This window comes from Pseudomonas sp. WS 5079, assembly GCF_012985465.1.
GTDB lineage: Bacteria > Pseudomonadota > Gammaproteobacteria > Pseudomonadales > Pseudomonadaceae > Aquipseudomonas.
On sequence record NZ_JAAQWN010000002.1, the window covers coordinates 688,901 to 916,378 of the forward strand.

225 protein-coding genes, 4 tRNA genes and 2 pseudogenes (2 of these 231 only partly in view) are annotated in these 227,478 nt (G+C 60.7%); 86 read left to right on the forward strand and 145 right to left on the reverse strand.

The window, feature by feature from the left end:
• Together ribF and murJ are read right to left on the reverse strand one after the other, a co-directional pair.
• Position 1, reverse strand: partial view of a bifunctional riboflavin kinase/FAD synthetase gene (gene ribF / locus HBO05_RS07690; protein WP_057441100.1) — a 1-nt sliver only. It extends 938 nt beyond the left edge of the window; only 1 of the gene's 939 nt is visible here; the start codon is cut by the window's left edge — 1 of its three bases falls inside, at position 1; its stop codon lies beyond the left edge, outside the window.
• Between the two features lie 118 nt (positions 2-119).
• Positions 120-1,658, reverse strand: a complete 1,539-nt coding sequence (murJ, locus tag HBO05_RS07695) for a murein biosynthesis integral membrane protein MurJ (RefSeq protein ID WP_170056703.1) — start codon at positions 1,656-1,658, stop codon at positions 120-122.
• A 253-nt stretch (positions 1,659-1,911) separates the two neighbouring features.
• Between murJ and rpsT the strand changes: the two genes are divergently transcribed.
• Positions 1,912-2,190, forward strand: coding sequence for a 30S ribosomal protein S20 (rpsT, locus tag HBO05_RS07700; protein ID WP_029292043.1), 279 nt, complete (start codon positions 1,912-1,914; stop codon positions 2,188-2,190).
• A 189-nt stretch (positions 2,191-2,379) separates the two neighbouring features.
• Here rpsT and HBO05_RS07705 read toward each other — a convergent pair whose 3' ends face one another.
• The 5 genes from HBO05_RS07705 to rplU all read right to left on the reverse strand — a co-directional run bounded on the left by HBO05_RS07705 (position 2,380) and on the right by rplU (position 6,122).
• Positions 2,380-2,844, reverse strand: a complete 465-nt coding sequence (locus HBO05_RS07705) for a CreA family protein (RefSeq protein WP_169951059.1) — start codon at positions 2,842-2,844, stop codon at positions 2,380-2,382.
• Between the two features lie 12 nt (positions 2,845-2,856).
• Positions 2,857-3,975 (reverse strand): glutamate 5-kinase, encoded by a 1,119-nt coding sequence (proB, locus tag HBO05_RS07710; protein ID WP_169951401.1) that lies wholly within the window; start codon positions 3,973-3,975, stop codon positions 2,857-2,859.
• 123 nt (positions 3,976-4,098) lie between these two features.
• Positions 4,099-5,322: an Obg family GTPase CgtA gene (gene cgtA, locus HBO05_RS07715; protein WP_154906582.1), complete on the reverse strand. Its 1,224-nt coding sequence runs from the start codon at positions 5,320-5,322 to the stop codon at positions 4,099-4,101.
• A 193-nt stretch (positions 5,323-5,515) separates the two neighbouring features.
• Positions 5,516-5,773 (reverse strand): 50S ribosomal protein L27, encoded by a 258-nt coding sequence (gene rpmA, locus HBO05_RS07720; protein WP_029292052.1) that lies wholly within the window; start codon positions 5,771-5,773, stop codon positions 5,516-5,518.
• Between the two features lie 34 nt (positions 5,774-5,807).
• Positions 5,808-6,122: a 50S ribosomal protein L21 gene (gene rplU / locus HBO05_RS07725; RefSeq protein ID WP_003176051.1), complete on the reverse strand. Its 315-nt coding sequence runs from the start codon at positions 6,120-6,122 to the stop codon at positions 5,808-5,810.
• 239 nt (positions 6,123-6,361) lie between these two features.
• Here rplU and HBO05_RS07730 point away from each other — a divergent pair, with 239 nt between their 5' ends.
• The 3 genes from HBO05_RS07730 to HBO05_RS07740 all read left to right on the forward strand — a co-directional run bounded on the left by HBO05_RS07730 (position 6,362) and on the right by HBO05_RS07740 (position 8,295).
• Entirely contained in the window at positions 6,362-7,330 is a 969-nt protein-coding gene (locus tag HBO05_RS07730) for a polyprenyl synthetase family protein (protein ID WP_038443490.1), read from the forward strand.
• Positions 7,331-7,502: 172 nt separating this feature from the next.
• Positions 7,503-7,844: a zinc ribbon domain-containing protein YjdM gene (locus HBO05_RS07735; protein ID WP_032861873.1), complete on the forward strand. Its 342-nt coding sequence runs from the start codon at positions 7,503-7,505 to the stop codon at positions 7,842-7,844.
• A gap of 193 nt (positions 7,845-8,037) precedes the next feature.
• Positions 8,038-8,295, forward strand: a complete 258-nt coding sequence (locus HBO05_RS07740) for a hypothetical protein (RefSeq protein ID WP_029292069.1) — start codon at positions 8,038-8,040, stop codon at positions 8,293-8,295.
• 142 nt (positions 8,296-8,437) lie between these two features.
• Here HBO05_RS07740 and HBO05_RS07745 read toward each other — a convergent pair whose 3' ends face one another.
• Positions 8,438-9,055 carry an FKBP-type peptidyl-prolyl cis-trans isomerase gene (locus HBO05_RS07745; RefSeq protein WP_038443496.1) on the reverse strand — a complete coding sequence of 206 codons (618 nt, stop codon included), beginning with the start codon at positions 9,053-9,055 and terminating at the stop codon, positions 8,438-8,440.
• A 147-nt stretch (positions 9,056-9,202) separates the two neighbouring features.
• Positions 9,203-9,691: a TIGR00645 family protein gene (locus HBO05_RS07750; RefSeq protein ID WP_057441112.1), complete on the reverse strand. Its 489-nt coding sequence runs from the start codon at positions 9,689-9,691 to the stop codon at positions 9,203-9,205.
• 164 nt (positions 9,692-9,855) lie between these two features.
• Here HBO05_RS07750 and HBO05_RS07755 point away from each other — a divergent pair, with 164 nt between their 5' ends.
• The gene (locus HBO05_RS07755; protein WP_170041706.1) at positions 9,856-11,679 is read left to right on the forward strand and encodes a hypothetical protein; all 1,824 of its coding nucleotides are present in this window, start codon (positions 9,856-9,858) and stop codon (positions 11,677-11,679) included.
• A gap of 26 nt (positions 11,680-11,705) precedes the next feature.
• Here the strand turns inward: HBO05_RS07755 and HBO05_RS07760 are convergent, their stop codons facing one another.
• Together HBO05_RS07760 and HBO05_RS07765 are read right to left on the reverse strand one after the other, a co-directional pair.
• Entirely contained in the window at positions 11,706-12,026 is a 321-nt protein-coding gene (locus HBO05_RS07760; protein WP_169951064.1) for a hypothetical protein, read from the reverse strand.
• A gap of 258 nt (positions 12,027-12,284) precedes the next feature.
• Positions 12,285-14,723 carry an AAA family ATPase gene (locus HBO05_RS07765; protein WP_169951066.1) on the reverse strand — a complete coding sequence of 813 codons (2,439 nt, stop codon included), beginning with the start codon at positions 14,721-14,723 and terminating at the stop codon, positions 12,285-12,287.
• A 265-nt stretch (positions 14,724-14,988) separates the two neighbouring features.
• On the opposite strand from HBO05_RS07765, the gene HBO05_RS07770 reads away from it, so the two are divergent.
• The 4 genes from HBO05_RS07770 to HBO05_RS07785 all read left to right on the forward strand — a co-directional run bounded on the left by HBO05_RS07770 (position 14,989) and on the right by HBO05_RS07785 (position 18,358).
• A complete protein-coding gene (locus HBO05_RS07770) occupies positions 14,989-15,477 on the forward strand; it encodes a DUF3015 domain-containing protein (protein ID WP_029292080.1) in 489 nt (162 codons plus the stop codon).
• 94 nt (positions 15,478-15,571) lie between these two features.
• Positions 15,572-17,425: a DUF4105 domain-containing protein gene (locus HBO05_RS07775; protein ID WP_172312261.1), complete on the forward strand. Its 1,854-nt coding sequence runs from the start codon at positions 15,572-15,574 to the stop codon at positions 17,423-17,425.
• A gap of 159 nt (positions 17,426-17,584) precedes the next feature.
• Positions 17,585-17,887: a chorismate mutase gene (locus tag HBO05_RS07780; RefSeq protein ID WP_172312263.1), complete on the forward strand. Its 303-nt coding sequence runs from the start codon at positions 17,585-17,587 to the stop codon at positions 17,885-17,887.
• A gap of 114 nt (positions 17,888-18,001) precedes the next feature.
• Positions 18,002-18,358 (forward strand): hypothetical protein, encoded by a 357-nt coding sequence (locus HBO05_RS07785; protein WP_172312265.1) that lies wholly within the window; start codon positions 18,002-18,004, stop codon positions 18,356-18,358.
• Between the two features lie 150 nt (positions 18,359-18,508).
• Here the strand turns inward: HBO05_RS07785 and gdhA are convergent, their stop codons facing one another.
• On the reverse strand, positions 18,509-19,846 hold the full coding sequence (gene gdhA, locus HBO05_RS07790; RefSeq protein ID WP_169951074.1) for an NADP-specific glutamate dehydrogenase: 1,338 nt from the start codon (positions 19,844-19,846) through the stop codon (positions 18,509-18,511).
• 347 nt (positions 19,847-20,193) lie between these two features.
• Positions 20,194-21,858: an energy-dependent translational throttle protein EttA gene (gene ettA, locus HBO05_RS07795; protein WP_029292090.1), complete on the reverse strand. Its 1,665-nt coding sequence runs from the start codon at positions 21,856-21,858 to the stop codon at positions 20,194-20,196.
• Positions 21,859-22,109: 251 nt separating this feature from the next.
• Here ettA and HBO05_RS07800 point away from each other — a divergent pair, with 251 nt between their 5' ends.
• From HBO05_RS07800 to glyA, 3 genes are all read left to right on the forward strand, one after another.
• The gene (locus HBO05_RS07800) at positions 22,110-22,718 is read left to right on the forward strand and encodes a threonine transporter RhtB (RefSeq protein ID WP_170041702.1); all 609 of its coding nucleotides are present in this window, start codon (positions 22,110-22,112) and stop codon (positions 22,716-22,718) included.
• 118 nt (positions 22,719-22,836) lie between these two features.
• Positions 22,837-26,688, forward strand: coding sequence for a bifunctional diguanylate cyclase/phosphodiesterase (locus HBO05_RS07805; RefSeq protein WP_170041701.1), 3,852 nt, complete (start codon positions 22,837-22,839; stop codon positions 26,686-26,688).
• 223 nt (positions 26,689-26,911) lie between these two features.
• The gene (glyA, locus tag HBO05_RS07810; protein WP_038443507.1) at positions 26,912-28,165 is read left to right on the forward strand and encodes a serine hydroxymethyltransferase; all 1,254 of its coding nucleotides are present in this window, start codon (positions 26,912-26,914) and stop codon (positions 28,163-28,165) included.
• A 176-nt stretch (positions 28,166-28,341) separates the two neighbouring features.
• Here the strand turns inward: glyA and yjiA are convergent, their stop codons facing one another.
• The 3 genes from yjiA to HBO05_RS07825 all read right to left on the reverse strand — a co-directional run bounded on the left by yjiA (position 28,342) and on the right by HBO05_RS07825 (position 31,680).
• Entirely contained in the window at positions 28,342-29,301 is a 960-nt protein-coding gene (gene yjiA / locus HBO05_RS07815) for a GTPase (RefSeq protein ID WP_169951080.1), read from the reverse strand.
• A gap of 99 nt (positions 29,302-29,400) precedes the next feature.
• A complete protein-coding gene (locus HBO05_RS07820; protein WP_029292120.1) occupies positions 29,401-29,598 on the reverse strand; it encodes a YbdD/YjiX family protein in 198 nt (65 codons plus the stop codon).
• Positions 29,599-29,613: 15 nt separating this feature from the next.
• On the reverse strand, positions 29,614-31,680 hold the full coding sequence (locus HBO05_RS07825; protein WP_169951082.1) for a carbon starvation CstA family protein: 2,067 nt from the start codon (positions 31,678-31,680) through the stop codon (positions 29,614-29,616).
• A 174-nt stretch (positions 31,681-31,854) separates the two neighbouring features.
• Between HBO05_RS07825 and HBO05_RS07830 the strand changes: the two genes are divergently transcribed.
• Positions 31,855-32,223, forward strand: a complete 369-nt coding sequence (locus tag HBO05_RS07830; protein WP_170056696.1) for a PilZ domain-containing protein — start codon at positions 31,855-31,857, stop codon at positions 32,221-32,223.
• A gap of 62 nt (positions 32,224-32,285) precedes the next feature.
• Here the strand turns inward: HBO05_RS07830 and radA are convergent, their stop codons facing one another.
• From radA to HBO05_RS07845, 3 genes are all read right to left on the reverse strand, one after another.
• Positions 32,286-33,653, reverse strand: coding sequence for a DNA repair protein RadA (radA, locus tag HBO05_RS07835; RefSeq protein WP_057441136.1), 1,368 nt, complete (start codon positions 33,651-33,653; stop codon positions 32,286-32,288).
• Positions 33,654-33,688: 35 nt separating this feature from the next.
• Positions 33,689-34,219 carry an ankyrin repeat domain-containing protein gene (locus HBO05_RS07840; protein ID WP_169951089.1) on the reverse strand — a complete coding sequence of 177 codons (531 nt, stop codon included), beginning with the start codon at positions 34,217-34,219 and terminating at the stop codon, positions 33,689-33,691.
• Between the two features lie 121 nt (positions 34,220-34,340).
• Positions 34,341-35,882, reverse strand: a complete 1,542-nt coding sequence (locus tag HBO05_RS07845; RefSeq protein ID WP_172312267.1) for a catalase — start codon at positions 35,880-35,882, stop codon at positions 34,341-34,343.
• A 288-nt stretch (positions 35,883-36,170) separates the two neighbouring features.
• Here HBO05_RS07845 and mscL point away from each other — a divergent pair, with 288 nt between their 5' ends.
• Positions 36,171-36,587: a large-conductance mechanosensitive channel protein MscL gene (gene mscL, locus HBO05_RS07850; RefSeq protein ID WP_169951095.1), complete on the forward strand. Its 417-nt coding sequence runs from the start codon at positions 36,171-36,173 to the stop codon at positions 36,585-36,587.
• 58 nt (positions 36,588-36,645) lie between these two features.
• On the opposite strand, the gene HBO05_RS07855 is transcribed toward mscL, so the two are convergent.
• Positions 36,646-37,422, reverse strand: a complete 777-nt coding sequence (locus HBO05_RS07855) for a ferredoxin--NADP reductase (protein ID WP_169951097.1) — start codon at positions 37,420-37,422, stop codon at positions 36,646-36,648.
• Between the two features lie 413 nt (positions 37,423-37,835).
• Here HBO05_RS07855 and HBO05_RS07860 point away from each other — a divergent pair, with 413 nt between their 5' ends.
• Both HBO05_RS07860 and HBO05_RS07865 read left to right on the forward strand, forming a co-directional pair.
• Positions 37,836-38,546, forward strand: a complete 711-nt coding sequence (locus HBO05_RS07860) for a LuxR family transcriptional regulator (protein WP_169951099.1) — start codon at positions 37,836-37,838, stop codon at positions 38,544-38,546.
• A gap of 175 nt (positions 38,547-38,721) precedes the next feature.
• The gene (locus HBO05_RS07865) at positions 38,722-39,846 is read left to right on the forward strand and encodes a methyltransferase (protein WP_170041697.1); all 1,125 of its coding nucleotides are present in this window, start codon (positions 38,722-38,724) and stop codon (positions 39,844-39,846) included.
• A gap of 51 nt (positions 39,847-39,897) precedes the next feature.
• Here the strand turns inward: HBO05_RS07865 and HBO05_RS07870 are convergent, their stop codons facing one another.
• From HBO05_RS07870 to HBO05_RS07880, 3 genes are read right to left on the reverse strand one after another with little or no spacing between them, the layout of a single operon-like run.
• The gene (locus HBO05_RS07870; protein ID WP_169951104.1) at positions 39,898-40,065 is read right to left on the reverse strand and encodes a DUF2474 domain-containing protein; all 168 of its coding nucleotides are present in this window, start codon (positions 40,063-40,065) and stop codon (positions 39,898-39,900) included.
• Between the two features lie 12 nt (positions 40,066-40,077).
• A complete protein-coding gene (cydB, locus tag HBO05_RS07875) occupies positions 40,078-41,085 on the reverse strand; it encodes a cytochrome d ubiquinol oxidase subunit II (RefSeq protein ID WP_029292140.1) in 1,008 nt (335 codons plus the stop codon).
• 3 nt (positions 41,086-41,088) lie between these two features.
• Positions 41,089-42,528, reverse strand: a complete 1,440-nt coding sequence (locus HBO05_RS07880; protein WP_169951106.1) for a cytochrome ubiquinol oxidase subunit I — start codon at positions 42,526-42,528, stop codon at positions 41,089-41,091.
• 344 nt (positions 42,529-42,872) lie between these two features.
• Between HBO05_RS07880 and HBO05_RS07885 the strand changes: the two genes are divergently transcribed.
• Complete coding sequence (locus HBO05_RS07885; RefSeq protein ID WP_172312268.1) at positions 42,873-44,105, forward strand: MFS transporter; 1,233 nt, start codon at positions 42,873-42,875, stop codon at positions 44,103-44,105.
• Between the two features lie 3 nt (positions 44,106-44,108).
• On the opposite strand, the pseudogene HBO05_RS29235 reads toward HBO05_RS07885, so the two are convergent.
• Positions 44,109-44,195, reverse strand: a pseudogene (locus HBO05_RS29235) (outer membrane lipoprotein carrier protein LolA); the annotation flags it as partial.
• Between the two features lie 21 nt (positions 44,196-44,216).
• Positions 44,217-44,663: a DUF4879 domain-containing protein gene (locus tag HBO05_RS07890; protein WP_170041695.1), complete on the reverse strand. Its 447-nt coding sequence runs from the start codon at positions 44,661-44,663 to the stop codon at positions 44,217-44,219.
• A 211-nt stretch (positions 44,664-44,874) separates the two neighbouring features.
• Between HBO05_RS07890 and HBO05_RS07895 the strand changes: the two genes are divergently transcribed.
• Positions 44,875-46,170 carry an NCS2 family permease gene (locus HBO05_RS07895; protein WP_169951112.1) on the forward strand — a complete coding sequence of 432 codons (1,296 nt, stop codon included), beginning with the start codon at positions 44,875-44,877 and terminating at the stop codon, positions 46,168-46,170.
• Positions 46,167-47,246, forward strand: coding sequence for a tRNA (uridine(54)-C5)-methyltransferase TrmA (trmA, locus tag HBO05_RS07900; protein WP_172312270.1), 1,080 nt, complete (start codon positions 46,167-46,169; stop codon positions 47,244-47,246). The genes HBO05_RS07895 and trmA overlap by 4 nt, the downstream gene beginning before the upstream one ends.
• Positions 47,247-47,493: 247 nt before the next feature.
• Here trmA and HBO05_RS07905 read toward each other — a convergent pair whose 3' ends face one another.
• The 3 genes from HBO05_RS07905 to HBO05_RS07915 all read right to left on the reverse strand — a co-directional run bounded on the left by HBO05_RS07905 (position 47,494) and on the right by HBO05_RS07915 (position 52,066).
• Positions 47,494-50,244, reverse strand: coding sequence for a TonB-dependent receptor (locus HBO05_RS07905; RefSeq protein WP_172312272.1), 2,751 nt, complete (start codon positions 50,242-50,244; stop codon positions 47,494-47,496).
• Positions 50,245-50,495: 251 nt separating this feature from the next.
• Positions 50,496-51,482, reverse strand: coding sequence for a FecR family protein (locus HBO05_RS07910; protein WP_172312274.1), 987 nt, complete (start codon positions 51,480-51,482; stop codon positions 50,496-50,498).
• Between the two features lie 62 nt (positions 51,483-51,544).
• Positions 51,545-52,066 carry an RNA polymerase sigma factor gene (locus HBO05_RS07915; protein ID WP_032861829.1) on the reverse strand — a complete coding sequence of 174 codons (522 nt, stop codon included), beginning with the start codon at positions 52,064-52,066 and terminating at the stop codon, positions 51,545-51,547.
• A gap of 216 nt (positions 52,067-52,282) precedes the next feature.
• Between HBO05_RS07915 and aroQ the strand changes: the two genes are divergently transcribed.
• On the forward strand, positions 52,283-52,720 hold the full coding sequence (aroQ, locus tag HBO05_RS07920) for a type II 3-dehydroquinate dehydratase (RefSeq protein ID WP_032861827.1): 438 nt from the start codon (positions 52,283-52,285) through the stop codon (positions 52,718-52,720).
• Positions 52,717-53,571, forward strand: a complete 855-nt coding sequence (locus tag HBO05_RS07925) for a shikimate dehydrogenase (protein WP_172312276.1) — start codon at positions 52,717-52,719, stop codon at positions 53,569-53,571. The genes aroQ and HBO05_RS07925 overlap by 4 nt, the downstream gene beginning before the upstream one ends.
• A 74-nt stretch (positions 53,572-53,645) precedes the next feature.
• On the opposite strand, the gene HBO05_RS07930 is transcribed toward HBO05_RS07925, so the two are convergent.
• Positions 53,646-54,311, reverse strand: coding sequence for a TetR/AcrR family transcriptional regulator (locus HBO05_RS07930; protein ID WP_057958369.1), 666 nt, complete (start codon positions 54,309-54,311; stop codon positions 53,646-53,648).
• A gap of 71 nt (positions 54,312-54,382) precedes the next feature.
• On the reverse strand, positions 54,383-56,278 hold the full coding sequence (quiC, locus tag HBO05_RS07935; RefSeq protein ID WP_172312278.1) for a 3-dehydroshikimate dehydratase QuiC: 1,896 nt from the start codon (positions 56,276-56,278) through the stop codon (positions 54,383-54,385).
• Between the two features lie 254 nt (positions 56,279-56,532).
• Here quiC and HBO05_RS07940 point away from each other — a divergent pair, with 254 nt between their 5' ends.
• Complete coding sequence (locus HBO05_RS07940) at positions 56,533-57,867, forward strand: MFS transporter (RefSeq protein ID WP_172312280.1); 1,335 nt, start codon at positions 56,533-56,535, stop codon at positions 57,865-57,867.
• 1 nt (position 57,868) lies between these two features.
• On the opposite strand, the gene HBO05_RS07945 is transcribed toward HBO05_RS07940, so the two are convergent.
• Positions 57,869-58,747, reverse strand: coding sequence for a DMT family transporter (locus tag HBO05_RS07945; RefSeq protein ID WP_169951130.1), 879 nt, complete (start codon positions 58,745-58,747; stop codon positions 57,869-57,871).
• A 195-nt stretch (positions 58,748-58,942) separates the two neighbouring features.
• On the opposite strand from HBO05_RS07945, the gene HBO05_RS07950 reads away from it, so the two are divergent.
• The 3 genes from HBO05_RS07950 (at position 58,943) to HBO05_RS07960 (ending at position 61,389) form a co-directional block, all read left to right on the forward strand.
• Complete coding sequence (locus HBO05_RS07950; protein ID WP_172312282.1) at positions 58,943-59,356, forward strand: hypothetical protein; 414 nt, start codon at positions 58,943-58,945, stop codon at positions 59,354-59,356.
• Between the two features lie 167 nt (positions 59,357-59,523).
• A complete protein-coding gene (locus HBO05_RS07955) occupies positions 59,524-60,411 on the forward strand; it encodes a neutral zinc metallopeptidase (protein ID WP_029292172.1) in 888 nt (295 codons plus the stop codon).
• Positions 60,412-61,389, forward strand: coding sequence for an alpha/beta hydrolase (locus HBO05_RS07960; protein ID WP_172312284.1), 978 nt, complete (start codon positions 60,412-60,414; stop codon positions 61,387-61,389).
• A gap of 126 nt (positions 61,390-61,515) precedes the next feature.
• Here the strand turns inward: HBO05_RS07960 and HBO05_RS07965 are convergent, their stop codons facing one another.
• From HBO05_RS07965 to HBO05_RS07975, 3 genes are all read right to left on the reverse strand, one after another.
• Positions 61,516-62,103, reverse strand: a complete 588-nt coding sequence (locus HBO05_RS07965) for an HAD family hydrolase (RefSeq protein ID WP_169951136.1) — start codon at positions 62,101-62,103, stop codon at positions 61,516-61,518.
• Positions 62,100-62,969 carry an acyl-CoA thioesterase II gene (tesB, locus tag HBO05_RS07970; RefSeq protein WP_169951138.1) on the reverse strand — a complete coding sequence of 290 codons (870 nt, stop codon included), beginning with the start codon at positions 62,967-62,969 and terminating at the stop codon, positions 62,100-62,102. The genes HBO05_RS07965 and tesB overlap by 4 nt, the downstream gene beginning before the upstream one ends.
• 71 nt (positions 62,970-63,040) lie before the next feature.
• On the reverse strand, positions 63,041-63,610 hold the full coding sequence (locus HBO05_RS07975; RefSeq protein ID WP_169951140.1) for a GNAT family N-acetyltransferase: 570 nt from the start codon (positions 63,608-63,610) through the stop codon (positions 63,041-63,043).
• A 75-nt stretch (positions 63,611-63,685) separates the two neighbouring features.
• Between HBO05_RS07975 and HBO05_RS07980 the strand changes: the two genes are divergently transcribed.
• Together HBO05_RS07980 and HBO05_RS07985 are read left to right on the forward strand one after the other, a co-directional pair.
• Entirely contained in the window at positions 63,686-64,606 is a 921-nt protein-coding gene (locus HBO05_RS07980; protein WP_169951142.1) for a histone deacetylase, read from the forward strand.
• Positions 64,607-64,778: 172 nt separating this feature from the next.
• Positions 64,779-66,014: a TIGR03862 family flavoprotein gene (locus tag HBO05_RS07985; RefSeq protein WP_170056687.1), complete on the forward strand. Its 1,236-nt coding sequence runs from the start codon at positions 64,779-64,781 to the stop codon at positions 66,012-66,014.
• A gap of 119 nt (positions 66,015-66,133) precedes the next feature.
• Here HBO05_RS07985 and HBO05_RS07990 read toward each other — a convergent pair whose 3' ends face one another.
• Positions 66,134-67,465, reverse strand: a complete 1,332-nt coding sequence (locus HBO05_RS07990; RefSeq protein WP_172312286.1) for a DEAD/DEAH box helicase — start codon at positions 67,463-67,465, stop codon at positions 66,134-66,136.
• Between the two features lie 48 nt (positions 67,466-67,513).
• Positions 67,514-68,410 carry a drug/metabolite exporter YedA gene (yedA, locus tag HBO05_RS07995; RefSeq protein ID WP_170041683.1) on the reverse strand — a complete coding sequence of 299 codons (897 nt, stop codon included), beginning with the start codon at positions 68,408-68,410 and terminating at the stop codon, positions 67,514-67,516.
• Between the two features lie 159 nt (positions 68,411-68,569).
• Between yedA and HBO05_RS08000 the strand changes: the two genes are divergently transcribed.
• Positions 68,570-69,028 (forward strand): Lrp/AsnC family transcriptional regulator, encoded by a 459-nt coding sequence (locus HBO05_RS08000; RefSeq protein WP_169951152.1) that lies wholly within the window; start codon positions 68,570-68,572, stop codon positions 69,026-69,028.
• A gap of 64 nt (positions 69,029-69,092) precedes the next feature.
• Here the strand turns inward: HBO05_RS08000 and HBO05_RS08005 are convergent, their stop codons facing one another.
• The 3 genes from HBO05_RS08005 to HBO05_RS08015 all read right to left on the reverse strand — a co-directional run bounded on the left by HBO05_RS08005 (position 69,093) and on the right by HBO05_RS08015 (position 71,017).
• Entirely contained in the window at positions 69,093-69,704 is a 612-nt protein-coding gene (locus HBO05_RS08005; RefSeq protein ID WP_169951154.1) for a 3'-5' exonuclease, read from the reverse strand.
• A 25-nt stretch (positions 69,705-69,729) separates the two neighbouring features.
• The gene (locus HBO05_RS08010) at positions 69,730-70,206 is read right to left on the reverse strand and encodes an NYN domain-containing protein (protein ID WP_032861784.1); all 477 of its coding nucleotides are present in this window, start codon (positions 70,204-70,206) and stop codon (positions 69,730-69,732) included.
• Between the two features lie 118 nt (positions 70,207-70,324).
• Positions 70,325-71,017 (reverse strand): DUF2076 domain-containing protein, encoded by a 693-nt coding sequence (locus HBO05_RS08015; protein ID WP_172312288.1) that lies wholly within the window; start codon positions 71,015-71,017, stop codon positions 70,325-70,327.
• A gap of 169 nt (positions 71,018-71,186) precedes the next feature.
• On the opposite strand from HBO05_RS08015, the gene HBO05_RS08020 reads away from it, so the two are divergent.
• Positions 71,187-71,849: a YciC family protein gene (locus HBO05_RS08020; RefSeq protein WP_170041681.1), complete on the forward strand. Its 663-nt coding sequence runs from the start codon at positions 71,187-71,189 to the stop codon at positions 71,847-71,849.
• A 72-nt stretch (positions 71,850-71,921) separates the two neighbouring features.
• Positions 71,922-73,010, forward strand: a complete 1,089-nt coding sequence (locus HBO05_RS08025) for an endonuclease/exonuclease/phosphatase family protein (protein ID WP_169951161.1) — start codon at positions 71,922-71,924, stop codon at positions 73,008-73,010.
• A 142-nt stretch (positions 73,011-73,152) separates the two neighbouring features.
• On the opposite strand, the gene hrpB is transcribed toward HBO05_RS08025, so the two are convergent.
• A complete protein-coding gene (gene hrpB / locus HBO05_RS08030) occupies positions 73,153-75,657 on the reverse strand; it encodes an ATP-dependent helicase HrpB (RefSeq protein WP_172312290.1) in 2,505 nt (834 codons plus the stop codon).
• A 235-nt stretch (positions 75,658-75,892) separates the two neighbouring features.
• Between hrpB and HBO05_RS08035 the strand changes: the two genes are divergently transcribed.
• Positions 75,893-76,312: a polyribonucleotide nucleotidyltransferase gene (locus HBO05_RS08035; RefSeq protein WP_169951165.1), complete on the forward strand. Its 420-nt coding sequence runs from the start codon at positions 75,893-75,895 to the stop codon at positions 76,310-76,312.
• A gap of 15 nt (positions 76,313-76,327) precedes the next feature.
• Entirely contained in the window at positions 76,328-77,221 is an 894-nt protein-coding gene (locus tag HBO05_RS08040; protein WP_169951167.1) for a cation diffusion facilitator family transporter, read from the forward strand.
• Here HBO05_RS08040 and HBO05_RS08045 read toward each other — a convergent pair.
• A complete protein-coding gene (locus HBO05_RS08045) occupies positions 77,218-78,225 on the reverse strand; it encodes a DUF6515 family protein (protein WP_172312292.1) in 1,008 nt (335 codons plus the stop codon). The genes HBO05_RS08040 and HBO05_RS08045 overlap by 4 nt on opposite strands.
• 417 nt (positions 78,226-78,642) lie before the next feature.
• Between HBO05_RS08045 and HBO05_RS08050 the strand changes: the two genes are divergently transcribed.
• Both HBO05_RS08050 and HBO05_RS08055 read left to right on the forward strand, forming a co-directional pair.
• On the forward strand, positions 78,643-79,122 hold the full coding sequence (locus tag HBO05_RS08050) for an Lrp/AsnC family transcriptional regulator (protein WP_003176264.1): 480 nt from the start codon (positions 78,643-78,645) through the stop codon (positions 79,120-79,122).
• A gap of 227 nt (positions 79,123-79,349) precedes the next feature.
• A complete protein-coding gene (locus HBO05_RS08055; protein WP_038448064.1) occupies positions 79,350-79,559 on the forward strand; it encodes a DUF2788 domain-containing protein in 210 nt (69 codons plus the stop codon).
• Here the strand turns inward: HBO05_RS08055 and HBO05_RS08060 are convergent.
• The 5 genes from HBO05_RS08060 to HBO05_RS08080 form a co-directional block, all read right to left on the reverse strand.
• Positions 79,554-80,189: a pseudouridine synthase gene (locus tag HBO05_RS08060; protein ID WP_262376926.1), complete on the reverse strand. Its 636-nt coding sequence runs from the start codon at positions 80,187-80,189 to the stop codon at positions 79,554-79,556. The two genes, HBO05_RS08055 and HBO05_RS08060, sit on opposite strands and share 6 nt — an antisense overlap.
• A 70-nt stretch (positions 80,190-80,259) precedes the next feature.
• On the reverse strand, positions 80,260-81,723 hold the full coding sequence (amn, locus tag HBO05_RS08065) for an AMP nucleosidase (RefSeq protein ID WP_029292211.1): 1,464 nt from the start codon (positions 81,721-81,723) through the stop codon (positions 80,260-80,262).
• A 208-nt stretch (positions 81,724-81,931) separates the two neighbouring features.
• The gene (locus HBO05_RS08070) at positions 81,932-83,581 is read right to left on the reverse strand and encodes an acyl-CoA dehydrogenase family protein (RefSeq protein ID WP_169951171.1); all 1,650 of its coding nucleotides are present in this window, start codon (positions 83,579-83,581) and stop codon (positions 81,932-81,934) included.
• Between the two features lie 88 nt (positions 83,582-83,669).
• Positions 83,670-86,039 (reverse strand): 7TM diverse intracellular signaling domain-containing protein, encoded by a 2,370-nt coding sequence (locus tag HBO05_RS08075; RefSeq protein ID WP_172312294.1) that lies wholly within the window; start codon positions 86,037-86,039, stop codon positions 83,670-83,672.
• 29 nt (positions 86,040-86,068) lie between these two features.
• Positions 86,069-86,437: a hypothetical protein gene (locus tag HBO05_RS08080; RefSeq protein ID WP_172311870.1), complete on the reverse strand. Its 369-nt coding sequence runs from the start codon at positions 86,435-86,437 to the stop codon at positions 86,069-86,071.
• On the opposite strand from HBO05_RS08080, the gene HBO05_RS08085 reads away from it, so the two are divergent.
• The 4 genes from HBO05_RS08085 to HBO05_RS08100 all read left to right on the forward strand — a co-directional run bounded on the left by HBO05_RS08085 (position 86,327) and on the right by HBO05_RS08100 (position 89,847).
• On the forward strand, positions 86,327-87,124 hold the full coding sequence (locus HBO05_RS08085) for a hydroxymethylpyrimidine/phosphomethylpyrimidine kinase (protein WP_169951175.1): 798 nt from the start codon (positions 86,327-86,329) through the stop codon (positions 87,122-87,124). The two genes, HBO05_RS08080 and HBO05_RS08085, sit on opposite strands and share 111 nt — an antisense overlap.
• Before the next feature lie 18 nt (positions 87,125-87,142).
• Positions 87,143-87,766 carry a thiamine phosphate synthase gene (thiE, locus tag HBO05_RS08090; protein ID WP_169951178.1) on the forward strand — a complete coding sequence of 208 codons (624 nt, stop codon included), beginning with the start codon at positions 87,143-87,145 and terminating at the stop codon, positions 87,764-87,766.
• A 17-nt stretch (positions 87,767-87,783) separates the two neighbouring features.
• Positions 87,784-89,067 carry a glutamate-1-semialdehyde 2,1-aminomutase gene (hemL, locus tag HBO05_RS08095; RefSeq protein ID WP_169951180.1) on the forward strand — a complete coding sequence of 428 codons (1,284 nt, stop codon included), beginning with the start codon at positions 87,784-87,786 and terminating at the stop codon, positions 89,065-89,067.
• A 225-nt stretch (positions 89,068-89,292) separates the two neighbouring features.
• Positions 89,293-89,847 (forward strand): tetratricopeptide repeat protein, encoded by a 555-nt coding sequence (locus tag HBO05_RS08100; protein WP_169951182.1) that lies wholly within the window; start codon positions 89,293-89,295, stop codon positions 89,845-89,847.
• A gap of 118 nt (positions 89,848-89,965) precedes the next feature.
• On the opposite strand, the gene HBO05_RS08105 is transcribed toward HBO05_RS08100, so the two are convergent.
• Positions 89,966-90,292, reverse strand: coding sequence for a DUF1820 family protein (locus HBO05_RS08105; protein WP_003215457.1), 327 nt, complete (start codon positions 90,290-90,292; stop codon positions 89,966-89,968).
• Between the two features lie 132 nt (positions 90,293-90,424).
• Here HBO05_RS08105 and miaB point away from each other — a divergent pair, with 132 nt between their 5' ends.
• From miaB to lnt, 5 genes are all read left to right on the forward strand, one after another.
• Entirely contained in the window at positions 90,425-91,753 is a 1,329-nt protein-coding gene (gene miaB, locus HBO05_RS08110; RefSeq protein ID WP_057439015.1) for a tRNA (N6-isopentenyl adenosine(37)-C2)-methylthiotransferase MiaB, read from the forward strand.
• A 225-nt stretch (positions 91,754-91,978) separates the two neighbouring features.
• Positions 91,979-92,983, forward strand: a complete 1,005-nt coding sequence (locus tag HBO05_RS08115) for a PhoH family protein (RefSeq protein ID WP_169951184.1) — start codon at positions 91,979-91,981, stop codon at positions 92,981-92,983.
• Positions 92,976-93,434 (forward strand): rRNA maturation RNase YbeY, encoded by a 459-nt coding sequence (gene ybeY / locus HBO05_RS08120; RefSeq protein WP_172312296.1) that lies wholly within the window; start codon positions 92,976-92,978, stop codon positions 93,432-93,434. The genes HBO05_RS08115 and ybeY overlap by 8 nt, the downstream gene beginning before the upstream one ends.
• A 42-nt stretch (positions 93,435-93,476) precedes the next feature.
• Positions 93,477-94,316 (forward strand): HlyC/CorC family transporter, encoded by an 840-nt coding sequence (locus tag HBO05_RS08125; RefSeq protein WP_169951188.1) that lies wholly within the window; start codon positions 93,477-93,479, stop codon positions 94,314-94,316.
• Between the two features lie 8 nt (positions 94,317-94,324).
• Positions 94,325-95,848, forward strand: a complete 1,524-nt coding sequence (gene lnt / locus HBO05_RS08130; protein ID WP_169951191.1) for an apolipoprotein N-acyltransferase — start codon at positions 94,325-94,327, stop codon at positions 95,846-95,848.
• Between the two features lie 134 nt (positions 95,849-95,982).
• Here lnt and HBO05_RS08135 read toward each other — a convergent pair whose 3' ends face one another.
• Together HBO05_RS08135 and HBO05_RS08140 are read right to left on the reverse strand one after the other, a co-directional pair.
• Positions 95,983-96,744 carry a YdcF family protein gene (locus tag HBO05_RS08135; protein WP_172312298.1) on the reverse strand — a complete coding sequence of 254 codons (762 nt, stop codon included), beginning with the start codon at positions 96,742-96,744 and terminating at the stop codon, positions 95,983-95,985.
• Positions 96,745-96,828: 84 nt separating this feature from the next.
• A complete protein-coding gene (locus HBO05_RS08140) occupies positions 96,829-97,146 on the reverse strand; it encodes a hypothetical protein (RefSeq protein WP_169951196.1) in 318 nt (105 codons plus the stop codon).
• A 262-nt stretch (positions 97,147-97,408) separates the two neighbouring features.
• On the opposite strand from HBO05_RS08140, the gene leuS reads away from it, so the two are divergent.
• The 5 genes from leuS (at position 97,409) to HBO05_RS08165 (ending at position 103,575) form a co-directional block, all read left to right on the forward strand.
• Positions 97,409-100,015, forward strand: coding sequence for a leucine--tRNA ligase (gene leuS, locus HBO05_RS08145; RefSeq protein ID WP_172312300.1), 2,607 nt, complete (start codon positions 97,409-97,411; stop codon positions 100,013-100,015).
• A gap of 90 nt (positions 100,016-100,105) precedes the next feature.
• A complete protein-coding gene (gene lptE / locus HBO05_RS08150; RefSeq protein ID WP_057960695.1) occupies positions 100,106-100,711 on the forward strand; it encodes an LPS assembly lipoprotein LptE in 606 nt (201 codons plus the stop codon).
• Positions 100,712-100,750: 39 nt separating this feature from the next.
• Positions 100,751-101,788 (forward strand): DNA polymerase III subunit delta, encoded by a 1,038-nt coding sequence (gene holA / locus HBO05_RS08155; protein ID WP_169951200.1) that lies wholly within the window; start codon positions 100,751-100,753, stop codon positions 101,786-101,788.
• Between the two features lie 235 nt (positions 101,789-102,023).
• Positions 102,024-102,188: an alternative ribosome rescue factor ArfA gene (arfA, locus tag HBO05_RS08160; protein ID WP_056744572.1), complete on the forward strand. Its 165-nt coding sequence runs from the start codon at positions 102,024-102,026 to the stop codon at positions 102,186-102,188.
• A 61-nt stretch (positions 102,189-102,249) separates the two neighbouring features.
• Positions 102,250-103,575 carry a lytic murein transglycosylase gene (locus tag HBO05_RS08165; RefSeq protein WP_172312302.1) on the forward strand — a complete coding sequence of 442 codons (1,326 nt, stop codon included), beginning with the start codon at positions 102,250-102,252 and terminating at the stop codon, positions 103,573-103,575.
• Between the two features lie 95 nt (positions 103,576-103,670).
• Here HBO05_RS08165 and HBO05_RS08170 read toward each other — a convergent pair whose 3' ends face one another.
• From HBO05_RS08170 to HBO05_RS08230, 13 genes are all read right to left on the reverse strand, one after another.
• Complete coding sequence (locus HBO05_RS08170; protein WP_169951204.1) at positions 103,671-104,603, reverse strand: LD-carboxypeptidase; 933 nt, start codon at positions 104,601-104,603, stop codon at positions 103,671-103,673.
• Between the two features lie 172 nt (positions 104,604-104,775).
• A complete protein-coding gene (gene lipA, locus HBO05_RS08175; RefSeq protein WP_162237654.1) occupies positions 104,776-105,777 on the reverse strand; it encodes a lipoyl synthase in 1,002 nt (333 codons plus the stop codon).
• Between the two features lie 25 nt (positions 105,778-105,802).
• Positions 105,803-106,450, reverse strand: a complete 648-nt coding sequence (gene lipB / locus HBO05_RS08180; RefSeq protein WP_169951215.1) for a lipoyl(octanoyl) transferase LipB — start codon at positions 106,448-106,450, stop codon at positions 105,803-105,805.
• Entirely contained in the window at positions 106,450-106,725 is a 276-nt protein-coding gene (locus HBO05_RS08185) for a DUF493 domain-containing protein (protein ID WP_029292256.1), read from the reverse strand. Before HBO05_RS08185 ends, lipB begins: the two co-directional genes overlap by 1 nt.
• An 85-nt stretch (positions 106,726-106,810) precedes the next feature.
• A complete protein-coding gene (locus tag HBO05_RS08190) occupies positions 106,811-107,968 on the reverse strand; it encodes a D-alanyl-D-alanine carboxypeptidase family protein (RefSeq protein WP_029292257.1) in 1,158 nt (385 codons plus the stop codon).
• 183 nt (positions 107,969-108,151) lie between these two features.
• Entirely contained in the window at positions 108,152-109,147 is a 996-nt protein-coding gene (locus HBO05_RS08195; protein ID WP_170058467.1) for a septal ring lytic transglycosylase RlpA family protein, read from the reverse strand.
• Positions 109,147-110,157, reverse strand: a complete 1,011-nt coding sequence (gene mltB / locus HBO05_RS08200) for a lytic murein transglycosylase B (protein WP_169951220.1) — start codon at positions 110,155-110,157, stop codon at positions 109,147-109,149. The genes HBO05_RS08195 and mltB overlap by 1 nt, the downstream gene beginning before the upstream one ends.
• 17 nt (positions 110,158-110,174) lie before the next feature.
• A complete protein-coding gene (gene rodA, locus HBO05_RS08205; RefSeq protein WP_169951409.1) occupies positions 110,175-111,278 on the reverse strand; it encodes a rod shape-determining protein RodA in 1,104 nt (367 codons plus the stop codon).
• A gap of 31 nt (positions 111,279-111,309) precedes the next feature.
• The gene (mrdA, locus tag HBO05_RS08210; protein WP_169951222.1) at positions 111,310-113,205 is read right to left on the reverse strand and encodes a penicillin-binding protein 2; all 1,896 of its coding nucleotides are present in this window, start codon (positions 113,203-113,205) and stop codon (positions 111,310-111,312) included.
• Positions 113,206-113,220: 15 nt separating this feature from the next.
• A complete protein-coding gene (rlmH, locus tag HBO05_RS08215; RefSeq protein ID WP_029292262.1) occupies positions 113,221-113,688 on the reverse strand; it encodes a 23S rRNA (pseudouridine(1915)-N(3))-methyltransferase RlmH in 468 nt (155 codons plus the stop codon).
• Positions 113,689-113,697: 9 nt separating this feature from the next.
• A complete protein-coding gene (gene rsfS, locus HBO05_RS08220; protein ID WP_032861691.1) occupies positions 113,698-114,192 on the reverse strand; it encodes a ribosome silencing factor in 495 nt (164 codons plus the stop codon).
• Between the two features lie 70 nt (positions 114,193-114,262).
• Entirely contained in the window at positions 114,263-114,907 is a 645-nt protein-coding gene (gene nadD, locus HBO05_RS08225) for a nicotinate-nucleotide adenylyltransferase (protein ID WP_169866005.1), read from the reverse strand.
• Positions 114,907-116,172 (reverse strand): glutamate-5-semialdehyde dehydrogenase, encoded by a 1,266-nt coding sequence (locus HBO05_RS08230; RefSeq protein ID WP_170041672.1) that lies wholly within the window; start codon positions 116,170-116,172, stop codon positions 114,907-114,909. The genes nadD and HBO05_RS08230 overlap by 1 nt, the downstream gene beginning before the upstream one ends.
• Before the next feature lie 177 nt (positions 116,173-116,349).
• Here HBO05_RS08230 and HBO05_RS08235 point away from each other — a divergent pair, with 177 nt between their 5' ends.
• Positions 116,350-117,033, forward strand: coding sequence for a DNA-3-methyladenine glycosylase (locus HBO05_RS08235; RefSeq protein WP_170058469.1), 684 nt, complete (start codon positions 116,350-116,352; stop codon positions 117,031-117,033).
• Positions 117,034-117,192: 159 nt separating this feature from the next.
• Entirely contained in the window at positions 117,193-118,509 is a 1,317-nt protein-coding gene (locus HBO05_RS08240; RefSeq protein ID WP_169951229.1) for a bifunctional DedA family/phosphatase PAP2 family protein, read from the forward strand.
• Between the two features lies 1 nt (position 118,510).
• Here the strand turns inward: HBO05_RS08240 and HBO05_RS08245 are convergent, their stop codons facing one another.
• The 4 genes from HBO05_RS08245 to HBO05_RS08260 form a co-directional block, all read right to left on the reverse strand.
• Positions 118,511-118,717 (reverse strand): hypothetical protein, encoded by a 207-nt coding sequence (locus tag HBO05_RS08245; protein WP_170041670.1) that lies wholly within the window; start codon positions 118,715-118,717, stop codon positions 118,511-118,513.
• 107 nt (positions 118,718-118,824) lie between these two features.
• Positions 118,825-119,415 carry an LON peptidase substrate-binding domain-containing protein gene (locus HBO05_RS08250; RefSeq protein WP_172312304.1) on the reverse strand — a complete coding sequence of 197 codons (591 nt, stop codon included), beginning with the start codon at positions 119,413-119,415 and terminating at the stop codon, positions 118,825-118,827.
• Between the two features lie 21 nt (positions 119,416-119,436).
• Positions 119,437-120,153 (reverse strand): LrgB family protein, encoded by a 717-nt coding sequence (locus HBO05_RS08255; RefSeq protein WP_076964939.1) that lies wholly within the window; start codon positions 120,151-120,153, stop codon positions 119,437-119,439.
• On the reverse strand, positions 120,150-120,512 hold the full coding sequence (locus HBO05_RS08260; RefSeq protein WP_057438999.1) for a CidA/LrgA family protein: 363 nt from the start codon (positions 120,510-120,512) through the stop codon (positions 120,150-120,152). The genes HBO05_RS08255 and HBO05_RS08260 overlap by 4 nt, the downstream gene beginning before the upstream one ends.
• Positions 120,513-120,718: 206 nt before the next feature.
• On the opposite strand from HBO05_RS08260, the gene HBO05_RS08265 reads away from it, so the two are divergent.
• The 3 genes from HBO05_RS08265 (at position 120,719) to HBO05_RS08275 (ending at position 123,702) form a co-directional block, all read left to right on the forward strand.
• On the forward strand, positions 120,719-121,174 hold the full coding sequence (locus tag HBO05_RS08265; RefSeq protein WP_169951243.1) for a MaoC family dehydratase: 456 nt from the start codon (positions 120,719-120,721) through the stop codon (positions 121,172-121,174).
• 138 nt (positions 121,175-121,312) lie between these two features.
• A complete protein-coding gene (locus HBO05_RS08270) occupies positions 121,313-123,031 on the forward strand; it encodes a C13 family peptidase (protein WP_169951246.1) in 1,719 nt (572 codons plus the stop codon).
• Positions 123,032-123,060: 29 nt separating this feature from the next.
• Positions 123,061-123,702 (forward strand): oxidoreductase, encoded by a 642-nt coding sequence (locus HBO05_RS08275; protein ID WP_172312306.1) that lies wholly within the window; start codon positions 123,061-123,063, stop codon positions 123,700-123,702.
• A 127-nt stretch (positions 123,703-123,829) separates the two neighbouring features.
• Here HBO05_RS08275 and HBO05_RS08280 read toward each other — a convergent pair whose 3' ends face one another.
• The 5 genes from HBO05_RS08280 to HBO05_RS08300 all read right to left on the reverse strand — a co-directional run bounded on the left by HBO05_RS08280 (position 123,830) and on the right by HBO05_RS08300 (position 129,744).
• Positions 123,830-124,114, reverse strand: a complete 285-nt coding sequence (locus HBO05_RS08280) for a YceK/YidQ family lipoprotein (RefSeq protein WP_169951252.1) — start codon at positions 124,112-124,114, stop codon at positions 123,830-123,832.
• Positions 124,107-124,736 (reverse strand): flavin prenyltransferase UbiX, encoded by a 630-nt coding sequence (ubiX, locus tag HBO05_RS08285; RefSeq protein WP_169951254.1) that lies wholly within the window; start codon positions 124,734-124,736, stop codon positions 124,107-124,109. Before ubiX ends, HBO05_RS08280 begins: the two co-directional genes overlap by 8 nt.
• Positions 124,733-126,082 (reverse strand): UDP-N-acetylmuramate:L-alanyl-gamma-D-glutamyl-meso-diaminopimelate ligase, encoded by a 1,350-nt coding sequence (gene mpl / locus HBO05_RS08290; protein WP_170041667.1) that lies wholly within the window; start codon positions 126,080-126,082, stop codon positions 124,733-124,735. Before mpl ends, ubiX begins: the two co-directional genes overlap by 4 nt.
• Before the next feature lie 256 nt (positions 126,083-126,338).
• The gene (locus tag HBO05_RS29240) at positions 126,339-127,436 is read right to left on the reverse strand and encodes a hypothetical protein (protein ID WP_262376925.1); all 1,098 of its coding nucleotides are present in this window, start codon (positions 127,434-127,436) and stop codon (positions 126,339-126,341) included.
• Positions 127,437-127,821: 385 nt separating this feature from the next.
• Positions 127,822-129,744 (reverse strand): sigma-54-dependent Fis family transcriptional regulator, encoded by a 1,923-nt coding sequence (locus HBO05_RS08300; protein ID WP_170041666.1) that lies wholly within the window; start codon positions 129,742-129,744, stop codon positions 127,822-127,824.
• 291 nt (positions 129,745-130,035) lie between these two features.
• Here HBO05_RS08300 and HBO05_RS08305 point away from each other — a divergent pair, with 291 nt between their 5' ends.
• The 9 genes from HBO05_RS08305 (at position 130,036) to HBO05_RS08345 (ending at position 139,467) form a co-directional block, all read left to right on the forward strand.
• Positions 130,036-131,556 (forward strand): aldehyde dehydrogenase family protein, encoded by a 1,521-nt coding sequence (locus HBO05_RS08305; RefSeq protein ID WP_169951264.1) that lies wholly within the window; start codon positions 130,036-130,038, stop codon positions 131,554-131,556.
• A gap of 214 nt (positions 131,557-131,770) precedes the next feature.
• Positions 131,771-133,204: an ethanolamine permease gene (gene eat, locus HBO05_RS08310; RefSeq protein WP_169951267.1), complete on the forward strand. Its 1,434-nt coding sequence runs from the start codon at positions 131,771-131,773 to the stop codon at positions 133,202-133,204.
• A 52-nt stretch (positions 133,205-133,256) separates the two neighbouring features.
• Positions 133,257-134,651, forward strand: coding sequence for an ethanolamine ammonia-lyase subunit EutB (locus HBO05_RS08315; protein ID WP_169951269.1), 1,395 nt, complete (start codon positions 133,257-133,259; stop codon positions 134,649-134,651).
• Positions 134,648-135,487 carry an ethanolamine ammonia-lyase subunit EutC gene (gene eutC, locus HBO05_RS08320; protein WP_172312308.1) on the forward strand — a complete coding sequence of 280 codons (840 nt, stop codon included), beginning with the start codon at positions 134,648-134,650 and terminating at the stop codon, positions 135,485-135,487. The genes HBO05_RS08315 and eutC overlap by 4 nt, the downstream gene beginning before the upstream one ends.
• A gap of 105 nt (positions 135,488-135,592) precedes the next feature.
• Entirely contained in the window at positions 135,593-136,051 is a 459-nt protein-coding gene (locus tag HBO05_RS08325; protein WP_169951273.1) for a GNAT family N-acetyltransferase, read from the forward strand.
• A 303-nt stretch (positions 136,052-136,354) separates the two neighbouring features.
• Positions 136,355-137,011, forward strand: a complete 657-nt coding sequence (locus tag HBO05_RS08330) for a DedA family protein (RefSeq protein WP_169865984.1) — start codon at positions 136,355-136,357, stop codon at positions 137,009-137,011.
• Between the two features lie 6 nt (positions 137,012-137,017).
• Entirely contained in the window at positions 137,018-137,830 is an 813-nt protein-coding gene (locus HBO05_RS08335) for a M90 family metallopeptidase (RefSeq protein WP_170041665.1), read from the forward strand.
• Between the two features lie 111 nt (positions 137,831-137,941).
• Positions 137,942-138,469 (forward strand): inorganic diphosphatase, encoded by a 528-nt coding sequence (ppa, locus tag HBO05_RS08340; protein ID WP_003176323.1) that lies wholly within the window; start codon positions 137,942-137,944, stop codon positions 138,467-138,469.
• 224 nt (positions 138,470-138,693) lie between these two features.
• Entirely contained in the window at positions 138,694-139,467 is a 774-nt protein-coding gene (locus tag HBO05_RS08345; RefSeq protein ID WP_172312310.1) for an XRE family transcriptional regulator, read from the forward strand.
• A 330-nt stretch (positions 139,468-139,797) separates the two neighbouring features.
• On the opposite strand, the gene HBO05_RS08350 is transcribed toward HBO05_RS08345, so the two are convergent.
• The 6 genes from HBO05_RS08350 to HBO05_RS08375 form a co-directional block, all read right to left on the reverse strand.
• Positions 139,798-141,171 carry a DUF1329 domain-containing protein gene (locus HBO05_RS08350; protein WP_172312312.1) on the reverse strand — a complete coding sequence of 458 codons (1,374 nt, stop codon included), beginning with the start codon at positions 141,169-141,171 and terminating at the stop codon, positions 139,798-139,800.
• Between the two features lie 60 nt (positions 141,172-141,231).
• Positions 141,232-143,217, reverse strand: coding sequence for a DUF1302 domain-containing protein (locus HBO05_RS08355; protein WP_170058473.1), 1,986 nt, complete (start codon positions 143,215-143,217; stop codon positions 141,232-141,234).
• A gap of 53 nt (positions 143,218-143,270) precedes the next feature.
• A complete protein-coding gene (locus tag HBO05_RS08360; RefSeq protein WP_172312313.1) occupies positions 143,271-144,575 on the reverse strand; it encodes a phospholipase in 1,305 nt (434 codons plus the stop codon).
• 107 nt (positions 144,576-144,682) lie between these two features.
• Entirely contained in the window at positions 144,683-146,272 is a 1,590-nt protein-coding gene (locus HBO05_RS08365; protein WP_170041662.1) for an FGGY-family carbohydrate kinase, read from the reverse strand.
• A gap of 10 nt (positions 146,273-146,282) precedes the next feature.
• Positions 146,283-147,872: a glycerol-3-phosphate dehydrogenase/oxidase gene (locus HBO05_RS08370; protein ID WP_170058475.1), complete on the reverse strand. Its 1,590-nt coding sequence runs from the start codon at positions 147,870-147,872 to the stop codon at positions 146,283-146,285.
• Positions 147,873-147,876: 4 nt separating this feature from the next.
• Positions 147,877-149,472 (reverse strand): FAD-binding oxidoreductase, encoded by a 1,596-nt coding sequence (locus tag HBO05_RS08375; RefSeq protein ID WP_172312315.1) that lies wholly within the window; start codon positions 149,470-149,472, stop codon positions 147,877-147,879.
• Between the two features lie 228 nt (positions 149,473-149,700).
• Between HBO05_RS08375 and HBO05_RS08380 the strand changes: the two genes are divergently transcribed.
• Positions 149,701-150,720, forward strand: coding sequence for an AraC family transcriptional regulator (locus HBO05_RS08380; RefSeq protein WP_170041659.1), 1,020 nt, complete (start codon positions 149,701-149,703; stop codon positions 150,718-150,720).
• 9 nt (positions 150,721-150,729) lie between these two features.
• Here HBO05_RS08380 and HBO05_RS08385 read toward each other — a convergent pair whose 3' ends face one another.
• On the reverse strand, positions 150,730-151,803 hold the full coding sequence (locus HBO05_RS08385; RefSeq protein ID WP_169951292.1) for a helix-turn-helix domain-containing protein: 1,074 nt from the start codon (positions 151,801-151,803) through the stop codon (positions 150,730-150,732).
• 270 nt (positions 151,804-152,073) lie between these two features.
• Here HBO05_RS08385 and HBO05_RS08390 point away from each other — a divergent pair, with 270 nt between their 5' ends.
• From HBO05_RS08390 to HBO05_RS08415, 6 genes and pseudogenes are all read left to right on the forward strand, one after another.
• Positions 152,074-153,921, forward strand: coding sequence for a DUF1302 domain-containing protein (locus HBO05_RS08390; protein WP_346343154.1), 1,848 nt, complete (start codon positions 152,074-152,076; stop codon positions 153,919-153,921).
• A 28-nt stretch (positions 153,922-153,949) separates the two neighbouring features.
• On the forward strand, positions 153,950-155,242 hold the full coding sequence (locus HBO05_RS08395) for an MFS transporter (RefSeq protein ID WP_172312317.1): 1,293 nt from the start codon (positions 153,950-153,952) through the stop codon (positions 155,240-155,242).
• A 73-nt stretch (positions 155,243-155,315) separates the two neighbouring features.
• Positions 155,316-156,404: a M14 family metallopeptidase gene (locus tag HBO05_RS08400; protein ID WP_169951296.1), complete on the forward strand. Its 1,089-nt coding sequence runs from the start codon at positions 155,316-155,318 to the stop codon at positions 156,402-156,404.
• A gap of 54 nt (positions 156,405-156,458) precedes the next feature.
• The gene (locus tag HBO05_RS08405) at positions 156,459-158,099 is read left to right on the forward strand and encodes a CapA family protein (RefSeq protein WP_169951299.1); all 1,641 of its coding nucleotides are present in this window, start codon (positions 156,459-156,461) and stop codon (positions 158,097-158,099) included.
• A gap of 112 nt (positions 158,100-158,211) precedes the next feature.
• Positions 158,212-158,807: pseudogene (locus HBO05_RS08410) on the forward strand (NAD(P)H-dependent oxidoreductase).
• The gene (locus HBO05_RS08415; RefSeq protein WP_172312319.1) at positions 158,794-159,192 is read left to right on the forward strand and encodes a MerR family transcriptional regulator; all 399 of its coding nucleotides are present in this window, start codon (positions 158,794-158,796) and stop codon (positions 159,190-159,192) included. The pseudogene HBO05_RS08410 and the gene HBO05_RS08415 overlap by 14 nt, the downstream one beginning before the upstream one ends.
• Here the strand turns inward: HBO05_RS08415 and HBO05_RS08420 are convergent.
• On the reverse strand, positions 159,189-159,371 hold the full coding sequence (locus HBO05_RS08420) for a hypothetical protein (protein WP_172312321.1): 183 nt from the start codon (positions 159,369-159,371) through the stop codon (positions 159,189-159,191). The genes HBO05_RS08415 and HBO05_RS08420 overlap by 4 nt on opposite strands.
• A gap of 136 nt (positions 159,372-159,507) precedes the next feature.
• On the opposite strand from HBO05_RS08420, the gene HBO05_RS08425 reads away from it, so the two are divergent.
• The 4 genes from HBO05_RS08425 to HBO05_RS08440 all read left to right on the forward strand — a co-directional run bounded on the left by HBO05_RS08425 (position 159,508) and on the right by HBO05_RS08440 (position 164,674).
• Positions 159,508-159,750, forward strand: coding sequence for an exodeoxyribonuclease VII small subunit (locus tag HBO05_RS08425; RefSeq protein WP_029299452.1), 243 nt, complete (start codon positions 159,508-159,510; stop codon positions 159,748-159,750).
• Positions 159,747-160,634: a (2E,6E)-farnesyl diphosphate synthase gene (gene ispA, locus HBO05_RS08430; protein WP_172312323.1), complete on the forward strand. Its 888-nt coding sequence runs from the start codon at positions 159,747-159,749 to the stop codon at positions 160,632-160,634. Before HBO05_RS08425 ends, ispA begins: the two co-directional genes overlap by 4 nt.
• Before the next feature lie 110 nt (positions 160,635-160,744).
• Positions 160,745-162,643, forward strand: a complete 1,899-nt coding sequence (gene dxs / locus HBO05_RS08435) for a 1-deoxy-D-xylulose-5-phosphate synthase (protein WP_170041652.1) — start codon at positions 160,745-160,747, stop codon at positions 162,641-162,643.
• 135 nt (positions 162,644-162,778) lie between these two features.
• Complete coding sequence (locus HBO05_RS08440) at positions 162,779-164,674, forward strand: TonB-dependent receptor (protein WP_172312325.1); 1,896 nt, start codon at positions 162,779-162,781, stop codon at positions 164,672-164,674.
• A 146-nt stretch (positions 164,675-164,820) separates the two neighbouring features.
• Here HBO05_RS08440 and HBO05_RS08445 read toward each other — a convergent pair whose 3' ends face one another.
• The 11 genes from HBO05_RS08445 to nrdR all read right to left on the reverse strand — a co-directional run bounded on the left by HBO05_RS08445 (position 164,821) and on the right by nrdR (position 173,038).
• A complete protein-coding gene (locus HBO05_RS08445; RefSeq protein ID WP_172312327.1) occupies positions 164,821-165,618 on the reverse strand; it encodes a cobalamin-binding protein in 798 nt (265 codons plus the stop codon).
• The gene (locus HBO05_RS08450) at positions 165,618-166,037 is read right to left on the reverse strand and encodes a nuclear FMR1 interacting 1 family protein (RefSeq protein ID WP_169951318.1); all 420 of its coding nucleotides are present in this window, start codon (positions 166,035-166,037) and stop codon (positions 165,618-165,620) included. Before HBO05_RS08450 ends, HBO05_RS08445 begins: the two co-directional genes overlap by 1 nt.
• Positions 166,034-166,651, reverse strand: a complete 618-nt coding sequence (ribA, locus tag HBO05_RS08455; RefSeq protein ID WP_169951320.1) for a GTP cyclohydrolase II — start codon at positions 166,649-166,651, stop codon at positions 166,034-166,036. The genes HBO05_RS08450 and ribA overlap by 4 nt, the downstream gene beginning before the upstream one ends.
• A 129-nt stretch (positions 166,652-166,780) precedes the next feature.
• Positions 166,781-167,509, reverse strand: coding sequence for a transporter substrate-binding domain-containing protein (locus tag HBO05_RS08460; protein ID WP_172312329.1), 729 nt, complete (start codon positions 167,507-167,509; stop codon positions 166,781-166,783).
• Between the two features lie 66 nt (positions 167,510-167,575).
• Entirely contained in the window at positions 167,576-168,541 is a 966-nt protein-coding gene (gene thiL / locus HBO05_RS08465; protein WP_169951324.1) for a thiamine-phosphate kinase, read from the reverse strand.
• A gap of 18 nt (positions 168,542-168,559) precedes the next feature.
• Positions 168,560-169,060 (reverse strand): transcription antitermination factor NusB, encoded by a 501-nt coding sequence (nusB, locus tag HBO05_RS08470; protein WP_029299437.1) that lies wholly within the window; start codon positions 169,058-169,060, stop codon positions 168,560-168,562.
• Positions 169,057-169,533, reverse strand: a complete 477-nt coding sequence (gene ribE / locus HBO05_RS08475; protein ID WP_003176356.1) for a 6,7-dimethyl-8-ribityllumazine synthase — start codon at positions 169,531-169,533, stop codon at positions 169,057-169,059. Before ribE ends, nusB begins: the two co-directional genes overlap by 4 nt.
• 90 nt (positions 169,534-169,623) lie before the next feature.
• The gene (gene ribBA / locus HBO05_RS08480; RefSeq protein WP_169951326.1) at positions 169,624-170,715 is read right to left on the reverse strand and encodes a bifunctional 3,4-dihydroxy-2-butanone-4-phosphate synthase/GTP cyclohydrolase II; all 1,092 of its coding nucleotides are present in this window, start codon (positions 170,713-170,715) and stop codon (positions 169,624-169,626) included.
• A gap of 15 nt (positions 170,716-170,730) precedes the next feature.
• Positions 170,731-171,393, reverse strand: a complete 663-nt coding sequence (locus tag HBO05_RS08485) for a riboflavin synthase (RefSeq protein WP_172312331.1) — start codon at positions 171,391-171,393, stop codon at positions 170,731-170,733.
• Between the two features lie 47 nt (positions 171,394-171,440).
• The gene (ribD, locus tag HBO05_RS08490) at positions 171,441-172,577 is read right to left on the reverse strand and encodes a bifunctional diaminohydroxyphosphoribosylaminopyrimidine deaminase/5-amino-6-(5-phosphoribosylamino)uracil reductase RibD (protein ID WP_170058485.1); all 1,137 of its coding nucleotides are present in this window, start codon (positions 172,575-172,577) and stop codon (positions 171,441-171,443) included.
• A complete protein-coding gene (nrdR, locus tag HBO05_RS08495; protein ID WP_057439031.1) occupies positions 172,574-173,038 on the reverse strand; it encodes a transcriptional regulator NrdR in 465 nt (154 codons plus the stop codon). Before nrdR ends, ribD begins: the two co-directional genes overlap by 4 nt.
• A gap of 139 nt (positions 173,039-173,177) precedes the next feature.
• Between nrdR and HBO05_RS08500 the strand changes: the two genes are divergently transcribed.
• The 3 genes from HBO05_RS08500 (at position 173,178) to trxA (ending at position 175,270) form a co-directional block, all read left to right on the forward strand.
• Positions 173,178-173,633 (forward strand): YbaY family lipoprotein, encoded by a 456-nt coding sequence (locus HBO05_RS08500; protein WP_169951333.1) that lies wholly within the window; start codon positions 173,178-173,180, stop codon positions 173,631-173,633.
• Positions 173,630-174,286, forward strand: coding sequence for a 50S ribosomal protein L11 methyltransferase (locus HBO05_RS08505; RefSeq protein WP_170041645.1), 657 nt, complete (start codon positions 173,630-173,632; stop codon positions 174,284-174,286). Before HBO05_RS08500 ends, HBO05_RS08505 begins: the two co-directional genes overlap by 4 nt.
• Positions 174,287-174,397: 111 nt before the next feature.
• Positions 174,398-175,270, forward strand: a complete 873-nt coding sequence (gene trxA, locus HBO05_RS08510) for a thioredoxin (protein WP_172312333.1) — start codon at positions 174,398-174,400, stop codon at positions 175,268-175,270.
• Here the strand turns inward: trxA and HBO05_RS08515 are convergent.
• Positions 175,267-175,614 carry a hypothetical protein gene (locus tag HBO05_RS08515; RefSeq protein ID WP_172312335.1) on the reverse strand — a complete coding sequence of 116 codons (348 nt, stop codon included), beginning with the start codon at positions 175,612-175,614 and terminating at the stop codon, positions 175,267-175,269. The two genes, trxA and HBO05_RS08515, sit on opposite strands and share 4 nt — an antisense overlap.
• A gap of 135 nt (positions 175,615-175,749) precedes the next feature.
• On the opposite strand from HBO05_RS08515, the gene HBO05_RS08520 reads away from it, so the two are divergent.
• The 5 genes from HBO05_RS08520 to HBO05_RS08540 all read left to right on the forward strand — a co-directional run bounded on the left by HBO05_RS08520 (position 175,750) and on the right by HBO05_RS08540 (position 179,931).
• Entirely contained in the window at positions 175,750-176,343 is a 594-nt protein-coding gene (locus tag HBO05_RS08520; protein ID WP_172312337.1) for a DUF2796 domain-containing protein, read from the forward strand.
• Positions 176,344-176,478: 135 nt separating this feature from the next.
• The gene (locus HBO05_RS08525; RefSeq protein ID WP_169951343.1) at positions 176,479-177,189 is read left to right on the forward strand and encodes an ABC transporter ATP-binding protein; all 711 of its coding nucleotides are present in this window, start codon (positions 176,479-176,481) and stop codon (positions 177,187-177,189) included.
• A gap of 1 nt (position 177,190) precedes the next feature.
• The gene (locus tag HBO05_RS08530) at positions 177,191-178,456 is read left to right on the forward strand and encodes an ABC transporter permease (protein ID WP_172312339.1); all 1,266 of its coding nucleotides are present in this window, start codon (positions 177,191-177,193) and stop codon (positions 178,454-178,456) included.
• An 11-nt stretch (positions 178,457-178,467) separates the two neighbouring features.
• Positions 178,468-178,986: a DUF3299 domain-containing protein gene (locus HBO05_RS08535; RefSeq protein WP_169951347.1), complete on the forward strand. Its 519-nt coding sequence runs from the start codon at positions 178,468-178,470 to the stop codon at positions 178,984-178,986.
• Positions 178,987-179,232: 246 nt separating this feature from the next.
• On the forward strand, positions 179,233-179,931 hold the full coding sequence (locus HBO05_RS08540; RefSeq protein WP_029299417.1) for an OmpW family outer membrane protein: 699 nt from the start codon (positions 179,233-179,235) through the stop codon (positions 179,929-179,931).
• Positions 179,932-180,098: 167 nt separating this feature from the next.
• Here HBO05_RS08540 and HBO05_RS08545 read toward each other — a convergent pair whose 3' ends face one another.
• The gene (locus HBO05_RS08545; protein ID WP_169951349.1) at positions 180,099-180,983 is read right to left on the reverse strand and encodes a sugar nucleotide-binding protein; all 885 of its coding nucleotides are present in this window, start codon (positions 180,981-180,983) and stop codon (positions 180,099-180,101) included.
• Between the two features lie 304 nt (positions 180,984-181,287).
• On the opposite strand from HBO05_RS08545, the gene HBO05_RS08550 reads away from it, so the two are divergent.
• Genes HBO05_RS08550 through HBO05_RS08560 form a run of 3 tightly spaced genes read left to right on the forward strand, consistent with a single transcriptional unit; the run spans position 181,288 to position 184,273 of the window.
• On the forward strand, positions 181,288-182,067 hold the full coding sequence (locus tag HBO05_RS08550; protein ID WP_170058488.1) for an endonuclease/exonuclease/phosphatase family protein: 780 nt from the start codon (positions 181,288-181,290) through the stop codon (positions 182,065-182,067).
• Positions 182,064-183,308 (forward strand): cardiolipin synthase ClsB, encoded by a 1,245-nt coding sequence (gene clsB / locus HBO05_RS08555; RefSeq protein WP_172312341.1) that lies wholly within the window; start codon positions 182,064-182,066, stop codon positions 183,306-183,308. The genes HBO05_RS08550 and clsB overlap by 4 nt, the downstream gene beginning before the upstream one ends.
• Positions 183,305-184,273 (forward strand): lysylphosphatidylglycerol synthase domain-containing protein, encoded by a 969-nt coding sequence (locus HBO05_RS08560; protein ID WP_172312343.1) that lies wholly within the window; start codon positions 183,305-183,307, stop codon positions 184,271-184,273. Before clsB ends, HBO05_RS08560 begins: the two co-directional genes overlap by 4 nt.
• Positions 184,274-184,279: 6 nt before the next feature.
• Here the strand turns inward: HBO05_RS08560 and HBO05_RS08565 are convergent, their stop codons facing one another.
• From HBO05_RS08565 to HBO05_RS08575, 3 genes are all read right to left on the reverse strand, one after another.
• The gene (locus HBO05_RS08565) at positions 184,280-185,035 is read right to left on the reverse strand and encodes an alpha/beta fold hydrolase (RefSeq protein WP_169951359.1); all 756 of its coding nucleotides are present in this window, start codon (positions 185,033-185,035) and stop codon (positions 184,280-184,282) included.
• Complete coding sequence (locus HBO05_RS08570; RefSeq protein WP_170058491.1) at positions 185,025-186,134, reverse strand: DUF3182 family protein; 1,110 nt, start codon at positions 186,132-186,134, stop codon at positions 185,025-185,027. Before HBO05_RS08570 ends, HBO05_RS08565 begins: the two co-directional genes overlap by 11 nt.
• Positions 186,135-186,382: 248 nt before the next feature.
• Positions 186,383-187,366: a GlxA family transcriptional regulator gene (locus HBO05_RS08575; protein ID WP_172312345.1), complete on the reverse strand. Its 984-nt coding sequence runs from the start codon at positions 187,364-187,366 to the stop codon at positions 186,383-186,385.
• 96 nt (positions 187,367-187,462) lie between these two features.
• Between HBO05_RS08575 and HBO05_RS08580 the strand changes: the two genes are divergently transcribed.
• A complete protein-coding gene (locus HBO05_RS08580; protein WP_172312347.1) occupies positions 187,463-188,020 on the forward strand; it encodes a cysteine hydrolase family protein in 558 nt (185 codons plus the stop codon).
• Here HBO05_RS08580 and tam read toward each other — a convergent pair.
• The 3 genes from tam to HBO05_RS08595 form a co-directional block, all read right to left on the reverse strand.
• A complete protein-coding gene (gene tam, locus HBO05_RS08585; protein WP_172312349.1) occupies positions 188,010-188,771 on the reverse strand; it encodes a trans-aconitate 2-methyltransferase in 762 nt (253 codons plus the stop codon). The genes HBO05_RS08580 and tam overlap by 11 nt on opposite strands.
• A 165-nt stretch (positions 188,772-188,936) precedes the next feature.
• Positions 188,937-189,464: a single-stranded DNA-binding protein gene (locus HBO05_RS08590; RefSeq protein ID WP_172312351.1), complete on the reverse strand. Its 528-nt coding sequence runs from the start codon at positions 189,462-189,464 to the stop codon at positions 188,937-188,939.
• A 9-nt stretch (positions 189,465-189,473) separates the two neighbouring features.
• Positions 189,474-190,868, reverse strand: coding sequence for an MFS transporter (locus tag HBO05_RS08595; RefSeq protein WP_169951370.1), 1,395 nt, complete (start codon positions 190,866-190,868; stop codon positions 189,474-189,476).
• Positions 190,869-191,048: 180 nt separating this feature from the next.
• On the opposite strand from HBO05_RS08595, the gene uvrA reads away from it, so the two are divergent.
• Entirely contained in the window at positions 191,049-193,883 is a 2,835-nt protein-coding gene (gene uvrA, locus HBO05_RS08600) for an excinuclease ABC subunit UvrA (protein WP_169951372.1), read from the forward strand.
• A gap of 68 nt (positions 193,884-193,951) precedes the next feature.
• On the opposite strand, the gene bfr is transcribed toward uvrA, so the two are convergent.
• From bfr to HBO05_RS08835, 47 genes are all read right to left on the reverse strand, one after another.
• On the reverse strand, positions 193,952-194,416 hold the full coding sequence (gene bfr, locus HBO05_RS08605) for a bacterioferritin (protein ID WP_029299402.1): 465 nt from the start codon (positions 194,414-194,416) through the stop codon (positions 193,952-193,954).
• A 155-nt stretch (positions 194,417-194,571) separates the two neighbouring features.
• A complete protein-coding gene (locus HBO05_RS08610; protein WP_172312353.1) occupies positions 194,572-196,020 on the reverse strand; it encodes a catalase in 1,449 nt (482 codons plus the stop codon).
• A 227-nt stretch (positions 196,021-196,247) separates the two neighbouring features.
• Positions 196,248-196,634 (reverse strand): 50S ribosomal protein L17, encoded by a 387-nt coding sequence (gene rplQ, locus HBO05_RS08615; protein WP_007918448.1) that lies wholly within the window; start codon positions 196,632-196,634, stop codon positions 196,248-196,250.
• Between the two features lie 41 nt (positions 196,635-196,675).
• Entirely contained in the window at positions 196,676-197,677 is a 1,002-nt protein-coding gene (gene rpoA, locus HBO05_RS08620; RefSeq protein WP_003176403.1) for a DNA-directed RNA polymerase subunit alpha, read from the reverse strand.
• A gap of 22 nt (positions 197,678-197,699) precedes the next feature.
• Positions 197,700-198,320 (reverse strand): 30S ribosomal protein S4, encoded by a 621-nt coding sequence (rpsD, locus tag HBO05_RS08625; protein ID WP_003210056.1) that lies wholly within the window; start codon positions 198,318-198,320, stop codon positions 197,700-197,702.
• Positions 198,321-198,338: 18 nt separating this feature from the next.
• Positions 198,339-198,728: a 30S ribosomal protein S11 gene (gene rpsK / locus HBO05_RS08630; protein WP_002555466.1), complete on the reverse strand. Its 390-nt coding sequence runs from the start codon at positions 198,726-198,728 to the stop codon at positions 198,339-198,341.
• A 30-nt stretch (positions 198,729-198,758) separates the two neighbouring features.
• Positions 198,759-199,115: a 30S ribosomal protein S13 gene (rpsM, locus tag HBO05_RS08635; protein WP_024077676.1), complete on the reverse strand. Its 357-nt coding sequence runs from the start codon at positions 199,113-199,115 to the stop codon at positions 198,759-198,761.
• Positions 199,116-199,244: 129 nt separating this feature from the next.
• Positions 199,245-199,361: a 50S ribosomal protein L36 gene (gene rpmJ / locus HBO05_RS08640; protein WP_002555468.1), complete on the reverse strand. Its 117-nt coding sequence runs from the start codon at positions 199,359-199,361 to the stop codon at positions 199,245-199,247.
• Positions 199,362-199,389: 28 nt separating this feature from the next.
• On the reverse strand, positions 199,390-200,718 hold the full coding sequence (gene secY / locus HBO05_RS08645) for a preprotein translocase subunit SecY (protein WP_053125863.1): 1,329 nt from the start codon (positions 200,716-200,718) through the stop codon (positions 199,390-199,392).
• Positions 200,719-201,156 carry a 50S ribosomal protein L15 gene (rplO, locus tag HBO05_RS08650; RefSeq protein WP_003176407.1) on the reverse strand — a complete coding sequence of 146 codons (438 nt, stop codon included), beginning with the start codon at positions 201,154-201,156 and terminating at the stop codon, positions 200,719-200,721.
• A gap of 3 nt (positions 201,157-201,159) precedes the next feature.
• Positions 201,160-201,336 (reverse strand): 50S ribosomal protein L30, encoded by a 177-nt coding sequence (gene rpmD / locus HBO05_RS08655; protein WP_003176408.1) that lies wholly within the window; start codon positions 201,334-201,336, stop codon positions 201,160-201,162.
• Positions 201,337-201,338: 2 nt separating this feature from the next.
• Positions 201,339-201,839, reverse strand: a complete 501-nt coding sequence (gene rpsE / locus HBO05_RS08660; RefSeq protein WP_003186035.1) for a 30S ribosomal protein S5 — start codon at positions 201,837-201,839, stop codon at positions 201,339-201,341.
• Positions 201,840-201,842: 3 nt separating this feature from the next.
• Positions 201,843-202,193, reverse strand: a complete 351-nt coding sequence (gene rplR / locus HBO05_RS08665) for a 50S ribosomal protein L18 (protein WP_003186037.1) — start codon at positions 202,191-202,193, stop codon at positions 201,843-201,845.
• A 10-nt stretch (positions 202,194-202,203) separates the two neighbouring features.
• Entirely contained in the window at positions 202,204-202,737 is a 534-nt protein-coding gene (gene rplF, locus HBO05_RS08670) for a 50S ribosomal protein L6 (RefSeq protein ID WP_003176412.1), read from the reverse strand.
• Positions 202,738-202,749: 12 nt separating this feature from the next.
• Entirely contained in the window at positions 202,750-203,142 is a 393-nt protein-coding gene (gene rpsH / locus HBO05_RS08675; protein WP_017848802.1) for a 30S ribosomal protein S8, read from the reverse strand.
• 208 nt (positions 203,143-203,350) lie between these two features.
• Entirely contained in the window at positions 203,351-203,656 is a 306-nt protein-coding gene (rpsN, locus tag HBO05_RS08680) for a 30S ribosomal protein S14 (RefSeq protein ID WP_003176414.1), read from the reverse strand.
• A gap of 13 nt (positions 203,657-203,669) precedes the next feature.
• A complete protein-coding gene (rplE, locus tag HBO05_RS08685; RefSeq protein WP_003210069.1) occupies positions 203,670-204,209 on the reverse strand; it encodes a 50S ribosomal protein L5 in 540 nt (179 codons plus the stop codon).
• A 22-nt stretch (positions 204,210-204,231) separates the two neighbouring features.
• Complete coding sequence (gene rplX / locus HBO05_RS08690) at positions 204,232-204,546, reverse strand: 50S ribosomal protein L24 (RefSeq protein ID WP_029299388.1); 315 nt, start codon at positions 204,544-204,546, stop codon at positions 204,232-204,234.
• 11 nt (positions 204,547-204,557) lie between these two features.
• Entirely contained in the window at positions 204,558-204,926 is a 369-nt protein-coding gene (gene rplN, locus HBO05_RS08695; RefSeq protein WP_002555479.1) for a 50S ribosomal protein L14, read from the reverse strand.
• Between the two features lie 23 nt (positions 204,927-204,949).
• The gene (gene rpsQ, locus HBO05_RS08700) at positions 204,950-205,216 is read right to left on the reverse strand and encodes a 30S ribosomal protein S17 (protein ID WP_003176419.1); all 267 of its coding nucleotides are present in this window, start codon (positions 205,214-205,216) and stop codon (positions 204,950-204,952) included.
• A 2-nt stretch (positions 205,217-205,218) separates the two neighbouring features.
• Positions 205,219-205,410, reverse strand: coding sequence for a 50S ribosomal protein L29 (gene rpmC / locus HBO05_RS08705; RefSeq protein ID WP_002555481.1), 192 nt, complete (start codon positions 205,408-205,410; stop codon positions 205,219-205,221).
• Positions 205,410-205,823: a 50S ribosomal protein L16 gene (gene rplP, locus HBO05_RS08710; protein WP_003232424.1), complete on the reverse strand. Its 414-nt coding sequence runs from the start codon at positions 205,821-205,823 to the stop codon at positions 205,410-205,412. The genes rpmC and rplP overlap by 1 nt, the downstream gene beginning before the upstream one ends.
• A gap of 12 nt (positions 205,824-205,835) precedes the next feature.
• On the reverse strand, positions 205,836-206,522 hold the full coding sequence (gene rpsC, locus HBO05_RS08715) for a 30S ribosomal protein S3 (protein ID WP_003176422.1): 687 nt from the start codon (positions 206,520-206,522) through the stop codon (positions 205,836-205,838).
• A 13-nt stretch (positions 206,523-206,535) separates the two neighbouring features.
• A complete protein-coding gene (gene rplV / locus HBO05_RS08720; RefSeq protein ID WP_003103908.1) occupies positions 206,536-206,868 on the reverse strand; it encodes a 50S ribosomal protein L22 in 333 nt (110 codons plus the stop codon).
• Positions 206,869-206,879: 11 nt separating this feature from the next.
• The gene (gene rpsS, locus HBO05_RS08725) at positions 206,880-207,155 is read right to left on the reverse strand and encodes a 30S ribosomal protein S19 (protein ID WP_002555486.1); all 276 of its coding nucleotides are present in this window, start codon (positions 207,153-207,155) and stop codon (positions 206,880-206,882) included.
• Positions 207,156-207,171: 16 nt separating this feature from the next.
• On the reverse strand, positions 207,172-207,996 hold the full coding sequence (gene rplB, locus HBO05_RS08730) for a 50S ribosomal protein L2 (protein WP_003176423.1): 825 nt from the start codon (positions 207,994-207,996) through the stop codon (positions 207,172-207,174).
• Between the two features lie 14 nt (positions 207,997-208,010).
• Positions 208,011-208,310 carry a 50S ribosomal protein L23 gene (gene rplW, locus HBO05_RS08735; protein ID WP_002555488.1) on the reverse strand — a complete coding sequence of 100 codons (300 nt, stop codon included), beginning with the start codon at positions 208,308-208,310 and terminating at the stop codon, positions 208,011-208,013.
• Positions 208,307-208,909 (reverse strand): 50S ribosomal protein L4, encoded by a 603-nt coding sequence (gene rplD, locus HBO05_RS08740; RefSeq protein WP_057438746.1) that lies wholly within the window; start codon positions 208,907-208,909, stop codon positions 208,307-208,309. Before rplD ends, rplW begins: the two co-directional genes overlap by 4 nt.
• 12 nt (positions 208,910-208,921) lie before the next feature.
• Complete coding sequence (gene rplC / locus HBO05_RS08745) at positions 208,922-209,557, reverse strand: 50S ribosomal protein L3 (protein WP_003194649.1); 636 nt, start codon at positions 209,555-209,557, stop codon at positions 208,922-208,924.
• Between the two features lie 81 nt (positions 209,558-209,638).
• A complete protein-coding gene (gene rpsJ, locus HBO05_RS08750) occupies positions 209,639-209,950 on the reverse strand; it encodes a 30S ribosomal protein S10 (protein WP_003186070.1) in 312 nt (103 codons plus the stop codon).
• 157 nt (positions 209,951-210,107) lie between these two features.
• Positions 210,108-211,301 (reverse strand): elongation factor Tu, encoded by a 1,194-nt coding sequence (tuf, locus tag HBO05_RS08755; protein ID WP_003176426.1) that lies wholly within the window; start codon positions 211,299-211,301, stop codon positions 210,108-210,110.
• Positions 211,302-211,331: 30 nt separating this feature from the next.
• Positions 211,332-213,437, reverse strand: a complete 2,106-nt coding sequence (gene fusA / locus HBO05_RS08760; protein ID WP_029299268.1) for an elongation factor G — start codon at positions 213,435-213,437, stop codon at positions 211,332-211,334.
• 30 nt (positions 213,438-213,467) lie between these two features.
• A complete protein-coding gene (gene rpsG, locus HBO05_RS08765) occupies positions 213,468-213,938 on the reverse strand; it encodes a 30S ribosomal protein S7 (protein ID WP_002555493.1) in 471 nt (156 codons plus the stop codon).
• 117 nt (positions 213,939-214,055) lie between these two features.
• Positions 214,056-214,427, reverse strand: coding sequence for a 30S ribosomal protein S12 (rpsL, locus tag HBO05_RS08770; RefSeq protein WP_002555494.1), 372 nt, complete (start codon positions 214,425-214,427; stop codon positions 214,056-214,058).
• Positions 214,428-214,643: 216 nt separating this feature from the next.
• Positions 214,644-218,843: a DNA-directed RNA polymerase subunit beta' gene (gene rpoC, locus HBO05_RS08775; RefSeq protein ID WP_169951377.1), complete on the reverse strand. Its 4,200-nt coding sequence runs from the start codon at positions 218,841-218,843 to the stop codon at positions 214,644-214,646.
• Between the two features lie 64 nt (positions 218,844-218,907).
• Positions 218,908-222,981 carry a DNA-directed RNA polymerase subunit beta gene (gene rpoB, locus HBO05_RS08780; protein WP_029299252.1) on the reverse strand — a complete coding sequence of 1,358 codons (4,074 nt, stop codon included), beginning with the start codon at positions 222,979-222,981 and terminating at the stop codon, positions 218,908-218,910.
• Positions 222,982-223,200: 219 nt separating this feature from the next.
• Complete coding sequence (gene rplL, locus HBO05_RS08785) at positions 223,201-223,566, reverse strand: 50S ribosomal protein L7/L12 (RefSeq protein WP_003210093.1); 366 nt, start codon at positions 223,564-223,566, stop codon at positions 223,201-223,203.
• 78 nt (positions 223,567-223,644) lie between these two features.
• The gene (rplJ, locus tag HBO05_RS08790; protein ID WP_003176433.1) at positions 223,645-224,145 is read right to left on the reverse strand and encodes a 50S ribosomal protein L10; all 501 of its coding nucleotides are present in this window, start codon (positions 224,143-224,145) and stop codon (positions 223,645-223,647) included.
• 200 nt (positions 224,146-224,345) lie between these two features.
• Complete coding sequence (rplA, locus tag HBO05_RS08795) at positions 224,346-225,041, reverse strand: 50S ribosomal protein L1 (protein ID WP_003176434.1); 696 nt, start codon at positions 225,039-225,041, stop codon at positions 224,346-224,348.
• Positions 225,041-225,472 (reverse strand): 50S ribosomal protein L11, encoded by a 432-nt coding sequence (gene rplK / locus HBO05_RS08800; protein ID WP_003210097.1) that lies wholly within the window; start codon positions 225,470-225,472, stop codon positions 225,041-225,043. Before rplK ends, rplA begins: the two co-directional genes overlap by 1 nt.
• Positions 225,473-225,589: 117 nt before the next feature.
• On the reverse strand, positions 225,590-226,123 hold the full coding sequence (nusG, locus tag HBO05_RS08805) for a transcription termination/antitermination protein NusG (protein ID WP_003176436.1): 534 nt from the start codon (positions 226,121-226,123) through the stop codon (positions 225,590-225,592).
• A gap of 9 nt (positions 226,124-226,132) precedes the next feature.
• The gene (gene secE, locus HBO05_RS08810) at positions 226,133-226,501 is read right to left on the reverse strand and encodes a preprotein translocase subunit SecE (RefSeq protein WP_076964128.1); all 369 of its coding nucleotides are present in this window, start codon (positions 226,499-226,501) and stop codon (positions 226,133-226,135) included.
• Between the two features lie 45 nt (positions 226,502-226,546).
• Positions 226,547-226,622, reverse strand: a tRNA-Trp gene (locus HBO05_RS08815).
• 158 nt (positions 226,623-226,780) lie between these two features.
• Positions 226,781-226,856, reverse strand: a tRNA-Thr gene (locus tag HBO05_RS08820).
• A 26-nt stretch (positions 226,857-226,882) separates the two neighbouring features.
• Positions 226,883-226,956 (reverse strand) — tRNA-Gly (locus tag HBO05_RS08825).
• A 24-nt stretch (positions 226,957-226,980) separates the two neighbouring features.
• Positions 226,981-227,065 (reverse strand) — tRNA-Tyr (locus tag HBO05_RS08830).
• Between the two features lie 142 nt (positions 227,066-227,207).
• Positions 227,208-227,478 carry the 3' portion of a hypothetical protein gene (locus HBO05_RS08835; RefSeq protein ID WP_172312355.1) on the reverse strand. It continues 176 nt past the right edge of the window, so 271 of the gene's 447 nt are visible here — the last part of the coding sequence; its start codon lies beyond the right edge, outside the window; the stop codon is at positions 227,208-227,210.

A 227,478-nucleotide genomic window follows, 5' to 3' on the forward strand; every position in this document is an offset into this window, starting at 1 on the left:
TAACGCGCTTCTTGCTCATAAAGTGGTCGATTATAACCACACCCAGCCCTGGGCGACAGGCAACAGCGCAGGCCAAATGATTCGAATCGAAAAAACAGCCGGCTTATTGTTGATTGTGATCAATTCAGCGCCTTGCGATTGAAATCCCGCAGGCGAAAGCCCAGCACCAGCAACATGCCAAAGTAGGCGACCACCCCGGCCACGACCAGCAGGCCCAGGCGCAGGAATCGCTCGAGCATCTGCCCTTCGTCCCACGCGGGCATCCAGTGCATCAAGCCCAGCAATACCGCCGACATCACCGCCACCGCCACCAGCAATTTAAGGGCGAACACGCCCCAACCCGGCTGCGGCTGGTACATTTTCTGTTTACGCAGTTGATAAAACAGCAGGCCGGCATTGATGCAAGCCCCGGCGCTGATCGCCAAGGCCAGGCCCGCGTGCGCCAGAGGCCCGATGAAGATCAGGTTGAACAGCTGGGTAACCACCAGGGTGAAAATTGCGATCTTCACCGGGGTCCGGATGTTTTGCTGGGCATAAAAGCCCGGCGCCAGGACCTTGATCACGATAATCCCCAGCAACCCTACCGAATAGGCGACCAGCGCGCGCTGGGTCATCAAGGCGTCGAACGCGCTGAACTGGCCGTACTGGAACAGCGAAACCGTCAGCGGCTTGGCCAGGATCCCCAGGGCCAGGGAGCACGGCAGCACCAACACAAAGCACAGGCGCAGGCCCCAGTCGAGAATGCGCGAGTATTCGTGGCGGTCCTTGCTGGCATAGGTGCGGGCCAGGGTCGGCAGCAAGATGGTGCCCAGCGCCACGCCGAGCACGCCGGAGGGTAATTCCATCAGACGGTCGGCGTAATACATCCACGACACCGAACCTGAGACCAGCAACGAAGCGAACGCAGTGTTGATGATCAACGAAATCTGGCTCACCGACACCCCGAGAATCGCCGGCAGCATGTTTTTCATGACCCGCCACACGCCCGTGTCCTTGAGGTTCAGGCGCGGCAACACGAGCATGCCGATCTTTTTCAGGTGCGGCAGTTGATACAACAGTTGCGCCAGGCCACCGGCCAGCACTGCCCAGCCAAGTGCCATGACGGGTGGATCGAAGTACGGCGTGAGGAACAGGGCAAAGATGATCATGCTGACGTTAAGCAGGGTCGGCACAAACGCCGGTACCGAGAAGCGGTTCCAGGTATTGAGGATCGCGCCCGCCAGGGACGACAGGGAAATCAGCAATATATAAGGAAAGGTCACCCGCAACAGGTCACTGGTCAGGGCGAATTTTTCTGGAGTGTTGGCAAACCCGGGCGCCGTGGCCCAGATAATCCAGGGTGCGGCGAGCATGCCGGCGATGGTCACCAACATCAGTACCAGGGTCAGAAGCCCCGAGACATAGGCAATGAATGTGCGAGTGGCTTCCTCACCCTGCTGGGTCTTGTACTCGGCCAGGATCGGCACGAATGCCTGGGAAAACGCACCCTCGGCGAAGATCCGCCGCAACAGGTTGGGCAGTTTGAACGCGATAAAGAAGGCGTCCGTGGCCATGCTCGCGCCAAAAATACGCGCGATGAGGGTGTCACGCACAAACCCCAGAACCCGGGAAATCATCGTGATAGAGCTGACGGCGGCCAACGATTTGAGCAGATTCATTGAAAGAGTTTTTGCCTATAGATAAAGAGCAGGCGAACAAAGCGCCTACTTATGCGATACTGCGCGCCTGCAACAGCACAGAGCCAAAGCTCGCGAGTTTACAGGTCAAGCGCCGGAAATAAATCACCCGCCTCTTCAGATCGACCACTCAGCAGTTCGCATCAGCCGCCCTTGACAAGACGTCAACTCATCGGCATGATTCGCGGCCTATTTTGTTTGCTATTTCCTAAAAAGTCTTTCGAGGAGCTCGACGGTGGCCAACACACCTTCCGCCAAAAAACGTGCAAAACAGGCTGAGAAGCGTCGCAGCCACAACGCCAGCCTGCGTTCCATGGTTCGTACCTACATCAAGAATGTAGTTAAGGCCATTGACGCAAAAGACGCTGAAAAAGCTCAAGCTGCTTACGTTCTGGCCGTGCCAGTTATCGACCGCATGGCCGATAAAGGCATCATCCACAAGAACAAAGCTGCTCGCCATAAAGGTCGTCTGAATGGCCACATCAAGGCTCTGAACCTTGCTGTTGCAGCCTAAGCGATAAGCTTGTTAAAAAACCGACCCCAGGGTCGGTTTTTTATTACCCACGATTTATGCCACACCCCAAAACAAATGTAGGAGCTGGCTTGCCTGCGATGGGTATTAACATTCAACATTAATGTCGACTGTTGAACCGTTATCGCAGGCAAGCCAGCTCCCACATAATGCAGAGCAGAGTTGCCAGGTTTATTGCGCGCTAGGCCACGGCAAGATCGGAATCGCCGTCACCGCATTCTGCGGACTGCCTTCGATCAAGCGATCGCTGTAGACCAGGTACACCAGGGTATTACGCTTCTTGTCGAGGAACCGCACCACCTGCATGGTCTTGAACACCAGCGAAGTGCGCTCCTTGAACACCTCGTCACCATCTTTCAGCTCACCCTTGAAGCGAATCGGCCCCACCTGGCGACAAGCAATCGACGCCTCGGCACGATCCTCAGCCAAGCCCAGGCCACCCTTCACTCCGCCCGTCTTGGCGCGGGACAGGTAGCAGGTCACGCCATCCACCTTGGGATCATCAAAAGCCTCGACCACGATCCGATCGTTTGGCCCGACAAACTTGAACACCGTCGATACCTGGCCAATCTCTTCAGCCGAAGCCAGCAGCGGCATCGCCACCAGCAGACCGAGCAAACCCTTCATCACGCGCATCGCAGTTTTCCTTTAGACCAGAATCAGGTTGTCGCGGTGAACCAGCTCCGGCTCAGCCATGTAACCCAACAGACCGACAATCGACTCAGACGACTGCCCAATGATTTTCTGCGCCTCGAGGGCACTGTAGTTGGCCAGGCCGCGGGCGATTTCACGACCGTCGGGCGCCACGCACACCACCATTTCACCACGACGAAAGCTGCCCTGGACCAGCTTGACGCCTACCGGCAGCAAGCTCTTATTGCCTTGGGACAACGCAGAAACAGCCCCCGCATCCAGCACCAAGGTACCGCGCGTCTGCAAGTGACCAGCCAGCCACTGCTTACGCGCCGCCAGCATGCCGCGCTCCGGCGACAGCAGCGTGCCGATGCGCTCACCGGCCTTGAGGCGATCCAGCACGCGCTCCAGGCGCCCACCCACGATGATCGTATGGGCACCAGAACGGGCAGCCAGGCGCGCCGCGCGCAGCTTGGTCTGCATGCCGCCTCGACCCAGCGCACCACCAACACTGCCCGCCACCGCGTCAAGCGCCGGATCATCGGCCCGCGCTTCGTAAATCAGCTGGGCGTGCGGATTGTTGCGCGGATCGGCGTCGAACATGCCATCGCGATCCGTGAGGATCACCAGCAGGTCGGCCTCCACCAGATTGGCCACCAGCGCGGCCAGGGTGTCATTGTCACCAAAGCGGATTTCGTCGGTCACCACGGTGTCGTTTTCGTTGATCACCGGGATCACCTTGAGCTCGACCAGGGCACGCAAGGTGCTGCGGGCATTGAGGTAGCGCTTACGGTCGGACAGATCGTCATGGGTCAGCAGAATCTGCGCGGTATGGCGGCCGTGCTCGGCAAAGCTGGATTCCCAGGCCTGCACCAGCCCCATCTGGCCAATCGCAGCAGCGGCCTGCAACTCATGCATCGCGCTGGGTCGCGCGGTCCAGCCGAGGCGGCTCATCCCGGCGGCAACCGCCCCGGACGACACCAGCACCAACTCGACACCTGCCTCATGCAAGGCCACCATCTGTTCAACCCAGACGCTCATGGCTGCGCGATCCAGCCCCTTGCCATCCGCCGTCAGCAGCGCACTCCCGATCTTTACGACCCAGCGTTGCGCACCCGTCACTTTGCTCCGCATCATCTTCAACCTTAGATTGAGGGCCACGCGACCCAGCGCCGCCCATAACGTTATTCGTGACTACCGATTTCCAGATACTAAAACGCCGCTCGATTGAGCGGCGCTTAAGTTTATCGCAACAGATCAGTCACGCACGTAAATGATTTCTGGACCATCTTCATCATCCACGTCTTCCTCGTCCCAATCATCGTCACCGATATCATGGACCGACTTGACGCCACTGCGGCGCAAGGCACGCTGGTCATCCAGCGCCTGCAACTGCGCACGCGCTTCATCTTCGATACGCTGGTCGAGGTCAGCCAATTCAGCCTTGTAGACCGGATCGGCAGCCAGGCGATCAGCACGATCTTCCAGGTAGCGCATGATGTCGCGAGTCAGACGCTCAGTGCCTTCTTTGGCAATGGCGGAGATCACGTAGACCGGACCTTCCCACTGCAGGCGATCAACGATCTCCTTGACCCGTTCTTCATGCTCTTCTTCGAGGATCTGGTCGCACTTGTTCAGCACCAGCCAACGGTCACGCTCAGCCAGGGACGGGCTGAACTTGGCCAGTTCGTTGACGATCACTTCAGCCGCGTCCGGCGCACTGGTTTCATCCAGCGGCGCCATATCGACGAGGTGCAGCAGCAAACGGGTACGGGACAAGTGCTTGAGGAAGCGAATGCCCAGGCCCGCGCCATCGGAAGCACCTTCAATCAGGCCCGGGATGTCCGCAACCACGAAGCTTTTCCAGCGATCGACACTGACCACGCCCAGGTTCGGCACCAGGGTGGTGAACGGATAATCCGCCACTTTTGGCTTGGCCGCAGACACCGAGCGAATGAAGGTACTTTTGCCAGCGTTTGGCAGGCCCAGCAGACCCACATCCGCCAACACTTTCATTTCCAGCTTCAGGTCACGCTGCTCGCCCGGCTTGCCTGGCGTAGTCTGGCGCGGCGCACGGTTGGTACTGGACTTGAATCGGGTGTTACCCAGACCATGCCAGCCGCCCTGCACAACCATCAGCTTCTGGCCGGCCTTGGTCAGGTCGCCAATCACTTCCTGGGTCGCGGAGTCGATGATCGTGGTACCGACCGGCACACGCAGCACCAGATCCTCACCTTTTTTACCGGTGCAGTCGGTGCTGCCACCATTGGAGCCACGCTCGGCATCGAAGTGCCGGGTGTAGCGGTAGTCGACCAGGGTATTGAGGTTTTCGTCGGCCATCATGTAGATAGAACCGCCATCACCACCGTCGCCGCCGTTCGGGCCACCGTTTTCGATGAACTTTTCGCGACGGAAACTCATGCAACCGTTACCGCCGTCGCCTGCTTTTACTCGGATGGAAACTTCATCAACGAACTTCATAACAAAACGCCTCTCGCCGCACGGACGAGCTTAAGAAACCAAGACATAAGACTCTTGCAAAAATGAGCGCAGCGACCTCAATCAGCGACCGCAAATCCCGCTGCCTTCGCCATTACAAACAGCTTTGCAAGAGACTCACCCCACAAACGAAAAAGCCCCGTCGCAAGACAGGGCTTTTCCAGCGAGCTCGCAATTAAGCCGAGACAACGCTCACGTAACGGCGGTTGAACGCGCCTTTTACTTCAAACTTGATCACCCCTTCGATTTTCGCGAAGAGAGTGTGATCTTTACCCATGCCTACACCGTAACCGGCGTGGAATTGGGTGCCGCGCTGACGCACGATGATGTTGCCCGGAATGATTTTCTGGCCGCCATACATCTTAACGCCAAGGCGTTTGGCTTCTGAGTCGCGACCGTTACGGGTACTACCACCAGCTTTTTTGTGTGCCATGAGTCAATTCTCCTAGTGAGGAATTAGGCTGAAATTAAGCCTGAATACCGGTGATTTTGATCTCGGTGTACCACTGGCGGTGGCCCATACGCTTCATGTGGTGCTTACGACGACGGAACTTGATGATGCGGACTTTATCGTGACGACCTTGGGAGATCACTTCAGCCACAACGGTAGCGCCAGCAACAACTGGAGCGCCGATGTTCACGTCATCGCCATTGGCGACCAACAGAACGCGATCAAAAGTAACGGATTCGCCGGTAGCGATTTCCAGTTTTTCGATCTTCAGGTATTCACCTGGGGCGACCTTGTATTGCTTGCCACCAGTAACAATTACTGCGTACGACATGGTATTTCTCCGATAATCCTGCTCACCCAGCGCTTTATAAGAAGAGGTATTGGCTGGCATGGCTGCATGGGATGGACGTCCCGAATGCAATTGCGTAAGGCAGGTGCTGCCCAGGAAGTTCAGGGTGCGCGATTGTACGCAAGCTGCAAGAGGCTTGCAAGTAGCCGTCTATCGCGCCTTGACACCCAGGGGCGCGGGTCCTAGCATGCCGCGCAACCCTTCTGGAGCGACTGTCGCTGATGCAACCCCAAGCTTTCTACCGCGCGGTGGCGGACGATTTTAGCGCCGTCGACGGCATCATCAAGAAGCAGCTGACTTCTAAAGTGCCACTGGTCTCCAAAATTGGCGACTATATTACTTCGGCCGGCGGTAAACGCCTGCGTCCATTATTAGTGTTGCTGTGTGGCAAGGCCCTGGGCCGCGAAGGCGATGACCTGCGCCTGCTGGCCGCCACTATCGAGTTCCTGCATACCGCCACCCTGCTGCACGACGATGTGGTCGACATGTCCGGCATGCGCCGTGGCCGTGAGACCGCCAACGCCATGTGGGGCAACGCGCCCAGCGTGTTGGTGGGCGACTTCCTGTATTCGCGCTCGTTCGAAATGATGGTCGAGCTGGGCTCGATGCCGGTGATGAAGATCCTGTCCCAGGCCACGCGCATCATCGCCGAAGGCGAAGTGCTGCAGCTGTCCAAGGTGCGTGACGCGAGCACCACCGAAGAAACCTATATGGAAGTGATTCGCGGCAAGACCGCGATGCTCTTCGAAGCCTCGACCCACAGCGCCGCCGCCCTGTGCGAAGCGAGCGCCGAACAGGCCGAAGCCCTGCGCACCTTTGGCGATCACCTGGGCGTGGCCTTCCAGTTGGTGGATGATCTGCTCGATTATCGCGGTGACGCCGAAACCCTGGGCAAGAACGTCGGTGACGACCTGGCCGAAGGCAAGCCGACCCTGCCGCTGATCTACACCATGCGCGAAGGCACCCCGGAACAGGCGGCACTGGTGCGCAAGGCGATCCAGAAAGGCGGCATCGAAGACCTGGAAAGCATCCGCGCCGCCGTGGAAGCCTCGGGTTCGCTGGACTACACCGCACAGCTGGCCCGCGACTACGTGGCCCGCGCCATCAAATGCCTGGAAGCCCTTCCAGCCAGCGAATACCGGGACGCCCTGGTGGAGCTGAGTGAGTTTGCGGTAGCCCGTACTCACTAACACTCTGTGGGAGCCGGCTTGCCTGCGACAGCATCACCTCGCTACAGCTGATAGACCGAGGTGTCTGCATCGCAGGCAAGCCGGCTCCCACATTGAGACCGCATCGCCCCGCCCCCGGCAAAACCCTATATAATGTGCGACTTTTAGCCATCCTGACTTTCAAGGAGCTTTAGTGAGCACGTTGCCACCCTGCCCAAAATGCAATTCCGAATACACCTACGAAGACGGCGCCCAGCTGATCTGCCCGGAATGCGCCCATGAGTGGTCCGTCGGTGGTGAAGCCGAAGCAGCCAGCGATGAAACCGTGAAGAAAGACTCCGTTGGTAACGTCCTGCAAGACGGCGACACCATCACCGTGATCAAGGACCTCAAGGTCAAGGGCACCTCGCTGGTGGTCAAGGTCGGCACCAAGGTCAAGAACATCCGCCTGTGCGATGGCGACCACGATATCGACTGCAAGATCGACGGTATCGGCCCGATGAAGCTCAAGTCCGAGTTCGTCCGCAAGGTCTGACCTACCTCCATCCCGCGCCCCGCGCGGGATGGCGCTTCACCCTCCCCGTACCACCCCCTCCCCAGTAGCAAAAGGCCAGCCCTTTTGACCTTGAACAATGCCCACACAGAAAAACCAGGAAATTGCCAATAGGGACTTGCTATTCTTTGAATAAGAATTATTCTCATTGAAACCCTTCAAGGAGATGCGACCCATGACTTATTTGATTGATGCCTGGCTGGACCGTCCGCACCCTTACCTGCGGATCCTTCATCGGGAAACCGGCGAAGTCTGTGCGGTGCTGGAAGAAGAAGCGCTCAATGAACTGCAGGACCAGGGCGACCTGGACGTCAACGGCCTGAGCTCCAGTGAACCCGGGGTGCTTAAAGAGGTGGTGAGGAATCTGTTTCTGTTCTGCTATGCCCGAGCGTTGCGCCCGGTGACGGAGCTGCATGGCAAGTTTCATCCATGAGCAACCGCGCAGAACCTGATTGCATGGCCCTCTGCAGGAGCTGGCTTGCCGGCGATAACATCACCTCGGTGTAACCCATACCGAGTCGTCTGTATCGCCGCGACCCGCCAAGCCAGCTCCTACATAGAGCCATCAGCAGGTCTTACAGAACGTCGAGCAGCTCGACGTCGAATACCAGAACGCTGTGCGGCGGGATGCTGCCAACACCTTGTGCGCCGTAAGCCAGTTCGCTCGGCACGTACAGGCGCCATTTGCTGCCGGCATTCATCAGTTGCAGGGCTTCGGTCCAGCCAGCGATCACACCACCGACCGGGAATTCTGCCGGCTGGCCACGCTCGTAGGAGCTGTCGAACACAGTGCCGTCGATCAGGGTGCCATGGTAGTGGGTACGCACCTGGTCTTCACGGGTCGGCTTGGCGCCGTCGCCGGCGGTCAGCACTTCAAATTGCAGGCCGGAAGCCAGGGTGGTGATGCCGTCACGCTTGGCGTTCTCAGCCAGGAATGCCAGGCCCGCGCCCGCGGCTGCTTCAGCCTTGGCCGCTGCTTCGGCTTGCATGATGTCGCGAATCACTTTGAAGCTGGCAGCCATTTGCTCCTGGTCAACACGGCTTGGCTTGCCGCCGAACGCGTCGGTCAGGCCAGCCAGGATCGCGTCCAGGCTGACGCCCGGTGGCGGGTTGTCGCGCAGTTGGTCGCCCAACTGACGGCCAATGCCGTAGCTGACGCGGGTTTCGTCGGTGGACAGATTGACTTCGGACATGGAAAGGCTCCGCTGTAGGACAACTGCAAAAATCCGCAAAAACGCGGGGTCTGGCGTGTCATCCAAACTAAAAGGGCGAGCAGACTAGCACACTCGCCCCAGGCTTGATGAGCCCAAAATCCCGGGCCGGCAGGCGCCGGTCATGGATCAATGCTTGGTCAGTTTATCCAGGTAGCCCATGGCAAACGCCGAGATCACGAAGGTCATGTGAATGATCACGTACCACATCAGGTGCTGTGGATCGACATTCTTGGCATCCATGAAGATCCGCAGCAGGTGGATCGAGGAAATTGCCACGATGGACGCCGCCACCTTCATCTTCAGCGACGAAGAGTCCATGGTGCCCAGCCAGTTGAGCTTCTCCTTGTTGTCGTCGATATCCAGTTGCGAGACAAAGTTCTCATAGCCGGAAATCATCACCATCACCAACAAGCCACCCACCAGGGCCATGTCGATCAACGACAGCAGCACCAGGATCAGCTCCGACTCGGCCATCGCAAAGACATTGGGCAGCAAATGGATCACTTCCTGGAAGAATTTCAGCGCCAACGCCAGCAGCCCGAGGGACAAGCCGAAATAGATCGGCGCCAGCAGCCAGCGGGAGGCGTACATTGCATTTTCGATAAAGCGTTCCATGGAATCTCACACAGCTTGGCTAGAAATGGCGGCGAGTATATCAGCCGCGTACATTGCGCCATAACCACCCGGAAACTGACCTGTAGCGCTTCTGTAAGACAATTTTTCTGCTAGTGTCGGCCTCATCAACGTGGCTCGATGCTGCCGGACAGGAATCTCAAATAATGGATGTGCGATCTCCCTTGGCCAGTCTTGGCCTATGTGTGGCATTACTGGCGGCCAGCGGCTGCTCCCCCAGCGACGAGCACAAGCAAGCCTCTCTGGAAGAAAAAACCACCCAGTTCGAACAATCCCTGGATACGATCCAGGATCCGCGCCTCAAGGAGGCCGTGGGCGAGCTGGGCGGCTCGCTGCTATTGCTGGAGCGGGCGCGCATCAAGCTCGACACCAAGCCAGTGGAGACCGAGTACGGGGAAAACAGCCTGGCCGTGCTTGCGCACTACCCTACCCCGCAAGCTCTGGTGGATACCTACATCAACGGGCTGTTCGTCCTACGCAAGAACTCGCACTCGGACTACCTGACCGATCTGCAACCGGTGTTCCCGTTCAGTTTCAATATGCCGGACCAATTCCCATTTCCCCATGGCCTGGAATGGCAATCGGTGACCTTGAGCAACAACAAGATCATCCCGTTCCAGCCGGAATGGTCGGAAACCGACCCCGGCATTCAGTTGAGCCCCAGCAGCTCTAACCTGACCAACCCGGACGACCTGACCGTCACCTATCCCTTCATCGAAGGCATCGAGACGGACAACAAGAGCCAGCCCCAACCCGTCACCCTCAAGGGCCGGGTCGAGGTGATTGCACCCAGCAAAGTGCTGACCTTCGACCTGACCCGCAAAGACGTGGGCCACAAGCGCACCGAGGCAAACATCACGCTGACCCTGCTGGCCCTGGAGAACAACTACGCCGAGATCGAACTGACCAACACCAGCCCCCTGGCGCCACAAGTGGCGGATGAGTCGCCCAACCCGCTGCTGGTCCAGGCCCGGGACACCACCGGGCAATTTCTTTCCCGTGCCGGTTCGATCAATGAAAGCGCCGCCCAGGTGGCGTTCTACGAGCAGCAACTGGCGCAGATGCGCAAGCAGACAACCTGGTCCGAGGCCTTTGAAAAGCAGTTGCAAGACGAGCAGAAAACCTTCGAACAAAAGCAGGCCAGCCACTACGCCAAGGTCTACTTCAACGGGGCGATCGATAGCCTGCAAGTCAGCGTGCTGGATTTCTCCGACGCTACAGTCACCCGCAAGGACCTGGAACTGCCGATACGGCGCTTCGACAAGAACAGTCTGGAGAAAACCGTGCAGGGCCTGCCTATGCCCGTCACGGTGTATGACGATGAGGCCGCAGGCTGGCTCCAAAGTGCCAGCCTCTCCGAAGACCAGTTGAAAAGCAGCGTCACCATCAGCCAGTCGGTGGACGACGCCAGCGCCGCCCACATCGCCTTTGACCATCCCTTCACCTTCAATGACGACCTGATCGGCTCGACTCGCACCAGCAACGACGCCCCGCTGACGTTCTTCACCGCAAATGATCAAGGCAAGCGCGGCGAGCCCATCGAGCTGCCCACCGAGGCCTTTGAGGTCGACCCATGGCGCGCCACCATCACCTACGACCTTAATTTATTCCCGGAAACCCCGGCATTTGCCGTGGGATCGATCCCGCTGTTCCTGGCCACCATCGAAAAGAACACCGTCAACACCGCCCAACTGCCCAAGGGCCTGTCGATCCAGGACAACGCGCTGATTGTCGACCAGGCGTTGTTCCCTTCCGATAGCTGGCGCTTCTTTGCCAAGGACGCCAGTGGCAAGTACTTGAAGGAAATCCTCGGCGTCAGCCACCGCGCTGCGGAATATGGCACCGCGCTGTTTGATGTGCATTACTTTTATGGCCAGCCGACCGCGCTTGAAACCTACCAGCGCACGGCGTTGAACACCGTGCAATACGGTTTTGAGGTCAAGCTGGACAAGCCCGAGAGCAAATTGTAGGAGCCGGCTCCTACAGTGGTTGCGGTTTACAGGTGCAGGGCCTGGGGCCGTCCGCCATTGAGCTGGCGCAGGTGGGCCTGCAAGTGCAGGCACCAGATCTGCGGGTCGTCGGCCAGTTCGTAGCCGTGCAGGGTCAGGCTTTGCACGATGGATTCAAGAATGTTTTCCGCGACGAACGGGCCATGGAACGGCCCTTGGGACTTGATGGTCGAGGGCTGCTCACCTGTCATTCCGGCGGCAAACAGCAACGTCCACATCCCGGCATCCCCCGCAAGAGGACGAATGGAACATTCAATTCGGGTGACCAGGCCCAGGCACTGGCGGGTGAGGCAAAGGCTGCGCGGCATGGCGGCGACCCTCGGTAGATCCGGTGTTCAGCCTCCAGACACAAGGCCGTCTCTATCCCATGACTCCTGTAGATATCCCTTGAGCTGAGAATAGAAGAAAACCGGTACAAACCAAGATTGTAGGGACCAACGGCCATCAGCTCCCCACAACCCAGCCAAAAATATGGCGCTTTCCCCGCTCGGACCCGACTTGCCGGCGATAGCGATACATCGAGCGCCATCGCCGGCAAGTCGGCTCCTACAATGGGTGATTCCGCATCAGCTTGGCTTGGCTTCGACCAACGCCTGCTGCGCCAGCTCCTTTTCCGCTTCCTTGAGGTCTTCCTCGCTGATCATCTCGGCAATCGCCCGCAGACGTTCAACCACGCGCGCGTTGACGCTACCCTCGGGGAATTGCCCTTCGGCATCCGGCTCGCCGGCAGGCTCGCCCACCAACAGGCTCAACGCCTCGTCGGCCTGGCGCACGGCATACACGTGGAACTGCCCTTGCCTTACCGCCTGCAAGACCTTCTCGTCGAGCATCAGCGTCGCAACGTTGGCCTGGGGAATGATCGCGCCCTGCTCGCCCGTCAAGCCACGGGCCTCGCACAGGCGGAAAAAGCCTTCGATCTTCTCGTTGACCCCGCCCACCGCCTGCACTTCACCGAACTGGTTGATTGAGCCTGTAATGGCGAAACACTGCTTGAGCGGGGTCTTCGACAGCGCCGAAATCAACGTACAGGCCTCGCCCAACGAGGCGCTGTCGCCGTCGACATAACCGTAGGATTGCTCCAGGGCAATGCTCGCAGAGATCGCCAGGGGGAATTCCTGGGCATAACGGCTGCCCAGGTAACCGGTGAGGATCATCACGCCCTTGGAGTGGATCGGCTGGCCGAGGTTGACCTCACGCTCGATATCGACAATGCCACTGCCACCCGGGTACACCGTGGCAGAAATGCGCGCCGGCACACCGAACGCCGAATCACCGACCTCCAGCACGGTCAGCCCGTTGCATTTGCCCACTGCCGCGCCGGCGGTGTCGATCAGGATCACCCCGGCGAGCATGTCGTCGAGGATCCGCGCCGAGACCCGGCCGGTGCGCGTGGCCTTGGCCTTCAACGCGCGCTCGATGTGCCCGGCGTCGGTGCGTTCATCACCCGCCAGGTGGCGGATGAAGTCCGCCTCGCTGACCAGCTGGAACAGGTCGCCGATGCGCGCCGACAAACGTCCCTGGTGCTCCGCCAGCCGTGCGCTATAGGTCGCCAGGCGTGCCACCGCATCCGAGGTCAGCGGCGCCATGCCTTCTTCCGAGGTGCGGGTTTTCAGCAACTGGGCGAACTGCTCCAGGCTTTCATCGACCATCGGGATGTCTTCATCGAAATCCACCAGCACCCGGAACATCTCCTGGAAGTCCGGATCCAGGTCTTGCAGGGTGTAGTACAGCGAGCGGGCGCCGATGATGATGACCTTGACCTGCAACGGGATCACTTGCGGGTTGAGGGTCACGGTGGCCAGGCGGCCCAACTCGCCCAGAGGCGACTCCATCTTCAACTTGCGCGACTGCAGCGCGCGCTTGAGCGCGTCCCAGACAAACGGCTCGCTGAGCATTTTCTCGGCTTCGAGGATCAGGAAACCGCCGTTGGCACGATGCAACGCCCCCGGACGCAGTTGCCGGTAGGTGGTGTAGAGCGCGCCCTGGTCGGTGCTGTACTCGATCCGGCCAAACAGGTTGTCGTAGGTCGGGTGCGGTTCGAACACCACCGGCGCGCCGCCATTGAGCGGATGTCCCACCACCAGGCTCGGGCAGTACTGCTCTTCCAGCAACTTGCGCGCCTGGGCGTCGGTTTTGGCGTCATCCACCAGCAGTTCGACCACGGTCTTGAGCAGATAGACCTGCATCGCCTGCAGGTAGCCGCAGACGCCGGCGTTCTCGGCGTACTTCTCGGACAACGGTGCCAGCAATGGCTGCAAGGCCAGGGTGATGGTCTCTTCGTTGAACTGGCGCATCTGGTTGTTGGACTCGCGCTTCCACTGCGGCAGGCTGGCGAGTTCTTCGTTGAGGCGCTCTTCGAGCTCGGAAATATCCGTGTGGAAACGCTCACGGTCGGCTTCCGGCAGTTGCGAGAACTCGGCCTCGTCCAGGGCCTTGCCATCGAGCATCGGGGTAAAGGCGATATTGCTGCTGTCACGGTACAGCGCCACGTCCTTTTCCAGGGCCAGGCGCTCGATCACATCCAGGGCGCGGTCGTAGCGCTGGTTGAAGGCGCGGTCGATCGCGCTTTTGCGCTGTTGATACGTCGGGTGCTCGAACACTGCCGGGAAGGTGGCGACCAGGTTGTCGATCAGGCCACTGATGTCTGCGATGAACGGGGCCGCGCCGCCCGCAGGCAATTCCAGGGCGCGGGGCTCGCGGGGCTCGTCGAAGTTATTGACGTAGACCCAGTCTGCCGGGGTCTGCAGGCGCTTGCCTTCGGCCTTGAGGTAGCGTTTGACGAACGAAAAGCGGCCGGTACCGGGCTCGCCCATGACAAATACGTTGTAACCGGGGCGTGGCATGGCCACACCGAACTGCAACGCTTCAACCGCGCGTTCCTGGCCAAGCACACCGCGAAAGGGCTCCAAGTCATTGGTGGTCGAGAAGCTGAACTGTTCAGCGGAGAAAGGACGGGTCAGCGCTTCGGGCGCTAGACGCAAGCTGGCAGCAACAGGATCAGGCATCGGGCTTCCTTACATCAGGCGGGGCAATGGCGGCATTCTGGCGCCGTGCGTAGCTGGCTGGCAAGGCACGACTGAGGTAAAGCATAGACACGGGATGCGGCCTGCAAAAAAACCAGTCTGCATTGATTGTTTTACAAAAAAGCACGGAACCCTTGGAACATGCCTAAACTCCAAACTGCGCGGGTTGGACTAATAACTGGCCCCTAGGGTGCTTTGCGGCGCCTGAACCCTTGTCCATTGGTTTGCACACTAAGAGAACAAAGCTATGAAACGGATCCTTCTCGGTACTCTCTTCACCGTTGTCTCCCTCAATGCAATGGCCGAAGCGCCAGGTGGCCCTAACTGCGGTTGGGGCAACATGCTGTTCGAAGGCCAGCGCGGCACGCCGGCTCACTTCCTCGCTTCCACCACCAACGGCACCTCCGGTAACGCCACCTTCGGCATGACCTCGGGCACCAACGGTTGCAGCACCAACAGCGCGCTGACTTACGGCGGCAAATCGTGGATTGCCATGAATGGCATGATGAACGAGCTGTCCGAAGACATGGCCAAAGGCAATGGCGAAGCACTGACCACCTATGCCGTGGTCCTGGGCGTTGCTCCAGAAGATCGTGATCACTTCGCCGCTGTGACTCACGAACACTTCCAGCAGATCTTCAGCAAGGCTGACGTGACCGCAGAAGACGTGCACTCCAACACCATCGCTGTTCTCAAGGGCGACGCCCGCCTGGCGAAATACGCCACCCAGGCTTAAGCTCGACCTGCCCGCGCCCTTACCCGGCGCGGGTTTTATTTTTTGGACCTGCCCCTTTCCCGGGTCTTTATTTATTCCGACTTAAGTTGCCCCTATGCTCAAACGCCTTGCCTGCCTGGCACTCTTCGCCTGCGCCCCGCTATCTGCGGCGCCGCACCTTGATGATCAACGTTTGCAGCAATTGGCCAATGATCCATTCTGGCTTTCATTGGGGCACTACGAAGCCGGCAAGCTCAAAGGCTGGCGCAGCTATGTCAGCGACCAGAAATTCTTCCTCGCCAAAGACGGCGCCCACCACCCGGACGCCGAACTCAAGGCCACCGTAGACGCACTGTACGCCCCGGCCAGCCTCGGCGAAAAACATGCCCAATGCGTGTACCCGGCCCGCACCCGCTGGCTCAAGGACCAGTTGCACCTGACTGACCTGCCCGCCGTGGACTGCGTCGAGTTCAAGCAATGGTTCAAGGACGTCGCGCCCCACAGCGCGGTGATGATCTTCCCGGCGGCCTATCTCAACAGCCCATCGTCGATGTTCGGCCATACCTTGCTGCGTATCGACCAGGCTGATGTGCAAAGCAACAAGACCGCCTTGCTCAGCTACGCGATCAACTTTGGCGCCTACATTGAAGGCTCGGACAACAGCATCCTCTACGCCTGGAAAGGCCTGATGGGCGGCTATCCCGGCCTGTTCGCCCTTGTGCCCTACCAGGAAAAACTCTCGGAATACCGCAGCCTGGAGAACCGCGACCTGTGGGAATACCGCCTGAACCTGACCCAGGTCGAAACCGAGCGCATGGTCGAGCACGTGTGGGAGCTCAAGCAGATCCAGTTCGACTACTTCTTCTTTGACGAAAACTGCTCATATCGCCTGCTGGAACTGCTGCAAGTGGCCCGCCCCGGCCTGCGCCTGACCGAACAGTTCCCGCTCACCGCCATTCCCACCGACACCGTAAAAGCGGTGAAGGACGCGGGCCTGGTGGAGAAAATCGATTATCGCCCGTCCCGCGAACGTGAGTTGCTGGAGCGCGCCAAGCCCCTGGACAGTGACGAGCAGCAATGGGTGCTGAAGGTCAGCGATGACCAGAAACAATTGCAAGATCCAACGTTCAAGGCCCTTGGCAAAGACCGCCAGGCCCTGATCATCGACGCCGCCTACCGCCTGGGCCGCTACCGCGCCAACGGCCTTGAGCGCGACAGCGAACGCTCCCAGCGCAGTTTCGAGTTGCTGCGGGCAATCAACCAGAACCCGGCGCCGGACCTACAGATCGAGCGCCCCGGCCTGCCGGAAAACGGCCATGAATCGCGCACCTGGCAAGCAGGTATCGGCACCCGTGGCGACAAAGCCTTCGGCGAATACGGCCTGCGCATGGCCTACCACGACCTCAACGACAACGCCGAAGGCTTCCCCCTGGGCGCGCAGATCGAAATCCTGCAGATGAAACTGCGCCAGTACGAAGGCAACAACTGGCAACTGCAACAACTGGACCTGGCGACCATCCGCTCCCTGACTCCGCGCAATGAGCTGCTGCAACCGCTGTCCTGGCAAGTCACCGGCGGCCTGGAGCGGGTACCGGGCAAACATGACGACGAAACCCTGGTCAGCCACGTCAACGGCGGCGCCGGCGGCACCTGGCAACTGCACGACGACATGCTCGGCTTTGCCCTGGGCACCGTGCGCGTGGAACACAACAACGACTTCAGCGAATTCATCTCCCCCGCTGCCGGCTTCAACACCGGGCTGCTGTGGAAAAACCCGCTAGGCAACCTGAGCCTGGAGGCCAAGGGCGACTTCTTCACCAATGGCGAGGTACGACGTAGTATCAGCCTGAATCAGCAGTGGGAAGTATCACGCAACCTCGGCGTGCGCCTGAGTGCGCAACGGGAGTTCAGCCACATGGCGACGCCGGTCAACGAGGTGATGCTTGAAGTGAAGTGGTATCACTACTGACCGGCCCCAACGCCTATTGAAGATCCAGTGTGGGAGCGGGCATGCCCGCGATAGGGGTGTGTCAGTCGCTGTGGATATGACTGATCTACCGCCATCGCGAGCAAGCCCGCTCCCACATTTGGCCCGCGTTTATCCCACACCCTAAGGAGCTCTTACGACATGGCCGTTACCTGCACCAGCCTTGAACACGTCCGGGAAAACATCGACCGCCTTGACCGCCAGATCGTCGCCCTGCTGGCCGAGCGCGGCAGTTTCGTGTCCCAGGCCGCCCGCTTCAAAAAAGACAGCGAAGGGGTCAAGGCACCCCAACGGGTCGAACAAGTGATCCACAAGGTTCGCGATTTAGCGCAAACCCTCGGCGCCAACCCCGACGTCACGGAGCAGGTGTACCGCGCGATGATTGGCGCATTCATCCAGCAAGAACTGGCCGAACACGCTGCGCTCGCGCAACCCACCGCCTAAGCCCCTGTGGCGAGTGAGCCGCCCAAACAAATTGCTCACCCCGTTTTCACATCGCCCCGACGAATCCCCTTCTAGACTTCCCTTATCAGCCGCTCAACGGCCTGGGAGTATGAGATGTGGCGGTTCGCTGTGATGTTGGGTGTAGTGATGGCGCTTTCAGGCTGCCAATCCACCCACGATGAGTTACTGGCCAAGGGTTATCCACCGCCCTTCGCCGACGGTTTTGACGATGGCTGCAGCAGCGGGCGCCAGGCGGCCGGGGTGATTACTGGGGAGTTTCGCAAGAACGTCCCGCGCTATTTGAAAGTCCAGGCGTACGCCGAAGGCTGGGAGGACGGCTTTCGCCAGTGCAAGGCCATGCGCGAGAGCGAGGACCAGAATGACTACCGCGAGCGCCATTGGGACGAGCGCGAACGCGCCTGGCAGCAGGAGAAGGACCGCGACGCCGCACGGGCTTATCGCAGCCAGTAACACCAGAGCGAATGTGAGAGCTGTCGAGCCCCAACGAGGCTGCGATTGCGCTGGGCCAGACAGTAAACCTGTGCTGACCTACCGCTATCGCAGCCGCGCTGGGGCTCGACAGCTCCCACAATTGATCATCGGTGTCGCTCAGCTCGCGGTTTAGACGATGCCCTGCGCCAGCATCGCATCCGCCACTTTCACAAAGCCTGCGATGTTCGCGCCCTTCACGTAGTTGACCCGGCCATTCTCTTCACCGTAGTGCACGCAGGCATGGTGGATCGACTGCATGATGTTGTGCAGTTTGCTGTCCACTTCACCGGCGGTCCACAGCAGGCGCATGGCGTTTTGCGACATTTCCAGGCCACTCACCGCCACGCCGCCAGCATTGGAGGCTTTGCCCGGGGCAAACAGAATGCCCGCTTCGATAAAGATATCCACAGCCTCGAGGGTGGTCGGCATGTTGGCGCCTTCGGCCACGCAAATGCAGCCGTTGCGCAGCAGGGTGCGGGCGGCTTCGGCGTCCAGTTCGTTCTGGGTCGCGCATGGCAGGGCGATGTCGCACGCCAGCTCCCATGGGGTCTTGCCGGCGCAAAACTCCAGGCCAAAACGCGCGGCCAGTTCGCTGATGCGCCCGCGCCGTACGTTTTTCAACTCCAGCAGCGCCGACCACTGCTCGTCGGTCAAACCGCTTTCGCAGTACAAGGTGCCTTCGGAGTCGGACAGGGAAATCACCTTGCCGCCCAGGTCCATGACCTTGCGCGCTGCGTATTGCGCGACGTTGCCGGAACCGGAAACCGCCACGCGCTTGCCTTCGACGCGCTGGCCCTGGCGCTTGAGCATCTCCTCGGCAAAGTACACGCAACCAAAGCCGGTGGCTTCCGGGCGGATCAGGCTGCCGCCGTAGCTCATGCCCTTGCCGGTAAGCACCGAGGTAAATTGGTTGCTCAGGCGCTTGTACTGGCCAAACAGGAAGCCGATTTCCCGGGCGCCCACGCCGATATCGCCAGCCGGTACGTCCACGTCCGCGCCGATATGGCGGTACAACTCACTCATGAACGACTGGCAGAAACGCATGACTTCAGCGTCGCTCTTGCCCTTGGGATCAAAGTCCGAGCCGCCCTTGCCACCGCCCATGGGCAGCGAGGTCAGGGAGTTCTTGAAGGTCTGCTCGAAGGCGAGGAACTTCAGCACCCCCAGGTTAACCGACGGGTGGAAGCGCAGGCCGCCTTTATAGGGGCCGATGGCGCTGTTCATCTGGATACGGAAGCCGCGGTTGACCTGGACCTTGCCCTGGTCATCGACCCACGATACCCGGAAGGTAATGGCGCGTTCCGGCTCGCAGATGCGCTCCAGGATGCCCGAGGTCAGGTAGTGGGGATTGGCTTCAAGAAAGGGCCACAGACTGCGTAGGACTTCTTCCACAGCCTGGTGGAATTCCGGCTGATCCGGGTCGCGTTTTTTGAGGCGGGCAAGGAAGGATTCGACGGATTCGATCATGAAAAGTCTCGGCAGATTTATTGTCGTTAATGGCGATTTGCCCAGGACTTTATCAATTCATGTCGCACCGCGACAGGGCAAAATGTCGCTTTTGTGAATTTAAATGGTGCGATAAATATAAATACACGCGCTTTTTTGCCCCAAAACAGGGATTTCAGCTCAAGGGACGCACCAATAGATAGACCGCGATCGCAGGCAAGCCAGCTCCCACATTAGATCGAGTACCTCTGCTACGACACGGTCAAATGTGGGAGCTGGCTTGCCTGCGATGAAGTCACCTCGGTCCCTCTCAATTGCGCCAAAAAAAACGGAGCCCGAAGGCTCCGTTTTGTTCAAACCAACCCGAATCAGGCGAGTTTTTTGTGCCGTACACGATGCGGCTGGGCAGCCGCTTCGCCCAGGCGCTTCTTGCGATCGGCTTCGTATTCGGTGTAGTTGCCTTCAAAGAACACCGCTTGCGAATCGTCTTCGTACGCCAGGATGTGCGTCGCCACACGGTCAAGGAACCACCGATCGTGAGAGATCACAATCGCGGCGCCCGGGAAGTCCAGCAGGGCTTCTTCCAGGGAACGCAGGGTTTCCACGTCGAGGTCGTTGGACGGTTCGTCGAGCAGCAACACGTTGCCGCCTTCTTTGAGAGTCAGGGCCAGGTGCAAGCGACCGCGCTCACCACCGGACAGGTCCTTGACGAACTTCTGCTGGTCGCCGCCCTTGAAGTTGAAGCGGCCAACGTAGGTGCGCGACGGGATTTCATAGTTGCCGATACGGATCTGGTCGGAACCGTCGGAGATCTGCTGGAACACGGTCTTGCTGCCGTCGAGGTCTTCGCGGCTCTGGTCCACGCAAGCCAACTGCACGGTTTCGCCGACTTCGATGGTGCCCGAATCCGGTTGTTCCTTGCCCATCAGCATACGGAACAGCGTGGATTTACCCGCACCGTTACCGCCGATCACGCCGACGATGGCGCCTTTAGGCATGGAGAAGGACAGGTTGTCGATCAGCACGCGATCGCCATAGCCTTTGCAGACGTTCTTGAATTCGATGACCTTGTCACCCAGGCGCGGGCCGGCCGGGATGTAGATTTCGTTGGTCTCGCTGCGCTTCTGGAATTCCTGGGACTGCATTTCCTCGAAGCGTTGCAGACGGGCCTTGGATTTCGACTGACGGGCCTTGGCGCCTTTGCGCACCCACTCCAGTTCGTCCTTCATGGCCTTTTCATGGGCCGACTGCTGCTTGGATTCAGCGGCCAGACGGTCGGACTTGGCTTCCAGCCAACCGGAGTAGTTGCCCTCGTAAGGGATACCGGCGCCACGGTCGAGCTCCAGGATCCAGCCGGCGACGTTGTCCAGGAAGTACCGGTCGTGCGTGATCGCAACCACGGTGCCCGGGAAATCATGGAGGAAGTGCTCCAGCCAAGCCACGGAATCGGCGTCCAAGTGGTTGGTCGGTTCGTCGAGCAGTAGCATGTCAGGGGCGGACAGCAGCAGGCGGCACAGGGCCACGCGGCGTTTTTCACCACCAGACAGGTGCTCGACCTTGGCGTCCCAGGCCGGCAGGCGCAGCGCATCGGCGGCGACTTCCAGCTGGCGCTCCAGGTTGTGACCGTCGCCAGCCTGCAGGATGGCTTCGAGCTTGGCCTGTTCGGCAGCCAGTTTGTCGAAGTCGGCATCCGGCTCGGCGTAGGCGGCGTAGACCTCGTCCAGGCGGGCCTGGGCGTCCTTGATCACGCTGACGGCTTCCTCGACCACTTCACGCACGGTCTTGGACGGGTCCAGGATCGGCTCTTGCGGCAGGTAGCCGATGTTCAGTTCAGGCATCGGGCGGGCTTCGCCTTCGAACTCGGTATCGACGCCAGCCATGATTTTCAGCAGCGTGGACTTACCCGAACCGTTGAGGCCGAGTACGCCGATCTTGGCGCCCGGGAAGAAGGACAGCGAAATGTTTTTCAGGATTTCCCGCTTCGGTGGAACAACTTTGCCCAACCGATGCATGGTGAAAACGTATTGAGCCAAAATGTGGACCTCGTAAAAAGATGAGAACAGGGCCTGCGTAGCGTCATGGCGCTGTACGTAGCACATCGAATGATCAAGGTTAACCTAAGTCGGCGGCGGCGGGCAGATTGACAGGCGCTTTTGAGCCGCGCTTTTTCCTGCAGCGGGCCAGATGTAACACAATACCCGGCAACCCCTCCCTAGAAGAAGACACATGGCACATACATGCAGGATCACGCCTTACCCCCTGACAGTCGCGCAAGACAGCTTCCATGCTTAGTGTCATGTCTGCGCTGGGGTTGTTGCTATTGATGCCGGGACCGACCAATACCCTGTTACTGCGCGCAGGCGTGCTCTCGGGTTTCAGGCGGGCCTGGACCCTGAGCCTGTTGGAGTGCCTGGCTTACCTGCTGCAGATTGCTTTTTGGGGCTACGTCCTCAGCCATATGGGGGCCAATGCAACGTGGTGTTTGAAGGTGATGCAGTTCGTCTCGATCTGTTACCTGGTCAAGACCTCGTACAGCCTGTGGCGCGAGCCCGCCGCCGATCTGCCCCCATTGCCCGGAGAGCGGGTGTCGAGGTGGCATTTCTTTTTACTGACGCTGATCAACCCGAAGGGTTTGCTGGTGGTTTCGTTCATCGTGCCGGTGCAGACCTTTGCCGACATGGCCTTGTACGGGCAGTTCGCCATGCAATTCACGGCGGTGGTGATCCCCGTAGGGTGCGCCTGGGTGCTGTTCGGCGCACGCCTCAAACGCAGCGGACATGCCTGGCTGACCCCGCAGAACATAAACCGCACATCTTCTGTGGTTATCAGTTGCTTTGCACTGGCGATTCTATTCAGACTGGCGGATGCCCTGATCAGTACCGGCCCGGCCTGATAGTCCCGCCAGGCGGGGCTGGCACTTTGCCACAACTCAAGGCATGCTAGCCGCCCTCCGGGCGTCCGGCTTATAGTGCACGTCGCGCGCCAGTACAGCCAAACCGCAGGATCACAGCTTGACCAACGTAACAAAGCCAAGCCCCTTGCGCGCAGCGCATATTGCGCCCGGCGCCCCCCTGCACGGAACCCTCAAGGGCGCGCTGGCGACGCTGGTCCTGTTGCTGCTCGCGTTATTGTTCTGGCAGTTGCTGGACCAATTGCAGCAGAACCAGAAGAACCAGCAGCAATACACCATCGACTACAGCGCCGACCTGGCCGAACAGATCAGCCTGAACATGGCCCTGAGCGCGCAAATCGCCCTCAACCTGCTGCCGATCGTCGAACCTCCACGCAATGAAGAACAGCACCAGGCCCTGATGCGCAGCCTGCAGCGCTCGTTGCCGGAACTGCGCAGCGTCGCCCTGCTCGCCCCCAGCGGCGCGATCATCAGTGATACCGCCGACAACAGCCAGGATAGCGCCTGGCTTGAAGAGCTGGTCAAGCGCAGCCACGCCCAGTCCTATTACCTGAGCAATAACAGCGACGGCTCCATCATCTACCTGCTGCTGCACCAACCCAGCGGCGGCGCCAAAATGTACTGGGCGTTGCGCCTGGCCCCCAATTACCTGGCCAACCTGACGCGCCAGGACGGCCAGGGGCCACGGCCGATGTGGGCGATTGAAAACCAGTTGAACCACCGGGTGGTCAGTCGTGACAGCGGCATGCCCAGCCAGTGGTCGGCCGGGCTGACCCCGGAAGAGCTGAACAAGACCGTACTGGTCACGCCCTTGAGCAAAAGCGACTGGCAACTGCGCGGGCTGTTTGATCGCGCCGCCGTGCTGGAGCAACTGCTGCCGGCGTTTATCGGCAAGTGCCTGCTGGGCCTGGCCTTTTCGCTGATCCCGGTGCTGGTGCTGCTGAACATGCGGCGCCGCCAGCGCCAGGTCAATGAAGGCCGGCGCCGCTACCAGGATATTTTCGAAGGTACCGGCGTGGCCTTGTGCGTGCTCGACCTGTCGGGCCTGCGCGGTTTCTTCGACAAGGCCCAGTTGCACACCCGCGAACAACTGCAGGATTGGCTGCAAAACAGCCCCGAGCAACGCCAGCAACTGCTCAAGGAGCTGCGCATCACCGAGGTCAACCAGGTCGCGGTGCGCCTACTGAATGTGGCGTCCTGCGAACAGGCGTGGGAACGCTTGATCGACGGTTGCCCGCTGGACACCAGCGCCATTGGCTACGCAGTGCTTGAGGCAGTGCTGACCCAGCAGAAACAGCTGGAGTTGGAGATTCAACTCAGCGACATCGAAGGCAACGACCAGTACCTGTGGCTGGTGATGCGCCTGCCGGAAGAACAGCACGACTATAAGGCGGTGATCCTCAGCATCAGCGATATCACCAGCCGCAAACTGGTGGAGCTGTCGCTGGTGGAGCGCGAGGCGTTCTGGTCGGACGTGGTGCGCACCGTGCCGGATCACCTGTATGTGCAGGATGTGATCAGCCAGCGCATGATCTTCAGCAACCACCACCTGGGCCACACCCTGGGCTACAACAAACACGAACTGCAGCAGATGGGCGAGTATTTCTGGGAGATCCTGCTGCACCCCGAAGACGCCGAGCACTACCACGACCTGCGCCAGCAGCAACGCGCCGCCGGGTACCTGGCGCAGTTGCAATGCCAGTTGCGCTTTCGGCACCGCAACAATCAGTGGCGGCGCTTCGAGATCCGCGAACAGGCCCTGGCCCGGGACAAGACCGACCAGGTCACGCGGATCATTGGCGTGGCCAAGGACATTACCGACCAGATCGAAGCCAGCGAATCCCTGCGCGACAGCGAACAGCGCTACCGCATGCTGGCCGAAAGCATCAGCGACGTGATTTTCTCCACCGACAGCAAACTGGCCCTCAACTACGTCAGCCCGTCGGTGAATGCGGTGCTGGGCTATGAAGTCGACTGGATCTTCAAGAACGGCTGGCAATCGACCATCGCCAACCCACAGCAACTGACCGGCATCTACACCCTTGTGGAACGGGTCAGCCGCGCCCTGGACCAGCCCGAAGCCCTGGCCTTGTTGCGCGATGACGTGCAGACCCAACTGTTCCTGTTCGATTGCCTGCGGGCCGATGGGCGCAAGGTGCCGATCGAACTGCGCCTGGTGCTGGTGTGGGACGAGCACGGCGCGTTCGAAGGCATCCTCGGCGTGGGCCGCGATATCAGCCAGCAACGCCGCGCCGAGAAAGACTTGCGCATGGCGGCCACGGTATTCGAACACTCCACCTCGGCGATCCTGATCACCGACCCCGCCGGCTATATCGTGCAGGCCAACGAAGCCTTCAGCCGGGTCAGCGGCTATGCCGTGGCCGATGTGCTCGACCAATTGCCGAACATGCTCACCGTCGACGAACAGCAGGAAGCCCACCTGCGCTATGTGCTCAAGCAGTTGCACCAGCACAGCACCTGGGAAGGTGAAGTGTGGCTCAAGCGCCGCAGCGGCGAGCATTACCCGGCCTGGGTCGGCATTACCGCCGTGCTCGATGACGAGGGCGACCTGGCCAGCTACGTGTGCTTTTTCAGCGACATCAGCGAGCGCAAGGCCAGCGAACAACGCATCCACCGCCTGGCCTACTACGACGCCCTGACCCACCTGCCCAACCGCACGCTGTTCCAGGACCGCCTGCACACCGCGTTGCAATCGGCGGAGCGGCAGAAGTCGTGGGTGGTGCTGATGTTCCTCGACCTCGACCGCTTCAAACCGATCAACGACTCCCTGGGCCATGCCGCGGGCGATCGCATGCTCAAGGAAATGGCGACCCGCCTGCTCGGCTGTGTGGCCGAGGACGATACCGTGGCGCGCATGGGCGGTGACGAGTTCACCTTGCTCCTGCAACCCCGGGTCAGTCGCGAGATGGCGTTGAACCGCGCGATCCACGTGGCCGAGCAGATCCTCGCCAGCCTGGTGAAGCCGTTTGTGCTGGAGGGCCGCGAGTTTTTTGTCACCGCCAGTATCGGCATCGCCCTGAGCCCTCAGGACGGCAACGAACTGAGCCAACTGATGAAAAACGCCGACACCGCGATGTACCACGCCAAGGAGCGCGGCAAGAACAACTTCCAGTTCTACCAGGCCGACATGAACGCCAGCGCCCTGGAGCGCCTGGAGTTGGAGAGCGACCTGCGTCATGCCCTGGACCAGAACGAATTCGTGCTCTATTACCAGCCGCAGTTCAGTGGCGATGGCAAACGTTTGACCGGCGCCGAAGCCCTGCTGCGCTGGCGTCACCCGCGCCGTGGCTTGGTGCCGCCGGGGGATTTCATCCCGGTGCTGGAAGAATTGGGCCTGGTGGTGGACGTGGGCGACTGGGTAATCGACGAGGCATGCCGCCAACTCAAGACCTGGCACCAGAACAAGGTGCGGGTGCCCAAAGTCTCGGTGAACATCTCGGCGCGGCAGTTCTCCGACGGGCAGTTGGGCACGCGGATCGCCACCATCCTCAAGGAAACCGGCCTGCCGCCGGCGTGCCTGGAGCTGGAGCTGACCGAAAGTATCCTGATGCGCGAAGTCAACGAGGCCCTGCAGATCCTTGCCAGCCTGAAAAACCTCGGCCTGAGCATCGCCGTGGACGACTTCGGCACCGGCTACTCATCGCTCAACTACCTCAAGCAATTCCCCATCGACGTGCTGAAGATCGACCGCACGTTCGTGGACGGCCTGCCCTCCGGCGAGCAGGACGCGCAAATCGCCCGGGCAATCATTGCCATGGCCCACAGCCTGAACCTGGCGGTGATCGCCGAAGGCGTGGAAACCCATGAGCAACTGGACTTCCTGCGCGAGCATGGCTGTGACGAGGTGCAGGGTTATCTGTTTGGGCGACCGATGCCGGCCAATCGGTTTGAGGCGCAGTTCTGTAACGACGCCCTGTTCATGTTTGACTGAAAATCATGTGGCGGTGCAGATGGCCTCATCGCGGGCAAGCCCGCTCCCACAGTTGAAATGCGCTCCCATGTGGGAGCGGGCTTGCCCGCGAAGGGCCCTCAAATACGCCATCCATCTCTGGATGAACGCCACTTGTCCGCGACATGATGTCCTTTCATATGCCATCTAAAACCCATTGGGTTAGAATGCCCCTCTTTTCTGCCCCCGATCCTTGAGGACCGCCATGTTCAGCCGTGATTTGACTATTGCCAAGTACGACGCCGATCTCTTTGCCGCCATGGAGCAAGAAGCTGTGCGCCAGGAAGAGCACATTGAGCTGATCGCTTCGGAAAACTACACCAGCCCTGCGGTGATGGAGGCTCAAGGTTCGGTTCTGACCAACAAGTACGCCGAAGGTTATCCGGGCAAGCGTTACTACGGCGGTTGCGAATTCGTCGATATCGTCGAGCAACTGGCCATCGACCGTGCCAAGGAACTGTTCGGCGCCGATTACGCCAACGTCCAGCCACACGCCGGCTCCCAAGCCAACGCGGCCGTTTACCTGGCCCTGCTGCAAGGCGGCGACACCATCCTGGGCATGAGCCTGGCCCACGGCGGTCACCTGACCCACGGTGCCAGCGTTTCCTCCTCCGGCAAGCTGTACAACGCTGTGCAGTACGGCATCGACGGCAACGGCCTGATCGACTACGACGAAGTCGAGCGCCTGGCGGTCGAGCACAAGCCAAAAATGATCGTGGCCGGGTTCTCTGCCTACTCGCAGATCCTCGACTTCCCACGCTTCCGTGAGATCGCTGACAAGGTTGGCGCCTACCTGTTCGTCGACATGGCCCACGTGGCCGGTCTGGTCGCCGCTGGCGTCTACCCGAACCCGGTGCCTTACGCTGACGTGGTGACCACCACCACCCACAAGACCCTGCGCGGTCCACGTGGCGGCCTGATCCTGGCTCGTGCCAACGCCGATATCGAGAAGAAGCTCAACTCCGCCGTCTTCCCGGGCGCCCAAGGTGGCCCGCTGGAGCACGTGATCGCTGCTAAAGCGATCTGCTTCAAGGAAGCGTTGCAGCCTGAGTTCAAGACTTACCAGCAACAAGTGGTGAAGAATGCCCAGGCCATGGCCAGTGTGTTCATCGAGCGCGGTTTTGACGTGGTGTCCGGCGGTACTGAGAACCACCTGTTCCTGCTGTCGCTGATCAAGCAGGACATCTCCGGTAAAGATGCTGACGCTGCCCTGGGCAAAGCCTTCATCACCGTGAACAAGAACTCGGTACCGAACGATCCACGTTCGCCGTTTGTCACCTCGGGCCTGCGCTTCGGCACCCCGGCCGTGACCACTCGTGGCTTCAAGGAAGCAGAGTGCAAGGAACTGGCTGGCTGGATCTGCGACATCCTGGCTGATCTTTCCAACGAAGCCGTGATTGACGCGGTACGTGAGAAGGTCAAGGCCATCTGCAAGAAGCTGCCGGTATACGGCGCTTGATTGCAGGCGCTTGAATAAAAAGCCCGGCTCTTGAGCCGGGCTTTTTTATGCCTGTTGGAACGCGGTCAACATGTGGGAGCGGGCTTGCCTGCGATAGCAGTGGGTCTGCCAACTCATCATTGACTGGTCTACCGCTATCGCAGGCAAGCCCGCTCCTACACTGGTCGCGTTTCAAGTCAGGGTTGGTAGACCCGCTGGAAACCCGCGCGAATCTTCTCTTGCGGCAACTCATCGGCAATAAACACAATCACGCTTTCCCGCGGCTCGCCTTCAGCCCATTCGGTGTCCCAATCGAACCCGTAGAGCTTGAGCACGCCCTGGAACACCATGCGCCGATCTTCACCGGCGATGTTCAGCACGCCCTTGTAGCGCAGCAGTTGTTTGCCGTGCTCTTCCAGCAACTCGTTCATGAACTCGCTGAGGCGGTCGATATCCAGCGGCTGGTCGGTGCGCAGTACCAGGCTGGAAATGCGGTCGATGGACGGCGCCTGGCTGACCGGGCGCAAGGTCATGCCTGCGTTGAGGTTGAAGCCGCGCACATCCAGCAGTTCAGCCAAGTCGATCTTGCCATGTTCCACCACACGGATCGGCGCGCGACGGTTGATTCGGCTCAGGCGCTGGCTGAGGGCCTCGAAGCTGGCATCGTCGACCAGGTCGCGCTTGCTCACCAGCAGGCGGTCGGCAAAGCCGATCTGCGCCTGGGCGATGGTCTGGGTCAGATGGTGCTCGGCGTGGGCCGCGTCCACCAGGGTGATGATGCCGTCGAGAAGATAGCGCTCGCGCAGTTCTTCATCGATAAAAAAGGTCTGGGCCACCGGCGCCGGGTCGGCCAGGCCGGTGCATTCGATCACCAGGCGGTCGAAGGCGATTTCGCCGCTGTCCAGGCGTTCGAGCAGCAGGTACAGGGCCTTGGTCAGGTCGGTGTGGATGGTGCAGCACACGCAACCGTTGGACAGGGTCATGACTTGGACCGGTTCATCACCCAACAGCTGGGTGTCGATGCCGGCGTCACTGAATTCGTTTTCGATCACGGCGATTTTCAAGCCGTGCTCGGCCTTGAGCAGGTGGCGCAGCAAGGTGGTCTTGCCAGCGCCGAGGAAGCCGCTGAGGACGGTGACGGGGATGGGAGAGGACAAAATATTCTCCTTGAGGAAACACAAAACAAATGTGGGAGCGGGCCCGCTCCCACACAGGCCCGCTCCCACAGGGGATCACATAGGCCCAAGCCTATGGGTTCAACAGCACTTGGGCCCGCCCTTGCCGCCGTAACGGGCTTCCTGGCGTTCCCGGAAGAACGCCTTGTAGTCCATCATCGGCTTGTCCGGGTGCTTGGTTTGCATATGCTCGACGTAGGTGTCGTAGTCGGGCATGCCGACCATCAGGCGGGCTGCCTGACCGAGGTATTTACCGAGGCGACCAATGTCATTGAACATGTTTGCAACCCTCTATCACGCGTCCGGCATGGCTTGGAATGGTGCTTCTTTATCCGTACGTTCCTTGGTACCCCAGGCGGCCACGCCGACTTTGATCGCATAGAACAGGATGCTGAAGACCACGAACAGGAACAATACCGTCAGCGTGGCGTTGGTGTAGGCATTCCAGATCACGTGCTGCATCTGGTCGATGCTCTTCGCCGGGGCCAGAATCTGCCCGTTGGCCAACGCATCGCTGTATTTTTTCGCCAACGACAGGAAGCCGATCGCCGGGTTAGCGTCGAACAGCTTGATCAGGCCGGCGGTCACGGTGCAGATCAGCAGCCAGACAGCCGGCAGCATGGTCACCCAAATGTAGCGCTGGCGTTTCATTTTGATCAGCACAACCGTGGCGAGCATCAGCGCGATACCGGCCAGCATCTGGTTGGAGATGCCGAACAGTGGCCACAAGGTATTGATGCCACCCAGCGGGTCGATCACGCCCTGGTACAGCAAGTAGCCCCACATCGCCACGCAGCCGGCGGTGGCGATCAGGTTGGCAGTCCACGACTCGGTACGCTTGAGCGCCGGGACGAAGGAGCCGAGCAGATCCTGGAGCATGAAGCGCCCGGCACGGGTCCCGGCGTCAACGGCGGTCAGGATGAACAGCGCTTCGAACAAGATCGCAAAGTGGTACCAGAACGCCATGGTGTTTTCACCCGGCAGCACGCTGTGCAGGATCTGCGCGATGCCGACCGCCAGGGTCGGCGCACCGCCGGCACGGGCCAGGATGGTGGTTTCACCGATGTCATTGGCCACCGCTTGCAGCGCTTCCGGGGTAATCGCAAAGCCCCAACTGCTGACGGTTTGCGCAACAGTCACCACATCGGTGCCGACAATCGCCGCAGGGCTGTTCATGGCGAAGTACACGCCTGGCTCGATCACCGACGCGGCAACCATGGCCATGATGGCGACGAACGACTCCATCAACATGCCGCCATAACCGATGTAGCGCGAGTGGGCTTCATTGGCCAACAGCTTGGGCGTGGTGCCCGAGGAAATCAGTGCGTGGAAACCCGATACCGCGCCACAGGCGATGGTGATGAACAGGAACGGGAACAGGCCGCCCTTCCAGACCGGACCGGTGCCATCGACAAACTGGGTCAGTGCCGGCATTTTCAGGTCGGGCATGGTGACCAGGATGCCGATTGCCAGGGCAATGATGGTGCCGATTTTCAGGAATGTAGACAGGTAGTCACGCGGGGCCAGGATCAGCCACACCGGCAATACCGCAGCCACGAATCCGTAGCCGACCAGCATCCAGGTGATCTGGATCCCGGTGAAGGTGAAGGCCTTGGCCCATACCGGATCAGCAGCAATCTGCCCGCCCAGCCAGATCGAGCCCAGCAGCAACAGCACGCCAATGATCGAGATCTCGCCGATGCGGCCCGGGCGGATGTAACGCATGTAGACGCCCATGAACATCGCGATCGGGATGGTCGCCATCACCGTGAAGATGCCCCACGGGCTTTCGGCCAGGGCCTTGACTACGATCAGCGACAACACCGCGAGGATGATGATCATGATCAAAAAGCAGCCAAACAGCGCGATGGTCCCGGGAATGCGGCCCATCTCTTCGCGGACCATGTCCCCCAGGGAACGGCCGTTGCGACGGGTGGACAGGAACAGGATCATGAAATCCTGCACGGCCCCCGCCAGCACCACGCCGGCAATCAGCCATAGCGTACCCGGCAGGTAACCCATCTGCGCCGCCAATACCGGGCCGACCAGAGGTCCCGCACCCGCGATGGCCGCGAAGTGGTGACCGAACAGAATGTGTTTGTTGGTCGGCACATAGTCCAGACCGTCGTTGTTGATCACCGCGGGGGTGGCCCGCCGTGGATCGAGTTGCATCACATTATTTGCGATGAACAGGCTGTAGTAACGATAAGCCACCAGATAAATGGCGACTGCCGCGACTACAATCCACAAGGCGTTGATCGCCTCGCCGCGACGCAAAGCCACTACGCCCAGGGCGCACGCTCCTACGATTGCCAGCAACAGCCAGGGTAGATGGCGTAGCAGGCTATTATTATTTTTCATTTTTATATTCCAGCCAGGTTGGACAGAAAGACAGCCAGTCCGAGTTTAGCGCGCTGTGCCCTAAAGACCAGCCCCCTACGTTGGTCTAGAGCCTTGCCGGGGCGAAAAAAAAGCGAAATAAACGCCCAATAATGGCGCAAGGCTACAATCCCTGTATCTACAGAGGGTTTCACCATGAGCGACCAGCCGTCAGATCGCCGCCGTTTTCGGCGGATTGCCTTCGATGCCAAGACCGAACTCATGCAGGACGGCCAGCAATGGCCGGTGCAACTGGTGGATTTATCGCTCAAGGGCTTGCTGGTGCAAAAGCCTGCGCCGTGGCTGGGCAAGGGTGACGAGCCCTTTGATGTGGACATTCACCTGGACGCCGACACGGACGTGCGCATGCAAGTGCGGCTGAGCCATGACGACCAGGGGCAACTGGGGTTTGTCTGCGAGCATATCGATCTGGACTCGATCAGCCATTTGCGCAGGTTGATCGAGCTCAATCTGGGGGATGAGGAGGAGCTGCATCGGGAGCTGGGCGAGCTGCTCAACATCTGACGATGTGCACACATCAATGTGTCTAGCTTGCCTGCTCCCACAGGGGGCTGTGGTGGTGCGGGTTATTCGAACAAGGCATCCAGTGCCTGTTCCAGCCGCGTCACCGCAATAACCTGCAAGCCGGGCGGCGCCTCCTTCGGCGCATTGCCCTTGGGTACGATGGCGCGCTTGAAGCCATGCTTGGCAGCTTCCTTGAGCCGTTCCTGGCCGCTGGGCACCGGGCGCACTTCGCCCGACAGGCCCACTTCGCCAAATACCAGCAGGTCATGGGGCAGCGGTCGATTGCGCAGGCTGGACATCACCGCCGCCATCAATGCCAGGTCCGATGCGGTTTCCAGCACCTTGACGCCGCCCACCACGTTGAGGAACACGTCCTGGTCATGGGTCGGAATCCCGCCATGGCGATGCAACACCGCCAGCAACATCGCCAGGCGGTTCTGATCCAGGCCCAGGGTCACGCGGCGCGGGTTGGCCAGGTGGCTGTCGTCCACCAGGGCCTGGACTTCCACCAGCATCGGCCGGGTGCCTTCCCACGTCGCCATCACCACGCTGCCCGGTACTTCTTCCTGGGCGCGAGTCAGAAAGATCGCCGAAGGGTTGGAGACTTCTTTCAGCCCCCGGTCAGTCATGGCGAACACACCCAGCTCGTTGACCGCGCCGAAACGGTTTTTCACCGCCCGCAACAGGCGCAGGCGTCCATCGGACTCACCCTCGAAATACAGCACCGTATCCACCATATGCTCCAGCACGCGCGGGCCGGCCAACGCGCCTTCCTTGGTGACATGGCCCACCAGGAAAATCGCCGTGCCGCTTTGCTTCGCGTAGCGCACCAGCAACGCCGCGCTTTCCCGCACCTGGGACACCCCACCCGGCGCCGATTGCAGCTGCTCGGTGAAGATTGTCTGGATCGAGTCGATCACCATCACCTTGGGTTTTTCCACGCGGGCGGTGGCGATGATGCTTTCAATGCAGGTTTCGGTCATGACCCGCAGTTGGTCCTGGGGCAAGCCCAGGCGGCGGGCGCGCATGGCCACTTGTTGCTGGGATTCTTCGCCGGTGACGTACAGGGCCGGCATGCGGCTGGCGATGCTGCACAGGGTCTGCAGGAGGATGGTCGATTTGCCGATACCCGGGTCGCCGCCAATCAACACCACCGAGCCGTCCACCAGGCCGCCGCCGAGCACCCGGTCGAGCTCGCCGGACGCGGTGGAGAAACGCGGGATTTCCTCGACGCTGACTTCTGCCAGGGTCTTGATCTGGGCTTGCTGCCCGGTCCAGCCGGAGCGCCCGCTGGGCGCCGCAGCCCCGCCGCTTTCAATCATGGTTTCAGTGAGGGTGTTCCACGCCCCGCATTCGCCACACTGGCCCGCCCATTTGGGAAAGGTCGCGCCGCACTCCGTGCAGCCGTACATGCGCTTGGCCTTTGCCATCTGAGAACCTCCAACCGAAAAACCGCGATGATAGCTCAGCGCGGCGCTGCGGTACGGATTTCACCGTTGGCCAATCGTGTAGCACTGTTGCCCAGCGGGTCTTCGGCATTCAGGTCGGCGCCCTGGGCCTTGAGTGCATCGAGCAGTTCGACGCGCTTGAACAGCCCGGCGTACATCGCCGCCGTCTGTCCGGCGCCGTTGCGTTGGTCGGGGTTGCAGGCGGTACCCAGCAAACGCCGGGCAATGCTCAACTCGCCCTTGAAGATCGCGCCCATCAGCGCTGTATTGCCGCGATTGTCCTGGACACAGGCATCGGCACCGGCCGCCAACAGTTGTTCCACAGCAGGGGCCTGGCCGTGGTAGGCGGCGAGGATCAGTGCGGTGTAGCCCTTGTCATCGACGGTATTGAGGGAATAACCGGATTCGATAAAAGTCTTGAGCATTTCCACGTCGCCACGCCGGGCGGCGTCGAAGTAGTAGTCCTGCAACTGCGCCTTGAGGGCCTGTGGGTCGGCGAATACGCTCAAGGACCAGCAGGCCAGTAGTGCCCCTATAAAGCTACGCATAATCAACATCCTCTGCAGGTCCCTTGTAGGCGCCGGCTTGCCGGCGATGGCCCCCCAAAGATCACCATCGTCTTCAGCGACCTCATCGCCGGCAAGCCAGCGCCTACAGGGAGATGTGCCGTTAGTCCGTCAGCTTTTCAGCCAGCGCCCTGACTCGCGCCAGGTCGCCCTTGGCTACTTTGGCCACGCCCGTGCCGTACTCCGGGTCAGCTTTGTAGAGGAACGACAGGATGATGTGTTTGCTGACGTCATCCGAGGTCGCCAGGGAGCCGCCAAAGTTGTCGATCAAGTCCTGGCGTTCCTTCTTGCTGTAGGACCGATACAAATCGCCCGCCTGCTTGAAGTTCTGCTCACGCTGGATCTTCGCTTGCTGGGTGCTGCCGGCCAGGGGCATCTGGCTGTAACGCGCGCTTTGCGGCTCTTCCCGGGGTACCAGGCGGCTCGGCTGATAGTTCACGCCAGTGCTGGTCTTGCCGACGTTCATCGCGCCATCCTGGTTACCGTTGTTGACGGTGACCCGTGGAGCGTTGATCGGCAGTTGCAGGGCATTGGCGCCCAGGCGATACATCTGCGTATCGGCGTAGGAGAACACCCGACCTTGCAGCATGCGGTCTTCCGACGGCTCGATACCCGGTACCAGGTTCGCCGGGGCCATGGCCACTTGCTCGGTTTCCTGGAACACGTTGCCGGGGTTGCGGTTCAGCACCATTTGCCCGACTTTGCGCTCGGGAACATCGGGCCAGATCTTGGTGGCGTCCAGTGGGTCGAAATCAAACTTGGCCAGCTCTTCAGGCTTGAGCACTTGCACATACAAGTCCCACTTGGGGAAGTCGCCCTTGTTGATATGGGTAACCAGGTCGTTAGTCATATGGCTGTAATCACGGCCCTGGACCTCGACAACTTGTTTGGGGTCCAGGTTCTTGATGCCCTGCAGGCTCTTCCAGTGAAACTTCACGTAGTGCACTTCACCCTTGGCGTTGATCAACTTGTAGGCATGTACGCCATTACCGTCCATCTCCCGATAACTGGCGGGGGTGCCGGAGTCCGAATACAACTCAGTGAGTGTGCGGGTGGACTCGGGAACATGGGAGAAGAAGTCAAAACGCCGGGAGTCATCATCCAGGTTAGTGCGCGGGTCCGGCTTGAAGGCATGGACCATGTCCGGGAACTTGATCGCGTCGCGGATAAAGAAGGTCGGGAAGTTATTGCCGACCAAGTCCCAGTTACCTTCGGCGGTATAGAACTTGGTGGCGAAGCCGCGTGGGTCGCGCAGGGTTTCCGGGGAGTGGTTGCCGTGCACAACAGCAGAGAATCGCACAAACACCGGCGTGGCCTCACCGGCGGCAAACACTTTGGCCTTGGTCAGGTCGCCGAGGTTGTCGGTGACGGTGAAGGTACCGTGGGCGCCGGTGCCACGGGCGTGCACCACACGCTCCGGGATGCGTTCACGGTCAAAGCGCTGCAGCTTCTGGATCAGTTGTACATCTTGCAGCAGGACCGGGCCGTTGGCGCCGGCGGTCTGCGAGTTCTGGTTGTCACCCACGGCCGCGCCATTATCGCGAGTGAGGTTGGCGGCACTGACCGACAACGACAACAAACTGGTACTGGCAATCAATAGCAGATTGCGCGCAGCAATAGACCTGCGGCTAATAAGGTTTTTCATCAAGCAATCCTCTGGCTTTTTTAAATGCACTTTTACGGGTGCTTGCCAGAGGCTAGTGATCCTGGCGCCAGAAGATAAATAGAAAAGCCACACCAACCCGATTAAAAAAATAGTGTGGCAAGACACTGAAATGCCGGGTATTTCGCGCGCGATTGGTGGCACTTTGCAAACTATTTGCGTTTTAATGTGTCGATTGCAACGAACAGTGTTAACAGTTGTGTCGAGCAAGTCACTGCAGACTGACTTACACTGAGTTCCTCTCCTCTCAACTGTAACAAGGAATAACCTATGGGCGTGATCAGTGAGTTCAAGGCCTTCGCGGTCAAAGGTAATGTGGTCGACATGGCGGTCGGTATTATCATCGGCGCCGCCTTCGGCAAAATTGTTTCGTCCTTCGTAGGCGACGTGGTGATGCCGCCCATCGGCCTGCTGATCGGCGGTGTGGACTTCGGTGACCTGGCGGTAACGCTCAAGGCAGCCCAGGGCGATGCACCTGCGGTGGTCCTGGCCTACGGTAAATTCATCCAGAGCGTCATTGACTTTGTGATCGTCGCGTTCGCGATCTTCATGGGTGTCAAGGCCATCAACCGTCTCAAGCGTGAAGAAGCCGTGGCGCCAAGCCTGCCACCGGTCCCCACCAAGGAAGAGGAACTGCTGGGGGAGATCCGCGATCTGCTCAAGGCCCAGAACAACAAGCCCCTGTAGCCGACCCGCAATACCTGTCGGCCACAGAAAAAGGCGCCCCTGACCGGGCGCCTTTTTTCTACCAGTAGTTTTCTACCGCCACCTGCCCGGGCCGACGCGCCAGGCTCAGTTGCATATCACGCTGCTTGAGCAGTTGCCGGGTGTCATCGATCATCTGCGGATTGCCGCAAATCATCACCCGCGAATGCAAAGGCGTCAGCGCTACGCCCGCCGCACGCTCCAGCTCGCCATTTTCGATCAGGGTCGTGATCCGCCCATTCAATGCACCCGGCCGCTGCTCACGGGTCACGATAGGCAGGTAGGTGAGTTTATGGGCGTGTTCGCTCAAGTACTCGCGCTCACCCAATTCCTTGATCAGGGTCTGGTAGGCCAGCTCCCGAGCTTCCCTGGCGCTGTAGACCAGGATGATCCGCTCAAATTTTTCCCAGGCTTCAAAGTCCTGCAGGATCGACAGAAATGGCGCGATCCCCGTGCCGGTGCCCAGCAGCCAAAGGTCACGACCATCGACAAAACGATTCAGGGTCAAGAAACCGGTGGCCTGGCGCTCCACCAGCAACTCGTCGCCCACCCGCAGGCGACTCAGCTCACTGGTGAACTCACCACCGGGCACCACAATAGAGAAAAACTCCAGGAACTCATCAAAGGGCGACGACACCACCGAATAGGCACGCCACACCAGGCTGCCATCGGGTTTGGTCACGCCCAGGCGAACAAACTGCCCGGCGGTGAAACGGAACCCCGGGTCCCGGGTAGTACGCAGGGTAAACAGGCTGGGGGTCAACGACTGCACATCGATCAGGGTCTGGCGTGTGAATTTTTCCGCACTGGCCGTCATGGGGGGCTCCGGTCTACAGGTAACCCCTAGTGTCCCCCAAAGCGACGCCTGGAAACACCGTTGGTTTGTAGTGACATCCTGCGTGCCTCCACTGACCAATACAGAAAAGATGGCCATCTGCCTTCAATTCAAACCATTTGGCTATTAAGTCCTACTCATAACCCCTACATGAAAATTCATAAACTGTGTCGCAACCCTGCCCTAAGCAAATGAATGACAAAGAAATTCACTCACATCATCAGCCCCCCCGCCCGCGCGCCCAGGACCATGGGTATCAATCAGTTCTACTAAAAAACGCAACGCTAAGTGCGAAAATTCCCATCTGGGTTTTACATGCTGTCCTACACTCGATTCGGTAACGCTAAGGGGACCGCGTTGCGAACAATCAGTGTGCGACTCATGGAGATTTACCAATGGTCAACTGGCGAAACACACGTCTACCCAAACTAGAAGGTGAGGATGAGGTGACGACTATGTTCGAGGCTGCTCTGAACATTACCTATGAGCTGGGCTTTGAATATTGCGGTTTTATGATGGGCTCCAATGCGGTTTATCAGCCATTCAAGAACATCCACCTCAATAATTATCCAAGTGAATGGAACACTCTCTACAAAACAGAACATTACTTCGATATGGACCCGCTGGTCAGCCACTGCAAACGCGATGTACTGCCCATCGTCTGGGAAGAAAAAACCTACTCTGCAGTGCCGGACATGTGGGTTCACTTGCAAGCCCAGGGTCTCAATTTTGGCTGGGCGCAGTCGGTGCATGACTTCCGTGGCTTTTTCAGCATGATCAACCTGGGACGACGCCAGGAACCGGTGCAAGCCCAGGAACTGTATGAGAAAGCCGGCCAGGTCTTGTGGATCTGCCATGCCTTGCATACCGTCGCGGCCCAGGCCTATGCCAAGGAGCCGGCCTGCCAGTGCCCCACCAAGCTCACCAGTCGCGAGACCGAAATCCTGCAATGGTCGGCACTGGGCAAGACAGCTGCCGATATCGCGACAATTCTCTGCCTGTCCGAGCGCACTGTCGGTTTTCATATCAGCAGTGCGATGCGCAAGCTGGGGGTGAGCAATAAGATTGCCGCGGTGATCACGGCAGTCAAACACGGCCTTTTTTGAGTACAGCCCGCGCCCCCATGTTGAAAACACCGAATGTAATCCGCCAGAAAAAAACGTAACATTTACGGCCAGTTCTGAGTGATGACGCCGCTCGTCAACGCCCGCGTCGCAGTCCACTCAGAAGGTTCCGCGCCAGGCCCGGAACACCCGTCGATTATCCAGAGTTCCCCCCGCCATGCCCCTGCTCGATAGCCCCTTCGCCCAACTCGACCTGATCCGCCAGCCCGAGCAGCAAAACGAACCGCTGCAAGCCTTCGATGCGGCCGACGAGTATCTGCTTGCCTACCTGGCCGAGCAGCAACCGGCCAGCAGCACCCGCGTACTGGTGCTCAATGACAGTTTTGGGGCATTGGCGGCCAGCCTTGAGGGGCATGTGCATGTCACCAGCAGCGGCGATTCATTCCTCGGCGCCCAGGCCCTGCAAAAAAACCTGATGCGCAATGGCAAGGCCTTCGATGCCCTTTCGTTCGTGCCTGCCAGCCAGGTGCCCAGCGGGCCCTTCGATCGGGTACTGATCCGGGTACCAAAAACCCTGGCGCTGCTCGAAGAACAATTGATCCGCCTGCAGGACCAATTGGCGCCAGGTGCCGAAGTGATCGCGGGGGCCATGGTCAAGCACCTGCCCCGCGCCGCCGGTGAACTGCTGGAGCGTTACATCGGGCCGATGCACGCGTCGCTGGCGGTGAAAAAGGCCAGGTTGCTGATCGCCACCCTGGCTGATCGCCCTCGCGTCGTATCGCCCTACCCCACGCGTTATCGCCTGGACGCGCCGGCCATCGAGCTACTCAACCACGCCAATGTGTTCTGCCGCGAAGGCCTGGATATCGGCACCCGTGCCTTCCTGCCCCATCTGCCGCACAACCTGGGGAATGCCCGCGTGGCTGACCTGGGTTGCGGCAACGGCGTGCTGGCGATTGCCAGCGCCCTGCACAACCCCGAGGCGCAGTACACCTTGGTGGACGAGTCCTATATGGCCGTACAGTCGGCCGCCGAAAACTGGCGCGCGGCCCTGGGTGAGCGGCCCGTGATGATTCGCCCCGGCGACGGCCTGGCGGACCAGGAGCCGCAATCGTTGGACGTGGTGCTATGCAACCCGCCGTTCCACCAGCAGCAGGTGGTGGGGGATTTCCTTGCATGGCGCATGTTCCAGCAGGCCCGCGAAGCGCTGGTAGTCGGCGGCGCGTTGTACATCGTCGGCAACCGCCACCTGGGTTATCACAGCAAGCTGGCGCGGCTGTTCCGTGGTGTGGAGCAGGTGGCGGCGACACCAAAGTTCGTGATTCTCAAGGCCCGCAAATAACACAGGCAAAAAAAACCCTCCATTAAAGGAGGGTCAAGACTGCATGGGATGTCAGTGAGTGCTCAGGCCCGCGGCGTTCATGAACATGCGCATCAGGCTGGCCACCACGAACAGGGCCAGGACGCTGCCGGTCCAGATCATTGCCAACCAGCCCAGGCGTTGCCACAGCGGCTTTTTCTCGGCCTGTTCGATATCGTCCAGTGAAGGTTTACCGGTCATGGTCCAAGCCTCCTAGTGATAGCCATCTTCATGGGTCACCTTGCCGCGGAACACGTAGTAGCTCCAGAAGGTGTAGCCCAGGATGAACGGGATGATGAACAGCGTACCCACCAGCATGAAGCCCTGGCTTTGCGGCGGCGCGGCGGCATCCCAGATCGACACCGACGGCGGGATGATGTTCGGCCACAGGCTGATGCCCAGGCCGCTGTAGCCGAGGAAGATCAACACCAGCGTCAGCAGGAACGGCGCGTAATGGGCATTGCGGGCCACGGCACGCACCAGCGCATACATGGTCACCAGCACCAGGATCGGCACCGGCAGGAACCAGAACAGGTTCGGCAGGGTGAACCAGCGCGAGGCGATGTCCGGGTGGGCCAGGGGCGTCCAGATGCTGACGATGCCAATCACCGCCAACACGACGAACGCCAGGGGTCGCGCCAGGTTGTGCATCTGCTCTTGCAGCTTGCCTTCGGTCTTCATGATCAGCCAGGTGCAGCCCAGCAGGGCATAGGCCACGATCAAGGCCACGCCGCAAAACAGGGCAAACGGCGAGAACCAGTCCAATGAGCCGCCGGCGAACTGGCGGTCAACCACCGGAATGCCTTCAATGAATGCCCCCAGCGCCACGCCCTGGAAGAAGGTCGCCGCCAGCGAGCCGCCGATAAACGCCTTGTCCCACAAGTGGCGCTTGTCATCCTTGGCCTTGAAGCGGAACTCAAAGGCCACGCCACGGAAGATCAGGCCGATCAGCATCAGGATCAGCGGCAGGTACAGCGCCGAGAGCACCACCGAGTAGGCCAATGGGAAGGCGCCAAACAATGCCGCGCCCCCCAGCACCAGCCAGGTTTCGTTGCCGTCCCACACCGGGGCGACGGTATTCATCATCACGTCACGGTCAGTCTTGCCCGGGATAAACGGGAAGAGAATGCCGATCCCCAGGTCAAAGCCATCCATGACCACGTACATCATGATGCCGAAGATGATGATCACGGCCCAGATCAGCGGAAGATCAATACCCATGACTCAATTCCCCTTGTTCAGAGTGTCGCCGTGATCGGCGTCGCCGCTGTCATCGGCTGCCGACAATGGACGCGCCGGGGTACGTTGCTGCCCGGGGCCGCCGTGGGCCGGTTCGGTGCTGTCGTGGGTGACCGGGCCTTTGCGCACCAGGCGCATCATGTAGCCAAGGCCTGCGCCGAACAGGGCGAAGTACACCACCACAAACAGCGCCAGGGTGATGCTCATCTGCACCACGCTGTGGTTGGAAGAGGCGTCCGCCGTGCGCATCAAGCCGTAGACCACCCAGGGCTGGCGCCCGATTTCGGTGGTGAACCAGCCGGCCAGGATCGCAATCAACCCCGACGGGCCCATCCATAGCGCCAGGTACAGGAACGGTTTGTTGGTGTACAGCCTGTCGCCCTTGCGCAGCCAGAGGCTGAACAGGCCGGTGAAGATCATCAGCATGCCCAGGCCGACCATGACCCGGAACGACCAGAACACGATGGTCGAGTTGGCACGATCCTCAGGTGGGAACTCCTTGAGGGCCGGCACTTGCTTGTCCAGGGAGTGGGTGAGGATCAGGCTGCCCAGGTAGGGGATTTCCACCTTGTACTTGGTGCGCTCTTCCTTCATGTCCGGCCAGCCGAACAGGATCAGCGGGGTCGGCTCATTGCCGATGTTTTCCCAGTGGCCTTCAATCGCCGCAATTTTCGCCGGCTGGTGCTTGAGGGTGTTGAGGCCATGGAAGTCACCGATCACCGCCTGGATCGGCGCGACGATCAGGGCCATCCACATCGCCATCGACAGCATGGTGCGGATCGCCGGGTTGTCCTTGCCCCGCAGCAGATGCCAGGCCGCCGACGATCCGACAAAAAACGCGGTGGCGACAAACGCCGCCGTGGCCATGTGCGCCAGGCGATAGGGGAACGAAGGGTTGAAGATCACGGCCAGCCAATCGGTGGGGATCACCCGGCCGTCGATGATTTCAAAGCCTTGTGGCGTCTGCATCCAGCTGTTGGAGGCGAGGATCCAGAAGGTCGAGATCAGCGTACCGACGGCCACCATCACCGTGGCAAAGAAGTGCAGCTTGCGCCCGACCTTGTTCCAGCCAAACAGCATCACCCCAAGGAAGCCCGCTTCGAGGAAGAACGCGGTGAGCACTTCATAGGTCAGCAACGGCCCCGTGACAGAGCCGGCGAAGTCCGAGAAGCGGCTCCAGTTGGTACCGAACTGATAGGCCATGACCAGGCCCGAGACCACCCCCATGCCGAAGTTGACGGCAAAGATCTTCGACCAGAAATGGTAGAGGTCACGGTAGGTATCGTTGTGGGTCTTGAGCCACAGGCCCTCCAGTACCGCGAGGTAACTGGCCAGGCCAATGGTGATGGCCGGGAACAGGATATGGAACGAGATGGTGAATGCGAATTGAATTCGGGCGAGATCTAGCGCCTCCAAACCGAACATAAGTCTTCCTCTGTCAGGTAATACCGGCTACAGGCAGGGAGGCCTGCACCCACTGCTCCCACGGATATGGAGTGTGGCGAATTGCAATTCGTTCTTTTTTTACCAACCACGTAGGGATTCTGGCTTCTTGACCCCCACACCAACGCTGCAATCGGCATTGATCTGGATCAAGCATCGTTGAAAGAGTAGTCCCATTTTCCAGGTTGGACTGTGTGGTCTTTTGCCGCGTGACAGGTTGACTCAGCCAAATAGATGCCTTGCTAAGGATATTTGCCTGGTAGCAACTATTTGTTACAGCTTGATGCTAACCTCGGCACTTCCCAGGTTCAGTCCAGTCCTTGCCGATGCCCAGTGAAACCCCGCTGCTGTTACGTCATCACCGCCCTTTTATCGCGTTCTGGCTGGCCCGGATTTTTACCGCCAGCGGCTTCCAGATGCTCACCGTGGCCATCGGCTGGAACCTCTACCAACTGACCGGCAACGTGCTGGACCTGGGCTTGGTGGGCCTGGTGGAATTTGTCCCACGGGTGCTGTTCATGCTGCACACCGGGCATGTGGCCGACCGTTACGAACGGCGCAGGGTCGCCGCCATTTGCCAGACGTTGCAGGCGTTGATCGCCCTGGCCCTGGTCATCGGCAGCCTGACGGACAATGTCACCCGCGAGATGATTTTTACCCTCGCCTTCCTGCTGGGCGCAGCCCGCTCCTTCGAACTGCCCACCACCCAGGCGCTGTTGCCGAGCATCGTGCCCAGCGCCCTGTTTCCACGGGCAGTGGCGGCGGCGCAGTCGGCCCAGCAATCGGCAACCATCGTCGCGCCGGCCCTGGGCGGCTTGCTCTATGCCTTCGGCAGCGCCTGGGTGTATGGCCCGACGGTGCTGCTGTACCTGATTGCCTGCATGCTCACCCTCAACCTGCCCGCGCGGCAGACCCCACTTAACAAGGGCAAGGCCACCCTCGACTCGCTGCTCGCGGGGATTCGTTTTATCCGCAGCCGGCCGGACATCCTCGGGGCGATCTCCCTGGACCTGTTCGCCGTGCTGTTGGGCGGCGCCACGGCGTTGCTGCCGGTGTTTGCCAAGGACATCCTGCTGACCGGCCCCTGGGGCCTTGGGCTGCTGCGCTCGGCGCCGGCGGTTGGGGCGCTGTTGATGTCATTGTGGCTAGCGCGGTTTGCCGTGGACCGGCACGTGGGCCGCGTGATGTTTACCGCTGTCGGGGTATTTGGCGTAGCGACCATCGCGTTCGGCCTGTCCACCTCGTTCTGGTTTTCGCTGGCGGTGCTGGTGGTGCTGGGGGCGGCAGACATGATCAGCATGGTGATCCGCGCCTCATTCGTGCAACTGGAAACCCCCGATGAAATGCGCGGGCGGGTCAGTGCGGTCAATGGGCTGTTTATCGGGGCGTCCAATCAGTTGGGCGAATTTGAATCCGGCGTCACCGCCCACTGGCTGGGCACAGTGCCAGCCGTGGTATTGGGCGGGGTCGGGACGTTGGTGGTGACGGGGGTATGGATCAAGCTGTTCCCGACGCTGGCCAAGCGGGACCGCATGCATACCCCGGCCGAAACGCCCTGAACCTGTCGGAGCCGGCTTGCCGGCGAAAAACCAGAGAGCAACACGGGCCACCAGGCACCCAGCGTTATCGTTGACGATTTTCGCCGGCAAGCCGGCTCCTACAGGGGGCCATCATTGGATGCGCAGCTGAGTCTTCAGGGTATTGCGCGGCGCATTGATCGATGTGTTGCTGTACTCGAACCAACCGGCGGCGCGGATATCCACGTCAAATACATAGATGTAGCCCATCAATGTGCCAGCGCCATTGCAGGCCTGGCTGACGGAGCCGACCTGGCAGATCGCGGTCTTTTGCCCCGCAAGCCGCGCCCCATCAAAGGTGGCGATGGAATTATTGCCCAGCCCCACTTCCATCACCGAGACCTGTGTCGGCCCACGGTGCTGGCACTGCCGGGTGCTGTCGACGCCCTCGGCGATGGACTCTTTGCACGCCTGGGACTGCACCTGGAATACCCGCACCTCGCTCAAGGCCGGTGCAGGCGCGCCCCACGCCGGTGCCGCCGCCAGCCACAGGCCGATACAGGCGAACGGAGCTAGACTCCACGCGATGGCTTTTTTCATGCTTTGGATGACCCTGGACTGAACATCGACGGAGTATGCCTCAAGGCCACACTCAACAAAACCGAGGCTGGGCGCCACAGGCCGTCGACCTGCTGGTATGATGCGCCGCTTTTTCCGATCCTCTGTAGAAAACACGCGGCGCTTGGCGCAGTTTGTGCTTTGACTTTGAGGTCAACAAATCACGGCGCCGAGCGCGCCACAGGGAGCAGGCATGCTGGAAAAGCTGTTTCAACTCAAGGCACACAACACCAACGTGCGTACCGAGATTCTCGCCGGTATCACGACATTCCTGGCCATGGCCTACATCCTGTTCGTCAACCCGAGCATTCTCGGCGAGACCGGCATGGACAAGGGCGCGCTGTTTGTCGCCACTTGCCTGGCGGCGGCCATCGGCTCGACGATCATGGGCCTGATCGCCAACTACCCGATTGCCCTGGCACCGGGCATGGGCCTGAACGCCTTCTTTACCTACACCGTGGTCCTGCACCTGGGCCATACCTGGCAAGTGGCGCTGGGTGCGGTGTTTATCTCCGCCGTGCTGTTTTTCCTGCTGTCGATCTTCCGCATCCGCGAATGGATCATCAATGCCATCCCCCTGCCCCTGCGCTCGGCGATTGCCGCCGGTATCGGCCTGTTCCTGGCGCTGATCGCCCTGCATAACGCCGGCATCGTGGTCAGCAACCCGGCGACCATGCTGGGCATGGGCGACCTGGCCAAACCCGCCCCCATCCTCGCCACCCTGGGGTTCTTCCTGATCGTGGCCCTGGAAGCCTTGAAAGTGCGCGGCGCGGTGTTGATCGGCATCCTCGCGGTGACCATCGCCGCCATTGCGCTCGGCGTCACCCCATTCGGCGGCGTGGTATCGATGCCTCCGTCCCTGGCCCCGACCTTCCTGCAACTGGACATCGCCGGCGCCCTGGACGTGGGCTTGATCAGCGTGATCTTCGCTTTCCTGTTCGTTGACCTGTTCGACAACTCCGGCACCCTGATCGGCGTCGCCAAGCGCGCCGGCCTGATGGGCAAGGACGGCCACATGCCGAAAATGGGCCGCGCCCTGATTGCCGACAGCACTGCGGCCATGGCCGGTTCGTTGCTGGGTACCTCGACCACCACCAGCTACATCGAGTCGGCGGCTGGCGTGAGTGCGGGTGGCCGCACTGGCCTGACGGCCATCGTGGTCGCGATCATGTTCCTGCTGGCGCTGTTCTTCTCGCCGCTGGCGGCCAGCGTCCCGGCATTTGCCACCGCACCCGCGCTGCTGTTTGTCGCAGTGTTGATGACCTCGGGCCTGGCGGAAATCGACTGGGACGATATTACTGTTGCCGCGCCGGTGGTGATCACCGCCCTGGCGATGCCCTTCACTTACTCCATCGCCAACGGCATCGCCTTCGGCTTCATCGCCTGGACCGGTATCAAGCTGCTGACAGGCCGCTACCGTGAACTCAACCCAGCGCTGGTGATCCTGTCGATCCTGTTCGTGATCAAGCTAGGCTGGTTCCCCGCATGACTTTTGACGCAGCAAGTTACGCCCTGCAACTGCAAGAAAAGGTCACGCGCTTGCGTGACCTGCTCGCGCCGTTCGATGCGCCCGAGCCACAGGTATTCGATTCGCCCCTGCAGAACTTCCGCCTGCGCGCCGAGTTCCGCCTGTGGCGCGAAGGCGGTCAGCGCCATTACGCGATGTTCTCCCAGGACGACAAGCGCACGCCGATCCTGATCGAAGAGTTTCCCATCGCCAGCCTGCGCATCAACCAGTTGATGCCGCAACTCAAGGCCGCCTGGCAAGCCAGCGCCGCCCTGAGCCACAAGCTGTTCCAGGTGGAGTTCCTCACCACCCTGGCCGGCGATGCGATGATCACGCTGTGCTATCACCGCCCGCTGGACGAGCATTGGCACGCGGCTGCCAACAAGCTGGCGGCCGACCTGAACGTCAGCATCATTGGCCGTTCCAAGGGCAAGCGCGACGTGATCGGCCACGACTATGTGGTGGAGAAACTCGATGTCGGCGGTCGCACCTTCAGCTATCGCCAGCCCGAAGGCGCCTTCACCCAGCCCAACGGCACGGTGAACCAGAAAATGCTCAACTGGGCCTATGAGGCCCTGGGCGATCGCAGTGATGACCTGCTGGAGCTGTACTGCGGCAACGGCAACTTCACCCTGCCCCTGGCTACCCGCGTGCGCAAAGTGCTGGCCACCGAGATCAGCAAGACCTCGGTCAACGCCGCCCTGAGCAACCTCGATGAAAACGCGGTGGATAACGTCACCCTGGTGCGCCTGTCCGCCGAAGAACTGACCCAAGCCCTGAACGAAGTGCGGCCATTCCGACGCCTGCACGGTATCGACCTCAAGAGCTATGAGTTCGCCAGCATCTTCGTCGACCCGCCCCGCGCAGGCATGGACCCGGACACCTGCGAGTTGACCCGACGCTTCGAGAACATCCTGTACATCTCCTGCAACCCGGAAACGCTGGCGGCGAACATTGCGCAACTGCACGACACGCACCGCATCACCCGGTGTGCGATGTTCGACCAGTTCCCGTGGACCCACCATATGGAATCGGGCGTGCTGCTGACCCGGCGCTAAACCCTCGGTCCCGGCAGATCTGGAAAAATGTGGGAGCGGGCTTGCCCGCGATTGCGGTGTATCAGTCAAAATCTATCTGGCTGACCCACCGTAATCGCGGGCAAGCCCGTTCCCACATAAGCCCGCTACCCCGGCTGTGCATCATTGCTCCTTGCATGGCCGGCCGCCCTGCTTGCCATTGGCGCGGGCGGCGGCCGACTTGGCGACTCCTTCTAAGTGCCCAGGCCGGAACGCTGGAACACCTTGCTCAGAACTTGTACTCAAGCATCCCGCTCAACGTACGGCCCCGCGCCAGGCTGAGGTTGTTGGCGTCGCCCATGGCCACGAAATAGGCTTCATCGGTGGCGTTTTCCAGGGCCAGGCCAAGGTTCAAGTGGTCGGTCATCCAGTAACTGGCATACAGGTCGTAGAGGGTGTACTGCGGCCACAGCGCCTGGTCGATAAAGTCATAACCCTGCTGGTTGAGGTTGGCACCGTTGCCCGAGCTGTAGCGCACCCGCACGCCGGTATCCAGGCGTTTTTCCAGGAACCGCGCGCCCAACGTCACCGAGCCGCGATCCGCCGGCATATAGGTGGCGTTGCCCATGATCCGCCCGCAACTTTCCTTGTTGTTGGCAACGTCATCATCCAGCACTTCATAAGTAGTGACCGGCCGGATGCCGGGGCGCCCATCCGGGCGGATGTAGGACTCGATCCGCGTAGTCCGCGGCCCGCTGGTCTTGGCTCCGCCCATGTAGTAGTTCTTCGAGCAGAAGTCGTTACTGCCGATCATATGGGTGTAGCTCAAGTTGGCGTAGGCCCGGCCCATGTCGTAGTTGAGCTGGTACTCCATACCGCGAAAGCGCGTCGGGCCGGTGTTGTTGACGTAGGCCATGGTTCCGAGAAAACCGCCGACACTGGTGTCTGGCAAGCTGACGCTGTGGTTGAGGAACGAGAAGTTGTCGATCTTGGTATCGAAGTAGGCGACCTTCATGCCCAGGCGGTCGTCGTTGAAAAACAGCCCTTCCTTGAACACGTTGACGCCCATTTCCCAATCCCGCGACTCTTCAGCCTTAAGGTACGGGTTGGGGAACACCCGCTCTGCCGAGCTGCCACCATGGGGGCGACCGGTCATGAAGGTTTCCGTGACCGCCGGCGGGCGCCAGCCCTTGCCCCAACGCGCATAGAGTTGCATCCACTCAAGCCCCGGCTTGACGCCGATGCCGAAGGTGGGCGAGAAGTGCCCCTCTTCATTATCGATATCAAACACCTCGGCCACACGCTTGGCGCCCACCAGGCTGTTGTAGAAGCGGTCGCGCTTGTACAGGGTCATCCCGGTTTTGCCTTCAAGCCGGTAGCGGTCGTAACGCAGGCCGGCATCCAGGGTCAGCCAGTTGCCATATTCGTATTGCAGGTTGTTGAACAAGCTGGCGATGGTGCGTTTACCGCCCGGGGTGTCGCCTTCGACATACGGCAGCAGCCCCTGGAGGTTGACCGCCTCGACCTTGTTGGTGCGCGGCTTGAATTGGTCCTGGTACATCTCCAGGCCGTAGTTCCATTTGACCCGGCCCAGTGCCTCGAAATCGAAGCGCGAGGTGTTGTCCGCTTGCAGGCCCCAGGTATCGGTCTGGAAGTGATCGGTGTAGCCGCCGACCTCGTTGCCCGTACCAGGTGACGACAGGTTTGGCGCATTGGTGCGTTCCAACTGGGTGCTGACGTAATACGCCTTGGCCTTGAAATCGATCAGCGGGTTGTCTGGCGTGTAGCTATAGTCCAGCGCGACGTTCTTGGCCGCAAGGTTGTTCTTGCTCACGCGCCGGTAGTAAACGCTTTGTGCATCGTCGGCGGTATAGGCCCAGGCGTCGTTGCTGTCGCTGTCGCTTTGCAGGTAGCTCAGTTGCACACGCTGGTCATTGGGCAGGTTCAGGCCCAGTTTGACGATCTGCGAGCGAGTCACGCTGCCCATATCGCCGACCTCGCTGTTCAACCAATCGTCAAACGCCTCGGGCTGATACTTGCGCGCGCGCAGGTTGGTGCCCAGCTTCTGGTCGTTGTGGGTGCCGGCGTGGTAATCGCCGAAATGCCGCTCGCTGTAACCCAGCAGCACATCGCCACGCTCATCGCCAAAGGCAAATACACCGCTGCCATTGAAGTGGGTGCCATTGCCCAGTTTGCCGATGCCATTACCCGCGCGCAGACGCCCGCCGTACTCCTTGCCATCGGCCAGGAACTCGCTGGCGTCCAGGGTCTTGAATGACGCAATGCCACCGAGCACCGCCGCACCGCCCATGCCCGACTGGCTGCCTTTGTCGATCTCGATGCTGGAGATAAATTCAGGGTCGATCACCATCGTGCCGTTGCGCTGCTGGTGGCCGTTGACGTTGAAGTTCTGGCGCATGCCGTCAATGTTCATATTGACCCGGCCATAGTCCTGCACCCCACGGATATTCACCGACAAGCCAGGGTCACGCTGGTTGACGGCGGTGTAGACACCGGCGGTTTCCTCGAGCATGTCGGCGGCGTGCCGGGGTGGGCGCTTGTCGATCTGCTCGCGGGTGATCACCGCCACCGAGCGCGGGGTTTCATACACCCAGTCACTGGGCTTGCCGTTGGTGTTGGCGTTGATGGTGGTGGTGCCGACGGTCAACGCGTTGTCCTGTTCGACATTGACGCGATTGAGGGTGACCTGGCGCTCGCCGGTGAAGCGATACTCCACCGGCGCACTGCCCAGCAAACGCCCCAGGCCTTCCTGGACACTGTATTGGCCCTTCAGCGCGGTGCTGCTGAGGCCTTGCAGGCGGGGGCTATCGAACAGCACCTGCAAACCAGCCTGGTCGGCAAACGCCAGGACCGCGCCGCCCAGGGGTTGGGCGGGAATATCGAACATCAGCGTCGCAGGCTGCGAAGCGCCGGCCACCGGGGCGGCGGCGTAGGCCTGCCCGGCGCAGGCAAACAGACCCAAGTGAATGGCCAGGGCCAACCGGCTGCCGGTGACGCGCCCTTTGGTGATTGCAGACATCGTTGTGATCCCTTCGCTGAGCGTTTTTTGTTTATGCGAATACTTCTCGATTAGCAAGACGCGTCAGGGATAGAGACTCAGTAAGTGTTTCTGAAAATTGTTTGAAGATCAGCCAGGAATGCGGGCTTGTGTAGGAGCTGGCTTGCCGGCGATGCAGGCAACTCGGTCTACCAGGTAGACCGAGGTGATGCTATCGCAGGCTAGCCAGCGCCCACACAAAAGCGCCCGTTCACAGGGAGGTTTGCGGTATGTCAGTAGATCAGGCTGACGCCCGCCAGATCAAAGCGTCGCACCTGCAACTCTTCGGTCAAGGTGCCCAGCGCCTGGTCCAGCATGTCGAGGCGGAACACCGCGCTGACTTCACGCTTGCCCAGTTCGGCATTGCGCAGCACCACCCGCCCGGGGCGGTAGCGATTGAGCTCTGCAACCACCTTGGCCAGCGGCTGGCGGTCGAACACCAGCACTCCGCGCCGCCAACTGGTGGCCCGCGCCAGGTCGAAGCCGGGCAGGCCTTTCACACCGTCCTGCGCACTGTAGCGGGCGGCCTGCCCCTCCTCGAGGACCGTAGTTTGCGGCCGGTCTTGCTGGGTCACGGCCACGCTGTGTTGCAGCACACCCACCCACGCCTGGTCGTCTGCCTCGCGGCCGACCACAAAACGCGTGCCCAGGGCCCGGGTTTGCCCGCCGGCACTTTGCACCACGAACGGCCGGGTTTCCTGCCCGGCCATGGGCGCCACGTCAAAAATCGCCGAGCCGGCCAGCAGGCTGATCCGCCGCTGCTCGCCGTCGAAATCCAGGCGGATGGCGCTGGAGGAATCCAGCTCCACGGTACTGCCGTCCGCCAGGCGCACCATGCGCACTTCGCCCTTGGCGGTCAGGTAGTCGGCCTGCATCTGCAGCAAGGCTTGCGGCGCCTGCACCCAGCCAACACCGGCGACCACCAGCAACAGCGCGACACTTGCGGCCACGCGCCATGGCCGGCGCCGCTGGGCGCGGCGCAGTGGAACGCTAGCAGACGGTGGACGCTGACGATGCACTGACGTATCCACGTGCAAGTCCCCCAGCGCCGCCCAGGTCTGCCGGGCAAAATCCAGTTCCGCGGCGTGGCGGCTGTCGCTGGCAATCCAGCGTTGCAGTTCGGCGTGTTCCTGCACACCCAGCCCGCCCGCATGCAGGCGCACCGCCCAATCGGCGGCGACCTCGGTAATGCTGGGCTGTTGCGACTCCTGGCTATTCACGTGTGAGTCTCGAATTCTCGTTGTATGAAACAGTGACGTTTGAGCAGCGTTTTTTCAGTAAATCATTCGTCGGACGGCGTCACATCGCCCTCCCGCAAACGCTGCATGACATGCGCCAGTGCCTTGGCCAGATGCTTTTGCACTGAACTGTCGGAAATTTCAAGATGCCGCGCAACCTGGGCGTGGGTCATGCCCTCGACGCGGTTGAGGCGGAAAATCTGCTGGGTGCGCTCCGGCAGTTCCGCCAACGCCTGCTTCAATGCCTGTCGCTGTTGCTGCGCCATTGCCTGAGCCTCCAACCCGGCCACTTCATCTTCAATCTCGGCCAACGCCTCATGGGGCACGGAGTCGGTCTTGCGCCGGGCCTCCTGGCGGATATGGTCGATCAAAAGATTGCTCGCCGTGCGGTAGAGATAACCCTGGGAGTTGTCGATCCGCTCGCTGGACGGCTTTTGCGCCAGGCGCAGGAAGCTCTCCTGCACCAGGTCCGCAGCCAACTGAGGGTCCCGTACCTTGCGCAGCAAATACCGGCGCAGGGTATCGGCATGCTTGAGAAACAGGCCCTTGAGATCCACGTCCGACAAACCGACTCCCTGGGGATGTAAAGGAAACAGGCGGGCATCTTAAGCGTTGTCGAGAATGATTTTCAATTGATATCAACTCTTGGGCAGTACCGGCAGGCCGTATTCAGCGTTCGATAATCGAACGGTTATCCACGGCATGACGCCTGGCCAATTGACCAAATTAACCATTCAGTACATTTTGTCCCCATCAATAAAAACAACAGTGGAGACATCCCCATGCCGCCTATCGTACTGGTCCTCAACGGCCCCAACCTGAACCTGCTCGGCACCCGCGAACCGGCCACCTATGGCCACGAGACCCTGGCTGACGTCGCCGCGCTATGTGGGCGCAGTGCCGAACAGTTCGGGCTGAAACTGGAATTTCGCCAGACCAACCACGAAGGCGAGTTGCTGGACTGGATTCATGGCGCCCGTGCCCGGTGCGCCGGGATTGTGATCAACCCGGCGGCCTGGACCCACACCTCGGTGGCCATCCGCGACGCCCTGGTGGCCAGTGAACTGCCAGTGATCGAAGTGCATCTGTCCAACGTGCATGCCCGTGAACCCTTCCGCCATCACTCCTTTGTTTCCCCTATCGCCAAGGCCGTGCTCGCCGGGTTTGGCAGCCACGGTTATCACCTGGCCCTCGAACATTTCAGTCGGGAGCTCAAATGAAACCGCGCATTCTTGCCGGCCTGATCGGCGCCGGCATCCAGGCGTCCCGCACGCCGGCCCTGCATGAGCAGGAAGGCGATGCCCAGGGTCTGCGCTACTTGTATCGACTGATCGACCTGGACCCGCTGCAACTGGACAGCAGCGCCCTGCCCGAGCTGCTCAAGGCCGCCGAGCAGATGAACTTCACCGGGTTGAACATCACCTACCCGTGCAAGCAGGTGATCCTGCCGCTGCTCGATGAGCTGTCGCCCGAAGCCCAGGGCATCGGCGCGGTCAACACCGTGGTCTGGCGCGATGGCAAGCGCATCGGTCACAACACCGACTGCCTGGGTTTCGCCGAAGGGTTTCGCCGTGGCCTGCATGAGGCTGCGCGCCAGCGCGTGGTGCAGATGGGCGCTGGTGGCGCGGGCGCGGCAGTGGCCCATGCGCTGCTGGCCGAAGGTGTCGGGCAGTTGAGTATTTTCGATGTGGACCATGGGCGCGCGCAAAGCCTGGCGGATAACCTCAACCAGCATTTCGGCCCCGGCCGCGCGCATGCCGCCAGTGATCTGGACAGCGCGATGGCGGCGGCTGACGGGCTGGTCAATACCACGCCCATGGGCATGGCCAAGCTGCCGGGCATGCCAGTGCCAGCCGTGTTGCTACGCGCAGATTTGTGGGTCGCGGAAATCGTCTACTTCCCGCTGGAAACCGAGCTGCTGCGCAGCGCCCGGGCCTTGGGCTGCCGCACGCTGGATGGAGGGAATATGGCGGTGTTCCAGGCGGTGAAGGCCTTTGAGTTGTTCAGTGGTGAGAAAGCAGATGCACAAAGGATGCTCGATCATTTCCAATACATGAATACCTCACTGTAGAAACCGGATCCTAATGTGGGAGCTGGCTTGCCAGCTCCCACACAAGCCCGCACGACATTGAATTCGGCGGTGGATCAGGCCTGTAGGTAACGCAGCACCGACTCGCAGATCATCGCGCGATGCCGTTGCTTGATCGCTTCATCCGACAATTCGATCTGAAAAATCTCACTGAAGGTATGGCGGTTGGAGACCCGGTAAAAGCTGAACGAGTTGATCAGCAAATGCACATCCAGCGGCTCCAGCCCCGCGCGAAATACCCCCAGCTCCGCGCCCCGGCGCAAGGTCGCGCCCAACGCCTCCAGGATATTGCTGTTCATCGCCTTGATCGCATCCGACTGTTTCACATACTCGGCGTTGTGAATGTTCTCGATGCTGACAATCCGCACAAAATCCACGTTCTGGTCGTGGTGATCGAAGGTGAATTCCACCAGGCGCCGGATCGCTTCCCGGGGTTCCAGCTCGGTGAGGTTCATCCTTGTTTCGGTGTTGCGGATATCACCGTAGAGCTTTTCCAGGACCTCGACGTACAGCTGCTCCTTGCTGCCGAAGTAGTAATAGATCATGCGCTTGGAGGTGTGGATGCGCTCAGCGATGGCGTCCACCCGCGCCCCGGAAAGCCCCTGCTGCACGAACTCGACAATGGCCTCTTGCAGAATGTTCTCGCGGGTCTTTTCCGGGTTGTTCTTGCGACTCTTGCGCGGCGCCAGGGGGGCGTCGGGCAGTTCGGACGTCGGGGTCATGGTGCGCTCACGGCCATTTATGCAGGCCGTGATTATGGGCCGCCGCGTCTCACGAAGGAAGCGCCAACGCCCTACAACTTGGCCTGGCGCACCGCGCCGCTGCGCGACTTCGCCATGGCCGCCAGGCGTACCGCCACATTGGCCGCGCCATAGCCGGCGTAGCCGTTCTTGCGCTGGATGATCTCGAAGAAAAACCGCCCTTCGAACGGTTCGGTGTACACATGAAACAGCTCACCGCCCTGGGCGTCACGGTCGTACAGCACGTTGTAGTACGCCAGTTCGCTGAGGAACTGATCGTCGAAATCAAAACGCGCTGCCAGATCATCGTAGTAGTTGAGCGGGATATCCAGCAGTGGCACGCCCGCCTCCTTGGCCCGGCTGACCTCGGCGAAAATGTCCGCGCAATCGAAGGCAATGTGGTGCACGCCGGAGCCACGGTAGCTCGATAGCGCGTGGGAAATTGCCGTATTGCGGTTCTCGGAAATATTCAGCGGCAGGCGGATCGAACTGCAGCGGCTGCGCAGCGCCCGACTCTTGACCAGGCCATAAGGGTCCGGCAGCACCACTTCATCGTCGGCCTCGAAATCCAGCAGGCTCTTGTAGAACAGCACCCAACTGTCGAGGCTGTCGGCCGGCAAAGCCATGGCCATATGGTCGATGCGCAGCAAGCCGCCGCCGCTGGTGCTGGACGCTTGCAGGTGGAAATCGGTGTCGTAGATCCCGCCGGCATGCTGGTCCACCAGGTAGATCAGGCTGCCATCCGGCGCACGCACCGCCGCCAGCTCCAACTCGTTGGGCCCGACCAGGCCGCGATAAGGCTGGCCCTTGTAGGCCACCGCCCGCTCCAGCGCCTTGGCGCTGTCCTTGACGCGAATCGCCGTGGCGCACAACGACGGGCCATGGGCCTCGAAAAAGTTGTGGGCAAAGGAGTACGGCTCGCAGTTGAGGATCAGGTTGATATCACCCTGGCGCAGCAGGCTCACACTCTTGGAACGGTGCTGCCCGGCCTTGACGAAGCCCAGGCGTTGCAGCCATTGGGTCAGCCGGGCGCCGAGGTTTTCATCCACCGCAAACTCCAGGAACTCGATACCGTCGTACTCGCTGGCGGCCGGGGTCTCAAACAGGATATCCAACGGCGCGGCCTGCTGCTCCAGGCGTTGGCGGGTCTTCTCTTCCAGGTACAGCAGCGAGCGCAAACCATCCGCCGCGTTGGCCCGGGTGGGCGCGGCGCGAAAGCCGTCGTTGAAAATCTCCAGGGACAGCGGCCCGGTGTAGCCACTCTGGATGATCGGCGCAAGAAAACCCGGCAGGTCGAACTCGCCCTGGCCAGGGAAGCAGCGAAAGTGCCGGCTCCACTCCAGCACGTCCATGGCCAGGATCGGCGCGTCGGCCATTTGCACGAAGAAGATTTTGTCACCAGGGATCTGGGCGATAGCCGCCGGATCGCCCTTGAGCGACAAGGTATGAAAACTGTCCAGCAGCACCCCGAGGCTCGGGTGATCGATCTCCCGCACCAGTTGCCACACCTGTTGCCAGGTATTGACGTGCCGGCCCCAGGCCAGGGCTTCATAGCCAATGCGCAAGCCACGACGCCCGGCGTGTTCGGCCAGCAGGCTGAGGTCATCACGCAGGATCGAATGCTCGCCCGTGGAGTCCGCCGAGGCATTGCTGCACACCAGCACCAGGTCAGTGCCCAGCTCCTGCATCAGGTCGAACTTGCGCTCGGCCCGCTCCAGGTTGCGCGCCAGGCGTTCACGGCGGCATCCTTCAAAGTCGCGAAACGGCTGGAACAAGGTGATGGCAATGCCCAGGTCAGCACACATCTGCCGCACTTCACGGGGGCTGCCGTCGTAATACAGCAAGTCGTTCTCGAAGATTTCCACCCCATCGAACCCGGCCGCAGCAATGGCTTCGAGCTTTTCCGGCAGGGTGCCGCTCAAGGAAACAGTGGCGATGGAACGTTGCATGGGGTGACTCCCGGCAATGAAGGCTGGTCTTGTTTGCGGCAAATTATTGGCCGCGCGCGATAAAGCAGCAATTTAAAATGTACCAACCGGTTAGTTTTATGGGCGATTATCGAACACAATGGCGATTGGCGAATTGACGATTTTTTAGCCACTGCGCACCATCGATTGCGCATCCAGGGCCGTTTTCTCAAGGCGCCTACCTGTGATCAAGACCCAGAACACACCATAAAAATTTCAAAAAACGGGTACCTCTCATGCCTTCGCAAAATTCCGCCGTGGCCCCGCGCCCCGGCAACCCGCAAGCGGCCATTGGCGACAAGATTCGCGGCGCCCTCGCCGTTGGCAAAACCCGCTGGGGCATGCTGGCCCTGGTGTTTTTCGCCACCACCCTGAACTACATCGACCGCGCCGCCCTGGGCGTGATGCAACCGATCCTGGCCAAGGAGATGAGCTGGACGGCGATGGACTACGCCAACATCAACTTCTGGTTCCAGGTCGGCTACGCCATTGGTTTTGTGTTGCAAGGCCGGTTGATCGACCGGGTCGGCGTCAAGCGCGTGTTCTTCTGCGCAGTGCTGTTGTGGAGCATCGCCACCGGCGCCCACGGCCTGGCGACCTCGGCGGTAGGCTTTATGGTCTGCCGCTTTATCCTCGGCCTGACCGAAGCGGCCAACTACCCCGCTTGCGTCAAGACCACCCGCCTGTGGTTCCCCGCCGGCGAGCGAGCAGTGGCTACCGGGATCTTCAACGCCGGCACCAACGTCGGCGCCATGCTCACGCCAATGTTGCTGCCGCTGGTGCTGCATGTGTGGGGCTGGCAGGCCGCCTTTTTGTGCATGGCGGCACTGGGTGGGATCTGGCTGGTGTTCTGGGGCCTGAAGTACTACAACCCGGAAGACCATCCGAGCGTAAAACAGTCAGAACTGGACTACGTGCAACAGGAAATCGAGCCGGAACAGCCCCGCGTGCCTTTCAGCCGCATCCTGCGCATGCGCGGCACCTGGGCCTTCGCCATTGCCTATGCCCTGACCGCCCCGGTGTTCTGGTTCTACCTGTACTGGCTGCCGCCGTTCCTCAACCAGCAATACAACCTGGGGATCAACGTGACGCAGATGGGTATCCCGCTGATCATCATTTACCTGACGGCGGACTTCGGCAGCGTGGGCGGCGGGATTCTGTCCTCGTTCCTGATCGGGCGCGGCATGCAGCCGATCAAGGCGCGCTTGCTGTCGATGCTGCTGTTTGCCTGCTGCATCGTCGGCGTGATCATGGCCGCAGGTTCCAGCCAGCTGTGGGTCGCGGTGTTTGCCATCTCCCTGGCCATCGGCGCGCACCAGGCCTGGACTGCCAACATCTGGAGCCTGGTGATGGACTACACGCCCAAGCACATGATGAGCACGGTGTTTGGCTTTGGCGGGATGTGCGCAGCCATCGGCGGGATGTTCATGACGCAGATCGTCGGCCATATCCTGACCGTGACCCATAACAACTACACCGTGCTGTTCACCCTGATCCCGGCGATGTACTTCATCGCCCTGACCTGGATGTACTTCATGGCGCCGCGCAAGATCCCCACCGTCGCGGTGTGACTCAACGCCGCCGCTGCTGCCAGGCAGCGGCCAAGCCACTCAGGCAGATCACCCCGATCCCGACCACCGTGGTCAGGTCCGGGGTGTGATTGAACACCAGCCAGCCCAACAACCCCGCAAACACGATCTGGCAATAGCCAAACGGTGCCAGCAAGGCCGGCGCGGCAAAGCGGAAGGCCTGGGTCAGCATCAAGTGCGCGGTCATCCCGCAGGTGCCCAGCGCCAGCATCAACAGGCCGTGGCCCAGGCTCGGCACCTCCCAGAAAAACGGCACCAGCGCGCTCATCACCAGGGTGTTGCACAGGCCGGCGAAGAAGTTGCTGGTGGTCGGGCTGTCGTACTGGCTGAGGATGCGGGTCAGCAGTTGGTAGAAGCAGAAGAACAACGCCGAGACCAATGGCAACAACACCGCCGGGGTGAACAACTCACCGCCCGGGTGCACGATGATGATCACCCCGACAAACCCGCAGATCACCGCCAGCCACTGGCCACGCGTTACATGCTCGCCCAGCAGCGGAACCGACAGGGCCGTCACCAGGATCGGCGCGAGGAAGTTCACCGCCGTGGCCTCCGCCAGCGGGATGTAATGCAGGGCTGCGGTAAAAAACAGGCTGGTGCCCAGCAGGCACAAGGCCCTGGCCACCTGCAACAATGGGCGCTTGCTGCGCAGCACACGCAGGCCCGATTGCGGCAGGAAAATCCCCGCCATCAGCAGCGTATGCACCATGTAGCGGGCCCACACCACCATCACGATCGGATAGAAGCCGGCGAGGTATTTGGACAAGGCGTCGTGGCTGGAAAACAAAAACGTCGCCAGCACAATCAGCACGATGCCCTTGAAGGGATGGTTGACGCCGGAAAGAGGGGTGCTGAGGGTCATTGAATTCTCGTGCGTGACAGGCTGAAATGACCGCCGCAAGCAGTGGCACTCAACGCGCTAATCTAGAGCGGGTGGTGCATCGGTCTCAAGAGCATAACCAAACAGCGGGCGATCAGCGCACTAATTCGCCCAAACCCAGTCCAACGCTGCACGCCAGCCTGCCATTGCAGGCTTTTTAACCAAGGCCAATCCCCGATGAAAAAAACCCTGTTGCTCCTTTCGACCCTCGCCCTGCTCAGCGCCTGCGATAAAGCCCCCGAGGCCCCGAAGCCCGCACCGCCATCGGTCCAGGCGACCCTGGTGCCGCAAACCCCGCCCACCGACAAATGGGTCGGCAAGTGGATCGGCGTCGAAGGCCTGCACCTGACCGTCAGCAAGGACGACAGCATCGGTCGCGGGCATTACCTGCTGAGCATGCAGTACGGCCTGGATGCCGACGCCTCCGGCACGTTTAAAGGTGAGGCCAGCGAAGACGGCATCACCTTCAACCGGCCGGACGGCCCGCAGATGCTGCGTGCCGGCGACGGCGCAGCCACTGGCTTGAGATGGCTGGCAGATAAAAAAGATTGCCTGGTGGTCAATACGGGCGAAGGGTATTGCCGCGAATAACGGCCATACTCAATCACAACCCCCACTGTAGGAGCCGGCTTGCCGGCGATAGCGGCCGATTTAGCGCGCGGGGCGTCAGGTAGCCAACATCATCGTTGACGACCATCGCCGGCAAGCCGGCTCCTACAAAAACGCGGTGCAAACAGGTACATCAAGAGGATTGCCCCATGCTATGGAAAAAGGGTCGACGCAGCGACAACGTGGTCGACGCGCGCAATGACGGCGGCGGTGGCGGCGGCATGCGCTTTGGCGGCGGTAAGGGCCTGAGCCTGACCGCCATTGTGCTGATCGTCGGCATCGGCCTGCTCACCGGCCAGGACCCGATGCAGATCCTCGGGCAACTGAGCGGCCAGATGACCGAGCAGGCCCCTTCGGTCAGCCCGCAAACACGCCAGGCACCGCCCGCCAATGATGAGCAGGCAGACTTCGTACGCGCCGTACTGGGCGACACCGAAGACACCTGGGGCCAGGTGTTCCAGGAAAACGGCCTGGCCTACAAGAACCCCAAGTTGATCCTGTTCCGTGGCCGGGTGAATTCCGCCTGCGGTGGCGCGACCTCCGCCAGCGGCCCGTTCTACTGCCCGGCCGACCAGCAGGTCTACCTGGACCTGGATTTCTTCCGGGAAATGTCCCAACGCTTCCAGGCGGCTGGCGACTTTGCCCAGGCCTATGTGATTGCCCACGAAGTCGGCCACCACGTGCAGACCCTGCTGGGGATTTCGTCGAAGATCCAGGTCGCGCGCCAGCAAGGCCGGCAGATGCAAGGCGATGGCGGCCTGCTGGTGCGCCAGGAACTACAGGCCGACTGCTTCGCCGGAGTCTGGGCCAACCGCGCGCAAAAGCGCCTGAACTGGCTGGAACCGGGCGACATCGAAGAAGCACTGAACGCCGCCAACGCCATCGGCGATGACCGCCTGCAGCAACAGGGCCAGGGCCGCGTGGTACCCGACTCGTTCACCCATGGCACCTCGCAGCAGCGGGTCCGCTGGTTCAAGACTGGCTTTGCCCAGGGCCAGATCAGCCAATGCGACACGTTTTCGGCCAAGAGTCTTTAAATGAACAGACGATCCGCATGGCTGCTGGGCTTGATGGTCGCCTGCTCTGCCCCCGCCTTCGCCGCCGGGCAGGCGGTCAAGGTGGTCAGCCCCGAGCGTTTCACCCTGCAAGCCGGCGACCTGAGCCTGGGCCTGAGCCAGGACTGGCGCCAGCCACTGCCGCAAGTGACCCGCGCGCTGATCATCGTGCATGGCCGGCTGCGCAACGCCCAGACCTACCTCAAAAGCGCCGAAGACGCAGCGGCCCATGCCGGGCAAAGTGCCAATACCCTGGTGATCGCGCCGCAGTTTCTCAACGCGGCCGATATCCAGCGCCATCACCTGGGCGATAGCGTGCTGCGCTGGCATGGCAATGGGTGGATGGCTGGCGAGGCGTCAATCGGCCATGGCCAGATCAGTTCCTACGGCGCCCTGGACCAGATCATCAAGCACTTGGGCAACCGCAAGCTGTTCCCGGCCCTCAAGGAAATAGTGGTCGCCGGGCATTCCGGTGGCGGGCAGGTGGTGCAGCGCTTTGCCCTGACCGGCCATGACCACTCGGCGCTGCAAGCAGCGGGGATCAGCCTGCGCTATGTGATCGCCAACCCGTCGTCCTACGCCTACTTCAGCCCGCAACGCCCGGTGCAGTTTGCCCCGGCCAGTTGCCCGGACTTCAATGACTGGAAGTACGGCATGCAAAAGCTGCCGGCCTACGCCAATGGCCAAAGCCCCCAGCAACTGGAAAAAGCCTACGTCGCGCGCGATATCACTTACCTGCTGGGCCAGCAGGATACCGACCCCGACCACCCGGCCCTGGACAAGAGCTGCGCGGCCGAGACCCAGGGGGCTTATCGGCTGATTCGTGGGCACAACTATTTTGACTACCTCAAGCTGCGGCATCCGCAATTGAGCCAGAGGTTGGTTGAAGTGCCAGGGGTTGGGCATGACGGCGACAAGATGTTCACCTCGCCCGAGGGGCAGAAGGCCGTGTTCCACTGATCCCTCTAATCAAAAATGTAAGAGCAGGCTTGCCTGCGATAGCGACGGATCAGTCAACATCTGTATTGGCTGACCCACCGTTATCGCTGGCAAGCCAGCTCCTACCGGCGATTTGTGGGGGGTTGGCTAGATCATCTGGCGCAATGCCGCGCAGTCCTTGGCATGCCAATCGGCCAATTCCGGCCATGGGTTTTCGGGAACGTTGACCAACACCGTCTGCGCCCCCGCCGCCCGCCCGCAATCCAGGTCGAAGCGATAGTCCCCCACCATCACCATCTCGGCGGGCGCCACCTCCCAGGCCTGGGCCAGCTTCAACAGGCCACCGGGATCCGGCTTGGGCGGTGCGTCGTCGCGGCCCAACACATCTTCCACGGCAAAACAGTCCGCCAGGCCGATGGCTTTCAAGGTGATGTGCGCCAGTTCCTGGGCGTTGCGCGTCAGGATCCCCAGGCGACAGCCCCGTGCCGCCAGGTCGCGCACCAACTCCACCGCGCCTGTGGCCGCTACCGAGCCCAGCGCCAGTTCGCGCTCATGCTCCAGCAACCAGGCATGTTTGGCCGCCGCCTCAGCCGCCGGCAATGCTGCCAGGTGGGTGAGGATGTCATCGGCAGGCGCAATATCCAGGGCCACGCGGATCGCCGCAAAGTCATGCACGGCCACGGTCAGGGTGCCGTCCATATCAAATACCCAGTGCTTAACGTGCGCCAGGCTCATGCCCAATCCTTGCGATGGCGGATCAAGCCCTCCTGGGTCACCGAGGCCACCAGCTGGCCGGCGCGGTTGTACACGCTGCCACGGGAGAACCCACGGGAATTGCCGGCCCACGGGCTGTCCATGGCGTACAGCAACCAGTCATCGGCCCGCAGGTCGGCGTGGAACCACAAGGCGTGGTCAAGGCTGGCCACTTGCATGTCCTTCTGCCACACGGTCTTGCCATGGGGCAGCAGCGAGGTGGTCAGCAGGCCGAAGTCCGAGGCGTAGGCCAGCAGGTATTTATGCAGCGCGGGCGCATCGGCCAGGGCGCCATCGGCGCGGAACCACACATACTTGACCGGATCGGACGGCTGCGGGTTGTACGGGTCTTTTTCGGTCACCGGGCGCACTTCGATCGGCTTGGGGCACAGCAGTTTTTCGCGCATGGCCTCGGGGATCAGGTGCGCCCGCTGCTGGGTCAGCTCCAGCTCCGATGGCAGGTTCTCGGGGCCCACCACCACCGGCATGGTGGTCTGGTGCTCAAAGCCTTCTTCGTCGTACTGGAACGAGGCGCTACAGGTGAAGATCGGGTTGCCCTTCTGGATCGCCGTCACCCGGCGCGTGCTGAAGCTGCCACCGTCGCGTACCCGGTCCACTTGATAGACCACCGGCAGCCCGGCATCCCCAGGGCGCAGGAAATAGCCGTGCAACGAATGCACATGCCGCGCTTCTTCGACGGTCTGGCTGGCTGCCGACAGCGACTGGCCCAATACCTGGCCGCCGAACAGTTGGCGAAAGCCCAAGTCCTGGCTGCGGCCGCGAAAGAGGTTTTCTTCAATCGGTTCCAGGGTCAGCAAGTCGACCAGATCTTCCAACACTTGGCTCATTCAAATTCTCCTCACACAGGGCAAAACCGCGCAGTCTTGGCTGCGGCGGGTAATAACATCGGGCGGCCTGCCTATCCGTGCAGCGTATCCAACCATTGGGCGCGGGTGATGCGGTACAGCACATGATGGCGCAGCGGATCATCCGCCGCGAGCCTTGGGTGCTGAAAATCTGCCGCCGGATCGTAATGCATGCCGATGGCCTGCATGACTTTCTGCGACGCCAGGTTGGCCTCGGTGGTGAACGCCACGATCTCCTCCAACTGCAAACGGTCAAACCCACAACGCAGTGCAGTCCAGGCCGCCTCACTGGCAAAACCCAGGCCCCAGTGCTCGCGGGCCAGGCGCCAGCCAATCTCGACCGCCGGGGTAAAACCGGCTTCAAAGCCGACATTCATCAAGCCCGTCAGGCCGATAAACTCGCCGCTGTCCTTGCGCTCCAGGGCCCACAGGCCAAACCCATACTCGGCAAAATGACCACGTATTCGCCCGATCAATGCCGCGCTTTCCAGGCGGTCCAGGGGGGCCGGGAAATAGCGCATCACCTGCGGGTCGGCGCACATCCGGGCAAACGCCGGCAAATCGCTGTCGCGCCATTGGCGCAGCACCAGGCGCGCGCTTTCCAACTCCAGTATCGGCTCCATCGTTCCCCTCCCTTGCCATGTGCGTGAGTGTACAGCGCTGTTAAGATCCTTCGCTGGTTCCTGTCAGAAATTGCCATGCCTTTGCCACTGATCTACCACGACGACTACAGCCCCGAGTTCCCGGCGGATCATCGCTTCCCCATGGACAAGTTCCGACTGCTGCGCGATCACCTGGTCGACAGCGGCCTGACCCAGGACAGCCAACTGCTGCGCCCCCAGTTGTGCCCGGCCGAAGTACTCGCCCTGGCCCATGACCCTGGCTATATCGAACGCTACATGAGCGGTGAGTTGTCCCGCGAAGACCAACGGCGCCTGGGCCTGCCCTGGAGCGAAGCCCTGGCCCGACGCACCGTGCGCGCGGTCGGCGGTTCGCTACTGGCGGCCGAACAGGCCCTGGAACACGGCCTGGCCTGCCACTTGGCAGGGGGCACCCACCACGCCCATTACGATTACCCGGCGGGCTTTTGTATCTTCAATGACCTGGCCGTGATCAGCCATTTCCTACTGGCCAGCGGCCGAGTCAACCGGGTACTGATCTTCGACTGCGACGTGCATCAGGGTGATGGCACCGCGCGCATCCTCCACGACACGCCGGATGCCATTACCGTGTCCCTGCACTGCGAAAAGAACTTCCCGGCGCGCAAGGCCACCAGCGACTGGGACATCCCCCTGCCCATGGGCATGGGCGACGCTGACTACCTCACGGTGGTGGACGATGCCCTCAACTACCTGCTGCCTTTGTATCAGCCCGACCTGGTGCTGTATGACGCGGGCGTGGATGTGCACAAGGACGACGCCCTCGGCTACCTCAAGCTGACAGACGCCGGCGTCGCCGCCCGTGACGAAAGCGTGATGCGCCATTGCCTGGGCCGCGACATCCCAGTGGTGGGCGTGATCGGTGGCGGCTACAGCAAGGACCGCCACGCCCTGGCCCGCCGCCACGGCATCCTGCACCACAGTGCCCAGCGGGTGTGGACGTCATCAGGTTGTCATTGAAACGTGGGCGTTACCCACAATGCCTGTGGAACGGCCTGTGGATAACTTGAGCGTAACCGCCTGTAAGCCAGGCGTCGCATAGCTTGTAGGAAGGTGTACGTTTTTTGATCAGGCAGTTTGGCGGTCCTCGGGTAGAATGCTCGCCCTACTTCGCCGAACCGCAGTCACCCCCATGCCCCAGATCCCAGCCCAGCCTTTTCACGTCACGATCATCGGCGGCGGCCCCGCCGGGCTGATGGCCGCCGAAGTCCTGAGCCAGGCCGGGGTTGGGGTGCAACTGTATGACGGCATGCCATCGGTGGGGCGCAAGTTCCTGCTGGCAGGCGTGGGTGGCATGAACATCACCCACTCTGAAGCTTACCCGGCATTTCTCTCACGCTACGCTGAACGTGCGTCGGACATTGCCCCCTTGCTGCGCCAGTTCGGTGCCGAGGCGTTGTGCGAATGGATCCATGGCTTGGGCATTGAAACCTTTGTCGGCAGCTCTGGCCGGGTATTCCCTACCGATATGAAAGCCGCACCGCTGCTACGGGCCTGGCTCAAGCGCCTGCGCGACCAGGGGGTAGTTATCCACACCCGCCATCGCTGGCTGGGCTGGAGTGCCGACGGCGGCTTAATTATCCACAGCCCGGAGGGCGAAAAAACTGTCCACAGCGATGCCGTGCTACTGGCCCTCGGCGGCGGCAGCTGGTCGCGCCTGGGTTCGGACGGGGCCTGGCTCAAGTTGCTGGAAGACCAAGGCGTGCCCTACGCCCCGCTGCAGCCGAGTAATTGCGGCTTCGAGGTGTCAGCCTGGAGCGAATTGATGGTGAGCAAATTCGCCGGCGCGCCGTTGAAAAACGTCGCCATTGGCCTCGCGGATGACAAGCCTCGCTTGGGTGAATGCGTGATCACCGCCACGGGTATCGAAGGCAGTTTGATCTACGCCCTGTCGGCGCCGATTCGCGAAGGGATCAACCGCGAAGGCTCAGCCACCGTGCATATCGACCTGCTGCCGGGCAAGCCGCTGGATAAGGTGCAGGCGGCACTGGCCAAGCCTCGCGGCTCACGTTCGATGAGCAAGCATTTGCACAGCCAGTTGGGCCTGGATGGGGTAAAGGCCGCGCTGTTGCGCGAGTTGGCGCCCGCCGAACACTTCAACGACCCGCAGCAATTGGCCGTCGACATCAAGGCTCTGCCGTTGACCCTGGTGAAAACCCGGCCAATGGACGAAGCCATCAGCACCGCAGGCGGCGTGCCGTTTGAAGCTTTGGATGAGCGTTTGATGCTCAAGCAATTGCCGGGGGTGTTTTGTGCCGGCGAGATGCTGGACTGGGAGGCGCCGACAGGCGGGTATCTGCTGACGGGGTGTTTTGCCAGCGGGCGGGCGGCGGGGCGGGGCATGCTGGAGTGGCTCCAGCGCCGATAGTTGCGGTGAGTCCCAGTCCGCCATCGCAGGCAAGCCAGCGCCCATATTTGAACGTATTCACAGATCAAAATGTAGGAGCTGGCTTGCCTGCGATGAGGCCCTGACAGGCGCCAAAGAAGTTACTTCTTCTTACGCGGCCCGGTATTAAACACAGGCACCTTGCGCACCGGCTTGATCGATGGCTCTGCCGCAACGTCACCGCTCTCCACCCACTTGCCCAGGTTGCGCTTGCCGCCACCACCGGAGGTCTTGGGCTTCTTCGGTTTTTTCGGCTTCTTCACCACCTGGCCGCTGGCGTCGGTGTCCGGCACTCGGTGTTCCGGTTCGAAGTCCTGCTCCATTTTGCGGGTCAGGGTCTGGCGGGTCAGCATCTCGATGGCCGAGAGCATGTTCACTTCATCGGCACATACCAGGGAAATCGCCTCGCCGGTGTTGCCGGCCCGGCCAGTGCGGCCGATACGGTGGATGTAATCCTCGGCAACGATCGGCAGGTCAAAGTTGACCACCATCGGCAAATCTTCGATATCCAGGCCACGGGCTGCCACATCGGTGGCCACCAGGATCTGCACATCGCTGGCCTTGAAGCGATCCAGCGCACGTTGGCGCGTGGCTTGTGGCTTGTCGCCGTGAATGCCGTCGGCATTGATCCCCAAGCCTTGTAGCTTATCTACCAGCGCATCCACGCCATTGCGGGTCTTGGCAAACACCAGCACCTGTTTCCATTTGCCTTTGCGCATCAGGTGCACAAACAACTCGGCCTTGCGCTTCTTGTCCACCGGCACCACCCACTGCTTGACAGTGTTGGCGGCGACGTTGCGCGGGCTGACTTCGATGCTCAGCGGGTCAATGAGCATCTGCCCCGCCAGCAGGCGGATGTCATCGGAAAAGGTCGCGGAAAACAGCAGGGTCTGACGCTTTTTCGGCAGCATGCGGTAAATATTCGCCAGCTCTTCGGAGAAGCCCAGGTCGAGCATGCGGTCGGCTTCATCCAGCACCAGGGTTTGCAGCTGATTGAGTTTCAGCGCGTTCTGGCGGAACAGGTCGATCAGCCGGCCAGGCGTGGCCACCAGCACATCGACACCCTTGCGCAGCTTCATCATCTGCGGGTTGATGCTGACGCCGCCATACACCGCGTAAGTGGTCAGGGGCAGGTGTTCAGCGTACTGGGCAACACTGGCGTGAACCTGCTCGGCCAGCTCGCGGGTTGGGCACAGGATCAGCGCGCGCACCGAGTTGGCGGTGACTTTTGGCCCTTCCAGGGTCAGCAGTTGCAGGAGCGGCACGGCGAAACCGGCGGTCTTGCCGGTGCCGGTCTGGGCCGCAGCCATCAGGTCGCGACCGGCCAGCACCGCCGGAATGGCTTGCGCCTGCACCGGCGTCGGGGTCTGGTAGCCAAGCGCCTCGAGGGCGCGCAGCAAGGGTTCGATCAGGCCAAGTGTGGCGAAAGTCATGTGTTTACCGTAGGAAAAATTCAGCGCAAGGGCGTAATGCGCGGCAGTTTACCTTATTTCCGGCTTCGGCTTGCGCCACTGGGGTAGGCTGATCAGCAACACGGCGCTGATAATCACCAGCATCGCCAGGGCTTCTTCCAGGCCGATGGTCTCGCCCACGAACACAATCCCCAGCAACACCGCCACTGCCGGGTTGACGTAGGCATAGCTGGTGGCCGCTGCCGGACGCACGTGCTTGAGCAAGTACATGTAAGCGTTGAAGGCGATGATCGAGCCAAATACGGTCAGGTAAGCCAGGGCCAGCCAGCCCTCCACCGGGGGCATCGCGTCAAGGTGCTCACCCTTGAGCGCGCTGCCGATCAACAGCACCACGCCCGCGATCAGCATTTCTGCGGCGCTGGCCATGGCGCCCTGCGGCAACGGCAAGTGCCGGCTCCATACCGAACCAAAAGCCCAGGAAGCGGCGGCGAACAACAGCAAACCAGCACCCAGCGGGCTCGATTGCAGGTTGGAGCCCATATTGAGCATGGCGATGCCGATCATCCCCAGAATCACCCCGGCCCACTCCAGACGGGTATTACGCGCGCCCCAGAAATATCCACAGAGCAAGGTAAACAACGGCACCGTCGCCACCGCCAGCGCGGCGACACCGGAGGTCACGCCAGTGTGTTCAGCCACACTCACCGCGCCGTTACCGAAGGTCAGCAGCAAGATGCCGATCATGCCCGCGGCTTTCCACTGCGCCCAGGTCGGCGCCGGCACCCCGCGCCAGCGCAAGTAGCCATACATCAGCGCCCCCGCCGTACAAAAGCGAATCCCCGCCAGCATCAGCGGCGGCCAGTACTCCACGCCAATGCGGATCACCAGGTAGGTGGAACCCCAGATCACGTACAACGCAAAAAAAGCGGCGATCAACGGTAAGGGAAAACGACGTGGGCCAGGCATGGGCAGCTCTGCGGCAGGACAAGGGATCGCTATTTTAGGAATCCACGCCCGTAAACATAAGTTACAAAACCTGTTTAAAGCGCCCATACACTTTTCAAATCATGGTTATCAGGGCTATAAGCCTTGTATTCGAAAGCCCCCTATTGACAGAGCCTTATCATGGACAAATACGACCGCATGCTCCTCAGCGCCCTGCTGGAGGATGGCCGCGCTACCTACGCGCAATTGGCCCGCACCGTAAACCTCTCCGCCCCCGCCGTGGCCGAGCGCGTGGCCAAGCTGGAAGCCAGCGGCGTGATCACCGGCTACCAGGCCAAAGTGGACCTGTCCAAGATCGGCTTGCCGATCCAGTGCACGATCGAACTGCGCTTGACCAACAACGGCAGCCAGAAGGTGTACGACGCACTGGCAGAAATCCCCGAGCTGACCGAATGCCACCGAGTCACCGGGGACCCATGCGTGATCATGCAGGCGGCGGTGGGCTCGATGCCGGAACTGGAAAACCTGATCAACCGGGTGGCGAAGTTCGGCTTCAGCAAGACCTCAATCATCTTGTCGAGCGCCATAGCGCGGCGGGTGCCGCTGGGGCATTTGGAGGGGAAGAATGGCGGCGCCTGAGCGGGCGCCATCGCGGGCAAGCCCGGCTCCCACAGTTTGGTCCTGGTTGTTCTCAGGATTGGGATCAGAACCCGCGATGTTTCTTCAGATGATCAGTGATCTTCGCCGCCGGTACTTTCTGCAAGCTGCACAGCAGATCATGGGACAGCTCGCGCAAGCCGTGGGTGCGGCGTAGTTCCTGGGCCAGGTGGGCGGTGAGGTTGGCCGCCATTTCCGCATCCGCCATCGCCCGGTGAGCCTTGCCGGTGTGGGGCAGTTGCGCGTAGGACGTCAGGGTCCCGAGTTTGTGGTTGGGCGCCGTGGGCATCAGCCGGCGGGCCAGGAGCAACGAGCAGGCGAATTTTTGCAGGCGGGTGCGGCGGATCAGGCCCAGCTCGAAGTCCCAGAACTTCTGGTCGAACGCGGCGTTGTGCGCCAACAGCGGTGTAGTGCCGACGAATTCATTGACCTCGTTCATCACCCGCTCGGCCGGCGGTGCGCTGCGCAGCATGGCGTTGCTGATGCCGGTCAGTTGCTCGATAAACCCCGGCACGCGTACGCCGGCGTTCATCAGGCTTTGGTAGCGGTCCACGATCTGGCCCTGCTCCAGGATGACCACGGCGATTTCCGTGGCCCGGCAACTGCTGCTCGGCGAGATGCCGGTGGTTTCAAAGTCGATGACCGCTATCCGTTCCAAACCTGTTCCAACCCCATCTGAAAATCTATTTGAGCAACAACGCGCCTTCGATAGGCACGTAGCGGCTGGCCGCGCGAATCAACGAGTTGGCCGTCAGCCCCGGCACACCGTAGGCCACGGCTTCGACGCCATGCTTGTGGATGATGCGATCGAGCAACATGTCGAAGTCGCCATCCCCCGAGGCCAGCACCACTTCGTCGACATGGGCGGCGGCGTCCATGATGTCGATGGTGATGCCCACGTCCCAGTCGCCCTTGGCCGAGCCGTCGCTGCGCTGGATGTACGGCTTGAGCTTCACGGTAAAGCCCAGGTTGCGCAGGATCTGCTGGAATTGCTGCTGCTTGCTGTCGCCACGGTCGATGGCATAGGCATACGCCTCGACGATCTGCCCGCGCTGGCTGATATCAGCCCACAGGGCGGCGTAGTTGAAGTGGCAGCCGTAGGCCTGGCGCACGGTGTAGTAGAGGTTCTGGACATCGGCGAACACTGCTATTTTTTTCACCGCATATCCTCATGGCACGGGGACGTGATGGCCCGCAAAGGCCGTCAGTATGCCAGTCAAGAGGAGGTTTCCGAGAAAAATCAGACCGGGGCAACAGCGCGCCCCGGTTCAGTGTGTGTCAGACGAAGGAGTCGTCGTCGCCAAGGAAGGAGGAATCGTCGGCATAACCACTGTCGGCGTAGGTGTCCGCGCTGTCATTGCCCCAGCCGCTGTTGTCACTGGCAGGCGCCGGCTCTTCGCGGATGATCTCTTCCACTACCTGCGGTTGCTGGTTGTGGCTGAACAGGCTGCTGATGCCTTGGGCCAGCATCACACCACCGGCCACGCCGGCTGCGGTTTTCAGGGCGCCGCCAAGAAAGCCACCACCTGCGGGGGCCGCCTGCTGGGGTTGCTGGTAGTTCTGTTGCGGCGCAGGCGCGCTGTTGAAACCCGGCCGGGTCGGCTCGCGCCAACCACCCGCGTTCGATGCCGGCGCGCTGGGCACAGGCTGCGGCTCGCGGGAGCTGGTGCCAAAGATGCTCGACAGGAACCCACCACCGCTGGTGGCCGGCGGCGTTGTCCTGGCCCGTTGTAGTTCATCCTGCAATTGCTGGATCTGCTGCGCCTGCTGCTTGTTCTGCGCATCCAGGCTCTTGATCGCGGCTTCCTGCACCAGAATCGCCTGGGTCATGAAATACCCGGCGGCCGGTTGGCGAGTGATGTGCTCCTTGATCCGCGCTTCTGCCTGGGCGTCGCGGGGGGCTGAGTCCGTTTCGGCTTGCTGCAACCGTGAAAACAGTCCATCGATCAGGGTTTGCTCTTCGCTGTTCATGGCGACCTCGTTAGATTGCCGGTAAAAATCTGCGTCCCGCCCGCATTGGGCAAGGTACGCCACCAGTAATGGGGCTGGCCTGCGGCGTTTCAATGATCTTTACCCAAGGTTTACGTTTGTCGGTGATCGGTTAAAGTGTCCGCTGCTTTTTTGGCCTGTGATGACTTTGATGAATCCGTTGACCGTTCTGCGCGACTCTTTCTACTTTTTCCAGCGCAACCTGGGCGCCATCGTACAGTTGTGCCTGCCCTTGGTGATCCTGGAAGCCGTGCTGCAACAAGTGCTCGATCGCACCCTGGGCCCGCAGGCGTTTACCGGCTACAGCATGATCGTCGGCCTGCTGGTGTACCCGCTGTACACCGCCGCCCTGATCCTGTTCCTCGACGCCCGCAGCCGTGGCGAGTCGCCGCGCACCGCCGACGTGCTGGCCATGGCGCTGACCCTGTGGCCCCGCTATGCGCTGCTGACCGCCATGAGCACCCTGCTGATCCTGCTCGGGCTGTCGCTGTATTTCCTGCCGGGGCTGTGGCTGATGGTCACCCTGGCCTTCGCCGAATACCTGCTGGTACTGCGTGGTATGACGGCGCTGGCGGCGATGAAGGAAAGTTTTCGCCTGACCCGAGGGCATTTCCTGCGCATCCTGGTCTGCCTGTTGTGCGTGATGACCCCGCTGTGGCTGCTCAAGGGCGCCAGCGTCGCGGCCTGGCCCGACCCGCAGAACCCGTTGCTGGCGGTGCTGATCGACAGTGCCCACAGCTTCCTGCAGCTGTTTACCAGCGTGGTGCTGTTCCGCCTGTTCATGCTGATCGCCGGTGATGCCGACGCCCGCTAACATGGTCCTTGGGCTCCCGGCCACCGGTCGGGTATGCTCGGGGCCTGTCCAGCAGCGCCATAAGGCGAGCCGATGACCCGTTTACTGCGTACCACCCTGGTGGGCCTGCTGATCCTCGCAGGCTTGCTGACCGCCCTAGTCTACAGCCTGACCTGGCGCCCCGCCGAAAAAGAGACCTTGCCCGTAAGCTGTGTCGCCCCGCGTGCGCCGACGCTGCTGCCCGGCCAGGCGCTCAAGGTGATGACCTGGAACGTGCAATACCTGGCCGGCAAAAACTACGTGTTCTGGTACGACACCCCCGACGGCAGCGGCCCGGACGAGCGCCCCACTATCGAAGACATGGCCTCCAGCCTGGACGAAGTGGCGCGGGTGATCCGCGACGAACAGCCAGACGTGCTGTTGCTGCAGGAACTGGACGAAGGCGCCAAGCCGTCCCATTACCAGGATCAACTGGCGCTGCTCCAGGAGCGCCTGGTGGACCTCTATCCGTGCAGCGTCCAGGCCTTCGACTGGAAAGCCGACTTTGTGCCCGACTGGCATATATTCGGCAGTGTTGGCCGCAAGCTGGTGACCCTCAGCCGCTACCAGATCGAACATGCCGAGCGCCTGCAACTGCCGGTGGCCCCGGCCAACCTGATCAGCCGTCAGTTCCAGCCCAAGCCTGCGTTGCTGCTCAGCTACCTGCCGTTGAGCGACGGCGGCCAACTGGCGGTGCTCAACACTCGCCTGGACAACGCCGCACCCGGCCACAGCGCGGTGCGCGAGCAGGTGCAGGCGACCATCAAGCTGCTGGATAAATTCGAAAGCCGGGGCACGCCGTGGCTGATTGGCGGGGATTTCAACCTGCTGCCGCTGGGGCAATTCCTACGCCTGGACGCCGGCAGACGCGGGCAGTATTCGCCGGACAGTGAACTGCATCTGCTGTGGGACAAATATCCGATGGTCCCCAGCAACAGCCAATCCAGCGGGATTGACCGGGCGCAGTGGCTGACCCACTTCCCCAACGACCCGGGCCTCGATGGGCCGGATCGCACGGTGGATTACCTGTTCTATAGCCCTAGGCTGAAGAAGGTTGAAGCGCGGGTGAGGCAGGACGATACGTTGCGTATTTCCAATCACCTGCCGGTGATTGCGCGGTTCCTGCTGCCCGCTGCGCAATAGCCCACAGCACACAACCGGATGTGGAATAGGGTTTGTGTAGGAGCTGGCTTGCCTGCGATAGCGGTCTGTCAGCCAGAACCTGACCAACTGACCCACCGCTATCGCAGGCAAGCCAGCTCCTACATTTGGATATTAAGCATGATTATTTGCGCGGCTTGATCCGCGCAGTCGCCTCCGCCACCAGCGGGTCATCCGGCCAGTAATGCTTGGGGTACCGCCCTTTTAGATCCTTCCTTACCTCGGCGTAGGTACTGCGCCAGAAGTTCGCCAGATCCTGGGTCACCTGCACCGGCCGCCGCGCTGGCGACAGCAGGTGCAACTTCACCACCTGCCGCCCACCGGCAATGCGCGGAGTGTCGGCCAGGCCGAACAGCTCCTGCAGGCGCACCGCGAGAATCGGCGGCTGCTCACTGTAATCCAGGCGTACCGATGAGCCCGACGGCACTTTCAAATGCTGGGGCGCCAATTCGTCCAGGCGCTGGGGCAGAGGCCAGGGCAACAGGTTGTGCAGGAAGCTGGAGATGTCCAGGTTGGCGAAATGGCTCAAGCGCGAGACCTTGCCCAGGTACGGCATCAACCAGCGCTCCAGGCTGGCGAGCAAGGCGCTGTCACTGACGTCGGGCCATTCGCTGTTGCCGGCGTCCAGTTGGCGCAACAACGTGACACGGGCCTGCCACTGGCGCAGTTCCGGGGTCCAGGGCAGCAGTTCCAGGCCTTTGCGTCGCACCAGGTTGACCAGCGCCTGACTGCGGGCGGACTCGTCCAGGCCAGTCAGTGGCTCGCGGCTGAGCACCAATTCACCAACCTTGCGCTGGCGCTCGGCACGCAATACACCTTCGCGTTCGTCCCAATCCAGCTGATCGAAGCTGCGCACTTGCTCGGCCAATACCGAATCGAACAATGCCGGATCGAAGTCGGCGGCCAGGTAGATCCGCTCTTCACGCTGCCCCTGGCGGCTGCCCAGGTCGGCGATGACCAGCCACGGCTGTTTCATCAGGCTGTCGGCTTCGGCAAACAGCGCCGCGCGGCCATTGGCCAGGCGATACTCAGCGCCGCCGGCGCGGCGTTGCTGGGCCACCCGGTCCGGGTAGGCCAACGCCAGCAAGGCACCCAGCCAGCGCGGATGATCGGGATCGGCCACCGGTTGCTCGGCCTTGCCTCTGAGATAGCCGCGATATTGCCGCGCCAACTGCCTGGCCCGCTGCACACCACCTTGAGTGCCACGGGCCCGCTCCTCGCCGGACAGCAATGCCAGGCGACTGTGCAAATCCGCGCCCGCGCCGCGCAGGATGTCGCGCTCGCCCAGTAACGCGGCGACATCACAGGCCATATTCGCCAACCCCAGGTCCTGACCGCGCAACAACAAATGCGCGATACGTGGGTGCGCCGGCAGGCTGGCCATTTTCTGCCCGTGGGTGGTCAAGCTCGCGTCCTTCAACGCGCCCAGACGCTCAAGCAGATCCTGGGCCTGGGCATAGGCGGCGGTGGGCGGCACATCGAGCCACACCAGTTGCGTCGGCGTCACGCCCCAACGCGTCAGTTGCAGGGCCAGGCCGGCCAGGTCCGCCGAGAGGATCTCTGCGCTGCCATAGGCCGCCAGCCCTTCATGCTGGTCCTCGGACCACAGGCGGTAACATACGCCAGGCTCCAATCGCCCGGCCCGGCCGGCGCGCTGAGTGGCACTGGCACGGGAGATGCGCTGGGTGTCGAGGCGGGTCATGCCACTGCCTGGGTCGAAACGCGGGACCCGTGCCAACCCGGCGTCTATCACCACCCGCACGCCATTGATGGTCAGGCTGGTCTCGGCAATGTTGGTGGCCAGCACCACTTTGCGTTTGCCCGCCGGCGCCGGGTCGATGGCTGCCCGCTGGGCTGTCAGGTCGAGTTCGCCGTGCAGCGGGCAGAGCAGCACGTCGCTGCGCTCACCGAGGGCGTCCGCCAACTGCTGATTGACCCGGCGAATCTCCGCCTGCCCTGGCAGGAACACCAGCACGCTGCCGGTTTCGTCGTGCAGGGCTTCAAGGATGGTCTGCACCAGCCGCGGCTCGATAAATTCACCGGGCTGGAATGGCCGGCCCCAGCGCATCTGCACCGGGTACATGCGCCCTTCACTGCGCAGGATCGGCGCGTCGCCCAGCAGACCCGACAGGCGCTCGCCTTCGAGGGTGGCGGACATCAGGAGGATTTTCAGCGGCTGCTCGTCACGAAACAGCTCGCGGCCGTTCAGGCTCAGGGCCAGCGCCAGGTCGGCGTCGAGGCTGCGTTCGTGGAATTCGTCGAAGATCAGCAGACCCACGCCGTCCAGCGCAGGATCATCCTGCAGGCGGCGGGTGAGGATGCCTTCGGTGACCACCTCGATCCGCGTGTTGGGGCCGACCTTGCTGTCCAGGCGGATGCGGTAGCCGACGGTTTCGCCGACCTTCTCCCCCAACTCACTGGCCAGGCGTTCGGCGGCGGCGCGAGCGGCGAGCCGACGCGGTTCAAGCATCAGGATGGTTTGCCCGGCCAGCCAGGTTTCCTGCAACAGCGCCAACGGTACCCGTGTGGTTTTACCGGCGCCGGGCGGTGCTTCAAGCACCGCTTCATGGCGCGTCGCCAAGGCTTCACGCAAGGCGGGTAAAACATCATCGATTGGCAACGAATTCATACTGGCTCCAAGGCAGAGCGGCGAGTATAACGGCGAACGGCTGGATATCGATGGTCTCTCAGGTGCTCAAATACGGCCACATGTGGGAGTTGGCTTGCCTGCGATAGCGCTGGGCCAGTAGCGGATTTGTTCATTGACCCACCGCTATCGCAGGCAAGTCAGCTCCCACATTTGAGCGATGGCACCAGGCAGATCTGCTTTATAGTCACACCCTACAAGTGTTCAGGAGAATCCCATGCGTATTGCTTCCCGTGTCATCGGCGGTGTTCTGGCCGTCACCCTGCTGAGCCAACTGACGGCTTGCGGTTCGATTTTCTATCCTGATCGCCGTGGCCAGATCGACGGCAAGATCGACCCGGCAATTGCCGTGCTCGATGCGGTCGGCTTGCTGTTTTATGTGATCCCCGGCCTGATCGCCTTTGGCGTGGACTTCGCCACCGGCGCGATTTACTTCGAGCCCGGCAAAACCGCACAAGTGGCCCCCGAAAAACTGCAAGAAGCCATCGGCGCCGACGGCAAGGTGGATAACACCAAGCTGCAAACCATCATCGAGCACGAAACCGGCCGCAGCCTGCCGCTGGACGACCCGCGCCTGATCCAGTTCAAGGGCAGCGTGCAACAACTCGCCGCCCTGGGCCTGCAACCTGCGGCATAAGGATTTGAGCGCCCCATGAGCACCAGCACCGAACACGCCCGGCTCTTGCGCCTGGCTACCCGCGCCTCGGTCGGCGTGGCCTGTGTCTTGATTGTCGGCAAAGCCATCGCCTGGTGGCTCAGTGGTTCGGTGAGCATGCTCGCCGGGTTGACCGACTCGCTGCTCGATGGCGTGACCTCGCTGGTCAACCTGCTGGCGGTGCACTACGCGCTGCGCCCGGCGGATGACGATCACCGTTATGGGCATGGCAAGGCGGAATCCCTGGCGGGCATGGCCCAGGCGCTGTTTATCGCCGGCAGTGCGGTGTTGATCGCCTTCCAGGCGTACCAGCGTTTGCAGCACCCGGAACCGGTGGGTGCGCCCTGGCTGAGTATTGCGGTGATTGTGCTGTCGCTGGCGCTGACCGTGGCGCTGCTGATCCTGCAACACCGGGTCATCCGCGAAACCGGCTCGAATGCGGTGCGCGCCGACTCACTGCACTACCGTTCGGATCTGCTGCTCAACGGCAGCATTCTATTGGCGCTGGTGCTGGCCGCCTTCGGCTTGCATCAAGTCGATGCCTGGTTTGGCCTGGGGATCGCCGTCTACATCATCTGGAGCGCGATCCAGATCGCCCGGGAAAGCTTTGCGGTGCTGATGGATGAAGAGCTGCCGGCCGAAGTCAGCCAGCACATGCTCGAACTGGCCCAGGGCGTGCCTGGCGTGCTGGGCGCCCACGATTTGCGCACGCGGATCTCCGGCAACCACTGGTTTGTGCAGTTGCACCTGGAGTTACCGGGAGAGTTGAGCCTGTCGGTGGCCCATGGCATCAGCGACCAGGCCGCCGATGCCATCCACCAGGCCTATCCACGGGCCGAAGTGCTGGTGCACGCCGACCCGCAGGAAGTGGTCACGGGGAACAAGGCCTAGTAGGTCACCTGATACCCGCGGCTGCTCAGGCAGTTGCCCTGGGCCTGGCGGTAGGTTTGCACCACCGCCGGCGCAGGCGCGTAGGTGACTGTCTGGGGATCGAAGCCACTCTGCTGCACCGCCCAGCGATAGCAATCGTAACCGTCCTGCTGCACCTGGGCGGGCGATTGGCCGTTGGCGGGATAGGCCACCACGTCATAGCCATTGCCTTGGGGCGCCGGCTGCGGCGGCAGGCTGGCCATCGGCGGTTGCACCACCACGTACTGCTGGGTGCTGCTCTCGTAGCTGTAATAGGCGCCAGCGGCGAGGAAAAACAGCGCGCTGCCGACCCACACTTCCCGCGCATAGTCCGGCAGGTAATGCACACGAATCCCATAGGGCGGCGTGACCACTACATAGCGCGGGCCTTGGGGGCGATACCAATAGCCACCCGAGAAGAAATAGTCCTGGCCGCGATAGGGCACGCGGTAATTGCGGTCGGGGAAGCGGTCCACCGTGTAGCCGGGCCGATACTGCGGGCCCGGGCCCCAGCCGTTGCCGTGCCCGTCGGGGCGGCCTGGCCAGCGGTTGTCATTGGGGTGGCCGTCGTAGCCAGGACGCGAGCCGGGGCCGCCAGCTTGCCAATGCGGGTTGCCATCATTGCGCCGGGGAATGTCACGGTAGTTGCCCTGGCGCGGCTCCTGGGTCTGGCCGACAGAATCGGGCCGGGCCTGGATCGGCAGATTGCTTCCCGCCTGGGGTGCCGGGTGCGGGGCTTGATTGCCTTGCGGACGAGCCTGCCACTGGCCATTCTGGCCGCCGCGCTCGCCCTGCTGGTTTTGCGGGCGGGGCTGGTTGTGTTCCGGGCGCGGCTGGTTGTTCCCCGGCCCTCGCTCATGCTGCCCACCACCACCCTGCGGGCCTTGGCCCTGGCGGGGTGAATTGTCTCGTTCGTCGGCCATCACCTGAAAACCCATGGTGACCATCAACACACCTACACCTGCCAAACGCCAGATGGGCTTCATGCTATTCCTCACTGCGGATTAGGGCCTATGCATGAGACTGGAAAAGCCGGGCCCGGTTCTGCAACAGGTTAACAGTCACCCGCACAATTTTCGCCGGCAAAAGAAAAGGGGCGACCCGTCGGTCGCCCCTTGAGAACTTCGTCCTGGCTCAACGCTTATGACGTTGGCTCACCTCACGCCGTCTTGTGGACAGTGTGCAGCCCGGGGGCCGGCGCAACCCGGTGGGGTTGGCGGGCCGCAGCCGGCCTGATTGGGCGGGCTGCAGTGGACTCTATGTCCGGGCAGTGATTCTGTTGGTAATCATAGGCGTGAGGCGCTGGTAGATGATTGCGAAGATTGCGTCAATAAACAGTGCTTGCGCAATTTTTAACCCTGGATAGATAATTCGCAGCAATAGTTACGACAAAGGCCAGCCCCATGAGCAAACTTGACCGATACGACCTGAGTATTTTGGCGGAATTACAGCGCGACGCGAGGATCTCCAACCAGGAGCTGGCCGAGCGGATTGGCCTGTCGCCGTCACCCTGCTCGCGCCGGGTCAAGCAATTGGAGGACGACGGCTACATCTCACGCCAGGTCGCCCTGCTCGACCGCAAGATGCTCGGCCTGAGCCTTACGGCCTACGTATTGATCGGCATGGACCGACACACACCCGAGCGTTTCGAGAACTTTGAAGCGGCGATCCGCACCTTGCCGCAGGTGCTGGAGTGCAGCCTGGTCACCGGGATGGATGCCGACTACCAGCTGAAGGTGGTGGTGCCAGACATGGATCACTATCAAAAACTGCTGCTGGGCCACCTGACCCGGATCGAAGGCGTGACCAGCGTGCGCTCCAGCTTTGTGCTGAACCAGGTGCTCAACAGCACCGAGTTGCCGTTGACGCACCTGCGCACCTAAGACTCACCACTAACCCCCTGTAGGAGCTGGCTTGCCTGCGATAGCGAAATTTCAGTCGCTGATATGCCAGCTGACAGTCCGCTACCGCAGGCAAGCCAGCTCCCACATTTTGAGCGCGCTCAGGCAGTGACACCTGGGTGCGACGCACCGACGCAGGTCAACGTTGCACCTGCCGCCTTGCCTTATACTTCGCGCCTGCCTTTGTCGGAAACTGCCCAATGAATTCGATTGACCCCGTGCTGTTTGAAGAGTGGATGATGACCGGCCTGGTCACCCTCCTGATCATTTTCATGGGCTTTATCGTCTGGGACCTGGCGAAGAAGTCCAAGGCCGGGCGCTTTGGCTCGCTGATTCTGTTCTTCGTGCTGGGCCTGGGCGTGGCCGCGTTTATCATCAAGAGCGTGGTCATCGGCCTGATCGAGTCCGGGGCTTTATAAGCGCGCCGGCACTTCGCGGTACTGGCCTTGGCCCAGGCCTTCAATCGACCAGTCGCCGATTTTCACCCGCACCAGGCGCAACGTCGGCAAACCCACGGCGGCGGTCATGCGCCGCACCTGACGGTTGCGCCCCTCGCGGATCACCAGTTCCAACCAATAGGTCGGCAGGTTTTTACGAAAGCGTACCGGCGGGTTGCGTGGCCATAGCGCCGGCTCGTCCAGTCGACGGGCTTCAGCCGGCAAGGTCATGCCGTCATTCAACTCCACCCCCGCGCGCAAGCGTTGCAGATGCTCCTCGGTGGGCTCGCCCTCTACTTGCACCCAATAAGTTTTCGCCAGTTTGTGCTTGGGATCGGCAATCCGCGCCTGCAACTGGCCATCATTGGTCAGCAGCAACAGGCCTTCGCTGTCCCGATCCAGGCGCCCGGCCGGATAGATGCCCGGGATGTCGATGAAGTCCTTGAGGGTCGCCCGCCCGCCTTCGTCACTGAACTGGGTCAGCACGTCGAAAGGTTTGTTGAACAGGATCAACTTCGGCTCGGCCGGCGGCGCCTTGGCGACACGGCGAGCAGCGACATGGGGAGGTTTCACGCCAGGGCGGCGCGAGTCGGGACGGGGCGGACGGGACATGGCAACGGAATATCTAACGGTCAGGACCGACCATGCTAGTGGCCTGACCGTTAAATAACCACCCCGCTATTTAGCGGAACGGCGGCTCGTCAAAGCTGCGCAGCTTGCGCGAATGCAACGAGTTGAGCTCGGTGCGCAACAAGTCCACCGCCTCGATGCCGATCTTCAGGTGCTGGCTCACGGCCCGCTCATAGAACGCGTTGGCCGAACCAGGCAACTTGATTTCACTGTGCAACGGCTTGTCCGACACACACAGCAACGTGCCGTAAGGCACCCGCAAGCGGTAGCCTTGCGCGGCGATGGTGCCGCTTTCCATATCCACGGCCACCGCGCGGGACAAGTTGATCAGCGGCCGTTCCTGGGCCCAGCGCAGTTCCCAGTTGCGGTCGTCGTAGGTCAATACGGTGCCGGTGCGCAGGCGTTTTTTCAGCTCTTCGCCCTTCTCGCCAGTGACGTTGGCCGCCGCTTGTTGCAACGCCATCTGCACTTCGGCCAGGGCCGGGATCGGGATGTTCGGCGGCACCACGCGGTCGAGAATGCCATCACGCCGCATATAAGCGTGGGCCAGCACATAGTCGCCGATGGTCTGGGATTGGCGCAGGCCGCCACAGTGGCCAATCATCAACCAGCAATGGGGACGCAGCACCGCCAGGTGGTCGGTGATGTTCTTCGCATTGGACGGACCGACACCGATGTTGACCAGGGTCACGCCGTGGCCATCGCTGGCCTGCAAGTGGTAGGCCGGCATCTGATAACGGTGCCAGACCACGCCTGCGGCAATGGCAGACGCTTCGCCATGGTCCATGCCTTTTTCGATGATCACGTTGCCCGGCAGCACCATGCGGATAAAGCGTGGGTCGCTGCGCAACTGCTCCAGGCCATGGACGATGAACTGGTCGACATAGCGGTGGTAGTTGGTCAGCAGAATCCACGGCTGCACATGGCGCCAATCGCTGCCGGTGTAGTGCACCAGGCGGCGCAGGGAGAAATCCACGCGGGCCGCATCGAACAGCGCCAGGGGCAGTGGGTCGGTGTTTTCCCAGTCATACAGGCCATCGGCGATGCCATCGGTGGCGGCGGACAGGTCAGTGCTGGGGAATACCCGCGCCAGGGTCGCGGCGGTCACCCCGGAGCCAGCCAGTTCGTCGCCCTGCTCCACCACGTATGGATAAGGGATGTTCTGCTGGCTGACGCCCACTTCCACCGTCACGGTGAAGTCGTGCATCAGCGGCACCAGTTGTTCCAGCAAGTATTTACGGAACGCCGCCGGATGGGTGACGGTGACGCTGTAGGTACCCGGCAACTGCACCTTGGCGTAAGCGCGAGTGGTCTGTGGGACTTCGCCGTGGCAGTGATAGGTCAGGCGCAGTTCCGGGTAACGAAACAGCGCACGTTGTGCGGCGTCGGGCTCGACGCGATCCTTGAGGTATTGCTTGAGAGCCTGGTTGAGCGCGCCGGTGGCACGCTCATGCAGAGCCGCCAGCCGGTCCACGGCCTCTTCGGCGGTTTGAACGACAACAAAAGCTTCGGTCACGGTAGGCTTCCTGTTTTCTTACATGCAGGAGGTCATCTTGCCTGCATCGCCGCCAGACGCAAACTCTGAATTGGCACGCCCACTCAAGATCAATGCAATCTCTGTGGGAGCTGGCTCGCCTGCGATGGCGGCGGGTCAGCCAATACATAGGTAATTGACCCAGCGCTATCGCAGGCAAGCCAGCTCCCACATTTTTTACCGGGTTTATTCAGAGAGACGGGGTTGAGCGGGCGACGATGGCCTGCACATCCACACCCCGTGGCAAGGTGCCGTATACCCGCCCCGACGACTCACCCAGGCGGCTGGCTATAAATCCATCGCTGACACTGGCATTGCCCGCCTCCAGCAACAACTTGGCCTGCAACGCCACGGCAATGTCCTCGGTCAGCTGTCGCGCCCGGTACTGGATGTCCTGGGTGTCCATAAACGCCGATTTCAACTGCTCGATATGCCGAGCCAGGCGTTTATCGCCATGCCCGTCGCCTAACTCGACAAACAATGTTTCCAGCACGCCCGGCTCTTTCGACAAGGCCCGCAGCACGTCCAGGCATTGCACGTTGCCAGAACCTTCCCACGTCGAATTGACCGGCGCCTCACGGTACAGGCGCGGCAGGATGCTGTCCTCGACATACCCGGCGCCGCCCATGCATTCGGCGGCTTCGTTGATCATCGCCGGGGCACGTTTGCAGATCCAATACTTGCCCACCGCCGTCACCAACCGCGCGAACTTGGCCTCCTGCTCATCATCCAGATGATCCAGCGCCCGCCCCATGCGCAGGCTCAAGGCCAGGGCCGCCTCGCTTTCCAGGGCCAGGTCGGCCAGCACGTTTTGCATCAACGGTTGCTCACTGAGCACCCGGCCACCGACCAACCGATGAGCGCAATGATGGCTGGCCTGGGTCAGCGCCTGGCGCATCAAGGAGCTGGAACCGACCATGCAATCGAACCGGGTCATGGCCACCATCTCGATAATGGTCGGCACCCCACGGCCTTCTTCGCCGACCATCCACGCCAGGGCCCCGCGGAATTCGACTTCGCTGGAGGCGTTGGAGCAATTGCCGAGCTTGTTTTTCAGGCGCTGGATATAGAACTGATTGCGCGTGTCATCCGGACGCTGCCTTGGCAGTAGGAAGCAGGTCAGGCCCTTGTCAGTCTGGGCCAGGGTGAGGAAGGCATCGCACATCGGTGCCGAGCAGAACCACTTGTGGCCTACCAGCTCATAGGGCTGGCCAGGGCCGCCGGCGCCCACGGGATAAGCGCGGGTGGTGTTGGCGCGCACATCGGTGCCGCCCTGCTTCTCGGTCATGGCCATGCCGATGGTTGCGCCAGCCTTGTGGGCGATGCCGACATTGCGCGGGTCATATTCGGTGTTGAGGATTTTTGGTAGCCAGCTATCAGCCAGGTCTGGCTGCAGGCGCAGGGCCGGTACGCAGGCGAAGGTCATGGTCAGCGGGCAACCGGTGCCGGCTTCGGCCTGGCTGTGCAGGTAGGTCATGGCCGCACGGGCAACATGCGCGCCAGGCTGCGGATGGGCCCAGGGCAGCGACGGCAGGCCATGTTCAACGGCGGTGCGCATCAGCTCGTGATAGGCCGGATGAAACTCCACCAGGTCAATGCGGTGACCATAGCGATCATGGCTGCTGAACACTGGCTTGTTCTGATTCGCCAGGAACCCCGCCTCCATCAGCGGCCCGCCTGCCAAGGCGCCGTAGGTATCGATACGCGCTTCGGCCCAGCCCGCCCCGAAGCGCCGCGACCACTCTTGCAAGGGCAGGTCGAGGCGATACAGATTGGCGCCGTCCAGGGACGGCGGCTGGTTGGTAACGTCGTGGGTTTCGGCGAACTGGTGCAGATTCATGACGGGCCTCCTGATAAAAGGCCACGTTCATTGGGGCCTTGAATTCAGTTAAGCATCGTCACCACCCTTAAAAAAGTGGCATATGCGCCTAACTGCCGGCGCTTTCACCCTCTAGCGGGCACAGCAGGCGCCGCTGCAAGACCGCCTGCAACAGCTCGAAACGCACCGGCTTGAGTAACTGCTCGGTCAAGCCGATGCCATGACAATGCTGGCGCGCGCTGCCTTGCAGGGAGTCGCTCAAGGCGATCACCGGCAGCTCAGCGCAGCCTGGCAAGGCGCGGACCTGGCAACACAGGGAGAAGCCGTCCTCGGGCACATCCAGCAGCACCGCATCAAACGCCCCTTCCTGCAGCATCGCCAGGGCTACGGGGCCGCTGTCGGCCACTTTTACCCGGTAGCCCAACTTGAGCAACATGCCGCGCAAGACCAATTGCGAGACGCTGTTGTCGTCCACCAGCAGTACCGTGCAGTCCTGTGGCGCGCGGTGCAGTTCCACGGCCCGGGACGGCTCCGGCGGCACCGCGATAACCGCCACCTCCAGCTGGAAACGGCTGCCTTTGCGCGGTTCGGAATGATGGGTCAGGCGCCCACCGAGCAATTCGATCAACTGCCGGCAGATTGCCAGGCCAATACCCAGGCCGCCGTATTCGCGGGTGGTCGAGCCATCCACCTGGAAGAAACGCTGATACAGGGTCGCCTCATCCAACTGCGCAAAGCCAATCCCGGAGTCAGTGACGATAAAGGTCAGATGCAAATGGCCATCAGCCCGGGGCACCCCCACCACACGTACGCGCACGGCACCTTCGTGGGTGAACTTGAACGCGTTATCCAGCAGGCATTCCAGGCACTGCATCAGTTTGCCAGCATCGCCCTCCAGGCGATCGGGCAACTCGCCCGCCACATCAATGGAAAACTCCAGGCCCTTGCCCTGGGCATTACCCAGGAACTGCTGGCGCAAGGTATCGAGCACCCCGCGCAGGCTGAACACCTGCGGCTGCGCGCTAAGGCGGCCGGCCTGCAGCTCGGTGAGGGTGAGGATGCCGTTGACCATGCGCATCATGTCCCGCGCCGAGCCGGCGGCGGTTTGCTGGTACTGCGCGAGGTCGCCGGCCAGGGGCTCGGTCTGCATCAGTTCCAGTGAACCAATCACCCCGTTCATCGGCGTGCGCAGTTCATGGGTCAGGGTCGCGAGGAATTCGTCTTTCAACTGGTTGCTGTGGGCCAGTTGCTGGTTGAGCACTTCCAGTTTCTGGCTGGCATCAAACAGGATTTGCGCCTGCTGTTCGCGCATCGCGTTGATCCGGTCGGCCAGGGCCAGGGACAACAGGGCGACTTCGATGGCCGAGCCGATCTGGCTGGAGTACATGGTGAGAAACACATTGGGCAGGTAGCCCAACACCATCATCGTGTTGACCACCCCGCCGATCAGGAACGCCGACCAGGCGATGATGAAATACCGCGCCACGCGCTGGCCACAGCACCAGGCCCTGATCCCGGCGACAAAGATGGTCACGGTGAAAATCAGCGCCAGCGCGGTCGCCAGGCGCAGGGCCAGGGCATAGCTGGTCATCAGCGACAACACCATCACCACCGCCCCCGTGCCCACCAGCACCAGCAGCAGCCGGTCCACCCAGCGACTATAGAGGGCGGTGTGCAGGAAGCTGCGGGCAAACAGGCTGCCAAACAATGCCGACGCGCCGATCAGGAACGGCGTCGCCGCATTTGCCCACCAGGGGTTGTCCGGCCAGAAATACTCCACCGCCGCGCCATTCACCGAAAGCTGGTACATGCCGAACGAGGCGATATAGAGGATGTAATAGAGGTAGCTGGTATCGCGCACGCTGAGGTAGATGAACAGGTTGTATACCAGCATCCCCAGCAGCACACCGTAGATCAGGCCCAGCACATACAGGCGCAGCGGCTGGTCTTCCAGGTAGGCGGTGCTCGACCATAGGGTCAACGGGGCCTGGATCGAGCCTTCGCTTTGCAGGCGCAGATAGAGGGTCTTCTCCTCGCCCGCCTTGAAATCGACATTGAACAGGTAGTTGTTCTGGCGGATTTCCCGGCTGGCAAACGGCAATGCATCCCCGGTGCGCCCGGCCAGGCGGTAGCCACCGGCGCCATCGGGCACGTACAACTCAAGATGATCCAGGGGCGGATAGGCCAGTTCCAGCAGCCAGGTGCGCTGGGCGTGGGGATCCTTGGGCAAGTAATGCAGGTCGACCTTGAGCCAGAACGCCGAGCGTGAATAGCCGGCATTGAGCGTGTCTTTATCATGGCGGGTGTAGCGGTTGGCCAGTGCCGCGGAACGGGCATCGGCGATAGTGACGCTGCCACTGGGATCTTCGAGGACTTGCATGATCCGGCCGAGGGGAAGGCTGCGGGTGGTTTCATTGAACTCGACGGCGCCGGCCAGCATCGGCAGCCCGCACAAGAGAAACATCAGCAAATAGCGCATAGAGCCCCAGCGTGGCCTGTCCGGTTATGTCAAAAGCCCCCCATTCCTTTTGAGATGACGTACACCGGCGATACATTTAAGTTGTTTGGATCCACTCTAGCATAGCCGGTAAAGGCCAAAAGACACCATTGAAATAATTTTTTGAAAGGCTCTAGGACGGGGCTTTCAGCGTTCAATCGCCCACAAATGAATGATGGCTTATAGCCATTTTTGCGCATGCTCCGGCGTAAAATACAAGCACTGCCCGACAGCCACGCAAAAAGCGTTTGGTGGTAAGCTCGCGCACCATGAATATCTACAGCTCCCGCCCCGTTGTCCTCTGTCTCTCCGGCCATGATCCCAGTGGTGGCGCCGGCTTGCAGGCAGATATCGAAGCCCTGCTCGCCCAAGGCTGTCATGCGGCCCCAGCCGTGACCGCGCTGACCGTGCAGAACACCGTCAATGTCAGTGATTTTCGCGTGCTCGACCGCGAGTGGGTATTGGCCCAGGCCAACGCCGTGCTCGGCGACTCGCAAGTTGCGGCGGTCAAGCTGGGCATGCTCGGCTCCACCGTGATGGTCGATACCGTGGTCGAACTGCTCCAGCAGCAGCCGCACCTGCCGGTGGTTTGCGACCCGGTGCTGCGCGCCGGTGGCGGCGGCAGCCTGGGCAAGGATGAGGTCGGTTATGCGATGCGCGAGCGGCTGTTGCCGTTGTCGCTGATCGCCACGCCCAACCTGCCTGAAGCACGCATCCTCGCCGAACTGCCCGAAGGCACGGCAGACGAATGCGCCGAAAAGCTGCTGCCGTTTATCAAGCACCTGTTGATCACCGGCGGTCATGGCGACGAGCATGAGGTGCACAATCGCCTGTACAGCCGCGACGGCACGCGCCGCACCTTCACCTGCCAGCGCCTGCCCGGTAGCTATCATGGCTCCGGCTGCACCCTGGCAAGCGCCCTGGCCGGCCGCCTGGCCCAGGGCGAAGGCCTGGCCAGCGCCGTGGAGTCGGCACTCAACTACACCTGGCGCACCCTGCGGGACGCCGAACAACTGGGCCAAGGGCAATTTGTGCCGCGGCGCCTGCCACTGGATTTCTGTTCGTAACACCAAGGGGCCTGCTCGATGAAATTACGTGGCCTGTATGCCATTACCGACAGCCAACTATTGGCCGGTAAGTTCCTGTCCTACGTCGAGGCCGCGCTGGAAGGCGGCGTGACCTTGCTGCAATACCGCGACAAGAGCAGCGACGAGGCCCGTCGCCTGCGCGAAGCCCAGGCGCTGCGTGAACTGTGCGCGCGCTACAAGACCCAGTTGATCATCAATGATGATGCCGAACTGGCCGCGCGCCTTGGCGTCGGCGTCCACCTGGGCCAGACCGACGGCCCGCTGACCCCGGCCCGGGCGCTGCTCGGGCGCAATGCCATCATCGGTTCCACCTGCCACAGCCAGATCGAACTGGCCGAACAAGCCGCGCGCGAAGGCGCCAGCTATGTTGCCTTTGGCCGTTTCTTCAACTCCACGACCAAGCCCGGCGCGCCCGCGGCCACCGTTGAAATGCTCGCCCAGGCCCGCGCCCGCTTGCAGCTGCCGATCTGCGTGATCGGCGGCATCACCCTGGAAAACGCCGCGCCCCTGGTGGAGCACGGCGCCGATCTGCTGGCGGTGGTCCACGGCCTGTTCGGTGCCGACAGCACCCAGGAAGTGACGCGCCGCGCCCGCGCCTTCAACGAACTCCTCAAATCCTGAATTCAGAGAGCCTGCCCATGTCTCGTTCCGAAACGTTGTTTGCCAATGCCCAGAAACACATCCCCGGTGGTGTGAACTCCCCCGTGCGTGCGTTCAAGAGCGTCGGCGGCACGCCCCTGTTCTTCAAGCACGCCGAAGGCGCCTACGTCACCGACGAAGATGACAAGCGCTACGTGGACTACGTCGGTTCATGGGGCCCGATGATCCTCGGCCACAGCCATCCCGACGTGCTGGACGCGGTGCGCAAGCAGTTGGAGCATGGTTTGTCGTATGGCGCACCCACCGCCATGGAAACCGAGATGGCGGACCTGGTGTGTTCGATCGTGCCGTCGATGGAGATGGTGCGCATGGTCAGCTCCGGTACTGAAGCGACCATGAGCGCGATTCGCCTGGCCCGTGGGTTCACCGGCCGCGACAGCATCATCAAGTTCGAAGGCTGCTACCACGGCCACTCCGACAGCCTGCTGGTCAAGGCCGGTTCCGGCCTGCTGACCCAGGGCGTACCGAGTTCGGCGGGCGTGCCAGCAGCGTTTGCCAAGCACACCCTGACCCTGCCGTTCAATGACATCGGCGCCGTCGAGCAGATGCTCAGCGAAGTCGGTCAGGAGGTGGCGTGCATCATCGTCGAGCCGGTGGCCGGCAACATGAACTGCGTGCCACCGGCCCCGGGATTCCTCGAAGGTCTGCGTGAGCAGTGCGACAAGCACGGCGTGGTGTTGATCTTCGACGAAGTGATGACCGGTTTTCGCGTCGCCCTCGGCGGCGCCCAGGCTCACTACGGTGTAACGCCGGACCTGAGCACCTTCGGCAAAATCATCGGCGGCGGCATGCCGGTAGGCTGCTTCGGCGGCAAGCGCGAGATCATGCAGCACATCGCGCCACTGGGCCCGGTCTACCAGGCTGGCACCCTGTCCGGTAACCCGCTGGCCATGGCCGCCGGCCTGACCACCCTGCGCCTGATCAGCCGCCCGGGCTTCCATGCCGAACTGAGCGACTACACCACCCGCCTGTTGGACGGCCTGCAACAACGCGCCGATGCGGCGGGCATCCCGTTCGTCACCACCCAGGCCGGCGGCATGTTCGGCCTGTATTTCAGCGGCGCCGACGATATCGTCACCTTTGACGATGTGATGGGCAGCGATGCCAACCTGTTCAAGCGCTTCTTCCACCTGATGCTCGAAGGCGGTGTGTACCTGGCACCGAGTGCCTTCGAGGCCGGTTTCACCTCCATCGCCCATGGCGAAGCCGAGCTGAAACTGACCCTGGATGCTGCCGAGCGTGCCTTCGCCGCTTTGAAGTAAGACAGCCACAACCTGACGCCGCCCCTGGTGGCGTCAGATTTGCTACCTTGCTTACAGAAATTTCCTCGTTTTTTCGAGAAATCACCTGCAATCCGGCAGATAACTTGCCCACGCAGCAGAAAAACGAGTAAAGACTTTGTAAGCAGAGGCCTGCTTATTTCATAATGCGCGCTTATTGGATCCCCACGTGGCTCCACGCGCCCCGTCAGAGGTAAGTCGATTCCCATGAAACGCACCGGCCGCACCCTGGTTCTGGGCTGCCTGTTGCTCCTTCAACCGCTGCTTGCACATGCACAAGCGGGCGGCAACTCGTTGTTGATCCCAGCGATGGGTCGTTGCACCCTCAATACTCAGCCCGACAGTCAGGCCGAGGCGCTGAACGCCTGCCAGGCCCTGGCCGATAGCGGGGATGCGCAGGCGCAATACGAGTTGGGCGAATTCTTCTACGACGACAAAAACCCTGCCCGCGACCTGAACAAAGCCCTGAGCTTCTTCGAGAAAGCCTCGTTGCAGGGCCACGCCCAGGCGCAGTTCAAGCTGGGCAGCATGTTCTTCCACGGCGAAGGCGTGCCGGCCAATAACGTGCAGGCGTATATCGTGCTGAAGATGGCGGCGGTCAACGGCGCCGAAGATGCCCTCGACACCGCTGACGAAGTGGCCGAGCACATGCAGCGTGATGAGCTCGAAGTGGCGACCCAGGTGCTGGGGCAGATTTTCCGCAATTACTTGCAGGAATTGCAGAGTGCGGATGGGCGTTCACCCTTTTCGCCGCTGCCTTGAGGTTGTCTAAACCCTTCTGACGTCATCGCAGGCAAGCCAGCTCCCACATTTGAATGCGTTCACAAATCAAAATGTGCGAGCTGGCTTGCCTGCGATAGGCGCAACGCGGTCTAAAAGCCTACTTCTCAGGCATCGGCATCGGAAACGGCATGACATTGCTCATGCCCCGCGCTTCGCTGATCTTCGGCGTACCCAAGCGTTCGACTTCATCGATACGCACAATCGAATGCATCGGCACAAAACTGCGCACCACGCCTTCGAACTGGGCCTTGAGCTTTTCCTCGCCCGGATCGACGACCAGTTGCGTGCGCTCGCCAAAGACGAACTCTTCCACTTCCAGGAAGCCCCACAGATCACTTTGATAGATCTGCTTGGCGTACATTTCGAACACCTGGCCCTGGTTAAGGAAAATCACCTTGTAGATTGGAGCTTCACGTTTGGTCATGGGGGGCGGGCAGCACATCGGCGGATATAAATGAGGGCGCGAACTATAGCATGGCACCCGATGCACAGTGCTAGGAACCAATGGGCATGCCCCCTATAATGCGCGGTTCTTTACCACCAGTTGACGATTCCCATGGCCAAGAAGCTTTACATCGAAACCCACGGTTGCCAGATGAACGAGTACGACAGCTCGCGCATGGTCGATCTGCTGGGTGAACATCAGGCCCTGGAAGTCACGGCTCGCGCCGAAGATGCCGACGTGATCCTGCTCAATACCTGCTCGATCCGCGAACGGGCCCAGGACCGGGTCTACTCGCAGCTGGGCCGTTGGCGCGAACTGAAACTGGCCAACCCGGACATGGTAATCGCCGTCGGCGGTTGCGTGGCCAGCCAGGAAGGCGCCGCCATTCGTGACCGCGCGCCCTACGTCGACGTGGTCTTCGGCCCGCAGACCCTGCACCGCCTGCCGGAAATGATCGACGCTGCGCGTATCACCAAGCTGCCGCAGGTGGACGTCTCGTTCCCGGAAATCGAAAAATTCGACCATTTGCCCGAACCACGCATCGACGGCCCCAGCGCCTATGTGTCGGTCATGGAAGGTTGCAGCAAGTACTGCACCTTCTGCGTGGTGCCTTATACCCGTGGCGAAGAAGTCAGCCGGCCGTTCGACGATGTGCTTGCAGAAATCATCCACCTGGCCGAAAACGGCGTGCGTGAAGTGACCCTGCTGGGGCAGAACGTCAACGGCTACCGCGGCCAGACCCACGATGGGCGCCTGGCGGACCTGGCCGAGCTGATTCGCGTGGTTGCGGCGGTAGATGGCATCGAGCGGATTCGCTACACCACCTCGCACCCGCTGGAGTTCTCCGACAGCCTGATCCAGGCCCACGCCGAAGTGCCGGAGCTGGTCAAGCACCTGCACTTGCCGGTGCAATCGGGTTCGGACCGTATCCTTTCGGCGATGAAGCGCAACCACACGGCGCTGGAATACAAGTCCAAGCTGCGCAAACTGCGGGCCGCCGTGCCGGGCATCTGCATCAGCTCGGACTTTATCGTTGGGTTCCCCGGCGAGACCGAGAAAGACTTCCAGCAGACCATGAAGCTGATTGAAGACGTCGGTTTCGACTTCTCCTACTCCTTCGTCTACAGCCAGCGCCCCGGCACTCCGGCTGCCGACTTGGTCGACGAAACCCCGGAGGAGCTGAAAAAGGAGCGCCTGAACGCGCTGCAACATCGCCTCAACCAGCAAGGCTTCGAGATCAGCCGACAGATGGTCGGTTCGACCCAGCGTATCCTGGTCACCGATTACTCGAAGAAAGACCCGGGCGAGTTGCAGGGGCGCACCGAGAACAACCGGATCGTCAACTTCCGCTGTGATAACCCGACACTGATCGGCCAGTTCGCCGACGTGCACATCGACGCGGCGCAACCGCACTCGCTGCGCGGCTCGCTGATCCAGTAACCCATCAATACTCCTGACTGGTGGAGATCTAAATGTGGGAGCGGGCTTGCTCGCGATGGCAGTGGATCAGTGACAGATGCATTGACTGACACACCGCCTTCGCGAGCAAGCCCGCTCCCACATGGGAACCGCGCAGCATTCCGATTACTTAAGTGCTTTCGCACACTGGCAGCTGGCGTTATCCTCTATTTCACCTAAACAGCCAAAGGGCGGCTAAAAGCAACCTTGAACGCACCCATAGCAGAACCCCATCGTTTCCTCCTCGAGCCGTTTGAGGCTCGTCGTTTCGCCAATCTGTGCGGACAGTTCGACGAGCACCTGCGCCTGATCGAACAACGCCTGAGCATCGAGATCCGCAACCGCGGCAACCAGTTCGAGCTTATTGGTGAACCCCAGCACACCACGTCTGCAGAAAACCTGCTGCGTCGCCTCTACCGCGAGACCAAGGGTAGCGAGCTGTCGCCGGAAACGGTGCACCTGTACCTGCAGGAATCGGCCGTGGAAGACCTGGCCAACAACCCGGTGGCCGAAGCCAGCGTGGCGCTGCGTACCAAAAAAGGCATGATTCGCCCACGGGGCTTGAATCAGCAGAAGTACGTCAAGGAAATCCTCGGCAACGACATCAACTTCGGCATCGGCCCGGCCGGTACCGGCAAGACCTACCTGGCCGTGGCCTGTGCGGTAGACGCCCTGGAGCGCGAACAGGTGCGACGCATCCTGTTGGTGCGCCCGGCGGTGGAAGCGGGCGAGAAACTGGGCTTTCTGCCCGGCGACCTGGCCCAGAAGATCGACCCGTACCTGCGCCCGCTGTACGACGCACTGTATGAAATGCTCGGCTTCGAATACGTGGCCAAGCTGATCGAGCGCCAGGTGATCGAGATCGCCCCGCTGGCCTATATGCGCGGCCGCACGTTGAACAACAGCTTCATCATCCTCGACGAAAGCCAGAACACCACGGTCGAACAGATGAAGATGTTCCTGACGCGCATCGGTTTCGGCTCCACGGCCGTGATCACCGGCGATATCACCCAGGTCGACCTGCCCAAGGGCACCAAGTCGGGCCTGGGCCAGGTAATCGAGGTGCTCAAGGACGTGCCGGGAATCAGCTTTACCCACTTCATGCCCAAGGACGTGGTGCGTCATCCGTTGGTACAGCGCATTGTCGAGGCCTACGAGCGTTTCGAACACCGCGACGACGGCCTGTCGAAGGACAACCGCCGCGATGCTTGAGCTTGACCTGCAACTGGCCACCGAAGCGCCAGCCCCCAGCGAAGCGCAGTTCCACCAATGGTGCGCACTGGCCCTGCGCCAGCGCAGCGCTGACTCGGAACTGACCATCCGTCTGGTGGACGAACCTGAAGGCCGCGAGCTGAATCACACCTGGCGCCAGAAAGACTACGCAACCAATGTGCTGTCGTTCCCCGCCGATGTACCGGACGAACTGCTGGATATCCCGCTGCTGGGTGACCTGGTGATCTGCGTCGCCGTGGTGGAGCGCGAGGCGCAAGAACAAGGCAAGGCCCTTGAGGCCCACTGGGCCCATTTGGTCATGCACGGCTGCTTGCATCTGTTGGGCTACGACCATATAGATGATGAAGAAGCCGAAGAAATGGAAGCACTGGAACGAACGTTGCTTGCAGAGTTGGGTCATCCTGACCCCTATGCAGACGACGAACACTAATCGACACTCAACTGAAACAATCAAGGATTTAGAGTAATCGCTATGAGCGAAGACCGATCGAGCAACGGGCAAAAGTCATGGCTGGGTAAACTGACCCAGGCTTTTGCCCACGAGCCGAAAAACCGCCAGGAGCTGCTGGAGCTGCTGCGCGAGGCCCATCAGAACAAGTTGCTGGACAGCGAAGCGCTGGCCATCGTCGAAGGCGCCATCCAGGTGGCTGACCTGCAAGTTAGGGACATCATGGTCCCGCGTTCGCAGATGATCAGCATCAAGGCGACCCAGACCCCACGGGAATTCCTCCCGGCCGTGATCGACTCGGCGCACTCGCGCTACCCGGTGATCGGCGAAAGCCATGACGACGTCATGGGTGTCCTGCTGGCCAAGGACCTGCTGCCGTTGATCCTCAAGGAGAACGGCGACAGCTTCAACATCAAGGACCTGCTGCGTCCTGCGACCTTCGTGCCTGAATCCAAGCGCCTGAATGTGCTGCTGCGCGAGTTTCGCGCCAACCACAATCACATGGCCATCGTCATTGACGAATACGGCGGCGTCGCGGGCCTGGTGACCATCGAAGACGTGCTGGAACAGATCGTCGGCGATATCGAAGACGAACACGACGTCGAAGAAGACAGCTACATCAAGCCGCTGCCCAGCGGTGATTTCCTGGTCAAGGCGCTGACGCCGATCGAGAACTTCAACGAGTTCTTCGACAGCGGGTTCTCCGACGATGAATTCGACACCGTCGGCGGCCTGGTGATGAGTGCGTTTGGCCATCTGCCCAAGCGTAACGAAACCACCGAGATCGGCGCCTATCGCTTCCGCATCCTCAATGCCGATAGCCGTCGCATCCACCTGATCCGCCTGACACCTATTGCCCGCTAAGGACTGATATGCGCCGTCTCACCGCACCCGGCTGGCCCGGTAACCTGCTGGCCGTGGTGGCCGGTGCTATCACCACCCTGGCGCTGGCGCCGTTCGATATCTGGCCGCTGGCACTGGTGGCGGTCGGGGTGTTCTATGCCGGAATGCGCCAACTGACACCACGCCAGGCCTTCGGGCGTGGCTGGTGCTTCGGTTTTGGCCTGTTTGGCGCGGGCACCAGCTGGATTTATTACAGCATCCACCACTTTGGTGGCGCTTCGGTGTTGCTGGCCGGGCTGTTGATGCTCGCCTTTACCGCCGCGATCGCGCTGTTCTTTGCCCTGCCTGCCTGGCTCTGGGCCCGCTGGCTGCGCCGTAACGAAGCGCCGCTGGCCGATGCCCTGGCGTTTGCCGCGCTGTGGGTGGGCCAGGAAGCATTTCGCGGCTGGTTCCTCACCGGCTTTCCCTGGCTGTACTCCGGTTATAGCCAGCTCGACGGCCCGCTGGCCGGGCTCGCGCCGCTGGGCGGGGTGTGGCTGATTTCGTTTGCCCTGGCCTTGAGCGCGGCGCTGATCGTCAACCTGCCGCGTTTGCTGGCGGCCAGGCGCAACGCGTTCATCGCCACGGGCCTGGTGCTGCTGGTTGCGCCCTGGGCGATTGGCCTGGCGCTCAAGCACCACGCCTGGACCAGCCCTGCCGGTGAACCGCTGACCGTCGCGGCGATCCAGGGCAATGTCGAGCAGAGCATGAAGTGGGACCCGGCGCAGCTCAATGAGCAACTGGCGCTGTACCGCGACATGAGTTTTGCCTCCAAGCGCGTGGACCTGCTGATCTGGCCGGAAACCGCCGTGCCGGTGCTCAAGGAGTCCGTCGAGGGCTACCTGGCAATGATGGGCAAGTTCGCCGCCGACCGGGATGCGGCGATGATCACCGGCGTGCCAATCCGCCAGGAAGTACGCCACGAAAAGCGCTACTTCAATGGCATCACCGTGGTTGGCCAGGGTGATGGCACCTATTTGAAGCAGAAACTGGTGCCCTTTGGCGAGTACGTGCCGCTGCAGGATGTGCTGCGCGGCCTGATTGCGTTCTTCGACCTGCCGATGTCGGACTTTGCCCGAGGGCCTGAGGACCAGGCCATGCTGCAAGCCAAGGGTTATCAGATCGCGCCGTATATCTGCTACGAAGTGGTCTATCCGGAGTTTGCCGCCGGCCTCGCCGCCCGCAGCGACTTGTTGCTGACCATCAGCAATGACACCTGGTTCGGCACCTCCATCGGCCCCTTGCAACACCTGCAAATGGCCCAGATGCGCGCCCTGGAAGCCGGCCGCTGGATGATTCGCGCGACCAACAACGGCGTGACCGGCCTGATCAACCCATTCGGGCAGATCACCGAGCAGATCCCGCAGTTCGAACGCGGCATTCTCTACGGCGAGGTCGTACCGATGCACAACCTGACGCCGTACCTGCAATGGCGTTCGTGGCCGCTGATCATCCTGTGCCTGGGGCTGTTTGGCTGGGCGCTGCTGGCCGGGCGCATGGCCAAGACCGTCTGACAGACATACAAGACCCAATGTGGGAGCGGGCTTGCCCGCGATGGCGGTATATCAGTCAGCATTTTTAGTGACCGACCCACCTCCATCGCGGGCAAGCCCGCTCCCACACAAGCCCCACATTTTGATTTGCGCCATCAACGATAGAACAGCCGGTAACCTACCTGCCCCACCGCCTCATTGATCAACTGCCCGCTCTGCCAGATCGACTTGAACTCCGGCATCCAGCCGCCCAGCGGCCGGGCATTGTCCACTCCCAGGAAGCCGACCGGCGCCGGCACCACGGTAAAGCCGGCCTTCTCGAAGCTCCACACTGAACGCGGCATATGCCAGGCCTGGGTCACGACTACCACGCGCTTGACGCCCTGGGGCAACAGGATCTCGGCGCTCATCTGCGCATTTTCCCAGGTGGTGCGGCTGCGCTCTTCCTTCCAGCGTACGGCCACACCAAAGTCTTGCTGCATCGACACCGCCATCAACTCTGCCTCGCTGGGCGGCGTGCCATAGTGCAGGCCGCCGGTGGTCAGCACCGGCAAGCCCGAGGCCTTGGCCAATCGCGCCGCGTAGCGCTGACGCTCCAGGCCCACACCAGTCGGCTGATCAGCGCCCCAGGCCGGGTCACCGCGCTCGCGGCCCGAGCCCAGCACCACAATGGCATCGGCCCGTTGTGCCAGGCTGGCCCAGTCGTCCAGGGCCAATGGCGACTCGGTTTCCAGGGCACGCGCGCCCCACTCCACCATCACCGGCAGGCTGATGAGCCACATCCCGCCAAACCCCAGGGCAAAGCACACGCCAGCCAAGCGTGGGCGGGTGCGGCGAAACCACCAGGCAAGGGCCAGCAGCAGCAAGAGAATGCCGGGCGGCAGCAATAATTGTTTGATGAAATAACGAATAGGCATCGAGCATCTCCAAAGATGCCCGAAGCCTAAGGTGTAACGGGGTTTAGCGACAATCTTTACCAGCGGCGGATAACGCTGAGCAGGTTACTTGAATCGTACAGACCGCAGCTTTTCCGGGCCGCGGCCGGCCGACAAGTCCTTGAGCCATACCACCTTGGACGATCGCACCGCCTCCCTGGCTGGCACAGGAGCCACCCATTGCGGGATTGGGCGCGCGTTCAAGTCCAGGTAGGCCTTGATCACTTCAAACTCTGCAGGGCTCAAGCCTCGCAGTTCCAGCTCATCGGGCCGTTCGTCACGCAATCGGCCCGCGGTTCTTGCTGCGTCCAGTGCTCGACCCAAGCGGTCGATCAGTCCTTCATACACTTCCGGTTTCGTTCTCATTCGCTGCGAATCAACCATCCCCTCACCTCATTAAAGATAAGTCTCACTCCCCAATAAACAGCGTAGCTGCGCTGACGCAACCAACCGCACGCCGCGACCAACGGCCTGCGCTGCGCAATCAGGGTTTCCCTCGATAGAGCGGGGTCATGTATGCTACGGCGCTTCCTGTAACTCCACTTCCCGCAGGGTTTGGGCACGGACGCGCCGCTTTTTGGTGTCGATCAACCCGGACAATGCACCGAAGAGGATTAGGCCACCCCTATTCAGTTCAAAAGTAGCCATGCACGAACAATATCAGCCCCGTGAAATAGAAAATGCCGCCCAAACTTTCTGGGATGAGCAAAAGTCCTTTGAAGTCAGTGAACAGCCAGGCAAGGAGACTTACTACTGCCTATCGATGTTCCCTTACCCCAGCGGCAAACTACACATGGGGCACGTGCGTAACTACACCATCGGCGACGTGATTTCCCGCTACCAGCGCATGCTCGGCAAAAACGTCCTGCAACCTATGGGTTGGGACGCCTTCGGCATGCCTGCGGAAAACGCCGCGATGAAAAACAACGTAGCGCCCGCCAAGTGGACCTACGAAAACATCGCCTACATGAAGACCCAGCTGCGCAGCCTGGGCCTGGCCGTGGACTGGTCGCGCGAAGTGACCACCTGCAAGCCGGACTACTACCGCTGGGAACAATGGCTGTTCACTCGCCTGTTCGAAAAAGGCGTGATCTACAAAAAAAGCGGCACCGTGAACTGGGATCCGGTCGACCAGACCGTCTTGGCCAACGAGCAGGTGATCGACGGTCGCGGCTGGCGTTCCGGCGCGCTGATCGAGAAGCGCGAAATCCCGATGTACTACTTCAAGATCACCGCCTATGCCGATGAGCTCTTGTCGAGCCTCGACGACCTGCCGGGCTGGCCTGAACAGGTCAAGACCATGCAGCGCAACTGGATCGGCAAGTCCAAGGGCATGGAAGTGCAGTTCCCGTACAACGTCGACTCCATAGGCGTTGCTGGCGCACTGAAAGTCTTCACCACCCGTCCCGACACTCTGATGGGCGCGACCTACGTCGCCGTGGCCGCCGAACACCCGCTGGCCACCCTGGCCGCAAAAAACAACCCTGAGCTGCAGGCCTTTATCGCCGAATGCAAAGGCGGCAGCGTGGCCGAAGCCGACGTCGCCACCCAGGAGAAAAAGGGCCTGCCGACCTCGCTGTTTGTCGAGCACCCGCTGACCGGCGAAAAACTGCCGGTATGGGTCGCCAACTATGTGCTGATGCACTACGGCGATGGCGCAGTAATGGCAGTGCCCGCCCACGACGAGCGCGATTTCGAATTCGCCACCAAGTACAACCTGCCGATCAAGTCCGTGGTGCGCACCAGCTCCGGTGAAACCAACCCGGCCCCGTGGCAGGACGCTTATAACGAACACGGCACCCTGATCAACTCCGGCGAGTTCGACGGCCTGGACTTCGCAGGCGCCTTCGACGCCATGGAAGTCGCCCTGATCAAGAAAAACCTCGGTGCCTCGCGCACCCAGTTCCGCCTGCGCGACTGGGGCATCAGCCGCCAGCGCTACTGGGGCTGCCCGATCCCGATCATCCACTGCGAACGCTGTGGCGACGTACCGGTACCGGAAGACCAATTGCCGGTGGTGCTGCCCGAAGACGTGGTGCCGGACGGCGCCGGTTCGCCATTGGCGCGCATGCCCGAGTTCTACGAGTGCAGTTGCCCGAAATGCGGCCAGCCTGCCAAGCGTGAAACCGACACCATGGACACCTTCGTCGAGTCCTCGTGGTACTACGCCCGCTACGCCTCGCCGCACTATGAAGGCGGCCTGGTGGAAAAATCCGCGGCCGACCACTGGTTGCCGGTGGACCAGTATATTGGTGGCATCGAACACGCGATCCTGCACCTGCTGTACGCACGCTTCTTCCACAAGCTGATGCGTGACGAAGGCCTGGTCAGCTCCGACGAGCCGTTCAAGAACCTGCTGACCCAGGGCATGGTGATCGCCGAGACTTACTATCGCCGCGAAGCCAATGGCGCCTACACCTGGTTCAACCCGGCGGACGTGGAGCTTGAGCGTGACAGCAAGGCCAAGGTGATCAGTGCCAAGTTGAAATCCGACGGCCTGCCGGTGGAAATCGGCGGCACCGAGAAGATGGCCAAGTCGAAGAACAACGGCGTCGACCCACAGTCGATGATCGACCAGTTCGGCGCCGACACCTGCCGCCTGTTCATGATGTTCGCCTCACCGCCCGACATGAGCGCCGAATGGTCGGACTCCGGTGTCGAAGGTTCGCACCGTTTCCTCAAGCGCGTCTGGCGCCTGGCGCATGCCCATATCAGCCAGGGCTTGCCGGGCAAGCTGGACGTGGCGTCGTTGAGCGAGGAGCAGAAGCTCATTCGCCGCAGCACCCACCTGGCCATCAAGCAAGCCAGCCAGGACGTGGGCCAGCACCACAAGTTCAACACCGCCATCGCCCAGGTCATGACGCTGATGAACGTGCTGGAAAAAGCGCCACAGGCTACCGAACAAGACCGCGCACTGGTGCAGGAAGGCCTGGAAGCAGTCGTCCTGCTGCTGGCGCCGATCACCCCGCACATCAGCCACGACCTGTGGAGCCAGTTGGGCCACAGCGGCGCGGTGATCGACGCTGCATGGCCGGTCGCGGATGACAGCGCCCTCGTACAGGACACGCTGCAACTGGTGATTCAGGTCAACGGCAAGCTGCGCGGCCAGATCGACATGCCTGCCAGCTCCAGCCGCGAAGAAGTCGAAGCTGCCGCGCGTAGCAACGAGAACGTGCTGCGCTTCACCGAAGGCCTGACGATCCGCAAAGTGATCGTGGTGCCCGGCAAACTGGTCAATATCGTCGCTAGCTAATCGGATCGGGCGCCAGGGCAAGAGCCCCGGCGCCGAACAAAACCTCCAGGGCCTCGATAAGGCCCACATGGTTTCAAGGGGAGCAACAAAATGATCAAACGCAACCTGCTGGTTATGGGCCTTGCCGTACTGCTGAGCGCTTGCGGCTTCCAGCTGCGCGGCACTGGCACCACGGAACTGGCGATCAAGGAACTGGATGTCAGCGCGCGCAACGCCTATGGCGAAACCGTGACCCAGCTGCGCCAAACCCTGGAAAACAGCGGCGTCAAAGTCTATAACGGTGCGGCTTACAAGCTGGTACTGATCGACGAGAAAGAGACCCAGCGTAACCTCAGCTACGCCAGTGCCGGCCGGTCTTCGGATATCGAGTTGAGTAGCGTGCTCATGTTCCAGATCCAGGGCCACGACCAATTGCCGCTGATCAGCGACAAGCTGCAAGTGCAGAAAGTCGTGACGCATGACGGCAACAACCTGGTGGGCTCCGACACTGAGGTCAATCAGGTGCGCAATGAAATGCGCCGTGACCTGGTCCAGCGTATGGTCCTGCGCCTGCAAATGATCAGCCCGGCCCAGCTCGACGCTCTGCAACAGACTGCCGACGCCAAGGCCAAGGCAGATGCCGAGGCGCTGAAAGCCGCGCAGGACTACGAAAACAGCATTCCCAAGCAATCGCCTGTTGAAGTTCCTGCCGAGTAAACCAGGCGGGGCGCGTCATGCGCCCCGTCCATCCAGCCTATGAAACTCGCCCCCGCCCAACTCGCCAAACACCTGCAAGGCAACCTCGCGCCTGTGTACATCGTCAGTGGCGATGATCCGCTGTTGTGCCAGGAAGCTGCCGACACCATCCGCCAGGCTGCGCGCCAGCAAGGCTTTGATGAACGCCAGGTGTTCAGCGCCGATGCCAGCTTCGACTGGGGCACCCTGCTCCAGGCCGGGGCGAGCATGTCGCTGTTTGCCGAAAAACGCCTGCTGGAGCTGCGCCTGCCCTCGGGCAAGCCCGGCGACAAAGGCGCGGCGGCCCTGATGGAATATTGCGCCCGCCCCGCCGAGGACACGCTGTTGCTGATCAGCCTGCCCAAGCTCGATGGCAGTGCGCAGAAGACCAAATGGGGTAAGGCCCTGGTGGAAGGGGCGCAAACCCAGTTCATCCAGATCTGGCCAGTCGACAGCAATCAGTTGCCACAATGGATTCGCCAACGCCTGTCCCAAGCCGGGTTGTCTGCCAGCCAGGACGCGGTCGAGTTGATCGCCGCCCGGGTTGAAGGCAACTTGCTGGCCGCCGCCCAGGAAATCGAAAAGCTCAAGCTGATGGCCGAAGGTGGCCAGATCACCGTCGAGACAGTGCAAGGCGCGGTGGCCGACAGCGCGCGTTTTGACGTGTTCGGGCTGGTGGATGCGATCCTCAATGGCGACGCGGCCCATGCCTTGCGCATGCTCGAAGGGCTGCGCGGTGAAGGGGTCGAGCCGCCGGTGATTCTCTGGGCTCTGGCGCGGGAGTTGCGCTTGCTGGCCAATATCGCCCTGCAATACAGCCAGGGTACGCCGCTGGACAAGGCTTTCAGCCAAGCCCGCCCGCCGGTATGGGACAAGCGCAAGCCCCTGATGAGCAAGGCCCTGCAACGGCACTCGGCGCAACGCTGGGCGCAACTGTTGCTCGAAGCCCAGCGCATCGATGCGCAGATCAAGGGCCAGGCGGCTGGGTCGCCGTGGATGAGCTTGAGCCGTTTGTCGCTGCTGATGTCCGGCCAGCGCCTGGCACTGCCAGCCGAATAGCACGCTCGCCCAAACACCACAAATCCAATGTAGGAGCTGGCTTGCCAGCGATGGCATCACCACGGTGTGACTGACATACCGAGGTGCTTGCATCGCTGGCAAGCCAGCTCCTACAGGTTTGATCGTCGCCGTATTCAGGTCTTTGATATTTCCTACATCGCGCCGGGCTGGACAGCAGCCAAACTTCGGCAGATGATTCGCACCGCATCACCCACCCCATCGGAGAGTCCCGATCATGAGCAAAAAGCCATCCAAGCATGGCCCCAACAAGGCCAAATCCATCATCGCCCAGCCGTTGTTCCGCAGTCGCCAGGAACCCGCCGGCAAAGGCAAAGGCAGCTACCGCCGCGAAGCCTTCCAGTCTAATAGCTGGGAGGCTTCTTACTTTCTGGCTGCCTGAAGGCAAGCGCCCCTCTGGCATGATAAGGTCTGCACCTGATTCGTATTTCCTGGACCTGTGCATGCCCTCTAGTCTTTCCCGTCGTTGGCACCTTCGCCAATTGATTGCTGCCTCCAGCCTGATCCTGTTAGTCGCCTGCGCCGAAAAACCCACCGCCGCCGACGCTCAGCCCCTGCCCACGCTCCAGACCGCACCGGTTGCCGCACCCGCCGTAGTTGCGCCCCTGGCCGTGAGCAATCTCGATATCCAGCCGACCCAGACCTTTGCCCAATGGCAGGCAGGTTTTCGCGTCGAAGCGCTGAAAGCCGGTATCACCCCTGCAGTATTCGACACGGCCTTCGCCAACGTCACCCCTGACATGGCGGTCATCCGTGCCGACCGCAGCCAGCCGGAGTTTTCCCGCCCGGTGTGGGAATACCTCAACGGCGCCCTGTCGCCGCTGCGTGTGCGCAACGGCCAGGCCCTGCTGGTCAAGCACGCCGATATCCTGCAAAGCATTGAGCAGCGCTACGGTGTCGATCGCCAGGTACTGGTCTCGGTGTGGGGCATGGAAAGCAACTTCGGTTCGTTCCAGGGCAATAACTCGGTGATCCGCTCCCTGGCGACCCTGGCCTACGAAGGCCGTCGCCCGGCATTCGCCCAGGCGCAGTTGCTGGCTGCGCTGCAAATCATCCAGCACGGTGATATCCCGGCCGAACAGATGCGCGGTTCCTGGGCCGGCGCCATGGGCCAGACCCAATTCATACCAACCACCTACAACACCCACGCGGTGGACTTCGATGGCGACGGTCGCCGCGACATCTGGAACAGCTCGGCCGACGCCCTCGCCTCCACCGCGCACTACCTGCAAAGCTCGGGCTGGCAGAAAGGCCAACCGTGGGGCTTTGAGGTGCGGCAATTGCCGGCGAACTTCGACTATGCCCTGGCGGATGGTGCAGTGCGCAAGCCGGTCGGCGAGTGGATGAAACTCGGCCTGCAGGTGCCGGCCGGGGCCAGCGTGCCACCCAACGTAGAAATGCTATCGGCCGCCCTGCTGCTGCCGGCCGGCCATCGCGGCCCGGCGTTCCTGGTGCTGGACAACTTCCGCGCAATCCTCAAGTACAACAACTCGTCGTCCTACGCCCTGGCGGTCGGCCTGTTGTCCGAGCGTTTTGGCGGCGGTGGGGTGATTCGCGGCGATTGGCCAACGGACGAACTGCCGCTGACGCGCTCCCAGCGTATCGAGTTGCAGACGGTGTTGAGCGCCAATGGCTATGAAGCTGGTAACCCGGACGGGATTATCGGCGCCAATACGCGCAAGGCGATTCGTGCGGCGCAGCAGTCGTTGGGCTGGCCGGCGGATGGGTATCCGACAGTGAAGTTGTTGGAGTCGTTGCGTAGCCGCTAGATCGGTGTAGGGCGACTGCCGCTCCCACATTTGGAATGCAATTCCCTGTGGGAGCCAGCTTGCTCGCGATAGCGTGCTGACAGGCGGCAAAACACTCAGAGCCTACACACCACATCCTGCTCCAGCACCAGCCGCTGTTCCCCCGCATCCAGGCGCACCACCGCACCAATCGGCAAGGTCAGGTTCGGGTCGCAATGACCACTGCGCCAGCCGGACAGGACCGGGATGCACAACGGCTCGAAGGTCTGCTTCAACAACCGCTCCAGCGCCACACTATCCACCCCCGCCACATCCCCCACCAGCACACCGCGCACCTGCGCCAGCTTGCCCGCCAGGCGCAAGTGCGTCAGCAGGCGGTCGATGCGGTAGATCGGCTCGTTGACGTCCTCGATAAACAGAATGATGCCGTCGGCATCAAGCTCAAAGGGCGTGCCCATCACGGCCGCGATCATCGACAGGTTGCCCCCCAACAGGCGCCCACAGGCGATGCCAGGCTCAACGGTGGTCAACGGGTACGCCACTGGGTGCGCCAGCACACTGCCAGCGCCCAGCCGCCCACGCAGCAGGCTGAACAGTGATGATTCGGTGGGTTGTTGCTTGTCACCGAGCAGGTCGGCATTCAGCATCGGGCCGTGGAAAGTCACGAAGCCGGCGTAGCGACTGATCGCCAAGTGCAGCGCGGTGATATCGCTGTAGCCGACGAAGGGCTTGGGATTGGCCGCCAGCAGCGCGAAATCCACGCTGTCGAGCAAACGCGGGGTGCCGTAGCCGCCGCGCAGGCAGAAGATGGCGTCGATCTCGGGGTCGGCAAAGGCCGCATGCAGGTCACGCAGGCGGACTTTATCGCTGCCGGCCAGGTAGCCATCGCGCTCATACACCCCCGAGAAGATCCGCAGCTCGTAGCCACGGGCGCGCATCCATTGCCCGGCCTTTTCAACATCCAGCGCGGCGGGGCCGGCGGGAGCGATGAGGCCGATCACGCCTTCGGCGCGCAGGGCGGGTACGGCGGTGGCAAGCGGGTCAGTCATCCTTGGTTCTCCCTATTCTGTACAGCGCAACGAACTGTGGGAGCGGGCTTGCCCGCGATGCAGACGCCTCGGTGTATCAGTTGCACCGAGGCGATGCTATCGCGGGCAAGCCCGCTCCCACACAAGCCAGCTCCATACACACCCATCCAGACAGATGGATCGGCGCCAAGGCTCAGGAAACCAGGCTAGCCTTGACCAGCTTGGCCTGCTCGTCGGCGTGGTACGACGAACGCACCAGCGGGCCCGACGCGACGTTCTTGAAGCCCATCTTGTAACCTTCTTCGGCAAACCAGGCAAAGGTGTCCGGGTGCACGAAACGCTGCACCGGCAAGTGGCTGCGCGACGGTTGCAGATACTGACCGAGGGTCAGCATGTCGATGTCGTGTTCGCGCATGCGCTTCATGACTTCGATGACTTCTTCGTCGGTTTCGCCCAGGCCCAGCATCAAGCCGGACTTGGTGGGGATGTGCGGCATCATCTGCTTGAATTTCTGCAGCAGGGTCAGCGACCACTGGTAGTCCGAACCCGGGCGCGCGGCCTTGTACAGGCGTGGCACGGTTTCCAGGTTGTGGTTGAACACATCTGGCGGCTCGGCGGCGGTGATTTCCAGGGCGACGTCCATGCGGCCACGGTAGTCCGGGACCAGGGTCTCGAGCATCACATTCGGCGACAATTTGCGGATTTCACGGATGCAGTCGGCAAAGTGCTGGGCACCGCCGTCGCGCAGGTCATCGCGGTCAACCGAAGTGATCACCACGTACTTGAGTTTCAGGTCGGCAATGGCGATGGCCAGGCTTTCCGGCTCGTTGACGTCCAGTGGCTTGGGCCGGCCGTGGCCAACGTCGCAGAACGGGCAGCGACGGGTGCAGATGTCACCCATGATCATGAAGGTCGCGGTGCCGCCAGAGAAGCACTCGCCCAGGTTCGGGCAGGAGGCTTCTTCGCACACGCTGTGCAGTTTGTGTTTGCGCAGCAGCGCCTTGATACGGTCGACTTCCGGCGAGACCGGGATGCGCACGCGAATCCAGTCGGGCTTTTTCGGCAGTTCGGTGGTCGGAATGATCTTCACCGGGATGCGTGCAACCTTCTCGGCGCCGCGCAGCTTGACGCCGGCTTCCACCTTGGCACGCGGAGCCGGGGCCGGACGGTCGGTAATGTCCAGCGTCGGGATCATGGTTTGCACAACATCAGTAGTCATATCAGTCGATTCCGCCCGTCAGGGTCGTCTGCTCAGCATAGTCGAGGTGTTTGACGAGCTGCGCGCGCAGCCGGGCACTTACCTCGGCAAATTCTATGGGTGTTGCGTGATCGCTCAACTGGGTCATGGCCAAACCGGCGTAACCACAGGGATTGATCCGGAGAAACGGCGCCAGGTCCATGTCCACGTTCAGGGCCAGGCCATGAAAGGAACAGCCATGACGAATACGCAGGCCCAGGGAGGCGATTTTCGCGCCGTTGACATACACACCTGGAGCATCGGGCTTGGCCGCGGCAGTCACACCGTAACTGGCCAGCAGCTCGATCAGGCAGTTCTCCATGCGACTGACCAGCTCACGCACGCCATAACCCAGCTTGCGCACATCCAGCAGCAAGTAAGCCACCAGTTGTCCGGGCCCATGGTAAGTCACTTGACCACCCCGGTCGACCTGCACCACCGCAATATCACCCGGAAGTAGTAGATGCTCGGCCTTGCCAGCCTGGCCCTGGGTGAATACCGGCGGGTGCTCCACCAGCCAGATTTCGTCGGGAGCCGAGCTGCCGCGCTCATTGGTAAAGCGCTGCATGGCGTGCCAGACAGGCTCGTACGCCATCTGGCCGAGCTCGCGAAAGCCCAGAACCTGTGACATCACAACACCATATGTACGAAACCGGTGGCTCGCAGTTCGCTGTTGATGTCGTAAAGCTGATCTTGACCGGTCGCAACGATGTGCAACTGGATCGTGGTGTACTTACCGTTGGTGCTCAAGCGCTCATCCACACGGTTGTCGTTGATCGTTGCGTGTTTACGCATGATCTCGAGGATCTTGTCTTTGTTGCCCACGCCGGTATCGCTGATCACCTTGACGGGATAGTCCGTCACCGGGAATTCGATCTTTGGCGCCTTTACTTCTTTATCGGTCATGGCGTAACGGCCTCGTAAGCGGTAAGCCGTGGCGACGAGCAAAGCCCCGCGTCGGATCAACGCAGGGCTTTGCGGGTGCACACAATCAGTTGAACAAGCCGTAGAAGAATAGACGGATGCTATCCCACACGCGGCGGAAGATACCACCTTCCTCAACGGCGTCGAGTGCGATCAGATCGGCGCTGTGTACGACTTTGTCGTCCAGCTTCACTTCGACTTTACCGATCACATCGCCCTTGGCGATTGGCGCGGTCAGTTGTGGGTTCATGGTCATGCTGGCAGCCAGTTTCTTCAGCTGGCCTTTAGGCATGGTCAAGGTCAGGTCGTCAGCCAGGCCGGCCTTGACTTGACGCTCGGTGCCTTTCCACACAGGAGCCTGGGCCAGCTCAGCGCCCTTCTGGTAGAAGGTCTGGGTTTCGAAGAAGCGGAAACCGTAGGTCAGCAGCTTCTGGGTTTCAGCCGCACGGGCCTGCTCGCTGTTGGTGCCGAACACCACGGCGATCAAGCGTTGGCCATCACGCACAGCCGAAGACACCATGCAGTAGCCGGCCTCGTCGGTGTGGCCGGTTTTCAGGCCATCGACGGTCTTGTCGCGCCACAGCAACAGGTTGCGGTTAGGCTGCTTGATGTTGTTCCAGAAGAATTCTTTCTGGGAGTAGATGGCGTAGTGCACCGGGTCGACACGAATGATCGCGCGGGCCAGGATCGCCATGTCATGGGCCGACGAGTAGTGGTCTGGGTTTGGCAGGCCGGTCGGGTTCATGAAGTGGCTGTTGGTCATGCCCAGGTCAGTCACGGTTTTGTTCATCATGTCGGCGAATGCATCTTCGCTGCCGGCAATATGCTCGGCCAGGGCGACGCTGGCGTCGTTACCGGACTGGATGATGATGCCGTGCAGCAGGTCGCTGACAGTCACCTGGGAGCCGACCTTGATGAACATCCGCGAACCGCCGGTACGCCAGGCGTTTTCGCTGACGGTCACCGGATCGTTTTCACCGATCTGGCCGCGACGGATTTCCAGGGTCGCGATGTAGGCGGTCATCAGCTTGGTCAGGCTGGCCGGCGGCAGGCGCTGGTCACCGTTGTTTTCGACCAGCACGTTGCCGCTTGCGGCATCCATGAGCACGTAGGACTTGGCAGCCAGTTGCGGTGGCGCTGGCATCATTTCGACGGCCCAGGCAGCGGGCGCGATGATCAGCGGGACAAGCAGGCACAGGCGTTTGGCTAAGGTGGTGATGTTCATCCGTCTCTCGAAATTGCTTATGGAAACTTGCCCTCGCGGGCAAAACTATTCAGACAGCCCGTTGCCAGGCTGTCGCGTATTCAGTTGCCAGCTCAACCCTTGCCTTCGGGTTTTTATTATTCGACGAGCCTGCAACCAGGGCCCCGGCACGCAAACGCGCCAGCACCCCAGATCCGCTACTGCTTATTCGGCGCTGACCACGCTGGGCTGACCCAGGTTGGCCAGTCGCACGCTGTTCTGCACCTGGGCAATCTCGCCCGCCGAGCCGATGGGGCCCAGGCGTACCCGGTGCAGGGTCTGCTGGTTACGCACGATGGAGCTGATAAACACTGGCGCGCTGACCATCCCGCTGAGCTTGGACCTTAACAGTTCTGCCGCATCCGGGTTGGCGAAAGCGCCGACTTGCAGGTACTGCCCGCCCGCTGCATTGCCCGGCGCCGCCTGTGGCACCGCCACGACTGGCGCGGCGTGCTGCTGGGGCGGCGGCGTCCACTGCTCGACCTTGCCCGCCGAAGCGGTGATCTGCGGTTGTGCGCTTTGTGGTTCGTTGAGCATCAATGGCGCTGGCTTGCCGCGCTGGGCCCAGTACTGGGCCGGATCGATGCCTTCGACCTTGACCCGCGCCGTGCCGGATTCGGCATAGCCGAGTTTTTTCGCGGCAGCGTAGGACAAGTCGATGATTCGGTCGGAGTAGAACGGCCCACGGTCGTTGACCCGCAGGATTACCACGCGGTTGTTGTCCAGGTTGGTCACCCGTACGTAGGCCGGCAGCGGCAGGGTCTTGTGCGCCGCGCTCATGCCATACAGGTCATACACTTCGCCGTTGGCGGTGTTCTGGCCGTGGAACTTGGTGCCGTACCAGGATGCGGTGCCCGACTGCACGTAGTTCTTGGACTCTTGCAGCGGGAAGTAGGTCTTGCCCAGCACCGTGTAGGGGTTGGCTTTATAGTTGCCGGTATGCAGGGTCGGCGTGGCATCCGGGATGCGCGAGACATCGACGTCCCACCACGGCGCGCCGTCCTTGTGGGCCCGGTTGATATCCAGCCCCGGCTGCGCGCGGACTACCGGGCCACTGGCCTTCTGCGCCGGCGCGCGGCTGGTGGAGCAACTGACAACCAGCAAGGACAATGCGGCCAGCGCCACCAGCTTGAGCGGTTTATTGATCGGCGATACCCGCATTACTTGACGCCCCGTGCTTGAACCAGCATGTCTGACAGCTGATGCACGGCCATGGCGTACATCACACTGCGGTTATAACGCGTGATTGCGTAAAAATTCTTCAGGCCCATCCAGTACTCCGGACCGTCTGCACCTTCCAGGCGGAAGGCAGTAACCGGCATATCATCGCGCAGCGCATCATGACTTGACCAGCCCAGCGCCCGCAACTCCCCGACGGTTTTCACCGGCTCGATCCCCTGGGTCAGGCCTTCATCGGCGCGATCGCCCGTGACATCGGCGCGGATCACCACCGGCTCGCCAGCCACCCAGCCATGACGCTTGAAGTAGCTGGCAACGCTGCCGATGGCATCATCGGGGTTGCTCCAGATGTTGATATGGCCATCACCGTCAAAATCCACGGCGTAGGCACGAAAGCTGCTAGGCATGAACTGCGGCAGGCCCATGGCCCCGGCGTAGGAGCCTTTGAGGGTCAGCGGGTCGACCTGCTCTTCACGGGCCAGCAGCAGGAACTCACGCAGTTCCTTGCGGAAGAATTCGGCGCGGGGCGGGTAATCGAAGCCCAGGGTCGACAAGGCGTCGATCACCCGGTAGCTGCCGGTATTGCGCCCGTAAAAGGTTTCAACGCCGATGATCGAGACGATCACCTGGGCCGGTACGCCATATTCCTGCTCGGCACGGGCCAGCACGGCCTCGTGCTGCCGCCAGAAATCCACACCCCGCGCCACGCGGGCGTCGGTGAGGAACATCGGGCGATAGTCCTTCCACTGCTTGACGCGTTCGGCGGGGCGGGAAATGGCGTCGAGTATCGCCTGCTTGCGCTGCGCCTCGCGGAACACGCCCATCAGTTGTTCGCCGGCGAAACCATAGTCACGCGTCATCTCACCGACAAATTCGGCGACCTGGGGCGAGCCGTCGTAATCGCCGGCCAGGGCTGGCTGTGCAGCGCCAAAGGCGCCCAACAAGCCCAGGCAGGACGCATATCGAGCAGCCCAGCCGCGCATTGCTTGCATTGACATCTTCACCTTATTCAAACCTGTGCGATCCACTTGCGATGGGTATGGATCGACATCAAAACCCCAAACGCTGACAGTAATGTCACCAGCGAAGTTCCGCCGTAGCTAATGAACGGCAACGGCACCCCAACCACCGGCAGCAGGCCACTGACCATACCGATGTTGACGAAAACGTAAACAAAAAAAGTCATTGTCAGCGCACCGGCGAGCAATTTGCCGAACAACGTCTGCGCTTGCGCGGTAATCACCAGGCCACGCCCGATCAACAGCAAGTAGATCAGCAGCAGTGCGCAAATGCCCACCAGGCCGAACTCCTCGCCCATCACCGCGATGATAAAGTCGGTGTGGCTTTCCGGCAGGAAGTCCAGGTGCGACTGGGTGCCCAGCAACCAGCCCTTGCCAAACACGCCGCCGGAACCGATGGCCGCCTTGGACTGGATGATGTTCCAACCGGTGCCCAACGGATCGCTCTCGGGATCGAGGAAGGTCAAGACCCGCTGCTTCTGATAATCGTGCATGAAGAAGAACCACATGGCGACAGCCACCGGCACGGCTGCCACCAGCACGCTGATGATCCAGCGCCAGCGCAGGCCGCCCATGAACAGCACGAACGCACCGCCGGCGAGAATCAACAGGCCGGTGCCGAGGTCGGGCTGGCGCACGATCAGGATGAACGGAATGCCGATCAGGATCAGGCTGATGCCTACGTGCTTGAGCTGGGGCGGCAAGGTGCGCTTGGCCAGGTACCAGGCGATGGTCGCCGGCATCAGGATCTTCATGAATTCCGACGGCTGGAAGCGAATCACCCCCGGGATATTGATCCAGCGGGTGGCGCCCATGGCGTTATGCCCCATGACGTCCACCACCACCAGCAGCAGCACGCCTGCGACGTATCCCAGCGGCACCCAGCGCGCCATGAAACGCGGCTCCAGCTGGGCAATGACCACCATCGACAACAGGCCCAGGCCGAACGACGACGCTTGCTTGATCAGCAGGTCCCAGTTCTTGCCACTGGCCGAATACAGTACGAACAGGCTGCCGGCCGCCAGGGTCAGCAGCAGGATCAGCAACGGGCCATCAATGTGCATGCGCTGCAACAAGGTGGCGCGGCGACGCATCACATCCTCACTGGAGAGAATGCGGTCGAAATTACTCTTCACGGGCCGTAGCCTCCGCGCTTGAAGGGTTGGCAAACTCAGGCCTGAGCTTGCCGTCCTGGTCCAGCAACCAGGCGTCCATGATCTGGCGCACCACCGGGGCGGCCACGCCGGAACCGGACTCGCCGTTCTCGACCATCACCGCCACGGTGATTTTCGGGTTGTCGGCCGGGGCAAAACCGACAAACAAGGCGTGGTCGCGATGGCGTTCCTGAACCTTGGAGCGGTCGTATTTCTCGCCCTGCTTGATCGCCACTACCTGGGCGGTACCGCTCTTGCCGGCGATCCGGTATTGCGCGCCAGCAGCGGCCTTGCGCGCAGTACCGCGCGCGCCGTGCATCACTTGCTGCATACCATGGTTGACCTTGGTCCAGTCGGAAGAATCACGCAGGACGATGTCCGGGATCGGGTTTTCATCCACCGGTTTTTCACCCTCGATAGTCTTGGCCAGGTGCGGGCGGATCCACTTGCCCTTGCTGGCGACCAGCGCCGTAGCCTGGGCCAGCTGCAAGGGCGTGGCCTGCATATAGCCCTGGCCGATCCCCAGGATCAGGGTTTCCCCCGGGAACCAGGCCTGGCGCCGGGTAGCGCGCTTCCACTCGCGGGAAGGCATCAAGCCTGGGGATTCTTCAAACATGTCCAGGGACACTTTCTGACCGAGGCCGAACTTGCCCATGTAGGTCGATAAACGATCGATTCCCAGCTTGTGGGCCAGGTCATAGAAGTAGGTGTCGTTGGATCGCATGATCGCCGTATCCAGGTCCACATAGCCGTCACCGGTGCGGTTCCAGTTACGGTACTTGTGATCGTAGTTGGGCAACATGTAGTAACCCGGGTCGAAAACCCGGCTGGAAGCAGTGACAACCCCCGCATCCAGGCCGGCAATCGCCACCGCCGGCTTGATGGTCGAGCCTGGCGGATACAGGCCGCGCAGCACCCGGTTGAACAACGGCCGGTCGATGGAATCACGCAGCTCGGCATAAGCCTTGAAGCTGATCCCGGTGACAAACAGGTTGGGGTCGAAACTCGGCTGGCTGACCATCGCCAGCACCTCGCCGGTGTTCGGATCCAGCGCCACCACCGCGCCACGACGGCCACCGAGGGCCATTTCCGCGGCCTCCTGCAGCTTGATATCCAGGCTCAGGACAATGTCTTTGCCGGGAATCGGGTCGGTGCGCTTGAGCACCCGCAGCACACGGCCACGGGCGTTGGTCTCGACCTCCTCGTAACCCACCTGGCCGTGCAGTTCCGGCTCGTAGAAACGCTCGATGCCGGTCTTGCCGATATGGTGGGTGCCGCTGTAATTGACCGGATCGAGGGTTTTCAGCTCTTTTTCGTTGATCCGCCCCATATAACCGACCGAGTGGGCAAAGTGCGCCCCTTGCGGGTAATGGCGCACCAGCTGCGCCACCACTTCCACCCCCGGCAGACGGAACTGGTTCACCGCGATCCTGGCGATCTGCTCTTCGGTCAGCTCAAACAGGATCGGCACCGGTTCAAACGGGCGCCGCCCCTGCTTCATGCGTTTCTCGAAGATCACCCGGTCTTCCGGCGTCAGTTGCAGCACCTCGACAATCACATCGAGGACCTGCTGCCAGTCACCGGAACGCTCGCGAGTCATGCTCAGGCTGAAACTGGGCCGGTTATCGGCGATCACCACGCCATTGCGGTCGAAAATCAGGCCACGGGTCGGCGGAATCGGCTGCACATGCACCCGGTTGTTTTCCGACAACGTGGAGTGATACTCGTACTGGATCACCTGTAGGTAATACAGGCGGGCGATCAACACACACATCAACGCCACCACCGCGATCGCGCCAAAGATCACGCGCGCGCGTACAAGACGTGCGTCTTTCTCGTGGTCCTTGATGCGGATCGGCTGGGTCATCAGGCAGGGCGCAGACTATTTGTGGTAAGGGTGCCCGGACAGGACTGTCCAGGCGCGATACAGCTGTTCACCAATCAGAATCCGCACCAGCGGATGGGGCAACGTCAGGGGCGACAGCGACCAGCGCTGATCGGCCCGCGCGCAGACTTCCGGCGCAAGCCCCTCGGGGCCGCCGACCATGAAGTTGACCGTGCGCGAATCCAGGCGCCAGCGATCCAGTTCCACCGCCAACTGCTCGGTGCTCCAGGGTTTGCCGTGCACCTCAAGGGTGACGATGCGCTCGTTGGCACCGACCTTGGCCAGCATCGCCTCGCCTTCCTGACGGATAAAGCGCGCCACATCGGCGTTCTTGCCCCGAGTGTTGAGGGGTATTTCCACCAGCTCCAGCGCCAATTCGGATGGCAGACGCTTGGCATATTCATGCCAGCCTTCTTCCACCCACTTGGGCATGCGTGAACCGACAGCAATCAGACGCAGGCGCACAGCCGTTCCTTATTCCTGGTCTTTGTTGAGCTTGTCGAAGTGCGCGTGACCGACTTCAGGGCTGTGGTGCTTGCCATCGGCGGCACGGCTCTGCTCGGCGCCTTTCCACAGGCGCTCCAGGTCGTAGAACTGGCGAGCGTTGCTGGTCATCATGTGGACGATCACGGTGTCCAGGTCAGCCAGCACCCAGTCGCTGTCGCCCTTGCCTTCTTCACCCAGTGGCTTGACGCCCTGGGCTTTGACGGCTTCGCGCACCTTGTCCAGCATCGCGCCGATCTGGCGGTTGGAGGTACCGGTGGCGATGATCATGAAGTCGGTGATGCTTTGCTTGTCGCGCACGTCCAGGACCTGGATGTCCTGGGCCTTCACGTCTTCCAGGGCGGCTACAGCCAGCGCTACCAGCGCTTCGCCTTCAGGAGCCGGGACCAGCAGGGCTTCTACCGGCAACGGTGCGCTCTTGAACGTGCCTTTGCGCTTAACTTTGCTTACGTCTTTGTTCGTCATATAAAACTCGTTTTGCTCATTAGTTCGGGCGCTTCAATACACGACTATTCGTGCCTTCAAGCGCGCCTTTTCAGTTCGACGCACGGTAAAGCCCGTGCGCATCGATGTAGGCCAGGACCGCGTCAGGCACCAGGAAACGTACCGACTTACCGCTGGCCAGCAGTTGACGGATCTGGGTGGCGGACACCGCAAGCGGGGTCTGCCAGACGAATGCAATATTCCCGCTCGGCCCGGTCAGGGCCTGTGGGTCACTTACCGACCGCGCTGCCAGCAGGTTGCGCAAGGCATCCGGCGGTTCGCTGTCGGCATCCGGGCGTTGCAAAACCAGGATGTGGCAATGCTGGAGCAACTCTTCCCAGCGATGCCAAGTGGGCAGTGCGCAAAATGCGTCCCAGCCCAAAAGCAGAAACAACTGGTCGTCGGCGGCCAACTCGGCCCGCGTCTGTTCCAGGGTGTCGATAGTGTAGGACGGTTTATCGCGCTTGAGCTCGCGGTCGTCCACCACCAGCGGGGCAATCCCGGCCACCGCGCACTGCACCATCGCCAGGCGCTCCTGCGCGCTGACCTGTGGCGTGTCCCGGTGCGGCGGCCGGGCATTGGGGATCAGCCGCAGCTCTTGCAGCCCGAGGGTATCCGCCACTTCCAGGGCACTGCGCAGATGGCCGATGTGCACGGGGTCGAAGGTACCGCCGAGCAGCCCGATGCGTTTACCCATCAAGTGCGCACATGACCGTCGCCAAAGACCACGTACTTCTCACTCGTCAGGCCTTCCAGGCCAACCGGGCCACGGGCATGCAGCTTATCAGTGGAAATCCCGATCTCCGCCCCCAGGCCGTACTCGAAGCCGTCGGCAAAACGCGTCGAGGCGTTGATCATTACCGAAGCGGAGTCCACTTCGGTGAGAAAACGCCGGGCATCGCTGAAATGCTCGGAAACAATGGCATCAGTATGCTTGGAGCCGTAGGTATTGATGTGCTCGATGGCCTGGTCCAGGTCATCGACGATACGAATCGACAGGATCGGCGCCGTGTATTCGGTGTACCAGTCCTGCTCGGTGGCTTCGATCACGTCGCTGCCCAGCAATGCCCGGGTACGCTCGCAACCCCGCAGTTCCACGCCCTTGTCACGGTAGATTGCAGCCAGCGGCGGCAACACGCGCTCGGCAATGCCGGCGTGGACCAACAGGGTTTCCATGGTGTTGCACGGCGCGTAGCGGTGGGTCTTGGCGTTATCGGCAATGCGGATCGCCTTGTCGAGATCGGCCGCCACGTCGATAAATACATGGCAGACGCCATCCAGGTGCTTGATAACTGGCACCTTGGCATCACGGCTGACACGTTCGATCAGGCTCTTGCCGCCGCGCGGCACGATCACGTCGACATATTCCGGCATGGTGATCAGCGCCCCGACGGCGGCGCGGTCGGTGGTTTCCACCACTTGCACCACTTCAGCCGGCAACTCGGCCACGGCCAGGCCTTGCTGGATACAGGCGGCGATGGCGCGGTTGGAATGGATGGCCTCGGAGCCGCCACGCAGGATGGTGGCGTTGCCGGACTTCAGGCACAGGCTCGCGGCGTCGATGGTCACGTTGGGACGCGACTCATAGATGATGCCGATCACGCCCAGGGGCACGCGCATCTTGCCGACCTGGATACCTGAGGGCAGGTAGCGCATATCGCGGATTTCACCGATGGGGTCAGGCAGCTTGGCTACCTGGCGCAGGCCTTCGATCATGTCGTCGATACGTGCTGGCGTCAGCGCCAGGCGATCCAGCAATGCCGGCTCCAGACCATTGGCCCGGCCGTTGGCCAGGTCCACCTCGTTGGCGGCGGTCAGCTCGGAGCGCGCGGCATCCAGAGCGTCGGCGGCGGCCAGCAGGGCACGGTTCTTCTGCGCGGTGCTCGCACGGGCGATCAACCGCGAGGCCTGACGGGCAGCGCGACCCAGGCGGGTCATGTAGTCAAGAACGGACTCAGTCATGGTCTGGTGGGGTCTTGGCAAAGAGGAAAGCGGCAGATTATAGCTGTCGCGCCGTCCTACGGACAGCGGTGAGGGGCGGATGGTCGAAATGAACTGTAAAAACTCGACGTTCAGCGGTGATTAAGGCTGAAGTTGATATCATCCTGTCACATTTGGCCTGTGCAACCGTCCATCGTCATGTCCAATTCCCCCCCCAAGATCCCCGCCAACCCCCTGCCTGATGGCTTTTTCGACCGCGACGCACAAACGCTCGCGAAAGATTTGCTGGGCAAAGTCATCCGCCATCGGGTCGGCGATTTGTGGCTGTCGGCGCGAATTATTGAAACCGAAGCCTATTACCTGGCCGAAAAAGGCAGTCATGCGTCCTTAGGCTACACAGAAAAGCGTAAGGCTTTGTTTCTGGATGGCGGCCACATCTATATGTACTACGCCCGCGGCGGCGACTCCCTGAACTTCAGCGCGCAGGGGCCGGGCAACGCTGTGCTGATCAAGTCGGCTTACCCCTGGGTAGATGACGTTTCGGGACCTGCCAGCCTGGCGCAAATGCTCCTCAACAACCCCGACGCCAACGGCCGCCCGCGCCCGGCCCACAAGCTCTGCGCCGGACAAACCCTGCTGTGCAAGGCCCTGGATTTGAAGGTGCCGATGTGGGACGCCAAGCGCTTCGACCAGGAGCAGCTATACGTCGAAGATGTGGGCGTGGCGCCCGCGCAAATTATCCAGACCACCCGCCTGGGCATTCCCGGTGGGCGGGATGAACACTTGATGTATCGCTTCGTCGATGCAGGCTTCGCGCCCTATTGCACACGGAACCCGTTGCGACGCGGTCAGGTCGAAGGCCGCGATTACGTTTTGATTTGAAATATGCCCTGCAGGAATGGGCTTATGTGGGAGCGGGCTTGCTCGCGATAGCATCACCTCGGTCTGTCAGTCATACCGAGTCGCCTGCATCGCGAGCAAGCCCGCTCCCACACAAGCTCGCTCCTACAGAGGGACATCACCACTGATGGAGAAGATTGTATGGGCCCATGGCTCGATGGCATTACTGGCTGGCTGACCCTTAACCCGCAATGGCTGGCCGCGGCGGTGTTTATCGTCGCCTTTGTGGAATGCCTGGCCATCGCCGGGATTATCGTGCCAGGCACGGTGTTGCTGTTCGCCATTGCCGCACTGGCCGGCAGCGGCGCGCTGTCCCTGGGTGAAACCCTGCTGCTGGGCCTGCTTGGTGGGCTCTTGGGCGACGGGATTTCCTACTACCTGGGCCGGCATTTCCACCAGAATATCCGGCGCCTGCCTGGCCTGCGCCATCATCCCGAGTGGATGGACGGGGCCGAGGCTTACTTTCAGAAGTACGGCATCGTCAGCTTGCTGGTAGGACGTTTCATTGGGCCATTGCGGCCGATGCTGCCCATGGTCGCCGGGATGTGCGACATGCCCTTCCCGCGCTTTGCCGCCGTCAGCGTGCTGGCCGCCACCGGTTGGTCAATAGCCTATCTGCTGCCTGGCTGGGCCGCCGGTGCGGCGTTTCGGTTGCCGCTGCCCGAAGGGTTCTGGCCCGAAGCCGGGGTGGTCGCCGCCTGCCTGGCCGTATTGTTCGGCATCGCCCTCAACAGCACCCTGCGCGGCCACCGCCGGGCCACGCTGTGGATGGGCTGCGCCAGCCTGGCATTGTTGATCGCGATGTTTATCGGCTACCCGTACCTGAACCATTTTGACCAAGGCTTGATGGCCCTGGTCCAGGAACACCGCAGCCCGGCCATGGACCGGGCCATGGTGATGATCACCCAGTTGGGTGAGTTCAAGAAGATGTTCGTCGCCAGCGCGGTGCTGACCGGCCTGCTGTTGCTGGCACGCCAATGGCGCCAGGGGATTTTCGTCGGCGCCACCCTGCTCGGGGCCGCACTGATCAATACCGGGAGCAAGCTGTTCTTTGCCCGCGGCCGGCCAGAAATCCTCGTCGACCCGCTGACCAGCTTCAGCATGCCCAGCGGCCACGCCTCCGGCTCGTTTGCGTTCTTCCTCGCGTTGGCAGTGCTGGCCGGTCGCGGCCAACCGACCCGCATGCGCCTGGCCTGGCTGCTGCTGGGCGCCATTCCGGCCGCTGCCATTGCCCTGTCGCGGGTGTACCTGGGGGCCCACTGGCCGAGCGATATTCTCGCCGGCACCTTGCTGGCCATGACGGTCTGCGCCTTCAGCCTGACCTTGAGCCAGCGCCACAGCCTGCTACCGGCCATGGCGCCAAAGGTGTGGTGGTTGATCGTGCCGGGATGCGTGGCGGTCCTGGGGTTCTTTGCCCTGACCGGCACCTCCCACGCCTTGCTGCGCTACGCTTATTGAGCTACGCCGGGGTCATCCAATCCACGGGAGCGTAACGCCGCTCGGCGCAGCGCTCCCGGCGCTCCAGCAACATTTCATCGACAATTTGCGCAGCGCGCTCGGCAATGTACTCCGGGCCACGCTCGCCTGCCTGCTGAATCACTTGTGCGGTCACACTGACGAAAAAAGCGTCCCAGACCAATTGCTCCGATGGCGACAATCGAATCATGTTCATTCCCTGATAGTGGTGGCTGAGGCTCCACTATTTCAGGCGATGGGCTCGCGGCACCGCTGAAAAATCCCAAGCTGGCGCGGATAAATCCGAGCCTGCCAGGCTCACGGGAACAGCTCGCCCTGCAACTCATCCAGCAGCAATTGAATGGCGTCCAAGCGTTGCTGGGGGTCGTCGAGTTGCAGCAACTCGATCTTGTCGGAATCGGTAAACGGCAACAGGTAGGCCAGGCGGTGGCTCAACTCCTGTTGGCCTTGCGCATCGGCGCCCATGTCCAGCGAAGCGACCATCGGGTGTTGCGCCAGGGCCTCAAGCAGGGCCAACAGATCGGCATCTTCTTCGTCCAGCGCTCGTTCAGGCTGCTCTTGCAGCCACTCGACATCGGCCACCAACAACTGATCGCGCTGCACCTGGGCCTCGCGCACGCGAAACCTGCGCCCACCCTCGACCCGAATCCCCAGCAAACCGTTGTCCTGCTGCTTGAAATCACGAATCAGGGCTTCGCAGCCAATCACCGCATAGCCGTCCGGGGCCAGGCCGACTTCCTGGCCATCGAGGATGCACACCACGCCAAAGCCTTCGTCCTTTTTCATGCAGCGGCTGATCATATCCAGGTAGCGCGCCTCGAACAGCTGCAGGTCGAGGGTGCAGCCCGGGAACAGCACGGTATTGAGAGGGAACAGTGCCAGACTCATAAAGCGTTCCTTAAACCCGACTTAGATCACTAAAGACACGGCCAATGGCAGGAACACCGCCGTGGCCACGCCCATCAGACTCATCGCCAATGCCGCAAAGGCACCGCACTCCTCGCTCTCCTGCAACGCCACCGAAGTGCCGACCGCGTGGGCGGTCATGCCCAGGGCCATGCCCCGTGCCTCCGGGCTATGCACCCCCAGGCGCGACAAAAAGGCCGGGCCGATCATCGCACCGATCACCCCGGTGATCAGCACGAACACCGCTGCCAGTGCCGCGACGCCGCCGATCTGCTCGGCCACCAGCATGGCGATCGGCGAGGTCACCGACTTGGGCGCCATGGTCATCAGCACCATGTGTTCGGCACCAAACCACCAACCCAGCCATACACACAGGCCAGTGGCAAACACGCCCCCCACCACCAGCGTAGTAAAAATCGGCCAGAACAACTGGCGAATCCGTCGCAGGTTCAGATACAACGGCACCGCCAGCGCCACGGTGGCCGGGCCCAGCAGGATGCTCATGATTTCGGTGCTTTTGCGGTACTCGACATAGGTCAGGCCACACCCCAGCAGCACGCCGATCACCAGCAACATCGAGACCAGCACCGGCTGCAGGAAAATCCAGCGGGTTTTCTCGAACCCCGCCAACACCAGTTGATAGGCGCCCAGGGTGATTCCGATGCCAAATAACGGATGGTGGATGACCGCCGCCCACGCGCCCTGCCAATCGAAGGTCATTGCCCCTCCTCCCGCTGTGCCTGGCGCTTGACCAGTTTTTGCATGAGCACGCCGACAAACGCCATGGCGATCACCAGCGACAACACCAGCGCACCGACGATGGCCCAGAAGTCGGCAGCAATGTCCTTGGCATACACCATCACCCCCACCGCCGGCGGCACCAGCAGCAATGGCAGGTAACGCAACAGGCTGCCGGCCGCGAGGCTCAGCGGTTCACCGACCTCGCCGCGCCACACCAGGTACGCCAGCAGCAACAGCAAGCCGACAATCGGCCCCGGCAAGACCGGCAGGAACAAGTGATTGATCGCCGTGCCGAGCAATTGAAACAACACCAACCATGTAAGACCGCGTAACAACATCCGCCTTCTCCCCAAAAGCCCCCGGGCATTATAAGCATGCCGCCCCTATGAACTGGCATTCGCCAAAAGCATGGTGGGTTGACCGGGCCATTTGCCCATGATGATCTACATTGGTTCTCTGCAATCTACCTAAAACAACAACACCCCTGCCGGCACCCGCGTGCCCGCGCCGCCAGGGAGAGATCGATGAACCAAGGAGAGTCGCAATGCCCTTCGTACCTGTAGCGCAGCTCAATGATTATGTCGGCAAGGAACTGGGACGTTCCGCATGGCTCACCATCGACCAGGAGCGTATCAACCTGTTCGCGGAGGCGACCGGCGATTTTCAGTTCATCCACGTCGACCCGGTAAAAGCCGCCCAGACCCCGTTCGGCAGCACCATCGCCCATGGCTTCCTGTCGCTGTCGCTGATCCCCAAATTGATCGAAGACATCCTGATCATGCCCGAGGGCTTGAAGATGGCGGTCAACTACGGCCTGGACAGCGTGCGCTTTATCCAGCCGGTCAAGGTCAACTCCAAGGTCCGCCTGGCGGTGACCCTCACCGACGCCACCGAGAAAAAGCCCGGCCAGTGGCTGCTCAAGGCCACCTGCACCCTGGAAATCGACGGCCAGGAAAAACCGGCCTACATCGCCGAGTCGTTGTCACTGTGCTTCGTCTGATGCACCCGTAGGAGCCGGCTTGCCGGCGATAGCGCCAGCAGGCGCGCCATCGCCGACAAGTCCTAATTCACACATAGACCACTAGGTATAGCTTCGCCCGCTGCGGCATACTCGGCGCTCAATTATCCGGATCCCGCTATGCGCCCAATCGTCCCCCTTGCTCTCGCCTTGTTGCTCACCGCTTGCGGCGACGGCGAATCCCTGTTGCCGCCCGATGCCCGGCTGCCGGACGGCGGGCGTTATCGCGGAGATGTGGTCGATGGGCTGCTGCAAGGCCAGGGCCGGGTGGATTACCCCAATGGCAGTTGGTACGCCGGGCAATTCGACAAGGGCCAGTGGCACGGCCAGGGCGAATGGCATGGCAGCAATGGCGAGGTCTATAAAGGCCAGTTCCAGCAAGGCCTGTTCGATGGCCAAGGCACCTTGACCACAGCGGCCAACACCTACGTCGGCGGTTTTAAGCAAGGCCGGCGCAACGGCGAAGGCACCCTCAAAGAGGGGCAGATGACCTATCGCGGCGAATTCAAGGACGACCAGTATTCCGGCCTCGGCCGCCTGGAGCTGGCAGACGGCAGCCAATACCAGGGCCTATTCGCCCACGGCAAACCCAACGGCGAAGGCCAGCGCAACGACGACAGCGGCAACCAGTTCAGCGGGCGCTTCGTCGACGGCCAGCTGGAAGGCAACGGCACCTTCAATAGCGCCGAAGGCGACATGTACATCGGCCACTTCAAACAGAACCAGCTCAACGGCAAGGGCCGCTACGAAAACGCCGACGGCGACGTGTGGACCGGCGAATTCCGCGAAGGCGCCCTGAGTGGCAAAGGCGAACTGACCGGCGTGGATGGCAGCCATTACATCGGGCACTTCAGTGACTGGCGCTTTACCGGTCAAGGGCGCTTGAACCTCAGTGATGGCAGCTTCTATATCGGCGGTTTCGACAACGACAGCTATCACGGCCAGGGCACCCTGGTGCTCACCGATGGCACGGTGCAGGCCGGGACCTGGGCCAACGGCCTGCGCGTGCGCGATGCCGACGGCAAGCTGTTGCCCGATGCCCTGGAAGTCGGAGTCCTGGCCCAGGGCCACTTGCTCGACGACGCCCTCGCGGCCGTGCCAGCGTCCACCCCGGCCGTCGAGCTCTACAGCCTGGTGGTGGCTGGCGACGGCAAGCAAAGCGTATTCCTGCGCGAGGCCGATTATGTCAGTAACCTGCTGGCCAGCCGCTTCGGCGCGCGCGGGCAGATCCGCCTGGTCAACCACCGCGACCATATCGCCGACCGCCCGATGGCGACCCGCGAAAGCCTGCGCCGCGCCGTGCAGACCCTGGCCGAGCGCACCGGCCCCGAAGACCTGGTGTTTATCTACCTGACCAGCCACGGCACCCATGAACACCAACTGGTGCTCGACCAACCCCGCATGGAGCTGGCCGACCTGCCAAGCGACGAACTGGCTGCGGTGATGGCACCATTGAAAAACCGCGACAAGGTCATCGTGATTTCCGCGTGTTACTCCGGTGGTTTCATCCCGGCGCTCAAGGATGAGCACACCCTGATCATGACCGCCTCCCGCGCCGATCGCGTGTCGTTCGGTTGCTCCGAAGAGGCCAATTTCACCTACTTCGGCGACGCCTTGTTTGCCCAGGCCCTGACCCAGACCGACGACTTGCAGCACGCCTTCAAGCTGGCGCAACGGCATGTGACCGAGCGCGAAATGGCTGACAACTTCGAAGCCTCCGAACCACAGATCTGGGCGCCCAAGGGCGTGATCGCGCGTTGGCAATTATTGCGTAAACAGCAGGCACGAAAGGCGCTGGAAAGCGTCTCTATCAATAGCAAGGAAGCAAAGAGCAACTAAGCTGAAACTGTATCAAGGGGGGAAACACCATGTACTTGACGCCTCAGCATATATTGCTTGCCGGAGCCTCGGGCTTGACCGGGGAACATCTGCTGGACCGCCTGCTCAACGAGCCCACCGTCACCCGCGTACTGGCGCCCAGCCGCCGCCCGCTGGCAGAACACCCGCACCTGGAAAACCCGGTCGGCGACCCCAGCGTATTGCTGCCACAACTGAGCGGCCGGGTCGACCTGGCCTTCTGCTGCCTGGGCACCACCCTCAAGCAGGCTGGCTCCGAACAGGCTTTTCGCGCGATTGACCTGGACCTGGTCGTGGCATTCGGCAAGCGCGCCCGGGACATGGGCGCACGGCACCTGATCGTAATCAGCGCCATAGGCGCCGACCCAAAATCCTCGGTGTTCTATAACCGGGTCAAGGGCGAGATGGAGCAGGCCCTGCAGGCCCAGGGCTGGCCACAACTGACCATCGTGAGGCCTTCGCTGCTACTGGGCGAACGCCTGGAGACACGCCTGGCGGAGAAACTTGCGGGGCCGTTGTCGCGGTTGATTCCCGGCAAGTATCGCGGCATCGAAGTGTGCGAACTGGCCCGGGCCATGTGGCGCCTGGCGCTGGAAGAGCAGGATGGGGTGCGGATTGTCGAGTCGGATGAGTTGCGTAAGCTCGGCAAGTGAATCTGCGCTGACCGGGCGGGCCTCATCGCGGGCAAGCCCGGCTCCCACATGAATGTATTCACCGATCACCTGTAGGAGCTGGCTTGCCTGCGATGGGGCCCGCCCACACAACATCCACCGCTACAGGCTACAACCCACCCGTCGCATTAAACCCAACCCCCAATACCGTCAACGCCGACAGCGGCAACAGCAGCGTGTCGAGCAGCGCGCTGGCCGGCAGGTCGAGGCCCGGATAGCTCGGCGCTTCGGCACCAAAGCGATCCATCGCACAGCAACCACCCTGCATCGCATACAGATCCAGGCGCGTGCCCGCATACACCACCGGCGCACCGGGTTTCGCCGCATCCAGGGTGCGTGCGGTGGCGCAGCCCGTCAGGTGCAGCGCCAGCACGATCAGCAGGGTTTTATTCATCGCTGCTCAAATGATGCTCGCCCCAGCGCGGCAGCATGTCCTGAGGGATGTTCAGCAGGTTGAGAATCCGCGCCACCACAAAATCCACCAGGTCATCAATGGTCTGCGGCTGGTGATAAAAGCCTGGCGACGCCGGCAAGATGGTCACGCCCATGTTCGACAACTTGAGCATGTGCTCCAGATGAATGCTCGAATACGGCGCCTCGCGCGGCACCAGAATCAACTGGCGGCGCTCCTTCAAGGTCACATCCGCCGCGCGCTCGATCAGGTTGTTGCACGCCCCGGTGGCAATCGCCGACAAGGTGCCCGTGGAACATGGCACCACTACCATCGCCGCTGGCGCACCGGAACCGGATGCGACCGGTGACATCCAGTCTTCCTTGCCATAGACCTTGATCTGCCCCGCCGCCGCACCGGTGTATTCAGTGAGGAAGGCTTGCATCATCTGCACCTTGGGCGGCAGCGAGACATCAGTCTCGGTGGCCATCACCAATTGCGCCGCCTTGGAAATCAGGAAATGCACTTCGCGGTCTTCGCGCACCAGGCAATCGAGCAAGCGCAGCCCATAAGGTGCGCCGGACGCGCCGGTCATCGCCAGGGTGATGCGCTCCGGCCCGTTCATCGCAGCGCCTCGGCGAGTTTGCCGTGCAGGCCGCCAAAGCCGCCATTGCTCATGATCACCACGTGGGTACCGGGCTTGGCCTGGCTTTTGACCCGTTCGATGATGCCTTCCAGGGAGTCGCTGACAATCGAGGGCACGGTGCAAAGCCTGGCCACGGCTGCCAGGTCCCAACCCAGGTTGGCCGGCGCGTACCACACCACCTGGTCGGCATCGTTGACGCTTTCCGGCAGGCCATCACGGTGCGCGCCCAGTTTCATGGAATTGGAGCGTGGCTCGATAATCGCGATCACCGGCGCATCGCCGACACGCTTGCGCAAGCCGTCGAGGGTGGTGGCAATCGCCGTGGGGTGGTGGGCAAAGTCGTCGTAGATGGTAATCCCATTCACTTCAGCGACCTTTTCCATACGCCGCTTGACGCTCTTGAACGCGCTCAGCGCGGCAATGCCCATGGCCGGCACCACGCCGACATGCCGGGCTGCCGCCAGAGTCACCAAGGCGTTGGCAACGTTGTGCTGGCCGGTCATGTCCCAATCGACAATGCCCTGGGCCTCGCCCTCAAACAGTACTTCGAATTTGGAGCCATCCTCGCTCAACAGCTTGACCTGCCATTGCCCGCCCGCGCCGGTGGTTTGCACCGGGGTCCAGCAGCCCATCTCGATCACGCGCTGCAGGGCCGGCTCGGTGGTGGGATGAATCACCAGGCCTTCGCTGGGAATGGTGCGCACCAGGTGGTGGAATTGCCGCTCGATGGCCGGCAGATCGGGGAAGATATCCGCATGATCGAACTCCAGGTTGTTCAGGATCGCCGTGCGCGGGCGGTAGTGAACGAATTTGGAGCGTTTGTCGAAGAACGCACTGTCGTATTCATCGGCTTCGATAACAAAAAACGGGGTATCGCCCAGGCGCGCCGACACCGAGAAGTTCTGCGGTACGCCGCCAATCAGGAAGCCGGGGCTCATGCCCGCGTGTTCCAGCACCCAGGCCAGCATGCTGCTGGTGGTGGTCTTGCCATGGGTACCGGCCACCGCCAACACCCAACGGCCTTGCAGCACATGGTCAGCCAGCCACTGCGGTCCGGAAACATAAGGCAGGCCTTTGTTCAGCACGTATTCCACGGCGGGGTTGCCACGGGACATCGCGTTGCCGATCACCACCAGGTCCGGCACCGGATCAAACTGCGCCGGGTCGTAACCTTGGGTCAGCTCAATGCCCTGGGCCTGCAATTGCGTGCTCATGGGCGGATAGACGTTGGCATCGGAGCCGGTGACATGATGACCCAGCTCTTTGGCCAGGACCGCCATCGAACCCATGAAGGTGCCGCAAATACCGAGAATATGAATGTGCATAGTCGACCTCGTAAAACATCGAGGCAGGTTAGCGTAGGGTGGGAAAAATCGCACTCTTTTAGCGATTGACGTGCGATCTTTTCAGTCATTGATCGTGGCTAGCCGGGACCCACCGCCATTGGGTGTTTATAAGCTGAAATCAGGCCCGGAGTTCGGGACTTCCCTACAACACCGGGGCCTGGAAAGCGACTCAAGGAAATATACAATCACACTCAAACTAACGAATCGAAAACAAGAAAGCCTTACTTAAAAACCCTCATTCTTTGCGCTGCGTCTCCAACTCTCGAATGGCCACTAACCTGCCAATCCCTTTATTGATCGCTTCATTCCTTTTATCAAGCGCGTCTAATCGTCCAGCAGCATCTTGGGTCCCGGGCGTCGCTTCTGCTTTGTAGGGCCTGAAAACAAAATCGTTTTGCGTGGCGACCGCCTCCAGGTTTTTCTCTGCTGCACCGTACAGTTTCTCGAGAGTGTCAAGGCGAGCATCGGTCTCGGTTGGCCAGTTCGGGCTTTTTCCAAGAGCCGCGGCTTCGCCACCTTCAGCTAACGTCTGGATCGTATTAGCCGCATACAAATATTTTATCTCGGCGTTTTCCAGGCGCAAACTCACCATTGAGGCGTCTTGCGACCCAGTACTACCTGCTGCCGCCACGCCATTAGGGAGTTTACTCGGGGCTGGCAGGTGAGCAGGAGGTAGTAATGGGGTAGAAGCGGTAAAACTGCCCTTGATACTTTCACCACTCCAGACAGACCCCGCGTAAGTGCCAACACTCAACGGCGTGCTGACAAGCCCATTTATAGAAGCATTCACAAAAGCATCACGGGTAACAGTCTTCAGGGAAGTATCGGTCTTAAACACACCCGCCTTGACTAGACGATCTGCCGCAATCAGGTTGGCTGCCACATCACCAAATGTCTTGGGTTGTGCGACCACGGGCTTTGCCGGCCCAGAGAGCGATGAGCCGGGGTGCTGCGTCTTGAACGCAATCTCCCTGAAGTCACTGATTGCCTTGCTGTTGCGAGGGCCGACAGGCACACGGGGGCCCAAACTTGATGTAGGTACAAACTTGCCTTCGAGCCCAATAGTTGGGATTTTGGGCGAATTAAGACTGACCGAGGTCATTCCCCTGGGAAAACCACGGACTTTAAACCCTCTTTTAACACGCATAGAACCATCACCCGAATGCTCACCCGTGCTATTGGCCGCGCTGGAGCCCTGGGCCTGTAACTCATCCGCTACTTCATTTAAATTCGGAGCACCTTGGGTACTGGCTGACGCCTGTTGATTGGAAATACCAGGCATTAAATCTTTCACTTGCAACGGAACCGAAACAGGCAAACCTGTAACATTCATATCATCACCTCAATAGTAAAAATACGTTCATGACGCCTGAACAAAACTTGCCTACGCCTAGAGCCAATCGCTCTAAAATAATGAACCGTCCTTTCACCTTGAGTACGAATAAACTAGCGTTCAGTTCCACTGAGCAGGGAAATTAAAGCAGTCATTACAACTCGCAACATTCCACATTAGCGGCAATAGATTCAAGCTTAAAAAAGCAGAACGCCCGCATTAAATAATTACTTCACATTCACTTCCAACAAAAAACCTCACACCCCCAAGTTAAAACACACTTATCTAAAAGCCGGTTGACTACAGATTTAACCCGTACGGCGCCGACGCGCGACTGAATGCGCCAAGAAAGGCGCAAGAGGGCTGGCGCTGCCCTCGTCTCAATTCAGCCCGCTGAGCGCAGAGCGATGCCATGCTTGCGTAGCTTGCGATACAGCGTATTGCGGCTAACGCCCAACTGCTCCGCGACCAGGGTCATATGCCAGCGCTGCTGCTCCAGCGTGGTCAGCAATGCCAAGCGTTCGGCGTCCTCCAAAGGTTGCTTGCCCCGCTGTACGGAGATATGTGCCTGAGAAGGAACCTGGCGGATGACCGCCGGCAAGTCGTCCAGCCCAACGCGCCCACCGTCACACAGGGCGGCCAGTGTGCGCAGCACCGTACGCAGTTGGCGCACGTTTCCCGGCCAGGAATAATCCAGCAGCGCCTGACGAGCCTCGACAGCCAGTGCTATCGCCTGTCCGTCTGCTTCTTGCGCCAGTAGAAAGTCCAGTAGCTGGGACTTGTCACTGCGTTCGCGCAGCGGCGGCAACGCCACTTCCAGGCCGTTGAGGCGATAGTACAAGTCTTCACGGAAGGTGCCGTTGGCGACCCGCGCCAGCAAGTCCCGGTGGGTGGCGCTGATGATGCGCACGTTCACCGCTTGCGGCTCGCCACCAATGGGCACCACCAACCGGTCTTCCAGCACCCTTAATAGCCGGGTCTGCAAAGCCAGGGGCATGTCGCCGATCTCGTCGAGGAACAGCGTGCCACCATCTGCCTGTTGCAGCTTGCCGCGCATGCCTTCCTTGCGGGCGCCGGTGAAGCTGCCGCCGCGGTAGCCAAATAGCTCGCTCTCAATCAGGCTTTCCGGGATGGCCGCGCAGTTCAGGGCCACGAAGGCTTTGTCAGCGCGTTGGCTGGCGTGGTGTACAGCTTTGGCGAAGGCCTCCTTGCCGGAGCCGGTTTCGCCATTGATCAGCAGTGGCACGTCGCGCTCAAAAACCCGCAGGGCCTTGCGAAAATCATTCTGCAGCGCCTCATCGCCCAGGCAGATGCCCGGCAAGTGCGGCCGCTCGACCTTGGGCGGCGGCGCTACTACCGGGCTGGGCGCGCGCCGGGCTTCGCCACGCAGCACCGCAAACAGGCCGCGCCCATCACGGGTACGCAAGGGCCAACTGGCGCTGGCGTTGGAACTGGCGCGCCCAAGCAAGTCATCCAGGGTGCAGTCGAAAAACATCTCCACCGGCAGGCCCAACAGGCGTCCGCGTGGCTGGCCCAGCAGGTTCTGCGCGCTTTGGTTGAGCGCACAGATCCGCCCTTCACCGTCGAACGCCAACAGTCCTTCGCTGAACAGGCCCACGGATTCGGCCTGCAGGTGGAAACGCAGCAGCCAGTGGTTTTCAAAGTGGCGCAGGAAATAGCAGCTCTCGATCATCTTCGCCGAAAGATTGACCAGCGCCATGGTGTGGAACTGGCTCTGGCGCGACACCGCTTCGCGGGCCGAGGACACGTCGAGCACCGCCAGCAGGTCGCCATGGGGGTCGAACACCGGGCTGGCCGAGCAGGTCAGCCCGGTATGGCGCCCGCGAAAGTGTTCGTCGCGATGAATGGTCAGGGCCTGGCGCTCCACCAGGCAGGTGCCGATACCGTTCGTGCCTTCGCAGGCCTCGCTCCAGTCGGCGCCGAGCCACAGGCCGGCATGCTCGAACACCTTGCGTTCGCTGGGCGCGGTGACGCAATTGAGGATCACCCCTCGCGCATCGGTGAGCAGCACTGCGTGCCCGGCGCCGGAAAGCTGTTGATGCAAATTGTTCATTTCAGTGCCGGCGATGTGCAGCACCTGTTGCAGGCGCTCGCGGCTTTCCAGCAGGCGATCATGCTCCAGCACCGTGGGAGCGACGGTCAGGGCCGGGTCAAGGTGGTAATCCTCCAGGCAGCGCAGCCAGGAGCGGGCAATCGAGGGGTCGCTGCCGGGACCGTGCAGCGGGTCTTGCCCACGGGTGACCGTCAGGACTTGCCGGGCATGGCGGCTGAAATGATCGTTGTGCATATTCTTATTGTTCTCCTGTTGCGTGGGACACACCGCGGACCGGGGCACCCAGCATCCTCCAGGCCTTGGCGCATTGCAATCCCGGGGCGACCCATGGGTCACAGGCTGTACCTTGCATGGCACAAAGTGTCACACAGGCTGTACCAGACCTGTCACAACAACGCCTTGCAACAAACCCAGAACCCTTGATTTACCTGGCCTGCAAGGCACTGGCCCGACCTTTGCTCTACGCTTTATCAAGCGCAGCCACGCTGCACTCCAATAAACATAAGAAGTCAGGAGATACCCACCATGCGTTACGCACACCCCGGTACTGAAGGCGCTATCGTTTCGTTCAAGGCCAAGTACGGCAACTACATCGGTGGCGAATTTGTGGCCCCGGTCGATGGCAACTACTTCACCAATACTTCGCCGGTTAACGGCAAGCCCATCGCCGAATTCCCACGCTCCACAGCCAAGGACATCGACAAGGCACTGGACGCCGCCCACGCCGCCGCTGACGCCTGGGGCAAGACCTCGGCCCAGGACCGCTCGCTGGTGCTGCTCAAGATTGCCGACCGCATCGAACAGAACCTCGAACTGCTGGCCGTCACCGAAACCTGGGACAACGGCAAGGCAGTGCGCGAAACCCTCAACGCCGATATCCCCCTGGCGGCTGACCACTTCCGTTACTTCGCCGGCTGCATCCGCGCCCAGGAAGGCAGCAGCGCCGAGATCAATGAACACACCGCCGCCTATCACTTCCACGAACCCCTGGGCGTGGTCGGGCAGATCATCCCGTGGAACTTCCCGCTGCTGATGGCCGCCTGGAAACTCGCGCCGGCCCTGGCCGCCGGTAACTGCGTGGTACTCAAGCCCGCCGAGCAGACCCCGCTGGGCATCAACGTGCTGATGGAAGTGATCGGCGACCTGCTGCCACCGGGCGTACTGAACGTGGTACACGGTTTCGGCAAGGAAGCAGGCGAAGCCCTGGCGACCAGCAAGCGTATCGCCAAGATCGCCTTCACCGGCTCCACCCCGGTGGGCTCGCACATCATGCATTGCGCGGCCGAGAACATTATTCCGTCCACCGTTGAGCTGGGCGGCAAGTCGCCGAACATCTTCTTCGCCGACATCATGAAAGCCGAACCGCAATTTATCGAAAAGGCCGCCGAAGGCCTGGTGCTGGCGTTCTTCAACCAGGGCGAAGTGTGCACCTGCCCATCCCGCGCGCTGGTGGAAGAGTCGATCTACGACGACTTCATGAAAGTGGTGATGAAGAAGGTCGAGTCGATCAAACGTGGCGACCCGCTGGACACCGACACCATGGTGGGCGCCCAGGCGTCCGAGCAGCAGTTCGACAAGATCCTGTCGTACCTGGAAATCGCCAAAGGCGAAGGCGCCGAGCTGCTGACCGGCGGCAAAGTGGAGAAACTGACCGGCGACCTGGCAACCGGCTATTACATCCAACCGACCCTGCTCAAGGGCACCAACAAGATGCGCGTGTTCCAGGAAGAAATCTTTGGCCCGGTGGTAAGCATCACCACCTTCAAGGATGAAGCCGAAGCCCTGGCGATTGCCAACGACACCGAGTTTGGCCTGGGTGCCGGCTTGTGGACCCGCGACATCAACCGCGCGTACCGCATGGGCCGGGCGATCAAGGCCGGGCGTGTGTGGACCAACTGCTATCACCTGTACCCCGCGCATGCGGCGTTTGGTGGCTACAAGAAATCCGGTGTGGGCCGTGAGACGCACAAGATGATGTTGGATCACTATCAGCAGACCAAGAACCTGCTGGTGAGCTACGACATCAACCCACTGGGCTTCTTCTAAGCCTCTAAATGGTACGCCGCTCCTACATTTGAAATGCAACCAACTGTAGGAGCTGGCTTGCCAGCGATAGCAATTCCACATTCAGCAAAGATGCTGACTTGACCGGCCCCATCGCTGGCAAGCCAGCTCCTACAATGAACGTCGCCAAGTGCTTGCTTCCTCATCCGGCACAAAGATGTCGAGCTAAAACAATAACAATGAAAGGTACTTCCCCATGCCTAGCGAACCGACAGGATCCTCCGTCGACTTCGAAAAAGTCGGCTCCGAATACTTCCAGCAACGAGAATTGAAAAAAGGCGCCGCCGGCTGGGTGCTCCTGGTCGGCCTCGGCGTGGCCTATGTGATTTCCGGCGACTACGCCGGTTGGAACTTCGGCCTCGCCCAGGGCGGCTGGGGCGGGATGTTTCTCGCCACATTGCTGATGGCCACCATGTACTTGTGCATGTGTTTCTCCCTGGCCGAACTGTCCTCCATGATTCCTACGGCGGGCGGCGGCTATGGTTTTGCCCGCAGCGCCTTCGGCCCTTGGGGCGGGTTCCTTACCGGCACGGCGATCCTGATCGAATACGCCATCGCCCCCGCCGCGATCGCGGTGTTTATCGGCGCCTATTGCGAGTCGCTGTTCGGCATTGGCGGCTGGATGATCTACCTGGCGTTCTACATCATCTTTATCGGCATCCATATCTTTGGCGTCGGTGAAGCGCTGAAGCTGATGTTCGTGATCACCGCCGTCGCCGCCATTGCCCTGGGCGTGTTCCTGGTATCGATGGTGCCGCACTTCAACGTCGCCAACCTGCTGGACATTCCCGTGACCGAGGCCAAGGGCGCCAGCAGTTTCCTGCCGTTCGGCTACGTGGGCGTGTGGGCCGCGATCCCTTATGCGATCTGGTTTTTCCTCGCCGTCGAAGGCGTGCCCCTGGCCGCCGAAGAAACCAAGAACCCCAAGCGCGACCTGCCCCGTGGCCTGATCGGCGCGATTGTGGTGCTCACCAGTTTCGCCCTGCTGATCCTGGTGATCGCTCCGGGCGGCGCCGGCACCCTGGCATTGGTCAAGTCCGGCAACCCGCTGGTGGAATCCCTGGCCCTGGCCTATGGCGGCTCGACCTGGATGGGCAGCTTCGTCAACCTGGTGGGCCTGGCCGGGCTGATCGCGAGTTTCTTCTCGATCATCTACGCCTACTCCCGGCAGATTTTCGCCCTGTCCCGCGCGGGCTACCTGCCGCGCAAACTGTCGCAAACCAATAAAAGCAAGGCGCCGGTGCTGGCCCTGGTCATTCCCGGGATTATCGGTTTTGGCCTGTCGCTGACCGGCCAGGGCGACCTGCTGATCTTGGTGGCGGTATTTGGCGCGACGATTTCCTACGTGCTGATGATGGCCGCGCATATCACCCTGCGCATCCGTCGCCCCAAAATGGAGCGGCCATACCGCACACCGGGCGGCATCTTCACCTCGGGCCTGGCGTTGGTACTGGCCTGCATCGCTGTAGTGGCGGGCTTCCTGGTGGATCCGCGCGTGGTGATTGGCGCCGCGATCATCTATGGAGTATTAATTGCTTACTTTGCTTTCTACAGTCGGCATCACTTGGTAGCAGGCACGCCGGAAGAGGAATTCGCGGCGATCCAGGCCGCAGAGGCCGCCTTGCACTAAACGCCGTAAACCACGGCGCGGGCCAACGCCCGCGCCGTCATGGAGAGTCTGTATGGCAAGTTTTTCCCACTCGGTCGGTGCATTGACCTACCGTTTCGATAGCCTCAAGGACGTGATGGCCAAGGCCAGTCCCGCCCGCTCCGGGGACTTTCTGGCCGGCGTCGCCGCGCAGAACGACGGCGAACGGGTGGCGGCGCAGATGGCCCTGGCCAATATCCCGTTGAAGCACTTCCTTGAGGAGGCGCTGATCCCGTACGAAAGCGATGAAGTCACCCGCCTGATCATCGACACCCACGACCAGCAGGCCTTTGCCGTGGTCAGCCACCTGACCGTCGGCGGCCTGCGGGACTGGCTGCTCAGCGACGCGGCCGACGAACACAGCCTGCGCGCCCTGGCGCCAGGGCTGACCCCGGAAATGGCCGCCGCCGTGTCGAAGATCATGCGCGTGCAGGACCTGGTGCTGGTGGCGCAGAAGATCCGCGTCGTCACCCAGTTTCGCGGCACCCTGGGCCTGCGCGGGCGATTGTCGACGCGCCTGCAACCCAATCATCCGACCGATGAGCCGGCGGGCATCGCCGCGAGCATCCTCGACGGCCTGCTGTACGGCAACGGCGACGCCATGATCGGCATCAACCCGGCCACCGACAGCATCGCCTCGATCTGCGCCATGCTGGAAATGCTCGATGCGATCATCCAGCGCTACGAAATCCCGACCCAGGCCTGTGTGCTGACCCACGTCACCACCTCCATCGAAGCCATCAACCGTGGCGTGCCGCTGGACCTGGTGTTCCAGTCGATTGCCGGCACCGAGGCGGCCAACGCCAGTTTCGGGATCAGCCTGAGTGTGCTGCAGGAGGGCTACGACGCGGGCTTGAGCCTGAATCGCGGGACCCTGGGGCAAAACCTGATGTATTTCGAGACCGGCCAGGGCAGCGCTCTGTCGGCCAACGCCCACTTTGGGATTGACCAACAAACCTGCGAAACCCGCGCCTATGCGGTAGCGCGGCACTTCAAGCCGTTTTTGGTCAACACCGTGGTCGGTTTTATCGGCCCCGAGTACCTGTACAACGGCAAGCAGATCATCCGCGCCGGCCTCGAGGACCATTTCTGCGGCAAGCTGCTGGGCGTGCCCATGGGCTGCGACATCTGCTACACCAACCATGCCGAAGCCGACCAGGACGATATGGACACCCTGCTGACCCTGCTGGGCGTAGCCGGGATCAACTTCATCATGGGCATCCCGGGCTCCGACGACATCATGCTCAATTACCAGACCACTTCCTTCCACGACGCACTCTATGCCAGGCAAACCCTGGGCTTAAAGCCCGCGCCGGAATTTGAACAGTGGCTGGCGAAAATGGGCATCTTCACCCAAGCCGATGGCAAGGTGCGGTTTGGCAACAATCTGCCACCGGCCTTCCGCCACGCCTTGGCGCAATTGGGATGAAGGAGCCTCCAGTGCAAATCGACACACCTGAAAGCGATAATCCATGGCTGGAACTGCGGCGCCTGACCCCGGCGCGGATCGCCCTGGGCCGTACCGGCACTAGCATTCCCACGGGCGCGCAACTGGACTTCCAGTTCGCCCATGCCCAGGCCCGCGACGCGGTACACCTACCGTTTGACCATGCCGGCCTGAGCAACCAAATGACCGAGCGCGGCCGCGACAGCCTGTTGCTGCACAGCGCCGCGCCCGATCGCCACAGCTACCTGCAACGCCCGGACCTGGGGCGGCGCCTGAGCGATGAGTCGGCACAGATACTGCGCGACTACGCCCTGGCCAACCCGGGCGGGGTGGACCTGGCGGTGGTGGTGGCCGATGGTTTATCGGCGCTGGCGGTGCATAAACATACCGCGCCGTTTCTGACACGCATGGAAGAACAGACCCACGCCGAAGGCTGGTCATTGTCGCCGGTGATCCTGGTGGAACAAGGCCGGGTGGCGGTCGCCGATGAGATCGGCCAGTTGCTTGGGGCCAAAATGGTGGTGATCCTGATCGGCGAACGGCCGGGGCTCAGTTCGCCGGACAGCCTGGGGCTGTATTTCACCTACAACCCCAAGGTTGGCCTGACCGATGCCTACCGCAACTGTATTTCCAATGTGCGCCTGGAGGGCCTGAGTTACGGGATGGCCGCGCACCGCCTGCTGTACTTGATGCGCGAGGCCTGTCGGCGGCAGTTGTCGGGAGTCAACCTCAAGGATGAGGCCCAGGTTCAGACCCTGGAGTCGGACGATCCTGACCTGATGAAAGGTAACTTCCTGCTCAGCCCACCCAAGGAGTGATGCCGGCACGATTGCGATTTTTCGCCGCTTTAGGCAGCATCAAGCAGCGGGCGCCCGAGTAATGGACCGTTTGCCGTCGTATTCCTATAGAAGTTGAGGCCTAGCATGCGGATTACTCAAGCGACTCTGGAACACCTGGACCTGTTGACCCCATTATTCGTCAAATACCGCGAATTCTATGGCGCGCTGCCCTTTCCTGACTCATCCCGGGCCTTTCTGGAAAAGCGCCTGCGGCGCAAGGAATCGGTGATTTACCTGGCCCTGGCGGATGACGACGACAACAAACTGCTGGGCTTTTGCCAGCTGTATCCGAGCTTTTCTTCGCTGTCGTTGAAACGGGTGTGGATCCTCAATGACATCTACGTCGCCGAAGATGCCCGCCGCCAACTGGTGGCCGACAACCTGATGCGCACCGCAAAAAAAATGGCCAAGGAAACCAATGCCGTGCGTTTGCGCGTGTCGACCAGCAGTGATAACGCCGTGGCGCAGAAGACCTATGAGTCCATGGGCTTTCGTGAAGACACCGAGTTCAAGAACTACACATTGCCGATCAGCGAAGACTAAAAGCCATTCACCCAAACACCAAAAAAAATGTGGGAGCGGGCTTGCCCGCGATAGCGCTGGGTCAATCGAGGTATTTCTCACTGACACGCCGCTATCGCGGGCAAGCCCGCTCCCACATTTGGATCAGTGCTAGTCAGAATAGCTGCGACATCCCCCGCTACAAAACCAACACGCTTTTCATCATTCAATCCGTATAATGCCGACCTTTTAGGGTTGTAAGAAAAACGGCATACACGCGTAGCCTTATTACCCGCTGCCTCCGCACAGGCCCGCTGAGTCGGGCCATTCACACAGGTGCCATCCATGGATTTCAACCCGCTCGACCTTATCCTGCATCTCGACGTTTACCTCGACTTGCTGGTAACCAATTACGGTCCGTGGATCTACGCCATTCTGTTCCTGGTGATTTTTTGCGAAACCGGCCTGGTGGTCATGCCATTTTTGCCCGGCGATTCCCTGCTGTTTATTGCCGGCGCGGTAGCTGCGGGTGGCGGCATGGACCCGGTCCTGCTGGGCGGCCTGCTGATGCTCGCGGCGATCCTTGGTGACAGCACCAACTACGTGATCGGCCGCACCGCTGGGGAACGCTTGTTCAGCAACCCCAACTCGAAAATCTTCCGCCGCGACTACCTGCAAAAAACCCACGACTTCTACGACAAGCACGGCGGCAAGACCGTGACCCTGGCGCGCTTCCTGCCGATCCTGCGCACCTTCGCGCCATTCGTCGCCGGTGTCGCCAAAATGCCGTATCCGCGCTTCTTCGGCTTCAGCGTGCTGGGCACCATCCTGTGGGTCGGTGGCCTGGTCACCCTCGGTTACTTCTTCGGTAACGTACCGTTCATCAAGAAAAACCTGTCGCTGCTGGTGGTGTTCATCATCCTGCTGTCGCTGGTGCCGATGATCATTGGCGTGGTCCGTAGCCGTTTTGGCCGCACCTCCTCCGAAGCCAAGCCGCACTGATCGGCCATGTGGTCCCTCAGCGCCTGGCGTCGCCGGCGCGTCCTGGCCAAGCACCCGGTTGCCGATGAAACCTGGCAACGGGTGCGCCATCACCTGACCTTCCTCGACGGCATCAGCGCCGAACAGGACCAATGGTTACGTGAGGCCAGCGTGCTGTTCCTCGCCGAAAAACACCTGACTGCCCTGCCCGGGGTCGAACTGCACCAGGAACAACGCCTGCTGCTCGCCGCCCAGGCGCAACTGCCGCTGATGAACCTGGGCGACCTGGAGTGGTACCAGGGCTTCCATGAAATCATTCTTTACCCCGATGACTTTCGCAGCCCCCAGCGCCATCGCGACGCCAGCGGCGTGGAACATGAATGGGATGGTGAACACAGCGGCGAAGCCTGGCAGCAAGGCCCGGTGATCCTCGCCTGGCCGGGCGTACTGGCCAGCGGCAATTGGGAAGGCTACAACCTGGTGATCCACGAGTTGGCGCACAAGCTCGACATGCTCAATGGCGACGCCAACGGCCTACCGCCGCTGCACCACGACATGCGTGTACAAGAGTGGGCCAGCGTGATGCAGAGCGCGTTTGATGACCTCAACCGCCAGCTCGACCACAACCCCGACGCCGAAACCGCCATCGATCCGTATGCTGCGGAAAACCCCGCGGAATTTTTTGCGGTCACCAGCGAATATTTTTTCAGTGCTCCGGATTTGCTCGCCGACAGTTATCCACAGGTCTACGAGCAACTGAGCCACTTTTACCGCCAGGATCCACTGGCCCGCCTCAAACATCTGCAAGCCAGCGACCCGCGCTATCAGACTGAAGGCTAAGTACCGTACGACGTCTGGCGCGTGGCATCGGCGCAGGAATATGCCTATAATCGCCGCCACTTTTAGGCCAATCCGGCCAATTTACTTGGCCAACTACGGGGGCAACGCCCAATGAGCTACAGCAAGATTCCGGCTGGCAAAGACCTGCCGAACGACATCTACGTCGCCATCGAGATTCCGGCCAACCACGCGCCGATCAAATACGAAATCGACAAAGACAGCGACTGCCTGTTCGTTGACCGTTTCATGGCCACCCCGATGTTCTACCCGGCCAACTACGGTTTTATCCCCAACACCCTGGCTGACGACGGCGACCCCCTCGACGTGCTGGTCGTGACCCCTTACCCGGTCACCCCAGGCTCGGTCATCCGCGCCCGCCCGGTTGGTATCCTGAACATGACCGACGACGGCGGCGGCGATGCCAAAGTTATCGCAGTGCCACACGACAAGCTGTCCCAGCTGTATGTCGACGTGAAGGAATACACCGACCTGCCGCCACTGCTGCTGGAACAGATCAAGCACTTCTTCGAGAACTACAAAGACCTCGAAAAAGGCAAATGGGTGAAGATCGACGGTTGGGGCAACGCAGACGCCGCCCGTGCCGAGATCATGAAGTCGGTAGCGGCCTACAAAGGCTGATACCACGACTCATTGCCTAGGCAGTCAAAAAAGCCCCGATCATTCGGGGCTTTTTTTGTGGGAAAATTTAAACGACAAGTTCAATTAGATAAACAAAAACACAACTACCGTTTAACTTGATCAAGTTGGAGTGCGACTTTACTTCCAATAAGGAAATACCTACATACACCAACTCAACACATAGTTTATTTGATCTTATTTTCCGGCCAGTAAACTCTGCGTTTATGAATACATCAGGTGATCGCTTAAGAACGTTACTTCGGGAAGTTCATCTTTCCGCATCCGACTTCGCCAAGAATCGCGACGTCACGCCCCAGCACGTGAACAACTGGTTCAAGCGCGGCGTGCCCATGGCCCGGCTCGACGAAATAGCAGAACTGCTGTCTGTCACCAGCCGCTGGCTGCGCACCGGCGAAGGCCCTAAATACCCGCCGACCAACCTCCAGCTGGAAGGCCCCAATCACGCAAACAGCGCTACCGCCCGCGAAGACTGCGGCCACTACCGCTGCGGCCCCAGCAGCGGCCCGGAAAAAATCGACGTGGAAATCCCCCTCCACGCCTCCTTCAACCCCCAGGAAAGCCTACGCCTCTCCCTGCGCACCCTGGAACAACTCAACGTCACCGCCGACCGCGCCTTGGGGGCCTACATGGTCGGCAACAGCATGATCGACATCATCCAGGACGGCGCCACCCTGGCCATTGACCGCGGCCGCACCCAAATCATCGACGGCGAAATCTACGCCCTCGAACACGACGGCATGCTCCGTATCAAATACCTCTACAACCGCCCCGGCGGCGGCCTGCGCATGCGCAGCCACAACAGCAACGAACACCCCGACGAACTCCTGACCTACGACCAACGCTTCGAGCAAAACCTACAGATCCTGGGCTGGGTCTTCTGGTGGTCCACCCTCAACAACCGCCGCCCACCGGTCCCGCTGGACGAGCACTTGATCGGCCACGACAGCTCTAAATCAGACCAGACGCTGGAAAACTGAGAGGAGTGTCAGTATCATGCGCGGCACATTTGGCAGGGGTTGGCGTAGCGTCGACACACCCTGCCCGGCGATGCGGAGGAGTTCCCGCTGATGCCCCTTTTATCACTTGGGCGAGCGCTTGAGTGAACGATTGAAGGCTGGTGAGGTTTACCAAAAATAGACTTAACCAGTCCCCGAGAAGCCGGCCACAAGCCGGCTTTTTAATTACCCCAAACAATCTAATCCCATCTAAAAGCCCCCCATCAGCCCAACTACTCACGCAAGGCTTGCGACCAAAAGCCAAGAGCCGCACCCTAACGTGCAGCTCTCGCTAACTAAGCAGCAACAGCCCTACCGAGTACCCCGCAACCGCAACGCCGACGGCATAAAGTACGAATCCTCAGGAATCGCCTGGCCAAAATCCACCGTCTGCGGTTCTTCGTTATCCAGGTTCTGCACGTAGTACCGCCGCGCCTGCAGGTCATGGAATACATCCAATGCGCTCCAGGTCGTGGGCAGGTCGTAGAAGTTCTTCAGGTAGGCCATCGACACCCGCCACAGTTCGCCACGGCCGTCGTACTGATCAACCACTGCTGCGCCCCAGCTGTCTTCGTCGAGGTACAGCACGCGTTTGGAGTACAGGTGACGCGCCGTCGGTTTCAGGGTGCCTTCGACGACCCACACGCGGTGCAGTTCGTAGCGGGTGTATTGCGGGTTGAGGTGGCCGACCTTGAGCAGGTCGGCGTATTTCACGTCGGCGCTGGCGACTTTGTAGTTGTTGTAGGGGATGTAGATTTCCTTCTTGCCCAGCAGTTTCCAGTCGTAGCGATCCGGCGAGCCGTTGAACATGTCAGTGTCGTCCGCCGTGCGCAGGCCATCGGAGGATGAGATCGGTGTGTCGTAGGCCAGGTTCGGCGCGCGGCGTACGCGGCGTTGGCCGGCGTCGTAGATCCAGGCTTGGCGCGCGTCTTTGATCTGGTCGAGGGTCTCGTGTACCAGGGTCGCACCACCGGCCAGGCGGGCCGGGCTTTTTACGAAGGTCAGGTAGTAGAACAGGATGTTCTTCAGGTCGGCGTACTGCCCGCCCTGGCGGTAGTAGTTGAACAGCCCTTCCTGCTGCGCCGTCACCAGGGCAAAGCTGCCATTGCGTTGCACGGGCGCTTCCGAGGCGCGGCGGACCACGTAGGTGCCACGGTAGCGGGTGATGTGGTTCCACAATGCCTCGACACCGCTTTGTGGAATGGGGAACGGCACGCCGCCAAAGGCGTCGGCGAAGCCGGTGCCACCGTCCAGCAGCTTGGCGCTGGTGGCGTTCTTGAAGGTGTTGTCATACACCCACTGGGGTGCCGAGCCGGAACGCCGGCTTGGGTAGATGGGCATCTGGAAGGTGTCGGGGTAGCTGTTGAACAAGGCAATTTCGCCCGCCGTCAGGTTGGCCTTGTACTGTTCCAGGTTGGCCTTGGTGATGGTGAACAGCGGCTTGTCGCCGGCAAAGGGATCGACATGGTGCTTGCCCTTTTCATAGCCCTTGGGTGCCTGGGTGATGCCGCCTTCCCAGGTCGGGATGGTGCCGGCGGCATTGCCCGCGCGCTCGGCGCCGAACGGGGTGAGCTGGGCCTTGAGCTGTTGTGCGTCTTGAGGCGAGAGCGCAGCAAGCGCGTTGCCAGCGGCCAGGCCGAGGGCCAGGGCCAGGCTAGCGGTGAGCATTCGAGGTGTGTGGAACATGGCAAATCTCCAAAAAAACGAGGGCGGGCAGCCGCCCTCGCGCCGCAGCACGGCAGCGGCTTACAGGAAGTACTTGAGGTTGAAACCGATGTTGTCGCGGTCGCGGATCACGTTGTTCTGGCCGCCACCAAAGAACTCGGTGTATTGCAGCTCGGCTTCCAGCTTGTTCTGGTAGTTGGCCTTGAGCCCCAGGGTGTAGGCCTTGCGTCCCTCGATGTAGTTGCCGGCCTGATAGGAGTTGCCCTTGAAGTCGTCCTTGTAGACCACGTAGGGCGACAGGTTGACCCCGGCGTACACGTCGTTCCAGGTACCGTTGAACATCACCGTATAGCTGTAGGAATCACGGCTGACCTGGTCATCACGCTCACCACCAGACACATAGGAGGTGTTGCCGCTGCCCGCGTAGTAGCGGGTGCTGCCATCGTAGGCCTGGTACTTCAGGCTGCTGCCACGCAGGTGCTCGGAGGCCAGTTCGAACACGCCAAACAGCGAGTCGAAGCTCAGGCCCGGACCGAAGTTGTAGATGCTGCCCAAGGAGGTGTTGAAGGCCTCGACGCGCTCGGAGTTGTCGATCTGGCTGTTGAGGTTGACCATCTGCCCGCCGACATTGATGTACTGCCCGCCCGCCGCCGCGCCGGCACCATTGGCCAGGTCGCCGATCAGGTCGTTGGTAGCGGCGACGCCGATGGGCAGGTTCGGCCGGTAGGCCAGCTCACCAAACACCGAGGCCTTGCCCAGGGTGGTGTTGAAGCTGAAGCCGTACATGCGGATATCTTCGGCATAGCGTCGGTGCGCCTGGATATTGCCCATCACGTCCACCGTCGCCAGGCCATTGGCCAAGGCCGCCGCCTGGCTGCCGGCCACCGACGACAGCATGCTGGTCAGCGCTGCCATGTCGATGCCTTTGTAGCCCGCCAGGTCAGCGGCAATGGTCGGCTCCTTGGCGTGGTAGTTGACCAGGTACAGCCCGAACTCGGTGCTGTTGAGTTCCTCGGCGATGTAGCGGAAGGCAAAGCCGTACTGGCCATCGTTGCGCGCGTTGTAGTCCTTGCCGATGGACGCCACCTTGAGGGTGTTGCCGTAGGCCGGGGTCATGCCGTTGGCATACAGCCCGGTACTGCGCAGCATGCCGCCGAGCATCGGGTTGTTGCCCAGGGCGTCGTATAACCCGATGACGTTGCCGCCGATGGGCGTCGGGGTGTCGAGAGCGCTGCCGGTGAAGTTGTTGTAGCCCGTGCGGCCGCCATCGGCGAACAGGTCGCTCTGGGAATAGAAGGTGCCGACCGGATCGATGCGGGTCTCCTTCCAGTTCCACTGGTAGAAACTCTCCATCGACAGGTTGTCGCTCAAGCCGATATTGAAGCTGATGGCTTCCACCGGCATCAGCACTTCCTTGACCTCCGCGCCCGGCAGCCGGTACTTGGCCGCGTCCACCGGGTTGGTGGTGTTGACCCCGCCGCGATAGAAAATGCCCTCGCCCCAGTTGAACACCTGGCGCCCCAGACGCGCGGTCAGAGGCATCTGGCCCACGTCCCAGTTGCCATAGATATAGGAGTCAAGGATCTCCACGCGGCTACCGGCGATGTCGCGGGTCTGGTCGGTGAAGTGGTCATCCTGGGGATGGCTCTGGCTGGGTTGCGACGGGTTGTTGTTGCGGTAGTAGTCGTTGCGCTTGTCCATGATCTGGGTGTCATAGAACCCCGTGCCACGCACGAACAGCCCGTAGTTCTGATAGTTGGCCTCCAGCTCCGAAGTGATCTTGTACACCTCGGAAACCAGCCCGGTATCGAAGTTGCGATTGCCGTCGTTGGTGTTGACGTCATCGTTGCCCTTGTCACGCCCCTGGACCCGCCACAGGCGCCCATACGACAGGGTGCTGTCGAACGAGCCGGTGACCTGGTTGTCCAGCACGCTGAACTCCATGGCCTGCACGTCCCCGCCGCTGCACAGTTGCAGCAGGCCCACCAGGCCGACGCCGGCCCCCGTGGATTTAATGGACCATTTACCCTCGGATCCCGAGCCTTGCGCGCGCACTGTGGTGCTCATTGCCGTCTCTCCCCTGCAACTTTTTTGTTGTTATTGCACTGCGATGTCTGTTGTCACGGCGCCGGGCGGTCGAGGCCGGCCCTGACGTAGTTGCGACTGTGGGCGCCAAAGTGGCGCAGCAACTGCACCAACTGTTCGTTGAGCTGGGCATGGTCGTAGCGTTCGGCGGGCAATTGGTTGCCCGCACTGAAGCTCTGGGTCGCCCCGGGCGTCGCCAGCCACTGGCCGATGGCCTCGTCGAACGCCACCGCCTGGGCATCCGCCTCGGCGCTGACTACCTGGCGCAGGTAGTCGGTCGAATAAGCCGGGTAATCGGCGTCCCGGGAGGCGTCGGCATAGGCCGTCAGCATCGGGTTGCTCGCCCCCGTCAGCAGCAGGTGGCGCAGCCAGGCGAACTGGTAGCGCTCCACCTCGTTGTGGCGCGTGGCGACACGTTCGATCGCCGCCCGCTTGTCACTGTCATAGCCAGCCAGGGCCTTGCCCTCCATCAGCAGCATGCTGGTCAGGTCATCGCCCGGCAGGGTCGTGGCGTGATACGGCTGGGTCAGGTCCTGCAGGTAATGCATGCCCCAGCCCAGGAAGCGATAGCCCCAGTAGGGATGGCCATTGGCGAAGGCAAAACGCGCCAGGCCGAAGTACTGGTAGGCCCGCCAGTCCGGCCAGTTGCGCAGCAGGAAGGGCGCCGCGACGTAGACCACCGCGCTCTCGTGGAAGAAGCCCATATGGAACGGCGCCTGGGAGCTGTACTGGAAACGCGCGTCGCCAAACGACTGCACGCCGAAGCCATACAACGCGCCGACGGCCCCCGGGTTATCGCTGAACAGATTGATATCGTGACCGTAGTCCGGCTCGTCCGCAGCGGTCGCCAGCACGGCCAGTGGCGCGACCTGCTGCCCCGGCTGCAGCTGAATGAAGCGCTGGCGATTCCACGGCGAAAGCGTCTGCTCGACCATCACCTCGGCGGCCTTGAGCTGCGGGCGCCCCGCCAGGTCCTCGCCGGGCATGGGCTGGATCACCTGAGCCAGGTGGATCTGCGGGTTGACCCGCAGGGCCATGAGCAAGTCCCGGTGCAGATCGGCCCCAGGTTGCGGCGCCAGGCGCAGGTTGTCGGGGCGCGGCGGATAGTCGGGGAAGTGGCTGCGGGCGAAGTTCTCCTGCTCGTCCAGCAAGGCCACCAGGCCTGGATACTGCTTGGACACAAACTGCTCGAGGGACTCGACCGCCACCTCGGGCGCCTCGCGCAAGGCGGGCAAATCCCGCAAGGCCAGGTAGCTACCTACGCTGTGATTGGACCATGCACCGGCCAAGGGCGACAGACTGCACAGCCCCAGGCACAGCAGCAACGACGGCAACTTCATGGCTTTACGCTCTTGTTGTAGATGCGTTCAGCCTAACAATCCGGGTACCCCCCGACACTGTCCGATCTTGCCAAAAAGACTCTCCAATAGCGCCATACAGCCTGGGTCTACGCCGGGTAGCCGGTAATCTCGCGAATACTCTGGTACAGCGGCTTGAGCTGGCGATACATGTGCAGGTAGACCTCACGGTACAAGCGGTCGTACATCTGTTGCGCCTCGGGCTGGGGCATGAACACCTCGGCGGTACGGGTCATGGCCGCGATGGCGGTATCGAAGTCCGCGTACAACCCAAGCCCCACCGCACAGGCAATCGCCGCCCCCAGTCCAGAGGCCTCGTAGACATGCGGGCGCTCGGCGGGCAGGCCGAAGATATCGGCGGTCAGTTGCATCGCCGCATCGCTCTGGGAACCGCCCCCGGCCACGCGCAAGCGCTTGATCGACAGTTTCGAACGGCGCTCGATACGCTCCTTGCCCTGGCGCAGGGCATAGGCCAGGCCCTCGAGGATCGCCCGGTAGATATGGGCCCGGGTGTGCACATCGCCAAAGCCGATCATCGCCCCCTTGGCTTCCACCCCCGGCTCGCGGATGCCCGGCGACCAGTAGGGTTGCAGGGTCAGGCCCATGGAGCCGGGCGGCACCGCGTTGACCAGCGCATCGAACAACTGCTCCGGCTCCAGGCCCTGCTCCCGGGCCTGCTGCATTTCCCGCAGGCCGAACTCGTTCTTGAACCAACTGACCATCCAGTAGCCGCGATAGATCATCACCTCGCAGTTGTAGTGATCGGGGATTGCCGCCGGATACGGCGGGATCAGCGGGACTATCTCCAGGTAGCGCGAGCGCGTGGTGGTGATGGTCGCCGTGGTGCCGTAGGACAGGCACGCAGTCGTCGCCTCCACCACGCCGGAACCGAGCACTTCGCAGGCCTTGTCGGAGCCGGCGGCAATCAGTGGCAGGCCCTCGGGGATCCCGGTATGGCGGCTGGCCTCGGCGGTGATGCGGCCCAGTTCTTCTCCTGGCTTGTACAGGCGCGGCAGTTGCTGCGCACGCACCGCCAGGGCCTGCCATTTCCAGTCCCGGGGCGCGGCCCAGCGCAGGTGCTTGAAGTCGAAGGGCAAGTAGCCCACGCAGCACCCCACCGAGTCGACAAAACGCCCGGTCAGGCGATGGCTGAGAAAGCCCGAGAGCAGCAGGAACTTGTCCGTGGCGGCCCAGATATCCGGCTGATGCTGGGCGATCCAGTTGGCCTCGGCCTGGGCGCGGAAGTAGTCCACCGTGGCCTCGGCGCCGATCAACTTGAACAGCCAGCCCCAGGGCCCCTTGATCCCGCCCTCCGGCTCGCACTGGCGCTGGTCGAGCCAAAGGATGGCCGGGCGCAGCGCCCGACCCTGGGCATCGACATTGATCAAGGTGCCGCGCTGGGTGGTCAGGGACACGCCACGGATCAGGCTGCGGTCGATGCCGGTCTGCGCCCACAACTGCTGGCAGGCTTCCCCCAGCTTGCTCCAGTAGTAATCCGGGTCCTGCTCGGCCCAGCCGGGCTGAGTGGAGTAGTAGGCCTGCAACTCGACCTTGCCTTTGCCCAGCAGGTTGCCCTGCAGGTCGAACAACAGCGCGCGGACACTCTGGGTGCCGTTGTCGATCGCCAGCACATAGTGTTTGTCGGGGGAATTGTTATCCACGAAGCTCTCTTTATTCATGACGCGCTCTTCAGATCGAGGCGGACGGGACGCTGTGATGGCGTTGCCAGAGTTGCAGGTAGCGCTGCTGTTCCTGTTCCCAGCGCGCGTCGTCCCAGCCCAGGCGCGGCTGACATAGCCGACGGATGTCTGGCAGGTAGTGGGCGGCGCCGCCGGGCAGGAGCAGGCCGAGACGGGTGCGCCGCAACAACAGGTCGTCCAGGTGCAGGACCATCTCGGCCTCGGCGGCAAAGGCCAGCTCTGCCCACAGGGTATCGCTGGCGCCGACACACTCGCTGCCCAGGCTATGTATCAGGCTGGCCAGGCGAGGCAGGTCGCGGCCATGGCGCCCGGCCAGGCGCCGCCGGCCGGCATCGCTCAGCCCGGGGATCGCCTGCCGCGACACGGCCTGGAACACTGGCGCGCCGTCATCCTCCAGGGTCTTCCCGAGCATCCCGGCACAGGCCCGCAGCACCTCGATGGCCTGGGGCCTGAAGGTGGTCAGCTTGCCCCCCGCCAGGGTCACGCAGCCCGGTTCCTGCCACAGCACATGTTCGCGGGTTTCATTGGAGGGTTTGGCCTGGGAATCGGCGGCGCCCACCACCGGGCGCACCCCGGACCAGGTGCACAGCACGTCCGCCGCCGTCACCTCGGCCTGGGGAAATGGCTGGGCGCAAGCCTCCAACAGGTAGTCGAGTTCTTCACGGGTAATGCTCGCCTCGAGGTCCAGGTCCTCGCGATGATCCAGGTCGGTGGTGCCTACCACGGTGGCCCCTTCCCAGGGAAACACGAACACCGGGCGACCGTCGCGCCGATGCATAAAACTGAAGGCATGGGCCACCGGCAAGCGCCAGCCCGGCAACAACAAGTGACTGCCACGCAAGGGCCGCAACTGCCGCTGCCCGCCGCCCGGTTGCAAGCGTTCAGCCCAGGCGCCGGTGGCGACCGCCAGCACCGCGCAACGCACTTGCATAACGGCGCCGCCTTGCGCGTCTTCGACCTCGACCCCACACACCCGCCCGTCCTCGCGCAGCAACTGGCGCACCCGCAGGCCATTGAGCGCCCAGGCGCCATCGGCGCGGGCCTCGGCCAACACGCGCATGACCAGGCGGGCATCGTCGGTCAGCGCATCGCGAAACTGCGACGCCCCCAGCAGCCCCGGCTCCATCAGCCCCGGCGCCAAGTAGCGCAGTTGTGCAGGCCGGTGGAACTGCCGGCTGCGGCAACCGGCCAGGGCGTCATACACCCGCAGCAAGCCGCCGAACACCCGCGGCCCGGGAAACCCGCCACGATAGTGCGGCATCAAAAAACTCAGGGGTTCCACCAACCCCGGTGCTTCGCCCATCAGGCGCTGGCGCTCGCGTACCGAATCGCGCGCCAGGCGCCACTGGCCCTTGGCGATGTAGCGCAGGCCGCCATGGACCATTTTTGAAGAACGGCTGGAGGTGCCCCAGGCAAAATCCCGTTGCTCCAGCAGCAGGCAGCGCCAGCCGCGCCGGGCCGCCTCGCGCAGGATCCCGGCGCCGCTGATGCCGCCGCCAATCACAATCAAGTCCCAGGGTTCACGCGCCAGTTGCGGCAACACGGCCTCGCGCCATTGGGCATTCCAGTCATCGCTCATGGGCCTAGTCTTCCAGCAGGGTGCCGGGGTTCAGACGCCCGGCCGGATCGAAATGCCGGCTCAGGCTGTGCAGCGCAGCCATCGCCAATTCGCCCTTCTCCCTCGGCAGGTAAGGCACGTGGTCCTTGCCCACACCATGCTGATGGCTGATGGTGCCGTGGTTTTCGACGATGGTGCGGCTGGCCACCTGCTTGAGGGCTTTCCAGCGCTCCAGGGTGGCCGGGTAGTCCGCCGCCGGGCGGAACACATAGCTGGTGTAGATGCTCGAACCTTCGCCATAGACATGGGACAGGTGGGTGAACACATGGACGCGCTCGCCCTCGGCCGCCAGGCAGTCGCGCAGGCTGGCCTCGATCGCGTGCAGCAGGGCGTCGACATGGCACCAGTCGGTCGCGGTCTCCAGGGTGTCTACCACGTAGCCGGCATGCCAGAGGTTCTCCCGCAGGTAGGGGAAGCGAAAGCGGTTCTGTTGCCACTTCTTGCCCAGCAGGGTGCCGGTAAACACCCCGCCAAAAGCCTTGAGGTGCTGGCGCGCCTGGCGCAACGACAAGGCATTCTGCCGACGATTGCCGGTGACGCCGAAAGTCAGCAGGCATTTGCCCTCGCCAGCCCCGCGCAGTGCCAGGTAGCGTTCCAACCAGGCGATTTGATTGGGATGGCCGGCCAGCGCCAGTTGGGTCTGGGTTTCCATGGCATTCGACAGACGCAACATCGACAGCGGCACCCGGGCCTGCACCAGTTGGCGGATCGCCTGCAGGGCCTTGGGCCAATCTGGCAGGAACACGCCGTAGAAGCGCTCGTCCTCGGGCAACGCGCTGACCCGGACCTTGACCTGGGAGATGATGCCGAAACGCCCTTCACTGCCCAGCACCACTTCCCGCAGGTCGGGGCCCGCGGCCGAGGCCGGGAAGCTCGGGATTTCCAGGGGCCCGGCGAAAGTCTCCAGGGTACCGCCGGCGAACAGTTGCTCGATCCGCCCATAGCGCAGCGATTGCTGGCCACTCGAGCGGCTGGCCACCCAGCCGCCCAGGGTCGACAGCTCCCAGGACTGCGGGAAGTGCCCCAGGGTGTAGCCTTTGGCACGCAGCTGGCTCTCCACCTGGGGCCCACTGGCACCGGGGCCAAAGGTAGCGATCAGGCTTTGTTCGTCGAGGTCGAGCAGGCGGTTCATGTGGGCCAGGGACACCGTCAGCACCGGGCGCGTGGATGCCGGCGGGTTGATATGCCCGGCCACCGAGGTGCCGCCGCCGTAGGGAATCAGGCACAGGTCGGCACTGTCGGCCAGGGCCAGCAACTGGCGGATCTGCTCGACCGTTTCCGGCAGGGCCACAGCATCCGGGTACCGGCCCAGCGCACCTTCGCGCAGGGCCAGCCAGTCCGGCAGGCTCTGGCCGCGGGCATGCATCAGGCGATCCCGGGGCTCGATACTGTAAAGCGGATGGGGCGCCAGGCGCGACGCGGGCACCGCGGCCAGGGCGCGCTCCAGGCTGGCGTCCGGCAGGGTGTGCCCGTCGCCCAATCGCTCGCGTAGAAACGCGGCCCCATGGGCGGGCATCTCCATCTGCGTAGTTTCTTCGCCCCAGCCGTTCCAGCGTCGCATGCCTGTTTCTCCCAGCAGATCTTATGATTTTCAGTGCCCCCATACTAAACAGCCGGTGCGCGCTGTCACGGTCGCATCGGGACAGATGGAGTAGCCAATTGGGTCAATCGCTGTATTACCGGATGTATCCACGGGAGCATTTACTTTAGTCACGATTTCAAATTACCTTGCCTGCCATCGACGCGCGCAAGGCACTGCCGCCGGCAACACCCCGCAAGGAACCCGATCATGCAGACACTCGGCTCTACCTCCGTCCCCCCTCTGCTGAAGTACCTGCGCCATGCCGAACAGCTCGGCGTGGCAACCGCCCCCGCACTGGAGGCGGCCGGGATCACTGTCGGCCAACTGGACGACAACAGCCTGCGCCTGCCCGTGGAAGCCCACGAACGCCTGCTGGGGTACTTCTGCGAACATTCCGGGGACTTGCTGTTCGGGCTCAATTCGGCGCGCTTCGTGTTGCCCAACTCGTGGAGCGTGCTCGGCTACATCACCATGAACTGCGCGACCCTGGGCGAGGCGATGAACCGCATCATGCCGTTCGAAAAACTGGTGGGCGACATGGGCACCAGCCGCGCGGAAATGGTCCATGACCAGGTGCGACTGATCTGGAACTGCCGCCACCAGCAGCCGCAGATCCGCCGGCACATGGTGGAAAACGTCCTGGCATCCTGGCTGGTGTATGCCCGCTGGATCGCCGACACCGAGCTGTCGCCAAGCCAGGTGTTGCTCGAACATCCGCTGCCGGACGGCGCACAACTAAGCCAGTACGAGGACTTCTTCGGCTGCCCGGTGTTGTTCGAACAGCCCTGCTCGGCCCTGGTGGCGCCCTTGAGCTACCTGCAAACGCCCCTGCGCCAGGCCGATGCGCAATTGCTGCGCACCCTGGAAGAACATGCCCTGGCACTGATGGCCTCACTGGACGATTCAACCCTGGCGCTGCGGGTGAAAAACGCCCTGCGCCAGTTGCTCAAGGAAGGCCTGCCACGCAAGGAACAGGTGGCCGAGCAGTTCGCCATGTCGGTGCGCACCCTGCAACGCCAGTTGCAGCAGGCCGGCACGTCCTACCAGCAGATCCTCGACGACCTGCGCCAGGAACTGGCCGAGCACTACCTGCTGCACAGCGACCTGCCGATCCAGGACATCGCCCAATACCTGGGTTTCACCGAACCGCGCTCGTTCCACCGCACCTTCAAGAGCCGCACCGGCATGCCGCCGGGCGAGTATCGGCAGACCCATCGGGGCAGTTGAGGCCGAACATCACAGGCGCTCCAGCCCCAACCCCTCAATCAAATCCTCCCCTGCTTCATCCGCCCGCCAGCGCCGACTGGAGATGCGCATGGTGTAGCGCCGCCGATACTCCGAAGGCGTCAGCCCCGTACTGCGCAAAAACAGGCGCCGAAATGCACTGGCATCTTGATAACCGCAGTACTCCATGACTTCCGTCAGGTCGATCAGGGTCACTTCCAGTAACTGCTTGGCGCGCTCAACCCGCAGGCGATGCAGGTAATCCAGGGGGGTCATGCCCTCCACCTCTTTGAAGTGACGCAGCAAGGTCCGCGGGCTGGCGGTCGCGGCCTGGGCGACCTCGTCCAGGCTGTAGGGCGTCTGAATATGCTGTTGCAGCCACTGCTTGGCGCGGAACACCACACTGTCGCGGGTTTTTACCGAGATGCCGGGGAAATTCAGGCTTGAGTGTTCAAAGCGCATCGGGTGATAAAGCAGGCCATTGGTCGCGACCTGGGCCATTTCTTCGCCGGCGAAGTGCCGGATCAACTCCACCATCAAATCGCAGACCGCCGCCGGGGCTCCAGCGGTGAACACCGGGCCGTCGACCACCACCGGGCCTTCCATCGCCAATTGCACCTTCGTAAAGGCGCACGCGAACCAATTGGCAATCATCCAGGTGACCGTCGCGCGCCGGCCATCCAGGACACCTGCACGCGCGAGCATCACCGCGCCATTGAAGCTGGCAGCAATCACGCGCCCTTGGGCGTGGTAACGCGCGATGCAGTTCAGCTCGGCGGTGCATTGATCGAGAACATGGTTCAGGTCCGGCACGCTTTTCATCTGCACGCCGGGAACAAACAGGGCTGTCTGCGAGGGCCGCAGGGTTTTGCGGCCGGCGTTGGGCGGGCGCATTTGCGCCAGCCAGTCGGGAAGCGGCAGCTCATTGCCCGCCGCATCGATCAGGCGCCAGTGAAAAAACGCGCCGCGCTTATCCGGGTTGCGCAACTGCCAGAGGCTGTTAAAGGTGCGCAGCATGTCGATCACGCTAAACAGCGTGCCAGTGAGACTGTGCGGGCCATGCAATAAATCGACGCGGACATTCATGGGCTTACCTGGCGATATTAGATTTATTGTTGGCGATATTAGCCCTGCCTTTTCACGCTGTCTCCCGACCGCTCGCCCGGCCTGCGTGATGCTCCTTTAAAAACAGGGTCGAACCGCCTTTTCACCTGGCTTTTAACAGTCAATTGCCCGGGATTTTTACTGGCGATATTGGCTTTATCGCTGTCGGTACTCGCCTTATTACCGAGACCGCTTCGACGATAGACTGAAAAACACCTGAGCTGCGCAAAGAAAAAACAAGGGTATCAGTCAGTGAAAACAACAATAAGAAACACCGGCAAGCCTGTGATGGCAGGGTTGGCCACGGCCTTGCTCAGTGCTGGCATCGGCACTCCAGTCACCGCAGGAGAACTGGTGTTCAGTGACCTCAAGTCAGGGCTGGGGAATGGCATGCAATGGCAACATGAAGACACCCGTCTGCAGGTAAAAGGCGCCTTGGCCCTGGGCACAGTGCGACGCATGGACGACCCGAGCCACCGCCTGACCAGTGCCGAATACGGTATGAACCTGTTCAACGACGGCAACCTCAACTACAAGCGCGGCGATGCGGTTTCCACGTCGGCCGAAGCCTACCTGCAAGCGGACCTAAGCCACCGTAACCTCGGGGTTTTCGTCAGCGCAAAGGGTTGGTACGACTACACCCAGAAACACCAGGACCTCGGGCATGGCAGCGTCCCCAACGGCTATCGCTCGGGAGAACCACTCAGTGATTCGGGGTTCGATTCCCTGGCGCGCTTCTCCAATGCGGTGTTCAACGACGCCTATGTCTACGGCAATTTCCAGCCCGCCGGGCATGATCTGCTGGTGCGCCTGGGCGACCAGGCGATCCCTTGGGTCACGCCCACCACCATCAGCGGTGGCTTGCAGGCAGTGAACGCGTTTGACTGGGCCGCCGCACGCCGCGCCACCTCGATTGCCGAAGCCCGCACCGTGCCGATGCCGACCCTGTACGCCAAGCTGGCCCTGACCGAGAACCTGTCGGTGGATGCGTTCAATCAGTTTGAATTGCGCCCCAGTGCCTACTCTGGCTGTGGCACATTTCTGTCGACCAGCGACTACGCCCAACCCGGCTGCAATCAATTTATCCTTAACGGCAGCGTGATGAGCGCGATAGCAGGCCGACCGATCTCGACCACTGACGGCCAGGCCCTCAACAACCCCTTGGATCACGTGGCCCGTGGCCCGGACCATCGCCCAGGCAATAATCAATACGGCGCCAGCCTGCAGTATTTATGGAAGGACGTCGGGTTGTTCGGCTTGTATTTCGCCGACTACAGCAGCCGGGAAGCGCTGACACAAGTCATGCGTACCGGCCCCGGCGTACTGACACCACCGGCCGCGAACGTGGGGCTGGCAACACCCACTGGAGTGGCGGCTTATTATCAACGCGCCTACCCAACCCGCATTCGCCTGTACGCCCTCAACTTCAAGACACGGCTACCGGGTGGCACCGGGATTTATGCCGAATACAGTTACCGCCCCAATCAACCGATCGCCTGGAACGGCGCTGACTTTATTGCCGGGCTGCTCGCCGGCAGCGGGCCGATGGGCTACCTGTCCAAAACCCCGACGGGCTACCTGGCAAGCGGCTACGACCGCTTCCACGTCAGCCAATTGAATCTCGGCGCCAGCCACCCTTTTGGCCAAGTGCTGGGCGGTGCGATGAAGCTATCGGCAGAAGCCGGGTTGAAATATGTACATGACCTGCCCGACACCGACCAGATCCGTTACGGACGCCCCGGTTTTGGCAGCGCGCCCTACGGCAAAGCGGCGAAGTGCACAGGCCCTGCGGCCAGATGTGCGGATGACGGATTTATCACGCCGTTTGCCTGGGGTACCCGTATCAAAGGGGAAATCAACTACAGGAATGTGTTGCCCGGGCTGGACCTGACGCCTTCGCTGACACTCGTCTATGACATCGAGGGGCATGCCTATGACGGGGTATTTTCCGAAGGCCGCTACGCGCAAATACTCGGTGTGAAGGGTGATTACAAAAGCACTTACACCTTCGATCTCAGCTACCTGAACACCGGTGGCGGCGATTACAACCTGGTGGCAGATCGCAGCCTGTTAGAGGCCAGTGTCGGTATTCGCTTCTAGCAGCCCCCCTTAAAACAAGGCCATAACCATGAGTTCATTTACCGATAGCCGACGCCCGCTCGTCGTTGCCCTGCTGATGACAGTGGTGATTATCAGCGTGCTGGACAAGACCATTTTTGCCTTCGCCGGCCCGCAGATCATTGATGAGTTAAAGCTCACGCCAGCACAGTTCGGTTTTATCAGCAGCGCGTTCTTTTTTCTTTATTCGATCTCTGGGGTACTGGTGGGTTTTCTCGCCAACCGTATGCCGAGTCGCTGGATTCTCTCCGGCATGGCCCTGGTATGGATGACCGCCCAATTGCTCGCGGCCCTGTCCACCAGTTTCTTCACCCTGCTGGCCAGCCGCATCCTGCTCGGTGCCGGTTGCGGCCCGGGCACGGCGGTGACCCAGCACGCCTGCTTCAAGTGGTACACCAGCCGCGAGCGGGTGCTGCCAGCAGCGCTGATCCAGGTCGCAATCATGCTCGGCGCGATTGCAGGAGCGGTCGCCCTGCCCAAGCTGATCGAGCAGTACGGCTGGCGCACGGGCTATGTGCTGCTGGCCGGTGTCGGCCTGGTGTGGCTGCTGCTGTGGCAACGTTATGGCCGTGAAGGCCAGCATGACGATACACGGGACACCCAGGGCGACCTGCTGCCCACGCTGCCCTACAAGCGCCTGTTGCTCAACCGCACGTTTGTCTGCATTACCCTGGTCGCGTTCTGCAGCTACCTGCCCAATGCCTTGCTCTACAGCTGGCTGCCCACCTACCTGCAAAGGGGCCTGGGCATGACCCCGATGCAATCGGGGTACCTGGTGCTGGCCACCACGCTGGGGGTGATCTTTATCAACTTACTGGTTTCCAGCCTGGCGCAACGCGCGATGAAACGCGGCGCCAGCCTGCGCAAGGCGATGGTTGTGCCGCCGCTGCTGGCGTGCCTGGTCGCCGCCGTCACCTACATCCTGATGGGCTTTACCAGCACCAGCCTGACGGTGACCCTGGGGTTTTTCCTGCTCGGCAGCATCCTTCTCAACCTGCTGTCGGCCTTCGGCTTCAGCATCGTTGCCCACATCGCCCCGGCCCGCCAGCGCGGGAGCATGCTGGCGATCCATATTGCGCTGCTGACCACTGCCGGCATGCTCGCGCCAGTGCTGATCGGCCAGGCCATTGGCTGGCAGAACGGCGACCTGGTGACCGGCTTCGAGCTGGCGATCGGCCTGTTCGGCATTGCCCTGCTGGTGTTCAGCCTGCTGGGCCTGGTACTGATCGACCCGGAGCGCAGTCGTCGTGAACTCCTTGCCAGCACTCCCAGCGCAGCTTTTGAGGCCACCAGCCCGGCCTAAACCGCGCAGTGATTGCCCACCACCTTGAGCGCTGCGCGCGGCGCCCAGCACGACTGCCAATAGGGAACACCCGATGGACTTATCCTGCTTTTCACAAAGCTACGCCGAAGCTCGGCAAAAATTCCTCCAGGCCTGTGCCAATGCGGGTCTGGAGGCTCAATCTCATCCTCACCCACTACCGGGTATTGATGGCGAGGAACTGGCCCTGGATGTGGTATTTGCCGGCTCACCAAAGGCCACCAACCTGCTGGTCCTGAGCAGCGGCGTACATGGTGTGGAAGGCTTCTGCGGCTCGGCCGTACAGGTTGATCACCTGCGCAACCGCGAGTGGGGGGAGCACTGCCAGCGCCAGGACCTGGCGGTGCTGTACCTGCATGCGATCAACCCCTACGGCTTCTCCTGGCTACGCCGGGTCAACGAAGACAATATCGACCTCAATCGTAACTTCATTGACTTCAACCAACCGCTGCCCGACAACCCAGACTACCGCGCCCTCGCCCCGCTGCTGCTTCCCCGCCGGCAACCACCCACCCTGCTCAGCACGTTGGGCCTGGCCGGATATGCGCTGCGACATGGCACCAAAGCCCTACAGTCAGCCATTACCCGGGGCCAACACAGCCACCCTGAAGGCCTGTTTTACGCAGGCGCGGCCCCCGCCTGGAGCAACCTGCAACTACGCCAGATTATTCGTCGCCTGGGCAACCACTGCCGGCGCATCGGCTGGATCGATGTGCACACCGGGCTAGGCCCGTGTGGCGTGGGTGAGCGGATCTATAAAGGGCTCAACCACCCCAACGATATTGCGCGGGCACGAAGCTGGTGGGGCGCGCAGGTCACGGCCAGCGCAGACGGAACCTCCTCGTCGGCCATGCTCAATGGCACCCTGGATCTGGCCGTGATGGAGGAATGCCCGCACGCGCAATACAACGGCTTGACCCTGGAATACGGCACCCAGCCAGGGCCACGGGTACTTGAAGCGCTACGTGCCGATCACTGGCTGCACGCCCATCCGGATACGGCACAAGCCCGACGGGTGCAGATCAAGCGCCAGTTGCGCGATGCCTTCTACATCGACACCGAACTCTGGAAGCGCCGGGTCCTGGAACAAGCCCGAGAAGTGACTGCGCTGACCCTGCGCGGTCTTGCCACGCGCCTTGAATGACAAAAATGCCCACTATCGGTGGGGTACCCACTCAAACCACAGAGGATGTTCATGATGAGTGCATATTTGGTGCAAGCGTTAAAAGAGGTCATGCAAAAGGTCCAGACCCGTCTCGACCAGCATCAGGATGAGGTCGTCACCACACTCAGCCGCGTAGCCACGGGCGAGCTGAAGATGACCGAGACGCTCAGCCCCGATGAGCAGGAGTGCGCCCGACTGCTGTTCGGCTGGGTGGCGCAGGAGGGCCCGCAAAAGGTGTTTGCCGCGATCCAGCCCGTGCTGGCCGATCCTGCCAAGTTGAGCGCCGGCATCACCCTCGATGAAATCATCGAAGGCCCGCCGTTCGGGATCATCCCGCCGGCTCTCAAGCACATTGACCTGCGCGCCCTGACCCGACTCGCGGTACTTCTGGCCAGCTACATCTTTTATGAGCAATTCCACTACCCACAGCCAGAAACCGGGGTGTACGACATCTCGGGCAAGCCTTTCCAAAAACTCAAATGGCTTTACCGCTACTGGTTCAATCAACTTGAAGTGGCCGAGAAAGGCTCCGGGCTGGAGGAGCTGTTTGAGTCCCAGGCGTTCAACTTCTTCAACCTGAATCAATCGCCGATAGACCCAGGCTTCGGCAACCCGCCTTTGCGTTCGGTCTCGGTTTCATGTGCCGGAGACCTGCTGGCGGTCGATGTCCTGACCCCGGAAAACACCCCGCACCTGTTCGACGACATCACGGATTTCTACAGCAGCGCAGACATCGTCAGCGCCAACCTGGAATCGACCGTTGACTGCCACAGAAAACCGGGACGCCATCAGGCCAAAGGGCAACCGGCCCAGATGAATACATCCGAGGCGATGTTCCGCAAGTTCCGTGACGAGGCGAAAATCAACTTCTTCAGTACCGCGACCAACCACGCCATGGACTGGGATGAACAAGGCGTACTCGCCACCCTCGATGTACTGAAAAAATCCGGCGCCTACTATGCCGGCACTGCCGCCAGCCAGGCCGAGCAGGATGACGTGGTGGTGGTGGAAAAAAACGGCATCAAGGTTGCCTTGCTGGCCTACACCTTTGACCTCAATGGCCGCGACCCATCGCCTGACAAGGCGTACCTGGCCAACGTGGTGCGCTTCAACGATGTAAACCCGGCGCCCGACTACTCACTGATCGAAAAACAGGTCGCCCGCGCCAAAGCCAAGGGGGCGGACTGGATCATCGCCTACTGCCACTGGGGTTGGGAGTTCGAGATGTACCCCCACCTCAATATCGTGGAAGCCGCACGCAAGGTGATTGCCTGCGGTGTAGACACGATCCTTGGCAACCATGCGCATGTCAGCCAGCCCGCAGAACTTATCCCGCGCCCTGGCAAGCAGGATGCGCTGGTGATCTACGCGTTCGGCGACTTCGTCAGTTATCACCCCGAAAGCCGTAACTCAAAACTGGCCTACACCCTCAAATTCAGCATCGGGAAATTCCTGGGTGTTACTCGCCTGTTCAACGTCAAGGCACTGCCTATCTACATCGTTAACGAAAGATTGGATGACACGCGTTTCAACTGCCGCATCGTCAAATTCTTCGATGTGCTGGAGAACCCGGATGGCTACGGGCTGACCGAGTTGGAGAAGAGCCAACTGCCCCATCTGCGGGACAAGGTGTGGAGCGATATTCTGTCGCCACTTTCCAGCCTCCCGGACTGATGTGAGCAACAGCGCCAAGCCTGCCTTACACGGCAGGCTTTTTTGTAGGGCCCTTGACTCTCCCCTATACGGCAGACCCTACGCTGAAGATCATTTCCCCAAGGGCTTTCCCGTGGTTCAGCGCATCCTGGTCATCCTCGGCCACTCCTCCAGCACCAGCTTCTGCTCGGCCCTCGCCGAGACCTACCTGCAATCGGCCAGAAACGCCGGGCATGAGGTACGTCTCCTGCGCCTGGGCGAGCTGACGTTCGACCCGATCCTGCACCATGCCTATCACCAGGCCCAACCCCTGGAGCCCGACTTGCTCGGCGCCCAATCCGACATCCTCTGGGCTACTCATCTGACGTTCGTGTTCCCCATCTGGTGGGGCGGTGTTCCGGCGTTGTTGAAGGGGTTTATCGATCGGATCTTCCTTGCCGGCTTCGCCTTCAAATACCGCAAGGGCAAGGCGTTCCCCGACAAGCTCTTGAAGGGCCGCACCGCCCACCTGCTGGTGACCATGGATACGCCACCGTGGTATTACCGCTGGTTCTACCGCATGCCCGGCCTGCACCAAATGCGCAAGACCACCCTTGAGTTTTGTGGCATCAAGCCGATCAAGACGTTGATGTTCGGCCCACTGCTGGGCTCTACTGCAGCGCAGCGCGACAAGTGGCTGAAGAAGGCCCGCACACTCTTTTAGGAAAGGACCTGCATGTACATCGGTAAAGCCGCGCAGTTGTCAGGCACGACGATCAAGGCGATTCGTCACTACGAGGACATCGGCTTGCTACCGCAGCCGCAACGCGAGGGGCGGTATCGGGTGTATTCGGCGCAGAGCGTTGAGCTGCTGACGTTTATCAAGTGCGCGCAGCAGTTGGGCTTCAAGCTCAAGGAGTTGCAGGGGATTCTTCACGGGTACCGTGGCAATGAACTGCCTTGGCAGCGCGCCAACCAGGCGATAGCACAAAAGAAACTCGAGTTGATGACGCAGATCCAAGCCCTGCAGCAAGTGCATGCAGGGCTGGTGGCGTTTGAGGGCAGCCTGGAACAGGCCCAGGGTCAGTGCCAGTTTGCACGTCTGGTGGAAACCGGCACGGCGCGCAACGGCTAGTTCAGCAGGTCGCCCCATTTGTTTTGCAGGGCGCGCTCTTCTGCCAGGATTTCCCGCGTCATGCTGCCAACCCATTGCTGGGCAAAACCATTAGCTTCACGCAGCAGTACGATGTCATCGAGCTCGAAGTCGCCGGGTTGGGCCACGTCCTGATGCTCATCCAGCATCTTCCTGACCATTTCATTGAGCTGCTTAGGAGCTGAAGCCTTGGCTGTATGACTGAAAAACCCCGGCGTGCCCAAGCGCCCCTCATTTGCCCCTCCACCCCCTATCTGCTAGTGTCGCGCCCGTTTACCGTCAACCGGAATAGCCGCCATGGCCCGCAAAAAAGTTGCACTCGATTTCGAACAATCCCTCGCCGATCTGCAAACCCTGGTCGAGCGTCTGGAGAACGGCGAGTTGTCGCTGGAAGACTCGTTGACGGCGTTCGAGCAAGGTATCGGCCTGACCCGCGACTGCCAGAGCGCCCTGGCGCAGGCGGAGCAGAAGGTCCAGGTATTGCTGGAACGGGATGGGGAGTTGGCCGAAGAACCTTTCGACGCGGAACAAGCGCAATGATCGACGTTTATCAGGCCAGCAGTCAGGCCCGGGTCAATGCTGCGCTCGAACCGCTGTTTGTGGCACCCAGCCCGGAGCTGGCCAGGTTGTATGAGGCCATGCGCTACAGCGTGATGAACGGCGGCAAGCGCGTACGGCCATTGCTCGCCTATGCGGCCTGCGAGGCGCTGGGCGTGGACGCCGCGCAAGCCAATGGCGCGGCGTGTGCGGTGGAGTTGATTCATGCCTATTCATTGGTGCATGACGATTTGCCGGCGATGGACGATGACGATCTGCGTCGCGGCCAGCCCACTACCCATAAAGCCTTTGACGAAGCCTGTGCGATCCTCGCCGGTGACGGCCTGCAAAGCCTGGCGTTCAGCGCCTTGCTTGATCCGCGCCTGAGCGGCGTGAATGCCGAGATCCGCCTGCGTATGGTCACCGCGTTGGCCAGCGCTGCGGGCCCGGCCGGTATGGTCGGGGGCCAGGCGATTGACCTGGGGTCGGTGGGCCTCAAGTTGGACCAGCAAGCCCTGGAATATATGCACCGGCACAAGACCGGTGCGCTGATCGAGGCTGCCGTGCACCTCGGCGCCCTGGCCAGTGGCCGCGCCGAAGCGGCGCAGTTGGCCGCCTTGCAGACCTATGCCCGGGCCATCGGCCTGGCGTTCCAGGTGCAGGACGATATTCTCGACGTAGAAAGCGATACCGCGACCCTCGGCAAGCGCCAGGGCGCCGATATTGCCCGTGACAAGCCGACCTATCCGTCACTGCTGGGGCTCGAAGCCGCCAAGGCCTATGCCCTGGAGCTGCGCGACCAGGCCCTGGCCGCCCTGCGACCATTCGACGCGGCAGCCGAGCCGCTGCGTGACCTGGCGCGGTATATCGTCGAACGCCGCCACTGATTACAGCGGCCTTTACCGCCGCATATCGGCCAAGTTCGGTGCTCTGCGTGGGCAGTTTGCGATGCTTGAGGTAAACTGCCGCCTCTTCTATACCTATAACGATTCGCCTGATGCCCACGACGTTTCAAGAGATTCCCCGCAAGCGCCCGACCACGCCTCTGCTGGACCGTGCTAACACGCCGGCCGGCCTGCGCCGCCTGGGTGAAGCCGAGCTGGAAACCCTGGCCGATGAGTTGCGCCTGGAATTGCTCTACACGGTCGGCCAGACCGGTGGGCATTTTGGTGCCGGCCTTGGCGTCATCGAGCTGACCATCGCGTTGCATTACGTATTCGACACCCCGGACGACCGGCTGGTGTGGGACGTGGGCCACCAGGCGTATCCGCACAAAATCCTCACCGGACGCCGCGAGCGCATGGCCACCTTGCGCCAGAAGGACGGCATCGCCGCCTTTCCGCGCCGCTCCGAGAGCGAATACGACACCTTTGGCGTCGGCCACTCCAGCACCTCGATCAGCGCAGCCCTGGGCATGGCGATTGCCGCCCGTCTGCAAAACAGCGATCGCAAGGCGATTGCCGTGATCGGTGATGGCGCACTGACAGCCGGCATGGCGTTTGAAGCGCTGAACCATGCGCCGGAAGTGGACGCCAACATGCTGGTGATCCTCAACGACAACGACATGTCGATCTCGCGCAATGTCGGTGGTTTGTCCAATTACCTGGCGAAGATCCTGTCCAGCCGCACCTACGCCAGCATGCGCGAGGGCAGCAAAAAAGTGCTGTCCCGCCTGCCCGGCGCCTGGGAAATTGCCCGCCGTACCGAAGAATACGCCAAGGGCATGCTGGTCCCCGGCACCCTGTTCGAAGAGCTGGGCTGGAACTATATCGGCCCTATCGACGGCCACGACCTGCCGACCCTGATCGCTACCCTGCGCAATATGCGCGACCTCAAGGGCCCGCAGTTCCTGCATATCGTCACCAAGAAAGGCAAAGGCTTCGCCCCGGCGGAAGTCGACCCGATTGGCTACCACGCCATCACCAAGCTCGAACCGCTGGACGCGCCCGTGGCGGCGCCGAAAAAGGCCAGTGGGCCGAAGTACTCCGGTGTGTTTGGCGAATGGCTGTGCGACATGGCCGCCGCCGATCCGCGCCTGGTGGGCATTACCCCGGCGATGAAGGAAGGCTCCGACCTGGTGGCGTTCAGCGAGCGTTTCCCGCTGCGCTACTTCGACGTGGCGATTGCCGAGCAACACGCAGTGACCTTTGCCGCTGGCATGGCCTGCGAAGGCGCCAAGCCCGTGGTGGCGATCTACTCCACGTTCCTGCAACGCGGTTATGACCAGCTTGTCCACGATGTGGCGGTGCAGAACCTCGACGTGCTGTTCGCCATCGACCGCGCCGGCTTGGTGGGCGAAGACGGCCCGACCCACGCCGGCAGCTTTGATCTGTCGTACTTGCGCTGCATCCCCGGCATGCTGGTGATGACCCCAAGCGACGAGAACGAGCTGCGCAAGATGCTCAGCACCGGCCACCTGTACAACGGCCCCGCAGCGGTACGCTACCCCCGTGGCAACGGCCCGAATGCGCTGATCGAGAAAGACCTGGAGCCGATCGAGATCGGCAAGGGCATCGTGCGGCGCCAGGGCAGCCAGACTGCGTTCCTGGTATTCGGCGTGCAACTGGCCGAAGCCCTGAAAGTGGCGGAAAAAATCGACGCCACCGTGATCGACATGCGCTTCGTCAAACCCCTGGATGAAGCCCTGGTGCGCGAGATCGCCGGCAGCCATCAATTGCTGGTAACGGTTGAAGAAAACGCCATCATGGGCGGCGCCGGTGCGGCAGTCAGTGAGTTCCTGGCGCGGGAGAATATCCTCAAGTCGGTGCTGCACCTGGGTTTGCCGGACATTTATGTGGAGCACGCCAAGCCGGCGCAGATGCTGGCTGAGTGCGGGCTGGATGAAGCGGGGATCGAGGCTGCGGTTCGCCAGCGCATGGCCTTGCTCGGCCTGTAAACCGGATCAAATTGTGGGAGCTGGCTGGCCTGCGATAGCATCACCCCGGTCTATCTGAAAGACCGAGGTGTCTGCATCACAGGCAAGCCAGCTCCCACATTTGTTTTGTATTGCCTTGGAACCCATGGACGGCCCATGAAACACCTTCGACTTGCCCTGCCACTCCTGCTCCTACCCACTCCAGAGCTGCTCGCCGACACCCGCGACGCCGCCCTGAAGCTCCCCGATGTGGTCATCAGCGCCAACCGCCAGGTGCAGGCGCGCAATGACAGCAGCGCCGCCAACACCGTATTCACTCGCGACGATATCGACCGCCTGCAACCCTCCAGCGTGACCGACCTGCTCAGCCGCGTGCCCGGTGTACAAGTGGCGCGGACCGGTGGCCGGGGCAGCTTGCCGGGGATCTTCATACGCGGCACCAAGTCGGCGCAAAGCCTGGTGCTGGTGGATGGCCAGCGGATCGCCAATGCCACCTCTGGCGACAGTGGCCTGCAATACTTGAATGTCGACCAGATTGAACGGGTGGAAGTGCTGCGCGGATCGCGCTCGGTGATTTACGGCAGTGACGCGATTGGCGGGGTGATCCAGATATTTACCCGACGCAATGCCGGACCAGGCCTGCAACCGCGCCTGAAGTTGGGCTTTGGCAGCAACAACACCTGGGAGCGCAGCCTGGGCCTGTCGGGCGGTGATCAACGCACGCGCTTCAACCTGGGCGCGAGCCTGGATGACACGGCCGGTATCGACTGGAGCCACGCCTCCTTCCCCAGCGACCGCGACCATGATGCCTATCGCAATAAGTCGCTGAGCTTGAACCTTAGCCATGAGTTCAGCGATGAGCTGGAGGTGGGTTTTAACCTGCTGGATAGCCGGGGCAAGTCGGAATATGACAACAGCTTTGGACGCTATGATTTCGCTACCGGGCAAAGTGTCGGCCAGAAGCCCTATACCGACTACACCGTCAGCAGCGCCAGCGCTTACATCGACGCCCAACTCAACGAGGCCTGGCAGACCCGTGTAGAGCTGGGCCACAGCGAAAACCGCGACACCAAGCGCGACAAGCTCAGTGCTGACTTCAGTGTGTTCAACACCTATCGCGACTCGATCAACTGGCAGAACGACCTGACGCTCGACCAGCAGAACAGCCTGATTCTGGGCGGTGATTGGTATGAAGACCGCTTTCACGGCAGCACCACGTTCAGCGAAAACAGCCGCTGGAACCGTGCCGCATTTATCCAGCATCGTTTCAAGGGCGAGTGGTTTTCCACCGAACTGGGGCTGCGCCGCGACCAGAACCAGCAATTTGGAGGGCAGAACAGCTGGAGCGGCACCCTGACCTTGCCAGTCAACAGCGATAACGACGTATTGCTGAGTTACAGCGAAGGGTTTCGCGCACCGACTTTCAATGACCTGTACTACCCCGACACCCAGTACAGCAATCCGAACCTGCAGCCAGAGACATCGAAAAGCTATGAATTGCAATGGCGCAGCCAGCTCAGTGACAGCACACGCCTGGAAGCCTCGCTGTACCGCACCGACCTGAAAGACGCGATCATCCTCGACGCCAGCAGCAAGCCACAAAATGTCGCCACCGCCCGCATCAACGGCTTCGAAGCCGCCCTCAAGCAGGAGTTCTTCGGCTGGCAAGGCAACCTCGGCCTGTCGATCATCGACCCACGTGACCGCAACAGCGGCCACACCCTGGCCCGTCGTGCCCGGCGCACCCTGAACCTGGACCTGGATCGGCAGTTCGACCAATTGAGCCTGGGCGCCAGCTGGCAGGCCATCAGCAGCAGCTACGACGACGAGTACAATAAAAACCGGCTAGCGGGCTATTACCTGGTGGGATTGCGCAGCGGTTGGGCACTGAATCGGGAAGTGGCGCTGTCGCTGAAGGTCGATAACCTGCTGGATCGCCGCTATACACGGGCGTGGTACAGCTATGACGATCCGAACTTCGCGAACAACCAGCCGTACCGCGAAGAAGGCCGGACGTGGATGCTTGGGGTGACGTGGACGCCGCAGCTCTGAGGTTGTCCGGGCCGACGCCATTGCAGGCAAGCCAGCTCCCACATTTGTTCTGTGGTGTGGCCAAAATATTCTGCACTGCCGAGCTCCCACCTTTTGATGTGTGAATACAGTCAAATGTGGGAGCTGGCTTGCCTGCGATAGCGGTCTTAGCGGTTCGGCGCAATCACCTGACACAACCTCGCCACCGCCTCCACCATCTGCCCACTGGGCCGCTCCAGCCCTTTATCCGGCACGATCAGCAAGCGCCCCTGGACCACCGCCGCCACCTGGGGCCAGGCCTTCCAGTCGTCCAGTTGCGCTTGATCCGCCGCGAGGATCACCTGGGGATCACGCTGCAACACCGACTCGATATTGACCTGCGGGGCTGGCAACTTGAGGTCGTCAAACACATTGCGCGCGCCACATACGCTGAGCGCATCGCTGATGATCTGCCCACCGCCCACGGTGTACAGCGGTTGGTTCCAGACCTGGTAGAACACGCGCAACGGCTCGCTACGCTGATAGCGCTGGCGCAACTCGGCCAAGCGTTGACGCAAGCGGGCGGCCAGTTGGCGACCGGCTTCGGCGCGGCCCAGCTGTTGGGCGATGACTTCGACCTGGCTGCTCAGTTGTTCAAGGCTATGGGGTTCGGCGACGTAGATCGGGATGTTCAGGCGTTTGAGCTGCTCGCGCTGGGCGGGGCCGACGCTGCCGGGCCAGAGCAGCAACAAGTCAGGCTGCAGGCTGAGCAGTCGCTCCAGGTCCAACTGCCCATAACGGCCCACCGAGGGCACATTGCGCAGCGCGTCAGGCCGCTCGCCGCCGTCGAGCACGCCCACCAGCAGATCGCTCGCACCCAGCTCAACGACGATTTCAGATAGGGACGGTGCGAGGCTGACCACCCGCTCGACCGCCGCCGCCGACGCGCTGGCGGCCAGCAGCAGAACCGCCAGCCACAAGCGCATCAACCGAGCTGACGCGGGATGCGATAGAGGTAGAACAGCACCAGGGTCGACAAGGCCAGGAGAAACAGCGGCACTGCCTCCAGGCCGACGAACACGGCCAGCGCACCGATCCAGGCCGGGAACGCCGCGACCAGCAGCGCCGTGCGTCGACGAGCCGCGAGGGTGATCCAGGCGGCGGGCTCTTCAGGTGTATCCAGGGCCTTGGAGGTGGCAATCAGCGCATGTTTATAGCCATGGAAGTAACGCAGGCTGGCAAACATCGAGGCAACGCCGGCGATAAAGAACGGCATCGCCAACACTGGCAACAGCGGCTCGCCCTGACCAAACACCAGGTTGATCACGAACAACGGCAGCAACGCCAGCGCCAGGTACTGCCACCAACTGAAGGACAGCCGCCGCTTGACCTGGCCGCGCGTCACGCCCGGTCGACCTCGCCCTGATGCTCGTTGCCCATCATATGGTCGAGCTTGCTGGCTTTGGTCGCCAGGTAGAGTTTGTTGTGCGGGTTATGCCCGGTGTGCAGCGGCACGCGCTCGGCAACGGTGATGCCCATCTCGGTCAAGGCGTTGACCTTGCGCGGGTTGTTGGTCATCAGGCGCAGGGACTGGATGCCCAGGTGTTCGAGCATCGGCAGGCAGATGCCGTAGTCGCGCTGATCGGCGGCAAAGCCCAGGCGCTCATTGGCTTCTACGGTGTCGGCGCCGCCGTCTTGCAGTTCGTAGGCGCGGATCTTGTTCAGCAAACCAATGCCCCGGCCTTCCTGACGCAGATACAGCAGCACGCCACGGCCTTCACGGGCGATGGCTTGCAAGGCGGCTTCCAGTTGCGAACCGCAGTCGCAGCGCTGGCTGAACAGTGCGTCACCGGTCAGGCACTCGGAGTGCACGCGGCCCAGGACCGGGGCGCCATCGGCCACATCGCCCAGGCTGAGCACGACATGCTCGCGCCCGGAGGCTTTTTCAAGAAAGCCATGCATGGTAAACGTGGCAAAAGGGGTAGGCAGCTTGGAAGCAGCGACGAAAACGACGGGCACCGTGTGCTCCTGATTTCAGATTTCACAGAGGCAGGCATTGTAACAGCACGTTCCTACAGACGCTTAAGCTGAATTATCGCTGATAAAGATCAATCGGTTCGATTGGCCTTTGCCTTGGTTCTATGGGCGTCAAAACGGATACGGCTGATTCCAGCGCTGGAAAATCGGTTTCAACTCGCCACTTTTCACCAGCGCCTCCATGCGCCGGTCAAACAACGCCATCAGCGCCCGCCCCCGCTCATTGTCGGTAAACCCCAGGAACAACGGCAGTTCGGCAATGTGCGTGAGCTTGAACGCGGACGGGTCGTCGGCTTGGCCCAGGATGTATTTCAATTCGGCCAGGGCATCGATGTAGAAGTCGGCCCGCCCGTGCTGGAGCATCGGCAAAATCCCGCCACGACGCTCGATCTGGTTGAAACGATGAATATTGGGCAGGTACTCCTCGTACTTGTAGCCGCGCACCCAGGCCAGGCGGTAAGTACCCAGGGTCACCAGGGTCGGTACGGGGCTGCCCGCCAGGCCCAGGGCGTAGATGTGGTCGGCGTCATAGTTCCAGCGGGCGTACAGCACGCCTTCGGTTTCATCATGATAGGAGCCGACCCAGGCATCCACTTCGCCCCGCCGTGCCAGGCCGACTGAGCGGGTGTAGGGCACGCTGCGAATCTTGACCTTGACCCCGGCCGGCTCGAAGATTTCCCGCAACACATCCCAGGCCAGGCCGCTGCCGTCAGCGTTGGTGTAGTCATTCCAGGTTTCACTGGCCAGACGGATCTGGCTGGGCACTTCAGAGCTGTCATCGGCCCACACGCCAGGCGCGACAACACACAGCAGGATCAGCAACCAGCGACGTAGCCCCATGATGACGTCCTCCTGGGAAAAGCGATCTGTTCTACAACGCTGTAAAGGGTAGCGCAGCCCGCCGTGTCACGGCGCCTGGCGAAAATGCTGATAGCCGCGCACGGCCGGGGTGATGTCGTGGCCGCGGGCATCCAGCAGCCTGACCCCCGCCCCCGCTTCCACACGCCCGACAACCTGCACCGGCCAACCGTCGGCCAGCAACGGCGCCAGCTCAGCGGGCGGCAGGGTGAACGCGAGGACATAATCGTCGCCACCGCTCAAGGCGGCAGCCCGCGCACCGTCATCGCCGAGAAAGGCCAGCAGCGCCGCCGACAGCGGCAGCCGTTGCCGCTCGATCACCAGGCTTACGCCTGACGCCTTGGCGATATGCCCGCAATCGGCTAGAAGGCCGTCGGAAATATCCAACGCAGACGTCGCCTTGCCACGCAACGCTATGCCCAGGGCCAACTGCGGTTGCGGCGACCAGTAATGGCCCAGCAACGGTTCGGCGACATCCGCCGCGGCACTACGCTGGCCCAACACCAACGGCAAGGCTGCGGCGGCATTGCCCAGGTCACCGCCGACACACAGCAGGTCGCCCGGCTGCGCGCCACTGCGGGTCAACGCCAGGCCCGCCGGGACACGGCCAAACACGGTGACGGTCAGGCTCAGCGGCCCACGAGTGGTATCGCCGCCCACCAGGCCCACGCCGCAGCGCTGGGCCATGGCGTTCAAACCCTGGGCATAGCGCTGCAACCAATCGGCCGCGACCGTCGGTAGGGTGAGTGCAAGGGTAAAGGCCAGGGGATTGGCGCCCATGGCCGCCAGATCGCTGACTGCCACCGCCAGCGAGCGCTGGCCGAGCAGGAACGGATCGCAGGGGTCGGCAAAGTGCACGCCGGCCACCAGGGTATCGGTGGAAATTGCCAGCTGTTCCCCGGGGGGAACCGCCAGCAAGGCGCAGTCGTCGCCGATCCCCAGGGCAATGCCCTCGCCGCCTTGCGCACAGGGCGCGGCGGCGAAGTAGGTGCGGATCAGCTCGAACTCGCCCATCAGGGAGCCAAGCGCAGGTTAGCGCTTGTACGCCTTCACTTCGGCTTCACGCAGGCGCGGGGCCAGCTTGTCGAGCACGCCGTTGACGAACTTGTGACCGTCGGTCGAACCGTAGACTTTCGCCAATTCGATACCTTCGTTGATCACTACGCGGTAAGGCACGTCAACGCGCTTGAGCAGCTCCCAGGTGGACAGGCGCATCACGCACAGTTCAACCGGGTCCAGCTCTTCGAGGGTCAGGTCCAGGCAGGGTGCCAGGGCTGTGTCGATCTCGCTCAGATTGGCATGCACACCGTGCAGGATGTCGTGGAAGTACGGCAGGTCGGCGAAGGTAAAATCGTTGTCGACGCGAAACTGCGCTTCGATTTCGTTCAGCGAAGTACCCGCCATCTGACGCTGATACAGCGCCTGGGTCGCCAACTGACGGGCAGCCCGGCGCTTTTCGTTCTTCGATGGTTTGCCGGCGTCCGCAGGACGTGGCTCGCGCGGGTTGAAACGATCGCTCTCGTCGGAAATCACTTGGCCTCCAACTGCGACAGCAGGCTGACCATTTCCAGCGCGGACAGGGCAGCTTCAGCGCCTTTGTTACCGGCCTTGGTGCCGGAACGCTCGATGGCTTGCTCGATGGAATCCACGGTCAGGACGCCGAAGGCCACTGGCACGCCGAACTCCATGGACACCTGGGCCAGGCCCTTGGTGCACTCGCCAGCCACGTATTCGAAATGCGGGGTGCCGCCACGAATGACCGCGCCCAGGGCGATGATTGCTGCGTATTCGCCTTGTTGCGCGACTTTCTGCGCAACCAGTGGAATTTCGAAGGCGCCAGGGGCACGGATAATCGTGATATCGCTTTCGCTCACACCGTGGCGAACCAGGGCGTCCACGGCACCGCTTACCAGGCTTTCAACCACGAAGCTGTTGAAGCGGCCAACCACCAGGGCGTAGCGGCCTTTGGGGGCGATGAAGGTACCTTCGATGGTCTTCAGGGTCATTCGACAAATCTCTTAAAGAGCCGGGACGCGTATCTGACGCGCCCCTTAGTGATATTTGAACCGCGAACAAGGTGCGACAATCGCCGGCCTTTATTCGGAGGGCACGTATTCTACTACTTCCAGGTCGAAACCGGATATCGCATTAAATTTCATTGGCGCACTCATCAAGCGCATTTTGCGCACGCCCAGGTCACGCAGGATCTGCGAACCGGCGCCGACGATGCTGTAGGTGGTCGGTTTTTTCACCGGCACCTGGTCAGCGCTTTCGCGGATATGGGCCAGCAGCACGTCGCCATCCACCGGGTTACCCAACAGCAGCACGACCCCGCTGCCCGCCTCGGAAACCGCAGCCATGGCGGCTCGCAGGCTCCAACGGCCCGGCTGCTTGACCATCAACAGGTCGCGCAGCGGGTCCATGTTGTGCACGCGCACCAGGGTCGGCTCTTCGGCGCAGATGTTGCCCAGGGTCAGCGCCATGTGCACGTCGCCTTCCACCGAATCACGGTAGGTCACCAGGTTGAAATGCCCCAGTTCGCTGTCCAGCGGCTGCTCGGCAATCCGCTGAACGGTACGTTCGTGGATCATCCGGTAGTGAATCAGGTCGGCGATGGTGCCGATCTTGATGTTGTGCTCGGCGGCAAAGGCTTCCAGCTCCGGGCGACGGGCCATGGTGCCGTCGTCATTCATCACTTCGCAGATCACCCCGCTCGGCTCGAAACCGGCCATGCGCGCCAGGTCGCAGGCAGCTTCGGTATGGCCGGCACGGGCCAGGGTGCCACCGGGCTGGGCCATCAGCGGGAAGATGTGGCCAGGGCTGACAATGTCTTCGGCCTTGGCGTCTTTGGCAGCCGCGGCTTGCACGGTGCGGGCGCGGTCAGCGGCAGAGATGCCGGTGGTCACGCCGGTGGTCGCTTCAATCGAGACGGTGAACTTAGTGCCAAACCCAGAACCATTGCGCGGTGCCATCAGCGGCAGCTTGAGCAGTTCGCAGCGCTCGCGGCTCATGGGCATGCAGATCAGGCCACGGGCGTGCTTGGCCATGAAGTTGATGTGTTCAGGCTGGCACAACTCGGCGGCCATGATCAGGTCGCCTTCGTTCTCGCGGTCTTCGTCATCCATCAGGATGACCATCTTGCCTTGGCGGATATCTTCAACCAGTTCTTCGATGCTATTGAGCGCCACGCGGCACCCCCTTGGTCAGGATTTCAGGTAGCCGTTAGCGGCCAGAAAACTTTCGGTGATGTTCCCAGTGGTTGGCTCTGCGGCCTTATCGCCAAGCAGAAGGCGCTCCAGGTAACGGGCAAGCAAGTCGACTTCCAGGTTCACCCGGCGACCTGGCTGGTAAGACGCCATGATGGTTTCGCTGAGGGTGTGGGGAATGATGGTCAGTTCGAATTCGGCGCCATTCACGGCGTTTACGGTCAGGCTGGTGCCGTCGACGGTGATCGAGCCTTTGTGGGCGATGTACTTAGCCAATTCTTTCGGCGCACGGATGCGAAATTCCACGGCCCGCGCGTTTTCGCTGCGTGCCACTACTTCGCCGACGCCGTCGACATGGCCGCTGACCAGGTGGCCGCCCAGGCGGGTGGTCGGGGTCAGGGCTTTTTCCAGGTTGACCGGGCTGCCGGCCTTGAGGTCATTCATCGCGGTGCAGTCCAGGGTTTCCCGGCTGACGTCGGCGGCAAAGCCATTGCCCGGCAGTTCGATGACGGTCAGGCACACGCCGCTGACGGCGATGCTGTCGCCCAGCTTGACGTCGGCAAGGTCCAGCTTGCCGGTTTCAACCAGCAGGCGCACGTCGCCGCCTTTGGGGGTCATGGCGCGGATGCTGCCGATGGATTCGATAATGCCGGTGAACATGGCCTTCTCCTGGAAAACGGTACGGGCGCCTGGGCGCCCGGTAGGAATTATACGCTCGCTGCTGGCACAGGTATGGCAGTGACTCGCCAGTCGTCGCCTACAGCGCGCATTTCAGTGATCTTGAGTTGGGGGGCGTCGGCCAGTTTCTCAAGCGGCCAGTCCAGCAAAGGCCGGGCGGCGGAGCCCAGGAACTTGCCAGCGATGAAAATCACATACTCGTCCACCAGGCCCTGCTGGGCAAACGCGCCCGCCAGGCTTGGGCCGGCTTCCACCAGCACCTCGTTGACGCCACGGGCCGCCAGCGCCACCAGCGCCGAGCGCAGGTCGACCTGGCCGTCGACACCCGGCACCACCAGGCATTCCGGGCCACGGGGGAACTGGTTCTCCGGGGTCACGCAGGTGATGACCAGGGCCGGCCCGGCCTTGAAGAACGGCGCATTGAGCGGCACCCGCAGGCGACCGTCGATCAGCACGCGCAGCGGTGGACGCGACATGGCCAGGGCCGTGGTTTCGGCATCCAGGCCCAGTTCGGCGGCACGCACGGTCAGGCGCGCACCATCGGCCAGCACGGTATCGGCACCGGTCAGCACCACACTGGCCTGGGCACGCAGGCGCTGCACGGCGGCGCGGGCGGCGGGGCCGGTGATCCATTGGCTCTCGCCACTGGCCATCGCGGTGCGGCCGTCCAGGCTCATCGCCAGCTTGACCCGCACAAACGGCAGGCCATGCTCCATGCGTTTGAGGAACCCTGGGTTCAGGGCACGCGCCTGGCTTTCCAGCACGCCGCTGAGCACCTCGATACCGGCCTGGGCCAGGCGCTGCATGCCACGCCCGGCCACTTCCGGGTTCGGGTCCTGCATACCCGCGACCACCCGTGCCACGCCAGCGCTCACCAGCGCATCGGCGCAGGGCGGCGTATGACCATAATGGCTGCACGGTTCAAGCGTCACGTACACCGTGGCACCGCGGGCTTTGTCGCCAGCGGCGCGCAAGGCGTTGGGCTCGGCATGGGGCTCGCCGGTGCGCTCGTGCCAGCCTTCGCCGACAATCTGCCCATCGCGCACAATCACGCAGCCGACCCGAGGGTTGGGATGGGTGGTGTACAGGCCCTTGCGCGCCAATTCGAGGGCGCGGGCCATGTAATGGGCGTCGAGCACAGCCTGTTCTACAGAAGGAGGGTTCATTCTTTGACCGGCTCACGGGCCAGGCGGTCGATCTCTTCGCGGAACTCGTTGAGGTCCTGGAAGCGTCGATACACCGAGGCGAAACGAATGTAGGCAACTTCGTCGAGCTTTTGCAGCTCGCCCATCACCAGTTCTCCCACCACCAGGCTCTTGACCTCGCGCTCGCCAGTCGCGCGCAGCTTGTGCTTGATATGCGCCAGCGCCGCCTCCAGCCGCTCGACACTCACCGGGCGTTTTTCCAGGGCGCGCTGCATACCGGCGCGCAATTTGTCTTCGTCAAAGGGCTGGCGGCTGCCGTCGGACTTGATCAGGCGTGGCAGTACCAGTTCGGCGGTTTCGAAGGTGGTGAAACGTTCACCGCAGGCCAGGCATTCGCGCCGGCGACGTACTTGATCGCCCTCGGCGACCAGACGCGAGTCAATGACCTTGGTGTCGTTGGCACCGCAGAAGGGACAGTGCATGGTGGCAGGCAACAAAAAAAGGGAGGGCCATGGTAGCGCATCCCCGTGGCAAGACAAGCCATAGCCTTTACGGTATATAGGCTGACTATTATGTTTCTTATGTTTAGTTCACGGATTTTTGCCCTTTTTGGAGCCGTACATGCCGTTACGACCGCTGGTTTTACTCACAATGTTCAGTTTCCTGGTCGCGTGCAGCAGCGAAGCGCCAAAACCAGCGGCCCCGCAACCCACGCCGCAACAAGAGAAAAAAATCCCCGGCCAGGAACCGCTAGGGCCATTGCCGGCCTACCAGCGTGAAGTGAGCGGCACCCTCAACGGCGTACCGGCCGGCGCCGAAGTGGAACTGGCACTGCTGGTGATCGACGACCGCAGCCGCCCGCAACAACTGCTGGCCAGCAGCGTGCTGATCGGCAACAACAAACCGCTGGCCTTTCGCCTGCGCTTCAACCCGCAAGCGTTCCCCGCCGGTGCCCGCGTTGAGCTGCGAGGGCGTGCCAGCCAGTCCGGGCAGTTGATCCTGCACCTGCCGGCGGTGCGCATCCAACAGCCGATCACCCAGACCACCGGGCCGCTGCAACTCGTTCGCGCACCATGACGCCACCGCTGCACCTGCAACGGGCCTTGAGCGAACTGATCGGCGACGCGCAACTGGTGCCCTGCCCGTTACCGGGCACCGACCTGTCGTTGTGGCTGCTGGACGCCGACAACATGGACCGCGCCTTCAGCCCCGAAGAAACTCGGCGCATCCTCCATGAGCCGCCCTACTGGAGCTTCTGCTGGGCCAGTGGCCTGGCACTGGCCCGCTACCTGGCCGCCAACCCCGAGTGGGTGGCGGGCAAGCGCGTCCTGGATTTTGGCGCCGGCTCCGGGGTGGCAGGGATTGCCGCCGTGAAAGCCGGCGCCCTGGAAGTGGTGGCTTGCGACCTCGACCCACTGGCACTGGGCGCCTGCCGTGCGAATGCGCAACTCAATGGCGTAACGCTGGGTTATTCGGCGGATTTTTTTGCCGAAGCCGATCGTTTCGACCTGATCCTGGTGGCCGACGTGCTGTACGACCGGGCGAACCTGCCGCTGCTGGATCAATTCCTCACACGCGGACGGCAAGCATTGGTCGCCGATTCGCGGGTACGCGATTTCCAACATCCCGATTACCAACGGCTGGGGATCCTCGAGGCGCTGACGCTGCCGGACCTGGCGGAGCCTTGGGAGTTTCGTAAAGTGAGTCTGTACCATTCGCGCAGGTCTTGAGGCCATCGCCGGCAAGCCGGCGCCTACAAAGCCTGTTTGACCTGCCCACGCTTTCAGCCAACCCCACCAAGCCTTATAGTTGCCCCATTCCCGCTTTCTTCGAGATACCCCATGAGTGAGCCCACGCCCTACATTTTCGATGTCACCACCGCCACCTTCGACCAGGCGGTCATCGAAAACTCGTTCCACAAACCCGTGCTGGTGGATTTCTGGGCCGAATGGTGTGCGCCGTGCAAGGCGTTGATGCCGTTGCTGGCGCAGATTGCCGAGAGTTATCAGGGCGAGTTACTGCTGGCCAAGGTCGATTGCGAAGCCGAGCAGGATATTGTCGCGCGCTTTGGCATTCGTAGCCTGCCGACCGTGGTGCTGTTCAAGGACGGCCAGCCGGTGGATGGGTTTGCCGGGGCCAAGCCCGAGTCTGAGATTCGCGCACTGCTGGAGCCCCATGTGCAGATGCCGCCACCGGCTGAGGCGGACCCGCTGGAACAGGCCCAGACGCTGTTTGCCGAAGGCCGGATCAGTGAGGCCGAGGCGGTGCTGGTGGCTTTGCTCGGTGAAGACAACACCAACGCCGCCGCGTTGATCCTTTACGCCCGCTGCCTGGCCGAGCGTGGCGAACTGGGCGAAGCGCAGGCCGTGCTCGATGCGGTCAAGAGCGACGCGCACAAGGCGGCCCTCGCCGGCGCCAAGGCACAGATCACTTTCCTGCGCCAGGCGGCCGACCTGCCGGACACCGCTGACCTCAAGGCACGCCTGGCGCAGAACCCGCAAGACGATGAAGCGGCGTATCAACTGGCCGTGCAGCAATTGGCCCGCCAGCAATACGACGCGGCGCTGGAAGGCTTGCTGAAGTTGTTTATCCGCAACCGCAGCTACAACGAAGGCCTGCCGCACAAGACGCTGCTGCAAGTGTTCGAGTTGCTGGGCAACGACCACCCGCTGGTCACGGTGTATCGCCGCAAGTTGTTCGCCGCGCTGTACTAATCCGCGATCCAACTGTACTGCGGCGTATCCCCGCCGCTGGACACCTTCACCTTGGCGCTATGGCGCAAGCGCACTAGCAGGCGCTTGCCGGCCTGGGCGCTGCCGGCCAGCGCTTCGAGGCGATCCGACAACTCCAACCCGCTGAGTTGCCCGGCCTCGCGCAGCAGGTCCTGGGCGGCCTGCCACAGGTTTTCATCCTGATTGGCCGGCGCAGCGGCGGGCACTGCATCCGGCGCCGGCGTGGCCGTCTGCAGGTGCACGCCCAACCGCGCCCAATCGCTGTCGTCCAGTTCCAGGGTCAAGTCCACGGGCAGCTCGCCGATGGTTCCACGAATTCGCATCATTGCTCGTCCTCCAGCACTTTTCTGACGAGCATGCTCCCACGCGTCTTGCGCAACGCCAAGCAGAGGGTCAAACTCTCGGCACTTTTGTTATAAGATCACATAACAAAATCTTCATTCACGCCCTGGAGTCTCCCTATGCGCCGCCTGTTGCTCGCTTTGCCGTTTGCCCTGTTGCCACTGGCCGCCCAGGCCGCCGACGAACATAACCACGATCATGACCATGAACATGGCAGCCTGGACGCCCACGAACACGGCGTTGGCCGCCTGAATGCGGTGCTGGACGGCAAGGCGCTGGAACTGGAGCTGGAAAGCCCGGCGATGAACCTGGTGGGTTTCGAACACCTGGCCACCACCAACGCCGACAAAGCCAAGGTCGCCGCCGCCCGCAAGCAGTTGGAACAACCGCTGGTGCTGTTCAGCCTGCCCAAGGCTGCCGGTTGCGTGGTCAGCACCCAGGAGCTGGAAAGCCCGCTGTTTGGCGACAAGCCAGACGATGATCATGACCACGCCACCGATGGCAAAGGCGCGGCCGCCCATGACCACGATCACAGTGAAATCCACGCTCACTACCAGTTCACCTGCGCCAACCCCACTGCGCTGAAAAATCTCGACCTGGCGAACATCTTCAAGACCTTCCCCGCCACCCAGAAAATTCAGGTACAACTGATCGGCCCAAGCGGCCAGCAGGGTGTTGAAGCAACGGCGGCTGCCGCGACCCTGAAATTCTGACCCCACACGGTTGATGTAGGAGCTGGCTTGCCTGCGATGGCATCGACGTGGTGTCACTGATACACCGCGTCGGCTGCATCGCAGGCAAGCCAGCGCCCACAGGTGACCGCGCTCTGCAGGTGATATTGAGTTCCCATGACCCAAGCACTGATCGAACTGTCCGACCTGGGCTTTAACTGGCCCGGTCACCCGCAGTTGCTGGACATCCCGGCGTTTCGCCTGGAGCCGGGGGAAACCCTGTTCCTCAAGGGCCCCAGCGGCAGCGGCAAAACCACCTTGCTCGGCCTGCTGGGCGGGGTGCAGACACCCAGCCGTGGCAGCATCCGCCTGCTGGGCCAGGAGTTGACCGACTTGTCGGCCGGCGCCCGTGATCGGTTTCGGGTCGACCACACCGGCTATATCTTCCAGCAGTTCAACCTGCTGCCGTTTCTCTCGGTCCGCGAGAACGTCGAACTGCCTTGCCACTTCTCCAAGCTGCGCGCGCAGCGGGCGATCCAGCGCCATGGCAGTGTCGACCAGGCCGCCGCGACCCTGCTCGCACACCTGGGTCTCAAGGACCCGGACTTGCTCGGGCGCCGCGCCGATGCGCTGTCGATCGGCCAGCAACAACGGGTGGCCGCCGCCCGGGCATTGATCGGCCAGCCGGAACTGGTGATCGCCGACGAACCGACCTCGGCCCTGGACCACGACGCCCGGGAAGCCTTCCTTCAACTGTTGTTCGCCGAATGCCGCGAGGCGGGCGCCAGCCTGTTGTTCGTCAGCCATGACCAGAGCCTGGCTTCGCTGTTCGACCGCAACCTGTCGCTGGCCGAGCTCAATCGCGCCGCCACGCCGCTCGAGGTTTGAGATGTATTTGTTCCGTCTAGCCATGGCCAGCCTGGCAAACCGCCGCTTTACCGCGATCCTCACCGCCTTCGCCATCGCCCTGTCGGTGTGCCTGTTGTTGGCGGTAGAGCGCGTGCGTACCGAGGCCCGCGCCAGCTTTGCCAGCACCATCAGCGGCACCGACCTGATCGTCGGCGCCCGTTCCGGCTCGGTCAACCTGCTGTTGTACTCGGTATTTCGCATTGGCAACGCCACCAACAACATCCGCTGGGACAGCTTCGAGCACTTTGCCGCCAGCCCGCAGGTGAAATGGGCGATCCCCATGTCCCTCGGCGACTCCCATCGCGGCTACCGGGTGATGGGCACCACTCGGGCCTACTTCGAGCATTACCAGTACGGCCGCAAGCAAAACCTGCAATTGGCCAGTGGCCGCGCGTTTGATACCGACCCGTTTGAAGTGGTGCTCGGCGCCGAAGTGGCCGACGCCCTGCACTACACGCTCGGAGACAAGCTGGTGCTGGCCCACGGCGTGGCGGTGGTCAGCCTGGTCAAGCACGATGACAAGCCGTTCACCGTGGTCGGTATCCTGCAACGCACCGGCACCCCGGTGGACCGCACGCTGCACATCAGCCTCGGCGGCATGGAGGCGATCCACATCGACTGGCACAACGGCGTGCCGGCCCAGGGCAAGGGCCGGATCAGTGCCGACCAGGCGCGTAACATGGACCTCACGCCGCAAGCCATCACCGCGTTTATGCTGGGGCTGAACAACAAGATTTCGACCTTTGCCCTGCAACGGCAGATCAACGAATTCCGTGGCGAGCCGATGCTGGCGATCCTCCCCGGCGTGGCCCTGCAAGAGCTGTGGAGCATGATGGGCACCGCCGAAAAAGCGCTGTTCGTGATCTCGCTGTTTGTCGTGCTGACCGGGTTGATCGGCATGCTCACCGCAATCCTCACCAGCCTCAACGAGCGCCGCCGGGAAATGGCGATCCTGCGCTCAGTGGGCGCACGGCCGTGGCACATTGCGAGCCTGCTGGTTTTCGAGGCGTTCGCCCTGGCACTGGCCGGAGTGGTCGCGGGGGTCGGCCTGCTGTATGTGTGCATCGCCGCGTCCCGTGGCTATTTGCAGGCCACTTACGGCCTGGACCTGCCGCTGGCGCTGCCCAGCCCGTATGAATGGACGCTGCTCGCCGGTATCCTGGCCGCTGCCCTGCTGATGGGCAGCGTGCCGGCCTGGCGCGCCTATCGCCAATCGTTGGCCGATGGTCTGTCGATCCGTTTATGAGGAAGGCTTTGATGCGCCGTGCCCTGCTTGCGCTGTTATTGATGGCGGCCCTGCCCGCCTGGGCCGAGGCGCCCCGGGACTTGTCGTGGCAAGAAATGATTCCGCCGGATGCGCCGGTGGAAGTGCCGAATATGACGCCGCTGCACGACCTGTCGAACATGGCCGACGCCCTGTCGGCGGAAGCCGCGCCAGCGGCCAGGCAGGACTTGCCCAATGCGCCAGTGGTGGCCACGCTGAACGGCCAGCATATCCGCCTGCCGGGTTATATCGTGCCGCTGGAGGTCAGCGAGGCAGGCCGCACCACCGAGTTCCTGCTGGTACCGTACTTCGGCGCCTGCATCCATGTGCCGCCACCGCCGTCGAACCAGATCGTGCATGTGCGCAGCGAGATCGGCGTGAAGCTGGAAGAGCTGTACCAGCCGTACTGGATCGAAGGGCAGATGCAGGTCAAGCCGTCCACCAGCGAATTGGCAGATGCTGGCTATCAGATGGAGGCCGAGAAGATCTACATCTATGAGTTGCCGGAATAGCACCACCAATCAAATGTGGGGCTTGTGTGGGAACGGGCTTGTCGGGTCGCCGCATCGCCGCGGTGGCGGTGGGTCAGCGACAAATGCAGCGACTGACAGTCTGCAATCGCGGGCAAGCCCGCGCCCACACTGTTGATTGGCGGCGGACTTGGCTGATCACCGTTTCATTGAGCTGAGTCAAAAGCCCCGCCGCAGCGATCTTTACCATTGGACACAGCCAACTAAAAACGTCCTTTGGAGCCACCCATGCACAAGTCACTGCTCAGCGCTTCCCTCTTCGCGCTTGCACTCGCCGCCCCTCTCGCCCACGCCCACGAAGCTGGCGACATCCTCGTTCGCGCCGGTGCCATCACCGTTAACCCAAAGGCCGACAGCGGCAGTGTCAAGGTTGACCAGGGTCCATTGGCCGGCACCAACCTGGGCGGCAAGGCGACCATGAGCAGCGACACGCAACTGGGCCTCAACTTCGCCTACATGCTGACCAACCACGTCGGTATCGAGCTGCTGGCGGCCACGCCGTTCGAGCATGATGTGAAGATCAAGAACACCGCCCTCGGCGCCGCCAACGGCAAGCTCGGTACCCTCAAGCACCTGCCGCCAACCCTGAGCGTCGTGTACTACCCGCTGGACAGCAAGTCGGCGTTCCAGCCCTACGTCGGTGCCGGTATCAACTACACCTGGATCTATGACGAACACGTCGGCAGCCGCGCCCAGGGCGAAGGCTTCAGCAACTTCAAGGCCGAGAACTCCTGGGGTTGGGCCGCGCAGATCGGTGCGGACTACATGATCAACGACAAGTGGATGATCAACGGCCAGGTGCGCTACATCGACATCAGCACCAAAGCCACCGTGGACAACAACGCCCTGGCGGCGGGTACTCGTGCCAAGGTCAATGTGGACGTGGATCCAATGGTCTACATGGTCGGTATCGGCTACAAGTTCTAAACCCGGCTTAATAAACGCCACAAAAAATGTGGGAGCTGGCTTGTGTAGGAGCTGGCTTGCCTGCGATAGCATCGCCTCGGTGTCTTTGATAGACCGAGGTGTCTGCATCGCAGGCAAGCCAGCTCCTACATAAGCCGAGCTTCCACATTTTTTTTGCGTTCTGTCAGCTAGTGATGCCGGTAGAAGCGGTCCAGCAACGCCGGCAGCCCCGCACGCCACGCCCGTGGCTTGATGCCGAATGTATGCAGGATCTTCTTGCAGGCCAGCACTGCGTGTTGCGGTTCGTCGGCGGCATCTGGCCGCGCGGCGTGGGCCTGGGCGGTCGGTGCTTCGACCGCCAGCGCATGGAAGTTACGCGCTTCGGTGAGGATCGCCTGGCCCAGGGCCACAGGGGTGGTCGCCTCTTGCCCCGCGTAATGGTAGGTGCCCCACAGCGGCGCCGCACAATCGAGCTGCTTGAGCACCGAGATAATCACCCGTGCCGCATCGTCTACCGGCGTCGGGTTGCCCCGTCGATCGTCGGCCAACAACAACTCCTCGGGTTTCTCGGCACGCGCCAGGAAACGCCCGAGCGCGCCGTCGACACTGTCATCGAGCAACCAGCCAAAGCGCAGCAGCACATGTTGCGGGCAGGTCGCGCGTACGCTTTGCTCAATGCGCCACAACGCCTGGCCGCGCAGGCCCAGGGGCACGGGTTCGTCTTTTTCGCTGTAGGCGGTGGCGCGCGAGCCATCGAACACCCGATAGCTGGACGGTTGCAGCAGGGTGATGTTGTGGTGCTGGCACAGTTCCGCCAGGCGCTCGACAGCAGATTCCTGCCCGGCCAGGCGCGCCTCGTTCACGCTTTCGGCCTGGAACCAGTCGAAATAGTAGGCGAGATTGATCAAGGCATCGGGACGGGTGTCGTCGAGCAATTGGGTAAGGCTGGCGGCATCCCAGCCGTCTTGTGGCGGGCGCGGGGCGAGGAAACCGATATCTTCCTCTGCACCGAGGCGAATCAGCGCCTGCCCGAGGGCATTCCCGCCGCCCAGTAACATAAGGCGCATTCGCATAGATTGAGCAGGCCCGGTCTGTTTGGAACGATGGCTATTATCGACAGGCGTTGATGCCGTGCCGTTAGTATTTGCCAGAATCGTTGCATTTTGCGGGTTTGTAGCGCAACCGTCACTTACTAAGTGGCGTTGAGTGGCGCTGCTTCCTCTTCAATCTGTGGCACGCGCTGCGCGATTGACGGCACAAGGCTCAGGCGCCTTCAGAGGGAGTGCCGTTGGTAGGATCGTCGAAACTTTCGCGCTAGCACCACAGTCAGCCGTTAACGAACGGAGGCCACTGCCCCGCCAACCCACGGGAGCCACCATGGCTGTGATTCCAGAATGGGTGCCTGTCACGCCCAGCGCTGCCATCACCCGCTTCAAGGTGCTGACGGTCAATACCCACAAGGGCTTCACTGCCCTCAATCGACGCTTCATCCTGCCGGAGTTGCGCGAGGCGGTGCGCGGTGTGGCGGCCGACGTGGTGTTCCTGCAGGAGGTGCACGGCACCCATGAGCACCATCCCCGGCGCTACAGCAACTGGCCGAGCATGCCCCAGTATGAGTTTCTCGCCGACAGCATCTGGCCGCAGTTCGCCTACGGGCGCAACGCGGTGTATCCCCATGGTGACCATGGCAATGCGCTGCTGTCGAAATTCCAGATCATCCGCTATGACAACCTCGACATCTCCCAGAGCGGCCACGAAAGCCGCGGGCTGTTGCATTGCATCCTGCGCCTGCCCGGCACCGGCCAGGAGGTACATGCCATTTGCGTGCACCTGGGTTTGCGCGAGGTGCACCGCCAACAACAGCTGAAATTACTGGCCCGGCGGGTTGCCGAGATTCCCGGCGAAGCGCCGCTGATTGTCGCCGGTGACTTCAATGACTGGCGCCAGCAGGCCGACCTGAGCCGCAGCGGCCTTAAGGAAGTGTTCGTGCAGGCCCACAGCAAGCCGGCGCGTACGTTCCCGGCGCGCCTGCCACTGCTGGCGCTGGACCGCATTTATGTGCGCAACCTCAAGGCCCATCAGCCGCAAGTGCTGACGGCGCGCCCCTGGTCGCACCTGTCGGATCACGCGCCGCTGTCGGTGGAGATTGAGTTATGAACAGCGCCGTGGAACACATCGCCACCGACCAGCCACCGGGTGACGCCAGGGCCAGGGACCTGGACTACGGCTGGCAGGCCGGTAACCAGGTGCAATTGCTGGAAAACGGCGAGGCGTACTTCCCCAAGGTGTTCGAGGCCCTGCGCCTGGCCCGCCAGGAAATCCTCCTGGAGACCTTTATTCTGTTCGAAGACAAGGTCGGCCATGAATTGCACGGGATTCTGATCGAAGCCGCGCAGCGTGGGGTGAAGGTGGTGGTCAGCCTCGATGGCTTTGGCTGCGGCGAACTGAGCCCCGGGTTTCTCGGCGAGTTGGCCCAGGCCGGGGTCACGGTGCAGATGTTCGACCCGGCGCCCAAGACCCTGGGGGTTCGTACCAACTGGTTTCGCCGCCTGCATCGCAAGATCGTGGTGGTAGACGCGGCAGTGGGGTTTATCGGCGGGATCAATTTTTCCGCCGACCATCTGGCGGACTTCGGCCCCGAGGCCAAGCAGGATTATGCGGTGCAGGTGATCGGGCCGGTGGTGGCGGACCTGCATCACTTTGCCCTCGCGCAAAGCGGCCGCCCGGTGCGCATGCGGCGCGGTTGGCGGCGCCGGCAACAACCTGCCTGGGCTGCGGAGGAAGGTGACGGCCTGGTGCGCCTGATCTACCGCGATAACCTGCAACACCGCTCGGATATCGAAGAAGCCTACCTGCACGCCCTGCGCCACGCCCGCCAGCGCGTGGTGATCGCCAATGCCTACTTCTTTCCCGGTTATCGCCTGCTACGGGAACTGCGCAATGCCGCGCGGCGCGGCGTGCAGGTGCAGTTGATCATGCAGGGCCAGCCGGACGTGCTGCTGGCCAAGCTGGCGGCGCGCATGCTCTACGACTATCTGCTCAAGGAAGGCGTGGTGATCCACGAGTATTGCCAGCGCCCACTGCACGGCAAGGTGGCCCTGGTGGATGAGCAATGGAGCACCGTGGGCTCGAGCAACCTCGACCCGTTGAGCCTGTCGCTGAACCTGGAAGCCAACGTGCTGATTCGTGACCGAGGGTTCAATCAACTGTTGTTCGAGCGCCTGCAAGACCTGAGCCGCAACCACTGCAAGACCATGCCGGAAAACCGCAGCCCCCGCGGCTGGTTGTGGCGGGTGACCGTGGGGTTTGTGGTGTTCCATGTGCTGCGCCATTTCCCGGCCTGGACCGGCTGGCTGCCCGCGCATAAACCGCGTTTGAAACCCTTTGTGCATCCATGAGCCAAGCCCGCGCGGATGATGCCCGCCCCCATGCGTTCAAACGCTGGAAGAAGCCGCTGACCGTCGCGTTCTTTGTGCTGCTGATTGTGCTGTTTACCCTGCTCGCGCGGCGTATCGACTGGAGCGAAGTGTTCGACACCCTCGGCGACTTCAAGCTGCGCACCCTGGGGATCGCAGCCGGGCTGACCCTGTGCAGTTTCCTCGTGTATGCGTGCTTTGACCTGATTGGCCGAACCTACATCCGCCAACCCTTGCGCTGGAAACAGATCCTGCCGGTGGGCATCATCAGCTATGCGTTCAACCTCAACCTCAGCGCCTGGGTCGGCGGGATTGCCATGCGCTATCGGCTGTATTCACGGCTGGGGGTGAGCAACGGCAACATCGCGAAAATCCTTGGCTTGAGCCTGGCCACCAATTGGTTTGGCTATATGGCCCTGGCCGGCGTGGTGTTCAGCAGCGGCCTGGTGACCATGCCGCCGGGCTGGAAGCTCAGTAGTGGCGCGTTGCAAGGTGTCGGGGTGTTGCTGGTATTGGCAAGCCTCGGCTATCTGGCTGCCTGTCAGTTCTCGAAGAAGCGCGCCTGGTCGATTCGCGGGATCGAGATCAACCTGCCGTCGCTACGCATGGCGTGCCTGCAACTGGCGCTCGGCGCGCTGAACTGGTCGCTGATGGCAGCGGTGATTTTCACCTTGTTGCCGGCGAAGCTGGACTACCCGCTGGTGCTGGGGGTGTTGCTGATCAGTGCGATTGCCGGCGTGGTCACCCACATTCCGGCCGGCCTTGGCGTGCTGGAGGCGGTGTTTATCGCGCTGCTGCAACATGAGGCCTCACGGGGCAGCTTGCTCGCCGGTTTGATTGCCTACCGGGCGATCTATTTTATCTTGCCGCTGCTGATCGCCCTGGTGATGTACCTCGCGGTGGAGGCGAAGGCCAAGGCCTTGCGGGTGAAAAAAACACCGGCGTGAAACGCATCATTGGGATTGGATGATGCTCAACCGCTCGCCCACCACCATCTCGGTGATCCAGTCCACCAGGATCGAGGTGTAGGCCTGCTGGGATACCGGGTCGCTCAATGAATGATCGCCACCGTCGATGATCCGGTGCGTCAGCGAATGGGTCTGCTGGCACGCAGCCCGGTAGCTCATGATGGTGGCGTGGGGCACATGGTCATCCGTTTGTGATTCGACAATCAGCACATCCCCGGTAAATGCAGCGCAGGCGTGCAGCGCGCGATTGGTCTCGGCCTGCACCAGGGTACTGCGGTAATCCATCAGGTCGGCTTTATCCAGGTCGCGCTTGGGGGTGTGCCATTGCTGGTCGCGATACAGCGCCGGCACCCGCAGTGCGAGCCAGCGCACCGGGCGCAATGAGGTGAGGATCGCCGCCAGGTAGCCACCATAACTGGTGCCCACCACCGCCACCGCCGAGGTATCGATGGCCGGGTGCGCCAGCAGTCGATCATAGGCCGCCAGCAAGTCCCGCAGGTTGTCGTCCCGGGTGACCCGCGACAAGGGAATGCCGTTGCCAGCATGCCCGCGCAGGTCAAAGGTCAGGCACACACAGCCAAGGCCGGCGATGCCCTTGGCCCGTTCCAGGTCACGCTCCTGGCTACCGCCCCAGCCATGCACAAACAACACCCCTGGCACTTTTGACTTGGGACTGAGGAAGGTGGCGCTCATCTGTTCGTCGTCGATATCAATGGTGATGGTTTCGCTTCTAGCCGTCATAGGATTTGACCGTTACGTACTTGAGAAGAAAGTCGCTGTTTTCTGCCGGGCCGCGATAAATCTCGATGGCATTGGCGGGCAAGGACTGCTCGATATAGGTCTCTACGGACGAGACGCGAATCGCACGCAGGCCGGGGTCGTTGATAAAACTCTGCAATGCCGCCACCTCCGCGCTGCTGGCACCGCCCATGCGCCAGGATTGCTCGAGCACCCCGCTGCGGCGCTGGCCTTGGCTGTCCAGGCCCTGGGCGATGTCGTAATTGCGCCGCGAGGCATAGAAACCAGGATAGGCCTCATCGGCGGCGTTATCGAAGACTTGTGCCTGCTCAATGGCCAGGCGCACGTCCTCGTTGAGCGCCAGGGCCAGCAATGCTTCGTAATAACCCGGCACCACCAGCAGGTCGGAGCCGCCGTAGACCGCCTCGCCCTGCCCGTCCTGGGTCAGGTACTGCTCGCCGCAGTAACTGAATACATGCCCGCCGATAAAGCTCTGGCCGACACTGTGGGTCACTACGTCCTGCAGGTCTTGCTCCAGCACCACGCCTTGGTCGAACAGCTGCGCTGCATCGGCACGGGCGAGGATTGCATGCAATTGCTCGAGGTTGTCGACCACCTCCTGACCACGACCGGCGCAAGCATGTACCGGCTTCAGGCGAATCGGCCCGAGCGCCAGCAACTGGATGGCGGCAGCGCGGGCATCTTCCACGCCATACACACTCCAGCCGTCGAGCACCACGGCGCGCACCCGCTCGGCAAACAGCGGCGACCAACCCTCGGGCGCCAGGGCAGCCGTGTCATGCAAGCCATGGGTGATGGCCTTGGTGCAGATGAAATCGTGGTCCACATAACCGCCCCACAAATCCTCCGGTCCCTTCACCCCCAGGCTGAGTGCCTGGGCCGGCCCGACCAGGGTCTGGGTAGGCAGCAAGTACAGATCGGTATGGGCATGCAGCTCGGCGCTGTAGCTGCCGCCGTAGTCGAGCCCGAGGATCTGCGCCAGCCAGCGAGCGAGGGCGCGGTTGCTTTCCACTTCATGGAGCGGGGCATCGGGCCGGACCGAGTGCGCCACCACGATTTTTTTGCGGTTGGTCGGGGTCATGCGTCCCCCTTGGGCAAGGCTTGCGGGTGTGTAGCGCAAAGGTTGCAGGGATCAGGCCAAGGCGCGGCCCAGGCAAAGGGTTGGTGGATCAAGCGGTTAGGGGAAGAGCAGTGGCATTTGGCCTGCTTCATTTTGCACGAAGGGCGATGGAGCGGCCGGCGTTCTGCACGATCCAGGGCGCGCAGGCGATCAAAAATGTGGCGGCGGGCTTGCTCGTGCCCACATTGGTGGGGTGGCGTTTCCGGCAATCAAGCGGGGGCCTTCACGCCAAATCGGTTGCGGTAATCGCTGGGCGCAAGGCCGGTGATTTTCTTGAAGATCGCGCGAAAGGCGCTCGGGTCTTGATAACCCACGGTCCAGGCAATCTGATCAATGGTGGTATTGGTGAACTCAAGCATCTGCCGCGCCTTGCCGACCCGCAGGTGCTGGCAGTATTGGGTGGGTTTCAAGCCGGTGGCATTGCGAAAACGGCGCAGGAAGGTGCGCTCTTCCAGGCCGGCCGCCTGGGCCATCGCCGCAAGCGAGACATCCACCGCACCACTGGCCTGCAACGCGTGCTGGACCTTGAGGATCGCTCCGTCACCATGGCTGAGAATCGGTGCAAAATTGCTGCCGCACTGGCTGGCGCTGTCGCTGTGTTCAATCACCAGAAAGCGCGCGGTGTCGGCGGCGATGCTGGGGCCCATGAGACGGTCGACCAGGCGCAGGCCCAGTTCGGACCAGGCCATCAGCCCGGCGGTGGTGATCAAGTCGCCGTCGTCCACTATGGGTTTGTCGGCCTCCAGGCGCACCGCAGGAAACCGGCTGGCGAAGGTGTTGGCCGAAGACCAGTGGGTGGTGGCGCTGCGCCCATCGAGCAAACCACTGCGCGCCAGCATGATCGAACCGATGCATACGCCCCCCAGCACGGTGCCGGTCGCATGCTGCTCGCGCAGCCAGTGCAGCAGCGCGGGCGGCGCCTGCTCTTCGCAAAACTCGCCAATCGACGGCGGCACCAGCACGGCCATCAAGGGTTGATCGGGACCGGGCTGGCTGTCGAAACCTCGAACAGGGGTACCATCGTCATTGACCTGCCAGTGGCTGACACGTAACAAGGGCAACTGCTGGCTCTGATGCTCGGCGGCAATGCGATTGGCGACGCCAAACAAGTCGGTCAAGCCATGTACTGCGGCCATCTGCGCACCGCGATAAATCAGCACGCCGAGCTCGACGATCGAGCGTTCCAGAGCCATTGTCAGTTTTCCCCCTGTTATTGTCGGTACGGCCAATCCCCGTGCCACGCGCCAGTCACGATACTGGGCGCATCAACCCATCACGAGAACATACACATGGCCAAGCAAGCACTTATCCTAATCGATATCCAGAACGACTACTTCCCCCAGGGCAAGTGGCCATTGACCGGCGTGGAAGCGGCGGCCGACAAGGCGCAACAGGTGCTCCAGGCATTTCGCCAGGCCGGCGACGCGGTGATCCACGTGCGCCATGAGTTCACCTCCGAGGATGCGCCCTTCTTCACCCCAGGCTCCGAAGGCGCACATATACATGCCAAGGTGCAGAACGAAAACGACGAGCCGGTGGTGCTCAAGCATTTTGTAAATGCGTTTCGCCAAACCAACCTGCGCGAGGTGCTGGAACAACACAGCATCACCGACCTGGTGGTGGTCGGCAGCATGAGCCACATGTGCATTGACGCAGTGGTTCGGGCAGCAGCGGACTACGGCTACAACGTGACGGTGATCCATGACGCCTGTGCCACGCGCGACCTGGAATTCAATGGCAAGACCATTGCCGCCGCCCAGGTACATGATGCCTACATGGCATCGCTGGCATTTGCCTATGCCAGCGTGGTGTCGGCGGATGAGTTCCTGAAGACTGTCAGCGCGTAGCGATAATGAACAGCCGTGGAAACGGTAGCAACACTGTGCCATCGGCCAGGGCCGGGTAAGCCTCGCGGATGCGCGCCAGGTAGGCGTCGAGGAAGGCGCCTTTCGCGGCCTCATCCAGCGGCGCCAGGAATGGCCGCAAGCCCGTGCCCTTGAACCACTCCACCACCGCCTCATGACCGGTGAGCGGGTGGTAATAGGTGGTGTGCCATACATCCACGGTGCTGCAATGTTTGCTCAACAACTCGTAGTAATAACTCGCCGGGTGACGCGCTTCATGTTTGACCGCGCCGATCTTGCCCGCCCAAGGGCCTTGCGCTGCCACCTCACGGGCCAGGCGGTGAGCCGGCTCGTTGAGGTTATCCGGGGTTTGCACCGCCAGCGTCCCGCCCGGCGTCAATTGCGCCACCAGGTGTGGATAAAGGCTGGTGTGGTCCGGCACCCATTGCAGTGAGGCGTTGGCGAGGATCACATCGAACTGTTGCGCAGGCTTCCAGGCGCCGATATCGGCCAATTCAAAGTTAAGTGCCGGCAACCGCTCGCGGGCACTAACCAGCATGTCCTGCGAGCTGTCCAAGCCGGTAATCGTCGCCTGGGGGAAACGCCCGGCCAACACCTCGGTGGAATTGCCCGGGCCACAACCCAGGTCGACCGCCGTTCGCACATCGCCCGCGGGGATGGCGGCGACCAGGTCTTGGACGGGACGGGTGCGCTGTTGTTCAAACATCGAATACTGCTTGGCAGACCAGGTCATCGGGGCTTCCTTCTTGGGTAAGGGAATGCGCTACAGCCTAAGTCTTGTGGCGCCCAGGGACAAATGCCAGGGCTCGGGACTTTGCCCACTCAAAAACAAGAAACCCCCGAGGCAAATGCCAGCGGGGGTTCCTGGTGTTACTGGATAGTCCGTGCCGAGGTGGCCCTAGAACGGAATATCATCATCAAAGCTATCGAAGTCAGCCGCTGGCTGCGGTGCCGCCTGCTGTGGCGCTGGACGCGACTCACGCTGTGGCTGCTGGCTTGGCTGCTGGCTTGGCTGCGGACGGGACTGCTGTGGACGCGGCGCCGAGTTGGACATGCCACCCTGGCCCTGTTGGTCGCCCTGTGGACGGCCGCCCAGCAGTTGCATGGTGCCTTGCATGTCGACCACGATTTCAGTGGTGTAACGCTTGATGCCGTCTTTTTCCCACTCGCGGGTCTGCAGTTTGCCTTCGATGTAGACCTGCGAACCCTTGCGCAGGTATTCACCGGCGATCTCTGCGACCTTGCCGAACATCGACACACGGTGCCATTCGGTTTTCTCGACCTTCTGGCCAGTCTGCTTGTCAGTCCACTGTTCGCTGGTCGCCAGACTCAGGTTGGTCACGGCGTTACCGTTAGGCAAGTAGCGAACTTCGGGATCCTGGCCGCATGTACCGACCAATATGACTTTGTTAACCCCACGGGCCATAACGTTCTCCTAGGCTGGGCGCGCTGTCGGCACTGGATTTACCAGTTGCTCGAGCGTCGCGCGATCCAATAGTTCGGTGTCCAATTTGATGTAAATGGCCGCCTCTTCAGCGACCACGACTGCATCTGTTACCCCTACGACGGCCTTCAGGCGCTCTACCAGACCGCTTTCACGGATCGCCTCGGGCGATAGCGGCAAACGCAGGCTTGTGACGTAGGGAGGTTCGCGCATGGTAACAGCAAAGACCAGCCAAAGTGCAGCCAGCCCGGCGCATCCGAGGAACACAACCGACAAACCGCCATGCTGGAACATCCAGCCGCCCATGATGCCGCCCAGCGCCGAACCGAGGAATTGGCTGGTGGAATACACCCCCATCGCCGTGCCCTTGCCGCCCGCCGGTGAAACTTTACTGATCAGCGAAGGCAGTGACGCCTCCAGCAGGTTAAACGCGGTGAAAAACACCACCGTGCCGATTACCAGCGCCCGTAGGCTGTCGCCGAACTGCCAGAAGAATAGTTCAGTGAGCATCAATGTCGCGACGGCGCCGAGCAAAACTCGTTTCATTTTGCGTTTCTTCTCGCCGTAGATGATGAACGGGATCATGGCGAAGAACGAAATCAGCAACGCGGTCAGGTAGACCCACCAGTGCTGCTCCTTGGGCAACCCGGCCTTTTCCACCAGCGCCAGGGGCAAGGCGACGAAGCTGCACATCAGCATGGCGTGCAATACGAAGATACCTAAATCCAGGCGCAACAGGTCGGGGTGCTTGAGCGTCGGCAGCAGCGCCTGTTTGGCCACGCCCGACTCACGGTGCTGCAGCGGCCCGGTGGAGCGCGGCACCATAAAGGCCACGATCAGGATGCCGAACAGCGCCATGCCACCGGTGGCCAGGAACAGGCCGTGCAAACCGAACGCACGAGTCAACAGCGGGCCAACCACCATCGCAACGGCAAACGAAAGACCGATGGTCATGCCGATCATGGCCATGGCCTTGGTGCGATGCTGTTCGCGGGTCAGGTCCGACAGCAGCGCCATCACCGCCGCGGAAATCGCCCCGGCGCCTTGCAGGATGCGTCCGGCGATCACGCCCCAGATCGAGTCGGCATTGGCCGCCAGCACGCTGCCCAGGGCGAAGACGATCAACCCCAGGTAGATCACCGGCCGGCGGCCAATGCGGTCGGAAATGATCCCGAACGGAATCTGGAAAATCGCCTGGGTCAGGCCATAGGCGCCAATCGCCAGGCCGATCAGGGCCGGGGTCGCGCCAGCGAGGTCCATGCCATAGGTCGCCAGTACCGGCAACACCATGAACATGCCCAGCATACGGAAGGCGAACACCAGGGCCAGACCGCTTGCTGCTCGGGTCTCGCCGCTACTCATGCGTTCGCTGTGGGGATCGTGCATGGAAAAACCTCGTGTGAACCGGCGGCGATTCTACCAGTCCCATCGATTGAGAGGGTATATGCGGCGCTTTGCCGCGCAGCTTTCATGTAAGGCTGAAATGGGCAAATTGACAGTGTATATTCATCCAGTCTTTAGCCGTATACTCCTGCATTATTTATACGCCCGCCGTGCGAGGCCATCTTGGACAAGATCCTGATTCGTGGGGCTAGAACCCACAACCTGAAGAACATCGACCTGACCCTGCCCCGGGACAAACTGATTGTCATCACCGGCTTGTCCGGGTCCGGCAAGTCGTCGCTGGCGTTCGATACGCTGTATGCCGAAGGCCAGCGTCGCTATGTGGAGTCGCTGTCGGCCTACGCCCGGCAGTTCCTGTCGATGATGGAAAAGCCTGATGTCGACACCATTGAAGGCCTGTCGCCAGCCATTTCCATCGAACAGAAATCGACCTCCCACAACCCGCGCTCCACCGTGGGCACCATCACCGAAATCTACGATTACCTGCGCCTGCTGTACGCACGCGTCGGTATTCCGCGCTGCCCGGACCACGACATCCCTCTGGAAGCGCAGACCGTCAGCCAGATGGTCGACCTGGTGCTGGCCCAGCCGGAAGGCGCCAAGCTGATGCTGTTGGCCCCGGTAATTCGCGAGCGCAAGGGCGAGCACCTGTCGGTGTTCGAAGAGCTGCGCGCCCAGGGTTTTGTCCGCGCCCGGATCAACGGCAAGCTCTATGAGCTGGATGAAGCACCAAAGCTGGATAAACAGAAGAAGCACACCATTGATGTGGTGGTCGACCGTTTCAAGGTGCGCGCCGATCTGCAGCAACGTCTGGCGGAGTCGTTCGAGACCGCGCTGAAACTGGCGGACGGTATCGCCCTGGTGGCGCCGATGGACGACGAGCCAGGCGAAGAAATCATCTTCTCCGCGCGCTTCGCCTGCCCGATCTGCGGCCATGCCATCAGCGAGCTGGAGCCCAAGCTGTTCTCCTTCAACAACCCGGCCGGCGCCTGCCCGACCTGTGATGGGTTGGGGGTCAAGCAGTTCTTCGACATCAAGCGCCTGGTCAATGGTGACCTGACACTGGCGGAAGGCGCGATACGTGGCTGGGACCGGCGCAATGTGTATTACTTCCAGATGCTCGGGTCATTGGCTGCCCACTATAAATTCAGCCTGGAAGTGCCGTTCAACGAACTGCCGGCCGAGCAACAGAAAGTCATCCTCCATGGCAGCGGCTCACAGAACGTCGACTTCAAGTACCTGAACGACCGTGGCGACATCGTCAAGCGCTCCCACCCGTTCGAAGGCATCGTGCCCAACCTGGAGCGCCGCTATCGGGAAACCGAGTCGGCCAGCGTGCGCGAGGAACTGGCCAAGTTCCTCAGCACCCAGCCCTGCCCGGATTGCCGCGGCACCCGCTTGCGTCGCGAGGCCCGCCACGTGTGGGTCGGCGAGAAGACCCTGCCGGCGGTGACCAACCTGCCGATCGGTGATGCCTGCGAATACTTCGCCGTACTGAAGCTGACCGGGCGACGTGGCGAGATTGCCGACAAGATCCTCAAGGAAATCCGCGAGCGCCTGCAGTTCCTGGTCAACGTGGGCCTGGACTATCTGTCCCTGGATCGCAGTGCCGACACCCTGTCCGGCGGCGAGGCCCAGCGCATTCGCCTGGCCAGCCAGATCGGCGCCGGCCTGGTGGGCGTGCTGTACATCCTCGACGAGCCGTCCATCGGCCTGCACCAGCGCGACAATGATCGCTTGCTGGGCACGCTCAAGCACCTGCGCGACATCGGCAACACGGTGATTGTGGTCGAACACGATGAGGACGCCATTCGCCTCGCGGACTACGTGGTCGATATCGGTCCCGGTGCGGGCGTGCATGGCGGGCATATTGTTGCCCAGGGCACCCCGGCCGAAGTCATGGCCCACCCGGACTCGCTGACCGGCAAGTACCTGTCTGGCCGGGTAAAAATCGAGGTGCCGGCCAAACGTACCCCACGGAATAAAAAACAGGCACTGCACCTCAAGGGCGCGCGCGGTAACAACCTGCGCAATGTCGACCTGGAAATCCCCCTGGGCCTGCTGACATGCGTGACCGGTGTATCCGGTTCAGGCAAGTCGACCCTGATCAACAACACCCTCTTCCCCCTCAGCGCCACGGCATTGAACGGTGCCACCACCCTGGAAGCAGCCGCCCATGACAGCATCAAGGGCCTGGAGCTGCTGGATAAAGTAGTGGATATCGACCAGAGCCCGATTGGTCGCACTCCCCGCTCCAACCCGGCGACCTATACCGGGCTGTTCACGCCGATACGCGAACTGTTCGCCGGTGTGCCGGAGTCCCGCTCCCGTGGTTATGGGCCTGGGCGGTTTTCCTTCAACGTCAAGGGTGGGCGCTGCGAAGCTTGCCAGGGCGACGGCCTGATCAAGGTCGAGATGCACTTTTTGCCGGACATCTACGTTCCGTGCGATGTGTGCAAGAGCAAGCGCTACAACCGCGAAACCCTGGAGATCAAGTACAAGGGCAAGAACATCCACGAAACCCTTGAGATGACTATCGAGGAAGCGCGGGTGTTCTTTGACGCGGTGCCGGCCTTGGCGCGCAAACTCCAGACCCTGATGGACGTGGGCTTGTCGTATATCAAGCTGGGGCAGTCGGCGACCACGCTGTCCGGTGGCGAGGCGCAGCGGGTGAAGCTGTCTCGCGAGCTGTCCAAGCGCGATACCGGCAAGACCCTGTATATCCTCGATGAACCGACCACCGGCCTGCACTTCGCGGATATCCAGCAATTGCTCGACGTGCTGCATCGCCTGCGCGACCACGGCAACACCGTGGTGGTGATCGAACACAACCTGGATGTGATCAAGACGGCCGACTGGCTGGTGGACCTGGGGCCGGAAGGCGGCTCCAAGGGTGGGCAGATTATTGCGGTGGGTACGCCGGAGCAGGTCTCCGAGATGCCGCAATCCCACACGGGCTACTATCTGAAGCCGTTGCTGGCGCGCGACCGGGCCTGACTCTTCAGGCCCAACAAAAAGCCCCTGTCACCGTAGCGGTGACAGGGGCTTTTTTATTGCCGGCGGAATCAGAACTGCGATTGCAGGTAATTTTCCAGGCCGATCAATTTGATCAGACCCAACTGCTTTTCCAGCCAGTAGGTGTGATCTTCTTCAGTATCGTTCAACTGTACGCGCAGGATTTCCCGGGTCACGTAGTCATTGTGCTTCTCGCAAAGCTCAATGCCTTTGCACAGTGCTGCACGAACTTTGTATTCCAGGCGCAAGTCGCTGGCGAGCATCTCAGGCACAGTGGTACCGGTATCCAGGTCGTCAGGACGCATACGCGGCGTGCCTTCGAGCATCAGGATACGGCGCATCAGCGCGTCGGCGTGCTGTGCCTCTTCTTCCATTTCGTGATTGATACGCTCGTAGAGCTCGGTAAAGCCCCAGTCTTCGTACATACGCGAGTGAATGAAATATTGGTCACGAGCTGCCAGTTCGCCCGTCAGCAACGTGTTGAGGTAATCGATTACGTCGGGGTGACCTTGCATCGCCCTACATCTCCCTACTTGAAAGACTGTAGTTTGAACCAAGCGGACCCGCAGGTCACGGGATGAACGGCATAAAAGTGATGTTTTTCGGAGAAAAGTAGCTGAAATAACGCAAAAACCGCCCAAATGAGGGCGGTTCTGCTTATCACTTAGAGTTAGTTAAGCGATACACCCAGTGCAGTTGCGATCCCTTCTCCATACGCCGGATCGGCCTTGAAAAAGTGCTGCAACTGACGCTGAACCACATCGCTGGAAACACCCGCCATCGCGCCGGCGACGTTGTTGATCAACAGCGCCTTTTGCTCAGCATTCATCAGGCGGAACAGCGCACCGGCGTGGCTGTAGTAATCCGTGTCTTCGCGGTGATCGTAGCGATCAGCTGCACCACTCAGAGCCAGCGCAGGTTCTGCGTACTGCGGCGCTTGTTTGGGGGCATCGGCGTAGCTGTTTGGCTCGTAGTTCGGGGCCGCGCCACCGTTGCTGCCGAACGCCATGGAACCGTCACGCTGGTAAGTATTGACGGGACTGCGCGGAGCATTCACCGGCAGGTGCTGATGGTTGGTCCCGATACGGTAGCGATGCGCATCGGCGTAAGCAAAGACACGCCCCTGCAGCATGCGATCTGGCGACAAACCGACACCTGGCACCATGTTGCTTGGACCGAACGCGGCTTGCTCCACTTCGGCGAAGTAGTTCTGCGGATTGCGGTTCAACTCCAGCTCGCCTACCTCAATCAACGGGAACTCTTTCTGAGACCAGGTTTTGGTCACGTCGAAGGGATTCTCGTAGTGCGCGTTGGCCTGGGCCTCAGTCATGATCTGGATACACACGCGCCATTTCGGGAAGTCGCCGCGCTCGATGGCCCCAAACAGATCGCGCTGAGCATAATCCGGATCGGTACCGGCCAGGCGCGCAGCATCGGCAGGCGCCAGGTTCTTGATGCCTTGCTTGGTCTTGTAGTGCCATTTCACCCAGTGACGCTCGCCATTGGCGTTGATCAAGCTGTAGGTGTGGCTACCAAAGCCATGCATGTGGCGGTAGCCGTCCGGGATACCCCTGTCCGAGAACAGGATGGTGACCTGGTGGAGCGCCTCAGGCGAATGCGACCAGAAGTCCCACATCATCTGCGCACTTTTCAGGTTGCTTTGCGGCAGGCGCTTTTGGGTGTGGATGAAATCGGGGAATTTCAGCGGGTCACGGATAAAGAATACCGGGGTATTGTTGCCAACGATGTCCCAGTTGCCTTCTTCGGTGTAGAACTTCAATGCGAAGCCACGTGGGTCGCGCTCGGTATCTGCGGAGCCGCGCTCGCCACCCACTGTCGAGAAACGCAGGAAGGTTGGCGTCTGCTTGCCAACAGCGTCAAACAGCTTGGCGCTAGTGTACTGGGTGATGTCCTTGGTGACCGTGAACGTGCCATAGGCTCCCGAGCCTTTGGCGTGTACACGACGCTCTGGGATGTTTTCGCGGTTGAAATGGGCAAGCTTCTCGATCAGATGAAAGTCGTCGAGCAACAGCGGGCCACGCGGACCTGCGGAACGGGAATTCTGGTTATCGGCAACGGGAGCACCGCTGGCGGTTGTAAGGGTTTTATTCTGGCTCATGCTCAATCTCCTCAGGTCAGTCTTGGAACTGCCGGCTAATCGGCTTGGAGGGAGTATTGACCAGGAAGATGACACCATCAAATTTATTAAATCATGCTTATCGATAGTTAATTACTAACGATGACTTGGCTCGCATAGCCAAAATTCAATCAATACCCGTCATGAACTTTTCTATCGCCCACAAAAAACCGGGCACTAGGCCCGGTTTTTCGTAGCAGACTGTCGTCTTACTCGGCGGATACAGCTTCGCCAGCAGTAGCACGATCAACCAACTCGACGTACGCCATAGGCGCGTTGTCGCCAGTGCGGAAACCGCATTTGAGGATGCGCAGGTAGCCACCCTCACGGGTAGCGTAGCGCTTGCCCAGGTCGTTGAAGAGCTTACCAACGATAGCTTTCGAGCGAGTACGGTCGAAAGCCAGACGGCGGTTAGCCAGGCTGTCTGTCTTGGCCAAAGTGATCAGCGGCTCAGCAACGCGACGCAGTTCTTTGGCTTTCGGCAGTGTAGTTTTAATCAGCTCGTGCTCGAACAGCGACACCGCCATGTTTTGAAACATGGCCTTGCGGTGCGAGCTGGTACGGCTCAGGTGACGACCACTTTTACGATGACGCATGGTTCATTCCTTACCAAACTCACGTTCGGTGATTACGACGATCAGGCAGTCGCCTTGTCGTCCTTCTTAAGACTTGCAGGCGGCCAGTTGTCGAGGCGCATGCCGAGGGACAGACCGCGGGAGGCCAGAACGTCCTTGATTTCAGTCAAGGATTTCTTGCCCAGGTTCGGAGTCTTCAACAGTTCTACTTCGGTACGCTGAATCAGGTCACCGATGTAGTAAATGTTTTCCGCCTTAAGGCAGTTAGCCGAACGTACAGTCAGTTCCAGATCGTCAACCGGGCGAAGCAGGATCGGATCGATCTCGTCTTCCTGCTCGATTACCACTGGTTCGCTGTCACCCTTGAGGTCGACGAACGCAGCCAACTGCTGTTGCAGGATGGTTGCAGCGCGGCGAATAGCCTCTTCAGGATCCAGAGTACCGTTGGTTTCCAGATCAATAACCAGCTTGTCCAGGTTAGTACGCTGCTCGACACGGGCGTTTTCCACCACGTATGCGATACGGCGAACCGGGCTGAACGAAGAGTCAAGCTGCAAGCGACCAATGCTGCGGCTTTCGTCTTCATCGCTCTGACGCGAGTCGGCCGGTTCATAACCACGACCACGAGCTACAGTGAGCTTCATGTTCAGGGCGCCGTTAGACGCCAGGTTAGCGATTACGTGATCGGGATTAACGATCTCGACATCATGATCCAGCTGAATATCGGCAGCGGTAACCACCCCCGAACCCTTCTTCGACAAGGTCAGCGTAACTTCGTCACGGCCGTGCAGCTTGATAGCCAGACCTTTAAGGTTCAACAGGATTTCAATTACGTCTTCCTGTACACCTTCGATGGCGCTGTACTCGTGGAGCACACCGTCAATCTCGGCCTCGACTACTGCACAGCCGGGCATTGAGGACAACAGGATGCGGCGCAGCGCGTTGCCCAGGGTGTGGCCAAAACCACGCTCGAGAGGCTCGAGAGTGATCTTGGCGCGGGTTGGACTGACAACCTGCACATCAATGTGGCGGGGTGTCAGGAACTCATTTACCGAAATCTGCATGGATGCACCTATTTTCTAGCCCTTACTTGGAGTAGAGCTCGACAATCAGGCTTTCGTTGATGTCGGCGGACAGATCACTGCGAGCAGGAACGTTCTTGAAAACGCCCGACTTCTTCTCAGTGTCTACTTCTACCCATTCTACGCGGCCACGTTGGGCACACAGATCGAGAGCTTGGACAATGCGAAGTTGGTTTTTTGCTTTCTCGCGAATCGCGACCACGTCACCAGCACGAACCTGGTAGGACGGGACGTTAACGGTTTGGCCGTTTACGCTAACGGATTTGTGCGATACCAGCTGACGGGATTCGGCACGAGTCGAACCAAAGCCCATACGGTATACAACGTTGTCCAGACGGCATTCGAGCAGTTGCAGCAGGTTTTCACCGGTTGCACCTTTCTTGCCAGCAGCTTCTTTGTAGTAGCCGCTGAACTGACGCTCGAGAACGCCGTAGATACGACGGACCTTCTGCTTTTCACGCAGTTGGGTGCCGTAGTCGGACTGGCGACCGCGGCGTTGGCCGTGGATACCAGGTGCTGCTTCAATGTTGCACTTCGATTCGATCGCGCGCACGCCGCTCTTCAGAAAGAGATCGGTGCCTTCGCGACGAGCGAGTTTGCATTTTGGACCAATGTAACGAGCCATTCTTTACAATCTCCTGGATTACACGCGGCGCTTCTTCGGCGGACGGCACCCGTTGTGCGGGATTGGCGTCACGTCGGTGATGCTGGCGATCTTATAGCCACAGCCGTTCAAAGCACGGACAGCAGACTCACGACCTGGACCTGGACCCTTGACGTTAACGTCGAGGTTTTTCAGGCCATATTCCAGCGCAGCTTGACCAGCACGTTCAGCAGCTACTTGAGCAGCAAACGGGGTGGACTTGCGGGAACCGCGGAAACCCGAACCACCAGAGGTAGCCCAAGAAAGCGCGTTACCTTGACGGTCGGTGATGGTCACGATGGTGTTGTTAAAAGATGCATGGATGTGGGCGATGCCATCAACCACTGTCTTTTTAACTTTTTTACGAGGACGAGCAGCAGGTTTTGCCATGATAATTTTCCTGTCGATTCGCTGGGGCGATTACTTGCGGATCGGCTTACGCGGACCTTTACGGGTACGCGCGTTAGTCTTGGTACGCTGACCGCGTACTGGAAGACCACGACGATGACGCAGACCGCGATAGCAACCGAGGTCCATCAAACGCTTGATTTTCATGTTGATTTCGCGACGCAGGTCACCTTCAGTGGTGAACTTCGCCACTTCGCCACGCAGCAATTCAATCTGCTCGTCGCTCAGATCCTTGATCTTAGCGGCTGGGTTTACCCCAGCAACTGCGCAAATTTTCTGCGCAGTAGTGCGACCAACACCATAGATGTAGGTCAGCGAGATAACAGTGTGCTTGTTATCTGGAATGTTAACGCCTGCAATACGGGCCATTCAGTGGGACTCCAATTGACAGCTACCTACGCCCCGGAAGCCAAGAAATAGGGCGCGAGATAATATCGCTGTAATAACAAATAATCAACCCGGCAGCGCACTAGCTGCCGGGCTTCAAGCGGATCACACTCAGCCTTGGCGCTGTTTGTGACGCGGTTCCGCGCTGCAAATTACTCGAACAACACCTTCGCGGCGAATAATCTTGCAGTTACGGCACAGCTTTTTCACCGATGCACGAACTTTCATCACCAACTCCTCGAACCTTATGGGGTACTCAGCGCAACATGCCGCTGCCGTAGCCCTTCAGGTTGGCTTTCTTCATCAGGGATTCGTACTGGTGCGAAACGAGGTGCGATTGTACTTGGGACATGAAGTCCATCACAACCACGACCACGATCAGCAACGAGGTCCCGCCAAGGTAGAACGGAACGTTTGCTGCAACCACCAGGAACTGGGGCAACAAGCACACGGCCGTCATATATAGAGCACCGAACAGGGTCAAGCGGGTCAGAACGCCATCAATGTAGCGCGCCGACTGCTCGCCTGGACGAATACCCGGAATAAAGGCACCGGACTTCTTCAGGTTTTCCGCTACGTCTTTCGGATTGAACATCAACGCCGTATAGAAGAAGCAGAAGAAAATAATCCCTGCACTAAACAGCAGAATATTCAACGGCTGACCAGGAGCGATCGACTGCGAGATGTCCTGCAACCAGCCCATACCTTCAGACTGACCGAACCAGGCACCCAACGAAGCCGGAAACAGCAAAATGCTGCTCGCGAAGATAGCAGGAATAACACCGGCCATATTCACTTTCAGCGGCAAGTGGCTGGTCTGCGCAGCGAAGACCTTGCGGCCCTGCTGACGCTTGGCGTAGTGAACAGCAATACGACGCTGACCACGCTCAATGAACACCACAAAACCGATAATCGCTACTGCCAGCAAACCGATGGCAACCAAGGCGAAGATATTGATATCACCCTGACGTGCAGACTCGAAAGACTGCCCGATTGCCCTCGGAAGACCGGCGACGATACCTGCGAAAATCAACATCGAGATACCGTTGCCAACACCACGCTCAGTAATCTGCTCACCCAGCCACATCATGAACATCGCACCAGCCACAAATGTGGTTACTGCAACGAAATGGAAGCCAAAGTCACCAGTGAACGCTACGCCCTGCCCCGCCAGACCAATGGACATGCCAATAGCCTGGACAAGAGCAAGAACGACGGTGAGGTAGCGGGTGTACTGGCTAATCTTGCGACGACCAGCTTCACCTTCCTTCTTCAACTGCTCCAGCTGCGGGCTGACGGCGCTCATCAACTGCATGATGATCGATGCCGAAATGTACGGCATGATCCCCAATGCAAAGATGCTCATCCGCTCCAGCGCGCCGCCGGAAAACATGTTGAACAAGCTAAGAATGGTCCCCTCATTCTGTCGAAACAGGTCTGCGAGTCGGTCCGGATTGATACCTGGAACCGGGATGTGTGCGCCTATTCGGTAGACGATAATCGCCAGGAACAGAAAACGCAGACGAGCCCAAAGTTCAGACATACCGCCTTTGCCGAGCGCTGAGAGAGCACCTTGCTTAGCCATTTATTCCTCGAACTTGCCGCCAGCTGCTTCGATAGCCGAACGCGCACCTTTGGTGGCGCCGATTCCCTTGCCGATAGTGACAGCGCGAGTCACTTCACCGGACAGCATGATTTTCACACGCTGTACGTTGACGTTGATCACGTTGGCATCTTTCAGGGTCTGCACGGTAACGATGTCGCCTTCCACTTTAGCCAGCTCGGACAGACGCACTTCTGCGCGGTCCATGGCCTTCAGGGAAACGAAACCGAACTTCGGCAGGCGACGATGCAGCGGCTGTTGACCGCCTTCAAAGCCTGGAGCGATGGTGCCACCGGAGCGGGAGGTTTGACCTTTGTGGCCACGGCCACCAGTCTTACCCAAACCGCTACCGATACCACGGCCCGGACGATGCTTTTCGCGACGGGAACCCGGCGCTGGACTCAGATCATTGAGTTTCATCGATTAACCCTCGACACGCAGCATGTAGTAAGCCTTGTTGATCATCCCGCGATTCTCGGGAGTATCCTGGACTTCTACAGTGTGACCGATGCGACGCAGACCCAAACCCTTAACGCACAATTTGTGGTTAGGGATGCGGCCGGTCATGCTTTTGATCAGCGTTACTTTAACGGTAGCCATGATCAGAAGATCTCCTTGACGCTTTTGCCACGCTTGGCGGCAATGGATTCAGGAGATTGCATAGCTTTCAAACCTTTGAAAGTGGCATGAACCACGTTTACCGGGTTAGTCGAGCCGTAGCACTTGGCCAGAACGTTCTGAACGCCAGCAACCTCGAGGACAGCACGCATAGCGCCGCCAGCGATGATACCGGTACCTTCAGAGGCAGGCTGCATGTACACCTTCGAAGCGCCGTGAGCGGACTTCATTGCGTACTGCAGGGTGGTGCCGTTCAGGTCAACTTGGATCATGTTGCGACGAGCAGCTTCCATTGCCTTCTGGATCGCAGCAGGCACTTCACGCGACTTGCCACGGCCGAAGCCAACACGGCCCTTACCATCACCAACCACGGTCAACGCGGTGAAGGTGAAGATACGGCCGCCTTTAACGGTTTTGGCTACGCGGTTAACTTGAACCAGCTTCTCAATGTAGCCTTCGTCGCGCTTTTGGTCGTTATTTGACATAACTTAGAACTCCAGCCCAGCTTCACGAGCAGCATCAGCCAGCGCTTTAACGCGGCCGTGGTACTTGAAGCCAGAGCGGTCGAAAGCCACTTGCGAGACGCCAGCGGCCTTAGCACGCGTAGCGACCAGCTGGCCAACCTTAGTGGCCGCGTCGATGTTGCCAGTGGCACCATCACGCAGTTCTTTATCCAAAGTCGAGGCGCTTGCCAGGACTTTGTTGCCGTCGGCCGAGATGACCTGGGCGTAGATGTGCTGCGACGAGCGGAACACGCAGAGACGCACGACTTCGAGTTCGTGCATTTTCAGGCGTGCTTTGCGAGCGCGACGCAGTCGAGTAACTTTTTTGTCGGTCATTTGCTATGCCCTACTTCTTCTTGGCTTCTTTACGACGGACGACTTCGTCCGCGTAGCGCACACCTTTGCCTTTGTACGGCTCTGGTGGACGGAAGTCGCGGATCTCGGCAGCCACTTGACCTACCAGCTGCTTATCGATGCCCTTGATCAGGATATCGGTCTGGCTAGGAGTTTCAGCGGTGATGCCTTCCGGCAGTTCGTAATCCACTGGGTGCGAGAAGCCAAGGGCCAGGTTCAAAACCGTGCCTTTTGCTTGCGCTTTGTAACCAACACCGACCAGCTGGAGCTTACGCTCGAAGCCTTGGCTTACGCCTTGGACCATGTTGTTTACCAACGCACGCGTGGTACCGGCCATTGCGCGAGTTTGTTGATCGCCATTGCGAGCAGCGAAACGCAACTCACCAGCTTCTTCAACGATCTCAACGGACGAATGGATGTTCAGTTCAAGAGTACCCTTGGCACCCTTCACCGAAAGCTGTTGGCCTGCGAATTTTACTTCGACACCGGCTGGCAGCTTAACGGGGTTCTTAGCGACGCGAGACATGCTTATCCCCCCTTAGAACACAGTGCAAAGAACTTCGCCGCCGACACCGGCAGCGCGCGCAGCACGATCCGTCATCACACCTTTGTTGGTGGAGACGATAGACACGCCAAGACCGCCACGAACTTTCGGCAGATCTTCAACGGACTTGTACTGACGCAGGCCTGGACGGCTAACGCGCTTCACTTCCTCGATGACCGGACGGCCTTCGAAGTACTTCAGCTCGATGGACAGCAGTGGCTTGATTTCGCTGCTGATCTGATAACCCGCAATGTAGCCTTCGTCTTTCAGGACTTTGGCAACAGCTACCTTCAACGTGGAAGATGGCATGCTTACGACGGACTTTTCAGCCATCTGGGCATTACGGATACGAGTTAGCATGTCCGCTAACGGGTCCTGCATACTCATGGGCTAGACGCTCCTAATACAAAAAAATTAGCCTTGCGGCTACATATGTCACCGAGAATCTCCGGGCATAAAACACACGGGCTCAGGCGAGCCGCGTATTTTAGACACACTCCGGAAATGAAACAAGCCCCAAAAGGGGCTTGTTCCAGATTCTAGGCCACCGGCGGTCAGTATCTTGCGATCCTGGCCACCGAGACTTCGAAAGTACTTACCAGCTGGCTTTAACCAGACCTGGTACGTCACCACGCATTGCAGCTTCACGCAGTTTGTTACGGCCGAGGCCGAACTTGCGGTAAACACCGTGTGGACGACCGGTCAGGCGGCAGCGGTTACGCATGCGCGAAGCGCTTGCGTCACGTGGCTGCTTCTGCAGAGCTACTGTAGCTTCCCAACGCGCTTCTGGACTTGCGTTCAGATCAACGATGATAGCTTTCAGTGCTGCACGCTTCTTGGCGTACTTGGCAACCGTGAGCTGACGCTTCAGCTCGCGGTTTTTCATGCTCATCTTGGCCATGGTCCTACTCCAATCAGTTGCGGAACGGGAATTTGAACGCACGCAGCAGAGCGCGGCCTTCATCATCGTTCTTGGCAGTGGTGGTCAGGGTGATGTCCAGACCGCGGAGAGCATCGATCTTGTCGTAGTCGATTTCCGGGAAGATGATCTGCTCTTTCACGCCCATGCTGTAGTTACCACGACCATCGAAGGACTTGGCATTCAGGCCGCGGAAGTCGCGAACCCGAGGCAGGGAGATCGACAGCAGACGATCCAGGAACTCGTACATACGCTCACGGCGCAGAGTCACTTTGACACCGATCGGCCAACCTTCACGGACTTTAAAGCCAGCGATGGATTTCCGAGCGTAAGTCACAACGACTTTTTGACCGGTGATCTTTTCCAGGTCAGCAACAGCGTGCTCGATGACTTTTTTGTCACCGATCGCTTCGCCCAGACCCATGTTCAGGGTGATTTTGGTAACGCGCGGAACTTCCATCACGTTCGAAAGCTTAAGTTCTTCCTTAAGCTTCGGAGCGATTTCCTTCCGGTAAATCTCTTTTAGTCGTGCCATGGTCTTATCTACCTAGCAGTGTTCAAGCATCAACCGCTTTTTGGGTCGACTTGAAGACACGAATTTTCTTACCGTCTTCTACTTTGAAACCAACGCGATCAGCCTTGTTGGTTTCGCCGTTGAAGATGGCGACGTTAGAAGCGTGCAATGGCGCTTCTTTCTCGACGATACCGCCCTGTACGCCCGACGCGGGGTTTGGCTTGGTATGACGCTTGACCAGGTTCAGACCACCAATGACCAGACGGTCATCAGCAAGAACCTTCAGCACCTTACCGCGCTTACCTTTGTCTTTGCCGGCGATCACGATGATCTCGTCGTCACGACGAATCTTTTGCATGTCGGATCTCCTTACAGCACTTCTGGGGCGAGCGAGACGATCTTCATGAACTTCTCAGTACGAAGTTCACGGGTCACTGGCCCAAAGATACGGGTGCCGATCGGCTCTTGCTTGTTGTTCAGAAGAACAGCAGCGTTGCCATCAAAGCGGATAATGGAGCCATCAGCACGACGTACGCCGTGACGAGTGCGGACTACAACAGCAGTCATCACTTGGCCTTTTTTCACTTTACCGCGAGGAATTGCTTCCTTCACGGTAACTTTGATGATGTCACCGATACCAGCGTAACGACGATGGGAGCCACCCAGCACCTTGATGCACATAACACGGCGAGCGCCGCTGTTATCGGCCACATCGAGCATGGATTGAGTCTGAATCATATAATTTCTCCGACCCCTAGTCCTTAGACTTCCACAGCGCGTTCGAGAACATCAACCAGTGCCCAAGACTTGGTCTTGGCCAGCGGACGAGTTTCACGAATAGTGACTTTGTCGCCGATGTGGCACTGATTGGTTTCGTCGTGCGCGTGCAGCTTAGTCGAACGCTTAACATATTTACCGTAGATCGGGTGCTTAACGCGACGCTCGATCAAAACGGTGATGGTTTTGTCCATCTTGTCGCTGACAACACGGCCAGTCAGCGTACGGACAGTCTTTTCGGCTTCAGCCATGATCACTTACCTGCCTGCTGGTTGAGCACAGTCTTCACGCGAGCGATGTCACGCTTAACTTGCGAGAGCAGATGAGACTGCCCCAACTGGCCAGTTGCTTTCTGCATACGCAGATTGAACTGGTCGCGCAGCAGGCCGAGCAGTTGCTCGTTCAGCTGCTGTGCGGATTTTTCACGAAGTTCATTCGCTTTCATCACATCACCGTCCGTTTAACAAAGGCGGTGGCGAGCGGCAGCTTTGCAGCAGCCAGGGCAAAAGCCTCACGCGCCAGCTCTTCAGTTACACCCTCGATTTCATACAGGACTTTGCCTGGCTGAATCTGGGCTACCCAGTATTCCACGTTACCCTTACCTTTACCCATCCGAACCTCGAGAGGTTTTTTGGAGATCGGCTTGTCCGGGAATACACGGATCCAGATCTTGCCACCACGTTTTACGTGACGGGTCAGTGCACGACGCGCTGACTCGATCTGACGAGCGGTGAGACGACCACGAGCTACAGACTTCAGCGCGAACTCGCCGAAGCTGACTTTGCTACCGCGCTGAGCCAGACCACGGTTGTGGCCTGTCATCTGCTTGCGGAACTTCGTACGCTTAGGTTGCAACATTTGGCGTACCCCTTACTTAGCAGCTTTTTTACGAGGCGCTGGTGCTTGTGGTTTCAGTTCTTCTTGGCGACCACCAATTACTTCGCCCTTGAAGATCCAAACCTTTACACCGATCACACCGTAAGTGGTGTGAGCTTCGTAGTTGGCATAGTCGATGTCGGCACGCAGGGTGTGCAACGGCACACGACCTTCGCGATACCATTCAGTACGTGCGATTTCAGCACCGCCGAGACGACCGCTCACTTGGATTTTGATGCCCTTGGCACCAATGCGCATGGCGTTCTGTACAGCGCGCTTCATAGCACGACGGAACATTACGCGGCGCTCCAGCTGCTGAGCTACGCTCTGCGCAACCAGCATACCGTCGAGCTCCGGCTTGCGGATCTCTTCGATATTGATGTGCACAGGCACACCCATTTGCTTGGTCAGGTCCTGACGCAGTTTCTCAACATCTTCACCTTTCTTCCCGATAACGATACCTGGACGAGCGGTGTGGATGGTGATACGTGCAGTTTGGGCCGGACGATGGATATCGATACGGCTTACGGACGCGCTTTTTAGTTTGTCTTGGAGATACTCACGCACCTTCAGATCAGCGAACAAATAGTCCGCATAAGTCCGACCGTCTGCGTACCAGACGGAGGTGTGCTCCTTGACGATTCCCAGGCGAATGCCAATGGGATGTACTTTCTGACCCATCTCTTCGACTCCGTTACTTGTCAGCAACCTTGACAGTGATATGGCAAGACCGCTTGACGATGCGATCAGCACGGCCTTTGGCACGCGGCATGATACGCTTCAGCGAACGCCCTTCGTTGACGAAAACGGTGCTGACCTTCAGGTCATCAACGTCTGCGCCTTCGTTATGCTCGGCGTTGGCTACGGCCGACTCCAGCACTTTCTTCATGATCTCGGCGGCTTTCTTACTGCTGAAAGCCAACAAGTTGAGCGCTTCGCCCACCTTCTTCCCGCGGATCTGGTCGGCGACCAAGCGGGCTTTCTGGGCGGAGATTCGAGCGCCCGACAACTTAGCGGCTACTTCCATTTCCTAACCCCTTAACGCTTGGCTTTCTTGTCTGCCACGTGCCCACGATAAGTGCGGGTACCGGCAAACTCGCCCAGTTTGTGGCCGACCATGTCTTCGTTAACGAGAACTGGGACGTGCTGACGACCGTTGTGTACTGCGATGGTCAAACCGACCATTTGTGGCAGGATCATAGAACGGCGCGACCAGGTCTTAACTGGTTTGCGATCGTTCTTTTCCGCCGCCACTTCGATCTTCTTCAGTAGGTGAAGATCAATAAAAGGACCTTTTTTCAGAGAACGTGGCACTGTCGTATCCCTCTATTTACTTGCGACGACGGACGATCATTTTGTCGGTACGCTTATTACCACGAGTCTTCGCGCCCTTAGTCGGGAAGCCCCATGGCGATACCGGATGACGACCACCAGAGGTACGACCTTCACCACCACCGTGTGGGTGGTCAACCGGGTTCATGGCAACACCACGAACGGTTGGGCGAACGCCACGCCAGCGTTTGGCACCAGCTTTACCCAGCGAACGCAGGCTGTGCTCGGAGTTCGAGACTTCGCCCAGGGTCGCACGGCATTCAGCCAATACTTTACGCATCTCACCAGAACGCAGACGCAGGGTCACGTAGACACCTTCACGAGCGATCAGCTGAGCCGAAGCACCAGCGGAACGAGCGATCTGTGCGCCTTTACCTGGCTTCAATTCGATGCCGTGTACGGTGCTACCAACTGGAATGTTACGCAGTTGCAGAGCGTTGCCCGGCTTGATCGGTGCCAGGGCACCTGCGATCAGCTGGTCGCCAGCACTCACGCCTTTAGGCGCGATGATGTAGCGACGCTCGCCATCTGCGTACAGCAGCAGAGCGATGTGAGCAGTACGGTTTGGATCGTATTCGATACGCTCGACAGTGGCAGAGATGCCATCTTTGTCGTTGCGACGGAAATCGACCAGACGATAATGCTGCTTATGGCCACCACCGATGTGACGAGTGGTAATACGACCATTGTTGTTACGACCACCAGTCTTCGATTTCTTCTCGAGCAGCGGTGCGTGAGGAGCGCCTTTATGCAGCTCCTGGTTGACCACCTTGACCACAAAACGGCGGCCAGGGGAAGTCGGTTTGCATTTAACGATTGCCATGATGCACCCCTTCCTTACTCAGCACTGCTGCTGAAATCGAGATCTTGGCCTGGCTGAAGGGAGATAACTGCCTTCTTCCAGTCATTACGCTTGCCCAGACCGCGAGCAGTGCGCTTGCTCTTACCCAGAACATTCAGGGTAGTAACACGCTCTACTTTCACGCTGAACAGGCTTTCGACGGCCTTCTTGATTTCCAGCTTGGTTGCGTCAGTTGCAACCTTGAAAACGAACTGGCCTTTCTTGTCAGCCAGAACCGTAGCCTTTTCGGAAACGTGCGGGCCAAGCAGAACTTTAAATACGCGTTCCTGGTTCATCCCAGCAGCTCCTCGAATTTCTTCACGGCCGACACGGTGATCAACACCTTGTCGTATGCGATCAGACTAACTGGATCGGAACCTTGCACGTCACGTACATCAACGTGTGGCAGGTTGCGAGCAGCCAGGTACAGGTTCTGATCAACAGCTTCGGACACGATCAGGACATCAGTCAGACCCATGCCGTTCAGCTTGTTCAGCAGATCTTTGGTTTTCGGCGCTTCAACAGCGAAGTCCTGAACCACGACCAGACGATCAGTACGCACGAGTTCAGCAAGGATGGAGCGCAGTGCTGCGCGATACATCTTCTTGTTGAGCTTCTGAGAGTGATCCTGCGGACGAGCTGCGAAAGTGGTACCGCCGCCACGCCAGATTGGGCTACGGATAGTACCGGCACGAGCACGGCCAGTACCTTTCTGACGCCAAGGGCGCTTACCGCCACCACGAACGTCGGAACGGGTCTTTTGCTGCTTGCTACCTTGACGGCCGCCGGCCATGTAGGCCACGACTGCTTGGTGAACGAGCGTCTCGTTGAATTCGCCGCCAAATGTCAGTTCGGAAACTTCGATCGCTTGAGCGTCATTTACATTTAATTGCATGTCAGCTTCCCCTTAACCGCGAGCCTTGGCCGCTGGACGTACAACCAGGTTGCCGCCAGTAGCGCCAGGAACAGCACCCTTGACCAACAACAGATTGCGTTCAGCGTCGACGCGCACTACTTCGAGGGACTGCACGGTCACGCGCTCAGCGCCCATATGACCGGACATTTTTTTGCCCTTGAATACACGACCAGGAGTCTGGCACTGGCCAATAGAGCCCGGGACGCGGTGGGAAACGGAGTTACCGTGAGTGTTGTCTTGGCCACGGAAATTCCAACGCTTGATCGTACCCTGGAAGCCTTTACCCTTGGACTGACCGGTTACATCAACCAGTTGACCAGCGGCGAAGATTTCAGCGTTGATCAGATCGCCAGCCTGGTAGTCGCCATCTTCAAGACGGAACTCCATGACAGTACGACCAGCTGCAACGTTTGCTTTAGCGAAGTGACCTGCTTGAGCAGCAGTCACGCGCGAAGCACGACGCTCGCCGACAGTGACTTGCACTGCACGATAGCCATCGGTTTCTTCAGTTTTGAACTGGGTGACGCGATTCGGCTCGATCTCAATGACCGTGACCGGAATGGAGACACCTTCTTCGGTGAAAATACGGGTCATACCGCATTTACGACCGACTACACCAATAGTCATGTTGTAAACCTCATGAGTGTACGGGGCTTTCACCCGCTATGGCCGCCCATTTCAGAGCGTTACACGACTAAGACCCGAGTCTTAGCCGAGGCTGATCTGTACTTCCACACCGGCCGCCAGATCAAGCTTCATAAGTGCATCAACGGTTTTATCCGTTGGCTGGACGATGTCCAGAACGCGCTTATGAGTACGGATCTCGTACTGGTCACGCGCGTCTTTGTTGACGTGCGGGGAGACCAGAACGGTGAACCGCTCTTTGCGGGTAGGCAGTGGAATAGGACCACGCACTTGTGCCCCAGTACGTTTCGCGGTTTCCACGATTTCCTGGGTGGATTGGTCGATCAGGCGATGGTCAAAAGCCTTCAACCTGATACGGATTTGCTGATTTTGCATTGGATTTCAGACTCCGGCTGCTATTCCCACCGAGCGCACTGCGCCCGTTAAAAGGAGGCGCAATTCTATAGACGCCCCAGATAGGTGTCAACCCAATAAAAAAGCCCCCGCTGAGCGGGGGCTTTTCAAAGCATCGAAGCTATCTCAGAAGAGATGCTTACTCGATGATTTTAGCTACAACGCCAGCACCAACGGTACGGCCGCCTTCACGGATTGCGAAACGCAGACCGTCTTCCATTGCGATGGTTTTGATCAGGGTGACAACCATTTTGATGTTGTCGCCTGGCATTACCATTTCAACGCCTTCCGGCAGCTCGCAGTTACCAGTCACGTCAGTAGTACGGAAGTAGAACTGTGGACGGTAGCCTTTGAAGAACGGAGTGTGACGACCGCCTTCTTCTTTGCTCAGCACGTACACTTCAGCTTCGAACTTGGTGTGCGGCTTAACCGAACCTGGCTTGACCAGAACCTGGCCACGCTCAACGTCGTCACGCTTGGTACCACGCAGCAGAACGCCGCAGTTCTCGCCAGCACGACCTTCGTCGAGCAGCTTACGGAACATTTCAACACCGGTGCAGGTGGTGACGGTAGTGTCACGCAGACCAACGATTTCCAGTGGATCTTGAACCTTGACGATACCGCGCTCGATACGACCAGTTACAACAGTACCGCGACCGGAGATCGAGAATACGTCTTCGATTGGCATCAGGAACGGCTTGTCGATAACACGAACTGGATCTGGGATGTAGCTGTCCAGAGTCTCAACCAGTTTACGAACGGACGTGGTGCCCATTTCGTTATCGTCTTTACCTTCCAGAGCCATACGAGCAGAACCGATGATGATCGGAGTGTCGTCGCCTGGGAAGTCGTAAGTGCTCAGCAGATCGCGCACTTCCATCTCAACCAGTTCCAGCAGCTCAGCGTCGTCTACCAGGTCTGCCTTGTTCAGGTAAACCACGATGTACGGAACGCCTACCTGACGGGACAGCAGGATGTGCTCACGGGTTTGTGGCATCGGACCATCAGCGGCCGAGCAAACCAGGATTGCGCCGTCCATCTGGGCAGCACCGGTGATCATGTTCTTCACATAGTCGGCGTGACCTGGGCAGTCAACGTGAGCGTAGTGACGGATCAGCGAGTTGTATTCAACGTGCGCGGTGTTGATGGTGATACCACGAGCTTTTTCTTCTGGTGCGCTGTCGATTTTATCGAAATCAACGATTGCGGAACCGAATACTTCGGAGCAAACGCGAGTCAGAGCAGCAGTCAGAGTGGTTTTACCATGGTCAACGTGACCGATAGTGCCAACGTTGACGTGCGGTAGGGAACGATCAAATTTTTCTTTAGCCACGACAATTAACTCCTTGCCTAAAGGACTGAATCAGCCTTGTTTTTTGGATACAGTTTCAGCGATGTGCGCCGGAGCTGTGTTGTATTTTTTGAATTCCATAGAGTAGCTTGCGCGACCCTGGGACATGGAGCGAACGTCGGTCGCATAACCGAACATCTCACCCAACGGAACCTCGGCGCGAATCACTTTGCCGGAAACCGTGTCTTCCATACCCAAGATCATGCCGCGACGACGGTTAAGGTCGCCCATGACATCACCCATATAGTCTTCAGGTGTAACAACTTCTACCGCCATGATTGGCTCAAGCAACTCACCACCGCCCTTCTGGGCCAGTTGCTTGGTTGCCATGGAAGCAGCCACCTTAAACGCCATCTCGTTGGAGTCGACGTCGTGGTAAGAACCGTCAAAAACGGTTGCTTTCAGGCCGATCAGCGGATAGCCGGCAACAACACCGTTCTTCATCTGCTCTTCGATGCCCTTCTGGATAGCAGGGATGTATTCCTTAGGAACCACACCACCTACTACTTCGTTCACGAATTGCAGACCTTCCTGACCTTCGTCAGCAGGAGCAAAACGGATCCAGCAGTGACCGAACTGACCACGACCGCCGGACTGACGAACGAACTTGCCTTCGATTTCACAGTTCTTCGTGATGCGCTCACGATAGGAAACCTGAGGCTTACCGATGTTGGCTTCGACGTTGAACTCACGGCGCATCCGGTCAACCAGGATGTCCAGGTGCAGCTCGCCCATGCCGGAGATGATCGTTTGACCAGTCTCTTCATCAGTCTTGACGCGGAAAGATGGATCTTCCTGAGCAAGCTTGCCCAGAGCGATACCCATTTTTTCCTGGTCATCCTTGGTCTTAGGCTCTACGGCAACCGAGATAACCGGCTCCGGGAAGTCCATGCGAACCAGGATGATTGGCTTAGCAGCGTCGCACAAAGTCTCACCAGTGGTGACGTCCTTCATGCCGATCAGGGCCGCGATGTCACCAGCGCGCACTTCCTTGATCTCTTCGCGGGCGTTTGCGTGCATTTGCACCATACGACCCACACGCTCTTTCTTGCCCTTGACCGAGTTGATCACGCCGTCGCCGGAGGCCAACACGCCCGAGTAAACGCGGACGAAAGTCAGGGTACCCACGAATGGGTCGGTAGCGATCTTGAACGCCAGAGCCGAGAACGGCTCGCTGTCGTCAGCGTGACGCTCCATCTCTTCTTCCTCGTTATCAGGGTTGGTACCCTTGATAGCAGGAATGTCAGTTGGAGCAGGCAGGTAGTCGATAACGGCGTCGAGAACCAGGGGAACACCCTTGTTCTTGAAGGAAGAACCGCAAACAGCCAAGACGATCTCGCCAGCGATAGTACGCTGACGCAGAGCAGCCTTGATTTCCACGTTGGTGAGTTCTTCACCTTCGAGGTACTTGTTCATCAGCTCTTCGCTGGCTTCGGCAGCAGCCTCAACCAGGTTGTTGCGCCACTCGTCAGCCAGTTCCTGCAGTTCTGCAGGGATAGGCTTGCGAACAGGAACCATGCCCTTGTCGGCGTCATTCCAGTAGACCGCTTCCATGGTGATCAGATCGATCTGACCCTGGAAGTTGTCTTCGGAACCGATAGCCAATTGGATTGGCACCGGAGTGTGACCCAGACGCTGCTTGATCTGACCGATCACGCGCAGGAAGTTGGCACCAGCACGGTCCATCTTGTTTACGTAAACAAGACGTGGAACACCGTACTTGTTGGCTTGACGCCATACGGTTTCCGACTGAGGCTCAACACCCGAAGTACCGCAGAACACAACGACGGCGCCGTCGAGTACACGCAGGGAACGTTCAACTTCAATAGTGAAGTCAACGTGGCCCGGGGTATCGATTACGTTGAAGCGGTGCTCGTCCTTGTACTGCTTGGCAGAACCTTTCCAGAAGGCGGTAATAGCAGCAGAAGTAATGGTAATACCACGCTCCTGCTCCTGAACCATCCAGTCTGTGGTCGCGGCGCCATCATGCACCTCGCCCATTTTGTGACTTTTGCCGGTGTAAAACAGTACGCGCTCGGTGGTGGTGGTTTTACCAGCATCCACGTGAGCAACGATACCGATGTTACGGTAGCGGCTAATCGGAGTAGTACGAGCCATAAAGCCCTCGCAAAATTAGTGAAGCTAAGATTAGAAGCGGTAGTGCGAGAAAGCTTTGTTAGCTTCAGCCATACGGTGCACGTCTTCACGCTTCTTAACAGCAGCACCTTTACCTTCAGCAGCGTCCAACAGCTCGCCGGCCAAACGCAGAGCCATAGACTTCTCGCCGCGCTTACGGGCGAAGTCTACCAACCAGCGCATTGCCAGGGCGTTACGACGGGACGGGCGAACTTCGACCGGAACCTGGTAAGTAGCACCGCCTACACGGCGCGACTTCACTTCGACCAGCGGAGCGATGGCGTCGAGAGCTTTCTCGAAGATTTCCAGGGGGTCGCTGTTCTTGCGTTCTTTAACCTTTTCCAGCGCGCCATAAACGATACGCTCGGCAACGGCTTTCTTGCCGCTTTCCATCACGTGGTTCATGAACTTGGCCAGGATTTGGCTTCCGTATTTTGGATCGTCAAGCACTTCGCGCTTGGCTGCTACGCGTCTTCTTGGCATGGATAAGCCCTCAAACGGTCTTCAGGTTCGTTCGGAATCGGTGCCCTTGCGGGACGCCTCCGACCTTACTCTTATCGACTCAGAAAATAAGATGATTCAGTTTACAAAAAGCCGCTACTACTTAGGCTTCTTGGTACCGTACTTCGAACGACCCTGGTTACGACCTTTAACGCCGGAAGTATCCAAGGAGCCGCGTACGGTGTGGTAACGAACACCTGGCAAGTCTTTTACACGACCGCCGCGGATCAGTACCACGCTGTGCTCTTGCAGGTTGTGGCCTTCACCGCCGATGTACGAGGAAACCTCGAAACCGTTGGTCAGGCGCACACGGCATACTTTACGCAGTGCCGAGTTAGGTTTTTTCGGCGTAGTGGTATACACGCGAGTGCATACGCCACGACGTTGCGGGCAGTTCTGCAGCGCAGGTACGTCGGATTTCTCGACGATACGCTTACGCGGCTGACGTACCAGCTGGTTGATAGTTGCCATCTACTAGCTCCACTGTTGTCTTGCGACGCTATTGTCTTGCAAGAAAAGCAAAATGGCAGGAACGAATTCCCGCCAAATTTAGGGGTACAAGAGTCTAAAGAGGATCTTGCCCCCAGTCAAGGCAAGGCCCCGACCTCCCCCTCCATCGAAACCCGACAAAACTGTCTTGTTCCGACGAACGGGGCTGCCAGGGCCCGGACTTATTTATCGCAGAACTCAGTTACCGCTAGAGTTCAGCGCTTCGGTCAGTGCAGCTTCCACTTCACTGGCGCTTACGCGCAGCGGCTTGTCGAGTTCACGGCGACGCTTGCGCTCGCTGTGGTAGGCCAAGCCGGTACCGGCCGGGATCAGACGACCCACAACCACGTTTTCTTTCAGGCCGCGCAGGTAATCGCGCTTGCCGGTTACCGCCGCTTCGGTCAGTACGCGAGTGGTCTCCTGGAAGGAGGCCGCCGAGATGAACGATTCGGTGGACAGCGACGCCTTGGTGATACCCAGCAACACGCGAGTGAACTTGGAAACAAATTTCTCTTCGGTTGCCAGACGCTCGTTTTCTACCAGTACGTGAGTCAGTTCCATCTGGTCGCCCTTGATGAAACTCGAATCGCCGGATTCAGCGATTTCAACTTTACGCAGCATCTGACGCAGGATGGTCTCGATGTGCTTATCGTTGATCTTCACGCCTTGCAGACGGTAAACGTCCTGGATCTCGTTAACGATGTACTTGGCCAGCGCACTCACACCCAGCAGACGCAGGATGTCGTGTGGATCGCTCGGGCCGTCGGAGATAACTTCGCCGCGGTTTACCTGTTCGCCTTCGAAGACGTTCAGGTGACGCCACTTCGGAATCAGCTCTTCATACGGATCGCTACCGTCGTTCGGGGTAATGACCAGACGGCGCTTGCCCTTGGTCTCTTTACCGAACGCGATGGTGCCGCTGACTTCAGCCAGGATCGACGCCTCTTTCGGACGACGAGCTTCGAACAAGTCGGCAACACGCGGCAGACCACCGGTGATGTCACGGGTCTTCGAAGTTTCTTGCGGGATACGCGCGATAACATCACCGATCGCGATCTTCGCACCATCCGCCACACCGACAAGGGCGTTGGCTGGCAGGAAGTACTGAGCGATAACGTCAGTGCCTGGCAGCAACAGATCCTTGCCGTTGTCATCGACCATCTTCACGGCAGGACGGATGTCCTTACCGGCAGCTGGACGATCTTTGGCGTCGAGGACTTCAATGTTGGTCATACCGGTCAATTCGTCAGTCTGACGCTTGATCGTGATGCCTTCTTCCATGCCCACGTAGGTCACGGTACCTTTCATTTCGGTAACGATTGGGTGAGTGTGCGGATCCCACTTGGCCACGATTGCGCCAGCGTCGACCTTGTCACCTTCTTTAACCGAAATCACAGCACCGTACGGCAGCTTGTAACGCTCACGCTCACGACCGAAGTCATCAGCGATCGCCAGCTCACCGGAACGGGACACAGCAACCAGGTGGCCATCCACTCGCTCAACGTGTTTGAGGTTGTGCAGACGGACAGTACCGCCATTCTTCACCTGAACGCTGTCAGCTGCGGAGGTCCGGCTTGCCGCACCACCGATGTGGAACGTACGCATGGTCAGCTGGGTACCCGGCTCACCGATGGACTGGGCAGCGATAACGCCGACCGCTTCACCGATGTTCACCTGGTGACCACGAGCCAAGTCACGGCCGTAGCACTTGGCGCAGATACCGTAGCGGGTTTCGCAGCTGATCGGCGAGCGAACAATCACTTCGTCGATGCTGTTGAGTTCGATGAACTCGACCCACTTCTCATCCACCAGGGTGCCGGCAGGAACGATGATTTCCTCGGTACCTGGCTTGAACACATCACGGGCGATAACACGACCCAATACGCGCTCACCCAGCGGCTCTACAACGTCACCGCCTTCAATGTGCGGAGTCATCAGCAGGCCGTGCTCGGTGCCGCAATCGATCTCGGTTACAACCAGATCTTGTGCAACGTCTACCAGACGACGAGTCAGGTAACCGGAGTTAGCGGTTTTCAACGCGGTATCCGCCAGACCTTTACGAGCACCGTGAGTAGAGATGAAGTACTGAAGTACGCTCAAACCTTCACGGAAGTTCGCAGTAATCGGCGTTTCGATGATGGAGCCGTCCGGCTTGGCCATCAGGCCACGCATACCGGCGAGCTGACGGATCTGCGCAGCAGAACCCCGTGCGCCCGAGTCGGCCATCATGTACATCGAGTTGAAAGACTCTTGATCGACTTCGACGCCATGACGGTCGATGACTTTCTCTTTCGAGAGGTTGGCCATCATCGCCTTGGAAACTTCGTCGTTGGCCTTGGACCAAAGGTCGATCACTTTGTTGTACTTCTCGCCCTGGGTTACCAGGCCGGAGGCGTACTGGCTCTCGATCTCTTTCACTTCATCAGTGGCAGCACTGATGATGCGGGCTTTTTCATCCGGGATAACGAAGTCGTTAACACCGATGGAAACGCCGGAAATGGTCGAATAAGCAAAACCGGTGTACATCAACTGGTCAGCGAAGATCACGGTCTCTTTCAGACCAACCACGCGGTAGCATTGGTTGATCAGCTTGGAGATCGCCTTTTTCTTCATCGGCAGGTTGACGACGTCGTACGACAGACCTTTTGGCACAACCTGGTACAACAGCGCACGGCCGACAGTGGTGTCGACGATCCGGGTGTTGCTCACGCTGCCGCCGTCACGGTCGTTGACCGTTTCGTGGATGCGCACCTTGACCTTGGCGTGCAGTGCGGCTTCGCCAGCACGGAACACACGGTCAACTTCTTGCAGGTCAGCGAACACACGACCTTCGCCCTTGGCGTTGATCGCTTCACGGGTCATGTAGTACAGACCCAATACAACGTCCTGCGACGGAACGATGATTGGCTCACCGTTGGCTGGCGACAGGATGTTGTTGGTCGACATCATCAACGCACGCGCTTCCAACTGGGCTTCCAGTGTCAGCGGTACGTGCACGGCCATTTGGTCGCCGTCGAAGTCGGCGTTGTACGCAGCACAGACCAGAGGGTGCAGCTGGATAGCCTTACCTTCGATCAGTACCGGTTCAAACGCCTGGATACCCAGACGGTGAAGGGTCGGTGCACGGTTGAGGAGGACCGGGTGTTCGCGAATCACTTCAGCGAGAACGTCCCAAACCTCTGGTAGTTCGCGCTCGACCATTTTCTTGGCCGCTTTGATGGTGGTCGCGAGACCGCGCATTTCCAGCTTGCCGAAGATGAACGGCTTGAACAGCTCAAGAGCCATCTTCTTAGGCAGACCGCACTGGTGCAGACGCAGGGTCGGGCCTACGGTAATTACCGAACGACCGGAGTAGTCAACACGCTTACCGAGCAAGTTCTGACGGAAACGACCTTGCTTACCCTTGATCATGTCAGCCAAGGATTTCAGAGGACGCTTGTTGGAACCGGTAATAGCGCGGCCACGACGGCCGTTGTCGAGCAGGGCATCGACCGCTTCTTGCAACATACGCTTTTCGTTGCGCACGATGATGTCCGGAGCGGACAGATCAAGCAGGCGCTTCAAGCGGTTGTTACGGTTGATCACGCGGCGGTACAGGTCGTTGAGGTCGGACGTCGCGAAACGACCACCGTCCAGCGGTACCAGCGGACGCAGGTCTGGCGGCAGAACCGGCAGAACGGTCAGCACCATCCACTCTGGCAGGTTGCCGGAACCCTGGAAGGCTTCCATCAACTTCAGACGCTTGGACAGTTTCTTGATCTTGGTTTCGGAGTTGGTTTGCGGAATTTCTTCACGCAGGCGGCCAATCTCGTGTTCCAGGTCGATAGCGTGCAGCAGTTCGCGGACAGCTTCAGCACCCATGCGGGCATCGAAATCGTCGCCGAACTCTTCCAGCGCTTCGAAGTACTGCTCGTCGTTGAGCAACTGACCCTTTTCAAGGGTGGTCATGCCTGGATCGATAACGACATAGCTCTCGAAGTAGAGAACGCGTTCGATATCACGCAGGGTCATGTCCATCAGCAAGCCGATACGGGACGGCAGCGATTTCAGGAACCAGATGTGGGCAACCGGCGAAGCCAGCTCGATGTGCGCCATGCGCTCACGACGAACCTTGGCCAGCGCAACTTCAACGCCGCACTTCTCGCAGATCACACCACGGTGCTTCAAGCGCTTGTACTTACCGCACAGGCACTCGTAATCCTTTACCGGGCCAAAGATCTTGGCGCAGAACAGGCCGTCACGCTCAGGTTTGAACGTACGGTAGTTGATGGTTTCCGGCTTTTTAACTTCACCGAACGACCACGAACGGATCATCTCAGGCGATGCCAATCCAATACGGATGGCGTCGAACTCTTCGACTTGACCCTGGTTTTTCAGCAAATTCAGTAGGTCTTTCAAGGCCTTTCCTCCTGGCGGAGCAGAGAGCGGGCTAAACAGCCCCGCTCTCGATTCGCGTCACGTGTTATTCGGTTTCCAGATCGATATCGATGCCGAGGGAACGAATTTCTTTGATCAACACGTTGAAGGACTCGGGCATGCCCGGCTCCATACGGTGATCGCCGTCCACGATGTTTTTGTACATCTTGGTACGACCGTTCACATCGTCCGACTTCACTGTGAGCATTTCTTGCAGAGTGTATGCAGCACCGTATGCTTCCAGTGCCCAGACCTCCATCTCCCCGAAACGCTGACCACCGAACTGAGCCTTACCACCCAGCGGCTGCTGGGTAACCAGGCTGTAAGAACCGGTAGAACGAGCGTGCATCTTGTCGTCTACCAAGTGGTTCAGCTTCAGCATGTACATGTAGCCAACAGTAACCGGGCGCTCGAACTTGTTGCCGGTACGGCCGTCGAACAGCTGCATCTGGCCGCTTTCTGGCAGGTCTGCCAGTTTCAGCATGGCCTTGATTTCGCTTTCCTTGGCACCGTCGAACACCGGGGTAGCCATTGGAACGCCGCCGCGCAGGTTCTTCGCCAGATCCAGGATTTCCTGGTCGGAGAAAGTGTCCAGCTCTTCTTTGCGGCCGCCGATCTCGTTGTAGATCTCGTGCAGGAACTTACGCAGGTCTGCGACCTTGCGCTGCTCTTCGATCATACGGTTGATCTTCTCGCCCAGACCTTTGGCCGCGAGGCCCAGGTGGGTTTCAAGGATCTGGCCAACGTTCATACGCGAAGGTACGCCCAACGGGTTGAGGACGACGTCGACCGGGGTGCCATTGGCATCGTGCGGCATGTCTTCAACCGGCATGATCACCGAGACCACACCTTTGTTACCGTGACGACCGGCCATCTTGTCGCCCGGCTGGATGCGACGACGGATTGCCAGGTAAACCTTGACGATTTTCAGCACGCCTGGAGCCAGGTCATCGCCCTGCTGCAGTTTGCGCTTCTTGTCTTCGAACTTGTCGTCCAGCAGACGGCGGCGATCAACGATGTAGGCCTGGGCCTTCTCGAGCTGCTCGTTCAGAGCGTCTTCAGCCATGCGCAGTTTGAACCACTGGCCGTGCTCAAGACCGTCGAGGATTTCGTCGGTGATGTCCTGACCTTTCTTCAGACCTGCGCCGCCTTCGGCCTTGTGGCCTACCAGGGCGGAACGCAGACGCTCGAAGGTCGCGCCTTCGACGATACGGAACTCTTCGTTCAGGTCCTTGCGGATCTCGTCGAGCTGGGTCTTCTCAATGGACAGTGCACGAGCATCACGCTCAACGCCGTCACGGGTGAAGACCTGTACGTCGATGACAGTACCCTTGGTACCAGTAGGTACGCGCAGGGAGGTGTCTTTAACGTCGCTGGCTTTTTCACCGAAGATGGCACGCAGCAGCTTCTCTTCCGGAGTCAGTTGAGTCTCGCCTTTCGGAGTGACCTTACCGACCAGGATGTCGCCAGCGCCAACTTCAGCACCTACGTAAACGATACCGGCTTCGTCCAGCTTGTTCAGAGCAGCTTCACCCACGTTCGGGATGTCTGCAGTGATTTCCTCAGGCCCAAGCTTGGTGTCACGCGCCACGCAGGTCAGTTCCTGGATGTGGATCGTGGTGAAGCGATCTTCTTGAACCACACGCTCGGACAGGCAGATGGAGTCTTCGAAGTTGAAGCCGTTCCACGCCATGAACGCGATGCGCATGTTCTGACCCAGAGCCAACTCACCCATATCGGTGGAAGGACCGTCAGCCATGATGTCGCTACGCTGAACGCGATCACCCTTGCTCACCAGCGGGCGCTGGTTGATGCAGGTGTTCTGGTTCGAGCGGGTGTATTTGGTCAGGTTGTAGATGTCGACACCGGCTTCGCCAGTTTCAACTTCGTCATCGGCAACACGAACCACGATACGGCTGGCATCAACAGAGTCGATCACGCCGCCACGACGAGCCACGACGCAAACGCCGGAGTCACGGGCTACGTTGCGCTCCATGCCGGTACCCACCAGCGGCTTGTCAGCGCGCAGGGTCGGTACAGCTTGACGCTGCATGTTGGAACCCATCAACGCACGGTTGGCGTCATCGTGTTCCAGGAACGGGATCAGCGACGCCGCAACAGAAACTACCTGCTTGGGCGATACGTCCATCAAGGTGACGTCTTCCGGCGCCTTGACGGTGAACTCGTTCAAGTGACGAACAGCTACCAGCTCGTCGATCAGGACTTTCTTGTCGTTCATCGTGGCCGAAGCCTGAGCGATCACGTGATCAGCTTCTTCGATGGCGGACAGGAAAACGATCTCGTCGGTGACCAGGGCGTCTTTCACCACACGGTACGGGCTTTCGAGGAAGCCGTACTGGTTGGTGCGCGCATAGGCAGCCAGGGAGTTGATCAGACCGATGTTCGGACCTTCCGGCGTTTCGATCGGGCAAACACGACCGTAGTGCGTCGGGTGAACGTCACGAACTTCAAAGCCTGCACGCTCACGGGTCAGACCGCCCGGGCCCAGTGCAGAAACACGACGCTTGTGGGTGATCTCGGAGAGCGGGTTGTTCTGGTCCATGAACTGCGAGAGCTGGCTGGAACCGAAGAACTCTTTCACCGCCGCAGCCACTGGCTTGGCGTTGATCAGGTCTTGCGGCATCAGGCCTTCGCTTTCGGCCATCGACAGACGCTCTTTGACCGCACGCTCAACACGCACCAGGCCAACGCGGAACTGGTTCTCGGCCATTTCGCCTACGCAGCGAACACGACGGTTACCCAGGTGGTCGATATCATCGACGATGCCTTTGCCGTTACGGATGTCGACCAGAGTCTTCAGGACCGCAACGATGTCTTCCTTGCACAGCACGCCCGAACCTTCGATCTCGGTACGACCGATACGACGGTTGAACTTCATCCGGCCGACCGCAGACAGGTCATAGCGCTCAGGGCTGAAGAACAGGTTGTTGAACAGGGTTTCGGCAGCGTCTTTGGTTGGTGGCTCGCCAGGACGCATCATGCGATAGATCTCGACCAGCGCTTCCAATTGGTTGCTGGTGGAGTCGATCTTCAGGGTGTCGGAGACGAACGGACCACAGTCGATATCGTTGGTGTACAGGGTCTCGATGCGAACAACCTGGGCCTTGGCGATTTTTGCCAGGATCTCGGTGTTCAGCTCGGTGTTGCACTCAGCCAGGATCTCGCCTGTCGCCGGGTGAACGATAACCTTGGCGGTAGTGCGACCCAGGACGTAGTCCAGAGGCACGTCCAGCGACTTGATACCGGCTTTTTCGATCTGGTTGATGTGGCGCGCAGTAATACGACGGCCAGCCTCAACAATGACCTTGCCCTTCTCATCCTGGATATCCAGGACGGCAATTTCACCACGCAGACGCGAAGCAATCAGCTCCAGGCTGAGGGTTTCATCCTTCAGGCTGAATACGTTGGTGGTGTAGAAAGCGTCCAGCACCTGCTCGGTGGTGTAGCCGAGCGCGCGCAGCAGTACCGAGGCCGGCAGCTTGCGACGACGGTCGATACGCACGAACACGCAGTCTTTAGGGTCGAACTCGAAGTCCAACCACGAACCACGGTACGGAATGATCCGCGCGGAGTACAGGAGCTTGCCGGAGCTGTGCGTCTTGCCGCGGTCGTGGTCGAAGAACACGCCCGGGGAACGGTGCAGCTGGGAAACGATTACACGCTCGGTACCGTTGATAACGAAGGTACCGTTCTCAGTCATCAATGGGATTTCGCCCATGTAGACTTCTTGCTCTTTGATGTCCTTGATCGCTTTGTTCGACGATTCTTTGTCGAAAATGATCAGACGAACTTTTACCCGCAAAGGTACGGCGTACGTAACACCGCGCAACACGCATTCTTTGACATCAAATGCCGGTTCGCCCAGGCGATAACCGACGTACTCCAGCGCAGCATTGCCGGAGTAGCTGATGATCGGGAAAACGGATTTGAAGGCCGCATGCAGGCCCACGTCGCGGAACTGATCTTTGGTCGCTCCCGCCTGCAAGAATTCACGATACGAATCCAGCTGGATAGCCAGAAGGTACGGGACATCCATGACGTCCGGCAACTTGCTAAAGTCCTTGCGGATACGTTTTTTCTCAGTATATGAGTAAGCCATCAGCGTTCCCCAGCTTGGTCACCTGCTTGTTTGGCCCTCCCGACGGGAGCAGCCAGAAAATCTTGCAAACCCCATGGTTTGCACCACCGCATCGGGTGGCTACAGCGCGTTAGTGGCGGCGACCGAGTCGACAGCCAAGAACGGAAAAAGGCCGGTGGCAAGAGCCACCAGCCATCAGCCTTCAGCTTAACGCTTGGGCTGGAAACGCAAGGTCGATGCTTACTTCAGCTCGACTTTAGCGCCTGCTTCTTCCAGTACTGCTTTGGCTTTGTCAGCGGCGTCTTTCGACACTGCTTCCAGAACCTGGGCAGGAGCGCCGTCAACTACAGCCTTGGCTTCTTTCAGGCCCAGACCGGTCAGTTCACGTACTGCCTTGATCACGTTTACTTTCTTCTCGCCAGCTTCCAGCAGCATGACGTTGAATTCGGTTTGCTCTTCAGCAGCAACAGCAGCAACAGCTGGGCCAGCGGAAGCAGCGGCAGCGGAAACGCCGAATTTTTCTTCGAAAGCTTTGATCAGCTCAACAACCTGCAGAACCGACATTTCAGCTACGGCGTTGAGGATATCGTCTTGGGAGATAGACATTGCTGTATTTCCTGAATTGGGGGACGGCCTACGCGGCCATCGAAATAAACAAAAAAACGCGAGAGAAGTTGCTCAGCCTTAGGCTGCTGCAGCTTCTTTTTGCTCGCGAACTGCGGCCAGAGTACGAGCCAGCTTGCTGGTAGCGCCTTGAATCACGCTCATCAGCTGCGAAATAGCTTCGTTACGGGTCGGCAGTGTTGCCAGTACGTCGATTTGGTTAGCTGCGAGGAACTTGCCCTCGAACGCAGCTGCCTTGATCTCGAACTTATCCTGACTCTTGGCGAATTCCTTGAACAAACGGGCAGCAGCGCCTGGATGATCCTTGGAGAACGCGATCAGAGTCGGGCCGGTGAACACGTCGTTGAGGACACTGTATTCAGTGTCAGCAACAGCGCGCTTGAGCAGGGTGTTACGTACAACACGTACGTATACGCCAGCTTCACGAGCCTCTTTACGGAGTCCGGTCATAGCGCCTACTGTCACACCACGGGCATCAGCCACGACAGCGGACAGAGCAGCTTTGGCAGCCTCGTTGACTTCAGCGACGATGGCCTTCTTGTCTTCGAGATTAATTGCCACGGGTTTAACTCCTGCTTGTTACCGTTTCATCTGGCCTAGGCCGGATGTCGTTTTGGTGTCTGATTCGGTAAGGAACCGGGAGCACCATCTGCGTAGGCTTGATGGTTTAAGACTTGCGTCGCCTACGGTCTTGGATAGCCCCCGCCAGGCAGGGACCCCAATTTTTTCAACTGGCGCGATCTCTCGCGCCAGTTTGTGTCTTATACGTCCAGCGAGCCTTGGTCGATGACCAGACCTGGGCCCATAGTGGTGCTCAGGGTAACGCGCTTGACGTAGATACCTTTCGAGGAAGCTGGCTTGATACGCTTCAGATCAGCGATCAGGGCTTCAACGTTTTCCTTCAGCTTGACGGCGTCGAAGCCGACCTTGCCAACGGAGGTGTGAATGATGCCGTTTTTGTCAGTGCGATAACGAACCTGACCAGCCTTGGCGTTTTTAACCGCGGTAGCTACGTCTGGAGTTACGGTACCGACTTTCGGGTTAGGCATCAGACCACGTGGGCCCAGGATCTGACCCAACTGACCTACAACGCGCATTGCATCCGGGGAGGCAATAACTACGTCATAGTTCAGGTCGCCGCCCTTCATTTCGGCAGCCAGGTCGTCCATGCCAACGCGATCGGCGCCAGCGGCCAGAGCAGCTTCAGCTGCCGGGCCTTGGGTGAAGACAGCAACACGTACGGTCTTGCCAGTACCGTGTGGCAGCACAGTAGCGCTACGAACGACCTGGTCGGATTTACGTGGGTCAACACCCAGGTTTACAGCAACGTCAACGGACTCGCTGAACTTGACAGTCGACAGCTCGGTCAGCAGAGCAGCAGCGTCTACAAAATTGTAGGACTTGCCCGCTTCGATTTTGCCGGCGATAGCCTTTTGGCGCTTGGTCAGCTTAGCCATTACACACCCTCCACGTTAAGGCCCATGCTACGAGCAGAACCGGCGATGGTACGCACGGCTGCATCCATATCAGCTGCAGTCAGATCCGCGTTTTTGGTTTTCGCGATCTCTTCCAGCTGAGCACGAGTTACGGTGCCAACCTTAACGGTGTTCGGACGAGCGGAACCGCTAGTCAGACCTGCAGCTTTCTTCAACAAAACCGAAGCCGGGGTCGACTTGGTTTCGAAGGTGAAGCTACGGTCGCTGTATACAGTGATGATCACTGGAGTCGGCAGACCTGGCTCAATACCCTGAGTACGGGCGTTGAAGGCCTTGCAGAATTCCATGATGTTCACGCCGTGCTGACCCAGAGCTGGACCGACGGGTGGGCTAGGGTTGGCCTGTGCGGCCTTCACTTGCAGCTTGATGTAAGCGGTAATCTTCTTGGCCATGAGGCACTCCAATTACGGGTTCAAGCGCCTCGAAAGGCTCCCCGGTTACTTGCGCGTTTATCCCAGTGACGACAAAACCCCACAGCCTAAGGCTGCGGGGTTGGGATGCTTTGTCAGCTAGACCTTTTCGACCTGACTGAACTCCAACTCTACCGGGGTAGAGCGACCGAAAATGAGCACCGCCACTTGGATCCGGCTCTTTTCGTAGTTAACTTCTTCGACAGTGCCGTTGAAATCAGCAAACGGACCATCAGTGACACGAACAACCTCGCCCGGCTCGAACAACGTCTTAGGCTTCGGCTTGTCGCTACCGTCAGCAACACGGCGCAGAATCGCTTCCGCTTCCTTGTCAGTGATCGGCGCAGGCTTATCGGCGGTACCGCCAATGAAGCCCATGACGCGAGGGGTATCCTTGACCAAGTGCCAAGTACCCTCATTCATGTCCATCTGTACCAGCACGTAGCCAGGGAAGAACTTGCGTTCGCTTTTGCGCTTCTGGCCATTACGCATTTCAACCACTTCTTCAGTGGGAACCAGAATTTCGCCGAAGCCATCTTCCATGCCTGCCAGCTTTACGCGCTCTAGCAAAGAGCGCATGACATGCTTCTCGTAACCCGAGTAAGCATGCACAACGTACCAACGCTTAGCCACGGGACACCCTTAGCCAACAATCAAGGAAACAAGCCAGCCGAGCAGGGAATCAAGCCCCCACAACAGCAACGCCATAACCAAAACAACAGCCACAACAATCAGCGTGGTCTGCGTGGTTTCTTGGCGAGTCGGCCAAACGACTTTACGTATTTCGGTGCGAGCTTCCTTAACCAGTACGGCGAAAGACTTACCCTTTACAGTCTGCAGACCGATGAAGACGGCCGCAGCAGCGAGAGCGAGCAATACGAGTACGCGGTACAGGATCGGCGAAGCAGAATAATACTGATTGCCAACAACGCCTACGACCACCAAAGCGACGACAGCGAGCCACTTAACCAGATCGAAACGAGAGCTTTGAGCTTCAGCCTTAGGAGTCATCTATGAAGATCCTGTGAAAAGAAAGCCAGATACACCACGTGAATCTGGCAGGTCAGGAGGGAATCGAACCCCCAACCTACGGTTTTGGAGACCGTCGCTCTGCCAATTGAGCTACTGACCTAAAACAAAATCAGGCCGACCATTATGCAGGCCTGAAAAAGACTTTACAACAACCAACCCCAAGAGACCTGAAACAACCCGATAACACCAGGTAAAAAAGAATCAAGCCGAGACAGCTGTTAAAACAAAGGCAGATATTTTCATATCTGCCTTGTTATATGGAGCTCTTGAGCGGATTTGAACCGCTGACCTCACCCTTACCAAGGGTGTGCTCTACCAACTGAGCTACAAGAGCAAAACACCCTGCACAACCTGCAAACTTGGAGCGGGTAGCGGGAATCGAACCCGCATCATCAGCTTGGAAGGCTGAGGTTCTACCACTAAACTATACCCGCGGAGCCTGCAGCTCACGCTAAAAATGGTGGAGGGGGAAGGATTCGAACCTTCGAAGTCGTAGACGTCAGATTTACAGTCTGATCCCTTTGGCCGCTCGGGAACCCCTCCTAAGCGAGCCGGCATTTTACATTACGCCGACCTTCTGTCAAGCATTTTCTCATTAAAAATATGAGGTTAGCTGCGTGACGATCGCTTCACACCAATTCCCCAAGTAGGTCATCGCTGTGGAGCGGGCGCCATTCTATGCAAACTATTCGACACTTGCAATGCCTTCGCACGGCATTATTTTATGTTTTAACTCATTGAATTCATTAGCAAGGCTTTCAAACGGCAGATCGTCAGCCAAGCGGCGACTTTCAGGTGCCACACGCAACCAAAAAGCGGGCACACCTGCACCAGCCAATGACTGGATCTTGACCTTGATATCCAGACTGGTCAGGCGCTGCTCGAGGAACTGCGCCTGCTCCTGACTGGCAAAGCCGCCTATATACAAGCAACCGGCCGGCGCTTCCGGCGCCCTG

Bases quoted from the DNA above. Each gene is read 5' to 3' on its own strand.
- rplQ (WP_007918448.1), bottom strand. From the start codon at position 196,634: ATGCGTCATCGTAAAAGTGGTCGTCACCTGAGCCGTACCAGCTCGCAC.
- mpl (WP_170041667.1), bottom strand. From the start codon at position 126,082: ATGCACATTCATATTCTCGGTATTTGCGGCACCTTCATGGGTTCGATG.
- rplP (WP_003232424.1), bottom strand. From the start codon at position 205,823: ATGTTGCAACCTAAGCGTACGAAGTTCCGCAAGCAGATGACAGGCCAC.
- HBO05_RS08590 (WP_172312351.1), bottom strand. From the start codon at position 189,464: ATGGCCCGTGGGGTTAACAAAGTCATATTGGTCGGTACATGCGGCCAG.
- rplB (WP_003176423.1), bottom strand. From the start codon at position 207,996: ATGGCAATCGTTAAATGCAAACCGACTTCCCCTGGCCGCCGTTTTGTG.
- rplK (WP_003210097.1), bottom strand. From the start codon at position 225,472: ATGGCCAAGAAGATTACCGCTTACATCAAGCTGCAAGTGAAGGCCGCA.
- nadD (WP_169866005.1), bottom strand. From the start codon at position 114,907: ATGGGTAAACGCATCGGGCTGCTCGGCGGTACCTTCGACCCCGTGCAC.
- rpsM (WP_024077676.1), bottom strand. From the start codon at position 199,115: ATGGCCCGTATTGCAGGCGTTAACATTCCAGATAACAAGCACACTGTT.
- HBO05_RS08035 (WP_169951165.1), top strand. From the start codon at position 75,893: ATGCGTATTGCTTCCCGTGTCATCGGCGGTGTTCTGGCCGTCACCCTG.
- rplO (WP_003176407.1), bottom strand. From the start codon at position 201,156: ATGAAACTCAATGATCTGAGTCCAGCGCCGGGTTCCCGTCGCGAAAAG.
- rpsN (WP_003176414.1), bottom strand. From the start codon at position 203,656: ATGGCCAAGATGAGCATGAAAAACCGCGAGCTGAAGCGTCAGCTCACG.
- HBO05_RS07975 (WP_169951140.1), bottom strand. From the start codon at position 63,610: ATGGAGCCGATACTGGAGTTGGAAAGCGCGCGCCTGGTGCTGCGCCAA.
- trmA (WP_172312270.1), top strand. From the start codon at position 46,167: ATGACTTTTGACGCAGCAAGTTACGCCCTGCAACTGCAAGAAAAGGTC.
- HBO05_RS07870 (WP_169951104.1), bottom strand. From the start codon at position 40,065: ATGACCGGTAAACCTTCACTGGACGATATCGAACAGGCCGAGAAAAAG.
- mrdA (WP_169951222.1), bottom strand. From the start codon at position 113,205: ATGACCCAGCCGATCCGCATCAAGGACCACGAGAAAGACGCACGTCTT.
- HBO05_RS07740 (WP_029292069.1), top strand. From the start codon at position 8,038: ATGACTTATTTGATTGATGCCTGGCTGGACCGTCCGCACCCTTACCTG.
- dxs (WP_170041652.1), top strand. From the start codon at position 160,745: ATGCCCACGACGTTTCAAGAGATTCCCCGCAAGCGCCCGACCACGCCT.
- HBO05_RS08420 (WP_172312321.1), bottom strand. From the start codon at position 159,371: ATGGTCAGGAAGATGCTGGATGAGCATCAGGACGTGGCCCAACCCGGC.
- HBO05_RS07780 (WP_172312263.1), top strand. From the start codon at position 17,585: ATGGCCGTTACCTGCACCAGCCTTGAACACGTCCGGGAAAACATCGAC.
- HBO05_RS08485 (WP_172312331.1), bottom strand. From the start codon at position 171,393: ATGTTCACCGGCATTATCGAATCCATCGGCAGCATCCGCGCCATGACC.
- HBO05_RS08515 (WP_172312335.1), bottom strand. From the start codon at position 175,614: ATGATGCGAATTCGTGGAACCATCGGCGAGCTGCCCGTGGACTTGACC.
- HBO05_RS08330 (WP_169865984.1), top strand. From the start codon at position 136,355: ATGGATTTCAACCCGCTCGACCTTATCCTGCATCTCGACGTTTACCTC.
- hemL (WP_169951180.1), top strand. From the start codon at position 87,784: ATGTCTCGTTCCGAAACGTTGTTTGCCAATGCCCAGAAACACATCCCC.
- miaB (WP_057439015.1), top strand. From the start codon at position 90,425: ATGGCCAAGAAGCTTTACATCGAAACCCACGGTTGCCAGATGAACGAG.
- HBO05_RS08140 (WP_169951196.1), bottom strand. From the start codon at position 97,146: ATGGTTGATTCGCAGCGAATGAGAACGAAACCGGAAGTGTATGAAGGA.
- HBO05_RS08080 (WP_172311870.1), bottom strand. From the start codon at position 86,437: ATGACAGCCTTGGGCGAGCAGGGCTTCGATATCTGCCTGCAAGCCGGC.
- HBO05_RS08535 (WP_169951347.1), top strand. From the start codon at position 178,468: ATGCGCCGTGCCCTGCTTGCGCTGTTATTGATGGCGGCCCTGCCCGCC.
- rpmA (WP_029292052.1), bottom strand. From the start codon at position 5,773: ATGGCACACAAAAAAGCTGGTGGTAGTACCCGTAACGGTCGCGACTCA.
- HBO05_RS08100 (WP_169951182.1), top strand. From the start codon at position 89,293: ATGAAACGCACCGGCCGCACCCTGGTTCTGGGCTGCCTGTTGCTCCTT.
- gdhA (WP_169951074.1), bottom strand. From the start codon at position 19,846: ATGATCGAATCCGTCGAATCCTTCCTTGCCCGCCTCAAAAAACGCGAC.
- HBO05_RS07985 (WP_170056687.1), top strand. From the start codon at position 64,779: ATGCCCCAGATCCCAGCCCAGCCTTTTCACGTCACGATCATCGGCGGC.
- cgtA (WP_154906582.1), bottom strand. From the start codon at position 5,322: ATGAAGTTCGTTGATGAAGTTTCCATCCGAGTAAAAGCAGGCGACGGC.
- HBO05_RS07760 (WP_169951064.1), bottom strand. From the start codon at position 12,026: ATGCCGCGCAGCCTTTGCCTCACCCGCCAGTGCCTGGGCCTGGTCACC.
- HBO05_RS07855 (WP_169951097.1), bottom strand. From the start codon at position 37,422: ATGACGGCCAGTGCGGAAAAATTCACACGCCAGACCCTGATCGATGTG.
- HBO05_RS08050 (WP_003176264.1), top strand. From the start codon at position 78,643: ATGAGCAAACTTGACCGATACGACCTGAGTATTTTGGCGGAATTACAG.
- lipB (WP_169951215.1), bottom strand. From the start codon at position 106,450: ATGTCACAGGTTCTGGGCTTTCGCGAGCTCGGCCAGATGGCGTACGAG.
- HBO05_RS08400 (WP_169951296.1), top strand. From the start codon at position 155,316: ATGGACTTATCCTGCTTTTCACAAAGCTACGCCGAAGCTCGGCAAAAA.
- HBO05_RS08575 (WP_172312345.1), bottom strand. From the start codon at position 187,366: ATGGCTCTGGAACGCTCGATCGTCGAGCTCGGCGTGCTGATTTATCGC.
- HBO05_RS08505 (WP_170041645.1), top strand. From the start codon at position 173,630: ATGACGCCACCGCTGCACCTGCAACGGGCCTTGAGCGAACTGATCGGC.
- HBO05_RS08240 (WP_169951229.1), top strand. From the start codon at position 117,193: ATGGGCCCATGGCTCGATGGCATTACTGGCTGGCTGACCCTTAACCCG.
- rpsD (WP_003210056.1), bottom strand. From the start codon at position 198,320: ATGGCTCGTTACATTGGTCCAAAATGCAAACTCGCTCGTCGCGAAGGC.
- HBO05_RS08550 (WP_170058488.1), top strand. From the start codon at position 181,288: ATGGCTGTGATTCCAGAATGGGTGCCTGTCACGCCCAGCGCTGCCATC.
- ribD (WP_170058485.1), bottom strand. From the start codon at position 172,577: ATGAACCCTCCTTCTGTAGAACAGGCTGTGCTCGACGCCCATTACATG.
- HBO05_RS08525 (WP_169951343.1), top strand. From the start codon at position 176,479: ATGACCCAAGCACTGATCGAACTGTCCGACCTGGGCTTTAACTGGCCC.
- HBO05_RS08570 (WP_170058491.1), bottom strand. From the start codon at position 186,134: ATGACCCCGACCAACCGCAAAAAAATCGTGGTGGCGCACTCGGTCCGG.
- HBO05_RS08370 (WP_170058475.1), bottom strand. From the start codon at position 147,872: ATGAGCGATGACTGGAATGCCCAATGGCGCGAGGCCGTGTTGCCGCAA.
- HBO05_RS07890 (WP_170041695.1), bottom strand. From the start codon at position 44,663: ATGAAAAAAGCCATCGCGTGGAGTCTAGCTCCGTTCGCCTGTATCGGC.
- HBO05_RS08500 (WP_169951333.1), top strand. From the start codon at position 173,178: ATGCCGTTACGACCGCTGGTTTTACTCACAATGTTCAGTTTCCTGGTC.
- HBO05_RS08405 (WP_169951299.1), top strand. From the start codon at position 156,459: ATGAGTGCATATTTGGTGCAAGCGTTAAAAGAGGTCATGCAAAAGGTC.
- HBO05_RS08425 (WP_029299452.1), top strand. From the start codon at position 159,508: ATGGCCCGCAAAAAAGTTGCACTCGATTTCGAACAATCCCTCGCCGAT.
- HBO05_RS08270 (WP_169951246.1), top strand. From the start codon at position 121,313: ATGCGCCCAATCGTCCCCCTTGCTCTCGCCTTGTTGCTCACCGCTTGC.
- eutC (WP_172312308.1), top strand. From the start codon at position 134,648: ATGAAGGAGCCTCCAGTGCAAATCGACACACCTGAAAGCGATAATCCA.
- rplL (WP_003210093.1), bottom strand. From the start codon at position 223,566: ATGTCTATCTCCCAAGACGATATCCTCAACGCCGTAGCTGAAATGTCG.
- HBO05_RS08250 (WP_172312304.1), bottom strand. From the start codon at position 119,415: ATGAGTCTGGCACTGTTCCCTCTCAATACCGTGCTGTTCCCGGGCTGC.
- HBO05_RS08015 (WP_172312288.1), bottom strand. From the start codon at position 71,017: ATGAACAGCGAAGAGCAAACCCTGATCGATGGACTGTTTTCACGGTTG.
- mscL (WP_169951095.1), top strand. From the start codon at position 36,171: ATGGGCGTGATCAGTGAGTTCAAGGCCTTCGCGGTCAAAGGTAATGTG.
- HBO05_RS08610 (WP_172312353.1), bottom strand. From the start codon at position 196,020: ATGAGCCAGAATAAAACCCTTACAACCGCCAGCGGTGCTCCCGTTGCC.
- rpoB (WP_029299252.1), bottom strand. From the start codon at position 222,981: ATGGCTTACTCATATACTGAGAAAAAACGTATCCGCAAGGACTTTAGC.
- HBO05_RS08365 (WP_170041662.1), bottom strand. From the start codon at position 146,272: ATGAATAAAGAGAGCTTCGTGGATAACAATTCCCCCGACAAACACTAT.
- HBO05_RS08185 (WP_029292256.1), bottom strand. From the start codon at position 106,725: ATGACCGATAAAGAAGTAAAGGCGCCAAAGATCGAATTCCCGGTGACG.
- HBO05_RS07765 (WP_169951066.1), bottom strand. From the start codon at position 14,723: ATGCCTGATCCTGTTGCTGCCAGCTTGCGTCTAGCGCCCGAAGCGCTG.
- rpmC (WP_002555481.1), bottom strand. From the start codon at position 205,410: ATGAAAGCGAATGAACTTCGTGAAAAATCCGCACAGCAGCTGAACGAG.
- HBO05_RS07955 (WP_029292172.1), top strand. From the start codon at position 59,524: ATGCTATGGAAAAAGGGTCGACGCAGCGACAACGTGGTCGACGCGCGC.
- HBO05_RS07980 (WP_169951142.1), top strand. From the start codon at position 63,686: ATGCCTTTGCCACTGATCTACCACGACGACTACAGCCCCGAGTTCCCG.
- rplU (WP_003176051.1), bottom strand. From the start codon at position 6,122: ATGTCGTACGCAGTAATTGTTACTGGTGGCAAGCAATACAAGGTCGCC.
- lnt (WP_169951191.1), top strand. From the start codon at position 94,325: ATGCGCCGTCTCACCGCACCCGGCTGGCCCGGTAACCTGCTGGCCGTG.
- HBO05_RS08260 (WP_057438999.1), bottom strand. From the start codon at position 120,512: ATGTTGTTACGCGGTCTTACATGGTTGGTGTTGTTTCAATTGCTCGGC.
- HBO05_RS08170 (WP_169951204.1), bottom strand. From the start codon at position 104,603: ATGACTGACCCGCTTGCCACCGCCGTACCCGCCCTGCGCGCCGAAGGC.
- secY (WP_053125863.1), bottom strand. From the start codon at position 200,718: ATGGCTAAGCAAGGTGCTCTCTCAGCGCTCGGCAAAGGCGGTATGTCT.
- HBO05_RS08530 (WP_172312339.1), top strand. From the start codon at position 177,191: ATGTATTTGTTCCGTCTAGCCATGGCCAGCCTGGCAAACCGCCGCTTT.
- HBO05_RS08545 (WP_169951349.1), bottom strand. From the start codon at position 180,983: ATGCGAATGCGCCTTATGTTACTGGGCGGCGGGAATGCCCTCGGGCAG.
- HBO05_RS08045 (WP_172312292.1), bottom strand. From the start codon at position 78,225: ATGAAGCCCATCTGGCGTTTGGCAGGTGTAGGTGTGTTGATGGTCACC.
- HBO05_RS08230 (WP_170041672.1), bottom strand. From the start codon at position 116,172: ATGACTGAGTCCGTTCTTGACTACATGACCCGCCTGGGTCGCGCTGCC.
- secE (WP_076964128.1), bottom strand. From the start codon at position 226,501: ATGACTCCTAAGGCTGAAGCTCAAAGCTCTCGTTTCGATCTGGTTAAG.
- HBO05_RS07930 (WP_057958369.1), bottom strand. From the start codon at position 54,311: ATGACCCCGACGTCCGAACTGCCCGACGCCCCCCTGGCGCCGCGCAAG.
- rplE (WP_003210069.1), bottom strand. From the start codon at position 204,209: ATGGCACGACTAAAAGAGATTTACCGGAAGGAAATCGCTCCGAAGCTT.
- rplR (WP_003186037.1), bottom strand. From the start codon at position 202,193: ATGACCGACAAAAAAGTTACTCGACTGCGTCGCGCTCGCAAAGCACGC.
- HBO05_RS08595 (WP_169951370.1), bottom strand. From the start codon at position 190,868: ATGCACGATCCCCACAGCGAACGCATGAGTAGCGGCGAGACCCGAGCA.
- HBO05_RS07750 (WP_057441112.1), bottom strand. From the start codon at position 9,691: ATGGAACGCTTTATCGAAAATGCAATGTACGCCTCCCGCTGGCTGCTG.
- HBO05_RS08245 (WP_170041670.1), bottom strand. From the start codon at position 118,717: ATGATTCGATTGTCGCCATCGGAGCAATTGGTCTGGGACGCTTTTTTC.
- HBO05_RS08345 (WP_172312310.1), top strand. From the start codon at position 138,694: ATGAATACATCAGGTGATCGCTTAAGAACGTTACTTCGGGAAGTTCAT.
- HBO05_RS08335 (WP_170041665.1), top strand. From the start codon at position 137,018: ATGTGGTCCCTCAGCGCCTGGCGTCGCCGGCGCGTCCTGGCCAAGCAC.
- HBO05_RS08325 (WP_169951273.1), top strand. From the start codon at position 135,593: ATGCGGATTACTCAAGCGACTCTGGAACACCTGGACCTGTTGACCCCA.
- HBO05_RS08020 (WP_170041681.1), top strand. From the start codon at position 71,187: ATGAATCCGTTGACCGTTCTGCGCGACTCTTTCTACTTTTTCCAGCGC.
- HBO05_RS07880 (WP_169951106.1), bottom strand. From the start codon at position 42,528: ATGTTCGGTTTGGAGGCGCTAGATCTCGCCCGAATTCAATTCGCATTC.
- clsB (WP_172312341.1), top strand. From the start codon at position 182,064: ATGAACAGCGCCGTGGAACACATCGCCACCGACCAGCCACCGGGTGAC.
- aroQ (WP_032861827.1), top strand. From the start codon at position 52,283: ATGCCGCCTATCGTACTGGTCCTCAACGGCCCCAACCTGAACCTGCTC.
- lipA (WP_162237654.1), bottom strand. From the start codon at position 105,777: ATGATCCCGACGCTGGACATTACCGACCGTCCGGCCCCGGCTCCGCGT.
- HBO05_RS08255 (WP_076964939.1), bottom strand. From the start codon at position 120,153: ATGACCTTCGATTGGCAGGGCGCGTGGGCGGCGGTCATCCACCATCCG.
- murJ (WP_170056703.1), bottom strand. From the start codon at position 1,658: ATGAATCTGCTCAAATCGTTGGCCGCCGTCAGCTCTATCACGATGATT.
- eat (WP_169951267.1), top strand. From the start codon at position 131,771: ATGCCTAGCGAACCGACAGGATCCTCCGTCGACTTCGAAAAAGTCGGC.
- trxA (WP_172312333.1), top strand. From the start codon at position 174,398: ATGAGTGAGCCCACGCCCTACATTTTCGATGTCACCACCGCCACCTTC.
- ppa (WP_003176323.1), top strand. From the start codon at position 137,942: ATGAGCTACAGCAAGATTCCGGCTGGCAAAGACCTGCCGAACGACATC.
- HBO05_RS08385 (WP_169951292.1), bottom strand. From the start codon at position 151,803: ATGAATGTCCGCGTCGATTTATTGCATGGCCCGCACAGTCTCACTGGC.
- HBO05_RS08305 (WP_169951264.1), top strand. From the start codon at position 130,036: ATGCGTTACGCACACCCCGGTACTGAAGGCGCTATCGTTTCGTTCAAG.
- HBO05_RS08235 (WP_170058469.1), top strand. From the start codon at position 116,350: ATGTCCAATTCCCCCCCCAAGATCCCCGCCAACCCCCTGCCTGATGGC.
- HBO05_RS07950 (WP_172312282.1), top strand. From the start codon at position 58,943: ATGAAAAAAACCCTGTTGCTCCTTTCGACCCTCGCCCTGCTCAGCGCC.
- HBO05_RS08520 (WP_172312337.1), top strand. From the start codon at position 175,750: ATGCGCCGCCTGTTGCTCGCTTTGCCGTTTGCCCTGTTGCCACTGGCC.
- thiE (WP_169951178.1), top strand. From the start codon at position 87,143: ATGAAATTACGTGGCCTGTATGCCATTACCGACAGCCAACTATTGGCC.
- HBO05_RS08380 (WP_170041659.1), top strand. From the start codon at position 149,701: ATGCAGACACTCGGCTCTACCTCCGTCCCCCCTCTGCTGAAGTACCTG.
- mltB (WP_169951220.1), bottom strand. From the start codon at position 110,157: ATGCAAGCAATGCGCGGCTGGGCTGCTCGATATGCGTCCTGCCTGGGC.
- glyA (WP_038443507.1), top strand. From the start codon at position 26,912: ATGTTCAGCCGTGATTTGACTATTGCCAAGTACGACGCCGATCTCTTT.
- rplA (WP_003176434.1), bottom strand. From the start codon at position 225,041: ATGGCTAAGCTGACCAAGCGCCAAAAGGCTATCGCCGGCAAAATCGAA.
- HBO05_RS08460 (WP_172312329.1), bottom strand. From the start codon at position 167,509: ATGGGGCTACGTCGCTGGTTGCTGATCCTGCTGTGTGTTGTCGCGCCT.
- HBO05_RS08125 (WP_169951188.1), top strand. From the start codon at position 93,477: ATGAGCGAAGACCGATCGAGCAACGGGCAAAAGTCATGGCTGGGTAAA.
- rplC (WP_003194649.1), bottom strand. From the start codon at position 209,557: ATGACTATTGGTGTAGTCGGTCGTAAATGCGGTATGACCCGTATTTTC.
- HBO05_RS07895 (WP_169951112.1), top strand. From the start codon at position 44,875: ATGCTGGAAAAGCTGTTTCAACTCAAGGCACACAACACCAACGTGCGT.
- HBO05_RS08040 (WP_169951167.1), top strand. From the start codon at position 76,328: ATGAGCACCAGCACCGAACACGCCCGGCTCTTGCGCCTGGCTACCCGC.
- HBO05_RS08395 (WP_172312317.1), top strand. From the start codon at position 153,950: ATGAGTTCATTTACCGATAGCCGACGCCCGCTCGTCGTTGCCCTGCTG.
- HBO05_RS08560 (WP_172312343.1), top strand. From the start codon at position 183,305: ATGAGCCAAGCCCGCGCGGATGATGCCCGCCCCCATGCGTTCAAACGC.
- rpsG (WP_002555493.1), bottom strand. From the start codon at position 213,938: ATGCCAAGAAGACGCGTAGCAGCCAAGCGCGAAGTGCTTGACGATCCA.
- HBO05_RS08135 (WP_172312298.1), bottom strand. From the start codon at position 96,744: ATGCCTATTCGTTATTTCATCAAACAATTATTGCTGCCGCCCGGCATT.
- HBO05_RS07830 (WP_170056696.1), top strand. From the start codon at position 31,855: ATGAGCGACCAGCCGTCAGATCGCCGCCGTTTTCGGCGGATTGCCTTC.
- HBO05_RS07840 (WP_169951089.1), bottom strand. From the start codon at position 34,219: ATGCGTAGCTTTATAGGGGCACTACTGGCCTGCTGGTCCTTGAGCGTA.
- rplD (WP_057438746.1), bottom strand. From the start codon at position 208,909: ATGCAATTAAATGTAAATGACGCTCAAGCGATCGAAGTTTCCGAACTG.
- HBO05_RS08300 (WP_170041666.1), bottom strand. From the start codon at position 129,744: ATGCACAACGATCATTTCAGCCGCCATGCCCGGCAAGTCCTGACGGTC.
- rpoA (WP_003176403.1), bottom strand. From the start codon at position 197,677: ATGCAGATTTCGGTAAATGAGTTCCTGACACCCCGCCACATTGATGTG.
- tesB (WP_169951138.1), bottom strand. From the start codon at position 62,969: ATGAGCCAAGTGTTGGAAGATCTGGTCGACTTGCTGACCCTGGAACCG.
- arfA (WP_056744572.1), top strand. From the start codon at position 102,024: ATGAGCAAAAAGCCATCCAAGCATGGCCCCAACAAGGCCAAATCCATC.
- HBO05_RS07820 (WP_029292120.1), bottom strand. From the start codon at position 29,598: ATGTTCAATGACATTGGTCGCCTCGGTAAATACCTCGGTCAGGCAGCC.
- HBO05_RS08415 (WP_172312319.1), top strand. From the start codon at position 158,794: ATGTACATCGGTAAAGCCGCGCAGTTGTCAGGCACGACGATCAAGGCG.
- ybeY (WP_172312296.1), top strand. From the start codon at position 92,976: ATGCTTGAGCTTGACCTGCAACTGGCCACCGAAGCGCCAGCCCCCAGC.
- rpsK (WP_002555466.1), bottom strand. From the start codon at position 198,728: ATGGCAAAACCTGCTGCTCGTCCTCGTAAAAAAGTTAAAAAGACAGTG.
- HBO05_RS07745 (WP_038443496.1), bottom strand. From the start codon at position 9,055: ATGTCCGAAGTCAATCTGTCCACCGACGAAACCCGCGTCAGCTACGGC.
- ispA (WP_172312323.1), top strand. From the start codon at position 159,747: ATGATCGACGTTTATCAGGCCAGCAGTCAGGCCCGGGTCAATGCTGCG.
- HBO05_RS07905 (WP_172312272.1), bottom strand. From the start codon at position 50,244: ATGTCTGCAATCACCAAAGGGCGCGTCACCGGCAGCCGGTTGGCCCTG.
- HBO05_RS08360 (WP_172312313.1), bottom strand. From the start codon at position 144,575: ATGAAGTTGCCGTCGTTGCTGCTGTGCCTGGGGCTGTGCAGTCTGTCG.
- HBO05_RS07965 (WP_169951136.1), bottom strand. From the start codon at position 62,103: ATGAGCCTGGCGCACGTTAAGCACTGGGTATTTGATATGGACGGCACC.
- HBO05_RS07865 (WP_170041697.1), top strand. From the start codon at position 38,722: ATGCCCCTGCTCGATAGCCCCTTCGCCCAACTCGACCTGATCCGCCAG.
- rpsH (WP_017848802.1), bottom strand. From the start codon at position 203,142: ATGAGTATGCAGGACCCGTTAGCGGACATGCTAACTCGTATCCGTAAT.
- HBO05_RS08315 (WP_169951269.1), top strand. From the start codon at position 133,257: ATGGCAAGTTTTTCCCACTCGGTCGGTGCATTGACCTACCGTTTCGAT.
- rplW (WP_002555488.1), bottom strand. From the start codon at position 208,310: ATGAACCAGGAACGCGTATTTAAAGTTCTGCTTGGCCCGCACGTTTCC.
- thiL (WP_169951324.1), bottom strand. From the start codon at position 168,541: ATGGGCGAGTTCGAGCTGATCCGCACCTACTTCGCCGCCGCGCCCTGT.
- HBO05_RS07960 (WP_172312284.1), top strand. From the start codon at position 60,412: ATGAACAGACGATCCGCATGGCTGCTGGGCTTGATGGTCGCCTGCTCT.
- nrdR (WP_057439031.1), bottom strand. From the start codon at position 173,038: ATGCACTGTCCCTTCTGCGGTGCCAACGACACCAAGGTCATTGACTCG.
- ubiX (WP_169951254.1), bottom strand. From the start codon at position 124,736: ATGAACGGGCCGGAGCGCATCACCCTGGCGATGACCGGCGCGTCCGGC.
- rsfS (WP_032861691.1), bottom strand. From the start codon at position 114,192: ATGACGAACAAAGACGTAAGCAAAGTTAAGCGCAAAGGCACGTTCAAG.
- HBO05_RS07775 (WP_172312261.1), top strand. From the start codon at position 15,572: ATGCTCAAACGCCTTGCCTGCCTGGCACTCTTCGCCTGCGCCCCGCTA.
- leuS (WP_172312300.1), top strand. From the start codon at position 97,409: ATGCACGAACAATATCAGCCCCGTGAAATAGAAAATGCCGCCCAAACT.
- HBO05_RS08350 (WP_172312312.1), bottom strand. From the start codon at position 141,171: ATGTTCCACACACCTCGAATGCTCACCGCTAGCCTGGCCCTGGCCCTC.
- rpsQ (WP_003176419.1), bottom strand. From the start codon at position 205,216: ATGGCTGAAGCCGAAAAGACTGTCCGTACGCTGACTGGCCGTGTTGTC.
- radA (WP_057441136.1), bottom strand. From the start codon at position 33,653: ATGGCAAAGGCCAAGCGCATGTACGGCTGCACGGAGTGCGGCGCGACC.
- HBO05_RS08195 (WP_170058467.1), bottom strand. From the start codon at position 109,147: ATGCGGGTATCGCCGATCAATAAACCGCTCAAGCTGGTGGCGCTGGCC.
- quiC (WP_172312278.1), bottom strand. From the start codon at position 56,278: ATGCAACGTTCCATCGCCACTGTTTCCTTGAGCGGCACCCTGCCGGAA.
- rplF (WP_003176412.1), bottom strand. From the start codon at position 202,737: ATGTCTCGCGTCGCTAAGAACCCCGTTAAGCTGCCAGCCGGTGTCGAA.
- HBO05_RS07800 (WP_170041702.1), top strand. From the start codon at position 22,110: ATGCTTAGTGTCATGTCTGCGCTGGGGTTGTTGCTATTGATGCCGGGA.
- HBO05_RS08275 (WP_172312306.1), top strand. From the start codon at position 123,061: ATGTACTTGACGCCTCAGCATATATTGCTTGCCGGAGCCTCGGGCTTG.
- HBO05_RS07770 (WP_029292080.1), top strand. From the start codon at position 14,989: ATGAAACGGATCCTTCTCGGTACTCTCTTCACCGTTGTCTCCCTCAAT.
- HBO05_RS07860 (WP_169951099.1), top strand. From the start codon at position 37,836: ATGGTCAACTGGCGAAACACACGTCTACCCAAACTAGAAGGTGAGGAT.
- rpsC (WP_003176422.1), bottom strand. From the start codon at position 206,522: ATGGGTCAGAAAGTACATCCCATTGGCATTCGCCTGGGAATCGTCAAG.
- rpmD (WP_003176408.1), bottom strand. From the start codon at position 201,336: ATGGCTACCGTTAAAGTAACGCTGATCAAAAGCATGACCGGCCGCATC.
- HBO05_RS08075 (WP_172312294.1), bottom strand. From the start codon at position 86,039: ATGCGCTATTTGCTGATGTTTCTCTTGTGCGGGCTGCCGATGCTGGCC.
- cydB (WP_029292140.1), bottom strand. From the start codon at position 41,085: ATGGGTATTGATCTTCCGCTGATCTGGGCCGTGATCATCATCTTCGGC.
- HBO05_RS08105 (WP_003215457.1), bottom strand. From the start codon at position 90,292: ATGACCAAACGTGAAGCTCCAATCTACAAGGTGATTTTCCTTAACCAG.
- HBO05_RS08190 (WP_029292257.1), bottom strand. From the start codon at position 107,968: ATGAACATCACCACCTTAGCCAAACGCCTGTGCCTGCTTGTCCCGCTG.
- rpsE (WP_003186035.1), bottom strand. From the start codon at position 201,839: ATGTCAAATAACGACCAAAAGCGCGACGAAGGCTACATTGAGAAGCTG.
- HBO05_RS08165 (WP_172312302.1), top strand. From the start codon at position 102,250: ATGCCCTCTAGTCTTTCCCGTCGTTGGCACCTTCGCCAATTGATTGCT.
- HBO05_RS08540 (WP_029299417.1), top strand. From the start codon at position 179,233: ATGCACAAGTCACTGCTCAGCGCTTCCCTCTTCGCGCTTGCACTCGCC.
- tam (WP_172312349.1), bottom strand. From the start codon at position 188,771: ATGACCTGGTCTGCCAAGCAGTATTCGATGTTTGAACAACAGCGCACC.
- HBO05_RS08440 (WP_172312325.1), top strand. From the start codon at position 162,779: ATGAAACACCTTCGACTTGCCCTGCCACTCCTGCTCCTACCCACTCCA.
- HBO05_RS08000 (WP_169951152.1), top strand. From the start codon at position 68,570: ATGGACAAATACGACCGCATGCTCCTCAGCGCCCTGCTGGAGGATGGC.
- HBO05_RS07990 (WP_172312286.1), bottom strand. From the start codon at position 67,465: ATGACTTTCGCCACACTTGGCCTGATCGAACCCTTGCTGCGCGCCCTC.
- HBO05_RS07945 (WP_169951130.1), bottom strand. From the start codon at position 58,747: ATGACCCTCAGCACCCCTCTTTCCGGCGTCAACCATCCCTTCAAGGGC.
- HBO05_RS08025 (WP_169951161.1), top strand. From the start codon at position 71,922: ATGACCCGTTTACTGCGTACCACCCTGGTGGGCCTGCTGATCCTCGCA.
- HBO05_RS07705 (WP_169951059.1), bottom strand. From the start codon at position 2,844: ATGCGCGTGATGAAGGGTTTGCTCGGTCTGCTGGTGGCGATGCCGCTG.
- lptE (WP_057960695.1), top strand. From the start codon at position 100,106: ATGATCAAACGCAACCTGCTGGTTATGGGCCTTGCCGTACTGCTGAGC.
- holA (WP_169951200.1), top strand. From the start codon at position 100,751: ATGAAACTCGCCCCCGCCCAACTCGCCAAACACCTGCAAGGCAACCTC.
- HBO05_RS29240 (WP_262376925.1), bottom strand. From the start codon at position 127,436: ATGAATGTTACAGGTTTGCCTGTTTCGGTTCCGTTGCAAGTGAAAGAT.
- HBO05_RS08085 (WP_169951175.1), top strand. From the start codon at position 86,327: ATGAATATCTACAGCTCCCGCCCCGTTGTCCTCTGTCTCTCCGGCCAT.
- HBO05_RS08375 (WP_172312315.1), bottom strand. From the start codon at position 149,472: ATGCGACGCTGGAACGGCTGGGGCGAAGAAACTACGCAGATGGAGATG.
- rplV (WP_003103908.1), bottom strand. From the start codon at position 206,868: ATGGAAGTAGCCGCTAAGTTGTCGGGCGCTCGAATCTCCGCCCAGAAA.
- rplN (WP_002555479.1), bottom strand. From the start codon at position 204,926: ATGATTCAGACTCAATCCATGCTCGATGTGGCCGATAACAGCGGCGCT.
- ribE (WP_003176356.1), bottom strand. From the start codon at position 169,533: ATGACCCTGAAGACCATCGAAGGTACCTTCATCGCCCCCAAAGGCCGC.
- rpmJ (WP_002555468.1), bottom strand. From the start codon at position 199,361: ATGAAAGTTCGTGCATCGGTGAAAAAGCTGTGCCGTAACTGCAAGATT.
- HBO05_RS07755 (WP_170041706.1), top strand. From the start codon at position 9,856: ATGGATGTGCGATCTCCCTTGGCCAGTCTTGGCCTATGTGTGGCATTA.
- HBO05_RS08060 (WP_262376926.1), bottom strand. From the start codon at position 80,189: ATGTCCCGTCCGCCCCGTCCCGACTCGCGCCGCCCTGGCGTGAAACCT.
- HBO05_RS08070 (WP_169951171.1), bottom strand. From the start codon at position 83,581: ATGAATCTGCACCAGTTCGCCGAAACCCACGACGTTACCAACCAGCCG.
- hrpB (WP_172312290.1), bottom strand. From the start codon at position 75,657: ATGAATTCGTTGCCAATCGATGATGTTTTACCCGCCTTGCGTGAAGCC.
- HBO05_RS08565 (WP_169951359.1), bottom strand. From the start codon at position 185,035: ATGACGGCTAGAAGCGAAACCATCACCATTGATATCGACGACGAACAG.
- HBO05_RS08445 (WP_172312327.1), bottom strand. From the start codon at position 165,618: ATGCGCTTGTGGCTGGCGGTTCTGCTGCTGGCCGCCAGCGCGTCGGCG.
- rodA (WP_169951409.1), bottom strand. From the start codon at position 111,278: ATGCGTCGCCGCGCCACCTTGTTGCAGCGCATGCACATTGATGGCCCG.
- HBO05_RS07925 (WP_172312276.1), top strand. From the start codon at position 52,717: ATGAAACCGCGCATTCTTGCCGGCCTGATCGGCGCCGGCATCCAGGCG.
- proB (WP_169951401.1), bottom strand. From the start codon at position 3,975: ATGCGGAGCAAAGTGACGGGTGCGCAACGCTGGGTCGTAAAGATCGGG.
- HBO05_RS08280 (WP_169951252.1), bottom strand. From the start codon at position 124,114: ATGAATAAAACCCTGCTGATCGTGCTGGCGCTGCACCTGACGGGCTGC.
- HBO05_RS07885 (WP_172312268.1), top strand. From the start codon at position 42,873: ATGCCCAGTGAAACCCCGCTGCTGTTACGTCATCACCGCCCTTTTATC.
- HBO05_RS07730 (WP_038443490.1), top strand. From the start codon at position 6,362: ATGCAACCCCAAGCTTTCTACCGCGCGGTGGCGGACGATTTTAGCGCC.
- yedA (WP_170041683.1), bottom strand. From the start codon at position 68,410: ATGCCTGGCCCACGTCGTTTTCCCTTACCGTTGATCGCCGCTTTTTTT.
- fusA (WP_029299268.1), bottom strand. From the start codon at position 213,437: ATGGCTCGTACTACTCCGATTAGCCGCTACCGTAACATCGGTATCGTT.
- rpsL (WP_002555494.1), bottom strand. From the start codon at position 214,427: ATGGCAACTATCAACCAGCTGGTACGTCAGCCGCGTAAGCGTATCGTC.
- HBO05_RS07845 (WP_172312267.1), bottom strand. From the start codon at position 35,882: ATGAAAAACCTTATTAGCCGCAGGTCTATTGCTGCGCGCAATCTGCTA.
- HBO05_RS08355 (WP_170058473.1), bottom strand. From the start codon at position 143,217: ATGAGCACCACAGTGCGCGCGCAAGGCTCGGGATCCGAGGGTAAATGG.
- HBO05_RS07940 (WP_172312280.1), top strand. From the start codon at position 56,533: ATGCCTTCGCAAAATTCCGCCGTGGCCCCGCGCCCCGGCAACCCGCAA.
- HBO05_RS08265 (WP_169951243.1), top strand. From the start codon at position 120,719: ATGCCCTTCGTACCTGTAGCGCAGCTCAATGATTATGTCGGCAAGGAA.
- HBO05_RS07785 (WP_172312265.1), top strand. From the start codon at position 18,002: ATGTGGCGGTTCGCTGTGATGTTGGGTGTAGTGATGGCGCTTTCAGGC.
- bfr (WP_029299402.1), bottom strand. From the start codon at position 194,416: ATGCAAGGTCACCCCGACGTAATCGATTACCTCAACACGTTGCTGACG.
- HBO05_RS07825 (WP_169951082.1), bottom strand. From the start codon at position 31,680: ATGAAAAATAATAATAGCCTGCTACGCCATCTACCCTGGCTGTTGCTG.
- rpsJ (WP_003186070.1), bottom strand. From the start codon at position 209,950: ATGCAAAATCAGCAAATCCGTATCAGGTTGAAGGCTTTTGACCATCGC.
- HBO05_RS08580 (WP_172312347.1), top strand. From the start codon at position 187,463: ATGGCCAAGCAAGCACTTATCCTAATCGATATCCAGAACGACTACTTC.
- rplX (WP_029299388.1), bottom strand. From the start codon at position 204,546: ATGCAAAAGATTCGTCGTGACGACGAGATCATCGTGATCGCCGGCAAA.